We start from the raw sequence: 230,686 nt of genomic DNA, 5'->3' as shown, positions 1-230,686 counted from the left end.
ATAATTAAATTAGTTTATTAGTTGATATGTTTAAGCGTTTAGCTGAGCTTTATATAGACCATCTAACATTGCCGTTATTTCTGATAATTGTTTCTAAATCCGTATTGTTTAAATATTCCAAGTCATTTGATAGTATAGTTTGATTTAAGAGCTCCAAGGTTGAACCGTACGCAATCTCCGTAAATCTAGCTTTATCTTTTGGGGAATGTCTCCCAGTTCCTTCAGCGATATTAGAAGTAATTGATATTGCCGAGCGACGCATTTGACTGGTCAATCCGAATTTTTCATCAGGTGGATATTTTTTGGTTACTCCGTATATCATTACTGATAAAGCTCTAGATTTTTGCCATACATTCAATTTTTCAAATGAAAACTGCTTCATATTTTTAACTCTAAACTTTTCAACTCATCAACAACTATTGATTTATAATGATTTCAAGGTCGGTTTTACGATTGATGACATTGACCATTGATTGTAAAAACTCTTGTTGGCTGGTATACAATTGCGTTTGGGCCTGCCGCAATTCAAAACTGGTCGCCAAACCTTCGGTATACTTGATTTGGTTTTTATTTTCGATACGTTCTGCCAGCTCTAGGTTTTGTTTTGAGGTTTCATATTCTTCAATAGCAAAAACATAATCACTCTTGGCCCGTTCGAGCTGTAGCGTAATTTGCTGTTCTGCCTCTGTAAGTTGGGTCTTCGCTTTCTCTAGGGCGATCTTGGCCCGCTGTGTAGCGGCACTTCGACCCAAAGAACTAAAGATCGGGATACTTAGGTCGAAACCCAATACCGACTGTTCAAACCATTGTTGGCCAGAACTTAGAAAATTGAAACTATCACTAAAGGAACTCCCCCCGTAGTTGACAAAGGCATTCAAGGTCGGTAAGGCCCGGCTTTTCTCTAACTTAAGCTCATAAAAACGCTGTTCGTTCAGGTTGAGGGCCAACTTATAGTCGGTATTGTTCTCAATGTTGAAAGGTGTACCTATCGCTTGAAGGTCGATTTTATCTTGTGTTAGGGTATTCAGGTCGTCAGTTAATTGGGTGGGTGCCTCAATGGCAATACCCATGATCAAATTCAACATTTGCAGTGTGATCTTTTCAAGACGGACGGCATTTTTGAGCTGGTTGTCAATAGATGATAAGGTAATCTGCAGCTGGTCTACACTTTCTTCATCACCGAGGCCGTTCTCAAAGACCTTTGTGGTCTCATAAAGGTTCTTTTCCAAGGTGGTCTTGTTCTTTTCGAAAATCGCCACACTTTCTTTTGCCAACAATACGTTGCCATAGGCCTCAACGACTGCCTTTCGAATCTCAAGGTCCGTTTTTTCCTTGTTGTTCTGACTAAAACTCAAAAATGCCTTTGTGGCCTGAACCCCCACGATGTATGATCCATCAAAGATCTGCTGTTTTAGGGTAGCCGTGGCCGTCGCGGTTTGGGGCGGACCAAAAACGATAGGTATGAACGTATCAGGGCCTTGAACCGTACCTGGTGGAAGAAACTCTTCAGGGACCAGTATGGAAGGAAACTGGTTTATCGGTTGTATAATTTGATTTTGATAACTGACAGCACCGCTGATTTGTGGTAATCCAGTGGCAATGGTCTGCCATTTTTGTTTTTGGGCATCTACGATATCCCTGTTGGCATTGATGACACTATAATTGTGTTCAAGGGCATGTGCTATGGCCTCGTTTAAACTAAAATTGGTTTTTTGTTCTTGGGCACTTGCTATTAGGGATACTAAGAGAATTATGGATGCAATGGTCTTTCGCATTATTCTTGGTTTGAATTGATGGTTTTGTTTAAAATTTTTCGCCCTTCAGGGGTTACGATTCCCCTGAGATGGTATTCTAGGTAATAGTCTTCGAGATCGACCTTGGTAAACATGGTACTGGGAAAAAGGTCATGGTCGCCCAAACTTAAGACACCCATAAAATAAATACGCGCCACAAATTGAATGTTGAGGTTTTCGCGATAAATACCGATGTCAATACCCCTTTTTATATTGTCGACCACGCAATCTTGCATCACTTCGAACTCTTTTTTTCTAAGGGTATCGAACAACTTGGGATAATACTTTCTTAATTGGTACTGTGGGGATGCCTTTTCGTCCTTTAACTTTGACATTACGAACTTCTTGATTTCATAAAGCTCTTCAATCGGGTTTTTCTTTAGGGCGACAATTTCATCGATACCATCTGAGATTTCCCAAAAGAGTTGTGTGGTAGCTTCTTCGACCAACTTGGTCTTATTCTCGAAATGGGAGTAAATCGTTTTTTTCGAAATACCCATTTCATTGGCCAAATCATCCATGGTTACGCTCTTAAAACCTAGATTTAAGAAAAGGTCGGTAGCCGTATGTAAAATCTTATCACGCATAAATGATTGACAAATGTATCTTGGAAACTTTAAAAACAAAAAAAGTTTCCGAAGTTTTACATTTTTTTAACGAATCGTTAATTTTCATGTTCATTGGGGTAAATATCCGTACTATGACGATTGACCTCACGATTTTTGGACTGAACCGTTATTTTATTTCCTAAACTCCAGAAAAAGGCCTTGTATTGATACCTATGTTTCTTTGAATCGTTCTTTTCGTCCATCGTTACGCTTTATTTTCAGTTTGCTTTCGTCGCAAGTAGTCTTGAAAGGCTTTTTCACCCTCTTGACTCCAAAATTCATCATAGTGCTTCCATTCTGAAAAATCACTTCGTAACGTATTACATTTCTTGAATCTCGAAGTTTTTCTAGCATGGGTCTTTTTACCAGGCCCGCTACCACCGCCAAAGCCAAAGATGATTTTGGCCAAGATTAATAATCCCACTGCTTGCCAATAATTTAGTGCTGTAAGCCCAAAGAGCTCTGGCATCAGCCAATTCCACAAACGCATTACGATGTAACCGACTAAAAAGGCGATCGCAATACCAAAAAGTATGAAGAAAACGATTTTAACACCCTTGCTTACATAATTGGTAACCGTATTCTTGACATGATTTTCAATGTTCTGTTTCTGTTTCATAATACTAGTTTTAAACTTCTTTTTTTGATGCTAGGTTTTTTGATAATATTGATATGGCTCGATGCCTTCTTGACATTAACGTACCTAAAGAGATTCCCGTTTCCTCAGCAATTTCCCTATAGGTATATCCTTCAAAGTCGACCGCTATTATTATAGCTTTATAGGCCGGTTTTAGTTCTAGAATGGCTACTTTGAGCCGTTCTTTCAATGGTTCAGAAAAATGGGACTCTTGCCCATCATAGAAAAGTCCCGCAAATTCCGTCCAAAGGTTTTCCAATGTTCTTTCATCATCGATTTTTTCTTTTTTGGTACGCATTACATCAATGATCCTGTTTCGTATGGCACTGTAGACAAACCCGCCTATATTGGTAATGGGCAAGGCATCTTTGGGTCTTGAGAAAATGCGTAGGGCAACCTCTTGAATGATATCTTCGGCATCACTATCGACGGTGTCCCCAATTTTAGAGCGCACATAACCTTTGAGCGAATGGTACTCTTCTTTGAAAAAATCATTAAGTGAATTTGTAGTTCCCCCTTTTTCCATTCCAGGTTTATGTTTGCCCTTCATCTATAAAGACGATAAAAAATAATTCTATTGCGTTTTCGATAAAAACCGTTAGTACATATGACACAAATACCAACTGTTTGTAACAATGAATGTATTTTTGGGCAAAATACTTTTTATGCAGGCTGTGGCATTCTATCAACGTGAGTTCATCGATTATTTAGAAAAGACCTTAGAAACGAAAGAACCAAAAAACCTTTACGAACCCGTCACCTATATCCTTGGCTTGGGGGGTAAACGGCTTCGGCCCGTACTGACCTTGATGGCGACGGAACTTTTTGATGGTAATTATCGGCAGGCCTTGAATGCTGCAATGGCCGTTGAGGTATTTCATAATTTTTCATTGGTTCATGATGATATTATGGATGGTGCCCCATTGCGAAGGGGCAGCCAAACGGTACATGAAAAGTGGGACATCAATACGGGAATCCTTTCTGGTGATGCCATGTTGATCAATGCATACCAACTATTTGAGTCGTATGACCACGATGTATTCAAAGAATTGGTGCAGCTATTCAGCAAAACGGCGGTGGCTGTTTGCGAAGGGCAACAATACGATATTGATTTTGAGACGCGCGATGACGTAACGATACCAGAATACCTCAAAATGATTGAGTATAAAACGGCTGTTTTAGTGGCCTGTGCCTTGAAAATGGGTGCCATTATCGCAAAGACCACCCTTAAGAACCAAGAATCGATTTATGAATTTGGAAGAAATTTAGGCATTGCGTTTCAAATTCAAGATGATTACCTCGATGCCTTCGGAGATCCAAAAACTTTTGGAAAACAGGTTGGTGGCGATATCATCGAGAACAAAAAGACTTTTTTATACTTGAAATCACTGGATCGGGCCTCTCAAACACAACAAAAACAGCTTTATGATCTATTTTCCATTACACCCGATGATCCTACCTCAAAAATAGCGGCCGTTAAGGCCATATTCAACGAGAGTGGGGCGGTGAATGCGACTACCAAAGCGATTCAAGAATATACACAAAAAGCCTTTGACGCGCTTGATGAAATTGAACTTCCAGAAGGGCGAAAAGCGGTATTCAAAGCCTTTGGTGAAGATCTTATGATGCGTTCGGTTTAGAAAATCCTAGCTAAAAGTGCTTTGATAAAAGGCAATGGGCTTGGTGCGGACATTATTTTGATTTCTTCGAATAAATTGGTTTTCTCATCCAAGAACTTGAAGACCAATTGGGGTTTGTGCATTTTAAAGAGTGACTCGAAAATAGACCGACCCAGATGGTTGTGTTTGTACAAAATGTCCAATAACAACAAGTCATAAAACCAGAAACGGTTTTTGGTCTTAAAATCGATGGCTTTTCTTCCTTTTTTAAGATGATGGGCCAATTTCTTTACATTTTGATTCGTTTTCATAAAGGTATACCCCGTGCTTGCCTTGGCCCAACCGCCGGCAATGCCGATATGCACGATGTTTGCCGAGTTATGTTGGTGAAAGTTATAACAGGTCATGGGAATACTACCGGTCTCAGTTTCTAAAATCTCATAGGCACCCGAGTCTTTAGTGGTCAGATACGTTTTGATGGCATTTTCATATTCTTGCCTTTCTAAGGGGGTTTCAGAAAATAAAGTGTATTCTACCAAGGCCTGGTTTGCTGCAAAAGGGAGTAGGTACATAAACCGTGTATTGCCTTTTTGCGGAATGGAAAAGTCCATGAATGTTGCTTCGTCAGGGTTGAATATCGGTTTTTCGGTCTTGACCACCCAGCCCAAAAAATGTTGTTGTAGAATGGGGTATTGGCTATTCTTTTTTAGGTTTTTGTAGTCAAAGATACTGGTAAAGACCTGTGGCGTATGATATACTGAACTGGTGGTGTGTACGGTCGCAAAATCACTTTTCTGCGCTACCGACAGCACCTCTTCATGTCTTACTATGATATTCGGATATTGCTTTAGTTTAGATTGATAGTGTTCATAAAAATCAATCCCCCTAACCATTTTATAGCGATAAGGATGTATGGTCGTTGTTTGCCGAAGTTGCTTACCGGCAAAAAAAATATGCCTCCATGTCTTATAGGTGATAGCGTCAAAGTCGCCATTTCCTCTTTCCCAAAAACACCAAGTACGGTCGTTGGTATTTTTTAGGTCTTTATCGAGTATTAAAATCGATTTTTTGGTAAAGAAAGCATCATTCCCCAAGGTATCGGCTAGCAAAAGGCCTGAGGCGCCGGCACCTATTATAATGTAGTCAAAGTTGGGCATTTGTCAAAAATACGTAATCAGAAGTAATGTAGACCTATAGTGTGGCCCGCTGATAGGGTTGCCTTTGTCGTCAAAAATTCACGGGTTATCGAAATAAGTTGGGCAAAGCTTAAAGAGTAAGGGTTTTCATTACTTTTTTATCGGTTACAATCCTTATTTTGGGGGCTTGCTTCGTATTTTTCGTACAAACAAGTATTAATTAACGTACGAAAATTATGAAAGCAACACGAGTATTTTTTATGGGAATGTTACTAATGGGCCTAGTAAGCTTGGGGGCCTGCGAAAAAGACGAGGATACGACTTATGAAATCAATGCTATCGACAAAGAAGAGGTTGAAGAACCTGATGACCGAGATTAAAATCAAGAAGATTGTTATTATTTTGGGTGCTGTACTTGCTTGTACGGCACCCTATTTTCATATGATTTTTCCTAAAAAGTCCGTTAAAATCATTGCTCTTGAATCAAGGTTTAATAATGAGGAGATTACAGAATCTCAATTTAATTATCAGCTTTCAATTTTAAAGAAAGAATTTAAATTCATTGGTTTTAGTAGCCCCCGAAAGTTCTGGTTTGCTATCGGTAAACCGATTTTTATGTTGTATTTGGGATTATTTCTCTTTTTCATTTTTCCCTATATCAATGATACTCAACTTAGGGGTTCAACCAAAATATTGGGAATCCTTTCGACCCTAAGTGCATCTTATTTTATAGTGTGGACGTTGTGGTATAGAGGAGATTTTCCACGTCATTGGTACTACATCTGTATTGGGCTATTTTCTATTGCTTCTACTTTTATGGCTTATGCAATTATTAATTTTAGAGAAAGTCTGAGTATAAAAATATCTCAACTGATTCGCTTTATCTCCGTGGATGCCTATTTTAAATATATCAAACACGAAGATAGGGATGCGTACCTACAAGACTCCTTTACCATTTATGATCAAATCACCAAATCGAAAAGCTATGGCAGCAAAAAATAATCCTAAAAAATCGACCGATGAACTTTTTGAAATATTATCACGTTTACACAAACATGGGTTTCTAGACAAAGAGGAAGCCTATTTTGACATCATCAAGCAAGAGATCTTGAAGCGGGAACAAAAAGAGATTCAAAAATTAAAGAAGGAACTTGACGAACTGTCGAAACAACGGTTTAAGAACAAAAATGATTTTTTTGGGTTTTTAGAACGGCTCTTGCCTAATCTTCCCCCGTATCCCTCAATTTCTTGACGATCAGTTCGTAGCCCTTGCGTTCAACGATGCTCTTGAAAACTGGGTTTTCCATGAGGGCCGCTTCATTATGGGCCACGAAGACGGCCAACTCGTCCAGCTTTTTTTTCTTGACCGACTCGGTATAGCCCATGAATTCATCTTGGCGCGGCACCGTCACCTCTTTCATCAGCCCTTTTTCATGCCAAAGCCAATCGGTACTTATTTGATGGCTTTGATGTAAAAACTGCATCATGGCCTCTAAAGAAGTGGTATTGGGGTTCTTTACCTTTCCATTCAGTATTTTGGAGATACCGACTTCGCTCAAGGCCGTGTGCTTGGCAAACTCATATGCGGTTATTTGAAAATCAGCCGCTACCTCGCGAATGCGCCGTACTATATTCTCTTTATCCATTTTTTGTATGGCCATGATGCTAAATCGGTATGCAATAGTTTTGTATTACATAACTTTTTATGTAAATTCACTTTAAAATGTGGGAATAACCCCAAAAAACTACAAGGTAATTTGGTGTTTAAGACAACGTTTATACATAAAGGCCGTTGCAGCACACCGTTACCCAATAGTCTTAAATGTACGAAATATAGGTATTTGAACCCTTACAAAAATCATTCGCCATGAAAATTTCAACGGACATTATTAAAGTATTTGGTTTGGCAAAAGAAGGTGTAAGCTTTTATTTAGACAAAAGGTCACAACTCTATTGGTCTAAAGACGGCATACGGCTTGAAGGTATCGCTACATTACCATGGGAATACCAACTGCCTTTTTACCTTCGGTTCTTACATAATGATGAACTCGCCGAACGTTTTAAGAAAATGGAAATTTTAGGCGCTATCGATATATTTATCAAAAACCACTATTTTTTTGACCAACACGGCACCTTACAGACCAATTTTGTAGGGTAAAAATCTTAGAGCATGGTATCGACCCTAACCCCACCGCCGGGCATAAAACCCTTTCAAGTTTTGATCGTAGAAGACGTACCGATCATATGCCAATACTATCAAGGCATGTTCGTTACCCTGCGGCATGAGGGCGCACCCTTTTCAGTAACCGTGGCTCCTACTTTCGATAAGGCGGTCGCGGCGATGGACAGGGCCTTGGCCACGGGTAGTTCGTTTGATTTGGTGCTGCTCGACATTCGGTTACGCGACACCGAAAAGCAAAAGACCGAAGATGGCGAAGCCTTGGGGAAACAGCTGCGACAGAAAATGCCCGAGACCAAGATCTTGGTCGTTACGGCGCATGACAACAATTTTAGGTACCATACCATTTTACGGCACATACGTCCCGAAGGTTTTATGCTAAAGTACGAATTGAACGATACCGAGTTTGCCAAGGCCATCACCTCGCTGATGGCCAATAAAAACTATTACGGGGCGAGCATCACAAAGTATATGAATGCCCAAATGGGCCTGGCCGGCACCCTTGACGATATCGATCGTAAGCTATTGTTTCTCTTGTCAAATTGCCTTACCACAAAAGAGATCTCAAAAATGCTACCCCTCTCCCCCTCTGGCATCGAAAAGAGAAAACGGAACCTGAGTGCCTTCTTTGGTTTGGAAAACGCCAAGACGGTAAGCCTGATACAGGCGGCCAAAGCACACGGCTATTTAGATTGAAATCTAAAAAGTAAGGTTTTTCATTACTATTTTTACTATTTTTCGTATAAATAATTGGATTGAGGATACTATCTTACCTCTAAATAGTTTGCCATTTCTGGTATTATGTATGGCAATACCTAATCCAACCGTACAATTATGAAAAATTTTATCTTACTGGTAGTAGTGTCAATTCTGTTTATTACCGCATGTTCTGATTATAATTTGAAAGAAGAACTAGACCTGAACTCAAATGATGATCAAGAAATCGCCGAACCTAATAACCAAGCTTTACTTCAATATGGTAAGACCTCAGCCGATAAAATACCAAATGTCATACAGAACCTAGAAAGGTTTACGGGAAAATCATCTAAGGCAGGTAAAAGTATTTCGTATCAAGAAACCTTAATCGATATGAGTACCATAGAATGGGTAATCGACAATACTACGGAAGAGACCAACTATACTTTCCCCATTTATATTGAGGGCACTTCAGACAATGAATTCTATAATTTGATCATGACGGTAAGCCAAGAGGGAGAAGTACTCCATCCCTATGTTAGAAGGTATGTCGTGGCTGAACATGCATTGGCGGAATACCGGGCAAGTGACTATGATTTTGGTAAGTTTCAGGGCAAATTTTACACCTATGACTTTTATGACTTCTTCGATGCATTTGAGTTCGATGGTAAAGGGAAGACTTCATTTAAAATGCCTCCAGATTGTAATGAGGATGGTTCAGCGGTTGGAGCTACATCAAGTTCCCCTATTGAAAATCCGCACTTGATTCAAGATGATTGGTATCAACTTTGGGGTCCAGAAAGTACTATTCCCACGGGCTCCATCAGTTTTTCTAGTTTATGGGAAAGTTATACGGTCTATACGGCCGGATCGTATCAAAACTCAGGTAGTTCATCGCAATATGAAGAAGCAGTCCAGACTTCGGGTCAGGGCGTTGTTTTCTTGGGGTATCAAAATCCAATAGCGCCTTACGTGACCTATACGAATACCACATTTACCTCATTTAATGTCACCTCAAACCAATCTTCTGACGGAAATAGTTTTGTTTTGGGTCCTGATGTATGTACGACACGGGTCAATATTACCGTTACCTTTTCAGATGGTAACGGTATAAGTATAACATATTACGCCGATTGTGAGGCTATAGGCCCGATTAATAAATCTGGGGGTTCTTTTAATGCCAAGTCTGGTTGCGATGATGGCCCTACCCAGGTAGTTGCCATTAACAAACGCACCTACGCCAACTTATTCAATCGACTTTGCCCAGATACCAACTCCACTAGTTTTTTAGATTTGATTGCAGACTATGGGAATGCGACAGCACTGAGCAATTATCTTACCGAAAAGAATGTACAATGTGCTGATAATTCGGCTGAAAAAGCTTTTGCCCTGGAGGCTATGATAGCCTTTTCACAAGGCTCAGAAGTTGATTTTGAGAACGAGATTATTAGAGATGAATCTTTTTTAGGAACAAAAGCAGATTGTGTTCTAAGCGAATTACTGAATCAGTCTGGTTATTTTCAAGATGTTATGGATGCTTTTACTTCTGATAACAGTGATTACAAGATTAGGTTTACGGTTGGGACTGTACAGGATGGCGCAGATGCCCAAACCAGTGAGCCCGATGAAAATGGAATTATAACTATTACATTTCGTGCCTCTAGTGCCGAAGCAAGAGATTTAGAAGTCGCTGGATTGCTATTACATGAAGGAGTACATGCCCAACTATTCAGAGTTTTATCTTCTGGAAATAGATTAGACTATAATCTGACTGAGGGTGATTATAACTGGTTAATTGAACTGAATGAATGGTGGAAAAATGAATCCAATGTACCAGCGCAAACTGCACAGCATGATTTTATGTCGGTTAGATACGTTAACCCCATAGCAAATGCTGTAAGAAAATTTGATTCATTTAACTACTCCCTAAATCATTATATGTATTTTGGTTGGGAAGGATTATATGATGAGGGGAGTAATAGGGGTTTGATAAATACATCTCAGTTTAATGAATACAGTATTTTAGCACAAATACCATTAAACGACAATCAAAGCACATCATGCGATTGAAACAATTTTTAGTGTTACTTTTTGGCTGTTTGCAAATGTTTCATAGTTGTATGGACAAAGAAACTGGCAATCCGGAGGTTATTCAAGCGTATATCGAAGAATATGTCAATAATCGAACAAATGACATTCGATTGTATGACCCACCACCACCACCAGAATGGAAGGATAGCCTACAGCACAAAGGAAGAAGAAAACATGATTCCGTTTTACAGAATTTAAAAATACTTAGGGTCTATGTGAATCATCACGTAGCATATGATACCATAATTCCTGCTCACAGGAAATTTAAAGTGGACGATGACTTTATGAAAAAGCCTTTAGTAGTGAACAAGGGTTTTCTTTTGGATCATACCGCTTTTTCCAAAAAAGATGGAATCATGTTAGCATTCATTTCAAGTGATGAATTTTTTGAAAACTATGAAGAAAATCAACGTAAAGAGGGTTACGGAGGTTTCTTCAGTTTTAAAAATCTGTATTACTCTAAAGATGGGAAAAAAGCCATTTTTGAAATGAATTTCTACAAAAGAAAAATGAATGGAAGCTCATCTGTCATATATGCAGAAAAAGATGATGACGGAACCTGGAAATTTCAATCTGAGCTAAAATCAATATCTTAAAGACGGGGATAAAATAATTGGAAAGGCATTGCACAACACTTTTTTGTCATTGAATTATTGAATCAAAAGAAATTGCCACGGATCAGAATATAGCCTCAGCTATTCAAAATTTGATATAAAATGAACTACAAGGAGAGGTGTTTTCGGTGGGTCAAAAATGCGATTAAACCGATTTTGGTGCTTATGCTTATGAGCAGTTGGACGTATGCCCAACATCCACCATCTTATTATGAGTTGTTGGATAAAGTAATGGCCAAAGACACAATATTGAACGAGGCTTATAAAAGATTGATTCCATGGAAGATAGAAAAAGGTGCTATGACCAAGGAAGATTCCATTCGGTTTGTCGGCGCAATAAAATCAAGGAGTCCAAAGCTATTCTATAAGACGGTCAATAGCGCATTTAAAAAAGCAATTCGACAGAATTCCAGACTTTTGGAAAAACACCTGCCCACGGCCGTAATCACTGAGCTGGAAATGGCCGTACCGATAGAAGAGACCCAAATGGATCCCAATAAGATTTCGAAAGCATTCGGGTTGTTCAAGAAACCAATCTCACTTCCTCCCAAGCATTATTTTAGTGAGGCCATTAAACTTGATGACAGCGAATGGGATTATACGCTGTACCATTCGTTGGTAATGGGGGTTAATATAGTCCATAGTTATTTTATAGTATATCGAATTGATGCGAAGGGAGAATTACAGATCGGTTATTTGCGAGTCGGGGGAATTAGTTGAGCTTTACATAGCGTGGTCCATCATTGTTGCATCAATCACCATGAACCTATAAATGCATATGAAGCTACAGGCACTGAAATCCTTTTCATTGGAACTCCTTGTAATTAAGCTGTTCTTGTTCAGTTTTTTTATGAGTACATCTTTATCGGGTCAAGACCAACCTAATGGGTATTATCAACTGATCAATAAGGTCGTTCTTGAGGACCGAACTTTAGATGAATACATGTCAGAATTGATTACGAGAAAAATGAAGACCGGTGAAATAAGCTTTGAAGATTCAGTGACCGTGGTAAACAAAATAAGCAACAGACCACTACGGGTACATAATCAAACCGTAAATGCCTATATGAGGGCTGTTCTTGAAAGGAAACATCATAAAAGGATAAACCTTTCCATGGCTCTAGCTCCCTATTCCATAGAAGCTATTATTAAAAGGGTGCCGTATTCTGAATCTTTATTGGATAGTACGCAATTGGATGACCGAATTCGACTCATTAAAAATAAAGGAAGATTTGAGCGAGGTCATTATTTTAGTTTTCCTGTGGAATTGGATAAAGCAGCAAAGAAATACTTGGTATATCATACCGTAAATTCAGGATATCGAAAATATCTTGTTGAATTTTTGATGTATACGATACGGAATGGCGAAGTTGCTACCTTAGAAAAATATATCGTGAATCATCATTAGCTTTTGAAGCTACTTATTATAAAAATAATCTTAATCCCTATTTTTTTCTTGCACTTCTTTGATACCATCTAAGACCCAAGGCATCAATTCAGAAACCGTAGGATGCACCAATACCACCTTTCTATAATGTCGACACGGAATGTTCGAATGCATAATCGTGGCAAACATATTGATGATCTCATCACCACCAACCCCTAATATGGAGGCCCCGATGATTAAATCGGTCTCTGCATCGACCAGTAGTTTTGCAAAACCCTTTGTTTCACCCATTTCTTTGGCCCTACTGATCTTGTTCATCGACCTTGTGGCCTTTAAAACCTTTATTCCTTTTTCAATGGCGGCTTTCTCCGTCATACCGACCCTACCCAATGGGGGATCCGTAAACAAACCGTAGATCATGATCCTGCCATCGAGTGTCCTATTTCCACCAAAGAGTTTATCCAAAACGATTTCGGCATCGTTTACCGCCGTATGGGTAAAGCCGCCATGGCCATTTACATCGCCTACCGCATAAACGCCTTGTACTGCCGTCTCACAATAGTTGTCCACCTCGATATAACCTCGTTCATTTGTTTTTATTTTCGTGTGCTCAAGGCTTAATGTGTCGCTGTTGGGCATTCTTCCGGTTGCGACCAATAGTTGATCACCGTATAAGGTTTTGACCGCTCCATCCACCACTATTTCAACCTTTTTTTGGTCATTGGTCTCTGTGATCTCTTTGGTGGTGGCATTGCAATACACGGTAATGCCCTCTTCCTCTAGAATTTCCCTGACCGCGTCGGCGACATCGCCGTCTTCCCGCGGCATCAATTGGCTGCCCCTCTGTATAATACTTACCTTGGCACCAAATCTTCTGAACACTTGTGCAAATTCAGCGCCAATATACCCGCCCCCGATGATCAAAAGGTGTTCGGGAACGTTTTCTAAATTAAGTAGACGCGCACTGTCAAGCCAATCTACGGTGCTTAGGCCGGGTATCGGTGGTGCTGAAGGCCTCGTGCCTACATTGATGTAGATATTATCAGCGGTGTAGGTCTCACCATTTACCGCTACCTGTTTATCATCCGTGAATTTAGCACTACCAAAAATCAGGGTTACATTCGAGGTATTTTCCATCCAAGATTTCAATCCATCACTACTGCCATTCCTGATGCGGTTCATACGTTCCCGTACCTTGGCAAAATTCAAGTTGAGGTTACCGGTGTCGAACCCATAGAAATCACCCCTGTTTGCTTGATGAAAAGCCTTTGCCGATGCCACTAATGTTTTGGTCGGGGTACACCCATAGTTTACGCAACTACCTCCAACCTTATGGGCCTCAATAACACCAATAGCGGTTTTGGTGGGGATCAGTTTGCCTAATAAAGTGCCTGTTGCTTGACCGGTTCCGATAATGAGGTGATCGAAATGTTTCATTGTTATCATGATTAAGTACGAAGCGACCAAAGGGTCGCAGGGTATAATGTGTTCGTTATGTCATTGACCGCCCAACAACCAATGATAAAATGTACCAACCTAAAATGGCTGTCGACCTAGTACCCTAAGGTAGTGAATTACTATTTGATTTTTAAGAAATTGATGTAGCGCTATCGATTCAAGGTCTATTTTTAGTGGGTATGGTATTCCACCCAAGATTTTAATTTGCCCACATACATCTTGAGGTAATTTTCAGAAAGAAAAATATTTGACCAGTCAAAACGTTGGGCCTGTACACCTAGATAGAATATAAATACCGCCACGCCCGTTTCGGGTATTAGTTTTAATTCATCATTTGACAACTTTAAGATGCTTTGATAACCACTTAAAAAACTATTCTTTTTTTGTTCATATACTTCTTTAGTAGCTTCAATATGAAATAATTGTTTGCAGAAATAGGCAATATCCAAGACTTGCCATCCATTTCCGCAGAAGTCGAAATCAAATATCGTTATCCCTTGTTTATCGCTTACATTTAGATTGTCATACCAAATGTCTAGGTGTACAATGCCGTTTTTGATGCCATTCCTATTGGTTTTTTGAAAAACCTTATCCATTTCTGCACTGGTTTTTTTGATGAACTGCATTTCAGGCAGCCCTTCGGTAAAAAAGGGTTTTAGATACTCGTACGGTTGGTTTAATAATGTATCCCTATCGTAAGTTATCCTGTCTATGGCCTGATTCAGGGTAACCTTATGTATTTTGGCCATTAACACACCGATTGCAAAACAAGTTTGCTTATCGATAAACCGAGTTTTTTTACCTTCTGCAAATGAAAAAAGTACCGCATGGCGTATACCTTCAGGGGCATTGATCTTTTGAATGAATTCTCCGTTTTTGTCTTTAATAGGAAAGGAAACACCTAGGGAATTCTTTTTTAAAAGATTTAATAATTGAATTTCTTGGGAAATTTCAGTCTTCGATCTCCAATTATGAGTGTACACCCGTAATACATATTTAGAAGTGCCGTCACCAACAAAATAAGTATGGTTGATTCCGGTCCTAAAAAGCTCGCACTGATAATTTTGATTCAGTTCGTATTTGTTTTTTATGAAAACACCTAATTCTTTAGCTGAAAGTGTGGAAGCGGTAACTGGAAAAGATGTCATTTCTATAATCAGGATAAGGTTTCAATGGAATAATTTGTCAACTTATCGAAACAAGTTGTCACAAAAGCGGTCTAAAGATAACCGATTGTGAAATTCTAGCTGTTGCAATGAACACTGTTTATGGTGCTGGGTCGATTTCGCCTCATACAAGGCACGGACCATGCAAGGTTTGCGTTGAGATTTAACCTGTAAACGCTTAAAAGGAAAAATGAACAACCTATCAGGAAAAATGGCTCATCCCTGCCTTTAGGGGAGGACCCATCTTTGCATTGAACATAAATCAATAATTAAAAATTTAAAATTATGAGCTTCATCACAAAAAAAATTCACGCATTCTTAGACTATCCCGTTGCTATCGCTTTAATAACATTTCCCTTTTTATTGGGATTGGGTAGTTCAAACCCCTTGGCTTTGTACATTTCAGTGGCAACAGGTATAGCAGCACTTGTTTTAACCATATTGACGGATCATGAGACTGGGGTGTTCCGAGTTATTCCGTATCGTTTTCACTTAATCGTTGATTTTTTGGTTGCCGTCGTGTTTCTTTTGGTGCCTTTTATCTTTGCATTCAAGGGCTTAGATGCCTATTTCTACTGGATTAATGGTGCAGCCGTTCTTTTTGTGGTCGCCCTGCACAAATCAGAGAAAAAAGTATTGGCACCAGTAGGGTAAAGTTGAAATTTTAGTCCCATACCTGTCGTAAATCGCAGGTATGGGATAAACTATCATTTGTTCAAGGCGTTATAAAGTGCCTTGGGTGATAGGTAGGTGAAATAACGATCGGTCACTTCAAATTGTTCGTTAAGTACGACCATGGCCGGTAATGTAAATGGTTTACCTTTTCTACTAGCAAGTAGTCGGGCAATCTCATGGGTCGGGTTCCTTTTTTGGCCAACTTCCTTATTCATAAAAACAGTTCCCCCGAAGTTTATTTTAGCCGTAGTTTCAGCATTCATTTTAACTGCATAGAATTCAGCGTTGAGCTTGGTAACAACCTTGGTGTCTTTAAAAGCCGCAGCATCCATCTTTTTGCAATAGGCACACCAATCGGCATAAAAACTAATGAATACTTTTTTAGGTGCAATGGATAGGGAGTCTTCCAATTGTTCAAAAGTTAGCCACTGCACACTGGTATTTTGTGCGTTGGCCTGATGCGAATAGAACAAAGCGAAAAAAGCCATTAGCAGAAAAAGCCTTTTCATAGAGTATGTACGATAGTAATATGTTAAAATACGGCTACTCATTAATGTAACTTACCAAATTTTAGGCCCAAAAAGACTGCCCTGGGCATGTCGGGGCCATATACATAATCAGAATCACGAGTAGGGCCGATATCAAAATCATCTTGATAGCTGTTAAAAATATTGGTCACTCCACCTGAGACGGTAACCATGAAAGATTCGTTGAAATCAAAATGTGCTTCGAGCTTAATGTTCATGTCAAAGAAGGCGTTAACTTCATTGAGCTCTAAAAAACCAGTTTCACTGATTACCCTAGGTACTGTCATCTCTCCGGTATAGGTACTGGTTACGTCAACGTTAAAAGCTTTGCTCGGGATCCAAGAAGTATTCAGGTAACCATAAAAATTAGGAACACGTACAAATTCGTCAACGGCAATATCAAATTCCCCGGGGGTTCCATCACTTTCAAATAATAGTTGTGGCTCGTCGTATTGGGTACGTTGAATTGTGCCGCCCAATTGAAAACCCCATTCAGGATCGGGAGATACGCCAAACTCAAAATTGGTTCCAAATACCGTAGCTCCAGAACCATTTCGTACCTCTTCTAAAATAGAACCATTTTCCAATACTGCGCCTGTGCTTACTTGGGTAAACGGGTCTTCTAAAGTGGTATGGAAGCCTTCCAATAAAAAATCCAATTGCACCAATTTAATGTTTTTGGAATAGTTCAAAGAGCCTGTGAATGCATTGGAGAATTCGGTTTTCAGATCATCGGCGAGGATAACGAATTGGGGCTCGCCGCCAACACTCGAAATATGTAGGTCTTCATTGAATGCCTGTGGGGCTCTAAACCCTCTGGCATACCCGCCCCTGAAACGAAGTTCGTCGGTAATGCGGTATGATAGGGTCACTCTTGGTGAGAGGGTTGTCTGGCTTAAGTCAACCGTTCTAGCAATTCCACCTATAGTATAATTACCGTCAACGCTAACGTTGTCTAATCGAGAGCCAATCAAGGCCGTAAACTTATCTGAAGGTTTCCACTCGTATTGGGCATAACCGCCAAGCGTATTCACACTTTGATCGATAAGACGATTATAACCCGGTATTCGATCTTCAGTGCTGTTCAAGTTGTATTCCACACCAGCCGTGAATACGTCATTATTAGAACGATTTTTGGTAAACTGAAGGCCATTGACCCAAGCAAGATCCTTGGTGGTTCCGAAAGCATTATTTGCCAAGATACTATCCTGACGGGTACGTTCACCACCTAAGCCACCATAGAAGCTGTCCCTATCGGTATAAGAAGCAGAGGTGTATACCTGGATTTTTTGTGAATTATCCTTACTGCTAATTTCATAATCCAGTCCACCGATAAAAGTATTGTGATCCAATTCTTCTGTAATATCGGTAAACTGTGGTGCCAGATCTAATCGGTCTCCCCCACGTCTATACTCCCTGATGGCGTTGAGGTTTACCGATACCCGACTTCTGTCGGTAGGTCTTAAAAATGCCTTGCCACCAACGGTGGTGTTACGCAACTCGACCAACTCGGTAAAACCATCGTCATTGGCGTCATAGGCGTCCCGGTTTCTATAGGTTCCGAAAAGGGTGAATCCACTATTGAGATCATCGGCAACTATGGCGCTGTTAAAATTAACTATGCGATCAAGGGCCTGCCCGTCAACAAGGGAAAAGTTGCTGCCAACTTCCCAGGTGTTCAATACCGGATCTTTGGTAATGATATTTACCGTGCCGGCGATGGCATTTGAACCATAGAGTGCCGATCCCCCACTACGCACGACTTCTACACGTTCGATGATATTGGTCGGAATCTGTTCTAGGCCGTACACGCCCAATAAGGAAGTAAAAATAGGCCTACTATTCAATAGTATTTGGGTATAGCCACCATCAAGACCGTTCAAACGAACCTGGGTAAAACCGCAATTCTGGCAGTTTGTTTCTACACGTACCCCTGGTGAAAAGTTTAAGCCATCTGCCAAGGTGATGGATTGGGTAGCGGTCAATAAGCGGGGTTTGAGCGTAGAGACCACTACGGGGGCACTACGGCGTTCCACACGGTTTCTTGTGGCGCTAATTACTACTTCCTCCAATCCTAAAATATCTTCTACCAATTCAAAATCAAGGGTGCTTTCACTGTTGGGGGCAATATTAATTTCTTTGGTTTGGGACCGATACCCTTGGGCCTGTACGGCAAATAGCAGGTTTCCTGGGGAAACGGTTATGGTATACGTTCCATTTTTATCCGCTATGGTACCATCTGAAGCATTTTTTAAGTAAACACTGGCAAAAGGCACGGGTTCACCTTTACTGCTTATGCTTCCTGAAACAGTCACTTTTTGGGCAGAAAGTGTACTCATAAGGAAGAAAAACAAGAGCGCAAGTAGATTTTTAATCATCAAAATTAAAATTTAGACAAATCTAAAAATATGTTTTTATAAATAAAAATGTATTTTTGAAAAAAGTATTTTTTTGACAAGGGCCGAGGAAAATTATATCAAGACCATTTTTCATTTAGGAGGAAACAAAGCGCAACTTATTTCTACCAATGCCATTGCTGAACAGATGGAGACCAAACCTTCATCGGTTACCGATATGGCTAAAAAACTGGCAGAGAAAGGTTTGCTGAACTACATTCGTTATCAAGGGGTTTCATTAACTGATTTAGGCAGCAAAACAGCACTTTCAATTGTAAGAAAACACCGGTTATGGGAGGTCTTTTTGGTTAAAAAATTGGACTTTACCTGGGATGAGGTGCACGAGGTGGCCGAACAATTGGAGCATATCAAAAGTGAAAAACTGATTGACAAGTTGGATGAATTGCTTGATTTTCCTAAATACGATCCGCACGGTGATCCCATACCAACCAAAGATGGGCAGTTTTTAGAACGTGATAAACAACTGCTGAGTGAAATGCCCTTAAATGTTAAAGGGATATGTGTTGGTGTAAAAGATACCTCAGCAACTTTTTTAAAGTTTTTAGATAAGAATGCTATTGCGCTCGGCAATGCGATTCAAGTTTTGGAGAAAGAAGATTTTGACGATTCACTTCGAATACAAATAGGGGATAGGCAAATGCAAATTTCCAATCAGATAGCAACCAACCTTTACGTTAAAAAAGATAGTTAATGGAACAGGTAATCAATTATTTTGAAAGTATAGACCCCGTATTGGCAGCACTTTATGCTTCATTATTCACGTGGGGCTTAACTGCTTTAGGCGCAGGATTGGTATTCTTCTTTAAAACGATGAATCGGGCCGTACTAGACGGTATGTTAGGCTTTACGGGTGGCGTTATGGTTGCCGCCAGTTTTTGGAGCCTACTGGCCCCTGGCATAGAAATGAGTGAGGGAGAAGGTTTTGTGAAAGTGATTCCAGCCGCTGTTGGATTTTTATTGGGTGCCATTTTCATTTATGGATTGGACAAGGTTTTACCACATTTGCATATTAATTTTAAAGAGAATGAGGCCGAAGGGGTGAAGACCCCGTGGCGAAGAACGACTTTGCTCACTTTGGCGATCACATTGCATAACATTCCCGAAGGGCTCGCCGTTGGCGTTTTGTTCGGAGGGGTAGCCGCAGGTTTTGATGGGGCAACTATTGGTGGTGCGGTAGCTTTGGCTCTTGGTATTGGGCTCCAAAATTTTCCTGAAGGTTTTGCCGTAGCGATGCCGTTGCGCAGACATGGGTTAAGCCGAACCAAAAGCTTTATGTATGGCCAAGCGTCTGCCATGGTAGAGCCTATTGCCGCAGTTTTAGGGGCTTGGGCCGTACTTACTTTTGAACCTATATTGCCCTATGCACTTTCTTTTGCGGCGGGCGCCATGATATTTGTGGTTGTTGAAGAGGTGATCCCCGAAACACAACGTGATAAGTACACTGATGTGGCCACCATGGGCTTTATTGGTGGGTTTATCATTATGATGACCTTAGATGTAGGTTTGGGTTAAAGGTTACCCCAAAATTTTAATGGCCCTATTTAAACTTCGTAAGGTGACGCCCAAATAATTGGCAATATCCTTTTTTGAAATTTTCTGCAGCAAATCAGGAAATTCTTTCAACAGTCGTTTTAGATTGACTTCCAACGCATGTGACTGGTGATACGAGTGCCGTAGTGCCGTATACCTGATTTTTGAGGCCAGTAACTTGAGCACAAGGGAATTGAATTTTGAATCGTTATTTATGAGATCCAGAAATGCTGCTTTCGGTATTTTATAATATTCAATCGGGGTAAGTGCTTCAATGGTGCAAAAACTGAAATCATGTGTAAACATTTCAAGTTCGCCAAATACCTCACCGGCTCCAAAGAATTCTTGTATGAAGTCCTTTCCGGTATCCTCGGTCAAATAACATTTGGCCAGGCCTGCCTTAACGACGTAAACAGAGAATACCGTAGTTTTTTCCGTCACGATTTTTTCACCAACACTTGCTTCTTGTTCCGTTATTGCGCTGAGCCCATTGGAATCTTTCAATGTAGTGACGTATTCTAAAAATTCCTTATTTACACGTATCATTTTAAAGCTGTGGACAAATGTCCTTTATAATTTGGGAAAGAGGTTCTTTCTTTAAAGAAATTTTAATCCAATCGAAAGATACAATCCAGATAAATGAATAAAGGCAATAGCATTTATAATTTTACATTCGGGAAAGTCTGTTTAAGCTCGTTATTGTTTTCCGCCAGTTTCAATATGTTGATTCCAGAATTACCGGCATACTTATCCGGCTTAGGCGGTTCCGCATATATTGGGCTGATCATCGCCTTGTTCACATTGACCGCTGGCGTATCCAGACCTTTTAGTGGCCTGTTAACGGATAAAATAGGGCGGAAGCCGGTTATGGTTTTTGGGGCATTGGTATGCGTAGGTTGTGGATTGCTATACCCAATTTTAGGTACCGTGGCCGGATTTTTGTTTCTACGGCTGGTGCACGGGTTTTCTACTGGCTTTGCCCCAACTGCGTTCGCAGCCTACGTCGCGGATATCGTTCCCAGTAATCGGTGGGGGGAAGCTTTCGGAATACAAGGGTTGTTCTTTACCAGTGGATTAGCATTGGGACCCGCTATCGGGAGCTCCATCAAATTATGGTATTCTTATGAGGTGCTTTTTTACTGTTCATCGGCCATGGCTTTGATTGCTATTGTTTTGGTCTTAAGATTAAAAGAGACCTTGAAGGAGACCGTTCGATTTAAAATATCCCTTTTGAAAATCTCAAAAAACGATATCATTTCCATGGCAGTATTCACTCCTGCTTTGATCACGTTTTTAGCGTATTTTTCTTTTGGAATGGTGCTGACGTTGATTCCTGATTGGAGCGATTATCTGGGCATTAAAAACAAAGGAAGCTTTTTTATCGCCTTTACGGTGGCTTCTTTGACCATCCGTTTTTTGTCAGGAAGGATGTCGGATAAACTGGGTCGTAGCATCGTAAGCACTATGGGTCTTTTTGTGCTAATGGGGGCATTGATCTCAATGGGTATTTTTAAGACGGCTACAGGTCTTATGGTCGCCGCAATTCTCTATGGATTGTCCATGGGGATATTATCTCCGGCTTTAAACGCCTGGACCGCTGATTTGAGCCCCGCTGAACAACGCGGTAAAGGCATTTCAACCATGTTCATTGCCCTTGAAATGGGTATCGGCTTAGGAGCCCTTTTATCTGGGTTTTATTATCGTGGTGCACCACAAAATATTCCGATAACGATGTATGGCTGTGCTTTTATGGCCTTGATAGGATTTGTTTTTTTACGCTTCAAGAAAAATAGTCCATTTAGACCTAAATAACATAAGTTTGATGTAACGGTCGGTCCAAAAGAAAACAAATGTTAACCAAGACAGACCGTTGTCACCCCGAGCGCAGTCGAGGGCTTGAGAAAATGTACATTTAAAGAGGTTTCGACTGCGCTCAACCTGACATAAGTCTATAAATTGCGAGAAACCAAATAAATGACAGGTTTCTCATGTTGAACTCACTTTAAGTAGCTTTTAAAAGGACAAGCGGCGATTTTGTTGCTTTGAACTACGATTACAGATGAGCCTACAATTCGTCTAGCATCATGCCATAATCATATTGCAAGTCTTCATGAAGTAGCTTGATTTTTTTAGCAATGTAGGTCAATTGCCGCTCGTATAGATTGGTCAAGGTTGTGTTTCTATTTATTGAAGGTTTAAAATCTTTTAGCTTTTGACAAAAAAAGAGTAATAACTCTACTTCAGTTGCTTTGTTTCCCGAATAGCGAATGTACTTTTTGAGATTTCGAAGAATTTTTCGGACACTCTTTTTAATGTAGAAATAACTCGCAGTGTTGATCTCAGAAAACAGTTGGTCAACTTCTTCTTTTACGGTTTCGATATATCCCTCTTCATCGTCGGCCTCAAAAAGCAAATAGGTGAGCAGTTCCTTATTTTCTTTTTTGAATTTTGACAGTCGAAGGCAGAGTTGTAACAATTCCTCCGGATTTCGATGCTGGAGTTCTTTTTTTAGTTGTATTACCGTAGCTGCTTTCATGATCTTATATGGTTTGGAAAAGCATTTTGTATGGCTCTAAATTCTTCAATAGGGTTTTGGGCGTTCCATATGCCTCCCAAAGTGCCTACCCCGGTAAAACCTAAAGTAAGTGCATCGACAGTGGTCTTGGCATTAATACCTCCCATACCAATAATCTTTTTTAGAATATGTGAAACTTCAAAACCACGTCCTTCATATCCTGGTTTAGAAATAGCACCAAAGACCGGACTTAACATGTAGTAATCAAAATTGAGGGGTTGCGCCTCTAAGTCTTCAACTTCATGATAAGAGCTACTTACCTTGAATCCATTATTTTTAAAATGAACTAGATAAGCTTCCAAATCAGCTCCTTTTTCACGCCATTTTCGTTCTTCGAAATGAATGCCTTTAAGCGAAAATGCTTCCGCAAGTTCATGATGGTTATGGATCATGATTCGATTTAAAAATTTAGAATCGATTTGTTCTAGATACGCTTTGTACTGGTGTATGGTATACCCTGGTTTTCGAAAGTGGTAATACTCTAAACCTGCTTCAAATAACTGATGAAGTAATTGCAATTCGTTGGGCAAATCGTTTTCTGGCGAAATTAAAATGACCATACTGTTAATTTCTTAAATAACTTGCCCCATTCACATCAATGATAGTGCCCGACGCATATTCGGCGCCTTTCGAAGCTAAAAAGAGAATAGCGTGGGCTACTTCTTTAGGTTGTGCCATACGCTTAAAAGGCGATTCGCGCATTAGGTTTTCACGTTCGACCGGGGTTAAGGTAGCAGCAGCCATCTCGGTTTCGGTAAAACCTGGGGCAACAACACCCAAGTAGATATGATGTGGCGCCAATTTTTTTGCCAGGGATTGTGTCATGGCATTTAAAGCAGCTTTGCTGGCCCCGTAGGCTGGTTTGGTAGGTTCGCCTCGAAAAGCGCCCCGGGAAGAAACATTCACAATACGCCCCCCACCGGTTTTTAGCATGGCTTGCACTGCGCAATAGGTCATGTTGGCCGCGGCAAAAAGATTGGTTTTGAAGGTGCCTTCCCAAGCTTGGGCCCAATGCTCAAAATCAACGGTATCGATTTCATGAAAAATGGAGATGCCTGCGTTGTTGACCAAAACGTCCAATTGGCCATAGGCTTTTACAAAGTCATTGACCAAGCCTTGGCAATTTTCTTTTTCTGAAATATCGCCTTGAAACAATTGATGCCCTGAACCGGGCAATTCGGCAAGCGTTTTTTGTGCCTCTTCCACATTACTTCGAAAGTTAATACCGATAGTCGCGCCTTTTTCGGCAAAAGCCAGGGCAGTAGCTTTACCAATACCTCTAGAGGCTCCTGTAATTAAGACTTTTTTATTGTTGAAATCCAAGGTTAGTTTTTGGTTTTGTCAGGATATGCAGGGCGCTCCATTGTTTTTGGTGGATTTTCCTTTAACTGTTTCATCACAATCTCAATGGCTTTTTCCAATTGTGGATCTTGACCTTTAATAACTTGTTCAGGCCATTGTTCCACCTCTACATCTGGTGGTACGCCTTCATTTTCAACTCGAAACCCGTTTTCGGTATAAAAAGCAACGTTCGGGGCGGTTACTACACCACCATCGATAAATTCAGGATACCCCAAGACTCCGACAAGTCCTCCCCAGGTGCGTTTACCAACCAGGGTACCCATTTTAAACTTTCTGAACATCCATGGTAAATAATCACCGCCCGAACCGGCGGTCTCATCTATCAACATCACTTTAGGCCCTTGAATGGAAGCACTTGGGGATTTTAAATCTTGACCATACCTAAAATTCCAATACGCTTGAACGGGTCTTTTTAAAATGTCAATGTAATAATCGGCAAGTTGTCCGCCACCATTGAAGCGTTCATCTATAATAATGGCTTTTTTATTGGCTTGGGGATAAAAATAGCGCTTAAAATACTCGAAACCGGCCGTTGTAGTATTCGGCACATAAACATAGGCTACTTGGCCATTGGTGGCCTCATGTACTTTTCGCATATTGCCTTCGACCCAATCCCTATTTCTAATGGCCCATTCGGTTCTTAAAGGGGTTACCTGATACGTTCTAGCGCCGCTTCCGTCTGCTTTTGTACTAACTTTAAGGTCAACCAATGTATTGGCCGTATTTTCAAAGAAACTGTAGAAATTATCAGTGCCAGAAACATTTTTTCCATTGACGGCAATGATATAGTCCCCAACGGAAACAGTGACCCCGGGTTCGGTAAGGGGTGATTTTAAATCTGGCGTCCAATTAAGTCCCCCATAGATTTTAGTGATTTGATACCGATTGTTATGTATTTTATAATCTGCACCTAAAAGTCCGCCAGGTATGCGCTCTGGGTTATTTAGTTCGTCTCCATCATTGCCAAAACGGTGATGCCCCACAGCTAGCTCACTGAACATCCATTGCATTACTCGGTAAACATCGTCTTTGCAAGATGCGTGGGCAATTAGGGGCTGGTACTTCGCTTTCATAGCATTCCAATCCACACCATGCATGCCCGGATCATAAAAATAATCTCGGTTTACACGCCATGCTTCATTGAAAATGTTTTCCCATTCGTCCCGCGGGTTGATCTTAACTGAAATGCCATCAAGATTTAATGGTCCATTCTCTGATTTCTTACCAATGTCTGAAACAAACCACGACCCACCACTATTATAGAACATTTTCTTTCCGTTGCCAGAAACTTCATAATAGTTCAATGGTAAAAGTTCTTCTGCCTTTCTGTCTTTAAAGGTGAATTTATAAAGGTGTGATTCGGAATTATGAAACGAAGATGATAAATAGTAGAGTTCTCCCTCGGCTACGGCATTTAACTCACTATAAACCCCAGTTTCAATGGGTAAGGCGAGCATTCGGTTTTGAATACCCTTCCAATCTATCTGCAATGTTTTTTCACTTTCATCATCCTTTTTATCCTTTGTTTCATCTTTACTCCCATTTTCGTCACCCTTTTCTTCATCATTCTCTTTTTTAAGCGGCGAGGTAACTTCTTTTTGAAGTGTAATCATATAAATGGATGTGGTCAGTACCTTATCAACATTTGATTGATCAAACCAGTTGACCAAAGGCCCTGCATCGGTAGATGCAATGAGGTATGCATATTTTCCACTAGGATCGAATATAGGGCTTGTAACATTTGAAAGCCCATCAGTTAGTTCATAAGATTTGTTTTCTGAAAGCGAATACAAATACGCTTTTTCAAAGTTGGTGTCTATGATCTTGGTGTACGCTATCCAGTTGGAATCAAAAGACCAATCACTGAAAAGTTCTCTGATATCCCCAGGGAAAAACATTTCATCTTGTGCTATTTTGACTGTTTTTGAGGTAGTTATGTCAGTGACATAAAGGTTACGACCATTGTCTACATAACTCACTTTTTTGCTGTTCGGAGCCCAATGGATATTTCCGTAAAAACCAGTACCGTTTAACTTGATGTTCTTGATATTGTCATTGGTAGTGTTCTTGATGTGCATGGTGTACTCCCCAGAAGCATCAGAAAAATAGGCGATCGATTTACCATCAGGAGACCAAGCTGGAAATTTTTCATGGGTGTCTGTAGTCTGGGTGAGGTTTTTCACATCACCTTTTTTAGCAGGAATGGTTACAATATCTCCCCTAAAATCCAATACTACCCTTGCACCGGAAGGAGAAATGTTTCCGGAGCGCACGTAACGCTGTCCAGAAACGTACCGTTCACGCAATTCCAACAAATCGGTTGCAATGTTCAAGGTCAATTTTGTATCGTTTCCAGAAATGATATCATACATATGAAGTGTTCCGGCATGTTCATAGATGATCGTGTTATTATGCGCTTTTGCATTTATTACCGGAAAGTCGTTGTAATCCGTAAGCTTTTCTACTTTTTTGTCTTTAACAGTATAACTGAACAAGTTGAATTCTCCATCACGATCGCTTCTAAAATAAACGGTATCCCCAGCCCATTGTGGTTGGGTATCGTTGCTACCGCCTTCAGGTTTAGGTATTTCAACTACCTTGTGGGTCTCGGTATTGTAGATCCAAATACGTGAAATAGTACCCCCTCGATAGTGTTTCCACTGGTTAAAGGTATCATAGATAGTCGTGTAGGCGATATGTTTTCCATCATCTGAATAAGATGCCCAAAATGCATTTGGAATGTCTAATTGGGTTGTCGCACCACCATCTATGGAAACAGTGTATAGCTGAAAGTACCTGTTGGTATGTGAGTTACGTCTTGAGGCAAATAATACCCTTTTGCCATCGGGCGAAAAATCACGGACCAAATCATTGTAAGGGTGCCAGGTCAATCTTTTTGGAATGCCCCCATTTACAGAGACGATAAATACATCGGAATTGCCATCATATTCAGCGTTAAAAGCAATCATGCTACCGTCAGGCGAAAATATCGGACTTGATTCCACACCCTCATCGATGGTCAAACGTTTTGGATTGGAACCATCTCGATCAGCTACCCACAAATCTTCAGCATATATAAATGCAATTTTGTCATTGCTCAAAGCAGGTTGTTGCATGAGCTTGGTCTCGGTCTGCGAAAACCCTGAAAAACAGTATAGAATGAATAGTAGAACTGCTAAGGCACTTTTGTTGTAAAGCCCTGATTTCATAATTGCCATATTGGTAGTCGTTTTGATTGAAGTCAAAAGATACGGGTTTTACAACAATTAAGATTGATTCAGACTGCTGGTTTCAGTCTAATTTTACAGGTTCACTTTTATTATCATAGACCTTCCATCGCTCATCTTCATAAATTGAGGTGTATATCACCTCAATAGGGAAAGGGGAATCGCCCTCTAAGCTGATATCGAGGTAGTTCAGCAAACTATCCAAATGTTTTTCAGGTATTTTATAGGTAAATATACTTTGTTCTTCGCCCGGCAGTAAAGTACTCCCTTTACCTAAGGTAGCGTGTTGTGAAAGATAGCCATATTCCAAAGTTTTTGGCGCCTGCTCTTTTAGCAATTTTTCAATATTCAAAGGATAGTATTTGCCTTGATAATTAAAATAAATGGAGTCTATAATAGCGGGTCCCAAACCTTTATTCTGAAGAACCTGCTGTAAATAAACGATGGAATCATTTCCTCCCTCATTCGTGGTAAAATCCAATCTTGGTTTAACCGACAGTTTGCTCTGTACCCTCATGATATCGGTTTGGTAGATAAAAATGGCTAGTGTAAGAATACTGATGATCATAGCCGATATACCCAGAATGCGATCTGTTTTGATTCTTAGCTTCTTCATTTTCATAACGTATGGATAGAATGGTTATCGCGTTAAATATAATGGATATTCGAAAACATGGGCTTCTTGGTAAAACATTATCTTATTCATTTTTAATCGTAATTTCAAGGTTGGATAATCGTGGTTTATGAAGAAGAATCTATTTTGGAACGGCGTTGTAATTTTTACCTTGGTAATTTGTGTATTCGCATTCGTGCTACATTACAAGAATTGGACAACTTTTGAAGAGGATCATTTTCAAGTAGTTTCCGGAATTTATAAACAACGCATACCTTTTTCAGAAATCGACAGCGTCTCATGGGTTGAAAAGTTACCCAAGATGGAGCGAAAAAGTGGATTTTCATGGTTGACGAAGGAAAAAGGAATTTTTAAAGATTCATTAAGTAATGCGGAAGTATCCGTTTTTGTAGATGATTTAAAACAACCGAAAATAAGGTTACTGCACCATGATAGCTTACTGCTCTATATCAATCTTAGTGATAGTATTCAATCGCATTTGTTGTTTCAGGATTTAGTCAAGGAATAGTTAAAAAAAACAATTGTTTCCAATACTAATTTTGAGAATTTTTAGTTTAGCATAATTGTTGATGAAGTTATCACTATGAAGAAATTTTTGCTCGTATTAATGCTGATTCCGGTCTTGGGTTTAGCACAACATCAAATCAATGTCAATGTCGAAAAGGTACCCTCTTCGTCGGGAAAAATCAGCATAGCATTATACAATAGTCAAGATGCCTTTTTAAAGTTTGATAAGGTCTACAGTTTTGTTTCTGCTGAAGCGAATACGGGTACGACTAGCTTACTTTTAGACGATATACCCACCGGTGAGTATGCCATAGCCATTTTTTACGATGAAAATGCAAATGACGAGTTAGATACCAACTGGTTGGGCATACCAAAAGAGAAGGTGGCTTTTTCCAACGCTAAAATGAAAACTTTTGGTCCCCCGAAATTCAAGGAATGTGCCTTTGAGGTAAAAGCTGATAAAACAGTTACTATTTCTTTGTGATCCATTAACGTTTATACACCCGAACCCAATCCACTTGCATATTTGAAGTGTCGACATAAGTGGTAGATGGTGAATCTGGAAAGAAAAATCCACCTACGGCGGTGTTGAGTACAAGCTGTTGTTTTTGACCAAAAAGGGAGCTGATGAAATTCGTAGGGTCGGCTGTATATTTATGCAGGGTTGCGCCATCGAATTTTATTTCAAGACTATTTGCCGTCCAAATAAGTTCATACGTATGGAAATCTGCAGTGATATCGACATCGACTTCATGCTCAACAACGATATTTTCGCTATTGGTCAATGGTATGTTGGGTTCCGCACCATAGAAAATATTTGATGAAAATTCCATGGGTAGGTTACCTCGAGCTTCAATGATGTCTATTTCACCTTTAGTTGGCCATGGACTGCCATACGACCAGAAGGCAGGCCACATACCATTACCTGGGGGCATTTTAATGTGTGCCATAAAACGATATTCTGATTCGCCATCGGCATTAGAGGGGCCATAAGTGGTCTTGGTTTCTATTCTACCCGATACGTATTCAAACTCTTTTGGAGAAGCATCAAAAGGGTTGCTGGCCCCTATGATCTTTTCACGTTGGATACTTATGGTGAGGATGCCGTCGTTTATTTGTAGTTGTTCTGGGCGATAATATTGAATTTCATTATTAAATGCCCCACTTTGCCATACATTCCAATCTGAGAGGTCGGTTTCAAATTCTTCTTCCCAAACTAGGTTCCATTGCCTGTTTTGATTAAGTGACCGTTGTTGTTCTAGGGTCGGGGCTTTAATACTAGTTTCGGTTACCTTGGACGCGTTGTCCCTGCAACTTGAAAAAGTCGTAACTAAAAATAAGACCAGATAGGTAAAGAATAGGATACGCCGCATTTACCGATTCTAAAATGGGAATGGATTATTTGTGTGTTTCGATTTTAATGACCCCTTGTGAGCCCCTAGTACCATAGAAAGCCGCTTCAGGCCCTGTGATGATCTCAATTTTTTTGACCATAAAATTCGTGACCAAATCTTCGATGGAGGCAAAAGAATTCCCTACTATTAAATCATCTAAAACGTATAACGGTTCTTGGCTACCGTTAGGGGAAATTGAATTGTCTGCCTTCTGAATAAATGGGACGCCATTTTTTAAGATTACCCCAGGCTTTTGCCTGATTTGAACCAATAATGGAACGTTGCCGCGGTTTTTTTGATCCAATTCCTCCTGTAAGCTTGTATCGGGAGCCTTATAGTTTTTTGAGGCGGTACAGGCACAAAAGAACAATACGGCAAGTGTAAGGAAGATAACGTGATTTTTTCTCATGATTTAATTATTTACCGGTGATAAATTACAAATTAAAGATTACATAAAGTTTGTACCGGTAAATAAAAAAGGCACGGTCAACGTGCCTTTCATAGTATCTTCAAAAAATCAACTTTTTATTTTCTTAAATACATGTTTCCATTAACGGTGTTCAATTTCAGTCTATTGTTGAAATCAGTACTTTCACTTTCCACCTTTTGACCAACATTCCGATCATGGGCAACAATGCTTAAGTTCTCGTCGGCATAAATATCGCCATGTACGGTCTCAGCGGTGAAGGATGCGTTTGATACGTTGACGTCAATTTCCCCATTGATGGTGCTGAGGTCAAGTTTGCCCGAATAATCTTTGATGTCGATATTACCGTTGATCAATTCAGCGGTAAAATCCCCGTAGATTTGTTCTGACTTCATACTGCCATTAATACTACTGACCTTGAATTGCGAATTCTTTGGTACGTACAACACATAATTGAACTCATACATTTCGTTTCTTCTAAAATAGTACCTGTTTTCTGAAGAATATTTGTTGCGTTCTTCGTGAAAGGCCTCAAATACTTTTTTGGGTTCCGATTCAATGGAAATGGTATTGGTGCCTTCTGAAACAGCTAATTTATAGAGATTTAAGTATTTGTCGTCTTTGGTATTTATTTCGGCCTTGAAAAAAACAGTCGGTTTATCCCATGTCTTAATTTCAATGTCTGAGGCAAAAGGCACTTTCATTTCAATGTATTGATTCTTGTAATCAAAGTTCTTTTCAATAATCTTTTGTCCAAAGGCCACACTTGTAATAAAGCAGATGGCGAAAAGTAAATGTAAATTTTTCATGACTATTCGTTTTTTGATTGGGTTGCTTATTTTTTTCTTAGATATATAGTGCCATTGGTCGATTTTAATTTGATATCGGCCCCACCGCCATTGATAGCACCTTTGATGTTTTTGCCAGAGACCGATTTTAGGCCATCCTTATCTGGTCTCTTAAGGTCAAAATTGGTGTAGATATCACCGTTCCATGAGCTGAGTTCCATATCGGCGGCCGAATTTTCGGGTAAAGTCACATCTATCTCCCCATTGGTGGTTCGAATAACGATTGGAGCGTCTTTACTGATTTTTTCGAACGAAGCGTCAACCCCTTGATTTAGGGAATATGCCGTTACGGGGCCTGAAAGATTGACCATTTTTAGGCCGCCGTTCAAGTTGGCATTAGCTTCGACTTCACCGGAAAAACCTTCAATGTAGATATTGCCGTTCCAAGAATTGGTCACTGAGACATTTTGGGTCTTTGGCAGAAAGATCTCAGCCTTATCAGACCTTCTTAGGTTTTTTACGAGCAGGTTATTGCCATCTTGAACTACGTAAAAACCGACGTCGGTGTTGTCGGTGCCACCTGCCCCGACAAGCCTCAATCCCTTGGCTTTTTCTGATTTTGCCTTTCTTGATGAAACTTTTATCAACAGTTCATTTTTGTCGTGGGTCTTTAAGACAATTCCTGATTTAGATTCGATTTTGACCCATTCTACGCCGCTTAACGACTTGGAGTAGTCTGATTGTGCATTCATGCTAAAAATAAATGCGCAGATAAATAAAATACTTGTTACTGATTTCATGATTTTCGCTTTTTGATATTTATATAATTTCTGATAATACTTGATTTATTTCATCCTTTACAAAGGGTTGGGTGTCTTCTTCTTCTAAAAGCCTTTTCATAGGTGCCACGGCTTTTTTCTCTTGGCTCTTGACCATTTGTTGAATGATCGCAATTTGAACACTTGGGTCTTTTTCAGTACTTAAGGCAGTGATAAAAGCTGTTTTGACCAATTCTGAATTCACGAATTTTGACAATGCCTCGACAGCGGTCAACCTCACGTTGGTGTTTTCATCATGGAGCATTCTATCCATAAGGGCATTCACGATAGCGGTATCGAGCTTGTCAAAATCTTGTATGTATTGTACACCCTGAATACGTTTGCTTGCTGATTGGTTTTCCATTAGCGATAACATTGCCGTTTGTTTTATCTGTAAACTTTCGTTCTCGATTTGTGCGATGGTCGCATTTGCTTTTTCTGATTGAAAATACCTTCCTGAGGAAAAGGCTGCGATCAACAAGGCTACACTTGCGGCAATTTTAATTAAACGCGGTAGCCAACTCTTATTACTTCCAGTCTTGGCCGTATCTATGGCCACTACTTTTACCAAACTGTTTTTTTCTTCTTCTAACAGTCGAAGAAAGTTGTCTTTGACTTTCTTTGAGGGAATGCTGGTTTCCTCGTTTTCAAAAGCACTCAAAAGTGCCTTGTATTCCTCCAGTTCGAGCGCACAGCTAGGGCAGTCTTTCAAATGTTGCTCAAATGCCCTGTGCTCATCACTATTGAGCCTTCCATCCAAATAGTCCGGTATGGATGCCACGAAATGTTCGTTATTCATATTCAACTATTTTGTAGGTATATCGTTTTTAATTTTTGTATTGCCCTGCTCACCTTCGTCCTTACCGCACCTGGTGTCGAATCCAAAATTTCGGCCAGTTCGGCATATTTGATTTCATGGAACCGATTTAATATAATGGCTTCCCTATCTGAGGCCTCAAGTTGGTTCAATGCCATTTGCAAATGCGAATAATCTTCTTGACGTCCTGTTTCCTCTGCAGTAAGCCGATGCGAAATTGGCTCAAGGTCATCATGTGATTCCTTATTTCTTATAAAATGTGTTTTCATACTATTTCTTGCTATAGTGAACAGCCAAGAGATGAATTTGCCGTTTTTATATGAGGACCTGTATTTTATAACCTTATAAAAAACATCTTGGGTCAAATCTTCGCTCAACATTTTATCGCCACACATTTTATATAAAAAATTGAATATATGAACGTGGTGCCGGTCAAAAAGTACTTTGAGTACATCTAAATTTCCTAAGGCTACTTCAGCCATCAATCTTTCGTCTGTTTGCTCTTTTAACAGCATGATCTTAGTTGGTGTTCATAACTATATAGTCAGAAAAGTACTAAACGTTACAGGGGAGTCTAAATTTATTTTAAAAAATAAAATGGATGGTAAGTAAATGTAGGCAAAGAAAGGGTTAGGAGCAACCACAATTAGATTGCCCACAATCTTTGGAAGGTTTATGTATCTTGGTCTTTAATCGTTTTGGAAGGAAAAACCGTTTCGCTAAATAGCCTGTTGCAATGGTCAAAACAATGTAAACGAGAATTTGTTGGATCATTGCCCTTTATTTTAAAATTTGATAAGCCGCCAAGGCTACAAGATAAGCAAAAGTACTCATAAAAATCAGTTGTAAAACCGGCCATTTCCATGAATTGGTCTCACGTTTTACAATGGCAAGCGTACTCATACACTGCATGGCAAAAGCATAAAAGAGCATTAATGAAATACCCGACGCCAAGTTGAACAAAGGCTTGTTTTCGCCCTCGTTCAATTCTGCGGCCATCCTATTCTTTATGGTTTCCTCTTCATCATTACCGACACTGTAAATAGTCGCCAAGGTGCCCACAAAAACTTCACGGGCGGCAAACGAAGTCAGAACGGCAATGCCGATCTTCCAATCGTAACCCAAAGGTTTTACTATGGGTTCAATTGCTTTTCCTGCATAGCCGATATAAGAATGTTCTAATCTATAACTTGCGATTTCTTGGGCAATGGCCCGTTCCGTAAGAAGTTGTTTTACCGTATCCAAAGAGTCTTTCGTAACCCCAAGTAAAGACGGGTCAGGTGATTTTACCGAAGTAATCGAACTATTTTTGATATAATTCTTACTGTAATTGTTCAGGCCTTTTTCCTCAATTCTTTTGATAACGATTTCCTCTGCATTCTTGAATTCGTTTGAAAAGCCGTTGGAGCCCAAAAACCAAAGTACTATGGAAATTGCCAAAATAATCTTACCGGCGCCAAAAACAAAGCTTTTGGTCTTTTCCACTACGGTATAAAACACATTTTTGAATAAAGGCATCCTATAGGTGGGCATCTCGATCATAAACAATGACCTACTTTGAATTTTTAAATACCTGTTCAGCAACATTGCCGAAAAAATAGCCATTCCAAAGCCCAAAAGGTATAGTAACAATAGGGTCAATGCTTGATAGCCCAAGCCCAGAAAACTGCCTTTGGGTATCACCAGCGCTATTAAGATAAGGTAGACCGGCAATCTTGCGGAACAGGTTGTAAATGGAACCACCAAAATAGTTATCAGCCGCTCCTTCCAATTTTCGATTGTCCTCGTGGCCATTACCGCTGGTATGGCACAAGCAGTACCTGAAATAAGGGGAACTACACTTTTACCGCTAAGACCAAAAGGTCGCATCAGCCTATCCATCAGAAAAACCACCCGACTCATATAACCCGATTCCTCCAAAAGGGCTATAAAAAGGAATAGAAAGGCGATTTGGGGAATAAAAACGGCTATGCCACCAATACCAGCTAGAATACCTTCGGCCAATAAGTTGGTAAATACACCAGAGGGTAACGTGTTCTTGACCCAATCACTGGCTATGGAAAATTGTTCATCTATAAAATCGGAGGGATAGGAACTCCATTCAAAAATGGCTTGAAAAATGGTCAACAGAATAACCAAGAAGATAAGGTATCCAAATACTTTATGGGTCAATACCTTATCTAAGGTGGCCCTAAACCCCTTGGCTGACTGAAGGTCGACTTTATAGGCTTCTTTTAAAGCCCCATTGATGAATTGGTAACGAAGAACGGTCTCTTTATGCTGTAACCTTTTGAGTTCTTCTTTTGATTTTGTTGAAAACGAAGTGGCATCTTGTATGCGCTTCTTTTCAATGGGCATGAAATTGACATCTTGCGTAATTACCAGCCAGAGTTTATAGAGGTCTTCATTCGGAAAAGCACTTTTGAGACGTTCAAAATAGGCAGGGGCGATACGCGAAGTATTTACATTGGGCTTTTTTGAGAGGGTCTTGTAGTTGGCAATCAGTTCTTTGATCTGTTCAATGCCCTTGTTCTTTCGGGTACTTACCAAGGCTATTTTCGTATCCAGCTTTTCTTCAAGAAGTTCGATATCTACCGAAATACCTTTTCGAGACATTCTATCTGCCATGTTGATGACCAGAATAGTGGGAATTCGAAGGTCTTTTATTTGGGTGAAGAGTAATAAGTTGCGTTTCAGGTTTTCAATGTCGCTGATCACTACGGCAACGTCGGGGTAGTCTTTGTCTTTTTTGTTGAGCAGTAGTTCTACGACCACACTTTCATCCAATGAGGTGGTGTTCAGGCTGTAGGTGCCCGGTAAATCAAGAATATTCGCTTTTACCCCACGTGGCAGTTTACAGACACCCTCCTTTTTTTCAACGGTAATACCAGGATAGTTGCCTACCTTTTGATTGAGCCCAGTTAGCTGGTTAAAAACGGATGTTTTTCCGGTGTTTGGATTTCCTATTAGGGCAACATTGATACGCTTGCTCATAAAACCGGGGGATCTTCTACGATGTCAAGCTCAATTTTGGTCGCCATAGAACGCCGAATGGCGATATGTGAGCCATTGACGTTGATATAAATGGGGTCTTTAAGAGGGGCTACTTGAACCAGTTCCACCTCATTACCTGGTAGACAACCCAACTCCAATAATTTGATGGGAAGAAGGTATGAGGTAAAATCTTTGATGATACCTTTCTGACCAAGTTTTAGTTCTGCGACCGTCACCTCGTATTCTTATTTAGATTGATTTTAATTAAAACAAATGTAATTCAAAAAAATGGAACGCAGTTGCCTACTTATTCATAAGCAGCCCTTAAAATGTCGAGATCGTTCAACAATTTTTCAATATCGTCGGTGTTGGTGCCATCATAAAACCCACGTATACGCCGTTCTTTATCGACCAAAATGAAATTTTCGGTATGGATCATATCGAACGGGCCCCCATCGCCATCATCCTTTACCGCTAGGTATGATTTTCTGGCCAGTTCGTAAATCTGTTTTTTGTCACCTGTCACTAAGTTCCATTTCGTATCGATGACCCCTTTTTCAAGAGCGTATTTCTTCAACTGCGCAACAGAATCAATAAGGGGTGTTACGGAGTGGGAAAGTAATAAGACATCTTCATCTTTTAAGATATGGTCTTGTATTTGAGCCATGTTCTTGGTCATAATAGGGCAAATACTGGGGCAAGTGGTAAAGAAGAAATCAGCAATATAGATTTTGTTCGCATACTCTTTTTGGGTTATGGTGTCACCATTCTGATTGATAAGTTTAAAATCGGCAATTTGGGCCTTTTTCTTTTGATAATGCAAAGTGCTATCAACCAGTTCTGGATTGACCATGGCAGGAGTGTATATGGGTAATCGCGGTTCAGGTTTTAAGGCGTCATAGATGAAATAGATGATGACCACTGATAAGATTGCCAAGGTGATCCCGAAAAATTTAAACTGCCTAAAAAAGTTTCGCATAGCCCACAAAAATACGTCTGCCCGGCATTTTTCTCAAAATATGGGGCTTTTTTCTTGCTAAAAGTTTCTTAAAAATAGAAGCCTAAAAGGTGTGGGTTTTCATAAGCAGTGGTAAAAACTTACTTTTGTGCGCTTATAGGTAAAGCATACGAATGAGCCCCATAGTAATACAAGTCATCCAATTCTTTTTAAGTCTCTCACTGTTAATCGTTTTACACGAGCTCGGACATTTTATTCCTGCAAAAATTTTCAAGACACGAGTGGAAAAGTTTTACTTGTTCTTTGATGTAAAATTTTCGCTTTTCAAAAAGAAGATAGGTGAAACGGTCTACGGTATAGGTTGGCTTCCTTTAGGGGGCTATGTAAAGATTGCGGGTATGATTGACGAAAGTATGGATACCGAGGCCATGAAAGAAGAACCTAAACCATGGGAGTTTCGCAGTAAGCCGGCATGGCAGCGATTGATAATCATGTTGGGTGGGGTAACCGTAAACTTTGTACTTGCCGTAATCATCTATATAGGTATGGCCTATAAGTACGGGGATCAGTATATTCCTATGGAAAGCCTCAAAGATGGTATCTGGGTCATTGAAGATGCCATCGGGGAAAAGGCGGGAATACGGACCGGGGATAAAATCCTTTCCGTTGACGGCAATAAAGTAGAGAAATTTAGTAACGTATATATTGAATTGATCAACGGTAATACGGTTACTTTAGAACGTGATGGACAAATCATCGAGAAAGAATTACCCGTAGATTTTATAGCCACGCTTTTAGAAGATGAAGAGAAAGTAAGGTTTTTGTACCCTAGGGTTCCTTTTATCGTAGGTGCAATCCCTGATGAATCACATAATAAGGAATCCGGTTTGGAGGTACAGGACCGAATCGTTAAAATAGGAAACGACGATATCGCTTATTTTGATCAAGCTAGGCAACTTTTGAAACAATACTCAAATCAAAAAATTGATTTGGAAGTCATTGATAAAAATGGAAATGCCCGAAAAGTTGCAGTTCAAATAAGTGATTCGGCCACGGTTGGGGTACTACCGGGAATGCCAAAAAGCTTTTTGGATTTAGCCGAACTAGGTGTTCTTGAGAGTAAGACCACTGAATATTCTTTTGGCGAAGCGATTCCGGCAGGTATTGACAAGGGGGTGGAGACCTTGAGCAGTTATGTAAAACAACTTAAAAAAATATTTAACCCCTCGACCGGCGCATACAAAGGTGTAGGTGGTTTCGCGGCTATCGGTAAATTGTTCCCTGATACTTGGAACTGGCCTGCGTTCTGGTCTACCACGGCACTGATCTCGATTATCTTGGCCTTTATGAACATATTGCCCATACCAGCATTAGACGGCGGGCATGTGATGTTTTTGTTATATGAAATGGTCTCCGGCAAAAAACCAAGTGATAAGTTTTTGGAATATGCCCAAATGGTCGGCTTCTTTATTTTGATAGCTTTATTGCTCTTTGCAAATGGAAATGATCTCTATAAAGCGGTCTTTAAATAAAAATGATTGATTTTTTCTTTGTAGTCTTTTAAAGAAAAAATTATATTTGCAGCCGCTTAAGGCAAAACATTCCTCCTTAGCTCAGTTGGTTAGAGCATCTGACTGTTAATCAGAGGGTCCTTGGTTCGAGCCCAAGAGGAGGAGCATAAGTAGAAAAAAAAACCTCTCGAGAAATCGAGAGGTTTTTTGTTTTTTTACCCTTTTTAACAATGAAGTCTTTATTCTGGGGGTCGTCAGGGTGGGCCAAGCTCGTGGAAGCAATAGCAAAGCCAAACTATGGCCTATTTCAACCCACCTTTAGCGTTTTTTCTTTGTAGTAAAAGCCACTATTTCCTTAAGTAAGGAGGTGCTCATATCCCCTATCCGTTATTTTACGATTTTAATTCACAGTTGTTTTTCAAAGCCTCCTATTCAAAGCTTAGCTATACGGTGGGCAATGTAAATACCAAGCGATTACGTGTATTGCTATACTTCTTTAAGGACAACCGTGAAGCTGGTTTCCCCTTTTTCAGGATGTATTGAAAAGCTTCCCCCATACTGCTTTGTCAAGCCTTCTACCAAGTTTAGCCCAAACGAATAGTTCTTCTTTGAACAATCCTTGAAACCAACACCATCGTCCCCCACAATTAATTCATGGTACCCATCATTTGTACTGTAGGTGACGGTGACTGTACCACTTTCCTTCCCTTTAAACGCATACTTCACCGCATTGGTGAGTAGTTCGTTTATGATCAGCCCCATGGGTACGGCTATTGACATTTTAATTTCAGCATCATCTATGTTATGGACAACATTGATCTTACCTGAGCTATCCACCATGGAATCCATAATATTCTTGATGAGTCGAGAGAAATAGAATTTTGAGTTCACGCTACTCATTGTTTTGTGCTGGTACAGCTCTTCGTGGATAAGGGCCAATGATTTTATCCTATTCCTGCTTTCCGCCAATGCCATATCAAGTTTTGGATGGCTATTCAAATTAGAAGCTTGTACGTTGAGAAGACTCAAAATAATCTGTAGGTTGTTTTTAACCCGATGATGGGTCTCTTGTACCAACAATTTATTCTCCTTATTCTGCCTTCGAATGGTGACCATTGATTTTTTCTGTGAAGTATTGCTCTTATACATGATAAAAGCCAGGATCAGTAAGAGTATGACAATGGTCGCAAGACTAATTTGAATAATGCGCATTCGCCTTTGGTCCGTTTCCTTGTTTTCGTTCTCTAGGTTCAAAAGTTCAATTTCCCTATCCTTTAAATTTGTCTCGTATTCAATCTCTAACTGCGCAATGGCCTTTGCGGTATTTTCAGAGGCGATACTATCTTTTAATTGATTGTATTTCCAATTGCTTTGTACGTATGAATGGATATCCCCTTGAATGGAATCTACACGCGCCTTGAGTAAATAGGTTTCCTTTTCGCTGATCAAATCGCCGACCCCGGTTTGTATTTGCAAAGCCCTTTCAAGATTTTTTTCCGCCTCATTGTATAAACCAAGTTCTATTTGTAATTCAGCCAAGTTATTCGAGATAAATAGCACGTCTTGTTTGTTGGCCGCCTTCTCGGCGACTTCCATCCCCTTTTTGTAATAATCGATTGCCTTATCGTAGTCACCTATGGTCTTGTAATAATAGGCCCTGGTAACGTAAACAAAATTTTCTATGATTTCCCCTTGTCCAGAAAACCCTGAAATGTATGTTGAGGCGATATCGAGTTTTTCTTTTGATTCTTTGGGTTTATTGACATCTAACAGTGATTCTGACAGTTTTACCGCGGCCAATGCGATCATACGGTCGATTCCTAACCTTTTTGCGGTCTCATAAGCCAGTTGTCTATATTTTAAAGCGTTTTTATACCCCCCCACCAAGCGGTACATGTTTCCCGCGTTGATATACAATTGCGTTTTTCTGTTCAAATCTTCGGGAAGTAACCCGTCAAGTTTGATGGCACTGAGGTTGTGGAATATGGCCCTGTCCAAATATCCTTTTTGAGCATAATCTATACTCAGATTGTTATGGTATACCAAGAGTCTTTCTGGGGGGTCGTTGCTTCGTTCTGAAGCTTTGAGGGTAGCTAGGGAATATTTTAAGGTAGAATCAAGTATTTGCTTTTTGAAGTACACCTCACCCAGTGCGAACAGAATACTTTTTTGGGCATAGTTATCAAGTTCCCCTGTTTGTAAAAGTTCTTTCAATCTAACATCGGCATCTTCAAAGTCACCTTGCCGAAAACGAGCCAAGATGATATTGGCCTTGGCACTATAGATGCCATCCTTATATCGTAATTCCTCAGCCAAACGCAACGAACGTTGCGCCAAGATGATGCTACTGTCAGGTTGTCTCTTATAGTATTTTGTTGAAAGTAAATTTAAATTTCTAACCGTTTCCTCAGTGGATGGATTCTTTTGGATCAGCTGTAGGATACTATCTTTCTTTGACTTTTGCGCAATGCTTAGAATCGTAAAAAAAATGGTAAGCCATGAAAGTAGTTGTTTCATAATGACAAACGGATTATGAATATGTTATGGTCTTAAAGTCATGTTGTCCATAAAACCTTATTTTCAAAGAAATCAGCAAGCATTCACTTCGGCTATTTCAGTTACTTATCAAAACCCCAATCGCGCTATCTGATTCTAATACAACATCTTACTTTTTAACAAAATAAAACGGACCCTAAACATTGATTGAATTTAAACAAATTTAGGTTAAAAAATTTAGCATATACTTTATAACATCTTGTTGAAGAGGAACATCCCTATATTCTCAAGAAAAATTTCCTTCCAAAAACTGATGATTATCATTTAATTTGGGTAATGCAACATTTTGTACCCTATACGGAAATTACGCTCGGGTATTTTCTTGACTTCCTAGGCAGTTGATTTTGGGAATACTACTTTTGATATGCTCCCTTGACCGTTCTAAATCCCAAATGCTCCATGGCCGAGTCAAGTGATGATGCCATTCTTGATGATATGCGATAACTGGCACAATAGCTCGCATTACAAAGAAAGGAACCCCCTTTGATAATTCGCTCTTGGGCATATGGATTATTTTTGTTGAACGGTTTCGCGGCACCTTCTGGATTTAATGCCGTACCATTATTTAGTCCCAATTCACGATAATAGTTCGAATTGTACCAATCATTGGTCCATTCCCACACGTTGCCCGCCATATCATAAAGCCCATAGCCATTAGGGGCATAGGTTTTTACGGGTGAAAGGCCCTCAAACCCATCTTTTTTGGTGTTCTGTTGCGGAAATTGCCCTGTCCAGGTATTCGCCATTTCAGCCAATGCAGTGACTTCATTTCCCCACGAATGAATAGTGGCTCCAGAACCCCCTCGGGCAGCATATTCCCATTCTGCTTCCGTTGGCAAGCGCCTGCCCTTCCATTTGCAATAGGCCAATGCATCTTCATAGGCGATATGGACTACGGGATTGTTTTCTTTTCCTTTGATGGAACTATCCGGGCCCTGAGGGTGTTTCCAGTTCGCCCCAATGGTCCACTGCCACCATTGCGAATAATCATATAAATTGGTAGTGGCAATGCTTTTAAAGACCAAAGAACCTGCTTGTAAAAGTGAATCAGCAGGTTTTGGGGTTCCCTCAGGAAGTTGTTTTTTCATTTCCTCCCAATTAATTTCCCTTTCAGCCAAGGTCACATAATCGGTCTGGGCAACAAACTCTGAAAATTCAGCATTGGTAACTTCGTTGATGTCCATAAAAAAGCCATCGACCCGCACCTTATGAACGGGTTTTTCATGGGCCATGGCATTAATATCATGGTTGACGGCACCTTGCATAAAAAGCCCACCCGGAATCCAGATCATGCCTTTAGGTACGGTATCTTTGGTCTTGCTATAGTTCTTTTCCCCTTTTTTAGTGACCACAACCGCTTGGTTTCCCTGATTTTTGCATTGTGCCAAGAGAAACAGTAAGAGCAAGTACCTAAACAAACCATAATTATTGACCTTGGCCATTTCTTGAAAAATTGATTTTTAAAAGTAGCTATTCCAAAACAAAAGGTACGATACTACTAGGTTTAGATCGAAGTTTTAAATAAGTATTCTTTTTATAAGAACCTGTTTTTACTGTAATATCGTCAAAGTTGAATATCTTGTTGTAGCTAAAAATAACACTATGCGAATTTCTTTTGTGCTCAACAATTCGGATACCGAGATCGATTTAACCGATGATACCACACCCCTGTTATGGGTCATACGGGATGTATTGGGTTTAAAAGGGACCAAGTTTGGTTGCGGAAAAGCGGCGTGTGGGGCCTGTACCTTGGTAATTGATGGTGAAGCGGTTCGTTCTTGCCTTTATCCGGTAAAGTTTGCTGAAGGAAAGCAGATTACGACCATAGAAGGTTTAGGCACAGAAGAGAACCCGCACCCGATACAACAAGCGTGGATTGAGAAAATCGTACCACAATGCGGGTATTGCCAATCTGGATTTATGATGGCCACCGCAGCTTTACTTGAAAAACATCAAAGCCCCACCGATGATGATATTGATAAGAACATCACCAACATCTGTCGTTGCGCCACCTACTATCGCATGCGAAAAGCGATTCATCGTGCAGTTGAACTGAAGGGAACTGAAATTTCTGAAACAGAACCTCAAAAATCGTAAGCATGGGTGGCAATAAGAAGAAAATTTCGAGGCGTAGGTTTTTGATTCGAGGCGGTGTAGGAACTTTAGGGGTTGTGGCAATAGGGACTTATCTTTTCAGAAACCCTATTCGAAGAAAAATCTTGGCTGTAGCCGATAGTGGTGAATCTCCCTATTTAGGTAGCGGAATGGAACCCATGTTATGGTTTGAGATCACGAAAGAAAATAAGGTGGTGCTGCATTCCCCGAAAGTAGAGATGGGGCAGGGAACGTTTACGGGATTGGCGCAAATGGCAGCTGACGAACTGGAAGTTGATATGAATCAGATTTCGGTCGTACATGCGGCCTCCATATCAGGAAACCTAGACAGTTTTGCCACTGGGGGCAGTACGTCCATTTCAAGTTTATGGCAACCACTTCGCGAATTGGCGGCTACCCTACGGGAAATGCTAAAACAAGAGGCAGTAAAGAAATTAGGATCCGAAGCCTCATCAATAAAAGTAGAAAATGGGGTAATACGGGTAGATGATACGGAGCTAACTTATACTGAGATTGCTCAAGGGGTCTCGAAATGGGAGGTTCCTAAAACCCCTGCTTTAAAAGCAATCAAGAATTATAAGTTCATAGGGAAACCCATACCAAGGGTGGATCTGAATTCAAAGGTTTTTGGAGATCCTATTTTCGGGATGGATGCCGAGATGCCCGAGATGCTATATGGGGCCGTGGTCAGACCTAATAAGGTTGGGGCAAAATTTATAAGCGCTGATGTGTCGAAGGCGCAGACAATGCCCGATGTCGTAAAAATTATTAAAGAAGAGGACTTTGTTGGGGTGGTAGCAAAATCATTCACTGCCGCTGAAAGGGCAAAAGAAGCCATTGACGTTACTTGGGAAGTTACGGAAAACTGGCAAACAGACGACATTCGTGAAATGGTTAAGGTGGGTAAGGGTAAAGCCTTTTTGCTTCAAAAAGAAGGCGACAGCTTGAAAGATGACGACAATCTTATTGCGATGGAGTTTTCAAGCCCTATTGGTGCCCATGCCCAGTTAGAACCAAATGGGGTTTTGGCTTTCGTTGAAGGGGATAAGGTAACCCTTAAAATGGCAACGCAAGTAGTCGCCTTAACCCGAAAAGAGGTGGCAAAACGACTAGACGTTGACGAAGAGAAGGTCAATATCATTCCTACCTATTTGGGAGGGGGTTTTGGAAGACGTTTGCATACGCCCCATGCAGTTCAAGCAGCGGTGATGTCTAAAGCCGTAGGTAAACCGGTGAAGTATTTCTTTTCTAGAAAGGAAGAGTTTCAGCATGATTTGTTCAGACCGCCAACACATCATCAATTACATGGAAAATTGGATGACCAAGGAAATATCGCATTTATCCAACACGATTTTTCAAGTGGTGACGTGGCTATAGATGCTGCAATGCTACCAGGCTTTTTACATGGGGTCTTGGGTACTGATGTCGGTGCCATTAGGGGAGGTTTCTGTCATTATAGCGGTATCCCCAATATTAGAACGGTTTCATGGCACGTAGATTTGCCTTTTGCCACAAGTTGGTGGCGTAGTTTAGGGTTGCTGGCAAATACCTTTGCCTGGGAAAGCTTTATGGATGAGTTGGCGATAAGGGCTGGTAAAAACCCTGTAGCTTTTCGCTTGGCACATATTCAATATGATGAAAAAGGGAATCGTTTAAAAGCGGTAATTAAAGCTGCCGCTAAAAAAGCGAATTATGATAACAAGGTCGTAAATGGAAGGGCAATGGGTATCGCGGCATCTACGGATGCGGGCACGCCCTGCGCACAAGTTGCTGAGGTTTCCGTTGTCAATAATGAAATAAAGGTACACAAAGTGACCTGTGCAATGGATCCAGGCCTGGCTATAAACCCGGATCAAATAAGGGCACAATGCGAAGGCGCAATAATCATGGGAATGAGCGCCTCATTATATGAAAAAATGGAGCTGGTAGATGGAGAATTGACCCCGATAATCTATGGCCCATATGAAATGGCACAAATGAAGCATGCACCCAAAGAAATTGATGTAGTACTGCTTCAAGGTAGTGATAAGCCCGGTGCCGTGGGGGAACCCCCTTTAGGTCCAATTGCAGCTGCTATAGCAAATGCCGTTTTTCGTGTAACGGGAAATCGGCTTACACAATTACCGTTGGATTTAACTTAATACAACACTGAAAGTAAGACATCATGTTGCATCAATTAGAAGAAAATTTTGGCAACGTATTTGAAAAGCCCTTGATAGAAGAGATTGCTGACTCGGGCAAGTATTTGCGAATACCTGAAGGAGAAAAAATCATTGAAATCGGCCAATATATTAAGGGTATGCCCTTGCTGCTATCAGGGGCGATCAAGATCCTTAGGGAAGACGATGATGGTGATGAACTGTTGCTCTATTATCTCGAGCGCGGTGATACCTGTAGCATGACCATGGCCTGTTGTCTAGGCGATACCCAAAGTGAGATTAGGGCAATTGCTGAAACCGATGTGGAACTTGTACTGGTGCCTGTTCGAAAAATGGGGGAGTGGATAAGTAGTTACAGGTCGTGGCGCAATTTTGTCTTTGATAGTTATCATAATCGCTTAAATGAATTATTGGCCACAGTCGATGGTATTGCCTTCAAAAATATGGATGAAAGACTTGTAGGTTATCTCAAAGAGAAGGCGCGAATTACAAATTCAAAGGTCATACTAAGTACACACCAAGAAATTGCCTACGATCTTCATAGCTCAAGAGTGGTCATATCAAGATTGCTTAAAAAACTAGAGGTCATGGGCAAGATCAAGTTGAACAGAAACCAAATTGAACTATTTGATATTTGAGCTTTGCTACTTGTGTTACCGATTATCTTCTAAATGCATAGTACCTTTGCGGTAATGTATAAACGTTATTTTCCGATACTTGATTGGCTACCAAATTATAAGAAGAGCTATCTAGCAGGTGATTTTTCCGCAGGCATTACGGTGGGGATTATGTTGATTCCACAAGGTATGGCCTATGCCTTAATAGCAGGTTTGCCACCCATATATGGTTTATACGCCGCCCTAGTCCCGAATTTAATCTATGCGATTACGGGTTCAAGTAGAAAACTGGCCGTAGGCCCGGTAGCTTTAGATTCTTTGATCGTGGCTTCTAGCTTGGCCGCAATGAAGTTGTCAAGTTTGGAAGATTATATTGGTATGGCAGTCGTTTTAGCCTTATTTGTTGGTGCCATACAATTGACTATGGGGTTTATGCGTCTTGGATTTCTCTCCAATTTTTTATCTAGACCAGTGGTCAGTGGCTTTACATCAGCGGCGGCAATAGTGATTGCCATCAGCCAGTTGAAACATTTTTTTGGGTTACGGATTTCGACCAACAATACCTTAAGAACCCTTCAAAGCATAGGGAGTCAAATTTCTGAAACGAATTTTTATGACCTCGTCATCGGTATTGCCGCAGTCTTGGTCATCTTGGGTTTGAAGATGCTACATCGAAAGCTTCCGGCCGCTATGGTCGTGGTAGTTTTGTCCATTGTAGGTATTTATTTTTTCATGGTAAACGAAACGGATGTCCATATTGTAGGTCATGTGCCTAAAGGATTACCGGCTTTTCAGTTGCCACAATTGGATATGAATTTGATAATACGGGCTTTTCCCACTGCAATGGCCCTCGCGTTTATAGCCTTTGCTGAGGCAATGACCATTGCTAAGGCAGTAGAGGAAAAAGACAATGAATTCTACACCGATGCCAATCAAGAACTACGCGCTTTAGGGGCTTCAAATATCATAGGTTCGCTATTTCAGTCCTATCCCGTAAACGCTGGATTGTCCAGGACGGCAGTGAACGTAAATGAAGGGGCTAAAACAGGAATTGCCTCACTTGTAAGTGTGATTGTTGTAGGCATAACACTTCTTTATTTGACCCCATTTTTTTATTACCTACCCAAGTCGGTGTTGGGGGCGATTATTCTAGTAGCAGTTTATGGTCTTATTGATTTGAAGTATCCAAAACAATTATGGCGACAGCGAAAAGATGAATTTTTCTTATTGTTGGTCACCTTTTTGACCACGCTTTTAATAGGAATATCACAAGGAATCATTTTTGGGGTACTGTTCTCTTTATTATTGTTGGTCAACAGAACCTCGCGGCCTCATATTGCAATTCTCGGTCGTATAAAAGGAACGGATTATTTCAAGAACGTAAATCGGTTTGGTGATGATATTGAGCAATTTGAAGATACCTTGGTACTTCGTTTTGATGGGCAGTTGTTTTTTGCCAATAGGGATTATTTTAAATCGGAGCTATATAAGAATATAGCACATAAGGGAAAAGAACTCAAGTTCGTTATTTTAAATGCAGAGGCCATAAATTATATAGATAGTAGCGCGCTCAATGTACTCAACCAGGTAGTTGATGATTTGAAAAATAAGAATATTGAGTTGTTGATCGCAGGGGCCATAGGCCCTATCAGGGATATTCTTTTCTCTAGCGGACTGATATCCAAATTGGGTACCGAAAATCTTTTCGTACGCACAAGTGATGCTTTTGAGTATTGTGAAAACTTATCTGAAAAAACGGCAATTCAAGCAAAAGTTTCGCAGCAATCAAAACAGAATACCTCTGTAACTTAAGTAACTTTGCATGAATCAAATCGAATATAGCTTTGCTATAAAATGAAAGTAGATGAACATTGAACAGATATATACAGGATGCTTGGCACAAGGGGCCTATTATATTGAAAGTGAGGGCGAAGTGGCCATAATCGATCCCCTAAGGGAGGTCAAACCATATATGGAGAGGGCCGCACGGGATAAGGCCAAAATTAAATTTATTTTTGAGACCCATTTTCATGCAGATTTCGTTAGTGGTCATGTGACCTTGGCAAAAGAAACGGGTGCCACCATTATTTATGGTCCAAATGCCGACCCGTCGTATGAGGTGTTAATAGCTGAGGATGGGCAAGAATTCAAACTGGGTAAACTAACATTCAAGGTATTGCATACCCCAGGGCACACTATGGAGAGTACGACATATCTTTTACGTGACGAGCATGGTAAAGATTATGCCATTTTTAGTGGGGACACCCTGTTTTTGGGTGATGTGGGGCGGCCTGACTTGGCACAAAAAGCAGCTTCAATGACGCAAGAAGAATTGGCCGGTATGCTTTACGATAGCCTACGAACCAAAATAATGCCACTTGCAGATGATGTAATCGTATACCCAGCCCATGGTGCGGGCTCTGCCTGTGGTAAGAACATGATGAAAGAAACCGTGGATACACTGGGCAACCAAAAGAAAATGAACTATGCCCTTCGCGAAAGTATGACCAAAGAAGAGTTTGTAAACGAAGTTACCGATGGCCTTCTTCCACCTCCACAATATTTTCCATTGAACGTAAAGATGAACAGGGAAGGATATGATGATATCCATGAGGTATTGAAACGTGGTGCTAGGGCACTTTCTCCACAAGCTTTTGAGGTTGCCGCAAATGAAACCGGTGCCGTAGTACTAGATGTGCGCCATCAAGATGATTTTGCCAAAGGCCATATACCCCGTTCCATCTTTATAGGATTAAAAGGGAGTTTTGCCCCATGGGTGGGTGCCTTGATAGCCGATGTAAAACAACCCATATTACTTGTCACCGATAAAAACAAAGAAGAAGAAGCCATCACCAGATTGTCAAGAGTAGGTTTTGATGGCACCTTAGGATATTTAGACGGGGGTATCGAAGCTTGGAAAAAAGCGGGTAAGGAAATCGATACGGTCGATAGTATTACCGCTGAGGTCTTTAAAAGTAGATTAGATGAACATGTACCGGTATTTGATGTGCGCAAAGAAAGCGAATTTAGTGCTGAACATATTGAAAATGCGCACTTCACACCTCTTGATTTCTTAAATGACCACTTGACGGAATTTCCTGAGAAAGAACCTTTTTATGTTCACTGTGCCGGGGGCTATCGTAGCATGATTGCAGCTTCTATTCTAAAGAGCCGTGGCATACACAACTTAGTGGACGTGGCAGGGGGATTCGCCGCTATCAAGAAAGCTGGAATTCCTGTTACTGATTTCAAATGTCCAACCACCTTCAAATAAACCGAACATGAATTGCCTATCTAAATATAGTCTTGTATTCACCCTTTTGGTTGCTGTCTTTGGCTGCCAGACCAAGCCCGATTCGAAGACGATCATTATCGTTGATAAAGCCCGAATAGAATCTGAGGTCATTGGAAAAAACGTACAATTGGTTGACGTTAGAACTCCCGAGGAATATGATGCAGGTCATATCGATAATGCCGTAAACTACAACATTATCGATAGTGAGACCTTTTTAAAACAAATCGAGGATCTGAATAAAGAGACCCCGGTATACCTCTATTGTAAGATGGGTGGAAGAAGTAATCGTGCTGCCGAACTACTGAAGGGAAAAGGATTTGTCAAAATTTATGATTATTCAGGGGGCTACAACGATTGGGTATCAAAATAAAGTAGTAAAGGCCTAATCCATATGATGGTTTTCGAAGTAGTATCCACATCTTGAATAGGGCCTCGATTACAATTTACAGGTATGTTGACTGGCCCTTCGATAAGTTTTCTTGTAATCAGTGTAACATCTGATGTAAATACACATCTTTTTAAAAACCAAGAACATGAAAATAGCCATCAGTATTACCCTTGCCCTATTATCCGTACAATTTTCTTCAAGCCAGAACACTGCTGACCAAATCAAATCACCCTCGGAATTCTTCCCAAAAGAAAAGGCAAAAGTACTCATTATGGGTACTTTTCACTTTAATTTTCCGGGCTTGGATACGCATAAAACCTCAGATTCCAATAAGATTGATGTCTTGAAAGAACCCAAAAAAAGTGAGGTAACCGCATTGGTGGAATACATCAAAAAATTCAATCCGAATAAAATATTGATTGAAGCCAGAACAGATTGGAACGACCGTTATCAGGCCTATCGAACAGGCGAATATCGAGATAAAAGGGATGAGCGCTATCAGGTGGCGATGCGTATTGCCCACGAATTGGATTTCGATAGTATTTTCAGCGTTGATGCCCCTACGTTGGAAAGTGAGCTTTTTGAGAAAGATTCCTTATTGACCAAATCCTTGACCAATAAAATCAATTGGGATGCAAAAGACCCGTATTTTGAAAAGGCTTTTGAGTGGATTGACCACCGTGATAGCTTGATGAAACAGGTGCACTTACTTGATTTCATTAAGAAAATGAACCGGAGGGAATCGCACAATGCAAATTTTGGTTTATACCTTACCGGGGCAATGGCTACTGAAGATTATGATGGTGCCGATAAGCTCACTATATGGTGGTACAACAGAAATGTTAGGATATTTTCAAATATCCTGAAATTGACTTCAGGTCCTGAAGATAGAATTCTTTTGGTTATCGGTAATGGCCATGCGGCCATCTTAAGACAACTTTTTGAAGCTTCACCGCAATTTGAATTTGTCGAATTTGAGGGTTTAAAGGATTAATTAAACAAGTTCGACCCAGGATCTGTCCTTTAATACAGGTAAGGACGAATAAATTCAAAAGCTGTCACCTCGAGTACTTTGACTTCGCCCAGTATAAACCATAGTTGAGAGGCCCTTAAAATCGAGAACAGTATAAGGTCTCTATTGCGCTTGTCTGCCGACAGGGTAGGCTTGACCTGATAGTAAAACATAAACCGTTGAAAATCAAAATAAAATACTTCAAGTTTATGTTGCATTCACGGAATGACAATTTTTCTCTAAAACCATTTTTTAGCACTTTGGAGCACCGGGTGGAACTTCTAAAGAAGTCGGTGGCCGTGTAACGATGCGTAGGTAACCTATTGCACAAAATCAAATTGGGTGAAAATTGGAATCATGAAATCTTGATAGATCAATTGATAGAAGTCAACCGATAACGAACCTTTGCTAGAAACCATCTTTTTTGAGTGGTCCTTTTATTCTTGAAATGTAAAGTAGGCCTAAAAATGAAATGCTGTGTAACCTAAGTTACCGGCTTCTTTGTGTCATTCAGATATATTTGACCATGCAATTGAAGAAATGGCACAAATTTCTACTGGTCTGTCTAAGCTGTTTGGTTTTGGTCACCACAATTGTTCTAATAATTGAAAAATTAAACCATTGATATGAAGAAAAATATGGGCGGTACGGACCGCATTGTTCGATTTGTTATTGCATTGATTGTTTTGGCATTGTACTATTTTGAAGTTATCGGGGGAACCTTAGCATATGTGTTATTGGCCCTTTCGGTAATTTTTGTGCTGACCAGCTTTGTAAGCTTCTGCCCCTTGTATTCCATTTTTGGTCTTAGTACCTGTAAGGTCAAAACTGAGGTGTAATGGGATTAGGTCTTTTAAAGAAACTTATTTTGATTGCCATTTTATTCAAATAGGTGTTTTTTTACGGTGATCATTATGATGATTATCGTCATATTTACAGAAACGAATAGTCGCAGAAAGCGCGGTCCCTATTGATTTTGACATCTATGAATAGTATAAGGCTAAATCGGTATTTGTATTTTCCTTGTAAAAATTTTCAGGTATGAATGCTATTTTACAACCCTGGCAATGGTACGTTTCAGGCCCATTGATTGCCGTCATCATGGCAATCTTGATATTGCTTGGTAAACGGTTTGGCATGTCCTCAAATTTAAGAACGCTATGTACGATTGCCGGAGGCGGTAAAGTGGCCGAATTTTTTAATTTCGATTGGAAGGCCCAACGGTGGAACCTGATAGTGGCATTAGGTGCTGTTATCGGTGGGGTTATTGCCGCAAATTTTTTGACTGTTGATACTACCGTTGCGATAAGTGCCAAGAGTATTGAAAAACTACGACAATTGGGCTTCGAGAGTGCCGGCACCGGGTATATGCCCGCTGAGTTTTTTTCCAATACGGCTTTTTTTGATCCAATGGCTATAGTGGCTTTATTGGTAGGGGGTTTTCTAGTGGGTTTTGGGGCACGATACGCCGGTGGATGCACCTCTGGGCATGCAATCTCAGGTTTAAGTAATTTACAACTTCCATCGTTGATAGCCGTCATTGGCTTCTTTGTTGGGGGATTGGTCATGGTGCATTTTATTTTCCCTTTAATTTTTTAGGCGAATGAGAAGTAGTAGCTATTTAGTGGTCGGAATCTTTTTCGGAATTGTAATGTTCAAATCAGAAGCTGCCTCATGGTTCCGTATATATGAAATGTTTCAGTTTGATAGTTTTCATATGTACGGTATCATTGGTTCGGCATTGGTTTTGGGCACCTTATTTACACAATGGATAAAAAGGGGAAACAAGAAATCGTTTTATGGCGAAAAAATTACCATTGCCGATAAAGAAAAATCTTTTGCACGTTATGCAATCGGAGGCGTTTTGTTCGGTTTGGGTTGGGCATTGGCAGGGGCCTGCCCCGGACCAATGTATACCTTGCTTGGAGCCGGCTTTCTGCCTATTTTGGTTGTTATTTTCGGTGCACTGGTAGGCACATTTGTTTACGGATTGCTCAAAAATCGACTTCCGCACTAAAACATTTGCCAATAATTGCATGAATTTGGCGTTATGCAGAGGGTTTAGGTCATAAAACGATGTTTTGTGGCTCAAAATGCGATTAACCTTTAAATTTACATCCCAAATTATAATGTGCCGCCCAAAAACGGGCGAGGTATTTATGCAGACCACAACTTGGATTATTGACGATGATATGGTGTCGCAATTTGCGACCAGATATTGCCTTGAGCAATATGGTGGTAATTTGGCCATAGAGACTTTTTCGAACGCAGAAGAAGGGCTCGCCGCTGCAAATACCCTAATTAAAAACAATCAAGCCTTACCAAAGTTGATTTTTTTAGATTTAGTGATGGACGATATGGACGGATGGCAGTTCATTGATCAGCTCAAAAAAGTAGCCAAACAAAGTGCTTTCCCAAAAATATACGTACTGTCCGCATTTGTGAATGCCAAAGATAGGGCCACTGCAAAAAAACATAAACAAGTATCAGGGTATTTTGATAAACCCCTTACGGGAATTAGCCTCTCCAGAATATTTGGGGCTAAGACAAAAATATAGAACGTAAGGCGTGCTGCTCGGCGCGCAATAATTAGGGATGCCTTGACCCCTGAGGACTACTACAATAAATTATCTTTACCATAGTTCGTTAAATCATTATATGATTTACAACGGTGCACGGGGTGGCGCAGTCATTTTCATTGGCATTTTTAAAATAAGAAAAATATGAAACAAGCGATAGTGCATATTGCCTTGGTCGTAAAAGACTATGATGAAGCAATAGCATTTTATACCAAGAAATTACATTTCGATTTGATTGAAGACACTTATCAACCCGAACAAGATAAAAGATGGGTGGTGGTAGCACCCCCAAATTCAATAGGGACTACAATTTTATTGGCAAAAGCCTCTAACGAAAGGCAAGAAAGCTTTGTTGGTAATCAAACGGGCGGACGGGTATTTCTATTCTTGAATACCGATGATTTTTGGAGGGATTATAACGAAATGTCCTCAATGGGAATAGAATTCGTCAGAGAACCCAAAGAAGCTTCTTATGGAACTGTTGCCGTTTTTAAGGATTTGTATGGAAATCTATGGGATTTGTTGCAACTAAGTCCTGAAAGCCCAATAATAACGACAATTGACACGTAAAGGTTTAAAGCGTTACATACTTTAATAAAATGGGTGCTAGAACCATCTTGACGACTTTATTTTCTATTTTAATAGCCCTCTATATTGCCAGCCATTCCACACTAATATCAGGAATATCCCCTTTTTTGTATACAGTGCTATTGACCCTGATTTTTGCGTTATTTCTGGCCATTTTGATTTTCATTTATAATGAACCCAATAGAAGACTAAAGAAAATTCAGTTCGCCATATTGGTTGTAGCTATAGTCATCGGTATTTACTGTGCAAAAAGGATCGATGATTCTTTTATCAAAGCACCTTCAAGGTTTTATTATCAATCGAGCACGTTCATACGCTTTTTCTAAGAGGATACACCAGCTACTTTTTAACTATTTCTTTAAGAATACTATAAAAAAGTATATTTTTGGCTTCCATTTTCATGGCCCCGTAGTTCAATGGATAGAATAGAAGTTTCCTAAACTTTAGATGCAAGTTCGATTCTTGCCGGGGCTACTTTTTGGTATTTAACGTGAATTCAACCTACAAAACCCATTGTTTTTTGACTTCTAAAGGTTTAAGTACTTTCATTGGGTTGAGCCTGCTTCGTTGACAAACAGGCTCAGTAGAAACCTCTTTATATGTTCACATTCTCAAGTTCTTGACTGTTTCTTTATCGGGTGGGCTATGTCTAGGGGTGACCGCTATGCGTATTAATGGTATCTATTTTCTTAGAGACCGGAAGTGCCGTTGAACTTACTTGATATACTTTAGTAAGTTTTATTTAAAGACCAAAGTTTAAACCCAATTGAAACCTGCCGTTTTCCGATCCCTCAAAATAGGACATCCTTAATTGTAAAAGGGAAGCCATGGAAATACGTATTCCACCTCCGTATCCGTTATACCAACGGTTTGAACTTGAACCGGGTTGCCAAACACTACCAAGGTCGTAACCTATAAAAGTGTACAGACGTGCTGGGAAGAGAAAGGTCTTTACTGGTTTGAATCGATAAAGTACGTCCACTGAGGTATTGAAAGCGGTTTGGCCGCTAAAACGGTGCTGCCGATATGCCCGTAGTCCTGAGTCCCCACCCAAACGGGCCGAATGGTAAAATGGAATCGTATTCCCTTCTCGCAATTGCCCCTTGAATCTATTTTTCAAAATCAGGTTACCTGACGGCTCCAAAGCATTCCAAAGTTCCAAGTCGGCGTTTAAGGCCCAAGTAGTAGGCACTGGCCCTAAATTATCAAAAATGCCCGCTTCGATCGTTGACATCAGCCCCCTGGTAGGAAAACTCTCGTTGTCCACACTCTTAAAACCATATTTTAATTTAAGGTTTATGAACTCTAGCGTGTTCGCGGCATTGCCTATATCAACAAACCCTGAAGGTTTAGAGGATACGTTTTTGTAGAAAACCCCGAATTCTAGGGTATTTCCATAAGATTCGTTACGGTAAATTGCCAAGCCACCTTGTAGATATTGTATGGGAATTCTATTGGCATCGAGACCGTTGTCCCCATTTTCCGAACCATTACCGAAACCAAAAAAGTTTTCAGTGTAATTGGCACTCGTGAATCTACCTTCTGCCTTAAAATTCCATCTTCCAAAAATGTTGGCAAAGTGGGCCTCAGGTATTAGCTCTACTGCTTGGGTCAACGAGATATAACGAGTATTGAGGGCCCACATTGACGTAAAGGGATTGCGCTCTAACCCAAGGTTTTTATGTCCTATTTTTAACTGTGGTACAACACCCTCGTCTGGATTGAAAATTAGATTGGGCTCCAAAAACTTGCCCGATGAAGGCCGTACCTCTGGATCGTAGATATGATTGGCGTAATTATCGCTTATTCTCAGTTTGGCAGCTCCGCTATTTTCAGTTTCATTGTTGGGATTTCTTTGATCATAGATTGAAATGCCCTTTCCGTTTTCAATGGCATAGGTATCCTTTTCAAGACCGCCGGCAAGAATAACCTTAATCTTGGTTTTTGATGCCCCTGAAACCTCAAAAATATCCTTGTCATCCAGTCCATATACCCACAACTCTTGGGTTTCACCTTTATTGAAGGTACGATCGAATAGCTTTGTTCCCTTTTTTCCATCTTTGATACGAAAGGCCGAAATGCGCAAAGTGTCCTCATTTTCGATGTCCATATGAAATAGATCATCTTTATCGGTTCCCTTTAAGGTCTGAAATTGAAGAAAATAGTCTAAATACCTATCAACAATTTTACGAAGATTTCCCTTTCGTAAGAGGAGATGCTCTTGAATTTTGTTCCAAACGTCGTCTTGAATTTCCTTTGGTGCCGAGGCGAACGCTTTTGATACCGTCTCCTTATTTAATTGATCTTGGATAAATTGAACCTGTTCCCCCCATACGTCTCGACCGGAGCGTTGAATGATTGCCCGATCTAGATTAATGGCACTCTCACTGAAATTTTTGACGAACTCGATATCAGGGCCATATTTACCGAGTACACGACTACCACTGATAACCTTTTGTAGAAATTCGAGGTACTTACCGTCAAAATTGGCAAAGACCTGATCGCGATCTCGGGGCACTGGGGTATAAATGTTCTTTTCCCCTTGTGATTTTTTAGACCAACTCCATTGTCCTTCGTGTCGGTCCCAATCGCCGATCAACATGTCAAATATTCGAGCCCTGATATATTCTCGCTCATCAACTTGATTGGCCTCGTCGTCGCGTAAGGCTTCAAAAAGCTCTTTGGTGTCGATTACCTCATCACTATTTCCGAACATATGAAAGTCCTCAAAATCGCCATCTGGTTTTCGTTCGAGCATGTAAAGCCTATTACCATGTGCATCATTGAAGTCTCCGAGAGCAGCTTGTTTAGGAACATAAAATAATTTCGGATGGGTATGTTTGATCTTGATTTGGTGTGCCAAATCGGCAATGACAAAAGCGCCATAGGGGTGTGCAGCGGTAAAAAAATCCGCAATCAATTCTGCCGGAAGCGTTTCAGAAAAGTATTGTTGCGCATTGAGGTCATTGAACCCTGAGGCCTTTAAATAAGAATAAGGGTTTTTTTCAAGAGCACGAAGATTGTAGTCCCTACCTTTTTTGTCTATCAACCTGAGTGAAATGGTTTGGTTTCCACCTCCGGCCCGTTCGGGTGTAAGTCCCCCATAAAGCGTATCTAGAAGCGCCACTGGGGCCTCTACCGGTACGCCATAGACATACCTGTAGTGCTTGCCCCAGCGCTTCTCGAATTTCTTATCGACGAATACCTGCTCTTGCGGGTATACCGATGCTTTGAACGTAGGGGGAAAGCGTTTGGGAAGACTATCGATTGGATAGTGCTTTTTTTCTGGAAATGTTTTCGCCTTAAAAACCTCAACCTCACTTTTCTTTGGCCCTATAGTATAAAAATAGATTTCCGATAAGCCGTTTTCATAGAGTTTCAGTTCTGCAAAGCCGGGCTTGCCAGAACTAAACACGCCATTTCTGCCAAGGGATGCAGCTTCTGAACTGCTTGTCGTTCCAGAGATTATTTGCCTTATGTTACCGTCTTCGATATATTGTAACGAATTCTCATGGGCCGAAAGGATGAACATTCGCTGAACCTCAAGTGCCGACATCTTAATTTCAGACATGAGCTCATTCATAAGGGGGTTGTAACGGTCTTGTCTTGATATACCTCCCTCAGAACGAAGTAGGGCCCATATGGTTCCAATTCCTGGTATAAATCCGTTCTGTCTGCTAGGGCTATACGCTATTGAAAAGGGCAATCTTCCGCCGTGGATGCCATTTGTGAATAAAGGGTGGTGTATGAGCAATAGCACATTTTTATGTCGGGCCTTTTTTATCTTATCCTTCAGTTTGACGATAAATTGCTTTCGTGTCTTTAACTCGCACTTATCATTGATGTTGGGTCTTTTATCCCAATCCTCGATATACCATTGCGAATCAACGATTATAATCTCGGTATAATCATCTACGGTTATGGTCTCAAGGGGACATCCCTTTTCTGGCTCAAAAGTATTATCCCGCCCTAGCGCCTTTTCGAAATAATCTTCAATATCATCAAGGCCTTCCAAGCCGTATGCCTTCCATTCCTTCTCACCGGGAATCACGAGACCCTCGCCTTTGAATTCTAAAATCAATTTTGATAAGGTATCCAATTGACCCAATACCTTTGGGCTTGAAAGATTGTTTTTGGTTACATTATCGCCGAGAAGGATAAAGTAATCATCTTCTTTCGCCGATGATAATTTTTGTTTTAAAAAACGGAATAGCTCGTTGTTTATTCCTGATTTTTTTGAGCCCGTATTCCCTAAAAGGAAATAACTCCTGAATTTGGTGTGCTGCTTTTCACCGATCAAGGCTTTATCAGACCCCTCGCGTAACCCTGATTTTTGCACACTATTTTTGGTGGCGCATCCAGATATGAGAAGCACCACCAGAATCACCGCAAAATTATATCTAGCTATAGTGATGTTTTATATTTAAAAGACAAAGACAAGTAACCTTTGCTTAATTCGTAGAAGGTAAAAATACCGAAATTTGGTGATTCGGCTTTTATGTCTTTTTTCCGGTTAAAGGTTTGGTACTACTGCTATAATCAAAACAATATATCTCACACTAGTTTAAGGGCTCATATGGTAATTCGGGTAAACACGTGTACTGTAGCAATAGGGTAACAAAAAACAATAGACCCATCTATTTGGTCTTGTATATAAGTCAGGGTGGGTAGCACTGCCTTTTGGTTTTCAGTTAACTTCGTTTTAGAATCCGTACATCGATTTTTGCGAAAAACTGGAAAATCACTATCGAAAATAGGCCTAGCAGCTACTCTTTTTTTCTGGTCGTTCAATCTTTAAGTATAGTGGTCATGGCATATATTTCATCTAAAGGAGAGGTAATATCACGATTTCCTTCACCAACAGTGACCGTGGTTATGACCGCTTCTCCAATAATGTGCCTTCCATACAAGGTGCCATTTTCATCCTTATGGATACCCTCTATCGGGTAAGTGTCCAATAAATCGGCTAATTGTGTATCAGCGTAAGATGTTTTCAATCCCCAAATGGCATGAAGTATCAAAGGTTCTCCCCTTGGGGAATTACCTACGTACAACATATTATGGCCTTTCTTTCTCAGGATGGTCAAAAAGGGTATTCCTTTTTCTTTGATTAGTTTTATCTTCTCTTCAGTACCGTCAAGAAAATCGTATCTGCGACCAATTGCCATTTGATCCCCTGAATCACGGGGCAGCCATAGTTTATAGGTGCCTAACAAATCACGGATCATAGACGAGCAATCCCTATTTTCTAAGTGGCCGCCCCAGCCATAGGGTCTTCCGATTAAATTGGAGACCAAATGCTTAAGGGTATTGCCACTGAATTTAAAATTACCAAGTGCAATTTCGCTTTTCTCGACTTCGGCCGTTAATAGATGGGCATTTTGGTTTTCATCTGCGCTGACGTAGTTTACCAAAACTTTATTTGGCTTAGTTATCATTTCTTCATAAGGCAGTACCATCCCCATCTTAGCATTTAAGGCATAATTTGAAACCGGGCTTTGCAAATTGACCTTATCCGATAAGGGCATACCATAATTTTCAGTAGACCATTTCGTAATAAAATCTTCATTGGCAATAGCAACATCACGTAGGGCTACCCAGCCTTTGTAATACGGACTTATCACATAACACCACTGTTTGTCATCAGTAGTGTGGACCAGTAAGAGCGGTGTATTGGCCCAAAGGCCGGTCTCTTGAAAATAATCGAAAGGGTAGCCCTCTCCAGCTTTTGAATAGGTATCGAAGCCCGGACGATGGGTTGGTACCCTTCGCAAATTGGTATGAGCGATTACGATTCCCTTTTTTAAAAAATTCGGAAAGCTGGTGAAGTCTACATTATCGACAATTTCTTGACGCTGCCATTTTTTATGGGGCTTCTTATTCTCACCATACCAACCGTCGTCAATCAAATATTCTTTTAAGTAAGACGGGTCCTTACCAGGTAAAGTTTCAAGGGAGTCCAATAATACTTGGGCACTTTGATTCCATGGCAAGAAGAAATTCATCATAAATTCTTTTTGTCTTGACTTCGGGATTTCAATAGTATCCATGGGATAATCAAGATCGTTTAGGGTGAAGGTCTTGATTTGAAATGGCAATTCTTTTTCCCCCTCATTTTTGCAGCCAATAATAGAGGAAATAAAAAAGAATACTAACATCGAAGCGATACGCATGGGTCTTAATTTAAAGCTAGATGATCTTCAAGGTTGAATTACAGACGATTTGAAATTACTCCTATTCTTCGAAAATACAAGTGCCAACTTCAAAATAGGGTCATGAGACGACAAGTCGGCGCTGCAATTAAATTGTATTAGATCGGCGTTTTCATATCATTTTCAGAAAGTACTTCTATATGGATTTCATGAAATGCCCATAGATTTAATCAGTACTCAACATTTTGACTTAAATTGACCAAAAATAGCAAGTCGTTTAAAAAATACAAAGTCGGTTGCTTTCCTCAACAGCGCAATGGGTAAATCACCATCAACGAATATAGTATTCCCCACCCGTGTTCCGCATGCCATAAGTATGCTGTTCGGTATTATCGTTCTGGTCACGGTATTGACCTACATTATTCCGGCCGGAACTTATGAGCGTGTTTCGGTGGATGGACGAAACACCGTCGTTCCGAATTCGTACCGAACGATCGATTCGACCCCAATAGGCTTATTGGACATGTTCAAAGCCATTCCGCTTGGTTTTGAGGCGGCTATTGAAATCATATTCATTGTTTTGGCAGGCGGTATCATGTTTGGCTTTCTAGAAAAATCAAAGGCCGTGGAGAATGGCGTAGGGACCCTTGTAAAGAAACTGGGTTTGCAAAACAAACAGCTCATTATCGTAATCATGACCTTCGTTTATGGTATTTTGGGTGTAGCCGTCGGTTATGAAAACAACATTGCCATGGTACCGATCGCAGCCGTACTGAGCTTGGCATTGGGTGGGGATCTGATCTTGGCCGCGGGGATCTCAGTGGGGGCCATGACCATCGGGTTCGGCCTTTCTCCAATAAACGCCTACACCGTTGGCACCGGACATAAATTGGCGGAACTTCAAATGTTTTCCGGGGCCATTTTACGTAGCGTCCTTTGTTTTGTGGCATTAAGTGTAATGGCCTATTATAACGTACGTTATTTCAAAAAGATTTCTACCGATCCAACTAAAGGTTTAGGAAAAGGACTTAACACTGATGATTTGGCCCTTTCAAAACCAATTGAAGACTACAGTCTAAGTAAGAATAATTGGATGGTCATCGCTATATTTATAGGTGGCTTGTTGGCTATTTTATACGGTGTGTTTAAGTTGCATTGGTACATCAACGAGCTCTCGGCGGTATTTTTGATGATTGCCCTGCTTTGCGGTATCATTTCCCGAATGGGTGCCAACACTATGAGTGAGACCGTTTTGAAATCGGTGGCCCTAGCAGCACCCGGGGCCTTTATGGTAGGTTTTGCAACATCCATTAAAGTGCTTATGGAATTGGGGAACATAGGCGACACCATATCCTATCAGCTTTCAACCCTTTTAGAGGGGTTGCCCTTATATGTTTCGGCAATTTGTATGACCATTTCACAATCGGTAATCAACTTTTTCATTCCTTCAGGAAGCGGACAGGCTTTGGCCACATTACCCGTTATGCTTCCCTTGGGGGAATCTTTGGGCCTGACAAGACAGATCACGATTTTGGCCTTTCAAATAGGTGATGGGTTATCGAACCTTGTCAATCCGACCTTAGGGGGGCTTATCGCTATGCTCAGTATGTGTAGGGTGCCTATTGACCGATGGATTCGTTTTATTTTTCCTGTATTGATAAGTGTGCTCTGTCTTGCCTTTTTGGCATTGATAGTAGCCGTCGCAATAAATTATAGTTAACACCTATGACCGTAGAAAAAATCTTGGCAAAACTCGTCTCATTTCCTGTTCTTGGGGGTGAAAGCAACATGAGCATTCTTAATTGGATAAAAGATTACATAGCGACGTATGGCGTCACCGTGAATTTGGTTCCGAACCAAGAAGGCACCAAAGCCTCGCTACATTGCCGAATAGGGCCTGCGGTCGATGGGGGTATTATCCTTTCCGGACATATGGATGTCGTACCTGTAGTAGGTCAAGAATGGAGTACGGATCCTTTTGTACTTACCGACAAGGGCGACGGTAAATTGTACGGCAGGGGTTCTTGTGATATGAAGGGTTTTTTGGCCTGTTGTTTAGCGGCACTACCTGAAATGGTAAAGGCCGATTTAAAAAAACCGATTTACTTCGCCTTTTCTTATGATGAAGAAGTCGGTTGCTTGGCTGCACCAGAATTGGCCCGGGCAATTAAGACACAGTATGGCGAAACACCAAAATATGCGCTTATAGGGGAACCCTCGCTCATGGAACCGATAGTAGGCCAGAAGGGCATCTACATTCTCGAAACCTATGTCAATGGTTCTGCCGGACACAGTAGTCGTATAAAACAAGAAGTAAGTGCTATTCATGAGGCTATGCGATTAATTCTCTGGTTAGAAAACAAAATGGATCGATTGATTGCCGATGGGCGTTTGGATGACCGTTTTCATCCCCCTCACTCTTCTATCCATATTGGGTTGGTCAACGGCGGGATCGCACCGAATGTCATAGCGGATAAAGCACATTTTTATTGGGATTTACGAACTATTCCCATGGATGATATACAGGCTATCGTTGCTGAATTTGAAGCGTATTGTAGACAGCGTGAGAACGAGTTGCAGGGAATTTTCCCCGATTTTTCAATAAAAACCGTAGAAAACCATCCTCCCGTGCCGCATTTAGATACCAAAGCTGATGATGCCATTGTGGCTTTGATCAAAAGAATCTCGGGCAGTTCAAAACTGGATACGGTTTCTTATGCGGCTGAGGCGGGGCAATTTGCCAATGAAGGTTTCCATTCAGCCATTTGCGGACCCGGTTCCATTGCACAGGCCCACAGGGCCGATGAATTTATTGCAAAAGAGCAATTGGCAAAAGGGATGGAAATGATGGATAAGCTGATCAAAGAACTATCGTCAGGTAATTTTGCTTAGTTTCAAAGTCGCTAATGTTGTATCTTTAAGTCAAATTCAACCGTCAAACCAAAATCATGTCTTCATTACGTCACAATTGCCTTCTTGTAGTAATATTGGTATTCTTTGCCAGTAGTTGCAAAGAAAAGCCTGCTGCTACCGATTCAAAAACCGAAACTGAGGAAGAATTGGTGCAACGCGCCTTAGAGATCCATAAACGTGTGCTTACGCTGGATACGCATGCAGATACCCCATTGCGCATGATCGAACCCGGGTTCGATATGGCCGAACGACATGACCCCAACGAAACGGGTTCAAAAGTAGATTACCCGCGAATGAAAGAAGGCGATTTGGATGCTATCTTTTTTGCTGCTTTCGTGGCCCAGGATATTCGGGATGATGACGGTAATACTAGGGCAAAAGCGCTTTGTCTTCAAATGATCGATTCCGTTGTTGCATCTACCGATAGAAATTCAGATATCGTAGGGTTGGCGCTGAATCCAGACGATGCCTATGCTTTGGAAAAAGAAGGGAAACGTGCTATTTATATTGGTATTGAAAATGGCTATCCCATTGGTGATGATCTTTCTAATGTTGAACTCTATTTTAATAAGGGTGTGCGCTATATCACCTTGGTACACTCATCGAACAACGATTTGGCCGATTCAGCTACGGATTCAAATGGAACGGAGCATGGCGGTTTGAGTACGTTTGGTGAAAAGGTTGTGGGTGAAATGAACCGCCTAGGGATCATGGTGGATGTTTCGCACGGAAACGATAGCCTGTTTTATGACACCATAAGCCTCTCAAAAGCGCCGATTATCGCCAGCCACTCCAATGCAAGAGTGGTGACCGATCACCAACGCAACATGACCGACGACATGTTAAAGCTTATGGCTGAAAACGGCGGTGTCGTTCAATTGACCATGCTCGCTGATTACCTTCGCACGGCCCCACCGAATGCCGCTCGTGATTCTGCAATGACCGAACTTCGCGCCAATATGAAACCTATTAGTGAAATGACCGATGAAGAACGTGCCGAAATTCGAAAGTCTTTTCAAGAACTCAATGAAAAGTATCCGAACCCACCTGCAACGGTTACCCATGTGGTCAATCATATCGACCATATTGTAAAGATAGCAGGTATCGACCATGTCGGCATTGGATGTGACTTTGACGGAGGTGGTGGAATCGAAGGTGTTTTTGATGCCAGTGAGGTCATGAACATTACGATAGAACTGGTGCGACGTGGTTATACCGAAGAGGCGATCGAAAAGATCTGGGGTGGTAATTTGATTCGGGTTTTCAAAGAGGTTCAGGCAATCGCAGAACAGCTACAATCTGAAGGGGCATCTTAAGCATCTAAACAATATGATGGTACTGCGATCGATCGTTTGTATTTCTGTTTTGATGCTGTCAACATCTTTTGTTGCCCACCCCTTACGACTATCGCTATGTGAAATTGAATATACACAGAAAAAGCAATCGCTCTCCATTAACCTAAAGCTCTTTCTGACTGATGTGAACGAAGCACTGGTTTTTGACCCCTACAGCGAAGAATTGGCCTTTTGCCAACCCAATGAGTCAAGCAAGGCAAACCAAATGCTCATGGACTATGTCAACCGATTTTTCTATGTAAAAGCGAACGGAAAGACCTTAGACTTGAAAATAAAGCGAAAGCGACTTAGTGGAGAAGGTGATAATACGGCATTGTGGGTGTATTTTGAATTCAGACAGCCTAACCCCTTGACCTCGTTAGAAATTAAGAATGCGGTTTTTACCGATTTATTCTTTGACCAGAACAACATTGTATACGTGCACGTCAATGGAGAGTCGAAAAGTATGATGCTCAATAAGAAAACAGCGGTACACCAACTCAAATTCTAATATGCACCCATTTGAATTTTATCTGAAATTAGGTTTTGAGCATATTGCGGACGTTGCTGCCTATGATCATATTCTCTTTTTGGTAGCACTATGCGCTGTGTACCGAATTGAGGAGTGGAAAAAAATCCTTATTCTGGTCACCGCGTTCACCATCGGCCATAGTATTACCCTAGTTCTGGTTTCATTAGAACTATTTTCAATTCCGTCGAACATCATTAAGTTTCTTATTCCATTAACGATTTTTGCTACTGCAGTGCATAATGTGTTAGGTGCTGATCAGGCAGTAAAATCCATAAAGATGAAACGGAATTATGCCATGGCCCTCTTTTTCGGAATGATCCATGGTATGGACTTTTCGAACTATTTTAAAGCACTTATTATGGATCCCTCAGATATTGTGGTGCCGTTATTGGGCTTTAATGTAGGCATTGAATTGGGCCAGTTATTGATTGTCTTCTTTATTGTTGGAATCGCCTTTCTATTTCTGCATCTCATGAAGGTAAAACACCGAGAATGGAACCTCTTTATTTCGGGTGCGGCCGCGGGAATGTCACTTATCTCAATGCTTGAAAATGCATTTTGATGGAGTTTTCAAAATTAGCACAAGAAAAGTTATCGATAAATACCCTACTTCAATCGGCACTGTGTGTAAATAGGTGCCCTAATGTCGCATGTTTTTCCATACTACTTGAAAAGAAATATAGTGTTAAAAAGGTTACACAGCTTTTTTTCAATCGGTAGATAAAACTTATTTCTCAGCCCGTTCAGAACACCTCTGCGTTTTATCTAGGGAATCAAGGACAAAGAAAGTTTCACCGCAATTCTTGAATATGGTTTAAGTTTAATATAGATAGCTTTCAAGAAGAGTTCTCTGGACTGTTAAAGACTAATTTTAAGGAATAACAACACCCTAAAGCGGGCGATACCTTAGGTATTTACTTATCATATGTCTTGTACCTCAAATCTTGGGCTTTGATGTCTTTATGCCAAAGCTCTTTTCCGTCTTTATCCAATATTTTAATATTAAGCACACGATTGGTACGAGGGCCGCTTACATTTAAAATACCGAAGTTATGTTGGCCTACCACGGTTTCTTCCAACCTATAGGTATTTAGTTTTTCTTTATTGTTATTGGTACCCGCGGTCAAAGAGGAACAGGTCAAATCATAAATGGGATAAACCCGATCATTTTCTTGCATACGGCTTAAAACCGTATGATGCCTATCACCATCTAAAAAGATGACCCCTTCAATTCTGGCTTCCCTAATTTTGTCCAGTAAATACTGTCTTTCGTTCGAAAAAGTGGCATAGTTTTCATAGTCAGCTTCTGTACTGATTACTTGCCCCCCAATGGCAATAAACTTAAATGGGGCAGTACTTGAAGCCAATGCATTGATAAGCCAATCAATTTGTGCCCTTCCTAAAATTTCACGTTCTGTAGTGAAATTGTTGTTTGATGTTCTGAAGTAACGGTTATCCAGTAAGAAGAATTGTAAATCTGCCCATTGAAAGGTACCCGTGATACCGCCCTTATCGATGACGTCGTAGTTGGGATTGCCCCAAAAAAGCTTAAAAATTTCAGAGGTCGCTTTTTTTTGCCAAAAACTGCTATCAGCATCGTTCGGGCCAAAATCATGATCGTCCCAAATGGCGTAATGATGTGTGGAGGCGAGTAGTGCTTGCAGTTCGGGCAATGAACGGGTATGGGTGTAGCGGTGCAAAATACCCGTTCTTGAGTTCCAGTCGGGTTCCCTTAAATAGGTGTTATCTCCAAGCCAGAGCATAAAATCCGGATTTTTTTTGTAAATCGATTCAAATATTTCAAACTCACTTCCGTAGGGCTTGCCCGGCCTGTCGAAACGTGCTTCATTCACATAATTGCAACTTCCAATGGCAAAATTGACTTCCGGTGGATCCGTTCTCCATTGCCAGAGTGTTTGAGATTGGAATTCCATCGGGTAATCCCTTTGGATTTTTTCACCATTGACAAATAATTCGTAGATATATTCCTTTCCGGGCATGATTTGATTTGCTACTAACTTTGCTACGAAACCAAACTTGGATTGCGTGGTATATTTTTCGGTTTTGAAACGTTTGTTGGGGTTCTTCTTATCAAAATATTCAAAATGGACTTCGGCAGAAGTAGTCGTTTGAACCCAAAGAAGGGCTTCTCGCATGGTAGAATAGCCGACCATGGGCCCAGATTGGACCAAATCTTGTGAAAAAATGAAATGACTATTAACTAGTAATAGGATTATAACAAACAGCGTATTTTTCATAGTGAATCGACTTTGGCGGATATGGACGTTTATAGCTGAACAAAAATAGGAAGGTAAGCTTGGTTAATGTTTTGAAAACCTAAAGAAAGTGTTATTTTTTTCATGGTATCCTACCAGTAAGAGGTTATGACTCCAAATCATGGAATATATATTGAAACCGGTTTTCAATGAATGGATTACCTACCATCTTTCGCCGACCGAATAAACCTATTGTTACTAATACGTAAATGTGGAAGACGGATGCTCAAAATCCGTAGTCCAATATAATTTAGTTAATTTAAAAGCCATAAAACTACCAATGCCGAAAAGAGAACTATATAATTGTCACACCCATATTTTCACCATTGATCATGTGCCAAATGAATTCGGTAAGACATTTGTTCCTGACTTTTTGGCCGGCATACTGACCATAAAATTGGTGAAATGGTACTATACCAACCTTACCTCTCGTGGTAGCGCAAAGTATAGAAGGTTCAGGCATGCCATAAAGAAGGTAAAATACGCGATACTTGATTTTTTTAGATGGACCATTGTACTGAACATTGTCTATCACCTTATAAAGTTCGTGCTTAGGTGGTTATTCAACATCTTCATAAACTTTTTTAAAGTCGAGTATCTATTTAGTAAAGAATTACGGGCCGTTACCAATCGCTTTATGACCATGGGCAGGTATGCCATGCGTTACAAAACACAGGGCAAAATATATGACTTAATTGAGAAAACATATGAAACCGGTACCAAGATCGTGGTATTGCCGATGGATATGGACTATATGGATGCCGGTGATCCGGAAATTCCCTATTTAGAACAATTGGAGGAAATCAAGAAGGTAAAACGGAATAATCCCCATATGATTCCATTCATATTTGCCGACCCAAGAAGGATTAAAGCCACCAAAGCCCAAAAAGGAAGGAAAAGTTATTCCAATCTGCTAAAATCATCTTTGCATAAGGGTGGGTTTTCCGGAATTAAAATCTATCCTGCACTTGGCTACTATCCTTTTGATAAAGAACTTATTGATACTTGGCTGTTTGCACAGAAGCACGAAATACCGATAATGACCCACTGTATCGAGGGCACTGTTTTTTATCGAGGTAAGAAAAAGAAGGAATGGAATGCCCATCCTATTCTAGAATACAAGAATGCTGAACATGAATTGGTCCCCATACCCCTTCCGCAAACAAAGAATTATGATTGGACGACCAATTTCACACATCCCTTAAACTATGAATGTTTGCTAAATCCGACATTATTATCAAAGTATTTAGGATATGAATGTGATCTGAGTAAATTAAAAATATGTCTAGCCCATTTTGGGGGGAGTGATGAATGGCATAAATATGAAGCGGATGGATGGAACAACTATAATAAAAACATCACCCACGATACCTTATCTGGCTATCATAGGGTCAAAAATACCTTGAACCATGCCAGCAAAAGAACTATTTGGTGGGATGCCAGCTGGTTGTCGGTAATTTATGACCTGATGATTAAATATGACAATGTGTACTCAGATGTCAGTTTTATTTTATTCAATGAAACGTTGTTTCCCCTATTGAAGTTTATTTTGAACGATGATAAGGTAAATGATAAAATTTTGTTCGGCACAGATTACTATGTCGTTACCCAAAAGAAAACGGAAAAATCGCTCTTTACCGATTTAAGGGGCTATATAGGGGAAGAATTATTCTATAAAATTGCCCATGACAACCCGAAGGCTTTTTTGAAAACCTCTTTTGAAGAACCGTATGCATTGTATTACAAATAGGTTTTACTTGGATTTTAACCCTTTTGTGTATTACCGTTAGGTTGCACCGCCCTGTCGGCGAATAGGTATCGCCAAGACCCTAAAGCGTCCTTGCTTTTGAGGACTTCCTTTCGTTAGAAATGGTATCTATTGAATTTATGCATCCTTATCCCCATTAAAGACAAATCTTAAGTTGCACCAGCGTTGTTTTAAATAATAATGGGCATAACGATTGTCCATTTTGGCTACTTGTAAAATTTCATCGCAATAAAATTAAACCAATTAGTCTAATTCAGTATTTTTTGTATATTCGCATTGTCATGGGTTATAAATACAACAGGGAAGATATTCTTAATGTTGGATATGACGTTTTTAGAAGAAACGGCTACCACAATGTTGGGATCAATCAAATTTTAAAGGAATCAGGCATTCCTAAAGGCTCTTTTTATAATTTTTTTGAATCAAAACAAGATTTTGCACAACAAGTTATTCGCCAATATGGCGAAACCAATACCTGTTGGATGAGGGACTTCTTTGAAGATTGTACCCTTTCTCCTATTGAATGTTTAAAATCGTTTTACGCCATGATGATGAACCTCAATGAAGAAGATGAATATTCGGGAGGGTGCTTGGTCAATAACATGAGTGTTGAGGTTGGGCGCCAAAACGATATCATCGGTTCAGAGGCCAATACACATTTTGTCGGATGGCTTAACGTATTGGCCACTGTTATAGAAAAAGGTCAAGAAGCAAATGAAATCACCATTGAATTCTCTGCATTAGAACTTGCAGAGTATTTACATGCTGGATTTTATGGTGTTCTCTCAAGAACGAAGGTCACTAGAAATAGGGTTTATATGGATATCTGGTTCGAGATTACCTTCAAATTCATTTCAACTTAAAAAAATTTAAAATTAAATTAAACAGAACAGTCTAATTATTTATTATGAAACAAATTCTCTTTTTACTAGTTACCACCCTATTGATTGGAAGCACTGCTATTTCTTGTAAATCAGTTGATTTGCGAACAGATGCTTTAAAGACAAACAGCATCACCAAAGCAGAACAAAAAGGAAAAGACCTCTTGATCGAAGCCAAAACGGCGATGGGCTATGATAAACTTTCAGCGACCAAAGTGTATGAGGCCGATGCGGAATTCGATTGGAAGGGAATCTGGCTATTGATGCCCATGAATGCTTTTCCCGGTAATAACAATAAAGAGCTAAAGCTTCGCTTGGCAACCAATAGTTTTGATGGCCAGGTAGAGTATAAAGAAGGAAGAAAAGAAGGCGTCATTCAAGGGGTTCAATCTTGGGAGGGATATAAACAAGAAGTAGGTAGTGATTATCTCAAAAGACACGAACACGACCGCTATATCTGGGGGTTGGCTACCTATCATTATCTAATGGAGGCCCCCATGCATTTGCCCGATGCGGAAATTATACGATATGCCGGTCAGAAAGAAATAGAAGGGCAAACTTATGAAACCGTCTATGTCACTTGGGGTTCAGAGGAGCCCAATAAACAGTTTGATCGATTTTTGGTGTACATCAATCCTACCACTAAACATATTGACCTTTTAGAAGTCACTATTAATGATTTTTTCCTGCCGATGCCAAAGGGAATGCAACATGCTACTGCAAGGTACGAACGTAAAAAAACCAGTATAGGGGCTTACTTACCGAGCAATGTACAGATACAACTCAAAGGCCCTAAAAAACTAGAAAATAAAGTGTACAGTTTTGCCTTAAGCAATTACAAGTTTGATTCCTTCGATAAAGAACTGCTCTATCCGCTTGACGATGTAGCACGAATAGGGTTTAACAAATTAGGGGAATAGACCATGGCAAAGAAAACAGGGATATCGGCAGACTTTCCATTTAAATCCAACCATTTGGAAGTCTTAGAGTCTTCAATCCACTATGTAGATGAAGGTGATAAAAGTGCAGAACACACTTTCTTGCTATTACACGGAAATCCCACGTCCTCATATTTATGGCGAAATATCATCCCCCATCTTTCGCCATTAGGACGTGTCATTGCTCCTGACCTCATAGGCATGGGTAAGTCTGGAAAACCTGACATAGATTACACGTTTATCGACCATATTGTTTATATGGATGCTTTTATTGAGAAAAAGCAACTCAAGAACATCATTTTTGTCATTCAAGATTGGGGTTCGGGCATTGGTTTTCATTATGCGAATCGCTTTCGCGAAAAGGTATCGGGCATCGTTTTCTTAGAAGCTATCGTTAGGTCTATTACTTGGAGTGATGCCAATTTGATCGAGCGTTTTATCTTCAAAAGATTCCGTCATCCTAAGAAGGGGTATAAGATGATAGTAAAAAACCACTTCTTTGTCAATCGTTTTTTACCGATGATGACCGGTCGAAAATTGACCAAAGAAGAAATGGAGCACTATCGCGCTCCCTATTTAAAAGAAGAACACCGCAAACCCTTATTTGTATGGCCTTCGCAAATTGCCATAAGCGGGGTACCTGAGTCTAGTACGGCTATTATTAATGCCTACAATGCTTATCTACCAGATTCAGAAGTGCCAAAACTAATGTTTCATGTGAAGCCCGGTATGATCATCAAGCCAAAAGAGGCAAAACAGATCAAGGCTACTTGGAAAAACCTAACGGCTATAGACCTGGGAAAAGGGAAGCATTATATACAAGAAACACATCCTCATGAGATAGGTCAAGGCATAACAAATTGGTACATCAAAACCTTTCATCAAAACAACAAATGAAAAGAGTGGAATTCAAAGAGATAGGTAGGGCCGAGGTGCTTTATCTGGCGGAACGTGAGATTCCTATACCTGGAGAAAATGAGTTGGTGGTAAAAATAAAATTTGCAGGATTGAATCGCGCCGAAGAACTTTTCTTTCAGGGACAGTACCTGTTTCAGCCCAACTCCCCCTCACTATTGGGGCTGGAAGCTTCGGGTGTGGTAGAAAAAGTTGGTTCAGGTGTTGAGGGCTTTAAGGCAGGTGATGAAGTTTGCCTTACCCCCAACATTGCCCCGACCGAATATGGTTTTTTAGGGGAATACGTACTTGCCCCCATTAAGGCGGTAATCAAGAAACCTAAAAACCTTTCGTTTAAAGAAGCCGCAGCGGTATGGATGACCTATGGAACGGCTTATGCCAATCTAGTACTTCGAGGTGGTCTCGAAAAAGGGATGAATCAAACCGTAGTAATCTCAGCAGCCAGTTCGGGTGTGGGTACCGCTGGTATTCAAATGGCAAAACGCTATGGCGCGAAAGTGATAGCAACCACTAGAACAAGTGAGAAAAAGGGGTTTCTTAAAGGGCTTGGGGCAGATTTGGTAATCGCGACCGAAGAAGAAAACTTTGTTGAAACTGTACAGGGGTATACTCAAGGAAAAGGCTTTCACATCACTATGGATGCTATCGCCGATTCTGATTTTATGGGGCAACTTATCGAAACAGCAGGTTTCGAAGCGAAGATAGTCGTGTACGGGGCTTTGGCACTTAATCCAACCCCCTCGTTCCCCCTTTTTCCTTTGCTCATTAAAGGGGTTTCGATACAAGGATTACACTATGTTTTTCAGACCCTGGAAATCGAAGGACGATTTGAACAAATGCGAAAAGACCTTATTCAAGGTTTTGAATCCAAAGAATATCGTCCTGTGTTAGACAAGACATTCCATTTGGAACAGGTGCAAGATGCTTACACTTACATGGCTTCCAACCTGCAGAAGGGAAAAATTATAATTGAAATTTAAACTATGGAATATTCGAGGTCATGTTGTCACACCGTACCGAATTCTGAATCTAAAACGTACGATAGAAATGGTCTTTAATACCCAATAATCCAACTATTTGAGCCTTTTCACCAATAGAAACCATCGCCTAATTTTCATTTTTGGGTGTCTTTGAAAAAGGAAATTATTAACCTAACCTAATATCAAATGAAAGAGACAAATATTCATAACAAACCGACTTTTGCCACACGATGGGCAAAGTTCGTGATAAGATTCAGATGGCCCGTTCTGGTCTTATCGATTATTCTTGCCATGGGCCTTGCATCACAGGGAAAAATGCAATTTGACGGTGATTACCACGTCTTTTTCAGTGAGACCAATCCAGAACTAGAGGCATTTGATGCCCTTCAAGATAAATATACCAAAGACGATAATATCGTTCTAGTTCTCGCTCCAAAAAACGGTAATGTATTTACTAGGGAAAATTTAGTAGCCATTGAAGCACTGACCGCCGAAGCCTGGAACACCCCTTATTCCTCACGTGTAGATGCCATCACTAATTTTCAGCATACCAGTGCAGTAGGTGATGATTTGTACGTTGATGATCTGTCTTATGAATCAGCTTCAAAAACAGATGCCGAAATCGCCGATATTCGAAGAAAAGCTTTAAAAGAGCCATTACTTGTACACCGCATTATCAATGAAGAAGGTAGTGTTACCGCAATCAATATTACCGTAAGGTTACCGGGTGAAGATAGCGCATTGGAAATTCCTGAGGTGACCTCGGCTACCCGAAAAATGGTAGCGGACTTTCAAGAAAACCATCCGAACTTCGATGTTTATACTACAGGCTTAGTGCCTTTGAACACCGCCTTTTTTGAATATTCCGAAAAAGGATTTGCCCTTGTGGGCTTAATGGTACTCGTGGTCTTATTGCTGACCTTTTTGCTTACACGAAACATTTTTGCGATGCTGGCAACAATGCTCGTTTTCATGTTCTCGGCAATGTCCGCTCTTGGATTTATCGGTTTAATGGGTATTAAATTGACACCACCTTCCTCCGTATTCCCCACAATGATCCTGACCTTGGCAGTGGCGGACAGTATACATATTCTCATTACTTATCTGCAAAAAGCGAGGCACGAAGGCTATGATAAAAAAGGAGCTTTGGTTGAGAGTATCCGACTCAATTTTATGCCTGTCTTTATTACCAGTTTGACCACGGTTATCGGCTTCTTGACCATGAATTTTGGTGACGTACCCCCCTTCTGGGATCTAGGGAATATCGTTGCCTTTGGCATGACGATGGCATTTTTGTTCTCTACTACTTTTCTACCGGCACTTATGGCCATCTTACCACTTTGGAAAAGAAAAAAGGCTCGGAATAGTACGAAAGCTTTAAGGATATCTTGGTACACCCGTTTCGGACATTGGGTGGTAGGGCAACCCGTGAGGCTATCCGTAATATCTTTGGCTTTGATAGGTGTTCTTACCTATCTGGCTACGTTCAATGTATTCAACGATGAGTTTGTGGAGTACTTCGATACAACGGTGAAGTTCAGGCAAGATAGCGACTTTATCAACGAAAACCTTACTGGGTTCTATAATGTGGAATTCTCGGTGGGCAGTGGCGAAAGCGGAGGTATAAACAATCCGGAATACCTCAATAAACTTAATGAATTCGAAGATTGGCTCAACGAACAACCCGAAGTAGTGCATACCAATGCCTTTAGTGAAGTGGCACGTAGGGTGAATAGGTCCATGCACGGTGATAATGAAAGCTATTACCGTATTCCGGATAGTAGGGATAAGGCCGCGCAGTATCTTTTGCTCTATGAGCTATCATTACCGTTTGGCCTTGATTTGAACAACCAGATCAATGTCGATAAATCTGAAACACGGGTTACGGCCACTTTAGAGAACTCCTCTAGTGTTGAAATGATCGCTTTCACCGAAAGGGCCGAGAAATGGCTTGAAGAAAATACCCCAGAGCCCATGCATTCCATAGGGGTGAGTCCGACCCTCATGTTCTCGAAGTTAGGGTTTCGTCAAGCCGATAGTATGTTCAATGGCAATATAGTGGCCTTACTGCTCATCTCAATAATCTTGATGATCGCGTTACGTAATTTCAAATTAGGGCTACTAAGTATTATTCCGAATGTTGCCCCTGTGGTAGTAGGTTTCGGACTTTGGTGGCTTTACAAAGGAGAGATCAATACCGGTATGGTCATTGTTTTTGGTATGACCTTAGGGATTATCGTAGATGATACCGTACACTTTATGAGCAAATTTTTACGAGCGCGAAGGGAGTTGGGGTATGATGCCAAAGAGGCCGTGGTCTACGCTTTCGAGACTGTTGGTAAAGCATTGGTTACCACCACCATCGTGTTGGTGGCCGGCTTCGGAATCCTTTCCACATCACCCTTTGCATTGAATAGCTATATGGCGAGGATCACCTTGATCATCATCATAGCGGCCTTGGTCATAGATTTTATCCTTCTTCCCTCTTTACTCATTTTGGTAAGTAAAAAAGAATCTGACACCCCATTAAGGGCAAAAAACTGAATACGAAAAACAATAAAATAAATAGAACAATGAAGACAAAGATTATAATAGGTATACTGGCCCTTACGGCTTCCCTGGCTTTTGGCCAAACTGCAGAAGAAAGAGGTCTGCAAATTGCCAAAGCGGCCGAAGAAGCTGATTTAGGATTTGGAAGTAGTACGGTAGAACTAAAAATGACCTTAAAAAATAAGAACGGTCAGACCAGTGAGCGTTTTCTTGAAACAAATACTTTGGAGTTGACCGAAGATGGTGATAAATCGCTTATTGTGTTCAATAGTCCTAAAGATGTAAAAGGTACGGCGACCTTGACCTTTACGCATAAAGAAGGGAGTGATGACCAGTGGCTATACCTACCTTCAATTGCACGGGTGAAACGTATTTCATCGAACAACAAGTCAGGTCCGTTCGTGGGCAGTGAATTCGCCTATGAAGACCTTTCTTCGCAAGAAGTTGAAAAGTACACCTATAAATTCATAGCTGAAGAGGGTAGTAACCTCATAGTTGAACAAGATCCGGTAGACCCTAAATCAGGGTATACCAGGCGATTGGTGACCTACAATAAAGACAAGGGATACCGCATTGAAAAAATCGAATTTTACGATCGCAAAAATGCCTTACTCAAAACATTGACCTATAGTGGCTATCAATTGTATAAAGGCAAGTTTTGGAGGGCAGATACCTTCAATATGGTAAATCATCAAAGCAATAAGGAAACCATTTTAGAATTCAGCAATTACGATTTCGACGTTTCCCTTACCGACGATGATTTTTCCCAGGTGGCCCTCAAAAGGGCTGGAAATTAGAATTGGACGGATTAATGATTGGTTGTTGGAAACTGGCGATAGTTGTAGCATAAATGATGATTTGAGAATCGCCAGTTTTTTTGACCAAAGATTAAGATTGTATCTGCCACCCCATGAAACTTGGTGGGGTAATCCAAAAAATCAAAGACAACTTCACCCGCCGTTCATAGGGTATTTGGTATGATGCTTTGATAGAACGATGACAATGAGAAATACGATTTTTGTTTTATTCATGCTAGTTGCCCATACTTTCGTAGGGGCACAATCGAAAGTACCCCAAAAGGTCATACACGATGTCGAAGTCGAATTGGAAGGTGAATACCGCTATTTCTACAACAAGGGGCAGTTTCAAGGTCAGCAAGACCATTATCCATCAATTGCCATAAGACCCGAGTATTCCGCCGAATGGAATAAAGGTTACGAAAGCATAAACTTTAAAGGATTTGCCCGTGTAGATAAGGATGAGGCCAGAACACGTTGGGATATTCGGGAATTATACTATCAAAAAGCCAAAAATAATTGGGAATTAAGCATAGGGCTCCGAAAAGTCTATTGGGGCGTTGCTGAAAGTAACCATCTTGTCGATATCATCAACCAAACCGATGCCGTAGAAAGTTTTGATGGTGAGGATAAGCTCGGGCAACCTATGGTACAATTCAGTTGGATAACCGATGATTGGGGAACCTTTGACTTTTTTTATTTGCCCTATCATCGCAAACGTACCTTTGCAGGTGATGAAGGGCGATTGCGCTTTGGAACCGTTATTGACAATGATGATTTGAACTATGAAAGTGGTGCGGAACAGTGGCGACAAGATGTCGCCATACGTTGGAAATATTTCTTGGGTGCTTTTGACATTGGCCTGTCACATTTTTATGGTAATGGCAGGGAACCGCTTTTCGTGTTTACACCGACTGGGGGGATCAATGCATTTTATCCGGTAATCAATCAGACCGGATTGGATGTACAAATAACCCACAATGCTTTTTTGTGGAAATTGGAATCCATTTATCGTAATGCGGATGCACAAGACTTTTTGGCATTGGTGGCTGGTCTTGAATTCACTTTCAGCAATATCGATGGCAACGGACTTGATATTGGCCTTTTGGGGGAATACCTCTACGATGAACGCGATGAACTTGCTTTGACGGCACTTCAAAATGATGTGTTTTTCGGAAGTAGAATAGCCTTTAACGATATTCAAGACACTTCGATACTTCTTGGTGGCATAAAAGACCTGGAACAGTCGAGTACCATTTTCAGTGTTGAGGCCTCAAGGCGTTTTGGTAGTAGCTGGACGGCCGAAATTGAAGCTAGGGTTTTCAGTGATATTGAAAACTCTGAACTGATACTATCCAATTTTCAGGATGATAGTTTTCTACGATTACGAATTTCAAGGTTCTTTTGAGATGGGTACGATTACCCTTTTCAATAGTATTGAAAGACCTGTGAACATTGTTCAAGATGCCATTAGGGAAGGTTTTTTGGTCTATAAAGATCAAGGTGCTATTTCGGTTTTTTCCCATTCGATGCATGGGTATTTCCACTATGCGGAACTGAATACGATGGCTTGGCCAAAAGAGTTGTCCCATATCTCCCTCAGTATTCAACTAAATAGCACTGCTAACATGGGAAATCGTACATTTATACGAAGTACCATAAAATATAAGACGACTACAAAGTTCTTTTTATGGGGATTAGCACGGAAGGTTGTTCTAAAAAAACAAATACGCGTAGCGGCATCCAGACGTTTTCATGAATTCAAATACCGGTTAGAAAAATGGCTTTAGCAAAATCATTGCTTTTTATTCCAGATATTTCAGGATTCACCCATTTCGTACAAACCACTGAAAAAGAACATAGTGAACATGTTATCGCAGAGTTGTTGGAAGTACTTATAAGTGCCAATACGCAGTCTCTACGTCTTGCCGAAGTTGAAGGGGATGCCTTGTTTTTTTATAAAGAGGGAAAAATTCCCTCACAAGAAAAACTCTTGGCCCAAGTAGAGACCATGTACACTGCCTTTTACAGTCATTTAAAAATGATGGAGACCAATCGGATCTGTCCGTGTAATGCCTGTGCCTCGGCCCCCAATCTAGAGCTCAAGATCGTATTGCACTGTGGGGAACTTCAGTTCATGACCGTGCAAGGCAATCGAAAACCCTTTGGCGAAACCGTAATACAGGCCCATCGACTATTGAAGAATACCATAAAAAGCGATAATTATATCCTGATAAGTAAATCGCTTTCAGATGAGATAGGTTTGAAATCATCCTATCAAAGTAAATTATTCCATTTTTACGAAGATGAAGAGCGATACGATGGTAAAAAAGTTTCTTTTCTTTATGCCGAAATAGAAGTTGCCAAGTTAAGTCTTCTCGGCTTTGAAACCCCAGAAGTCGTTATCACGAATAGACCTCCCGATTTTTTTACGGAACGGGAAATGAAGGTTGATGGATACGAACTTTTTGAAGTGATTACCAATTATCGATATCGACATTTATGGGTAGAAGGGGTAGAGGAATTCGTTTTCGATGAAAATGAAGTTACCCGTGGTGGCACGGCACACGTATGTGTTATCAATGGAAAGCACTTCAATTTTACAACCGTCGTAAAAGATGTGCCAATACATCAACTCGTCTATGGTGAACTTACCACAGATCCCCCACCGGTCGAAAAGCTGTATCAGTTTTATATTATTGAAGCTATCAATGAAGGGCTTGCCAAACTTCGGGTGGAACAGTTTTATATTACCAGCGGTATTTGGCAAAAATTATTGATGGCGACCATAGGCAAACGTCAGTTTACGAAAGGGCTCATTGCCTCACTGGATAAGCTAGAATGGTTCATAGCAAATAGGCATACACTTAAAGCATAGTTTAATTTTTCATTAAACTTTAGTAGTTCTTTAATCCTATTCATTGACCCGATAATTGTATCTTTTTCTCCTCTCACCTTTACCTATCGAGTAGTGCGTCATACCTTACTAGTATGGTATCTTTCTATTATAGTCTGGTAGTAAAAACGAATAGTTCTTTATTGTTGTATCATGTAGTTTATTGAAGGCCCGGATTTCAAATATCCCTACGGATGTAAAATAACAATTTAAGCCGTCGTTAAATCTTTCAGGTAAATTTCAAAGCCTGCACCATTGTTATTGGAATAGTTCAATCTTCCCTGTAATTGGTCGACCAGGCCACTGACCATCTGTAGTCCAAAAGATTCAGACAATTGTATATTGAAATTCTCGGGAAGCCCATTGCCATTATCGATTACTTCCAATTTGTACATGTCACTTTGTGGGCTATTGCTAAAATTGATGGTCACGACACGTGCTTCTTGCTCACCCTCAAAAGCGTACTTATAAGCATTTGTAATGAGCTCGTTCACAATAAGACCCAAAGGAACCGCTAAATCCATCTTAATTTCACTGTTCTCAATGTTTGTCTCAAAAGAGATATCATCTGAATAAGAGTGTTTGATATGAGCGATCAAATCCTTAAAATAGTCCACCGAATTCACCTTAATAAAATTATTGGTACTGTAGAGTTTTTGATGGATAAGTGCCATTGATTTTATACGATTCTTACTTTCCAAGATAACTTGGGTGGTTTCTGTATCTTTTTCCGATTTATTTGTTCCTGAACTCAATAGGCTTAGTATAATCTGTAGATTGTTCTTGACCCTATGGTGTATCTCTTTGATCAATAATTTATTTTCATTGTTCTTTTCCTCAATATCCATCTTCTGTTCGCTTATAATTGCAAGCGCATTTTTTTTTGTGCGATACTTGTTGTAAGTAATTCCTAAGAATAACAATGCCAATATTCCTGCACTACCAAGTACCATCCTGATATTTTTTTCCTTTTCGACCTTCAATTTCTGAATCTCATTGTTTGCGGAAAGTACTTTTATTTCCTTGTCTTTTTTCTCGGTCTCAAAAGCCATTTCCAAGTTCGCTATTGTTTGTTTGACCTTCAGAGTATTGGAGGAGTCTTTGATTGCAATATATTTTTTGTAATGGTACAAGCTTTTATAATAGTTGCCCTCCACAGAATCGATGAAGGCCATTGATTGATGATATACGGACATGCTTTCTATGACCGGCGAGATATATTTTGCTTTTGAAAAAACATCCCTACCCTTCTCAAAGGCTTTCTTAGCCTCCGGTATATTGTTCGCTTCTAAATACCCCTGCCCCAAACTGGTATAGGAATCGATGACCAAGACATTATCTTTTTGTTCTTCGGCAACCGTTACCGCTTCTTTAAGGTAGTACAACGCTTCTGAATAATTATTTTCTCTTAAATAACTGTATCCTAACGCATTAAGACATGTGTTTGCATTTGGAAGATTCTTTTCTTTTCGCGCTATTTCCAGTGCTGAGAGAAAGGCCTCCCGTGCCTCTAGGTGCCTATTCAACTTTTGCAGCATCATTCCTTTATGATATATGGTATTTTCAATAGGTGTATCAATGCCTGTTTTCATAGAAATTTCATATGCCATGTCATAGGATTCTAAAGCTTTTTCGTACATCTCCATTTTGTTGTATACTCCTCCTAGGGTTTTATAGGCGAGAATTGAATATATATTTTCTATATTTTGTTTCTCTATAATTTCCAGTACTGGATATAGAAACTTGAGGGTATTTTCATAATCTGCTGTGTTGCACAACATAATGGCATTGTTGACATACAGCGTTACTTTTTCCTCTGGTTTTCGTTTGAATTCTATGGCCTTGTTATAAAAATCAATGGCCTTTTTCTTCTTTTCCAACATCAGATATGCGTCCCCTATCCATCGTGTGGCTATACTCTTGTATCTATCACTTATTTCGTTATCCCGCATATAGTCTAAAAGTGGTAGTCCGATAGCAATGGCGTTCTCAGGCTCTACCATTTTAATGGCATTTATGACCAGGTTAACGGTAATGGTTGCTATAGCATATTTATCCTTACTCTTTTTTGCATAAGCAAGCCCTTTTTCATAGCTTTTTTGCGCCAGTTCGTATTTACCAAGATATATTTCAATATTACCGATGCGTTTATGGTATTTTGCCTTGCCTAAGTCAGAGCTTTTCCGCTCGCTTAGAGCGTTTAACTTTTCTGCGTAGACTTTTGAGCTATCCAACTTTTCTGGATAATAATTCTTGCTCAGTAAGTCATAGGTGATTATACGTGTGGAATCGGGTATTTTATGTAATAGAATCCGTTTAAGACTGTCTATCTTTTTTGTCTCTGTTTGACCAAGTAGATCAATGGAACCGAAGATTAAAACAATAGCTACTAAAGAGACTTTTGTTACCCATTCACTCTGAATTTTATATATCATTTTTAAGCAGCTTCTTTAGTATTAATGGTGAGCGGTTATTTTGCGCTTTCCAAAATTCCATCTTTTGAGAAGTCAAGGTGTAAGTTGCTTCGCTATCCTTGACCTAAAAGAGGCAACATTGTTTAACTTAGGACCTTTGTTTTCATTCATTTTTAATGAAGATAACAAGAAATTCCATAAGTAATAAAGTCACTTTGGTATTACCCGTTCATCACTTTCGTCTCTAAGTTCGATACGTTTGGTCCAAGGCATAAATTGTTCTTTGTATTATTGTGAGCGACCGGTCTTATTTATCCTTTCTTCAATACCCAGGTCTTTAGTCGTTGCATATCGTGAACACTTTACGTACCATACAAAATTGTTGTTGGTGCTATGCGAAAAGTATCAAATACAAGATACAAATTCTGACCTTGCACAAGGTTCACTTTTTTATCATACACTTTTTGAGTTCTGATTTTTTACCTCATTTGATAAAATAGTCTATTTCTAAAATGGAGCCAACTGTCTTGGCTTTCTTTACCAAGAGAAAAGTTTGTTCCAATCTGACATTTAGAATTATAGCAACTTTTATAGCTGCCTATTCTTTTGCCTTACTTATATGATCAAGAATCTTCCATCGAAGAACAGGTCGCACCTAAAATAAATGGATTGATGCTTCGCCCATTTGCAGTAGAAGCATCAATCCTATCTTAGAGTTGTTGCGTTCACTTTGTTATGCCAAAATTGTCCTTTTAGTAATCGAGGCGAAATATTATTGATCCTTTTATCCAGTTCAATGATCCAATAATCATATCCTTTCCCTAATACAAGCTCTAATTTTAGGAATCGATTAAACCAAATAGTGATGAGTAAAAAAAAATCGAACATAAGGGCTTCTACAGGAATCAATATTAATGTACCCATAGAAAAAATATGGCAATTACTGGCGGTAGAATTTGCGGACATTGGCAAATGGGCATCAGGGGTTGATGCGTCCGAAGGTTCTGGTGCTCCCATCAATGGTAGCAGCTGTTCAGAAAGAGCGTGTAAAATCAGTGCTACAGGTTTCAGCGATACCAAAGAGCGCATCGTTATTTACGACAAAGGGGGCTATCTTCTAAAATACACCCTTTTCCACGGTTTGCCCGGTTTTGTAAAAGATGCCTACAACACTTGGCAATTATTCCCGAAAAATGATACTACCACCCTCGTAAAAGCTCATACCGAAATGCGGGCAACGGGCATTATGGGTGCGATGATGAAAGGCTTTATGACCAGAAGCACACAAAAAGTACTTGTTGCGATGTGCGAAGAACTAAAGCATTATGCTGAAAATGGAGAGCCGCACCCAAATAAGGTTAAGGCGATTGTGAAATACAATAGAAAAAAGAAGAAGTAAAAATCCAAAAAGAAATAGAAATGAAAGAAATCAAAAAAAATGGGGCATTGCTCCTTGCACTTATCTTATTTTCAGCTTTTGTGCCAAAAATAGGCACAGTACAAGCTGCAGACAAAGACAAAAAACCTAATGTCGTCGCAACGGCAGAAGCGGTCATCAATGCGCCCATAAATGACGTATGGGCCGTACTGGCAGAAGACTGGGCAGGTATTGGCAAATGGTCGTCGGGTGTATCGCACTCGCAAGGTTTTGGAGAGCCCATAGGTGGCTCAGACCATACTATAAGAGCTTGCGAAATTACCGCCGCTGGTTTTGACGACACAAAAGAGCAAATCTTAGAGTATGATGCTGAAAATCATTTGATACGCTATGAGCTTGCCGATGGTCTACCTGGCTTTGTAAAAGACGCTATCAATGTATGGACATTGGAGGAAACCGCTGACGGCACATTGATCAAAGGAAAAACTACGATGCGTGCCACTGGCATTATGGGTGGTATGATGAAAGGTATTATAAAAGGCGCCACGCGAAAGGCACTTGAAAGTATGGCCCGGGAGCTGAAGCATTATGTCGAGACCGGTGAACTGCATCCTGATAAAATTGCGTCAAATGAAAAAGTTGCGAAGAAAGATGCTAGAATGCGCAAGAAAGTGGTGACCGTTGAAGTTGAGCAAGAAATAGCGGCACCGGTTGATAAGGTATGGAGTATCATTGGGGAAGACTTCGCTAAAATCTCTGATAGTAATCCAGATTGTCCCCATTCTGAATGGGCAGAAGGGTTTGATACTGCTGAAGTTGGTGCGAAGCGTATCATGTATATGACGGATAAGCGCGATAACAAATACTTTGTCAATGAGATAGCAAAATACGACCCAGAGAACCACCATATCACCATTGAGGTGGTCAACAAAGAAGGATTTCCCCTGAATGTGGAATATACCTGGGTCAATATGGACGCCGTTGAAATTTCAAAGGATAAGACACTTTTAAAAATTCGTTTTAACTATCTTACTAAACCGCGTTTTCTTAAGGGTTTTGCCAAAGGTAGTATGCGAAAGGCATTTCAGAAATATGCCTATGGTATTGATTATCATGCCAAAACTGGGGAAGTTGTTGACGAAGAAAAGTGGAAGGAGATTAAGCATTTATATAAGTAAGACTGTGATTTTAACACAACGACATTTGGAATTAGGTGGTAAGGCCATTATCAGTCATTTCACCTTTACGCCTCCATTGATTGCTGCAGCTGATTTAGATAATATGGCCTGTTTTATATTTCCCATTCAGACCAAGGGCAATCTCTATCGTGCAGACGGCAAAACTGAGGTGTCGAGTGACCAAGGCGTACTTATGAAGTGTGGTACCTATGTGAACAAATGGGAAGGCATCGATGAAAAAAAAGTAAGCGAGGTCGTCATATTAAGACTGCATCCTGAACTTATGCAAAAAGTGCTGGAATCCACACCAGTACCTACAATACATAACAAAGCGGAGGTTGGACCAACGAATGCGGTTGTCGAGTTGGATGTGTTGCTCTCAAAATACTTGGACGGGCTCTTCTTTTATTTTGATAACCAAGAACTAGCCACCGAAGAACTGATACGACTGAAAATCAAAGAACTTACCTTGTTACTGATTAACAGCCGAAATCCCAACCCGATTATCGAGCTACTCTCTTCGCTTTTTAGAAAAGAGAAATATACCTTGAAGCAAATGGTCGACGCCAATTTTTTAGAAGACCTGTCGCTCGATGAAATGGCATCGATAGCAAATATGAGTGCTTCTACGTTCAAGCGAAAATTTAAAACCGAGTTCGATACCACGTTTTCTAGATACATAATGGCCAAACGGTTAAAGAAAGCAAGTGATTTACTCATCAGAAAATCCAAAGCCACCATAGCTGAAATTGCTTATGATTGCGGATTTAATGACCCTGCTTATTTTACCAAATCCTTTAAAAAGCAGTACGGAAAATCGCCCACGTTATTTCGAGATGAAACGTTGAGCCAAACTATTTTAGGTTGGAAGGCTTAACAACAGTACAACGATAGCTAATCTAAATATCGCTCTCTGATTACATTAAAATGATGCGTTTGATGGCCTGAAATACAGAATGCAATAACCCTGACCGAAGTCATATTTCCATCTAAGATACCCATTCGTTTTTGCTGTTCGTCCGTTAATGAATTAAAGGCATTTTCTGTTTTTTGACGTACGCTATTAAATTTGGCTAGCAAATCGCTCTTACTTTTACCGTTGGCGCCAGCAATAGTAGTATTTTGGTTATAATAAACAGTATGTTTTTTTTCTGAAATGACACCTGCATTCAAGAGCGCGACTTCAAGCATTATTTCTTCGTAGGAAATAATATGTTGTAATACTTCACCAACCGTCCATTTAAAAGGACCATAGGCATAATCGATTTTGTCTTCAGGGATGGCACCGATAAATGCTATCATCTCGGTAGTTGTATTGCTCAACATCTCTTCAAGCGAATTGCCTGGTAAAGCTTTAGCAGTATAATATGCCATATTCGTATTGTACTCGCTACGTGGTATGCTATTGATTAACATCTCTGAATCTGGATTTATGGATTTGTTATTTTGACAAGACATTGTCTGTATACTTAGAATGATTATAGGAATGAGCTGTGATACTTTCATTTTTTCTGAATTAAGAAATTCAAAACTTCTTCTAATTGATGGTTCCAATTTTCAAAATCGTGAGCACCGTCAGTCGTAATGTTTTTCACCGTATATCCTTTTGATTTGTAAAGGTTGGTCAGCGGTGTTACGTAATTTTCAGCATCATTCTTTCCTGTTGAAATTAGGATATTCAGGTTTTTGTTTTCTGAAAATGCGATAGCTATAAGCGCGTCATTGCAAGGATAGGTAATTGGCGAGAGCAAGGCGTAGTTCTGAAACAAATCGGTCTTTCCTGAAAAATAGGCAGCATTTAATCCACCAAAAGAAATACCGATTAAACTTCTATTTTCTGCTTTTAGCGAAAGCTGAGCTTCGATATAAGGGACCAACTCTTCTTCAAAAAACCGAATGTAATCGGCATTACAGAAAAAATAGGTATTGCGTTTATCCTCTTTTGTTCGGGCATCAATGGTACTTACAAACACATATGTAGCCTTTGGAATTTTCTCTTCCTTGGTAAGTGCCTTTATCGTATCCAAAGCACCATTTTCAATCATTTTCTGTCCATCTGTGATGTAAATGATGTCCGAAACCGTATCAGTTGAAAATGCATTATATACCGTAATCGAAATGCTTTCAGAAAGAACATCACTATCGATGGTAAAGGAAGATAGTTTGTCATTTTCAGTGTCCGGTTGACTAAACAACCGTCCCGAAAGAATCAATGTCATTACTATCACTGCAATTCTAAACTTCATTTTGTAATTTTTAATAAGGGTTGTACGATTAGCACAACCCTTTAATTACTTAAATGGTAGGCTTGGTATTATTTTGAAGCCATTTTTGCAACATTACCCATCATTTCCTTTGAAGCCATATTTAAAAAGCCATTAAACTGCTCTTCGTTCATCTGTGGATTCTTCATAAATTTCTCATAAGTAGACGTCCAAACAATCATTGATTTCTTGTACCCTAAATCAACTACTTTGAAATTGTTAACCACACCAGAAGCTGGAATTCCTTCAACAACTGCATAGGTGTACGTTCTGCCAGCATCATCAAAGGCAAGAATACTTTCCTTAAACTTTCCTTGTCCGTCAGGAGACGTGCAAACTCTTGTTCCACCAGCAGCTTTGTCGCCAGTATACTGAACTTTTGATACTAAACTGGAAAGTTCATCAATATTGTCGAGCTCTCTCAATACTTCCCAAACATCATCTGCTGAAGCTTCAACCACTAAGGTGTTGGTGATTTTTGCATCTGGGTTTTGTGCGTTCATTTGGTTAAACCCAAATAGGGCTATCGCAATGACCATTACATTTTTTAATCGTTTCATCTCGTTTTGAATTTTAAAGATTATACCCTTTAGATTCAGAATAATGAAACCTGTGACAATATTGAATAAATAAATTGATTAGATTGATTTGTCTAATTGAAGTAAATATTACATCTTTGTAAGTAGATTGATTGGTCTAATTGAAATATTATGAATGTAAAGCATAGTAAAGATGATGTTTTGAAAGCGGGAATGGAGCTTTTCCGTCTCAATGGATACCACAATACGGGAACGAACGAAATTCTAAAATCGGCTGGAATATCAAGAGGCTCTTTCTACAATTTTTTTAAGGACAAGGATGATTTTGGTGCCCAGGTTCTGGATTATTATGGCGTATGGAGTACTGATTATATGAAGGAATTACTGCGTGATAAGAGGTTAAATCCCAGAAAGAGGCTGATTCATCTGTTCGATATATTCGTTCAAGGCTACAAACGAGACAATTTCAAATGGGGTTGTTTGCTCGTGGGAATGAGCCAGGAAGTTGGGCAAATCAACCCAAAATTGACCGAAGCTTGCTCTACTAACTTTGAAAATTTCATCGATGTCTTTCAGGTCTGCATTGTGGAAGGACAAAACGATGGTACGGTTTCAACAGCACAAGATGCTAGAAGTTTAACGATAGCTATGCTCGCGATGTATAATGGTGCGCTAGTGTTGATGAAATCAGGATTGCACGAAGAACCACTCATAGCTTTTCAAAATCAACTGGAATTAATGCTGAAACCCTAATGAGAAACGAGGAATTAGTCAGAAAATGGAAAGGTAATAAGCGCTATACCTTAAAATTTGTGGATGCGTTACCAGACGAGGATTTTGATTTTAAGCCCTCATCAGAAGTAAAGAGCTACAAATCACAATTGAGCCATATCACAAGTTGGTTACGCACACATAGCCGATTTGTTACCGATTACGCTTTCGAGAAATCGAGTTTGCGAGATTCACGACCAACGGGAGAGCGCAGCGGTAAAGCGAAACTGACCTCAAGGGATTTAATCAGAACGGCCTTGGAAGATTTTTTCGATACGTTCATTGAACAATTACAAGAGATGACCGATAATCGACTCAACGATACAGTCGATATATGGTATGGTAAACGAACGCGATATGAAATTGCCAACGTAATGGACAATCATCTATCACATCATAGAGGACAACTGGTCGTTTATTTAAGACTGAAAAACGTAAAACCACCATCGTATTTAGGCTGGTAATATATTTTTTACTATTCAATTAAATAGACCAATCTATATAATTAATTTAAATTTTTGACAATGAAAAAAAGAATTGAAACTGTAAACCAAGTCAATGCACCATTAGCTAAGGTATGGGCAAAAGTGGAGCCAGGAACCCATATGGATAAGTGGATGCCTATTATTGAAACCTGTTCTGTAGAGGGTAACAAACGCGTTTGTACCACACCAGAAGGTGCCACTTTATATGAAACTATTCAGGCCGATGCAGCAAATAAAGTCTTTAAATACACTATCGACAAGCAAGATTTTATGCCCATAAGCGATATTGAAGGTACCATTACGCTAAAAGAAAATGGAGACAATACCACGATGCATTGGGACGTGGATTTTGAAATCTCTGAAGAAAATGAATCGGCATTCCCTGAAATAAAGAAAAACATTGAGGGTATTTATCAAATGGCTGCAGTAAGCCTTGCTGAATTTGCTAACGCGTAATAGTTCACTGGATACCGTCCATTTGAAATGGACGGTATTTTTTAATAAAAGCATAGATGGAAAAAATAACGGTAACACGCACTATACCTTTTCCTAAGAAAGAAGTTTGGGCAGTATTGGATGACTTTGATAACATACACCTTTGGAATCCTGGATTAAAAGATTCCCATAGCACGACGAAGGATAAGAAAACCGGTCTTGGCGCGCAACGGCACTGCGACCTTGCACCTTTCGGCTCATTTGAAGAACGTATCACGGAATACGTTCCCAACAAAAAAATGGTCATTGATATCTATGACGGCGCCAAATTACCACCAATTAAGAATATGGGTGGCGTTATCGAATTGACCGAAGTAAACAATAAAACTAACGTTTCATTTACATTTCAGTATAAAACAAAAGGACTAATGGGCAAAATTATGAATCCCATTATGATTAAACCGAAAATGACCGAAGGCACGGAAAGTTTCCTAAAAGGTTTGGATCATTATCTAAAAACCGGAAGAAAGATTACCAAACAAGAACTCAAGAAAGTAAGTTGATGAGTTTGAATCGTGAAGATGGCATCAAAGAGTTAAAAACCCTACCGCGGGTAGGCGATAAACTAGCCAGTATTTTATGGCGTATTGGAATTAACTCGATAAGCGACCTAAAATTTCAAAGTGCCGAAGAATTGTACGAACGCCATAACACGTTAATAGGAAAGAAAGGCAACCGCGCACTGATGTACATTGTGCGTTGTGGAATTTATGTGTCTTGTGTACCAGAACAACTTCGCGAGAAAGAAAAACTACAGTGGTTCTATTGGAACGATTTAAAAAATCCGAAATGCGTGAAAGAGTTGGAGAAAATTCAAAATGAATTGGAGAAATGAACAATAGTAATTTACAGCTTTTGCAAAAACGGAAAAGTGAAATGTAGAAATTAATCTCAAATATGCAAAGGAAGTCAAGCATCGTGTTTTTACTCAAGCATAATTAATTCGAAAATTATCAGTCATAAAAACTTTTAGTTCTGTCGTAGCCTTTTTAATGATGTATGATTCATTTTAAACGGAAATAAGGTAATTCTATATGATGTAGCTCTAAATTCCTATATATTGATACTTAGATTAATTGAAGAAAGAAAGTTGACAACTTATTTTACAAATGATTTCCCTGAAAGTTGTCACACATTCCAAATAGCTGCATCTAAATAGAAAATAGTACTATGAACAATCCTTTTTTAAAGGAATACACTAGCGACAAGACGGATATTCAATTGGTCGAAGAAGCCCAAAATGGCAACAAAAAGTCGCTCGAAGACCTTATCTTGAAACATCAGCCGTATATCTATAATATTGCTTGGAAAATGGTGCGTCACCCTTCTGATGCCGAAGACCTAACTCAAGAGGCTACCATAAAAATTATAACCAACCTTACGCAGTTTAAAGGCAAAAGCTCCTTTAGAACTTGGGCATATCGTATCGTGGCCAATCATTTTTTAATGTCTAAACGACGCCCAAATGAATCCGTCTTTGAAAGTTTTGATAAAATGGCACAGGGTCTTGAAATGACGCCAGACCACCCACTTACTGAACAAGAGCAAAAGGAAAACAAGGAATTTATTAAAGAAATGAACTACAGCTGTATGAGCGGGATGTTGCTTTGCCTAACTAGGGAACAACGACTTGTTTATATTCTAGGGGAAATGTTCAATGCAGACCATAATTTGGGGTCAGAAATTCTTGGGATTTCAAAAGATAATTTTAGACAACGGTTGTCTAGGGCGAGAAAAGATATCACCAGTTTTATGAATGAGAAATGCGGTCTTGTCAATAAAGCAAATCCTTGTCGATGCCATAAGAAGGTAACTTTTGCCCTGAACAATAAAGTCATCGACAGTAAGAATTTACTTTTTAATCGCGCGGAGTTTTCAAAATTTAAAAATGAAATTAAAGGCGACACAGAAGATATGATGGAGATTATTGATGATAAATATGCTGAACTCTATGGGCAGTTACCTTACAAAAAGGATTTTGATAAAAAGACTTTTCTGGAAGACATCGTGAATGATGACCATATCAAAAATTTAATGAAGCTGAACTAATGGCCCTGAGCAAACAAATATCTGCCATACTCACATTGTTATTTACCTCTTGGATGCCTATGACCGCACAACAAAGTACCTTTAAAAAAGAGTTTCTTAAGAAATGGAAAAATAGTCTTGAGTACACCATAGACGTGGCAAAAAAAATGCCTGAAAAGGATTATAGTTATAAACCGGTTTCTGATATTCGGACCTTTGGAGAACAACTGGTGCATATTGGTGAAGGAATGGCATACATAGGTAATTCTGCTTTTGATTTTGAGACAGTTCCACAGCCCGCCAATACAAATGACAAGGATGAGGTCATCTCTTATCTTAAAAAGCAATATGATGTTTTAAGCGATGCGGTAACGGCTAAAGACGCCTCTTATTTTGAAGAGACCACGTCTTTTTGGGCTGGCCGGATGAGCCGTAGAAAAATAATGAATATTGTTTTTAATCACTGTACACATCACAGAGCCCAGGCAATCGTTCTTCTTAGAATGAAAGGGATTAAAGCACCTAGTTATATCGCTTGGTAACAGTATTACAGTTACACCTAAGCCTCTAAAACCTGAACAATCGTTCAGGTTTTTTGTTGCCGAGATGTCACATGGGAACTTGTTGATGAGACTCGGAATCACAAGAAAATCGAGCTTTTTGTGAATGAAATATAGCAGCGTTACGTCGATTGAGCAAAAAGTAGTGAAGCGATTGATTTTGAAGCGATTTTGGGTTGTAATAGATTTTCTAATGGGGTTTCTCGGCTTAAGTTGTCACACTGGGCCATCTTCTGAATCTAAGTTTAAACAACTGCACTGAAAGCCATACTATGTATGCTTCCAAGAAAGTGTAAAAAGAATATCAAATGAAAATCAACAAAACCCTTCAAGTAAATGCACCTGCCAGTAAAGTTTGGGAAGTGCTATACACAAACTATGGGGATGCTTGTCATTGGGCGAGTACCGTAAATGAATCTAAAGAACGTGAAGTCGCTGGCAGCGACTACATCGGAAGAACCTGTTCTACAGTTTTTGGCGATGTAAGTGAAATCATCGATAATGCAGATGTAGAAAAAATGGAACTACAATACCATCTCGATGATACACCCTTTATTATGAAAGCTGCAACAGCTAAATGGAAAGTTAAGCCAAAAAGCATCAACACATCAGAAGTTACAATGGACCTGGATGTAACCTTGGCTACTGTCCCTGGTTTACTTATGGGTTGGATGATTAAGCCAAAAATGCGAAAAGACATATACCAGACCTTGGAAGATTTAAAATTCTATATCGAGACTGGCAAACAATCGGACGTCAAAATTAAATCGGACGCAAAATACTTCAAGAAAAAAGGCAAAAAAGCCGCATAACTAATACCTTAAATATGATGAAAAAATTAATCACAAAAGGAATCGTTCTGGCCTTAATTACAGCAACTTCGATTTCTTGTGGTGAGCAAAAACCACAAACTATAGAAAAAGAAGTCGTAGTAGAAGTATCTAAAGGTCTAGACGCAAAGACCCTAAAGCTTCAATATGACGTTCACGCAAATACATTCTCAAAAAATCTGTCAGACATCTCAGATGCAGAAGCTAACAAGAGAATTAATAATGCCAATAGTTTAGCTTGGATAGTAGGCCATACGCTAGACCTACAATATAATTTGGCAATGCTTACAGGTCAAGCCACAGAAAATCCGTACGCTGAACAATTCGGCTTTGGAAAGCCATTTGATGAAAAGGCGAAATATCCGTCGCTAAGTAAAATGACCGAAGACTGGGATACGCTGTCACCGAAAATTTCAGAGGCATTAGGCAAATTGACAGAAGAACAACTAAACGGTAAAGCTCCTTTTCCATTACCGATAGCAGAACAAACTATGAGAGGTTTGTTTGCCTTTCAGATGCACCATTTAGGCTACGAGTTTGGTCAAATAGGACTATACAGAAAATATCTAGGCAAATCAGCCTTTAGTTACCAATAGGAACACCTAGAATATCCCTTTAAAATTTTAAGAAAAACGTAAACACGGTAATAATAAAAATAAATAATAATGAGAATCACAATGAAATCAATTTTGGCAATTGCGATGTTAGTCATAGTAAGTACTACGGCCACAGCGCAGAGTATGGAAAAAAAATTCAGAACAGTTAAGGTAGAACTCAAAATAGACGCACCTGCAGAGCGTGTATGGGAGGCAATGGTATTGGACTATGGAGAAATATCGAATTTTTCTCCTTACATCTACACATCAGAATATACAAATGGTTCATTAAAAGGGAAAGTGGGAGCCACCCGTAAGTGTAATTTTAATAAAAAAGGTACGCAATGGTCACACGAGCGTATCGTGGATATTGACCAAGAGAATATGGTAATGAGGAACCTAGTTTTTGACGGCGCAAAACTTCCATTGAACTTCGACAACTCCCAAGCCTTTTATCGTGTGAAGGATAATGGTGATGGTACTTCAACTGCATCTTATGAATTTCAGTTTCGAACCAAGCCAGCTTTTCTTGGGGCAATCGCCAAGGGTGGTTTTAAGAAACAAATGTCTGGAACCCTTGTGGGCTTAAAGCACTATATCGAAACGGGTGAGCGCGTGACAGGTGGCACAGATAAATACAAGGAAATTAAAGATAAGTATCCAAAAGCTACCGTTCTTAAGACAAAATAAACATTCAAATCTGTTTAATCACTTTAAAATTCATAGAAATGACAAATCAAGAAGTAGCCAATAGACTTGTATCGCTATTAAGAGAAGGTAAATTTAATGACGTGTATGATGAATTGTTTCACCCAGATGCAGAACATATAGAACCGCAGTCAGAGCATTTTGCACACGTGAAGGGTGTAGAAGCTATTAAGGCAAAAGATAAAGCAATGCAGGAAAACCTCGCTGGTGCTGAGGGTATGGAAGTAGGTGATGCTATAGTTGCAAGAGACTATATCGCAATTCCGTACAAAATGACCGCTATTTTAAAAGACGGGAATAAATGGCCCCTTGACGAGCTTATAGTTTACAAAATAGAAAATGGTAAAATTGTGAGCGAACAATTTTTCTACTAATCCCCCAAATTGTTTGCTCGATAACAAAACCACTGGCATAAGCTGGTGGTTTTATCTTTTATGAATTTACAGGTGATGAGTAAATAACACCAAGTAGTTGCGTTAATTTCCATCCATACCAATAACTTCCTTATGAAACCAATAATCCAAAATACAGGAATTTTAAGCTCGTATTTTAAAGTATGATTATTTCAAAGTACATAAAGTTTATAATACTAAGTCTTATTCTCCTTACGTTCGGATGCAATGCATCAAGACAATCCAAGTACAACGATACTGATATTCACAATCCAGCTTCCAATACATATTTGACTGCATTTATGAAAATGAGTCGAGTTCATTTGTTGTATGATAAAAAACTATACGACGTAATTTCTCGGGAGCACTTCGGAGATAGCTTGATACTTCAATTACAGACTTATGGATATGAACAAAAAGAATTAAAAGGGAGTATTTTTAATGATATTTTTTATGGCAAATCAAACGGGGTACCTATACATTTTAAATTTTCGGAAGAAGGCTTTTCTTTAAATGAAAACTGGAAATCATCAATCCTTCCTGGAGCGATGATTGACCAAGAGGATTTGGCATTTTATCTCAAAATGTCGGGTACAAGAAAAATATTTGGGCGTCTATGGAATCATCAACCATCAGACCCGTTATCACAATACAAAATACTATGGTATACCTCGAATTACGGTACTCGAATCCGTATCACTTTTATACATCGAAGTCACACTTTCTACACAGTGTTATTTCTTGATAAAAAAGTAAACGGGACTTGGTCAGGCAGAAAAAAGAATTTTGAACTTCCCATTCATAACAATATTTCTTAAACTATACCAAAGACAATAGGGAAACCAAATCAATCTTGTTAACTTTACGGCTCAAACTTCATTTAAATGAAATCCACAGAGCTGTGTATAGTACCATTTACAAACCTCAATTCAAAGGATGACTATTTACGCAAAATTCTGTCCGGCTTTCGCTCAAGTCTGCTCTCCAAATTTGCCGTTAACCCAAAGTTAAAAGTATACTCTGAGAATTTTGACCCTTATCGTGATATAATTTTTAAGGGGTTTATTGTAACTGGTGCTTTTGCAATGGTCAAAAATAAGATTACCGTTACTCTAGCCATTCTCAAAAGGAAAAAAACGGTAAAAGTGATAGTAATTGAAGAAAATAATGCCAGCTTTCCCAATTTGGAGGGAAAAATTTTAACTACTATAAGCACCTACGTAATCGGTCAGCGAGCTACTGGATTTTTAACTCAAAAAAATCAACGTCTTTCACAGAAATCCTATGAAAAACTGCTCTTGGCCCAGTACTACTTTAAAAAGTACACCCCAAGTGATAATGACACCGCTATTGCGCTTTACCAGAAAGTTCTTCAAGAAAACCCGAATCATTCCTTCGCTCTATCAGGAATGGCTGCCACCGAGTTTCAGCAGTTTCGTTATGGGGTTCACAACATCAGTATTGCTCTCAAATTAAGGGATTGGCTTAAAAGAGCATTGGAAATAAATCCTGAAAATGTACAGGCCCACACCATTCAAGCATTGGTGGCTATGTATATGGACAAGGATTTTTACGCGGCCGGACTCTCCTTTCAAAATGCGCTTCAACTTAAGCGTGACTTTGTGGACACTTTGAGGGAATATGTGTGGTATCTTCTGGCCATAGGCCAAGATGAAAAAGCGTTTGAAGCTATAAACAAGGCCCTTACCTATGACCCCGTTTCCTTGGATTTAATTTGCACGAGAGCGGATATACATCGTTATCGTTCTGAATATGCTATGGCTCTAAAACTATATGAACGTGCTTATCAACTTGATAAAACCTATTCCAGAGCCGTTGAAGGTGTAACAGCGGCAAATACGTATCTAAATAATGAAAAAGAAGCAAAACGCTATTTAGAAATATATTCCAGACGTAGTGACAACCAATTTTTCATCCATCGACTAGCCTGCGAACTGGCCCAGCATTTTGATGACAGGAAAAGTTGGGAACAATCCTTAGAAAAATTGATGACCTATAAACAGAATCACGATGAAGTGGATATTGCATCTGACCTAATGAGCGTATACGTAAAGTATGAGCCTGAAATGGCTTTGACCAATCTTCAAAAAGCCTTCGAAAATGGAATTGGCCTTGTCTCCGTCCTCCGATACCCTGTTATTGAACCCCTACGTAAAACAGATATCTATAGAAGAATTGTGGGACAATTAGATGTAGCGGTAAATCCTGAAGAATTGGAAAAATCGCAATCTACATTACTGCATATTAAGTCAGAATTGAATGAATCGTTGACCATCTCGAAAGGTTTTTTTGTGTTCGCTAAGGCCGAAGGAAACTATACCACTATCCACTATCTAAAGGATGCTAAGCTTACCACAAAATTACTCCGTATGAAAATCAATGCGCTTACCTTCCAACTGTCCGACCCAGCTTTTATGAGGGTCCACAATTCGTATTTAGTGAATTTAGAGCATCCAGGGCTTGAATTAATAGGTAATGCCCACAAAGCCAAGTTGGTTTTTGAAAGATATGATATTGAACTTCCCATATCTAGAAGTGTGTACCCTTTGCTAAAATAATTCCTGTCCGTACCAAGCTTTTCCCTTTTAAAACAAATAAGACTTGGAAGGAGGTAGATTGACCTTCATTTGTACCTGAACTCAAAAATCATACAAATGAAAAGATACCTTACCGCCTTAGTAATGGGCATCACGTTAATTACATCGAACCTAAACGCTCAAAGTATTTACCCTGGCAAAGCAACTCCGCCAGAGGAAAATGTCTCAGCTGAGTTTAACTACGAATCAAAGTTCGTTTCCGTCAACAATAATGAGATACATTATGTGGAATCGGGTCAAGGTGAACCCATTCTATTTCTGCACGGTATACCCACCTGGTCCTATCTATGGCGCAATGTCATTGACGAAGTAGATGGTAATAAACGAGCAATAGCCCTTGATTTTCTGGGTTATGGAAAATCAGAACTTCCCCAAGACGGTAACGTTTCATTTGAAGCACAATTGGCGATGCTGGAAGGCTTTATTGAAAAAATGAATATGGGTAAGGTCACGCTGGTCGTAAATGATTTAGGGTCTTTGGTCGGATTATACTATGCCACAAAACATCCAGAAAAGATAAAAGGTGTCGTAATGATTGAAGCTGCCTTTATGCCAGCGCGAGATTGGTTCAAGCAACTGACCACAAAGCAGAAAATGATGATTTGGATGATGCGTGGCGATAAAATGGCCAATAAATTTCTGATAAAGAGAAATCCTACTGCTATGATGATGAAACAGTTTACCAAACGTAAACTATCCGAAGAGGAATTCGCAGCGTATGCCGAACCTTTTGAAGATGTAAACAGACGACCTGTAATAATGAACGGTCCTGGACCAAGAACCTTTCCGAAGAAAATGAAATCCAAAGCACCTGGGGATATGGCCGATATCATTAATACCTATGCCCCAAAATTGACGGAAGTAACATATCCAATCCATCTTATCTATGCCAAAAAGGGGTTGATTACAAGAAAAAAAGCGGTCAAATACGCAAGGGAGAATTTCAAGAATTACAGTGAACAGTACATTGGTCAAGGAAAACACTTCTTACCAGAAAGTCATCCTAAAGCCATTGGTGCTTCCATTAATGACTGGTATAAGACAATACGATAAGTTGTTTTGATGGTTGGTGTTTAGAGCGCCTTTGCCATAACATAAATGTGCAAGGGCGTTTCCTTCCCATCCTTACCAATACATCCCTGTACAAAACAAATAATAATAGGAAAGCTTCTCTAAGTAATTCCTTTGTATCACAAATAAATTAAAATCAGAAAGATGAAGAAAACAATAGAGACATCGCATTACATCAATGCACCACTATCAAAAGTTTGGGAGAACGTAAAATCAGGCGAGAACTGGGAAAATTGGGTAGTGCTCATTGAGAGCAGTACTATGAACGGAGAAGGTGAAGGTGCAACCCGTGTATGCAATACACACGAAAACGGCGTTTTGCACGAAACAATCACGAAAATTGATGAGGAAAACAAGGTATTCCAATACCGCATCGACAAGCAAGAAATGGTTCCTGCATCGTCTGTCTTGGGTACGCTTACTTTTTCTGAAGAAGGAGAAGGCACTCGCTTGGAATGGATTGCGGAATTAGAGCTTTTGGACGAAGAACCATTTCCTCAAATCAAAGAGATGACCTCACAGATGTATGCCGCTTCAGCACAACAATTAGAAACCATTTCCGCGTAACAAGATGAAAGCAATTCGATTTAATGCAATAGGCGGTCCTGAGGTCTTGGAACTTCAAGAGCTTGACATACCCAATGCTAAAGAAAATGAAATCATCGTTCAGGTGAAGGCGTGTGGTATTAATAGGGCCGAACTTTTGTTCTTTCAAGGACAATACCTCTTTCAACCAGAGTTTCCCGCAAAAGTCGGGCTGGAAGCTTCTGGAATAATTCACGCCATAGGTAAGAATGTTGAGGACTATGAAGTAGGACAAGAAGTGTGTCTTACCCCTAACGTGATGCCAACCGAATATGGCTTTATCGGAGAGTATGTCGCTGCACCTATAGAAGCCGTAATCCCTAAACCTGAAAACATCGGTTTTGAAGAAGCCGCTGCCGTTTGGATGTCATACGCTACCGCTTATGGCGGACTAGTTTTTAGAGGTGGACTTCAAGACAATGCAGGTCAAATCGTACTAATATCCGCTGCAAGTTCAAGTGTGGGTCTTTCAGCGATTCAAGTAGCAAAGAACCTCGGAGCCATTGTTATAGCGACCACCCGAACTACAGACAAGAAAGACTACCTGCTTGAACAGGGTGCGGATTATGCCATAGCGACACAAGAAGAAAACCTGGCCGAAAGGGTGATGGAAATTACAGGTGGTAAAGGATTTGATATTGCCTTTGACCCAGTAGCGGGAACTTTTGTAAACGAACTGGCGGAAGCCGCTGCCAATGAATCCACAATAGTTATTTATGGTATCCTCTCCCTAGAAGATACGCCGTTACCATTGTTTCCCCTATTGATTAAAGGTATCCGTATCGAAGCTGTCCACTTGGTGTTCCACATACTGCAACACCCCGAACGGTTTGCACAGACGCGTGACCATATTTTAAAAGGCTTAGCTGAAGGAAAATATCAACCCGTCATCGACCGTATTTTTTCATTGGAAGAAGCAAAGGATGCCTTCAGCTATATGGAAAGCAACAAACAAAAAGGAAAAATTTTAATCACTATCAATAATTAATATAAATCATAGAAAAATGAAAAGAGTAAATCAAATTTTGAGTATTGTAGCCTTGGGCCTATTTACGATAACCGCTCAAGCCTGTAATGAAAAAAACACGAAAAAGGAAACGGCAACCGCAAGTACAGAGGTTACCGAAAATAAATTGCCCGACCATTCGTCAGGTGTAGAACAAACGGAAACTATTCCGGCAGATGTTAAAACAGGGGAGTTTACCATTAAGGCAGGTGCCGTGCTAGAGACCTTATACTTTAATACGGATGCCAAGAACTTTGCATCCATTGCAAAAGAATACGGGAAGGAAGTTGCTAAAAACGGCGGTCAACTTGTTGCCCAATTTGAGGTAGTGAAGAAGAGTACGGAAAGACCGGTTACCCACATTGCCATTGTACAATGGACCAACCTGGCCGGTTATGCCAAGGTAGCATCAAGTTCCGCTTTCGCGAAAGCTAAAAAGAGCTTAATCGATGTTGGCTTCTTTGGAGCACAACAAGATACACCAGTGGTCTTTAGAGATGATAAAATCTACGATTTTACCAGTGCGTGGACAATTGCAACGGCACCTGAGCAAATGCCCGTGATTATGCAAGTGATGCAAACCTACTTTGGAAAAATCGGCCCTGTAATGGGTAAATATGGCATTGCGCAGACCGCTTTTGTAGGGCCACATCCAGGAGCCCCAAAAACTTCCGCTACCGCATATACCCCTCAAATGATGGGAATATTCCAGTGGAACGATATCAATGACCCTAAGAAGTTTCAAAACGACCCTGACTTTACCGCTCACGTTGATATTCGTGATGCCGTAATGAGTAAGATGGAGTTTATTTACACCAAGGCGATTTTGTAACAATTCCCCCTAATGAAGTTCCCCATCCGCCTTTTTGCGGATAGGGAGCTTTTTAAATTTTAAAAACAATGGCAAAACAGAAAAAAGTACAAGTTGTAGAAATGACGTTCGACATCAATGCGTCCGCCGAAAAAGTATGGCAGATAACGGGTGAGGATTATGGCAACACCTATAAATCACATCCCCAAATTATCAATTCCCATTATATAAATGGCTCTACCGAAGGTTGCGAAGGAGCCGAACGTAAGTGCCTTTTTAATGAAAAAGGAACAAAGTTTCTCCAAGAAGTGCAAAAAAACTTTGACAGGGAAAACAAATCTTTTCGAAACCAATTGGTACACGTGGGCAAGTTTCCGATGGTACCCGAGTACAGTTATGCAGATTATCGGGTAGAACCTATAGATGAAAATAAATCCAAGATGCACGTGAGAATGCAGTTCCGCACCAAACCCGCTTTTTTAGGGGCTTTGGCAAAAGGACAATTAGCAGGATTAATTAAGGATTATGCCATATCGGTCAATCACTTTGCTACCACAGGAGAAGAAGTGACCGCAAAAAATTTCAAAACCATTAAAAAGAACTACAAAGCGGCCTAATCACTTTTCAGAAAATGAAAAAGTATCTTAATTACATACTATTTCTACTGGCAATATCTTTTTGTGGTTCTTGCAATTCTCAAACAAAGCGTATGAAATCAATCGATGGTCAATACCTAGTTGAAGACTATATCAAAAAATGGAAAGCCAATAAACGATACACTTTAAAAGTATTGGAGGCTATGCCCGAAGCAGACTATGATTTTAAACCAGCAGATGGTATGAAAACCTTCAAAAGCCAAGCAACTCATATCGCCAGTTGGTTAAACAACCATATCAAAAAAGTTGGCTTGACAGGTCTTACTAAAGTGGATGCGTCCTCAAAAAAGTCGCTTATGGCATCCCTAGAAAAGAACTTTGATGAATTGCTTATCTATATTGAAACCATTGAGGCTGCACAGTTAGGCGAGACTACAAGAATGTGGTATGGGCAATCCACAAAAAGCAGGTTGATGAACTTAATGGACAACCATTTGACCCACCATAGAGGACAAATGGTTGTTTATCTAAGGTTAAAAGGCATAAAAGCTCCCAGTTATGTTGGGTGGTAATTGTCACACCCTCTGTTGATATGCATCTAATATTTAAAAGAGATTTGAAAATATATATCGCACTTCAAGAACAAATTTCTAAACCACGTGATTTGGTTTATAAAGCGATGATTGAGATGATGGATGTGTATGAAATGAATGGAACGGTATCGAATACAAGTACCTCTTCTCAAACTAATTTTTTTAGTTGTGAGATGTCGTTACCCGAACTTTGGGGCAAACATAACAAGGCTACCACAATGGTGCATTTAACCTATGATTATGTGAAAAAATATACGCTGGTAAAAGCAGCGATAAATGTAGAAAGTCCGTGCAATGATTTACGAACATATTTGAAGTACAAGTTACTTTTCACACCTTTTATAAAGGCTACTGCCAGAGAACATTTGAATAGATTTAAGCATAGAGTTCAAAAATGGTTATAAATTGTATGTATGAATAATCTTTTAATTTTTATAAGCGCAATGATAGGTATTACAAATACCAATCCTTCAATTGAAAGACACTCTTTACAGAGTAAAACTATGGGCTACACCATTGAGTATACCGTGGTCTTACCTAAGGGTTATGATAAAAGTAAACAGTATCCGAGTCTGTATATGACCGACGGTCCAACAGTCGAAAACAAGAGCAAGTTTTTAACTGTAGCAAGCGATTTTCAGCAAAAAAACCAAAAACCATTTATCATCGTGCTGGTAAGTCCTGAGCACCCAGAAACTGGGCGTAATCGTAGAAATGCCGAACTATTGGCGAATCCGAAATATTTCGAATTCTTTATTTCAGAACTGCTTCCAGAAGTTGAGAAACAATATTCTGTTGCAACAAGACCATCAGAACGGTATTTAAACGGTGTTTCCTTTGGTGGATTAAATTCGCTCTATTTTGGTCTGGAAGACCAAGGAAAAACTTTTGGCAACATCGCGGTGATGTCCCCCGCCATACATCCTAAACCCTACTTGAAGAAAGCCTATCAAGAGAATCCTAGATTGTCCATACGGTTTTTTTTAAGCACTGGTGCTTTTTTGGACGGTGAAAGTACGACAAGAAAATTATTAGAGATACTAAAGTCCAAAGATTATGAAGTTGGATACAATGAAGTACCGCACGGTCATACAATGAAGAACTGGAATAAGAATTGGTTGCCGATGTTGGAGTTCTTTTTTAAGAAATAATGCAGAAGTGATAATACTGATTTTAATAACCCTGCTTACACTACATATTCGACTGCATTTATGAAAAATGAATCGAGTTCAGTTGTTCCGTAATAAAAAAAGCAATGACATGGATTTCTCGGTAGTACTTTTAAGAGGAGTTTTCTTTTGGTGAAAACTGGCATCTAAAGGTAGGTGCAATCAATTTTCAAAAGTTCGCCTGATTTCTTAGCTATAAATCCGTTTTTACTCCTTTTGCAATACATTGGTTTGACTTCCTTGGGTGATGGCCATTTCATTTTTATCTGGGAAAAACTCGATTACCATGCCCGCCGCATCTAATTTGAACTTATTTTTTTCATAGGCATCGAATAACATAGGTTCTTGAGAGGCTACATTGACGATAAGTCTTTTCTTCAGTTTGGTTACCTTCAGTTTCACTGGAAAAGAGGGACTGGAATACGTGCCCAGATACGTGTTAAGCTGTTTCGAGCTATGTTCGTAGCTGCTAAAAATAGGTAGATCAAAGGGTTTGTTGAACATACTCTTGACCACTACGGTCTCTATGGCGTTGAAGTCATAATCCAGTCCGTTCGAAGTCACCGCAAAGGCCATATCATTTTCCGGAAAGTATCGAAACATGGATACAAAGCCGTCTATACCACTATTATGGCCAAAGCTTGTGGAATCAAAATAGTTGGTTTGAAATAGGCCCATACCGAATTTATCCCTTATGGTTTTCATTTTTTTCAAACTTTCATTTGATATGATCTTTCCCTTAAAGAGTGCTTGGGAAAATTGAATTAAATCTACAGGTGTTGAAACCAAACTTCCAGCCCCCAAACCGATGCTTCCATGGGTTTGGGTTTCTTGTTTCCATCGCTTTTTTCTGATAACGAAAGAATAAGCTTCATTGTTCTGAGCGGACAAACGTTCCGCATAATACGTATTTCCTAAATTCAAGGGCTTTGAAATTTCATCGGTTACTATTTGTCCGAAACTTTTATCAAACACCTTTTCTAAAATATAAGAAAGCAGCAAATAGTTGGAATTACTATATGATGCTTGCGTATCGGGCTCAAAATCACTCTGGTATTCCGATACCATGGTGATCATCTCTTTTTCGGCCTTAAACTGCGTATTGAAGCTCAAGTAAGCATCTTTTTTATCGGTAAAGCTAGGGATGCCACTTCGGTGGTTCAATAAATTTGAGATCGTTATTTTTTTTGCATTCTTTATTGAGGGAAAATAGGTATCCAAGGTTTCAGAGAGATTTAGCCTCCCTTTTTCTATGGCCTTAAAAATGAGTACGGCAGTAAAGGTCTTTGAAATGGACCCGATTCTATATTTTGTATTTTCATCTGGTACATCCTTGGTTTCAATAGTCTTAAAACCAAATTGATTGCTGTAAACTATTTTATTGGCCTTATAGATAGCGACACTACCCATAAATTTATTGTTGGCTTGCAAACCATTAAAATAAACGTTGAGGCCATTAAATTCTGTGGTTTGGGTAAACCCGATATTGATGGCTGAAATTAGAATTAGTAAAAGAAAATTTCTTTTCATAATAAAAAATAGACTGTGGTCAAAAGATTTACATAGCTGTTCGAGGTTATACGTCCATACTAATGATAGGTCAATAATGAATGATATTGGAAAGCTTCTATTTGAAGTTCGATTTTCCCGTAATCAAAAACCGTTCCAGTGCCTTATAGGCCAATTCGCCCCCAGTATTTCCATTGGTGAAAACAACGAATCCTTTTTGCAGGTCTTCATACACTTTAAATTCACATTTGAAGTCGCCGTTATTTCCACCGTGACCGAAAGTATATCCATATGGGGTCTTTTCTATTTGCAATCCCAGGCCAAAGTAGCTTTTCCATTCTTCAGAGTTCAGTTCCTCATATTTATCCGTAACCGTATGCTTGTAAAACAGGTCACTGTAGGTTTGCGCTTTTAACCCTTTTCTTTGCAATAGTGCAATGGCAAAATCAGAAAAAGACTTGGCTTCCGTATGCATGCTCCAAGCCATTCCCGCCTTATTGGGCAAGGATACCTTATGCGGATAATTATCGTCATGGCCATGGGCGACCACTTTAAAAAGATGATCGCTTTTTTCAAAGAAAATAGTATTCAGTTCAAGAGGTTGAAGGGTTTCTTCATTCAAGATGGTAACAATATCTTTAGAAGTGATATGCTCAACCACCCTTTTTAAATATTCGAACCCTTCACCTGAATAGCCAAATGCCGTTCCGGGGTCAAAAAGGATTTCCATTTTTCCGGAACGCCAGTTAGGGAAACCCGTTTTATGGCTTAACACCATACGGGCCGTAATTTTTTGATACCGGGGATCGTGTTCAATTTCTTCGAATGGTAAATACTGGTATAAGGGTTTATCCAAATCTATAATGCCCTTTTCGGCAAGTCGCATCACCGTAAATGCAAAAACGGGTTTGGTGATGGATGCGGCCTCAAAAATAGTTTGCGGGGTAACCGGTGTATTACTGAAGGTGTTCTCAACGCCATAGGTATTGTGGTAACTCATTTTGCCGTCTTCAATGATGGCCAATGATACCCCGGGTATTTCGTAAAAATCAATATACGCATTGATAAAAGCATCGATTTCGCCATAGGGGTCTGCCGTATCGGTAAGTAAAATGCCCTTATCAGGAATTAGATCTAGGGGTTGCGCTACTTCAATCATCACATCAGCTTCCGATACGCCATTAGGCTTTACTTCGACCTGGGTTGGATTTTTAATGATCTTGTGTAGTTGGTCCTCCCCGTTATAAATGCCCCATTCGGGAACAATGGAATACTTGCCTTTAGGAAGGTTTAGGTCAAAGAACCCGGTAGTATCTACATCTTCCCTCACCCAATATGATGGGTCTTTAGCCGAAGAAACCTTGATTTTGTTAATAGGTAAGCCTAGGTAATCCGTTTTCCATTTCAAGTATCCCTGAAGCGTTCCAATTTCCACTTTCTCCTCTGAAAGCAACACGTTGCCAAGTTTAAAAGGCACATTGGTCTTACCATCGGATCTTCTCCAAGATATCCGGGTAATATCCTCTTCAAGGTTAGGATTATCGCTATCGTAGATCATAAAGTCGAGCCCTAACATTTTTCCTGGGGTTATGGGCTCGTCAAATCGTATCATGGCCTCATAATTGGTCTTGTTATCTATTCTTTTCGAGGCTACTTCAACGGTACTCCAATCCGCATTTTTGACCAAGGGGTCCCAACTTGTGCTAGCGTCGTCTATTTCTTTGTACAATTCATTAAAACTATAAACGTTGACCCCCGAACCTTTTGGCGAGTGCATTTTATCCACGTATAGCAAACATTGGTCTTGATTATCCGTCAATGCCCCTGCATCGTCATCTACTTGATGGTTGTCGTCGCTAACGGTTACTGCGATATAGACCGAATTGTCTTTTTTAGAAAAGCCGACCCTAAAAACAGCACTCAAATCATTTGTACCGTCCATCTCATTTTCAAGTAAGGCAGTAATGGGATATTCAGGTAGGGCGGCATTCCAATCTTCTAATCGGCCATCAATGGCAATGTTCGAAACAGGATAGGCAATGCCCAACGGAACCGAGTTTTTAGATGTTGCCATCGTTGTGGTTCGATCTTCGGTTTTACAACTTAATATGCCTAAAAGCAGCAGCGTTAACAAAGGGGTTTTGAAGTTCATTTTTAAAATTTAGTTCAACGTTGGTCAACAAGATATCCTATCAAAGCAAAAAGCTCAAAGGTGCTACAATGAAATAGGTATCATCGCGCAAAATAGGACTTATCTATTGCTGCTTGGCATATTTCAAAGGGGTCATTCCCATATGTTTTTTGAATATCCTATAGAAACTGCTTTTTGATTTAAATCCGCAAGAGAGTCCAATGCCGGTTATGGAATGAAGTTCTACGGCGTCGGATTTTAATAGCACCTTTGCTTCAGCGACTCGAAAGGCATTTACCGAGTCATAAAAGTTACTTTTCAAGACCTCTCTAAAAAAGGCCGATAATTTTCTTTCGGGTAATTCCATCTCTTGGGCAAGCTCCCTTAAACTGATATCTGATGACAAATAGCGTTTTTCATCTTTCATGATCCTGGTATAGGTTGCCATCAATACATTTTTTTGATCATTTGCGATAACACTTGGTTTCGTTTTGGTAATGGCCGGGTTCCTTAAATGGTTCTCAATCAAAAAATCAGGAAGGAATATCGTTGACTGCGTGAGTCCGTAGTAGCCCAAATATCCTATCGCAACCACTAAAGCTATTGCGGTAATATAACTATCCCAAAAGACATCATAGGCAAACAAGAGTTCACTTAAGGTAATCAAAAGGTCAATGACCAATACCAGAAGAAAACTGTACAAAAACTTCTCAATCCATAAGAAGTCTTTTTCGCCGATTTTCGAATAGTTGTTTTTTAGCGCTTTTCTCATGTTGTAAAACAATCTGAGACTTATTACGAAATAGAAGATGCCATAGAGGTCTTTTTCTAAAGCAAGCTCAATATGATCTTGGATCAATTCAATATGAAAAAGTTCCAATCTTAAAGAACTTGGTATGGTATAACCACATAAATACAGTAGAAACGGTATAAAATGAAATAGGTTTGCCCTTATCAGATTCCTTTTTTCCAAAAAGATTGATTTGATATAAACGTAGACCAAGGGTGGTATCAAAAAACGTACGCCATCTTGCACATAATAGGTTATGGATTCCAGCACATTGATGTCACGTAATACGGCATAAAAGAATAAAAGCACATCAAGTATGGCCAACCAAATGACCCCTAAAATGTACTGCGGCAACGCCTTCTTTTTGACCTTGATAAGACCGATAATGGCAATTAGGGTGAGGATAATACCCGTAACTAGTATAAAATCGACAATGTTGCTCATTTAATAAAGGGGCTGTTCAAGGGCCTTTTAAAGGATAACAAGATAAGTCGAATAAATAGGAAATCAGTGGTTGGAAAACCCACAAGTATATCAAGGCCCTCTAAGCCTTTCTTTTTAAAACCCTTAGGGATCCATAAAAAATAAAGCCATTTTATGCTTATCCTTCCTACTGTATACAATCCCATACGGAAAGTAAGTATTAAGGTTATCAATATTTATGAAAATAGCGCAAATCGGTTTACTCAAATGAACACACCACTCTTAGTACGATTTGGAATCAGTTTGCCGGAACGAAGGTCAGTGCCTGCCCGTTCAAACCTTCAAATTCGATAAAAATATCCACAAATTCCCCGGTGTTCGGATTGACGCGAATTACCCTGCCGTTTCCTGTACTACTGATATATAATAGTCCATCGGGGCCAAACCCCAAGCCCCTAGGTGCGATAATCAAAGACTCCCCATTTGCATCGCGGGGGTCGATGACCTGTAGTAGGTCCCCGTTTTCAGAACTGTACACCCGTACGGTGCCGGGCATGGGATCTGCGCCACCTACAAAGGGAAACTCACTACTGGTATAAATATTACCGTCTAAACCTAGAATAACATCCAACGGGCTCAGGTTTTCATCAGAAATGAAGTTCGGGTCTATCAATTCACCTGTTGTGCCGTCATATTGCTGTATAGTAGCCCCGCCAATACCACTGGTAGGGTCGGCACCATTGCCTAAAAAGAGGAAATCGTCATCGAAAACAAAGCCCCTGGGGAAACTCACATCATTCGTGGCAACGAAAATATCGATGAATTCACCAGTGGTAGAATCAAATCTCACAATGTTTCCGCCAGAACGAGATCCAAGGTATAGATTACCATCGGGCCCAAGTACGGCGCCTCCAGCATTTAAAGAAAAGTCAGTTCCATTTTCAGTACCGGTAAATGGAGGGATGAATTCAGCGATCAAATCACCTTGTAAGGAATAGGAAACCAAGTTATTGTTACCGCCGACTATAAAAAGATTGGTGTTGGCAAACCCATCTAGAATTTCCCTAGGATCGGCAATGTTGATCACAATATCCCTCGGGTCGTCATTTAGAAGTGTGGCATCATTTGGAAATTCACCTAAGAATGTTCCATTTTCACCATCAAAACGTAACGCTTGGCCCAAACCACTTCCAAATCCACCAGAAGTCACCACCAAATCAAATGACACTTCAGTTTGTGGTTCTGGGGTGGGGATATCCCCATTATCGTCATCACTACAGGCTGTAACCATTAACACTAAAGTGAACCCCAGTATTAGGCTTTTGAATTGGTTTGAATTTTTCATGATCCTTGGATTTTTTGCGTACTTCGGTTTGGTCGAGCGATTTTCTGGGACTTAAACATTTTTATCAAAAAAATCCTTTAGAAGAATTATTATATGCCGCTTTTGCACGAATTTGTGCGATACGATTTCCAGTTTGCAAATCTTGTTTACCTTAGTACGAAAGTATTTTTCATGAAAAAAAAGGAGCTAAAGAATGTCTTTGTACAAGGGGCGATTACTCCAGAATTTATAGCAAATTCTATTGCCAAACACCAATCGAAAACTACCATTGGTGCCCATGATATTTTTTTGGGGCAAGTACGTGCCGATGAAATTGATGGCAAGAGGGTAGGTGCTATAGATTATTCGGCGTACGAAACAATGGCCAATCAAAAGTTTCACGAGATTCGCGAGGCCACCTTTGAAAAGTTTGAACTCACCTGTATGCACATTTACCATAGTTTGGGTAAAGTAGCGGTAGGCGAGATATGTTTGTTCGTATTTGTCTCTTCACCACATCGGGCAGCGGTGTTCGAAGCATTACATCATGTGGTGGAGGAAATTAAAAAAGAAGTTCCGGTTTTTGGTAAGGAATTGTTTGAAGACGATTCATACCAATGGAAAGTCAATACCTAACAAATGGTCGATATTACACAAAAACAAAATACCCATCGTACTGCTATTGCACAGGCAATCGTAAAGGTCGGCTCGTCAGAAACCATAACGGCCATTCAAAATAGAACCGTGCCAAAAGGCGATGTGTTTGCCATGAGCAAGGCCGCAGGGTTTTTAGGACTGAAAAAAACGCCTGAATTGTTGCCGGATTGTCATCCATTACCTATTGAATACGCGGGAATTGATTATGAAATCGAGGGATTACAAATTACCGTAAAGGTCACCGTAAAGACTTTTTACAAGACAGGGGTGGAGGTAGAGGCCATGCATGGCGCCAGTGTAGTGGCCTTAAACATGTATGATATGTTAAAACCCATTGATAAGGCGATTGAAATCCATCAGATTAAGTTGTTGCGAAAGACTGGGGGGAAATCGGATATTGGTAATTAATGAGATATACTTAATTCGCATATATACTTGTTCTAGTTCATCAAAATACCCATACCAATGAAATTAAAATCAATAACCATTATAACGCTATTTTGTCTTGGCTTTTACTTCGTAGATGCACAAGACGGTAAAATAATCGAAAAAGAAAGAATGGTTTTAAGCGATGCTACTGTCGCTAAAATTCAAAAAGCCGATGCCGAATTGGCTTTGGCCCTAGAACAAATAGAATTCTATCGTATCACATATTTATCTGACTCCCTTAAAATTAAAGGGTTTATCGCCAAACCCATTGGGGAGGGGAGTTTTCCCTGTGTAATTTCCAATCGAGGGGGCTCCGGTGAATTCGGTAAATGGAATGAAATAGGGGTAGGCTTTTTTCTAGGAAAATTAGCAAGTTGGGGCTATGTAGTGGTCGCAAGCCAATATCGAGGTAATGACGGCAGTGAGGGCCAAGATGAAATAGGGGGCAAAGACTTGAACGATGTGCTAAGTTTGGTCAATACCCTAAACGAAATAGATAACGCCGATACTTCGAGAATAGGGATCGAGGGCGCGAGCCGAGGCGGTATGATGACGTATCGCGCACTGAAAGCATCTTGTGAATTCAAAGCTGCCGTGGTTCTGGCCGGTGCGGCAAATGCCTTTACGTTGCTCAATAGACCAGACTTTGAAGAAAATGTATACGCAAAATACATTCCAGGGTATTACAACAATAAAGAAAAGGAACTGAAAGCCCGATCTGCTGTTTTTTGGGCCGATAAAATGTGCAAGACCACTCCTATGCTCATCATGCATGGTAGTTCAGATTGGCGCGTTACGGCTTCTGAGTCGCTCGAATTGGTACAGGAACTGTATAAATACGAACACCCCGTACGTTATATTCTTTTTGAAGGTGCGGACCATAGGATAAGTGAATTTAGAAGCGACTATTTTTCTCATATGAAAGGCTTTTTTCAACACTATTTGAAAGAAGGTAATTCTCCAAATATGGAATTGCATGGAAGATAGTGCAATAGCCTTAAAAATAGACCATTGCAATATTTACATATCGTACGAATGTGTTATTGTTCTAAATTCTTTAGCATTTCTTCCGTAGTTTTCCCCAAATCAAATTCGGGGGCCCAGCCCCAATCTTGACTGGCTTTGGAGTCATCGACACTTGCGGGCCAACTATTGGCAATTTCTTGTCTAAAGTCGGGCTTATAGGTAATCTCAAAATCTGGAATGTGCGTTTTGATGCATTCGGCCAATTCTCTAGGGGCAAAACTCATGGCACCCAAATTGTAAGACGATCGTATGGAAAGGTCCCCGTTATTGGCGTCCATCAATGAAATGGTGGCCCATATGGCATCGTCCATATACATCATAGGTAGTTTTGTTTCTTCATTAAGAAATGAGGTGTACTTTTTTTCGGACAATGCCTTATGAAAAATTTCAACCGCATAATCCGTCGTACCACCACCTGGTTGGGTCTTCCAACTGATTAAGCCAGGGTAACGTACACTGCGTACGTCGACCCCGAATTTTTTAAAATAATATTCGCACCATCGTTCCCCAGACTGTTTGCTGATACCGTAAACCGTACTGGGTTCCATTAGGGTATGTTGTGGGGTTTCATTTTTTGGGGTATTGGGGCCGAAGACAGCGATACTGCTGGGCCAGAATATTTTATCTATCTTCTTTTCTTTAGCTAGGTTCAAAACATTGAACAACGAGTTCATGTTCAGGTTCCATGCGCGCATCGGGAATTTTTCTGCCGTGGCACTTAACATTGCCGCCATCAAATAGACTTCGGCTATCTCATAGTGCATCACGACATCTTCAATTGCCTCATAATTGGTGGCGTCTAGCAGTTCAAAAGGACCTGACTGCATTAAATTTTCGCTACCCTCACGAATATCGCTCGCCACGACCGAATCGTTGCCATATTTTTCGCGAAGCGCTATGGTCAGTTCAGTACCTATTTGTCCGCAAGCCCCAATGATCAAAATAGATTTTTGCATGTAAAAGAAGTTAATTCAATACATGGGTAAATATAGCTTATCTTAAAATTTGTACTTTCGTTTCATGCAAAAATTATTGCTTTTTCTGGCTTTTATCACCCTGGGATTAGGGTGTAAAGATGAAGGGGAATCGACGGGGACCGTCGAAGGGAAAACCGTTTTTTTTACCTTTCAAGACATGCCCGAGGCCCAAACGATTAATCCAAAAGCACAGGAAATCCTTACTGACTGGCAAGAGTTTCAAGACTTTGAAAGTAGTTTTCAAGTACTCTATCGGGCCAATAACAATGAGGATCTCGCATTGGCCATTGATGACCTATTGAATAAAGAAAAAGCTATGGTCGAAGGTGAATATCCTGAGACTTTTGACAATGCGCAGATCAAAAGTAGACAGCGTGTGGTCAGAACGTTTCTTTTAAATGTAAAGGCAAGTATCATAGAACAGACTGATGTCGATGAACCCATGCGTAAAATGCTTTTGGCAAATAACGCCTTGAGGTCACAGTTTAACATCATGGTCAACAGTAAGTTGGATATCAATCTCATTTTAAATGAAAAATAGACTATTCCTATTCGTAACAGCTTGTTTGCTTACAGGCTCCGGGTTTGCACAACAGTATGAAAAAGATACCATTCAATCAGTTCTGGACGATTGGCATGAGGCTGCTGCAGATGCTGATTTCGACAGGTATTTTGGTTTGATGACCCAAGACGGGGTCTTTCTGGGCACTGATGCTACCGAGAATTGGCAAAACCAAGAGTTTCGGGATTTTTCAAAACCTTATTTTGATAAGGGTAAGGCTTGGAGTTTTAAAGCTGTTGAGCGTAACATCTATATCAATGGTCAACAAGATTTTGCTTGGTTTGATGAATTGTTAGACACTCAAATGAAACTCTGTAGGGGCTCAGGGGTACTCAAAAAAATAGATGGAAATTGGAAAATCGCCCACTATGTACTATCCATAGCCGTGCCTAATGAAAATGTAGGTCAATTGGTCGCGTTGAAAAAAGTTTCGGATAGTATCTTGACCAAAAAACTACAAGAAAAATTATAACCCGTTCACTCTTCGGAAACGGAAAACCTAGGGGGTGATTGCCAAAGTACATTCATGATCATCCAAGTATCATTTTCTTTTCGCAGACTGAGGTAATCAATACCCCAAACGGCGGTAACCTTCGCACTGGCAATTTTATCGGAAACCTCGAAAATGGTAACTTCTTTTGGTGATGTATCATTGATTTGATTTCCATCGGCATTCCAACTCTTGGCAAGCTTGATCAGGTCTTGAAAAGGCATCTCTAACTGTGGGGAATAGGTTTTTTCATCATCTTTAAAATAAAACCCCACTTTTCGAACACTCGGGTGTACACTTTTATAGGCAAGTGTGGTGTCAGCTTCGTAAAAAGTATTGATGTAATTTAGACAGGCGGCTTTTACGGCTTCAATTTCAGATTCCGTTTCTTGTGCTTGGCACAGGGTAACGACAAAAAGTAGTGCAAAAAGTAGTTTTAGCGGTTTCATGATGTCAATTCTTGTATTTAAAGATACATAAATCGATTTATGGTTGATAAATGAAAAGGCACGTATTTTCAGTGTATGCCATAAAAAAAGAGGCCAGGGGCCCCTTTCCATTTGTATTTTAACCAATGCACTATTCTTTGGCGCTTTCGGGGGTGTTCTTTTTTGACTCCAGTGCTTGCTTGCTTAAACTGGCCAGATTGAAGTTAGGGTCGATTTTCAAGGCTTCTTCCATCAGTGCGATGGACTCGTCAATTTTGGTTTTGTCATTATTGAAGGTCAATAATCCTTTTATGTGGTAAAAAGCTGCTTTCAAAGAAGCTTCATAGGGTTGTTGACGTTCGTAAAAGGCATGTTTCATGTCATCTTTGACATTGGCAAGACCATATTCAATATTTTTAGCAGCACCTTCTGCATCGCCGACTAAAATTTGGAGGTCAGCTAACTCATAGGCCAAAAAGGCGTTGGGGTTTCGTTCAAATAAGGTCTCGAACTGCTCTATGGCCCTTTTGGGTTGGTTCAAGGTTTTTAATGATACCGCTTTGACTTGAACCGCGATATCTGAACTGTTCTTGTCATTTTCAATACCTATGGTATTCAAGGCCTGCAAGTGTTGGCCATTGTTCATATAAATGAAGGCAAGCGTATCGCGTCTGGCCTGAGAGGGTGCTATGACGTTCAGGTGGGTCAAGGCATTTATTACACCGACTACATCACCCTGTAAACGCATTTCCTTATAAAAATTTTCATAGTGGGTAAGCAATTCCGATTTTGACTGGGCATGCAACGAAATTCCAGCAACCAAAAAAGCTAAGACGATTATTTTTTTCATTTTCTCTATATTAAAAGTGCGGCAAAACTAAAAAAATAAAATGTATCTAGTTGTTAAAGAAAGCCCTAAGGTGAGAACAAAAAAAGATGCCCGAGAGCATCTTTCTTATTCCGTTCCACTTTTAGAACTATGCGATGGCCTTGGCAAGGTCTTTTTGGGTGAAATCCTTTAATAACTTTATATAAAAGGCTAGGCTCTTACAATCACTTTCGATACATGATTTTAAAAACGCGGTCAAACTTATAAAATACATATTGGTAGGCAATACCAATAGCTTCTTGTTTACGGTCTTTGGATCATACATGCTGTCATCGATAATAATGTCCATGGTCACTCGATGGCGATGGTAATCAATTTTAACGTCTACTGCGTTATAATACTTCTTAATAATTGCCTTGTGGAATTCCATAACTTTTTCAGTCATTTTCCCTTTGGGATTATTATCCGTTATCATTTTTTCCATTTCCATCAAGATCCTCGTTTTCAATCTTGAATTTTCCATAACTATTTTCTATTTAAATGATACTTAAAGTTATGCAATTAGTCGATAAACCCTTTAAAACCAACACATTGTTAACATAAAATGCTCTTAATTGTTGTGAAAGAATGTTTTTCTGTGGTGTGTTAAGAAACTATCGTTGTAAGTAGCGGATGGCTTTTAACATTGAAAACCTGGCTTTTGACGATCTTCTTATAAACTGGGGCGTTGGTGTCTTGAAATTCAGGAGGGGTTACCCCCATTTTTAACGCTTCGTTGGTATAGTACTCTTTTTTTGAAGGATGATAAGGATAGACCCCATTGAAGATTTGGTTCCAATACGATTCTCTTAGTATCGTGGTAATGATACGTATACAATCATCAAGATGTATGAGATTGAGCAATTCTTCTCCACTTTTGATATTTTTTTTCCCGGATAATTGCCTTACGGGATGTCTTTTTGGGCCGATCAATCCGCCAAAACGTATGATGGTCGTCTTAAAAGAGGGGTTGTTGCTGAAAAGCTTTTCAACTGCTAAAAGCTGCTTTCCCGACTCAGATATTGGTTTGGGTACGGTATCTTCCCAAACCTCCCCTTGTAAAGCTCCGTAAACCGAAGTGCTGCTTACGAAAATCAGCTTGGGAACTTCAGCGTCATTGATAGCTTGGTTCAAAAACTGCATCCGGGCAACAAAATTTCCGGTGGGTGCTTTTCGAAGTCCGGGCGGAATATTAATGATCAGTACATCCAAGTCTTTTAGAAAAGATGAAATGCCACCCTTGATACCATCGTCGCCAATAGCGATTAAGAATGGGCTGATACCAGCGGCTTGCAATGCGGTTAATTTATCAGGAGTGGTTGTTGTTCCTTTAACATGATATCCTTCTTTCAGCAAGCTTTCTGCCAATGGTTTGCCCAACCATCCACATCCTAAAACACCTATGGTATTAATCAAAAGTCAATTTTTTGGTGATCAATATGGCATCATTCAATACGAAAGGCATTGGAATACTATTCTTTGGACGTGTCGGTACCGAAAATTGTTCATGGGTCAATAAATCATTGGATGCCTCATAAAACGTGAGTTCCAAGGTTTCATCTTTTGATAGTTCCAGTTCAAGTTCCGTATACTCGTTGTTGCTCACATAGTGGGTGATGAGTTTACCCCTTCTGCGATTTTCGAGATAATAATCTGACAGTGCAATGCCATTGACCGAAGCTTTTTTCAGGGTAACCGCATTGGTAAAGGCTTCTAGGCGGTTCACATTACGCTGTGGGGTAATGCAAATGGAAAGTATTCGATTTTCACCGATAACCGTGTCTTTTGTGATGGCAATATCGGGCTCGCTCAATTGTTTTATTGGTGCTTCCGTAACATAAGTAAATCCTGTACTATACTTGCTACTAATGGTTTTATCGGCCAAGTTTTGCTTAGGTGGTTCCTTGGATGCACCCAAGAATTGTGAATTCCAATTGATCAAGACCTTGTCATAGGTCGCCCATTTTGCCGTTTTGGTATCGGCATCATAAACGTAGAGCAAGCTACTTGGTTTGGGGCGTTCTTCTGAAAAATCAGAATTGTTGTGGGCGCCAATACTTACAATGACATATAAAAGACCGGTAATGATGGCAAACCGCAGTTTATGTTTTGAGAGGCCAAGCAACGGCAGTAAAAAGAAGTATAACAAGGTGGTAAATAGCGTACACGCGACCATCATTTTTAGCCCCAGGCCAACGGGAAACATTTTAATGAACGGTGCAAAAACAAAAATGGCAGGCAAGGCCAAAAAAAGCAGCACGTAAGCACTTGGTTTTTCTTGATTGATAGTCACCAAAAGAGCGGCCAATAAGCCAAATACAGGTATTACAAAAAAGCTTGCCCCTTCTAAATATACCGCGACCAATCCGCAAATGACCAACCAAATGAATATCGGGCCTATTAAAAGATTGGGGGTCGTAATTTTTCGAAATCTGTTGTACACAAAAAAACAGACCATCAGCGAAAAAAGGGCGAAAGCCAGAATATAAGCATGCCCATTATAGGTGAAACCATGTAACATATCGGCATAAGCAGGATACCACCATTTTAATACGGACCAACTAAAATAGCCGAAAACACCATTTACACTAAGTGCGATCAGCATGGGAACAAAACCCACGGCAAGTTCCTTCAAAGTCAAACGCTTCTTTTGAAGACCAATTACCAAGAGCACAACGAACAGAATGACCGCTAGGCCAAAGATGGGCCAAATCCATTCAAAGGGATACGATAGCAAACCAAAGAAAGGAGTATTGAAGTAGATGTAATCGTTCAAACTTTTTAGGTTGTTGAGGTCCGCATCACTAAAATGCCGTAATAATGGCATTAAATAACTGCCCTGATGCGCTAATGAAGTTCGGTCTAATCGTTCATAATTGTCTAAGGCCGTATGGTAATCGTAGTGGTCGTCAATGAACGCAAAATTGAAGCCCTCGATATCGCGGTCTTCCCTAAAAACCGTCAAATCAGTGTCGTTGGGCAGCATTTTGTAGATGCTGTATGCCAGTGAATTCGCTACGGGATATTTGGGGTTGGCCTCTGTAAATTCTTTGATCAACTTTCCATTGCCACGATTGGTCTCAATCAACATATAACTGGGTCCGCCACTTCCCCGAGCTTCAAAATTTAAGACCAACCCGACCTCTTTTGCCCAAGGATGTTCATTAACAAAGAGATCGGCACCATTAAGCCCCAACTCTTCAGCATCGGTAATCAAAATGATGATATCATTTTTAGGGGTTTTGTTTTGGGCCAAAAAAGCCCGTATCCCTTCCAAAATCGTAGCAACACCACTGGCCGCGTCACTCGCGCCAAAAGAAGAATGCGGACTACTGTCATAATGGGACAGTAACAATAGGGCTTTGCCTTTTTCGCGGCCTTTGATTCGGGCCATGATATTTGTGGCTTTACTTAGGTTACCCCAATCACCGGCCGTATAGCCCACTTGAGTGGTCGTGACGAGCCCTAAATTCTTAAGCGTTTTGGTGATGTAAGCGACAGCATTCGAATGCCCTTCAAACCCAACGGCATGCGGTTGTAGAGATAGTTGTTTTACGTGTTTTAAAGACCGATCTACAGAAAACGAAGTCTGGTCTATGGTGGAATCACTTTTATAGGATGGCATTAAGGATTTGAAACTCCAATAAGTGGCGATAATCGCTAAGAATATACACAAGGTTCTGGAAAAACTCATAGTGGTCGTAGTTGGTATATAAATGTATAAAAATATAGGTGGTCAAGGGTCAAGTGGCAAAAAAATTAAATAATTCGTTAAAATTCACTATCTTAGGTAATCAACCTTCAATGTAAATAATTATGGGAATCAAGAGTTTTCAAGGAGCCAGGGCCAAGGTGGATTCAAAAAAGGAGTATGATGCACCGATTTTGGTGTCAGACTATATGACCAAAAAGTTGGTAAACTTTTCACCTGACCAATCGATTTTAGAAGTCATGGAGGCTTTTGCCAAATATAAAATTTCAGGGGGTCCCGTTATGGATTCCAATGGATTTTTGGTAGGTATCATCTCTGAGGCGGACTGTATGAAACAAATTTCGGAAAGCCGTTATTTCAATCAACCGATATTGGATAAAAGTGTCGAACGTTTTATGACAAAAAACGTTGAAACGATTCCACATGATATGAGCATATTTGATGCTGCCGGGGTTTTCGACCGTCATAATAGAAGAAGGTTGCCCGTGATGAAAGGCGGTTTACTGGTAGGCCAGATAAGTAGAAAAGATATTGTGATCGCCGCGTTAAAGCTCAGTGGCCAGAATTGGAAATAAGCCCCTCCCAAACCCTCCCCAAAAGGGAGGGTTGGTTTTTTCATTCTTATGATGAAAATGATTTCGTTACGTGGCAAACTAGCATTTGTTTTCCTTCTTGGGCTTAGCTAGAGGGGGATTATTCTCTTTTAACGATCATATAATAATCATTGTCCAAAGGAAGATAGCCCAGGTCATAAACAAAATAGTAGGTGCTTCCTTTTTTTGTGGTGTAGAGGCTGGTGATGTGTTCAAAATCAAAGCCCTTATTGTCCAAACTTTTCTTTGTCGTTCGGGTTTTACCTTCCTTTAGCGTAAAACTTTCAAGAATGCGATAGTTCTTTCGAAGCCTGTTGTTGATGTTTCGAACAAGGTTCTTGCTGTCTTTATTGAGTTTGTTATTATAGGCATTCCTACAGTAATCAGAACAGAATTTTTTATCTGCCCTCCCTTTTATTTCAGTGTCGCACTCCAAACACGCTTTCATGTGCTATCGTTTTGTGTAGTTGAATACCATTTCATTATGGCTGTCATCATCATTGCCTATTAAACCGTAGATGTTGATTTCGTTGTCGCTTACATTTTCAAATGTAAATCCATCAAAATAAACGCGATTACCCTCTGCCTTGATGAACTTGAATTGTTGCACCTCATCCTTTTCTTCCCAACCGTGCAAATCGGCATTGAAGTGTTTTAGTTCAAAGACGAGGCTATTGTTATGCTCACGAATATGGCCTATTTCATAAAAATTGACCTTTTCGTCAATCATATGACGAAACACGAATAACATCGATTCCCCAACAGCTGGGGTCCATATTTCTTCGGTAACGCCACCAAAAGCAGTACCGTGCCAATGGCCTTCCATAAATGAGACTAAATTGATTTTTGCATCTGGTGATTCTTGTCCTTCACCTAGTTGTAACGTGTTTTGACCAGTGACCACTAGAAAATTCAAGAGGGCTAAAAATGATAGTATTTTCATAATAGGAGTTTAAGTATAGACGAAAACCGATGAAACTATTGGACTCATTGGACAACAATATCGTGTTTTTTCAATAATCCAATCAATTCTTCTTTACAGAAAATAGCCTGTTTAATGAAGTTTGCCTCGGGGTCAATATTAAAATTAAAGGCCTTCGACAGGTCGGCCTTATTCAAATTGGTGTTCTCAAAAAGGGCATGATCCAAGTTACAATCGGTAAAGTTTGATTCGGTTAGATCTGTATTCGTAAAATCAGCTTGGGTCAAATTGGAACCAATGAAATGAGTCTTTTTAAGCGATTGACCACCAAAATTCGCCAAGGTCAGGTTGCAATTGCTAAAGGTAACCGTCAATAGTCCTGCTGCTGACGTGTCTAATGATAACCCCAGTAGCTTACATGACTCAAAACGGACATTGTTCCAAATCGTATGTGCGATGTTGGTATTGCTTAAATCACAATCCGTAAAGGTGCAATCCACAAAGTTTTGGTTATCTAAAAACCCGTCTTGAAACTGGCATCCTTCAAAAATACACGCTTCATAATCTGCCTTTGGTAGTGGGTTTTTGGCGAAATCTTCATTTTGAAAATGTTCATCCGCCACAAATGGCTTGTTCATTATTTTTCTTTGTTTAGAATTAGTGCAGGTAGCGCCAATGATTTAAACAACTGGTTGTATTCTTTCATTTCGGTATCCACAATAACATTCTTCTCATTTTTATACGTGGCCCAATCTGACAATAAGTCTTTGATACGCTCTTTTGCCCCTTCCGTTACTTCAGGTTCAGCTACATCAATGAAACCTTTTAGATGCAATAGATCCGCATTCAATTGGTTGTTGAAATTTATGACATCTTGAAAGGTCTTTTGTTTGGGTTGGATCAAATTTTCTTCCCAGATATTTATTCTTTCTTTCAAGGCTGCTCCTTTTTCTAAGAGTTCTTTCGCTGCTTCATGGTCTTCCAATAGGTTTTCATAATGTTTTAATTGGCTTTTGGCAGAGCGCATTTGGTTTACCGCCTCATGCATTTCTTTTACAGTCGTGTCAATGGTCTCCAGCAACTTTTGCTGTTCAGCATAATCCATAGCCGTGCTTTGTACTTTCGGATTGGCCAAGATGGTGACCGTAGTTTCGACGACCTCATCTTCAAGCACCATTCTAAGGGCGTATTGGCCTGGGCCTACGCGGTGCCCCGCAGCATTACCGAATACAAATACATTTTCAATACTTGGTAGGGTTTCCGTCCTAAAATCCCAAGTGAAACGGTTAAATCCCTTTTTACTGGGCAACACCTTCGGTTTTGAAGGCCCCCCGGGCCATGATTTGAACCCTTTGGGCTTTTGATTGGTATAGCTGCGAATAACCTTGCCGTTTTGAAGTACTTCGAGTTTTAATTCGGTGGAGTCTAACTCTTCTGGAAGGTAATAATCTATCGTCACCCCAGATTTTGGATTTTGACCCAATCCGGGTACTGGTTTATCTTGACTGCCCCCAAAAATAAGATAAGTAGGTTTTGGGGTTATGATCTTTAGTTTTTCTGCGGTGTCAAAACTGTTCTGTAGGGCACCCACGTCATCCAAAATCCAAAAAGAACGCCCGGCCGTGGCAACGACGAGGTCATTGTCTTGAATGGTAAGGTCATTGATAGGGACCAAGGGTAGGTTCAATTGAAACTTTTGCCAATTTTGACCGTCATCCAAAGAAATGTACAATCCGGTTTCGGTTCCTGCATACAAGAGCCCTTTTTTGATTTTATCCTCACGTACTACACGAACAAAAGTGTGCTTATCGGTGATTCCGTTCGTGATTTTAGTCCAACTTTGCCCATAATCCGAAGTTTTGAAAATATAAGGTCTTAAATCCATCGATTTATAGCGCATGACAACAATATATGCCGTTGCCGGGTCATGAGGGGAGACCTCAATGCTATTGACAATGGCGTTTCCGATATTCGGTGGTGTAATATTTGCCCAATTGGCACCACCATCTTTAGTAATATGAACCAAACCATCATCACTACCCGCATACAACACGCCTTTTTCGTGTGGTGATTCTACCAAATACATTAGCGTATTGTAGTTTTCCCCACCAGCGGCCTCATTGGTGTATGGGCCACCCCCTGGGCCTTGCTTATCTTCTTCGTTTCTGGTTAAATCAGGACTGATGACCTCCCAATTTTGACCGCCATCCGAAGTTTTGAACAGGACGTTTCCTGCATGATAAATTGTATTTCGGTCATGGGGAGAACTGATAATGGGGGCATTCCAGTTATAGCGAAACTTAAAATCTTTGGGCACTTTTCCCAAACCCAGTTCAGGGTAGGCTTTTATAGGTTTCCCCTCTCGGGAGGCTTTCACCCATTTTTCAATAATACCTTGATAGCAGCCCCCATAAACCACTTCAGGGTTATCAGGATCAAAGGCCAAATATGCGCTTTCACAGCCTGCGACCGAGTACCAATCTTTCCAATCAATACCGGCATCATTGGTACGACTTGCTATGGCAATGGCAGAATTGTCTTGCTGCCCTCCGTACACATTATAAGGAACCAAATTGTCGGTAATGACGCGATAAAATTGTGAAGTAGCCTGGTTTCGCTGTGTACTCCAGCTTTTACCACCATTATTTGAAATATTGGCCCCACCGTCATTGGAATTGATCATTATCGAATTGTTCTTGGGATGAATCCATAAGTGGTGGTTGTCGCCATGGGGCGTGGGTAAGGGTTTGAATGACTTTCCGCCGTCAATGGACTTGGTCACTGGAGCGTTCAACACATAAACCACATTTTCATCTTGGGGATCGGTAAAAATTTCCATGTAATACCAAGAACGGGCAATGTTGATACGGTCTTTATTGACCTGTTTCCACTTTTTTCCGGCATCATCACTGCGGTAGACACCACCTTTGGTGCCTTCCGCTTCAATAACGGCAAAAACCAGTTCGGGGTTGGCGCGGGAAACTGAAATACCTGCTTTACCAAACTCCTTTGGAAGTCCTTCTTTGAGCTGCTTCCACGTCGTGCCGCCATCGACCGATTTGTATAATCCTGAAGAGGGGCCACCAGATTCCATGGTCCACGGATAACGACGGTGCTGCCATTGGGCCGCGTATAAAATCAGCGGATTGTTCATATCCATGGATAGGGACGATGCCCCAGTGTTTTCATCCACAAAAAGTACCCTTTCCCAATTTGTGCCACCATCCACGGAACGATAGATACCGCGTTGTTCAGATGGGGCATATTGCGCTCCCTGGGCCGAAACAAAGATGATATCCGGATTGTTGGGATGGATGATGACATCAGAAATATGCCGGGTCTCATCCAAACCGATATGCTTCCAAGTCTTACCGGCATCCGTAGATTTGTATACGCCATCGCCCATCGAGGTCATCACGCCCCTTGCGGCATGTTCGCCCATTCCGACCACTACTATATTCGGATTGCTCTCGGCGACGGCAATGGCACCTACGGTACCCGTGTTCAACTGTCCGTCCGAAACATTTTTCCAAGTGATTCCATCATCAACGGTTTTCCAGATACCACCACCGGTCGTGCCCATATAATAGGTCATGGGTTGACCGACCACTCCCGTTGATGCTACACTACGACCACCCCTAAACGGACCAATGTTCCGCCACTTAAGGCCTGAGTAAAGGGAATCGTTTAGAATGATTGAGGGTGTAGAGACCTTTTTTTTCTTCCGCTGTGCGTGATTCGTCAAGGGAACAATAAAGGTTAAGAGCAATATAATTTTAAGTGTTTTCATGTGGTTGGAGTTTGAATATGGTAAGATACAAAACCGGAAGTAAAATATTAAAGCAGTGTTAAAAGCAACAATTAATTTGGAACAAACGTTCCAGTATTATTATGTTTGTATCAGAACGAACGTTCCAAAAAAAATAATTAATCTAAATACTATTTTTAAAATCATGGGAAAATTAGAAGGCAAAGTAGCTGTAGTAACCGGCGGAAACAGTGGAATAGGTCATGCTTCAGCCAAAAAATTCAAAGAAGAAGGGGCAACCGTAATCATTACCGGTCGTTCTGAGGAAAAAGTAAGTGCGGCAGCCAATGAATTGGGCGTGCAAGGTGTCGTCGCCAATGTTAAGGATTTGAATGCTTTGGATAGTTTGGTCCATAAAGTAAAGCATGAGCATGGTCAAGTAGACATTCTATTCGTTAATGCTGGTATTTTTGCACCGGCACCTGTCGGACAGATTACGGAAGAAATGTTCGACCATCAGATGGGAATCAATTTTAAGGGGGCCGTCTTTACTGTTGAAAAATTCTTACCCATTCTTAAAGACGGGGGGTCTATAATCAACCTGTCATCAGTGAACGCTTATACCGGTATGCCCAATACGGCGATATATGCCGCGAGTAAAGCAGCTATGAATTCATACACTAGAACCGCAGCTACTGAACTGGCACCTCGAAAAATACGTATAAATTCGGTGAACCCAGGCCCGGTGTATACCCCAATCTTTGGTAAAACAGGTATGCCCGAAGAACAATTGAACGGTTTTGCCGAAGCCATGCAAAATAGGATTCCCCTGAAACGATTTGGGCAACCTGAGGATATTGCCAACCTGGTCGGTTTTTTGGCATCGGATGAGGCCTCATTCATCACAGGTGCGGAATACAATATTGATGGCGGCATCAATGTCAATCCGTTATTGGCTGGATAATCTTATTTTTGCCTATGCCGCGAACGAAGCAGTTTGATGAAAAAGAAGTGTTGAAGAAAGCTATGGAACTCTTTTGGGAGAAAGGGTTTCATGCTACTTCAATTCAAGATTTGGTTTCTGGCCTTGGTATTAACCGTGCCAGTCTTTACGATACCTTTGGTGGTAAGGATGCCCTTTTTCTAAAAGCATTTGCCCTATACCGAGAAAATAGTACCCAAGTAATCAAAACCCTTTTTGAAGGGGAACCTTCGGTCAGAACGGCATTTGTGAAACTCTTTGACTTCGCCATTGAAGAAGCCATTCAAGATGAGACCCGAAAGGGTTGTTTTGTGGTCAACGTGACCACTGAACTCATACCTGGTAATCATGACCTGGTACAGGTGCTTCTAAAAAACAAAGAAAACGTGGAAGGTCTGTTCGCTTCGATGGTCAAACGGGGACTTGACAGTGGAGAGTTGAAAACACCAAAAGACCCCGATACCCTTGGGGCCTACCTGTTTGCCTTGTACAGTGGCCTTCGTGTGGTTGCTAAAGTAGATCCCAATGCCGATAGGCTACGACAAATCGTTACCTCAGGGCTTTCTATTTTGAGTTAGGCTACTCTGTAAGTCGAAAAGAAACTTTCACGGTACTTTCTACCCGTATTTTTTCAAAGCCAATATCCAAGGGTTCTGATTCTGCCATATCTACCATGGCCATGGACTTCATCTCCATTCTGGGCTGATTGTTTCTCGGATAATACGGTTGTGAGTTATCTAAAATATAAATGGCCGGACCCACTTTTTGCCCCAAGGGTTTTGTGAGGGCATCCGCTTTTTTCTTGGCCTTTTTTACCGCCCTTGTTTTCAGTTCCAGTTCCAGTTCATCCATTTTAGAATATTCCGTTTTTTCCAAATAGGTGTTGGCAATATCTAAATCTTCAAGTGCAGCCATTACTTTTCCTGCAGTCAGTCCATCATATACCAATAAAGAAAATTGCTTGCTCTTCAACACTTCCTTTGAGCGCAGAAAATACTTTTTGTAATTACTGGCCAAATCTTTTATGGTCAATTGTTCGTCAATATCAATACCTAGGCCTTTGAGGCGTTGCGCCATTTTGTTCTCTTGCTCTTCCACAGATTTTCGTCCTTTGGTGTCTTTTTCACGAATAGTAATGTTCAAAAAGATTTTATCAGGGTTTACCAAAGTGTCTACTTTCGCCGAGGTTTCCAAATAGGGTACGTCCAAAAAGTTTTTAGATTGGGCCATGGCCGAAATCGTACTTGCGAATAAAATAGTTAGTGTTAATGCTTTTTTCATTTTTTGGTGTTTTAATCAAAGGGTAGCAAATCTGGGGCCAAGAATTTGGTTTTAGCGACTTGCGAATTGTAAATATCAAAACCATAATGTGCTGCCATCAGCTCTTTAAACCGTGTTTTCAATCGAGGAAATTCTTTCATGAAATCACGAAAGTTGCTGGAACTGGATTTTTTGAGAAAGTGATGTACCGCTTTTATGGCTGCTGTGGTCAAAGTCATATTGAACTTGTTTGGCGCCCCGTTTTTGTTGGCAAATGCAGTAATCTGTTGCGTCAGGTTTTTTATGGCTTTCTCCTCCCCATATTTTTTAAGATGTATCCAAGCCAATCGCAAATGTGCTTCATGGCAAAAAAGCTTCGGACTTAGCTCTCGATTTTCAAACTGCAGTTCAAGCTCATGGTCGTTTAAAGAAAAATGGGTTTGCATGGTAGTTAATCTTTGAATCCATTGCTTTTGTGGGTGCCATCACAATACGGTTTATTTTCTGATGCACCACACCTACAGAAAGCGGTTGAACGTTGTTTGTCTTCAACGGTGCCGTTTGCTAAAATAACCTTTAAATTTCCTTTGACCAATAACGGTCCGTTTTCAACTACGGTACATTCCGTTTTAGAATCTTGGTCTACAATTCTTTCTCCTTTTATATGATAGCTCAACGCCCCCGAAGGACATTTTGAGATTTGTGATTTCAACGCATCGATACTGGCGTTTTCAGGTTTGATCCAAGGTTTTCCTTTAGGGTCATAGACTTCGGGCAAGGTCTTCCAACAGATTTCAGCATGGATGCATTTTTTGGGTTTCCAAATAACCGTGAAATCCCCTTTCGTATATTCCTTTATGATTTCTTTTTCCATATCACGCAATATTAATGCCCTTTAAAACCAATGACTTCCATTTAGGATGTCTTTTAATGTACATGGCAACGAACGGACACATGGGCACCAAGGTCAACTCTTTTTCCTCAACGTCTTCTAAAACCTGCCTGACCAATGCGGTGCCTATACCCTTACCTTCTAAAGCCTGTGGCACCTCGGTATGGGTCAAATAGATTTTGTCCTTGGTCTTGATGTATTCTATTTTGGGAACAAGACCGTCAATATGGAACTCATATCGTTTCGCTTCGGTATTGTCGATAAGTTGATGCGTCATAATTTTAAATTAGGTATTTTTAAAAGTAGGAAATTTCTAGGGGATATTTAACCCGGTGCATGATGATTTTAGAATTCAGTAAAAGGATTGCTTATGGCCCAAAAAAATAGCGTACGTTCTTATGATAAGTTGGCCGATCTTTATGAAGGGGAGCAAGTAGGCAACCGTTTTGAGCAAGATTCCAATTTCACTATTCACCGTATGCAAGAGGTTCATGACCGACCGGTGACCTCTCCGGTATTTCGCGCGAATTATTACTCTTTTGTGTTGGTCAAAGAGGGTAAAAGTTTTTATACCATCGATGACAGAAAATATGAAACACGACCTGGTACATTATACTTTACGAATCCTGGGCATTTGAAATCATTTGGTATTGAAGAGGTGGTCCACGGATTTTTGATTACTACGATAGAGCAATATCTAAAAAAGTATGTCCACCAAGACGTATTTAAGGAGTTTTCCTTTTTATTGACCGAAACCGTTCCACCTTGTTATCTTGATGCCACCAGTTTCAATGAATTACATGGCCTGGCAGAACAGTTGTTTGGTGAACAGCAAAAACAATCCCCTTTAAAAGACAATATCATAAGTTCCCTTTTCGTGGTATTCTTACTTAAGGTCAAAGCGTATTTAATGGCCGATACATCTTTCAAAATAGCCTATGACCGTGACAGCGAGATCGCCAATAAATTCAAAAAAGACCTGGAAGCCATTTTCCGGGAAGGAAAACCAAGCCCCCAAAATCTTCAGGTAGCTTTCTTTGCAGAACAACAGGGGCTGAATGCCAGCTATTTTTCAACCGTTATCAAAGTCAAAACCGGTAAATCAGCGAATAAATATATTCAAGAGAAGTTGTTGGTTGAGGCCAAAGCATTACTGACCGGTTCAATATTGCCCATAAAAGCTATTGCTTACCGTTTGGGATATACCGAACCTACCCATTTTTCAAAATTTTTCAAACGCATGACGGGAAAATCACCGAATCAGTTCAGAAAATCATAGTCTTTTGAAGCTCAGTAAGTAGTTGTTCCATTGAATGTTATCACTTTATAATCAATGTCAGGTTGAGCGCAGTCGAAACCTAGTCGTAGATAGAAAAATGGTTTGGACCGAACTCTAACACATCATCTCAACTCTTTTAATCGGTACTATTCAATAGCCAAAAACCGTTTCAAAGTGTATTGGTGAGCTGCCTTTTGACATCTTTTTTCCGATTATCTATAAAATGTGCCCTTTTTTCTAAAATCGGTGCCTTTATCAGCGTAGTCCGTAAGATGATATTTGTACCAGAATTAATTATAAACCTTTAAAACAAATATCATGAAAAATTTAAACAACAAAATTGCATTGGTAACCGGAAGCAGTAGGGGATTAGGTAAGGAAATGGCCTTGAGAATGGCAGCACAAGGTGCCCGTATACTGGTAACCTATAACTCAAACGAAGCGCAGGCCTTACAAACCGTTGCTGAGATAGAGGCTTTGGGAAGTGTGGCCAAAGCATTTCAATTGAATGTAGGTGATGTCACGACCTTTGATGGTTTTTTTATGGAACTCACCGACTTCTTGAATAAGGAATGGCAGACATCAAAAATCGATATTCTGGTGAACAATGCGGGAATCATTGCCAATTCTCCAGTATCTGAAACTTCATTGGAGACTTTTGATAGTTTGATGCAAATACAATTAAAAGGCCCTTTCTTTATTACCCAAAAAGCGCTAGAGGTGATGAACGACGGGGGAAGGGTGATCAATATCTCTACCGGGCTGGCCCGTTTCAGTATTCCAGGCTATGGGGCTTACGCCGCCATGAAATCAGGTATTGAGGCCTATACCCGCTATCTGGCAAAAGAGCTGGGCAGTAGGCAGATTACGGCAAATGTCGTTGCTCCTGGGGCAATCAATACCGATATGAACAAAACGGCTTTGGAGAAAAATCCCCAAATGGAGCAGATGTTGGCTTCGGTAACTGCTTTAGGTCGAGTAGGGGTCGCAGAAGATATTGGTGGGGTGGTCGCCTTTTTGGCCAGTGAAGATGCACGATGGATCAATGGCCAACGAATTGAAGCTTCTGGCGGAATGTTTCTATAAATTGAACTTTAAGGTTCTCAAGGCCCGTACATCATAAGAATGTGCGGGCTTTTATCATTATATGGGGCCTAGGTAACTGAAAATCCGATAGGTTATCCGCTTTCTTATACGTCGGATAATTTGTATATTTAGAAGCCTTTGATATAGGCTCTTGTAATACGGGCCTAATACCGCTACCCCGGTGCTATACTTTTGAGTTAAAGTTAGTTGGTAACCTTTAAATAGATCAACCATGTTTTGTCTCGTTTACAAATCTGTAGCAAGTCCTGCATTTGACAAAGCAGCTATTTGTGAAATGCTCGAAAAAGCAAAGAAATCCAATAAGAAGAAGAATATTACAGGTTGTCTCATCTATTATCAAGGGGAGTTTTTACAGTATTTGGAAGGTAGGCAGGTATCGGTATTGGGGTTGTACGATAAAATTAAGTTGGATGACCGCCATCATGATGTTGAATTGATATCCCATAGCCATGTTGAAGAACGTGAATTCGAAAATTGGGATATGGCCTATGAAGATTTTTTTGGCGATAACGACCAATTGCAATTCTTAAGACTATTGGTCAGTTCTTATCTGGAATCTCCACAAAAGGCGATGGACCCCAACCCAACATCGGGTCATTTTTGGAGAACTGCAAAACGATTGTTACGGGCCAATACATCAGAACCTTATCGTGATTGAACCAACCTGTCCTTTTATTGTCCACTCTCGAATTGAAATAATGCTTAAGATATCAAAACAATCAATTTTCACCTCTCATTTTAAATACACAATCTTATGAAGACCCTAAAGAGGAAAATCACCGTATTACTTTTATGCCTTTCACTTTCATGGGTGAATGCCCAATACGAAATGAAACCGGTTGAGGGGTATTCCCCGCAAATAGGATTGATGGTCTATATGTTGGAGGATTTAAAGAGCAGGATTACCGAGCAAGTAAAGGACCTGGACCAATCACAGACTGATTTTATGTATGACGAAGATGCAAATAGTATCGGGGCGCTTATCATGCACCTGGTATCAACCGAAGCATATTACCAAATAGAGACCTTATCAGAGCTTCAGTGGACAGCCGAAGAGCAAGAACGATGGGGAATAGGTGGTAGTCTGAATGAAGCATCCAAAAAGAAACTTAAGGGGAAACCGATACAATACTATCTGGGTTTATGGGACGAGGTTCGCGAAAAAACGTTGGCAGGGCTGAAAACGAAGGACGATGCCTGGTTTGCATCTAACCTCGATGAAGCGTTCAACTATCATTGGGTGTGGTACCATGTAATGGAACATTCGGCAAATCATATGGGTCAAATAGGCACGGTCAAGAATAGGTTGCCAGAGTAGCTCCGCTTTTACCAATGCTATTCCATGCATAGCTTTTAATTGGATTCGTTACCGATAACAATTTTGGCCATTACCAAAAAGGCTTTCTATAGCATGCTTTTATTTTACTGCCGTAATGAACTATCTTTAGGCTGTTTCATTTTAGTATAATTCTTCGCTTGCCCTATGACCAAAGTCTTTAAAAAAATTCGACAAGGTTTGCTTCATGAAAATAAGTTCAGCAAATACCTTCTTTATGCCATTGGGGAAATCGTGTTGGTCGTTATCGGGATTTTATTGGCCTTACAGATCAATAATTGGAATGAGACCACAAAACGAAATGCTGAAGAAGCAAAGTTGCTTATTGCACTTATCGAAGATTTTAAAGAGAATAAAGATAGAATCAAGGAAGCCATACGAAAAGAAGAGGATGTTATTCAGACCAGTAGGTCTTTGATCCAAGCCATGCAATCGAAAAACACCATCCATAAAGATTCGATTCGATTTTGGGTCGCCTCAGGGGCGAAATCGTGGTGGAGGGCTGAATTTGTGACCGGCACCTATGATGCCATTGTCAGTTCGGGTAAGATAGCGATTTTGAAGAACGAGAATTTAAAGCGGCTTCTTTCGCAATTTACCGCCGATATCAATGCCGGGTTTGAGGATCATAACGAATCAATGAGCTATCTAATTGAAATGAACAAGATATCTGCCGATGTTACCCCAGCTTTGATTCATGATGTTGAGCTAGAAAAGCTGGGCATAACTTCAACCGATAACGACTTTGGCCGGTCTATTGAAAAGCTCATAAATAACGACGTATATCTCGGCTTGCTGATTTCAAAAACTTGGTTGGAGACCCTTCGAATCGACTATCAACAAAAACTGCAAGGGTATATTGATGAGATCATTGCGATTTGTGAATCAGAGTTGACCAAATGATTGCTTATCTTTAAATAGACCTAAATACTACTTCAATGAAAAAATTTCCTATTCTAGTTCTTATTGCAGCGTTGATTGGCCTGGCATCCTGTAAATCAAAAACAGAAAAAAACACTGAATCGGAGAATATATTGGAAAGTCTTCCCGTAAAGGTAAAAGGGGAAGAGGTCACCTATGCTACGGATTCGACCAATCTCAAGGGTTATATCGCCTATGATGCAAATGCCGATGCCAAACGACCAGGTGTTTTGATCGTACATGAATGGTGGGGGCATAATGATTACGTCCGTCAACGGGCCGATATGCTCGCTGAGCTCGGGTACACCGCATTGGCCGTAGACATGTACGGTGACGGTAAACAAGCCGATCATCCTGACGATGCCGGAAAGTTTGCCATGAGCGTAATGGGCAACCTACCCGAAGCCACGGCCCGTTTTAATGCAGCTATGGCCCTATTAAAATCGCATGTTGCCGTAAATGGAGAACAAATTGCGGCGATAGGGTATTGTTTTGGGGGCAGTGTGGTGTTGACCATGGCCAATTCAGGGGCTGATTTAGATGCCGTTGCGGCATTTCACAGTGGGGTACAGCTCCCCGTAATGCCCAATGATCAACTTAAGGCCAAGGTTTTGGTATGCAATGGTGCAGATGACCCTTTTATAAGTCCGGAATCCATTACAGCCTTTAAAACAGCTATGGATTCTATCAATGCGGATTATAACTACGTGGCCTATCCTGGGGTAAAACACAGCTTTACCAGTAAAGAGGCCGATGCCAATGGGGAGAAATTCGGCTTGCCTTTGGCCTATGACGCTGATGCTGATAAAAAGTCCTGGGCGAGTTTACAAGAACTATTGGCAGAAGCATTTTAAACAGGGCCATTTTCTTTTAACTCTGGGTTGACAAAGAAATTGTAGAAATGCCTTTTGTATGTTATCTGTATATAAAAGGGACATGATTGAATTTTTTATATCTTGTAGGTTCTCCCCCTCTTTTTAAGTTTAATCAAATTTTTCAATTATGACCACAGCAGAGAATGCAAAGAAGTCATGGGTGTGGCTTATCGCATCCGTAATCGTTTCAACTATTGTAGCAACACTAGCGGTACAACAATTCTTGGATAATAAAATAGAAGGAAAAATTAAAAGCCATGAAAGTTCAAATCATCAAATAAGCAATCTGCTAAGCAAAGTTCATGTTAGTGTTAACAAAGAAAGTACCCAAGGAACAAAAGCAACCTGCCAATGTCCACCTGGAATGGTTGCAATCAGCGGAGGATTTGAACTAAATGGATTAAGCGAAGGCGAAGGCCTTGGCCCCGGAAATAATATTGTTCTAAAAAAGAATGGTCCGGAAACTGGGAACAATCCTGCTACAGCATGGGAAGTTGAAGTACAGCGTATTGTTGAAGAAGATACTAGACCTTATGATATAACCGCATATGCCATTTGCACAACAGTTACTAAAAATTCAGTTTCCCTTGAATAAACCTTCCTAAAGACTAGCAAGGTTGACGGCCATAACTCTATCTGTGATTTTACATTTACTTCTATGTATGACTTCATAGCCAAATTACAAAGTGATGTATACGTCAATTTTTACACAGGCATGAATACTTGTATTTTTGGATGGTAATGGAAAAGAAAAACTTATAAAGAGAGAAAAGAGCGCGCCAAAGAGTACGAAAAAAAGATAGCGAAGGGCGCTCTAGTTTCCCAAATTAATAGGGGTTGACCAAAATTCCCAATTCCAAAAAAATTACTTCAAGGCATATCCTACCCAAACTTTTTATCGCTGTCCCAACACTTATATAGTTGCCGAAAGGTTTAGTGTCAAAGCAGCAATGAGAATGCTGAAGCAAAAAAGTGAGCGTGAGAATCTTTCGGATTTCAATAAAAAACTAAAAAAAGGATTGGATTGGAATCCTAAAGAGAATAAGTAATGTTAACAAACGGTTAATAAGTAATTATATGTTATAAGTGGTACAAATACATACTAGTCTTATCTTTAAGCATCAATTGAATCTAATAATACTACCTTATGAAAAAAACGTCCAACAAATTGACAGAAAAGAAAACAATTACCTTGCGCTCTGACATTGTTCAGAAACTCGATGCACAAGCAGAAGAGGAGAATAGAAGCTTTTCAAACATGTTGGAAACAGCGGCATTAACGTATTTAAAACACAATGGAACACTTCAAATGTAAGAACAAAAAGCCCTTCAAAAAAGAAGGGCTTTTAACTTATAAGCTTTGGCATCGTGGCTCGAGTGGCTAGGCGTAGGACTTGCAAATCTGACTACCTCGGTTCGAATCCGAGCGATGCCTCAATCAAGGACAGTTAATAACTGTCCTTTTTTGTTTTAGTGCAAATAATATACCCAAAATTACGGATGTCAGCAATAAGATCAAAGTATTATTGGATAAAATGAAGTATTTTTAACAATTGAATTGGTATTTTTCCTATATAATGGATTATTTCCAAGAAAATACACCGGTTTCGGCTGTTCAGTCAGGGCTTTACCGTAAGCATTGACAGTGTTCTACGCTCTTTTAAATACAAGAACGCCCTTAGAGGATAACTCCCGTTGCTCTGCAAAGTTTGAACTAGTGGCCTTGTAACCACATTGGCGTTGCTTGATTTAAAAAAAAATGGATAATACCTTCCCGAAAAAAATTTATCTTATCTATTGTAGAGTGATATATAGTTCCCTAAAAAAATTAAATACAAACGACTACAAACGTTTGTAAACGAAAATAAATAATTCCCAACCGAATCGTTTTAGAAGCTGCTTATAGGTTTGTCCTGTCGAATCATGGTGGTTCGATAGTATTAACTGTTAATCCATAAAAATTAGAAAGATGAACGCATTAAAAAACAAAGTACAGTTGATTGGTAACCTAGGGCAAGACCCAGAAGTAGTAAGCTTGGAGAACGGCAACAAATTGGCCAAGTTCTCCATTGCCACAAGTGAAAATTACAAAAACGCCCAAGGCGAGAAAGTGGAAGATGTACAATGGCACAATGTAGTGGCCTGGGGCAAGACCGCAGAGATCGTAGAGAACTATTTGACCAAAGGAAAACAGGTCGCCGTTGAAGGAAAACTGACCCATCGGTCCTATGAGACCAAAGAAGGCGAGAAAAGATACGTCACCGAGGTTCGGTGCAATGAACTGTTGATGTTAGGGAAATAAGCGTATTCAAAGCCTTCGACTGCGCTCAGGATGACAGCACGTAAAACTGTCGACCAGCTCAGTCGAAGGTATTTTTGATATTGGTTTTGTATGGCTATGACATGTCAACTTTTACGCCCTGTATGCAAAGCTGTACTACCAATTGTTTTGTAAAAGGCAAAAACGAAATATCAGTCCGAGCGCAGTCAAAGACGTCGTTGTTTAATACCGTGGCAGTGAAGAAGTCTTTAAAACGATATCCAAAAATCAAATACGGATTATTCTGTAAAAACAGCAACGAGATGTCAGTCTGAGCGCAGTCGAAGACGTTGTTGTTCGAAAATTGATACCGTCATGGTATAAAACCTTTAAAACGATATCCCAAAAGTTAAATGCTGATTGCTCCGCAAAAGACAGCAACGACATGTCAGTCTGAGCAGTCGAAGACCTCTTAAAACAGTAATCCTAAATATGAAAACGTATATCGTTTACATCTTAAAATGCGCCGATAATTCCCTTTACACCGGAATTACCGGAAATTTTGACCAACGTTGGGCACAGCATCAGATGGGTTCTCTGAAAGGGTGCTATACTTTTTCGAGGATTCCGTTACAACTGGTGTACCAAATGATTTTCCATGATGTTGTTCAGGCAATCCTTTTTGAGAAAAAAATTAAGGGGTGGACTAGGGCCAAGAAAATAGCATTGATTAATAATGATTTTGACACCATACAGTTGTTGGCTGAATGTAGAAACCATACGCATGCCAAGTTTAAACCTAAAGGTGTTCCTAAGGCCTTCGACTGCGCTCAGGATGACAGTACGTAAAATAAGGAGTCCGGTTGAGGTTATTGATGATGTTCGTTTTTAGCACGGCGATGATATATAAACTTGTCCGATTCATATTCTAAAGCAACGCGAACTATTTTTTTTATAATATATGGCAACGAGATGTAGGTTTGAGCACAATCGAAAACGTTGTTGTCCGAAACTTGATACTGTTGCAGTATAAAAGTCTTTAAAGATATCCACAAGTTAAGAGCTGATTATTCCCCAAGTGCTTTAATACAGTGTCAGTCTGAGCGCAGTCGAAGAGGTTGTTGTTCGAAAATTGATACCGTCATGCTACAGGAACCTCTAAAACGATATCCCAAAAATCAAATTCGTATTGCTTTGCAAAAAACAACTACCGAATGTCAGTCTGAGCGCAGTCGAAGACCCTTTTGTCAAGTAAAACCCTATTTTTATAACGATGATATCCACTATGGAAAATAAGTTGAATTCACTATTGAAAACCCATTTTGGGTACAGCTCCTTTAAACCCAATCAGCTGGCTATCATTGAAGATGTATTGGCCAAAAAGGATGTGTTGGCCATTATGCCGACCGGAGGCGGAAAATCATTATGTTATCAATTGACCGCCTTGGCCCTAGAAGGGACCGCAATTGTTATTTCGCCCCTAATTGCCTTAATGAAAGATCAAGTTGATGTGTTGCAGGCGAATGGTATTGCCGCTGCCTACTATAACAGTACGCAATCGTCAGAACAACAAGAAGCCATTTTTGACCAGCTTCGAGAGGGAAGGCTAAAGCTTTTTTATGTGGCACCGGAAAGCTTGGGGTTTGTTCAAAATTTATTTGCGCAAATGACCATAAATCTTTTCGCCATCGATGAGGCACATTGTATCTCGTCATGGGGGCATGATTTTAGACCTGCCTATACCCAATTGGGAAATTTAAAGGATAGGTTTCCCGAGGTTCCCGTAATAGCACTTACGGCAACGGCCGACAAAACTACGCAACAAGACATCGTTGAACAACTACATATTCGGAATGCGGCACAACATCTAGCTTCCTTTAACCGGCCAAATTTACATTTAGCGGTGCAGCCGGCCCAAGATCGGATTAAGCATATCTTGGAATTTTTGGAAGGGCGCCCTCATGAAAGCGGTATTATTTATTGTCTAAGCAGAAAAAGTACTGAGGCCATAGCGGAAAAACTGGTAAAGGCGGGCTTTAAGGCCAGCGCATACCATGCCGGAATGTCGGCCGAAAAGCGTCATAAGGCCCAAGAAGATTTTATTACCGACAAGGTTCCGATCGTGGTTGCTACGATTGCTTTTGGTATGGGCATAGACAAGAGTAATGTGCGTTGGGTCATTCACTATAACCTACCAAAAAATATTGAGGGTTACTATCAAGAAATTGGACGCGGCGGTCGTGACGGTCTGCCGGCACATGCGTTACTTTTTTACAGTTTTGGTGATGTGGCACAATTACGACGATTTATTTCACAAAGTGAAAATGCAGAAGTGGAGTATGCCAAACTGGAGCGCATGCAACAATTTGCAGAAGCATTGAGTTGTCGACGAATAGCCCTTTTAAACTATTTTGGCGAACATGTAAACCAGGGTTGTGGCAACTGTGACATCTGTGACCGTCCACCTACTTATTTTGATGCTACCGTGTTGGCGCAGAAAATCTGTTCGGCAGTGGCCCGTTTAAAAGAGAAGGAGCCCATGGGCATGGTAATCGACGTGCTCAGAGGGGCGCAAAATGCCCAAGTCATTGAAAAAGGCTATCAACAAATAAAAACGTACGGTGCCGTGAAGGATGTTTCTTGGCAAGATTTGCAGCAGTATGCCATACAACTACTCAACCAAGGGATTTTTGATATCAATTTTAAAGAAGGCGCCAGATTGGGCTTGACGCCCTTGGCTAAAGAGGTGTTGTTTTCAAACAAAAAGATTCAACTAGCGGTACTGCAAAAAGAGAAGTTTGAAGCAAAGAGAATTACAAAGTCCAAATCAAAGAAATCGGGACTTTTTGAAAAATTACGGTTGCTGCGACATCAAATAGCTACTTCGGAAGGTATACCGGCCTACGTGGTTTTTGGTGATGCCAGTTTAAAGGATATGGAGGCCAAGCTTCCTAAAAACGAGACTGAATTTATGGGGATTTCCGGTGTTGGACAGGCGAAACTTGAAAAATACGCAGCAGTCTTTTTAAAAGAAATTGCATCCTATACGGAGTTCAAAAAAACGAAGGTTGCCACGCACCTTCGCTCGCTTCAATTATTTAAAGAGGGCCTATCCATACAAGATATTGCGGTAACACGAAACCTTTCTGAGAATACCATTTATGGTCATTTGGTAAAGGCCAATGTTGAAGGGAAGCATGTGGACCTACATCAGTTTTTAACGGGAGCGGAATTTGATGAAATCGCGGATGCCAAAGAAGATTTGACGCAGGCGGATAGCTTAAAAAGCTATTTTGAATATTTTGAGGGGAAAATGCCGTACTGGAAGATTAAAATTGGCCTGTATTTATTGGATACCTAACCTGTGGTGCATTATGAAGTTATTGCTTTTGTTCAACGGGTCATTTTGAGTGATTCTTTGAGATACAATGAAAACGAATGTTTCGCAATCCTTTAATGGCCCAAATAGATTTAGACAGCACCATTGGGCTAAGTTTAGGTATATTTTATTATCGATGATTTGAATGGGAAATCTACCGCTTGACCTGACATTTTGATGTAATAGTGAAAAATAAGTAACGTGCTCCTCCCAGTATCCCAATGGAAGAAAAACGTAAAAACACTTCAGTTTATCTTATTTCTTTTTTGGATTGAAGTATTAACAATAACTTAAGGTAAAACGGGTAACATTTAACAACTGAAGTCGTCAAATATTACGTAGTTATTGAAATGAAACGCTATTTATTACATATCTGTTGGTTGGTAATGCTGATTCCTTGCTTAGGGTTTAGTCAAGAAAGTACGACCAATGTTATGCAGGTGTTTTATACTGATTTGGCAAAACGTGATGCCTTGCACGAGCAACAGCTCACCTTTGTAAATTTGGAAGACCAAGAAGATTTTTGGCAAGATCAAAACGACTTTGAAAATTTATTGGGTAAAGAAAACCCCAAGGCCTATCAAGTTTACTTAAAGGGAAAACGAATGGCTTATCGATTACATCAAAAAGAATGTGATGCCAGTTGTGGGCATGGGGAGAACTATGTGAAAAAGGCGGCCTTTTATTCCATTCACGCCCTAGAAACAACGTACGCTTTCAAAACAAAAAAGCCCCAAATCAGGGATTGAGGCTTTATACTATCTCTTTAAGCGACTTTTTGCAATAAGTCGTAACATGGGCAACGTTTACAGCGCTTTTGTTCTCCTTTTTTATACTTTTTGCAGCATTTGGTCTTACAACCTTTTGGAACAAGCTCTTTTAATTTTGCCTTTTTCTTTTTATCCGAATCTTTTTTCTTTTTGCCCATCTTTCATGAAGATTAAGACAAAAATATATTATTTTAAATTAATCTAAATAAGATTAATTGTTAAATTATTCGCCCATGGTTTCAGAAGCGGCGCTCTCAACGGTAAGTTGTTGAATATCCCTATCAAAAAGATACAATCCGCCTTTATCATTGCCGATAAGGTTTATCTTATCCAATACCGTTCTGGCCAAAGCCTCTTCTTCCAATTGTTCGGCCACGTACCATTGCAAAAAGTTATGGGTCGCATAATCTTTTTCCTCAAGGGTTACATGCACCAATTCATTGATGCTCTGCGAAACAAAAACTTCATGGTCATACAATTTTTGTAGCATTTTGGGTAGGGTTCCAAATTCCGTCTCTGGAGCTTTTAGATCCGATACTATCGCATGACCTCCCCGTTCATTGACATACTTGACCAATTTCAACATATGCATTCGTTCTTCATCCGAATGGCCATACATAAAGCCCGCAACCCCTTCCAAACCCTTTACTTCGGCCCATGAGGCCATAGAAAGGTAGGTTTGTGAAGATTCCGCTTCTATTCGTATTTGCTCATTAAGCGCTTTTTCCAATTTTTTTGATAACATACGGATACAATTTTTCAATTGTAAAGGTACGAAATGAAGAAGGTAATATCCTTAAGATGCCTTGTGGTATTTAGAATCGTGCCGTGACACCTACGGTATTGATTCCAAAATTAAGGTTCCAGCTAACCTCTTTTTGTTGGGCATTGTACTTTTCCGCATATTTTTTATCCAAATACCGGTCTATGGATTCGACTGTGGCAATACTTAGGGCATAGGCAAAAATTACGTCACTTAGCCAATGTTGTCCGTCCCAGACCCTTGAAATACCGGGTATGGCCCCAAGAAGATATATGCCCCCCTTCACCCAAGGATTCTTGAATTGCTTACCAATGGCATAGGCGTTTGTGAAGGCCAAAAGGGCATGGCCCGACGGAAAGGAGTGAAAATTTCTATTACTATTGAAAGGGTCAAACGTATCTTTGCCGAGTCCTGCTACCGGTCTGGTCCTGCCGACCACTGATTTTAAGACTTGTTGTAAGAAGCCGGCCGAGGTTGCAGAGGCTACAAGAAGTACGCCCGTTCTCCTTAGTTTTTCATTTTTGGTGATAAGGCCAGCCAAGTAGACTCCACCAGTGGCAAGATAATTATTCTCAGGATTTCCATAGAACTCCCCATACTCCCTAATAAACGAAGGGACGTCCTCTTGCCTATTCCTGAAAAAACGGGACGAATCTTCATCGAAGAGATAGAACAATCCGGTACCACCGGCCACTAAGCCAAATTGGGACCATTGTTTGCCTCCCCAATGTAACGGTCGGGTATACGAATGACCAACAGCTGTAAACATGGTACCCACGTCGTAGGTGAACATTTGCCATCTGGTATCCTGTTTGGGTATGGAATCCAAACTTTGGGAACTTCCTTTAAAGGAAAAAACCAATACAATAAGTAAAAGAAATCTAGACATAAAATAAATAGTCGCGAAAGCTAATAAAAACTTTCAATGGCGATGTGCTTTAAAAGAAAATATCTTGCGCCAATCGAAATGTATTGGCATGGGCTTCTACAATTATCCTTATGTCAGGGGAGTAGCCACCCCCCATACTACATTGCACGGGAATATGAAGATTTTTGCAGGTTTGTAGTACATAACGGTCTCGTTCGTAGCAACCTTCAAGGGTCATCCCTAAAGTACCCAATTTATCCGATTCCAAAATATCGACGCCACACAGGTAGAAGATAAAATCAGGACTTTCTTTTTCAATAAGTTTAGGTAAAATTTCTTTCAAGATGGATAAATAGTGCCCATCATTCGTTCCTTTTTCCAAGGGGATATCCAAATCGGAAGCTTCCTTCTTAAAGGGATAATTGGATGCCCCGTGCATAGAGAACGTAAAAACGGAATCATCACCTTGAAATATTTCTGCGGTACCGTTGCCCTGATGTACATCCAAGTCTACGATCAATATTTTATTGGCAAGCCCTTGCTTCTGTAAATAGCGCGCTGCGATTGCCTGGTCATTAAGCATACAAAATGCCTCACCGCGATTGGAATAGGCATGATGGGTGCCCCCCGCGATATTCATTGCGATGCCATGTGAAAGGGCAAACGTGCAGCATTGCATGGTACCATCGGCAATAATACGTTCACGCTGTACCAGTTCGTTCGATAACGGAAAACCTATTTTTCGGGCAGCACTGGGTTTGAGTTCGAGACCCTTCAACGCATTATAATATGATTCGTCATGTGCTGCAAGAATATGCCGGTCTTCTGGAAAACTGGGTTCGAAAAAGTTTTCTGAACTACACGAGCCCTCGTGTAACAATTGTTGTGGTAACAACTCGTATTTCATCATAGGAAATCGATGCCCCTCGGGTAATGGATGCTTATAGATGGGATGAAAGGCTATTTTGAGCAAGGGATACGTTTTAAGATCGGTGAAGTTTCAATTGTATTCTTTTTCTTGGGATGTCAACATCAAGGACCTTAACAAGAACCTGTTGGTGTAAATTGACATGGGCATTGACATCTTTTACAAATGAGTCGGAAAGGTTTGAAATATGGATCAAACCACTTTCTTTGATTCCGATATCCACAAAACAGCCAAAGTTGGTAATATTATTGACGATACCGGGCAGTAATTGCCCTATCTGCAAGTCATCAATAGTCTTAATGTTTTGGTCGAAGGTAAACACCTTGGCTTTTTCCCTTCTGTCCAACCCAGGTTTTTCCAACTCTTCTATGATATCTTGTAAGGTGGGCAGCCCAATAGTGGTCGTCTTATAATTTTCTAATGGAATACTTTTCAAGATTTCTTTGTTACCTAAGATTTCACCCAATGCCAATCCTTTATCTTTTGCCATTTTTTGTACAATGCCATAGCTCTCTGGGTGAACGGCCGAATCATCAAGTGGGTTTTCACCATCTTTAATGCGAAGAAACCCAGCACCTTGTTCAAAGGCCTTTTCACCTAAGCGTGGTACTTTTTTGATAGCTTCCTTGGTATTGAATGCGCCGTTCTGATTGCGATAACCAACGATATTTTCGGCCAATTTGGACCCAATGCCGGATACATAAGCCAAAAGGGGAACACTTGCGGTATTGATGTTGACCCCAACGGCATTAACGCAGCTTTCGACTACGGTGTCCAACGATGTTTTCAACTTGGTCTGATCCACATCATGTTGGTATTGCCCGACGCCAATAGATTTGGGGTCGATTTTCACCAGCTCGGCCAAGGGGTCGGCCAATCGTCGCCCAATGGAAACCGCACCGCGCACGGTAACATCGTAATTGGGGAATTCGTCCCTTGCAATTTTGGAAGCGGAATAAATGGATGCCCCTGCTTCACTGACAACGAAAACTTCAATGGGATTTTTAAACGCTATTCGTTTTACCAATCGCTCGGTTTCCCTTGAGGCCGTGCCGTTACCAATGGCTATGGCCTCGATTTTATAGGCATCTACCAAAGAACTTATTTTTTTGATGGCCTCTTTTGAGTTGTGCTGTGGTGCGTGTGGGTATATGGTTTCATTGTGTTTTAAATCGCCTTGGGCATCTAGACAGACGATTTTGCAACCTGTTCTAAAACCCGGATCAATGGCCAAGATTCGTTTTTCGCCCAAAGGTGCCCCCAGCAACAATTGTTTTAGGTTTTTCGAGAAGACCTCAATAGCTTCAGTATCCGCTTTTTCCTTTGCTTTTTTCAATAATTCATTCGATAGCGATGGCAATAGCAATCGCTTATAGGCATCGGCAATGGCCAATTCAATATGTGGGGTGCAGGCGTTATTTGATTTTAGTAACCGTCTTTCCATATTTTGGATGGCGCGTTCGTCGTCCAATTCGATTTTAACACGGATAAAACCCTCTTTTTCGGCACGTTGTATCGCTAAGAACCGATGAGAGGGGCAGCGGTTCAAGGGTTCTCCCCAATCAAAATAATCTCTGAACTTTTGGGCCTTTTCATCATTTTCCATGGTTTTGACTGCTTTGGTTGTAATTAGGGCAAAACGGTTCAATTGGTTGCGCAGCTGGTTTCGAATATCGGTACGTTCATTGATCCATTCGGCAATAATGTGCCGGGCTCCTTCAAGGGCATCATCTTCGTTGTCTACCGTATTGTTCAGGTATTTTGAAGCGATAAAATCGATTTCGTCCACTCGTTGGGCCATGATAATTTTGGCCAATGGTTCCAAACCATTTTTACGTGCCGTTTCGGCTTTGGTCTTTTTGCTCTTTTTAAAAGGGAGGTACAAGTCTTCGAGACTGGTCAAGTCTGAACAGTTTTCAAAGCTATTTTTAAGTTCTGGTGTCAGCAAACCTTGCTCGTCAACAGCTTTTATAATGGCTTGCTTTCTTTTTTCCAAGGCCTCAAATTGGGCCTTATATCGTACAATTGCGCCGACGGCTACTTCATCTAAATTGCCGGTCAACTCTTTGCGATAGCGTGAAATAAACGGAATGGTACAATCTTCGTTTAAGAGCTTGACCGTATTTTCAACGGACTTTTCATTTAAGTGGGTGTTCTGAATAATGTATGAAATGAGGTGCATGTATTCAATGTGTTTCAAAGAAGGTTGTTCTCGTACTTGAAAAGTCTTTTTGCACTAAAACCTATAAAACGAATAAACCTTTGAAGTTTTATTAAAATATCCCCAGATAAACGAATCTTCAAGCTTAAAAATAGTCTCGGCTTTTTTACTTCGTATTGCATCGGCAGCTTTTTTTATCCGGTCAAAGGTATTATCAGGAACAATACCTTCAAGATGATTGAAATCTTTATCAAATAAGCATTTAATTCGGGTTGATTTTGTTCTGGTGTACGAATTATAGGCAAAAAAGGTGGGGTTAAAAGCGACGGTCAATCCTCCTACAGCTCCTATCGGGATAGCCCCAAAACCCGGCATCATCATCGGTGCTCCACCAGTTGAAATCATTTTTTTTGAACCAATAGTGATGATATGATCTTCATCGATTTTGTTCACTGCAATACCAATATCCTCTTTAGTAAGTCTTCTTAAAAGTTTTGTTGACTTTTCCATTTCCCGATACTTATTTAAGCCACCGCCTTCTTGTATGATGGGCGTATTTTTAAATGGAATTTCCTCGTCTTTTTTGAGATGTGTTTCTTTTATAATTTCTTTGGTTTCTACATCTAAGACCGAGAACTTCATCTCTTCCGCAGAGGCATTTATGAGATAGATGTTGTTTTCAAAGACAAAAGAATTACTATTGCTAAATTCTGAATTGATTTCAGGTTTTCCATAAGTTGAGGTCGTGTAGGTCAGTTCTGGCAATAAAAAATTAAAAAGATGTGTGAACGAACGATTTTCTATAGATAGCACAAAACCATTTTCCTTGGAATATATCTTTGCCTTAGCACTAACATTTTCGATTGAATTTGGTGCACTATCATCTATTTGTATAAGGTTTAAAAATGAAGAAGTCCTGATGAAATCGCTATTAGGCTGTTGCGACAAAACTTCGTGCAGATTTAGAATCTTTCCAGACTTGCTTTTGAATTTTTCATCAAATACTTCCACGGTAGTTTTTTGTATTTGATTTTGCCCTTGATAGACATAAAAGTTAAGGTCGTTACTCTTCTTTGTCAAGGTAATTAGGTAAAACAGACTACCATGGTTATATCCTTTAAGGTAAATCTCATCCTTTAGTTTAAAATCATATAGTTCTTCGCGCGCGGTTTGGTAGTCAAAATCAAAATGGATACTTCCGAACTTATTATTTTTTCGATTTTTCAAAAATAGGGTAACATCATTTCCTTCTACATTATAACCAATGATTTCGTCATATCTTTTTGGAGGCCTTTCAGAAGAAAAGGTGGTGATCTCCCCTCCTTCAAAATTCATCAATGAGCTTTGAAATCCCTTATTATCGTCGGTGAAGATGGCAAAGGTCTTATCTTCGTCATTTACAACGGTAAAGACGTTCTCGATTACTCTTCCTCCATATTTTGATTTTTTGATACTCAGTTCCGCAAATGGTTCTTGAGCCGATGATAATGTGGCAATTAATAGAGGTAATACTATTTTAAAATACTTCATATCATCTAATTGATTGCAGCTCCATTTTTTATGACGGTCTCCATATTCTTATCCGGGTTCACGAAAACCAATTTGCCCTCGGCATTCTCCGTCATTAAAATCATGCCCTCACTTTCGACCCCACGAAGTTTTCTAGGGGCGAGGTTCACCAAAACGGTCACCTGTTTGCCCACGATTTCTTCAGGTTTAAAGCTTTCAGCAATACCAGAAACAATAGTACGCACATCAAGGCCCGTATCTACTTTTAGCACCAACAGTTTATTGGCTTTAGGCATTTTTTCGGCTTCGACGATAGTGCCTACGCGTATATCCAACTTTGAAAAATCATCAAAGGTGATGGTTTCTTTTTGCGGGGTTGTTTCTTTGTTCATTTGCGCATTCGCTTTTTTTGTAGCTTCCAATTTTGCCAATTGTGTCTCAACTTCTTGGTCTTCGACCTTACGGAACAGTAATTCACTTTTACGGATTACGTGACCACTTGGGAGTAGGGTTTCTTTTTGTGCCACATTGTTCCACGACATCTCGACTGTGCTGGATGTGATGGCGAGTATAGTTTTCAATTTGGCAGCGGTAAACGGTAAGAACGGTTCGCTCAATACTGCCAAGGCAGCCGCAATCTGTAGGGCTACGAACATGACCGTTTTGGTTCGCCCTTCATCAGTTTTTATCAATTTCCATGGTTCTTCGTCTGCCAGGTATTTGTTGCCCAAACGTGCCAAGTTCAATAATTCTTGGCTGGCTTCCCGAAAACGGTAACGTTCTAGGGAATTCGAAATGATCCCAGGGAATTTCTGCATTTGAGACAGCGTTTCTTTATCGACAGCTGTTAGATTGGATGGCAATGGAACTTCCCCATCATAATATTTATGCGTCAATACCGCCACGCGGTTGATAAAATTGCCAAAGATGGCAACCAGTTCATTGTTGTTTCTGGCTTGAAAGTCCTTCCAGGTAAAATCGTTGTCCTTGGTCTCAGGAGCGTTAGCGGTCAAGGTATATCGCAATACATCTTGCATTTCAGGAAAGTCGACCAAATACTCATGAAGCCAAACGGCCCAATTTTTTGAGGTGGATAGCTTGTTTCCCTCTAGATTCAGAAATTCATTGGCAGGAACGTTTTCAGGCAGTATAAATTCGCCATGTGCTTTGAGCATACTGGGGAAAATGATACAATGAAACACAATATTGTCTTTACCGATAAAATGTAGCATTTTGGTGTTTTCCTCTTTCCAATAAGGTTCCCAATCTTTTCCCTCTCGAGCGGCCCACTCTTTGGTGGAGGAAATATATCCGATAGGGGCATCAAACCACACGTATAACACCTTACCTTCCCCACCTTCAACAGGTACCGGTATGCCCCAATCTAAATCACGGGTTACGGCACGGGGTTTTAGACCCTCATCGATCCACGATTTACACTGTCCGTAGACATTGGGTTTCCAATCGTTCTTATGGTCTTCTAAAATCCATTTTTTTAAAAACCCTTCATAGTTGTCCAATGGTAAAAACCAGTGTTTGGTTTTCTTTAGTGTGGGTATGGCACCTGAAATGGTTGACTTCGGATTGATCAAATCGGTAGCGTTCAATGAAGAACCGCAATTCTCACATTGATCCCCGTAGGCTTCCTCATATCCACATCTAGGGCAGGTACCCGTAACAAAACGATCCGCTAAGAACTGCTGTGCCTCTGCATCGAACAATTGCTCATTGGTTTCTTCGATAAAATCACCTTGTGCGTGTAATTTTTTAAAGAACCCAGATGCCGTTTCATGGTGAATCGGAGCCGAAGTACGCGAGTAGTTGTCAAAGGAAATGCCAAAATCTTCAAAAGACCGTTTGATGATACTATGGTATTTATCAATGATATCCTTCGGGGAAACACCTTCTTTTTTTGCTTTCATGGGGATGGCGGCCCCATGCTCGTCGCTACCACAAATAAAAGCTACGTCGTTGCCCTGTAAACGTTGGTATCGCGAATAAATATCGGCTGGTACATATACGCCGGCCAAATGCCCAATATGAATAGGGCCGTTGGTATAGGGCAGGGCTGCCGTTATGGTATATCGTGAAGGCGATTTTTCAGACATGAAATCCATTTTAGGGCTCAAAAATAGGGAATTTCAAACGACCCGATTCCATCAATAAATCAATAGTTATTCGGGTTTTTGATATTTACCCTGTAGGATATCGAAAAATATGGCCTTTAAAGAATAAAACAGTGAAATATAAGTTTTTACTTACAAATTTTAGTAACTAAAACTAGGTTGTTATGAGTGTTGGAAACCCCAAAAAGTTTGATAAGTTTTCGAAAGTTGTATTGGATGTTGAAAAAAAGCCCAAAGAAACAGGTGACGATGTTACCAAAGTTTACAAAGACCCAAAACATGAGTTAAAGAAAGCGTTAAAGTTCAAGACTGACGATGACAAACCCAAACTTGCCTGAAAAATAAAACCTCCGACTAATGCAACCACGAATTGGGGTGGGGGGTTGCACTAACGGAGGCTCTGGATAATGCAAGTATTGCTTACATAATCATGACCGATTTACTCATTCGCTGTTCACCTACCTGAATACGATAAATGTACTTACCTGTAGAAAGACTGCCTCTAACACGTTCTCGTATGTTGATTTCTGCAGATCCCTCTAACATCAGTTCATTGAAGACGGTACCTACATTTTGGCCTAGAATGTTGAAGAGTTGAATGTCAACGTGGGCGCTAAAGGGCATCTCCAAATAAATGTGGGGGTTTCTATCGGTAGGATAGTAGGGTTTATGAATGACCTCATTGGCCAACTCAGCTTCGGGATCCATTGCATCTGGATCGTCCCTAGGCGGGGTATCTGGCAATGTAGGTGGGTCATCGCTATAAGCAATATCATCAAAATCAACACCACTACAATTGAAACCTAGATTTATGGGATTATAGGGGTGGTCCAATAAATGTTGCTCTACTTTGTCAATGGGCACACATAGCCATTCTGCCAAAACAGTTGCATATAAGTCCCTAAAATCCATAGTGTATTCTAAGTTTCCACGCCCGTTGGGCGCTTCCAATGATGGATGTTCGCCGACGAAAGCACTTCCGTCGAGTCCTGAACCAAAAAATAAAGTGGGAGCCGCTTTACCGTGGTCCGTTCCATTTGAGCCATTTTCAAAAATACGTCGTCCGAATTCTGAAAAGGTCATGCTCAATACCTTGTCATCTTGTTGTGTAAAAGCGATATCCTCGTAAAAATTGTTAATGGCAATCGATAAATTCGACATTAAGCGTTCATGGGCTTGGGGCTGGTTGCCATGGGTGTCAAATCCGCCCATCGAAATCATATACACCTTCGTGCCCAAGTTGCCTTTGATCAATCTAGCCAATAAGGCCAATTGCCTTGCAAAACCATTTTGTTGGTATTCGACTTGGTTTTGACCACGTTCGTACGCTTCATGGATCTTGCCCGCATATTCATAAGTGGTATTTGCAACGCCCCTTAAAAAGCGAAGTTGGTAACCATACATACAATCGTCAAATGGGGCATTGGCAATATCATAGAAAAAACCGGTTTCGGCGATTTCCTCCAATTGATCGATATTATTGGTTACGAAAGCATAATTGGTCTCCTCACCTTGAAAAACAAGGTTTGATAAATTTCCGATTTGGATTGCCGCAGGGGCCTCTGGCGGATTTATAAGGTAATCAGGATAGAGGTCTTCGAAATGCCTTCCCATCCAACCGGTATTCAATCCCGTGAAGCCCGTTGAGGTCAAATCGGTGTTGGCATAAATATCCGAACCCGTAAAATGTGATAGGCTCTGACTTTCGTAACCGACACCGTGTACGGCCTTAAATTGGCCTTCACCCCACATCGGTTCTAAAGAATCCATGTAAGTCGGAATTCCGAAATCATCAGTAAGCTTCAATATTTTACTTTCAGGAATGTAAATATTGGGCCTTGCATTTGCATACGTATCGTATTGTTGTATTGGAATGACCGTACTAAGCCCGTCATTACCGCCATTTAAGCGAATCAATATCAAAATATTATCCGTTTCTGAAGCGGCAATTGCCGAGGTCAGCGGTGAGGGTGCAGATGCAGAAAGCAAATTACTTCCCAAAAACATGGAGCCCGAGCCTGCAATTCCTAACGCTTGGATGAAAGATCTTCTGCTCCAGTTTTTGTGTTCTAAATCGTGGCCTTCGTGTTCAAGGCCTTTGTGTGGTGATGTATCGTGAGTATGATGGGTATCGCACATAGTAGTAGGTGTTATTTAAGTTGAAATTCCGGTTCCCTGACAAGGTGTAATAATAATAGGTATACTTGAGATGGGGTGTCGTCAAGCATCATGTTCCAAGTACCGGTTTCGTAAATGTTATTGTCTTCATAAGGCTCTCTAAAAACAGTGATTGCCCTTGTATATTCTGCGTCGGTCAACAATCCCTTAGGGGTGAATTTATCTATAATGGCCCTTGCGACGATGTCGGGATCGTTTGTTGTGGCTCCATTGGCGCCTGTCGCCTGAATGCCCAATTGTCTAAATTGTTCGGTGTTGGCAGCGAAGAACCGCTCTACGAAGACCTCCATGGTCAGCCATCTACCAATAATAAAATTGGTATTGATCCATTGCCTGTCACGTTGCCAACCGGCCACGTCAACGGGGTCAAAAAGATCTTGACCAATTAGGGCAGCTGCGTCGATGGCATTGATTACCGTGCCATCATCATAGGTGAAATTAGTCTCTTTAAGGAAGTTCAGATAAAGGTCGAACGGACTCTTTATTATGACACCGATGGCGGTTTCATCAAAAAAATGCCCGCTTTTGAACAATTCCGCCAGTACCGGGGCAATCTCAAAATTATTGGCCACAAATGTATTGGCCATACCTGCGATGATGGTCTGTGCATTACCGCTATCGTCAGATGAGTCTGGGTGCACAAAGAATTCATACAACTTCATACTGATAAAAGTTGCGATTTGGTCTGCCCTTTGATCAAAAAGAATATCAATGACATCATCATAACCCCAATTACCGGTCTGCCCCATAATGGTCTTGGCATCGGTATCATGACGTTCTGGGTCAAAAGTGATTGCCGTACAACCGACTTCACCGCGGTTTACATAACCGGTAAGTGCCCTGGCCGCCTCAATGATATCTTCTTCAGTATAACCCACACCCTCACCCAAAGTAAACAGTTCGTAAAGCTCTCGGGCATAGTTCTCGTTAGGGCGATTTCTGTTGTTAAAGGCTCCGTCTAGATAACGTAGCATCGCACTGGTCAATCCAATCTCACTGACAAAGGTCTTGAAATTACCAAGTGCATTGCGTTGTAGGCAATTGGCATATTCGAACAAAAAAGAGTTACAATCGTAAACCCCATATTCCGTTACGAAATGATTGCTCCAAAAGAAGCTCATACGGTCCCTAAGGTTGTTGTTCAACAGTGAATTACCATATGCCGTGAACAATTCCTCTCGTTGTGATCGTCTCAATTGTCGGGCAAGGTCGTCATCGGCAGGGTAATTGTCGTTATTCCAAGTCGCCCATTCGGGAGCCGGAATGACCGGTGCGGCCAATGCCTGATTGACCAAATTGTCAACCAATGCAGTTGCTGATTGCCCTACAGCTTGATCTATGGTTTCAACGGAAGCGCTAAAACCTAATCTTCGGTATAAATGGGCAGCCCTGATTTCATCTAGAGGTGTTGTATACGGCGCTAGGGTAGCGGTATTACAATTAATAAAAAGTTCCATAGCAAAATTTGGCTTTTAAAAGTATCATAGTATTTGGGTTCACTATGTGCTTTCGGTAGGTGTGGTTCATTTGAGGTCGTAAATTACAATGTAAACGCGATTTTAGCGATGAACTGCGAAATTTTTCGATGAAATGCACACTATTTTTCATATTTTATCCAATTCATGGGAAAACATAACGAATTTGGGAAGCTTGGAGAACAAAAAGCTGCTGATTTTTTGGTGGAAAACGGATATCGTATACGTGCCACAAATTACAGGTATCAAAAAGCGGAAATCGACATTATCGCCCAAATGGAAAATACATTGGCCATTGTAGAGGTAAAATCAAGGAGTTCAGACTTCATTGGACCCATTGCCGACAGCGTTAACGAGAAGAAAATAAAGCTATTGGTTTCTGCTACAGATCAATATGTAATTGAAAATGATCTGGATGTCGAAGTTCGTTTTGACATTATTACCATTTTAAAGAAAGGGAAACAATTTGAACTGGAGCATTTAGAAAATGCATTCTATCATTTTTAACGATTTGTTTTATTTATAACAATAAGTTAATTTTGTTTCAAATCCACCTGTTATGAAAACCATATCGTCAGTTGTCGAGAGCTATATCAAAAAAAAACCTTTTCTACAAAGTGCTTTGGCCCAGGGAATCATTAATCTCACATCGCTTTCCCGTATTGTAAAGCCCGAGATTGAAGAAGAGCTGGGCAAAGATATTCGCAATGGTGCCATCGTTATGGCCTTAAAACGATTATCGGATGATCTCGAGTTTCGGGCTACCCATAAAATCGTAAAGGTATTAAAGAATATTGGCGAGATAACGGTAAGATCTAATCTCACCGATTATACCTTTTTATCTTCTGAGACGATTTTGGCCAATCAGGCCAAGTTGCTTGAAGAGGTCAATAAGAACCAAGACATCTTTTATACTTCATCACGAGGGGTAAATGAGATAAATATTGTGGTGAGTAATAGTTTAGACCATACCGTTGAAGAATTATTTGCTGGGGAACGTTGTACCCAAAAGGCGGAAAATCTTTCATCCGTAACGGTAAAGCTACCCTCAGAAAACGTATCGGTACCTGGTATCTACTATTTCATCTTTCAACGCTTGGCTTGGGAAGGCATCGTGCTTTATGAGGTTATCTCAACGACAAATGAATTTACTATTTTAGTCAATGACGATCAGGTAGATGTGGCATTCAAGACGATAAAGGACTTGAAGACCCTCTAATAAACTAAAGCCTTTTCTTTTTCGTTCTGATTTTGAATCTATGTTGAATCATGACTAAAAAAAGGATTTTTTTTGGCCTTCTAGCGATGGTATTAGCCTATATCGGTTACCTACTCTATATTTTTGTGCTTTCCCCCAAGACCAATTTACAATCTATTTATTTGATTCCTAAAGATGCCGTCTTTGTTATTGAGTCAGACCAGCCCGTGGAAAGTTGGAAGAAAATCAGCCAAAGTGATGCATGGAAGCATTTGAATAAAAATGATTACTTCGCAACACTGACTGAGAACATTCAAAAAGTCGACACCATCTTTAACAATAACCATAAGTTGTTCGAATTTTTTGATGGCCGTTCTTTGTTTATTTCGATCCACATGGTATCACAGAAAGATTATGGAATCTTTTATGTGCTCGATTTAAAACGAATTGCAAAGCTCAAACTGCTAAAAACGTATTTGAACACCCTTTTAGATGAAGGGTATACGCTCAGTAAACGTAACTACCATGACCATGAGATTTTAGAAATCTATGATAGAAGCAGTAAAGAGACTATGTATATGGCCTTTGTCAAAAACCAATTGATCGCCTCGTATACCCATAATTTAGTTGAAGCAGCCATTGATCAATATAAAGAACCCTATCTAGGTCGGAATTTGAATTTTTTGGAAATCAATAAGAAAGTGGGGTATGAAGATCTATTTCGGCTCTATTTGCAATATGATTTTTTAGATGATTATTACAAACGATTTTCCAATAAACCTGCGGATTGGATTAAAAATGCCAGCGAGAATTTCCTGTTTTCCGGTTTTAGTTTTGATTTGGATGGAAACAGTGCCATAACGGCCAACGGGTTTACCAATATCGGTTTTGACAATGAAAATTATTTAGAAGCGCTCCAAAAGTCTGGAACGGCAAAACGAACCATTCCTAAAATCGCACCAAAACGTACGGCACTCTATATAAGTTACGGTTTTGACGGTTTTGCCAAGTTTTATGAAAATTTTGAAACGGTACAAAAGGAAAACAATACCGTACAATTCGAAAATTATAGGGCTGGGATTGAAAAAGTAGAAAAATTTTTAAAGATTGACGTCAAAGAAAACTTTGTCAATTGGATTGGTGATGAGATTGCCTTACTTCAAATAAAGTCAGACCTATCGAAAGGTGAGAATGACCTTGCATTGGTATTGAAGGTAAATGATATCAATAGTGCCAAAACAAATCTTGATTTTGTACTCAAGCAAATCAAAAAGAAAACTCCCGTCAAGTTCAAAGCGGTCAACTATAACGACCATAATATCAATTTCCTTTCCATCAAAGGCTTTTTTAAAATTCTTTTAGGAAAACGCTTTGAGAATTTTGACAAACCTTACTTTACGATGATCGATGATTATGTTGTTTTTAGCAACAACCCCAACACCTTAAAAAGCATGATAGATGGCTATTTGATAGAAGAGACCCTGTCAACTTCAGGTGATTTTATTGATTTCAACAAAAAATTTGATAGCGAGAGCAGTCTGTTCGCTTACAGCAATATCCCAGTCTTGTATGACAACATGTATGTACTTGCAGATAGAGGTACAAAAAATCAACTTCGAAAAAACAAGGATTTTATCATCTGTTTTCCTCAAGTGGGGTTTCAATTAACCCCTGAAGATAACTTGTTCGAGAGCAAGCTAGTTGTCGATTACCAAGATATAGAAAAGGTCAAGACAAAGGCTCAATTCGAAAATTCCAGCAAGTTGAACACCGTATTACATAGCAGCAATGACGAAATCACGGATGCTGTTTTTAAATTAAGGCCCATATATCCCACGGATTTAAATGCAAAACGTTTTACGAAACGCTATTCCAACGGAAGTATTCGATTTGAGGTCGAATTAAAAGATGGTTTAAAACATGGCCGTTATCGAGAATATTACAAAGATGGTACTGAAAAGATAACAGGTCGTTTTAAAAAAGATGAACAAGTTGGAACATGGAAGTATCATGATGCCCAAGGCAAACCCGTGCACAAGAAAAAATTCTAAATCCCCTATTACGCTGTTCTAACATAAAAAAGCCCTGGTCCATCACAAGGCACCGCACCACCTGATAATTGATTGGCTGAAACAAATCGAAGACGTTCTTCATTAGAGTTTGAACAGTTTTCTATCAAAGGGCTATCGTCATTATGGACCAATATGAGCTGCCGCTCTTCAGGGGCCTCCAAGAGCATAAACCGTCCCGTTGCCGTAATGGTCTCATTTTCGTAGATTCTCGTTCTAACAAAAGAATTGTCTGAATTTAAAACTAAGGTTTCTTGCCAAGGCAGTTCATTGTCTTCAAGTATTTCCCCTGAAATCCCTACATTGATACTTGCCAACTCCCAAGTTTGAGGTAAAGATTCGGTAAGCACCATTTCATCGTCCGAATCTGAGCAGCTCGTCAAAATGAGCAAAAAAAATATAATACCAAACTTCTTCATCTTACTGATTCTTTTTCTTTAAGATAACGATTTTTGGTTTTGGTTGCTTGTATGTATACCTTTTTAAGCTGAAAGTAGAATGGGGCTTGATGGTGTTTCAAATTCTTGAAATTCTCTTGAAACCCTTACTATTACTGAAATGCCGTCTAAATGTCGGGTCAATTCCGACGTGATTTTTTGGGCTTTTTTGGTTTTGGGTTTAACATTGCCCAACGAATTGAAATAGTAGTACAATGAAACAACCGGAATTAGGATTAAGAATAAGTGAGTTACGCAAGCAAAAGGGCTTTACCCAAGAAGAACTGGTAGAACAATGCAATATCAACGTAAGAACCTTACAGCGAATAGAAAATGGTGAGGTCTCCCCAAGAAGCTATACCGTGAAAACCATTTTATCAGCTTTAGAATATGACTTGGAGAGTCTAGAGGAAGAAGAAAATCAAAACGCTTCTAAAATCGATTTTGTTCCCCCGAAAGAAGCAAGATCGGTATATAATCTATTGACCTTTACCTGGATTGCCGGAATCTTATTTTTGATTGCAGCAGTATTTGAAGGTATAGCTGATTATGTAAGGATTGAAGACGGTGAATTGATCTATGGGCAATGGGGTCATGTTACCGTTAAGGTTCTAATACTTGTGCTATACTCGATGCTCTTGTATGGTTTTTTGATCTCAGGGAAACTATTGAGAAACTATTTGATGAAGATTACCGTCGTTTTGATGATCATTACCAACATATGCTTTTACGTGTATGACATAGTATCGGTTTTTAATGGAGCACTCGATATTGAAACGGTATTTTTGGCAGAGTCCGTAGCATTTGGTGCACTAGGAATATTATTTGGAATTTCAATTTTAAAGTCCAGGCCCATTTTGGGTAACACGGGTTTAGCTTCTGGAATCATGGAATTACTCATGGCAGGTTGTCTACTGACCGTAATTTTATCCCCTATAGCACTATTCCTCTTTTTTCCCGTGATCATATTGGAAATTCTGGTACTTTATAAAGTTTCCTCTATGGTCAAAGGCCAATTGTAACTTTCTACATAAAAGTATTCGATACTGCTTCTTTTTTGGATGGTAAAATACCTTCCAAAGCATTATACCCATATAAAACTTAAAATATAAGAATCATGAAAGTACCCGATATATTAAAATTTAAACTATTGGCCTTTGGTATGCTATTTTTTATACTACCATCAAGTACTTTTTCTTGTACGATTATCAGTGCAATCGCTAAGAATGGCCATGTTTGGAATGCCAATAATGAAGATGGCCCCTTCGGTGTGGGCAACTTCATCAATGTATTCCCCAAAACCGAGAATTCTAAATATGGGTATTTTACCCTATCCTATCTATCGCCCAGATATGGTGATGGAGGAAGCCTGCAAGGAGGAACCAATGAAGCCGGGTTAACGTTCGATTTTAACCAAATCAAATATGTTGAAAACTTCGAAATGGGAAGCAAGGTGGTTTTTCCAGCAGGCAATGAAGCTATTTTGCCCCATATTCTAGCCAATATGGCTTCGGTGGACGAGGTGGCGGCCTTTTTTGAAACGTATTGGTTCGAAGACGGATTTAGAGGTGCCCAAATGCATGTGGCAGATAGAAATGGTAAATTCGCCATAATCAGTGCATCAGGAATCCATGTTGCCAAACCCGGAGAACATTTGGTTTCCACTAATTTTGATATTTGCGGTGATGAAGCTGCCAGCTCTTGTTGGCGCTATCCCATTGCAAAGGCAATGTTAAAAGAGTCAGCGGTGAACTTAGCGACCATGACGCAAATTTTAGAGCAAACGGCGCAAAAAAATGGGGGTACCATGTATTCCAATATTCAGAATTTGACCACTGGCGAGTTGTGGTTTTTCTCCAAGCATGATCCCAATAACAAAGTCGGTACAACTATTAAGGATTTGTTGGTCAAGGGGAAATACTCGTACTCTTTTAACGACTTGGGTTCTTTACTCGGTCAAGCACCTAAAGCTTATGAAGAGCCCAGCACTGTTGCCATACCAACCGAGCAAATTGAAGTTCATGAAGGGGTTTATAGAAATAGTTTTATCGGTAAAGTACATGTTGAGGCCTTAGACGAGGGTATTAAGGTTTCCTTTGAAGATGGTTTTTCCTTTATGCTGTCGCCAAAGGCTGAAGATAGCTTTTACTGGCCCAACGAAGGGGTGGTTGTCCAATTTTCAAAAGATTTTGAAACCCAGCGGGCCAAGCTATCGTTTTACGAGAACGGTATGTGGTCTTTTGACGCCAAAAAGGAAAAGAACGGTTCTGGTCAATACTAAATAATACCCTTTAAACAGGGAGTGCCAGGTTCGGTAATTAAGGTATTTTTGAAATGGTCTTTAATAACCAACCTATGCTATTCTTTTTTGGAACCCGTGCCACCAAAGTCAAAGAACGAAAATTAAAGCGTACTACCTGCCCGTATTGTCAAACGAAAGATTCTTTTGTAGTAAGTACGTTTAGCAAGTATTTCCACTTTTTTTGGATTCCTATTATTCCTTTGTTTAAAACACATATTGCAGCATGCTCACATTGTAAAAAAAGTTATGATAAGGCACATTTTACACATGAAATGCTTCAAGCTTTGGATAATGAAAATCGAGTAAACCCTGTAAAACGACCGTTATGGCAAGGCTGTGGATGTTTGGTTTTGGTCAGTCTTTTCATAGTGGTGATGAGCTTTTCTTTTTACGGGGTTTACATGCGCTCTAAATACCCAGACAAGTATAAAATCGAAGTGGATCCAAGGTTAACACTTTTAAATACCGATATTGACAGGCTCTCCCGTATGGTACAGGCTAAGGATACGGTAACCCTTGCCCTAAAGCAGTGTATAGATGGCGATATCGTAGGCGGTATCAGCACTAAAGACATTGCCTATTTTACCAAACGAAGCGGTACCAAGTTGCTTGTGTTATTAGCAGTACGGGATATCAAGAAAATAGAACCAAAAAACAGAAGAGCGCTTATTGAAGTCGTAGAAGATTGTATGCGGTTTACAAATCTTAAGGATAGTGTCACCCAATATTATATTGGTGTCGAAGGCAAGTGGAACACCGTTTTGGTAAAAACCCCATTTGATGAGGATTTAGGAGGTCGTTTTGCCGATAAACAATTGTTGCTTCCCTTCTATGGGGACAAACCAAATACCATTGAAGAAAAAGATATTGATTCCGTTCTGGTAGAATGACTTTTGTGTCTAATGGGTCATTTTGAACGTGCGTGGGAAATCTTAAATCTAAATACCTTTGTACAAATTGCTTTTATGGATAAAATGTTCTCTTTTGATGAAATCATGCAATTACCGAGCCGCTACCGCGCCAATTTGATCAATATGGTTTCGGGGTTCAAAGCGGCCAATTTAATCGGTACAAAATCTAAAAACGGACGAACCAATCTGGCCGTTTTCAATAGTGTGGTCCATATCGGTGCGAATCCGCCGTATTTGGGTTTTATCTTAAGACCTACAACCGTAGAACGCCATACCTATGAGAACCTTAAGGAAACGGGCGTGTATACGATCAATCAAATCACGACCGCAATTCATAAACAGGCCCATCGGACATCAGCAAAATACGACCGGGCTATTTCAGAGTTTGATGCCGTCGGGCTCACTGAATTTTACCAAAATGATTTTCATGCGCCGTTTGTAGCGGAAAGTCATATTAAAATCGGGCTTTCATTTCAAGAGGAACATTTGGTAAAATGCAATAATACGCGATTGATCATTGGCAAAATAGAACATTTAATACTACCGGAAAAAGCTATTTTAGAGGACGGTGATGTTAATTTAGAGGATCTGGATACTGCCGCCGTCGCAGGATTATATAACTATTACAGCCCTGAGCATTTAGGTAAATATGGGTATGTAAAGCCGTAATTCCGAGTGCAGGGAAGGAATCTGTAAGCAATCTACAACCGAATGTAGCTTTGCGTACCTAGCCTTTGGAATTACTCCAAATCAGGGTTTTTATTTTTCTTTCCGGTAAGCTTTTCACTCATGTAGGAACTCGTTGCAAACGAGAACTAACTGTAGATTATCCCTACTTTTGTAACAATATGGAATATGCTTCGTCTTAAGCCTATGACAAAAACAATTAGGGTTTATTTTTACCTTATTTTTTTATTGATTTCAAGATTGGTCTTTGGTCAAGAGGTGGTGACCATAAAAGCACAATTATTGGACGGTAAAACCTCAAAGCCCATACCCTTTGCTTCAATTTACCTTAAGAATACGGCTAGGGGCACTACTTCCAATGCTGAAGGCTATTTTGTGTTTTATGTTCCGGTTAAAAATAAGGCCGGAAAAGTTGTGATTTCCGCAATGGGATATCGAACTATCGAAAAGAAACCCAGTTCATTTTCAAATGATGAACGAATTAGATTAACCCATCAGGTCTATGAACTTAATGAGGTACAACTGAGTGCCTCAAAAGATAAGGTGCTCACTGCAAAAGATATTGTAAAACGGGCTTATAAAAATATCGAGGCCAATTACCCTACAGAACCCTATATTTTAGAGGGATTTGTTCGGGATCTGCAAAAAGAGGATGATGAATATGTAGCGTATTTAGAGTGTGCGGCCAAATTCAAATACCAAGGTTCTCAGGTCAAACGTAAGCCACAAATTGAATTGCTGGGCGTGAGAAGTAATAGTATCACCGAAAAACATCCTTGGAATAAAAATCAAGAACGTAAGAACTCGCTTGTAGATTTAGTAGAAGATGATTTTATACGTTTTGATTACGGCCCTATACTGGGTAAAAAGGGTTGGAACTATGAAATCGAAAGTGTATTGACTTACGATAACAGACTGGTGTATAAAATAAAGGGTGTCGATAAGCCATTTCAAACCGCAACACTTTATATCGACAGTGAAAGCTTTGCTTTTGTACGGATGGAACTGACCAGACAGGCCATTAAAAACAGATCTTGGCGTAGACGATTTACCAATGGGGCGTTACAAGTCTATTACAATGTGGTTTTTGAATACCAAGAATACCAAGGCAAAATGTATTTAAAATACCAAAGGGAAGAAGACCATTGGCGAATTTTCAAGGGACTGGAATCTAGAAAAATAGTGTTTACGAAATACCCTAAAAAAGAGCTTTTTGTGAATAACATCGTCACCGAAAATGTTTCCAATTATCCATTTCAAGGAAATTTGGATATCGGAGCAAGTATCGAAAACCAAGCCGAAAATTTTGATGCTGACTTTTGGGCGACCTACAACGTTCCACAGCGGACCATTGAACAAAGTCAAATTGTCAATGAACTTGAAAATGCAAGCAAAAAGCTATGAATCTAACTGCTTTTGTAGGGTTGTATGATAACCATAAACGAGGGTATTTGGCCAAACAGGGGTATGAGAGCTATGATGGACATGGACATCCAAATTTCATGGGAAAATGACTTCTGAAAACTAGATTTCTCAATCAACACTTTGTATCGCATATCGAAATTACTGTTGAGTGTCATTTAGAATGCATGTGAGAAATCTAAATCACTTGATTGTTTAAAAAATCCCAATTAGGGTTAAAACTCTATATGAGCTTATTTGGTTCCCCTCCTTTTTTTAAGGAGGGATGGTTTAGTATCAAACCCCTCCGTCTTTCTGTTTAGCTGAAACCCACCTTTGCTTACAGCAGTGAAGCAACTTTTTCTTTTGCTAGTGGTTGCAAAGCCTTTAGTGCTTTCTCCACACTCGTTATCCCATCAAAAGTCAACAATAAGCGAAGACCATTTCGGGTTTGTTTTTCTTTGAGTTGACATTGCTGCGGATGGCTTTGTACATACTGCAGTACCTTCGTAAAGGCCGTAGTTTGGTAAAAAGGCGATTGCTGGTCTGCCAAAAAGTAGCCAATCAGTTTGTTCTTTTTTAATATCACTTTTTCCAATCCGATACTATTGGCCAACCATTTGATACGAACGGAATTAAATAGATCCACCGCTTGCGTAGGCAGTTCCCCAAAACGATCAACCAATTCCGTTTCAAATTTGGTCAAACCTTCTTCATCTTCAATGGCATTGAGCTGGGTATAAAGGTTTAGGCGTTCCGTAATATTGTTGATATAATCATCGGGGAATAAGAGCTCAAAATCAGTATCCAGTTGGGTTTCTTTGACAAAGACCTTGGGTTTATCGCCTTCTACTTCATCGTATAGTTCTTTGAACTCATTTTCTTTGAGTTCTTCAATGGCCTCTGCTAAAATCTTCTGATAGGTTTCAAAGCCGATCTCATTGATAAAGCCACTTTGCTCTCCCCCCAACAAATCACCGGCACCACGAATTTCCAAATCCTTCATGGCAATATTAAAACCGCTTCCCAGCTCTGTAAATTGCTCTAAAGCCTCTATGCGCTTGCGGGCATCCGTAGTCATTACTTCGTAGGGCGGTGTGATAAAATAGCAGAAGGCTTTTTTATTGCTTCGCCCCACACGACCTCGCATTTGATGCAGATCACTCAGGCCAAAATTATTGGCATTATGAATGAAAATAGTGTTAGCATTGGTAACATCCAATCCGCTTTCAACGATTGTGGTCGAAACCAAAACGTCAAATTCACCATTCATGAAAGCGAGCATAAGCTGCTCTAGCTTTTTGCCTTCCATTTGTCCATGGCCAATACCAATTTTGGCATCGGGTACCAATCGTTGTAACATGCCCGCTACTTCCTTGATATTCTCAATACGATTATGGATAAAAAATACCTGGCCCCCACGTTGTACCTCATAAGAAATCGCATCGCGAATGATTTCTTCATTAAAACGAATCACCCTACTTTCAATAGGGTAGCGGTTTGGTGGTGGCGTTGTAATTACCGATAGGTCACGGGCCGCCATGAGGCTAAATTGTAATGTTCTTGGGATAGGGGTTGCCGTTAAAGTCAAGACATCTACATTCTCTTTAATGGACTTTAATTTGTCTTTTACCGCAACACCGAATTTCTGCTCTTCATCAACAATAAGTAAACCTAAATCTTTGAATTTCACATTTTTGTTGACCAGTTGATGTGTGCCGATAATAATGTCCACTTTACCTTCGGCAAGTCGCTCTAGGGTCTCCCGTTTTTCTTTTGCTGTGCGGAATCGGTTCAAATAATCAACGGTTACGGGCATCTCTTTAAGACGTTCTTTAAAAGTGCGTGCATGTTGAAAGGCCAAAATGGTGGTGGGTACCAAAACAGCGACCTGTTTTCCGTTATCGACTGCTTTGAATGCGGCACGAATGGCTACCTCGGTCTTGCCAAAACCTACATCGCCACAGATAAGACGGTCCATAGGGCGTTCACTTTCCATGTCTTTTTTAACATCTGCCGTAGATTTTTCTTGGTCTGGGGTATCCTCATAAATAAAGGAAGCCTCCAGTTCGTGCTGTAGATAGCTGTCGGGAGCATATTGAAACCCTTTTTCAAGTCTTCGCTTGGCGTAGATTTTAATCAAGTCAAAAGCAATTTTTTTGACACGGCTTTTGGTCTTGTCCTTGATTTTTTTCCAAGCTCCAGATCCTAATTTATAGATTTTTGGGGGCGCCCCGTCCTTACCATTGAATTTTGATATTTTATGTAAAGAGTGGATGCTCACGTATAGAATGTCGCGTTCTCCATACATCAGTTTGATGGCCTCTTGTTTTTTACCCTCGACATCTATTTTTTGTAAACCACCAAATTTGCCGATACCATGGTCGATATGGGTCACATAATCGCCAATCTCAAGTTTGTTGAGTTCTTTGAGGGTAATGGCCTGTTTTTTGGCATAGCCGTTCTTTAAATGGAACTTATGGTAGCGTTCAAAAATCTGATGGTCCGTATAACAGACAAGTTTTAGATCAGGGGCAACAAAACCTTGATAGAGCGGGAAGACTATCGTTTTGTAGTGTACATTTCGACTTCGCTTAGTATCAAGTTCGCTGAGCGTAGTCGAAGCGAAAATATCATGAAAGCGTTTGGCTTGTTGCTCCGTAGAACAGAAAATAGCGTTTGTAAAACCTGCGTCATGGTTTTCATTCAGGTTTTCAATCAATAAGTCAAACTTTTTGTTGAAAGCGGGTTGTGGCTTGGTGTCAAAAGTCAATTCGAACTCAGGCGAGGTGCCCATCTTGCTGGAGGAATTCAAAGCCCCAATCTCAATAAGGTCAAATGCGCCCAATTGTTCTTTAACCGCATCTGAATTTAAAAATAATTCTTCGGGTCTCGCGTGTTTCAGGTCTTCACTAAGTTTTGAAAAGTTTTCGTTGGCTTTTTCATAATTGGTATCTATTCGGTCATAGACCAAATCTAAGTTTTTAGAAAAAATAACTGTCTTTGGTGAAATATATTTCAGGAAGCTTTCCCGTGTTTCATGCACCAATTTATTGGCTACATTGGGGATGACGGCAATTTTATTGACTTTCTCAGTGGATAACTGGGTTTCTACATCAAAGGTTCTAATACTATCGACCTCATCACCGAAAAATTCAATTCGATACGGTTCATCGTGTGAAAACGAAAAGACATCAACGATACCGCCACGAACTGAAAACTCACCCGGTTCGGTTACAAAATCGACACGTTTGAATTGGTATTCAAAAAGTACCTCGTTCAGAAAATCAAGGGAGAGGGTATCTTCCAATTTGATTTTAAGGGTATTTTTATCCAGTTCTCTTCTTGTCACCACCTTTTCAAAAAGTGCATCGGGATACGAAACAATGACCGCTGGTTTTTTTCTAGAATTGATGCGGTTCAATACCTCGGCCCTTAAAAGCACGTTGGCATTGTCCGTTTCTTCGATTTGATAAGGCCTTCTATAGCTGCCAGGGTAAAAAAGCACTTCGTTTTCACCGATTAACTGTTCTAGGTCATTGAGGTAATAAGCAGCTTCTTCTTTATCATTGAGCAGAACCAAGAATGGTTTTTCGGCTGATTTAAAAGCGGCAGCGAACGTAAACGAAAGTGCGGAACCTGTAAGTCCCTTAAGGCTGATTTTGCGGGCTTTTGTACGGTCAAGAGGTTCGGATTCGGCAATAAAATCCTGCAGTTTCCTGAGTTGGGGAGACTGTTCAAAAAGTTCTAAAATGGAGGTTTTGTTCAACCTAAAAACTTTGTTGCAAATATAGATTTCAAGTTAGTTCTTCACAAAGGGAATCTAAGATTTTTTTAAATATCTGTAATGAGTCAAACATCATAATCCATGTTAGGTCGATCGCAGTAGAGACCTCATTTTGAGTATGTTATGCCAAACGACCTCTGGACTGCGTTCGAGGTGACAATACTATATGATTCATTACCGACATTCAGAAGATTTTTCACAGTTATTTTGTGCAGTTTGAAATGACCTAAAGACCATAACGGCGTAATTTCGAAATGAGGAACATCGCAACGATTGGGGAATCTAAACTTTTACCACTTCATCTTCCACAATGGCGAACACCTCATCTTCTTTTGTAGGTTCCAAGACAAAAGTTCCGGTGAACTCACCAAAAGCTGGTAAGATCAATTGGTGCCGTTTTTTGAAAAAACAAGGCAATTTTAAGCGTTGACGTCCAAAACCTTGCATCTGAATCGCGGGATGGATATGCCCGCAGAAATTAAAAAAGTTTTCACGTTCCTCAGGATGATGGGTCAATAAAAAACCATCGATGACCAATTCTTGAAATAGTTGTATGGTCAAAGCTTCGAACTTCTCTGGGGCAATGATATCATGGTTTCCGGCAACCAGAATGATTTCGGCTGGTGTCTTTTCCACCCAATTCTCAAACAACTGCCATTCTTTGTTTAATGAAGAATGGAATAAATCTCCTAAAAAACAGATTTGAAAGGGTTGAAAAGCGTTGACAATTTCATCAAGCAACATAAAATTTTTGTGAATTGCTTTTTGGGGTACGGCAGCCCCAAATTTTCGAAAATGGGCCACCTTGCCCAAGTGTACATCACTAATGAGCAACATCGATTTTTCAACCCAAAAAATACCCCCCGTGGGATGAAGCCGGAATTCTTGATTTTTTATTTGGATGGAATGGGGCATATGGTTAAAAGTAGCACTGCATGGCAAAGGTAAAGTAACCACCTCGTTTTTCCGTTTTGCGGAATTCATTCTCCTCCTTGAAAAAAGGAGGAGGGCTTTTCTGCTCAACCTCCAGAAGTTCCCCTCCTAAATTTAGGAGGGGTGCCCATAGGGCGGGGTGGTTTAGAGTGGTAATAGTTACTTTTTTGATGTAAAACATTGGGTTATTTCATCAAGGACGGATGGTAAGCTATCAAACACCATTTTGTTTTCGAATCGTAATACCGTATAGTCGAGATTTTTAAAAAATTCATCTCGGATTCTATCTTTTTCTTGTGCTTTGGGATTATTGTGAACTTCACCATCCAATTCAATGATCAATTTTTCAGACGGACAGAAAAAATCGACAATATAATTTTGAATACTGTGCTGTCTTCTAAATTTTCTTCCTTCCAGCTGTTTTTTAGATAGGTGCTTCCAAAGAAATGCTTCAGCTGAGGTGGCGTTGTTTCTTAAGTGTTTTCTGTATTGCTCCAGATGTTTGCGGTTGTGCATGGAGTTAAAATACAAAATTACCACCTCTTTCTTCCGCTATGCGGAATTCATTCTCCTCCTTGAAAAAGGAGGAGGGCTTTTTTTGTTTTGGTTCCGTAAAAAAAGTTTTCCATCCTGAAACTAGGTGGGGCGACCGAAGGGTGGGGTGGTCTACTTCATCAAAATCTTGGTCATTCGTTTAATACGATCGGCCAGTTTTTCATTTGACAACTTTTCACGCAATCGATCGGTGATAATTGGAAAAGAGAAGGGGGTGGGATTTTTACACTGTTTCCAAACGATTTCCTGTTCAGCGATTCGTTCTAAGGCCATGCGCAAACGTCCTTCCTCCAATTGATGTTCAAATGTTTCGGTAAAGGCCTGTTGGTACAGGAGGTTATCGGGTTCGAAATCTTTAAAAACATCAAACAACAATTGGGAGCTGCTTTGCAAATGTTTCATTTTGATTCCCTTATCAGGGTAGCCTGTGAACACCATTCCACTGATGACCGCAATATCCCTGAATTTACGCCTTGCCATTTCATTGCTGTTCAAGCTCTTCTGCAGGTCGCTGAGCATATAGTCTGTCGAGAACAAATCATTGTCCAATACCTGTTGAATATCGATAGGTTTGTCTGATAGCATTTCAAATCCGTAATCGTTAAAGGCCAATGAGCAGGTGATGGGGCTTAACAGGCTGATGCGGTATGATAACAGACTGCTCATGGCCTCGTGAACGGCCCGTCCTTCAAAGGGATAGAAAATATGATGGTAACCGTCCCTTGTTTTAAACGTCTCTATTAAAAACTCATCAGGTTTGGGAACGATGCTCTCTTCACGCTGTTTGGCGAACATCGGGGCCAATGACCTGATCTCATCAGACTGTTTTGCAGGTTCCCATTCAGCGGTATAGAGTTCTTGGCGCAGCAGTTCTGACATTTGCGCTGAAAAGCTGAGACGGCCACCCATCCAACTGGGCACCTTATTAGTACGTTTATTGGAATTTCGAACATGGGCCTGCATCCCTTTTATTCGAATGAACTCCAAATTTCGACCTGCAAAAGTGAATACATCACCAGGGGTAAGCTTTGAGATGAAATACTCTTCTATTGAGCCAATATAGCCCCCTTTTTGATAGCGAACGGCTACGACCGCATCACCTACAATCGTACCAATTTGAAAGCGATGCCGCATGGCGATACCACGGTTATTCACCTTAAATTTTCCATCGGTCCCAACTTCTACTTTTTGGTATTCATCATAGGTTTTCAGGCTTTGACTGCCCATGACTAAAAAATTAAGCAGCCATTGCCACTCGTCTTCCGTGATGCCTTGATAACAAAAGGTCTGTTTGATTTCGGTATAAATTTCATGGGGATAGAACCCATCAGAGACAGCTAAGGTGGTCAGGTATTGCAAGAGTACATCGTAGCTGTTCAAATAGGGGATACGGTCTTCGACTGCTTCTTTTTTGACTGCTTGCTGCATGGCAGAGGCCTCAATGAGCTCCATGGCATGGGTCGGTAAAAAATGGATGACACTCTCTTTACCTGGTCTATGGCCACTGCGCCCAGCACGTTGTAAAAAACGGGCCACCCCTTTTGGGCCACCGATTTGAACCACGGTTTCTACTGGGGCAAAGTCGACACCCAAATCCAGGCTCGAGGTGCAAACGACGGCTTTTAGGCTTTCATTGCGAATGGCCTGTTCTACCCAAATACGTGTTTCTTTATTTACACTACCGTGATGCATGGCAAGCTCCCCGGCATATTCAGGATGTTTCTCCAATATTTTTTGAAACCAAATTTCACACTGGCTTCGGGTGTTGGTAAAAAGTAATGTTGTCTTGCTGTTATTGATAATAGGTACGGCATCCTCTAAAAGATGTAGGCCCAGATGCCCGCGCCATGGAAAGGTTTCCATTTGCTTCGGAATAATACTCTTTACCGTAATTTTCTTGTTCAGCTTTGCCTTGACCAAAACGGAGTTTTGAAGTGCTTCAGAGGTAGGCCCCAATAATACTTCCCTGGCCTGTTCCAGATTGCCAATGGTAGCTGAAATACCCCAAATTCGTAGGTCTGGACAAATGGTTTTTAAGCGCGATAATCCCAATTCCATTTGCACCCCCCGTTTAGTGCCCAATAGCTCATGCCACTCATCGACCACAATGGCCGAACAGTCTTTGAAAACCTTGTCATAGCCTTTTGATGAAAGTAAAAGTTGCAGGCTTTCTGGGGTGGTGATCAACAAATCGGGCATGGCCGTTTTCTGCCTCGAACGCTCTTTGGTCGAGGTGTCACCTGTTCGAATACCAACGGTCATTTGTGTATCCAAGTCTTTGGTTATGCGCTCTGCGGATTGCTTGATTTCTTGCGATAAGGCCCGTAACGGCGTTATCCAAATTGCCTTTAGGCCTTTTTTATGTTTGGTTTTATAATCAGGATTATTCTTGATATAGTTCAATACGATCGGAAACCACAAGGCATAGGTTTTTCCACTACCAGTTGGTGCATTGAGTAAACCGTGCTTCTCCTGCAAAAAAGCGGTCCAGCTTTCCTTTTGGAATGCAAAGGGTTTCCAACCTTGTTGGTCAAACCAGTTTTGGGCGATATGGAAGAGTTCTTTACGAGTCATAAATTGCGAGCGAAGTGAAGCAATCAGTTTAATCTGTGCTAAAAGTTACTTAGAATCCATTTCTTCGTCAAGCCAATCTTCGGATAAATCCTTCCATTCTGGATTTAATGAATTGATTAAACCTTCTTTTCGTTTTCGATTGCCTGCTTTCAATTGTTTTTCCCTTTCAAAGGCATCACTTACCGAAACAAATTCTTCAAAGTAAACCAATAGAGAACAATTGTACCTTTTTGTAAATGATTTAGCATATTTTCCAGTTTTATGCTCTCTGATTCGTCGTTGTATGTCATTGGTAGCTCCTACATAAAGTACGGTCTTATTTTTATTGGTCAATATGTAGCAATATCCTTTCATGGACGAATTACGAATTTGGCGAAGTAATCTGTTGAATACTTTCTCATACTATATTTAAGTTCTCCATTCCAAAAACTCCCAGTTTTGTTTCTGCGGTCTCTATTTTTTGGCCTTGATCATGATCTTTTTACTGGGGTTTCTTTGCTGGGAGATTCCTTCCCCCGAGTATTCGGGGTCGGAATCAGTGCTTTTAAATCCTCTAGATTATTGGCTTCCTCAATTTTCTTATCCTTCCGCCACCTAAGTATTCTTGGAAAACGGGTGGCAACCCCACTTTTGTGGCGTTTTGAAAAAGCAATGCCCTCAAAGGCGATTTCGAAAACATGGTATGGCGTCACACTACGAACAGGACCGAAACGTTCTAAGGTATTTTTCTTGATCCAAGCATCTACTTCTCGAAACTCTTTATCGGTCAATCCGGAGTAGGCCTTGGCAAAAGTGACGAGTTCTTTACCTCCCTTTTCATTTTCTTGCCATAGCGCAAAGGTATAATCGGTAAAGAGGTTACTACGTCTGCCGTGCCCACGCATGGCGTAGGTCAGTACGGCATCAATGGTCAAGGGGTCTACTTTCCATTTCCACCAATCCCCTTTTTTTCGTCCGACTTGATAGGCTGAATCCTTTCGTTTGAGCATCAAGCCCTCACTGCGTTTTTCACGAGCACGGTTTCGTTCTTTGGCTACTTCAAGCCAGGAGTTGAATTGCATTCGTTCGGATAATAAGATAGGAATATCGCTTCGACTCCGCTCAGCGACCTGGTGATTGAGCGTAGTCGAAATCAGTTTTTCAAGAATTGTTCTCCGTTCAATAAAGGTTTTTTGCCGAATATCATTTCCTTCCCATTCCAATAGGTCATAGGCCTTTAGTACTACGGGGGTCTTTAACAGTAGATTTTTAGAAACGGTCTTACGGCCAATGCGGGTCTGTAGATCATTGAAGGTGCCGATTTCCCCATTAGGGTAGGGTAGTAGTTCTCCGTCAAGCACCGTTCCATTCGGAATGACCCCTACAAATTCTTGAAATTCAGGATATTTGTCCGTTACCAATTCTTCTCCTCGGCTCCAAACAAATAGGGCGTCGTTTCTGATGATGACCTGACATCGAATACCGTCCCATTTGTGCTCTACGGACCAATTACTGGGGTCGCCTAAACCGGACACCTCATCTTCGACGGCATAAGCCAAATAAAAGGGATAGGGTTTTGATAAGTAGTCACTTTCATTCTCCTCTAAAATAAGTTCTTGAAATGAGATGGAATCGGGGTCCCAATTCCCCATTAATTTATAGGCTAGCACATCTTCATCGATTTCAGTTGCCTTGGCCAAAGCCCGAGTCATTAATTTCTGGCTAACCCCTATTCGAAAGCCGCCAGTGATCAATTTGGTAAACACAAAACGCTCGTAATAGTTTAACTGTTGCCAGTTTTTGAAGAGGTAGTTTTTTTTCTCATTATCGGGTTTTGGTTTGAGCGCTATCATCTCTTCTAAAAATTCAGTGAGACTTTTGTCGGTAGATTCTTCACCGGCGGGAATGACCAAAGCGATGGTCTCTGCCAAATCACCGACAATATGATAGCTTTCTTCAAACAGCCATAAGGGTATGTTCGATAATTCTGCGGCCCATTCACGAAGTAAGGTAGTGTTTACCGGTCGTGGGGGTCTTCTATGCGAAAGAATGGCAATGGTCCAAACCTTGTCCTTGTCGCTCGCCTTACCAAAATAGTCTGCCAAAGCTTGTACTTTGACATTGGTCTTGTTGGTACTGTCCAACGTTTTGATGAGGTTGGCAAAATCTTTCATTCCGACGCCATTTTTTCAGTTTCGGTAGTATTGATTTCCCCTAGCTCCCCTTCATACTGGGTCTGTTCGGTTCGGGCATCATAGCCAAGTGTCCTTAAATACTTCGAGAATATTTCAGTATACCCATGGGTGCAAATGATTTTTTCGGCACCGGTATCTTTAATGGCTTTTAACAACCCGGGCCAGTCGCAATGGTCACTTAGTACGAAGCCCTTGTCTATGGCACGTCGTCTTCGTGCGCCACGAAACGCCATCCATCCGCTTGCCGAAGCGGTGACAAAGGGTGTCATTTTACGGATCCAAGTACTGCCGTGTGCCGAAGGTGGTGCAATGACCATATTTCCTTTAATATCCTCCTTTTTGGTATCCCTGGTTATCAATTCCGTTTCAGGAAAATCTACCAATGGCCTGAGTACCTCGGTCATATTTTCAACGGCACCATGGGTATAGATTTTTCCAATGGAGGGGTCTAAGTGTTTTAGGAGGCGTTGTGCCTTACCCAACGAATATCCAAAAAGTACCGAAGTCTGTCCGTTGGCCTTATTTTCTTCCCACCAAGCGTTGATATCTTGAAATACCTCGTGTTGGGGGGTCCATAAAAAAGCGGGCAACCCAAAAGTACATTCCGTAATGAAAGTGTGGCATTTTATGGTTTCATAGGGGGTGGCGACACCATCATCCTCTAATTTATAATCCCCTGTAAAAACCCAGACTTCGCCCTTGTGTTCTACCCGAATCTGTGATGATCCAATGATATGCCCTGCCGGATGTAAGCTGAACTTTACGTTATTTATGCTAAAGGATTCTCCCCATTCTTTCCCGGTGATGTTCACATCTCCGAGCCTATGCTTAACTATGGGCACATTCCTGTGATGGGTGATGTAGCTTTTATGCCCCCAGCGACTATGGTCGGCATGACCATGTGAAATAATGGCCTTGTCAACGGGTTTCCAAGGGTCTAAATAAACCGCTGCCGGTTCGCAATAGATTCCGCGGTCGGTAAATTGAAGAAGCGGGGTTTTCATTCGGTAGTTTTATGATATGGGTAAATCAGAGGTAATTATTCACATCTTAGCTTATTCTTTCGTCTAGGTGTTCATGAATCTGCGATTTCGGCATCAAACATTTCAATTGGTTTTAAGCACGGTAACAATTCATTTCATAGCGTTGTGAAATTACAAAATAATGCATTGGTCCGTGTTAGTGATAGCACTGAAAAACCTATATCCCTATGTAAAATATAAAAGGGTATTAGCAACGAATGGCACGGCACGTAGCGAACACCAAAATATTACTTGATGGTCATATTCTTTAGCTCTAAAAAGATTTATATTTGCGCAACAAAATTTAAGACATGCCCATTATAGATTTATACGAGCACGGTGAACAACGACAGAATTTGGCACATTTCGCCACCTTGGCCAGTTTGGCCAGCGTTGATGGTGATATCAATCCGGAGGAAAAAGCGATTCTTGACAAGTTCGCTTTTAAACTGAACATCACTGACGCGGAATATAAAGAGGTCATGAAAAAGGAAAATAAATATCCAATTCAGACCCCCCATAGCGGCGAAAAAAGACTGAAGCGTCTTTTTGAATTCTTTCAAATGGCTTTTGCAGATCAATCCGTCGATGAAGATCAGAAAAAATTTATCATGCGTTATGCGGTAGCCCTGGGATACTCGCCTGACAAAGCTGAAAGCATGATTCAAAAATCGTTGGATATCTTCTGTGGTAAGATTGCTTTTGAAGACTACCAATACTTAATGGAAAAATAGAGGGGGTTTAGTTCATAAATTCCTCTGCTTTTTCCACCATTTTCTTGCTTCCACAGAAAAAAGGCACCCTTTCGTGAAGTTCGGTGGGCTCGATATCCATAATACGTTGACGTCCATCACTTGCTTTTCCATGGGCCTGTTCCGCCAAAAACGCCATGGGATTGCATTCGTATATAAGGCGTAGTTTTCCGTTAGAGGCCTTACTGCTCTTAGGGTACATATAAATACCGCCTTTGATCATGTTACGATGAAAATCCGATACTAGGGATCCGATATACCTTGAGGTATACGGTCTATCACCTTCTTCCCTTTGGCAATACTTAATATAGTTTTTTACCCCTTGTGGAAAATGGATGTAGTTGCCTTCGTTTACGGAATAAATCTTTCCATTTTCAGGAAATCGCATGTTGGGATGTGATAGGTAGAAAGTACCCAAGGCAGGATTGAGTGTAAATCCATTGACGCCATCACCAGTGGTATAAACGAGCATGGTAGAAGTACCATAAATGATATACCCGGCAGCAATCTGTTTGTGGCCAGGCTGCAAAAAATCTTCTAATGTTACCGGGGTACCGACCGGGGTTACCCTTCTGTAAATGGAGAAGATGGTACCCACCGAAACATTGACATCAATATTTGAAGAACCATCCAGGGGGTCTATCAGAACAATATATTTATTCTGGTGCTTTTCATCTTGGCTGTTGATACTGATATAGTCATCTTCTTCCTCAGAAGCTATTCCACATACGATTTCACGATTTTTCAGGGTCTGAATGAACTTTTCGTTGGCCAGTACATCCAATTTTTTTTGATCTTCACCCTGAATATTGGTGTCGCCGGCATCACCCAAAATATCGACAAGCCCGGCTTTGTTCACTTCATGGTTGACCACTTTTGCAGCCAATCGTATGCCGTTCAATAGTCTGGAAAGTTCACCAGAGGAATATTGAAACGAGTCTTGATTTGCAATAATAAATTCGCCGAGGGTTCGGTGCTGTTTGCCAAACATGGGTATTGTGTTTTATTTGAATGCAAATATCGTCCATTTTGTGATACTACAACGTTTTCGCAAAATGATTGTTTGTTTATATTATAACTAATTGTTTTATTTGTAACAGTTATGAAATACATTATACGAGACGCCGAAAGAGGCGATATGCCCGAGGTTTTGGGTTTGGTTCACGAGCTGGCCCTGTTTGAGAATGAACCTGAGTCGGTTCAGGTAACCCTAGATGAGTTGACCGAAGCAGGTTTTGGGGCGACGCCACTTTACCACTGTTTTGTGGCCGAGGTTGACCAAAAAGTAGTGGGTTTGGCATTAACGTATGCACGGTATTCCACTTGGTGCGGTCCGGTCATTCATCTAGAGGATTTGATCGTCACCCAATCCATGAGGGGTACGGGTATCGGTTCTGCACTTTTAGAACGCGTCGTACGTTATGGTAAGGATAAAGGGGTTCGCAGAATTGCATGGGAGGTATTGGATTGGAATGAACCGGCCATAAAGTTTTATGAAAGCAAAGGTGCCAAGGTGATGCGCGATTGGGATGTAGTGCAGCTGAATGAAGAGGGTATGGGCAGCTTTTGAACGGAATAAATTGTTCGTTCTAGTGCTGTGGAGAACCGCTTTGATCCCGAATACAAAGGATATCTCAACTGCACTTGACGTAACTGAATCAACTTATGAGGATATTTAAATTTGGTGGAGCGTCCGTGAAGGATGCGGCAGGTGTTAGAAATGTGGTTAAAGTACTGAAGCAAGTTGGGTATCAAGATACCTTACTGGTTATTTCTGCGATGGGCAAGACTACCAATGCCATGGAACAAATCGTAGATGCTTATTTTAACGATAAGAACCAATTAGAGCAGGCTATTGATGTGGTCATTTCGAATCATAAAACAATACTCAATGATTTGTTTGAAATCAAAAACCACGAAATCCATCATAAGGTCAATGCATTGATTCAAGAGTTTCGGGGTTTTTTAATGTGGAACAAATCGCCCAAGTATGCCTTTGTATATGACCAAGTGGTTGGTTATGGTGAACTTTTGTCGACAACCATCGTAAGCGCTTACTTGAACGAGGTGGGTGTTACCAACCAATGGCTTGATGTACGCGAGCTTATTAAAACCGATAACAGCTACCGCGATGCCCATGTAAACTGGAATCGTACACAAAAAGAAGTGCTAGCCAGGGTCAACATAGGGGAACTCAATATCACACAGGGTTTTTTGGGGAGTGACGAGAACAATTTTACAACGACATTGGGGCGTGAAGGCTCTGATTATTCGGCCGCGATTTTGGCGTATTGCCTTAAGGCCGAATCGGTCACTATTTGGAAAGATGTACCGGGGGTACTAAATGCCGACCCTCGACATTTTGATGAGACCGAGTTACTTCATCAAATCTCGTATCGTGAAGCCATTGAACTGGCATTTTATGGAGCTTCGGTAATTCACCCTAAAACTTTACAGCCACTACAGGGTAGGGAGATTCCGCTACATGTGAAATCGTTTTTGAATCCAAAGCAGCAAGGTACCACTGTAGGCAAAGGGGTCAAGATTTTACCTGAGGTTCCCTGTTTCATTGTGAAGAAAGGTCAGGTCTTGTTGAAACTATCCTCATTGGATTTTTCATTTATTGTAGAAGAGAATATGAGCGAGATCTTCAAACTTTTTCATGATTATCGTTTAAAGGTTGACTTGTTACAGAACTCTGCCATAAGTTTTTCAGTCTGTTTAGACAATACCTTCAATGGACTAAAAGAAGTGCTGCCCTTGCTCGAACAAAAATTCAAAGTGACTTGCCATCATGATGTCTCGTTATACACAATTAGGCATTTTGACGAGCATTCGGTGGAAAAAATATTGAATGGCTATTCGGTGCTGGTCGAGCAACGCGGTAAGGAAACCGTTCAATTGGTCGTAAAATGATAAATTAGAAAGCCCACAATCTTTGTATTTTTCTATATTTACCGTTACCTAATGCTTTAACTATGGGGTTGGTATCTGCGAAAGAGGTTGCAAAGGTCATACACTTAGACAAGTATGGCTTTTTAGGTACATTTATGGGTTGGTTGCTCTTGGTGACGACCAAAATCACGGCAATCAATAGATTTTACGACAAAAATAAAGACTTAGAGGGTCCGGCGTTTTTAGATGCCGTACTTGATGACTTTGAAATTGATTTTGAAATTCCGGAAGAAGATTTCAGACGCTTGCCTAAAGAGGGTCCTTTTATTACCATTTCAAACCATCCACTTGGCGGTATTGATGGGGTGCTATTGCTCAAACTGATGTTGAGCCAGCGAAAGGATTTTAAGATTATAGCCAATTTTTTATTACACCGTATCGAACCGATTAAGCCGTTCATCATGCCCGTAAACCCTTTTGAAAACCACAAGGATGCCAAGAGTAGTGTTTCTGGGTTCAAAAATGCATTGTTGCATTTACGCAATGGGCATCCCTTGGGTATATTTCCGGCAGGGGAGGTCTCTACCTATAAAGATGGTAAGTTGGTCGTCGATAAACCTTGGGAGGAGGCTGCCATAAAATTGATACGCAAAGCCGAAGTGCCCGTGGTGCCTATTTATTTTCATGCGAAAAACAGTCGCTTATTTTATAGATTGGCTAAAATGAATGAGGTATTTAGAACGGCTAAACTGCCTTCTGAACTAACTACCCAGCGGCGCAGGCCTATTAAGGTAAGAATAGGCCAACCCATCTCGGTAAAGACACAGGGCGAGGCCGAAAGCCTTTCTGATTTTGCCGATCTGCTTCGAAAAAAGACCTATTTACTGGCCAATGTTTTTGAAAAAGAACGCTTAATAGATAAGGTGCCGACCACTTTGAAGATTCCGAAGGCCCCGCGAAAAATAGCTTCGGCCGTTCGAACGGAGGTCATTCAGGGTGAAATCGAAAAGCTTCGTGAAAAGGATTGCCGTTTATTGCAAAGCAAAAACTATGAAGTCTTTTTGGCACAAGAAAAGGATATGCCCTTTATTTTGAAGGAAATCGGCCGTCAGCGTGAGGTAACCTTTAGGGCTATTGGTGAAGGCACGAACAATGCCGTAGATCTTGACAAGTTCGATGCCTTTTACCATCACCTTTTTCTCTGGGACGATACCGAAAAAGAAATTGTCGGGGCCTATCGGATGGGTTTGGGATCATGGATTTTTAAAAATTACGGTATCGATGGATTTTACCTTCAAGACCTTTTTCGATTTGAGCCTGAATTGTACGGAATGATGTCGAAATCCATTGAAATGGGGCGTGCCTATATTGTTAAAGCATACCAACAGAAGCCAATGCCCTTATTTCTGTTATGGAAAGGAATCGTACATACGACATTGCGTTATCCCGAACATAAGTATTTGATTGGAGGTGTAAGTATTAGCAACCAATTCTCGAATTTTTCGAAATCATTGATGATTGAATTTATGAAATCGAATTATTGGGATCCCTATGTGGCCCAATACGTACACCCTAAAAAAGAATTCAAGGTCAAGCTGAAAGATGCCGATAAAGAGTTCGTGTTCGACGAAACAAAAGCGGACCTCAATAAATTCGATAAATTGATAGAAGAGCTTGAGACGGGCAGCCTGCGCTTACCGGTACTTATTAAAAAATACATCAAGCAAAACGCCCGAATGGTGGCTTTTAACGTCGATCCCTTGTTCAACAATGCCGTGGATGGCTTGATGTATATCAAAATCGCCGACTTGCCAGAGAGTACGGTCAAACCGGTTATGGAAGAATTTCAAGCGGAATTGGAACGGAAACATGCTGAACAGCAGGACGTTGTTAATTGACCAACTCTTCTTTTATAAAGGTTTCGCAAAACTCTTTGATCTCGTTTCGTGCCTTTAAAAAAGCAGTATGTTTTACTGCTTCGGTTCCCTCGACTTTAGAAGGGTCAAAGAAATTATGATGGATACGTTCCGCTTTGTCAGCAGGGATAAATGGGCAATTCTCTTTTGCATGATCACATACGGTAATGATATAATCCCATGGTATACCTTGATATTCATCTACGTGGTTTGAGGTATGGTGTGTGATATCGATACCGTCTTCTTTCATTATGGCAACGGCACCTGGGTTTAGCCCATGGGTCTCGATACCGGCGCTATAGATTTTTGCCAAATCTTTTTGATAAGATTCCAAATAACCATGGGCCATTTGGCTACGGCATGAATTACCGGTACATAAGACTAAAATATTCTTCATTTTTAACTTGTTTTTTGTTCAATCAATACCAACGGTTTTACTACGTCGTTCAAAGAGTAGATTGTCTTTCCAAACCCCGTCTTTGGTTTTACCCACCCGTTCCCGTTTTCCTAAAAAACGAAAACCGACCTTTTCGTGCAACTGGATACTTGCATGGTTCTCAGGAAAGATCCCTGATTGCAAGGTCCAATAACCGGCAGTCTCGCTTTCTGCGATTAAACTATGAAAGAGTCGTTTGCCAATTCCCTTACCCCTGCTTTCTTTGTTGATGTAAATACTCACTTCAGCAACACCGCCATAAACGCACCTTCCTGAAACAGGTGACAGTGCTGCCCATCCTAGAATTTCAGTATCCTTTTCAGCTACTAAGCGACATGCTTGTACATGTGCTGCATCCCAATTGGCATAACTGGGTAGTTCACTTTCAAAAGTGGCATAACCGGTTGCCATTCCTTCAGCATAAATTCTAGAAACAGTTAACCAATCGTCGGGTGCCATCGGTCTGATTGTCATATTGATACTTAGTATAACGGTAAAGCTTAGCAACAACCACTGCCCGGTGCACAAGCCGATGACGTTACGGTTTCAACTTCTTCAGGAACACCACAGGTAGCTTTTGCTTTGCAGTCTGTCTTTTCCACTGCAAGTTTAATGACAAATTGCGTATCATTCCAGACGACATCGTTAACAAATAGTTGTGCTGTGTGAAAGGTATCGTTACTATACTCAAACTTGATCTCGGCGTCTCTGACCATAGGTTTGATCTGATCTACTTTATTAAGGATGTCAAGTGCCTTAAAAGCTGACATGAATGCTGTCTTGTCTTTCTCTTTTGGGCTTTCCCATAACTGAACGATCGTTTCTTTCCAGAAATCACCGTTCGCCCCACAATCAATGGCATCAACGGTTATATTTTTAATTTCGGTAATATGGTAGTTGGCACCTACAAAATGTCCCGGGGTGTATTCAAATAAAAGCTCTTTATTCTTGTGGGCGTTCAGTAATTCTAAAAATTCGCTTGTTTTCATACGTTTTGGTTTTAACAGCAATTGCTTTTTGTGGTATTAAAAAAGGAGTTCAATGTTTTTTGAATGGCATTCCAAGTATTTAAATTGATACAATAGCATACTTTTTTACCTTCGATTTCACCTTTTATCAGGTCAATATTTTTAAGTTCTTTTAAGTGTTGTGATACCGTGGGTTGTGCCAAACCTATTTCATCAACAATATCATTACAGATACAGGCATCTTGTTTGCTAATGTATTCGAGAATCGCAATACGTGCTGGGTTGGCCAATGCCTTGAAAATAATGGCCATTCGGTTTTGATCTTGGTTAAATATCTGTGTTTTTGTAATGCCCATATCAAATATTTATATATTGCAATATTACGATGATAAATGAAATTAAAAAAGGCCAGGATAAAATTTCTGACCTTTTGTATATATTATAGTGATTTAAACCAATCTTGAAAGTAGTCCCCTACCAAGAATACTTTTTTCTGTTCACCACTAAATGAAAATACCAAACTCATAACCCATAAGATAAACGGAAAAATCCACGCGATTAAATTGATCACGGGTATTAACCCCAATACAAACCCCAGTAGCATGATACCCAAAACTTGTCTGATATAGAAAGAGCCAACTTCCGTTTTATTTCCATTATTCATAACGAGTGCGATTATCCACCCGATCAGGGTGAGATGCGCTATTATCGCTACGGTCTTACCGCTATCGGGATTGTCTTTACTGAATACCTCTTTGGCATCTTCCTTGAAATCTTTTGCAGCTTCTTTGGCATCATCGGCAACTTCTTTTGCTGCGTCTTTGGCCTTGTCAAAAGCTTCTTCAGCCTTATCCCCTAAATCTTTTTTTTCTTCAGACATAATTCTAATTTGTTGGTTAATTGAAGTTTAAATGTAATAAAATATTCGATTGTTATAAAAATGCTTTATCAACAGGTTCCCAAAGTTCCAATTTGTTGCCTTCTGGGTCTAAGATCCAGCCAAATTTACCATATTCGTATTCTTCAATTTCACCAACAATGGTGACTCCCTCTTTTCTCAGTGCAACCAGTAATTCTTTCAAGTTCTCCACTCGAAAATTCATCATAAACTGTTTTTCACTGGGTTGAAAATAGCCCGTATCCTCGTTCATAGGGCTCCACTGTGTAGAACAATCGTTTCCCTCTTTATCCTTCCACCAAAAAGTACATCCGTATCGGTCCGTATTTAATCCGAGATGGGTTTTGTACCAGTCTTTGATCTTATCAGGATTTTTGGTTTTGAAAAAGAACCCACCGAGTCCCGTTACCCTTTTTTTCATCGTTTTACATTTTTCTCGTACAAAGTGATCCAATCTTCTGGCGTCATTTTTTGGCATAACTCCGCTATCAAATCATAAGGGATGGTTTCGACTTTTTTGAATCGAACACAACTTTTTCCCATATCCAATTTCGTTTTTACATGCTTTGGATATTCGGTGACGAACCAATCATGTAAATCAGGATTCGCATAGATGCCAGAGTGATAAAGTGCCACAAAGTTCTTTTGCGAAGCGATATTGATGAAGGGCAAGGGCAGCTTGGGATCGCAATGGTATCCATCGGGATATACCTCATGTGGAACAACGTACCCTATCATTTTATAGCTGATACGTTCTTGAAACCCCGCAGGGAGGTTGATTTTAACTGTTTCCCTCAATTTATTGACCGCTGTTTTTCTTTCTTCGGGTAGTTTTGAGATGTATTCGTCTACCGTGTTCGCGTCAATAGTCATAACTTTTTGGTCTTGGTTGGCCAATAAAGTTAACAAAAATTAGCTTTCACCTTATTTACGATGGTTTGGGCCAGTTTTTCATGGCTTTCAACGGTCCATCCCGCCACATGTGGTGTCAACAGTACATTTTTCGCTTTGCGAAGGTATTTGAAGGCTTTTGGCTTTTTGGTGAACATGGTTTCAAACGACTTTTTTTCATATTCGAGCACATCCAGCCCCGCACCCAAGATTTGACCTGATTTTAGGGCTTCTACCAAATCATCCGTGACCACACATTTGCCCCGTGCGGTATTCAAAAGCCAAAATGGTTTTTGAAAGCCATTGATAAATTCAGTATTTACCATGCCAGTAGTTACATCTGTTTGTGGCACATGTAAACTGATAACATCTGATTTTTGTTGTAATTCAAGAACACCTACTTGCCGTGCATTATCATCGCCGACACCGCCAATAAGGTCATAACAGATCACCTCTGTTTCAAAACCCCGAAGCTTTTTCGCAAAGGCTTTTCCCATGTTGCCATAGCCAATGATGCCCACGGTTTTTCCATTCAACTCCGTACCTCGATTTCCTTCCCTGTCCCACTTTCCTTTTCGCACTTCTTTATGTGCCTTGTTCAACTTATTGAATAGACTCAATAGCATACCCAAGGCATGTTCCCCAACTGCATTGCGGTTGCCTTCTGGGGCAGAGGCTAAAAAAACACCTTTCTCTTTGGCATAGTCGATGTCGATATTTTCAAGTCCGGCACCAACCCTACCAATAAACTTTAGATTCGTTGCTTTATCCAAAAAAATACGATCTATGGGAAATCTGCTTCTAATGACCAACCCATCGTATACATGGATTTTCTCTAGAATTTGTTCTTTTGATGAGGTGTAATCCTCATCGTTCTCAAAGCCGAGCTCCCTAAATTGATCCAAGAGTAGGGGGTGATTGGTATCTACATGAAGTATTTTCATATGTTTTTAGTCGTTGGTTTTTACAATCTCTAACTAAGAATCGGTTTGGTGTAACTAGATTTTAGGGTAATGGGTCTGGGTCATTTCATGCTGCACTTCGCCTGTATGGGCGGTATTCTGTTTTTCAAACAACAATAAATGTACTTCTTCATCATCTTTGGTTGAAGGGCAATGTTCCACACCCTTGGGTACCACAATTAGCTCCCCTTCATTGACTACTTCGGTGCGGTCCCTAAATTTCATGTAGAGGGTTCCCTTTAAAACTTGAAAGAGTTCATCTTCATTTTCGTGGGCATGCCATACGAATTCCCCTTTTATCTTGGCCAAAATGACTTGCATGTCATCTACGGTGGCAATTTGGTGGGGGTGCCACTGTTTGGAAAATAAACGATGTTTTTCTTTCAGGTTGATAGCTTTCATGGTGGTGCTTACAGTTAGCCAATTGAAGGTAGGTACATTCTTATGTTAGATTCCTAAAATCAGTTTAGCAATTAAAAAGTAAATTAAAATACCAAAAATATCATTACTAGTGGTGATAAAAGGCCCTGTTGCTATTGCGGGATCTACCCCCCTTTTATGTAAAAATAGCGGTGTGAACGTACCTACAAATCCCGCCACTACGATTACGGCTATCAATGATATGGAGATGGCCAGGGCAATCATAAAATCCCCTTTCCAAATCCAGGTAAAGAGTAGCAAGATCGCGGCCAATATGACCCCGTTCAATAGCGCTAACAGTATTTCTTTGATCAACCGACTGCCAATGCTCCCTTTTAAGTCGTCGTTTGCCAAACCCTGAACAATAATGGCACTTGATTGCACCCCTACATTACCAGCCATAGCGGCGATCAATGGTGTAAAAAGAAACAACGTAGTATACTTGCTGAACATTTCTTCAAAACCGCCCATAATATACGCAGCGGCGGCACCACCGAATAACCCTAAGATGAGCCAGGGGAGGCGTGCCCTTGTCAACTCCCAAATACTATCATCCGCCTCAACATCTTGAGAGATACCAGCGGCCAATTGGTAATCTTTATCGGCCTCTTCCCGAATGACATCCACAATGTCGTCAATGGTAATACGACCCACTAAACGCCCAATTTCATCTATTACCGGAATAGCCTCTAAATCATACTTTGACATAATTTTGGCCACTTCTTCAGGCTTTTCATTTACATTGACCGAATCAACTTTTGGAATGTAAATTTCCCGAATGTGTGTTTCAGTGGATACGGTCAACAAATCTTTTAAAGAGAGCCTGCCTATCAGGCGCTCTTCGGTATCAACCACATAAATGGAATGGACACGGGTTACGTTTTCGGCCTGTGCCCTCATTTCGCGTACACATTTGGTAACCGTCCAATTTTCATAGACTTTGACCAGCTCTTTGGCCATTAATCCCCCAGCGGAATCATCGTCATAACGTAAGAGGTCTACAATATACTTTGCATGTTCACGATCTTCAATTTCTGAGATGACCTCGTTAACGATCTCTTTTGGTAGCTCACCAACAATATCAGCGGCATCGTCAGTATCCAGCTCTTCAATTTCACTGGCAATCTCTTTAGGGGAGAGATTGTTCAGAATTTCTTCACGGATGTCCTCATCAAGCTCCGTAAGAATATCGGACGTTTTTTCGCTATCTAAGAGTTTGATAAGATAGGTAGCCTCGTCTCCTTTAAGTTCATTGGTGATTTCCGCTATATCGGCATAATGAAACTCTTTCATGAGCGAACGCAATTGCTCATCGTCTTGATTTTCAATTAGCGATCGTATCCGTTCTACGAGCTCATCGGTAAGTTTAAATGGAGTCATTTGAAATCTTCTTTGTGAGGGCTATAAAATCTGCAACCGCCATTTGCTCTGGTCGACGGTCAAATATAGCATCTTCTTTAAGATTATCTGAAAGATTAAAGGTTTTGAGGCTGTTACGAAGTGTTTTTCGTCTTTGGTTGAATGCCGCCTTCACCACTTTGAACAACAACTGTTCGTCACAATCTAAATGAAAATCTTTTTTTCGGGTCAAGCGCAGTACCCCAGATTGAACTTTCGGTGGCGGGTCGAATACCTGCGGATGCACGGTGAACAGGTATTCTGCATCATAGAAGGCCTGAACCAGAACAGAAAGTATTCCGTAAGTCTTGGTTCCCTCTTTTTCGCAAATGCGTTGTGCGACCTCTTTTTGAAACATACCTGAAAATTCAGGAATCCGTTCGCGCAAGTCGAGCATTTTAAAAACGATCTGTGTAGAAATATTGTAAGGAAAATTGCCCGTTATGGCAAACTGTTGGTCAAAAAATAGTTTTGAAAAATCGAACGTTAAAAAATCAGCCTCAATAACCCTAAGGCTTTCATCGTTCTTCAAGACTTTTGGATGTTCAAGAAGAAAACTATGATTTAAATATACGATGGACTCTTCATCTAAATCCATCGCTACCAAATGAATTCCGCGCAATAAAAGATATTTGGTCAACACGCCCGTGCCAGGGCCGATCTCGAGAACATTGGTATACCCTTTCAAAGAGAGGGTGCCAGCGATTTTTTTGGCGATGTCCTGGTCTTTCAAAAAATGTTGGCCAAGATGTTTTTTTGCTTGAACCGGTGAATCGCCACGCCTGTTTTTAGTTCCCTTTTTTTCGTAGAAAACGTTTCGCTGCTTTCCTTTCTTAGGCATGCCCTCTTTTAGTCGCAAGATAGCACGATCAATTCACATGTGGCAGGTATGCCCAAGCTTTTGTACCTGATTTAAGGGTGACCAGTTTGCGTGCGTAATTCAACGATCTATAAGAATCAATTTTGTACAGGTCGAGATTTGAAATTGGGTAAAGTACCCCTTTTACAGCGTCTTTTACATCGTTGGTAGGTTCAATTATAGGGTGTTGATCCGTTGTTTGTTTCTCGAACTTTTTAAAACCGACCAATATATCTTTGGTTCCTTTGAGTTTTCTATTCAAAACCGCCTGTTGTACCTCATGTTCCTGTAATCTTCCGTATGAAAAAAGTTTATGTGTTGTTCTCAAGGTTATTGTTCACTAATGATTTCTAATTCTGTTCTGAAAGCTACAAATTTATCGGCAAAAAGACGAAGCCCGGCCGATTGCATTCTATCTGCATCTTCTTTATAGTATAAATTAAGGGTCTCACGATCTTTGACCCGATATTGAACGGCATAGGTCAGACCACCCATTTCTTCTTCAACCAACACCTTACAGATTTTGGCCCCTGTAAATTTTTTTGTGGAGAGCATATCCGGAATATGTTCACATTTCATCCATTGAAGCCAATCTTCATGAACCGATTCATCAATGTTAATGGTGACATTGTAGATGATCATACATTTTGGTTTAAATGTCGGTAAAGATAACCCATCTCTTTCGAACTGGGTGTTTTGCGTATCGTCTGAGCCGTTAATTGATTAGATCACCTCGTAGCCTTCTGAAATTTTTACGTGCCTGTGGAAAATAATAGCTGTCTTGGTAATCGTATATTATTTTCTCATAATGGCTTTTCGCCTTTTCAGGATCATCGAAATGCTTCTCGTACAATGTGCCAAGGGCATAATGGGCATCATCCGCGAGAATACCATCACTATAAAATTCCACTATTTTTTGATAATTGAATTGGGCGCCTTCGAAGTTCTCAATTTGCTCATAAATCTTGCCTTGCCTCAACAGTGCTTCATCCTCAATTTTTTCACCTTTGTGATTTTTAAGAATATCCTCTAATACGGTGATGGCCTGTTGGGTTTTCTTCTGGTAGGCCAGTAGGTCTGCCCTTGCATATTTTTTCAATGCGGTCTGTGTTGAATCCTCCAAAGAATTATCAGAAATCAATAAACTCAACTGCATGGCGTCATTTGCGATCAATTGAGAGGTGGAACCCCTCAAAACCTTTAGTTGGGTCAAAGCCCAATCGAAGTCACCTTTATAAAAACTGGTCTGGGCAACCTTGAATCGGGCATCCTGTCCTAAAACATCGTTTTTAAGGCTTTTCTGAATTTGCGAGAAATAAATCAAAGCTTCATTAAAACGTTGGTCAAAGACCAGAATATTACCTAAAGCCAATTTTATGTAGGCTTTTCCGAATCTACCCAAAGGTTGTTCAAGTCCCTTTTTCAACATCTCTATGGCAGGCTCTGGATTTTCTCTTTGAAACGTTAGAAAATTAGCATACGCAATCTGAAGCTGCAGGGTCTGTGGGTCATAACCGTAGTTTTCAAGTAAAGATTCGAATCGTTTTTCTACGGCATTCAATGCTTTTGTGTCGGCATTCAATAACTTGATATCTATCAAACTTAATTCTGCGTTCAGTGTGGTCGTGGCTTCGTTTGAATTCTCGACAATAAATTCAAATGAGTCTACAGCGGTTTCGAGTGCCTTGTTCTCTTGTGCGATCTCGCCAAGATTCTTTAAGCGGTTCAATGAGGCACCTTCAGTTCGTTTGTAAATGGCTTTTTCTTGTGCGAGGGCACTCTTGTATTGTTTTTGTTTCACGAAAAGCCAGCTTAACAGCTCATTCCAGATGATATTAGGATTCTTCTGTGCATTCTGCAAGAGTATTTTTCGAAGTTTAACATTGTTGATGTCGGTTGGATCTTCAGAGATGAAATCATCTATATTTCGAAGCACATTGTTGCGAGATGATTTACCCTCATAGATCAACTTAAGATAAGATCGGTACATTTTTTCAATATCACCTTGTTCCCCATAGATGCGTGCCAGTTGAAAATCGTAGTTCAGATCCGGTTTTAACGACATGGCCCTGGTGTAAGCGGCAATTGCCTCATCAAGTAGTGCGTATTTTTGAAAGCGATATCCGATGCTATAGCCGAAATTAGGATTCTCATCAATTCTTTGAATGGCTTTTTCAAAAAATTCCCCGGATTTTTCCGGAAGGCCCTGAAGTTTGTAATTATAGCCTAATTCTATTAGAAAAGTGGGGAAAGCGCTGCCCCCTTTGATTTTATTTAAAAGAAATGATTCTGCTTTTTCATATTGTTCCAATTGCTGGTAACAGGCAACAAGCCCTTCTGCATAATCGGTTCTTCTCGGATTGTTTTCGACCAGTTTCTCATAGAAAACCACTGCTTTTTCAAACTCCCCATCATTAAAATATTGTTTGGCCAAAAAATCTTGTTGTGCCGACACCACCAAAAAAAAGAGGAAGAAAAAAATAGAACAAATGCTTCGCATGGTCTAAAGATAACGTACCGACCCCTTAAATTATGTTAACCGAATCAGAAATTGAGCTTAGTTGATTTTGTCGAATCCACAGTAGGGCACTAGTACTTCGGGTATTTGAATTCCTTCATCGGTTTGGTAATTTTCTAAAATACCGGCCAAAACGCGTGGTAGCGCCAATGAGCTGCCGTTTAAGGTATGTGCCAATTGACTTTTACCATTCTCATCTTTGAACCGAAGTTTTAAACGATTTGCCTGATAGGTCTCAAAGTTGGATACCGAACTAATTTCCAACCACCGGTCTTGGGCCGTGGAAAATACCTCAAAGTCATAAGTCAAGGCAGCGGTGAAACCCAAGTCGCCACCACATAAACGGAGGATGCGATACGGTAGTTTCAATTCTCGAAGTATGTTTTTGACATGTTCAACCATTTCATCAAGGGCTTGATATGATGTTTCAGGTTGCTCTACACGAACAATTTCTACTTTATCAAACTGATGCAGACGGTTCAGGCCTCGAACATGTGCCCCATAGCTGCCAGCTTCTCGTCTAAAACAAGGTGTGTATCCGGTATATTTAATGGGGAATTTCCCTTTTGCTATTATTTCGTCACGAAAGATGTTGGTTACCGGTACTTCTGCCGTAGGAATTAAGTACAGGTTATCGGCTTGTACATGGTACATCTGACCTTCTTTGTCTGGTAACTGTCCGGTGCCATACCCCGAGGTTTCGTTGACCAAATGCGGTACTTGAATTTCGGTATACCCCGCAGCTGTATTTTTATCAAGAAAATAAGCAATTAACGCACGTTGTAATCTTGCACCTTTTCCTTTATAAACAGGAAAACCCGATCCAGCTATTTTTACGCCCAACTCGAAGTCTATGATGTCGTATTTTTTCGCCAACTCCCAGTGGGGTAGGGCCTGTTTCGTTAGTTCAGGAATAGTGCCCTCACGAAACACTTCTTCATTGTCTTCATCTGAATTGCCCGACGGAACGGATTCATGGGGGACATTGGGGATTTGGAAAAGTAATTCTTGCAGGTCTTTGGAAGTTTGGTCCAAATCATCCCCTAATTTTTTAGAGGCTTCCTTCAGGCTAGGGGTTTTTGCCTTCAAATCATTTGCTTCTTTTATCTGCCCCGATTTGAAAAGCATTCCGATTTCTTTAGAGTGTTTGTTTAATTCTGCCAAAGTAGCATCAAGTTCCGTTTGAATGGCACGCCTTTCTTCGTCTAGTTTTATAACGCTATTCAGCACCCCGGTTGCATCAATGTTCCGCTTTTTCAGGGCATTGCTATAAGCATCTTTGTTCTCTCGTATCTTTTGTAATTGGAGCATAGCGTTTATTTAGCGTGGCAAATTTAATTTTTTGCAGGTGAAGCGACAATGTTTATGTTCTAATCTCGGGGTAAAATCCATTCATTGTGTGAGAAATGTTTCCAAGGCACGGCAGCCAAGTCCACATTAGGGTCAATAAAGGTATGGTACTTTCCTTGGTTTACCTTAACCCTCGAATTGACAAAAATACTGATGTTTTCTCCCTTCTCGTTATATTCTTTTTTCAAATATTGCGCAAATTGCCATGCAAAATCAGGGTAACATGCCACTTTTCGCCTTTGTTTCTTGGTCAAGTAGTCATTTAAATTTACAATGGACTCAGCATTGTTCCGATGGTTGACAATACGATAACTAATGGTGCCAGACCTGCTTCTAAGCATCATACGCCAGCTTAATCGATGGCCTTCTTCAGTCCAAAGCACATCACTGTTGAAGGTGTGATGACGCAATGGTAATAGCAATTGTATTATGAAATAGGCGCCAAGTGCGATTAAAATCCAGTTATGGTTTTTTGGCAATTTTAGGTTTTCTGAAACGGGAACCCTTTTGGGTTTTAAAAAAATATTTCGAATCGTCTGTGGATTAAAAAAGAAGACACAAAACGCTAGGGACAAATAAGGGAAAATTCCGATTTGAAAAACAATACTGTTAAATAAATGAAAGAATATCGATAAGGCAAAAGCTACTTTTCGGGTAGGCTTCCATAAAAGGGCCGGTACGACCAAGAGATCAAATAAAATACCAAAAACACCGATCATCTGATGTACCCATTTTTGCTGCAAAAATTCCCCGATCAAAAAATAGTCTTTCTTGCTTCGCATCAAAATCTCGATAATGCTCAAATCGAGCCAATCACCGTATAGTTTGGCGACAGAGGCGTAGGTATAGACGATGAACAATTGCAAAATGATGATCCACCTAACATAATTGAACATTTGATGGGCCTTTAGACCTGTATTGTAATGGGCGTCTACTGAGTGACTCTTGTGTGCCGGTAAAAAACCCATGATAAAAGCAAGTAACATCAAAAGGTAGTAGTGGTTGTTATATGAGGTTTTCTGCATGAGATAGGCTCCGGCCCACATAAAGGCAAATGCGAAAGCGCTAAAACGGTATTTAAAACCCAAGGTGATGAATATGCCAAAAATACCCATGAGTACGAAATAGAAATACATCCCGTTTCCGGGTAGCGGTTGTAGCCATTCAAAACCGATAAAACTAAAAGTGAACCGGGGCTCTATAAAGGTTCTTCGAACCCAACCCGTAGCAATGGCGCCGAAAGCTTCCGCACAGATTAAAACTCCGTAGAAAACCCGAAACACAATGAGTTGGGCATTGTCTATTTTTTTAAACAAAAATTGGTTCACCACGTTTTAAGATATTAACCGTAACGAGTTTTCCTTATCCTTTTCAAGCTGTTCCCGTAGCAATTCCACAGATTCAAATTTATGCTCTTCCCGTATTCTTTTGATAAGCATTACCTGTATCTGTCTTTCATAAAGGTCTTCATTAAAATCAAAAAAGTGGATTTCAAGGCTTTTTTCCTTCCCATTTACCGTAGGGTTAAAGCCGATGTTCATCATGCCGTAAACAAGTTGATCGTTAAAAAAGCCCTTAATGACATAAACCCCATTTTTAGGAATCAGTTTATAGTCTTCTTCAATATGCAGATTGGCGGTCGGAAATCCGATTTGTCGTCCGAGTCCTTTTCCCTTTTTAATGACACCCGTTAACATAAACGGATAGCCCAGGTAGTTGTTTGCGGTTTCGACAGCGCCATTTAGCAATGCTTTTCGAACTTTGGTCGAGCTTATGGATACCTGGTCAATTTCTTGTACCGGTATCTCTTCGACATCGAAATCAAAGGTGTTGCCAAAACTGGTGAGGTCATTGATATTGGCATTTCGGTTTCGACCGAATCTATGGTCATACCCGATGATTATTTTTCTGACCTTAAGTTGACCCACCAGAATGTCCCTCACAAACTCAAGTGCGGAAAGTCTTGAAAATTCTTTTGTAAAAGGGTGCACGATTAGATAATCCAACCCTAAATCGGCCAAGACCTGTTTTTTCTCACCCATCGTATTCAGCATCTTGATATCGGTATCTTTTTGAAGTACCATCCGCGGATGCGGAAAAAAAGTCAATACGGCGGATTTGGACTTTGAAATTTTGGCATCATTTATGAGACGATTTAGGATACTGCGGTGTCCGATGTGAACACCATCAAAGGTTCCAATCGTTAAGATTGTTTTTTCCGGTGAATTGAACTGAGAGATTCCTTGGATTGTTTCCACTGCATAAAAAAATAAAAAAGGCTTACTTTTGAATATAGATAGCCCCCTTTTTTTGGATGAAAGCTAAATTACGTCTTGTTTTATCAATTACCATATTTTTTAGCTGGTTTTACGGATTCTCCCAAAAGGAATATTGGAAACCCCTTCTTTCGGCTTCACAATCCGCTTCCTATACAAGTTCAAAAAACCATCAACTCTTAAAGCTAGAATTTCAAGCTTTCAACTTGGCGCTTTTGGGTTCTATTGAAGATGAAAATACCCCTGTGTATTTACCCAAAGTGACAGGGGGTTTTGATGCTTTTTATATTGCGGAAACTCCTGTGCTTCATCCTGAACTATGTAAAAAATATCCTCAGATAAAGTCCTTTACGGGGTGGAACAAGGGACGTAGTGTAAAAGCCCGATTTAGTTTTTCACATAATGGGCTTCAGGTCATGCTCGTCGATTTGGCGACAGGAAAAACCTCGTTCATTGAAAAACAATCGCATACCGGTGATGTATACCAGGTTTTCAGGCAACGTACTTCAACTTCTAAGGTTGGTTTTGAGTGTAAAACCGAAGCCCTGGGTAATGCAAACCCTTCAAAAGTTTCCCAAAACCTTATCGATGACCAAACCTTACGAAAATTTAGAATCGCCGTTTCGGCTACGGGGGAGTACACGGATCATCATGGAGGGACGGTGGCAGATGCCTTGGCGGCCATTAATGCAACATTGACTCGCGTAAATGAGGTTTTCGAGACGGATTTAGGGGTTACCCTAGAGTTGATACCCAATAATGATCTACTCATTTTTACAGACGAAGAAACCGATCCGTACGGTTCAAACTTAAATGCCGAGGTGCAAAGTACGCTTACGTCAATAATCGGGGAAACGAATTATGATGTGGGGCACTTGTTTCATGATGATAACGATAATGGCAATGCAGGGTTTATAGGTTCTGTATGCTTTGACAATAGAAAGGGAAGTGCTTTCTCGTCTGCTTTGGAACCTGAAGGTGATCTGTTTGACTTAGATTATGTGGCGCATGAATTAGGGCATCAATTTGGGGCCAACCATACATGGTCTTTTGAGTCTGAAGGTACCGGGGTTCAGGCTGAACCTGCAAGTGGTACGACCATAATGGGTTATGCCGGTATCGTTGAGGGAAATAATGTAGCCCCCAACGGGGACGATTATTTTCACTATAACAGTATTGAACAGATTAGTGATTATTTACAAACGGTCTCCTGTGCCCAAACTTCGGCGCTCTTAAACACACCTCCCGTGCTAATTCCATTAGGGGATTTCACTATTCCAAAAGGTACGGCTTTCGTGCTTACCGGTAATGCTAGTGATGCCGATAATGGTGATATACTGACCTACAACTGGGAACAAATAGATGATGGTGTGGTGACTAGGGATACTTTTGGTCCGGACAATGCCACTGGAGCCAATTTTAGATCGTTGACGCCCACTACGAATCCTAGTAGGTACTTTCCTAGGCTTTCGAGGGTCGTAAGTGGGCAGTTGGTGGAAACGGAACCCGAAGTAAATGGCACTTGGGAGACGGTTTCAACTATTGAAAGGGAACTTAATTTTGCGTTAACGGTACGTGATAATGCTACTGGTGGGGGACAGGTAGTCTCAGATTTCGTCAAGGTTAATGTCAGTAATAATTCAGGGCCATTTGTAGTGACCTCACAAACTACCAATACGATATATGAAGCTGGGAGTATACAAGAAATTACTTGGGATGTTGCGAATACAAATACAGCTCCTATAAATGCCGCTGCGGTTGACATCTATTTGTCCACTAACGGAGGCGAAACGTTTCCATTTCTTATTGCCGACAACGTTCCAAATACCGGTTTTGCAAAAGTACAGTTGCCAGGTGAGGCTTCAAATACAGCTAGACTGATGGTGAAAGCCAGTGATAACATATTCTTTGCGGTCAATGCATCAGATTTTACGATTGAAGCTTCTGATTTCGTGCTCAATTTTAATGCATTGACCTATGCCATTTGTAAACCTGACGCATTGACCATACCCTTTATTTTTGAGACATATAACGGTTTTATGGGTACGGTTAGCTTTAGCGCCAATCTACCAGATGGATTGAGTGCCACGTTTTTGCCGAGTATGGCGAGTGTCAATGAAACCAATGTAGACTTAAGCATTAGCGATACTTCTAACTTGACTGTTGGCAGTTATCCGATTGAAGTAATCGCCACTTCATCAAGTGGTAGTGTTAGTACAATACTCGAACTAAATGTATACGATGCTGATTTTGAGGAATTGGCTTTGGTTTCACCTTCTAATGAGGCGGTTGGGACCAGTGTGAATCCAGAATTTTTATGGACGGGTGATGCCAATGCCACAAATTATGATATTGAAATTGCTACTGACGCTTCGTTTGCTGCGATTATTGAATCAGCGAATACCATATTCAACAGTTATCAAAGTTCAAACTTGATTTCTGAAACAACGTATTATTGGAGAGTGCGTCCAAATAATCAATGTGGAGAAGGTGCTTTTGGCCAAACCGCCACGTTTACAACAGCTGTGGTCACCTGCAAGGTGGTTGATAGTAATGGATTACCCTTAGAAATTAGTGCAGAAGATCCTTCTACAATTACTTCTACACTAAGTTTTGCAGAAGACTTAAAGGTTTTTGATATGAAGGTCAATTTAGAGCTATCACATACCTATTTGGAAGATTTGATCGTAAGCCTGACTTCACCATCGGGAACTACGGTAACCCTAATTTCAAAAACCTGTGGAAGTTCGAATAACCTGAATGCCGTTTTTGATGATAACGGAGTGCCCATAAGCTGTTCGGGAAATCCGGCGATTCAAGGCACGATTACTCCATTGGGTAGTCTGGCCTCATTTCAAGGGGAATCCATTCTAGGGGATTGGATTTTGACTATTGAAGATACGGCTGCCTCAGACGGGGGCGCCCTTGATGCTTTCTCGTTAGAAGTATGTGTGGAAGGTGTTTTCAGACCTGATGCCGATGAAGATGGGGTTTTTGATGATGGCGATGATTTATGTTTGGGTACACCGAAAGGAGTGCCTGTTGATACGTCGGGATGTGCTTTGAATGATTTGCCGGCCAACAGCTATACCCTCGAGATTCAAAGTGAAAGTTGTAGGCAAAGCAACGATGGTGCCATCATCATAGACGCAGTTGACACCTCGATTACCTATTCCGCAACTTTGGTTGGCAATGGTCTTGATTCCTCAATGGATTTTACAGGTTCCAATTCATTTGAAGGCCTAATGGCAGGGCAATATCAGTTATGCCTTTCAGGCACCGATGGAGTGCTTGATTATCGTGAAAATTGTTTTGAGCTTATTATTACGGAGCCTGAAGTGTTAATGGTTACGAGCACATTGTTGGCAGGATCGAATCAGGTTCTACTACAAATGGCCGGTGCCGATTTATACACTATTGACTTGGATGGAATTGTGATACAAACGGATGATAATGAGTTGTTGGTTGATTTAAAAGAGGGCCATAACAATTTAAAGGTTTATTCTTCTTTGCCATGTCAAGGCACTTATGAAGAGCGATTATTTGTTGGTGGCGATATCATGGTTTACCCTAACCCTATGATGGACTATATTTCGATTGAAACGAACAAAAATGAAAGTCGGATAGCTTTCGAATTGTTTACGATAAGCGGGCAGTTGGTCATTAATGAAGTCCATGAAAGCGTCAATAGCGGGTTTGACATAGATGTTTCTAGTCTATCTAAAGGAATTTACATTGCCGTGATCAACTTAAATGGGGAAAGTCAAACCTTTAAATTGATAAAACGATGACAAAGGCTTTTATGATATTTTTGGTTGTTTTATGTTTTTCATGTGGCAGTGATGATGGTCCCCCACCATCACCAGAAGGGGCACTTTTGGTTTTTCCACTTCAAGATTCCGAATGTACGACTGGTGTTGATGTCAACGCACAATTGAGCCAGGTAACTTTTGAATGGATGCCCGCAAACAATACCGATTTATATACATTGACAGTACTCAACCTAAATACCAACATACCCCAAGCGATAACTACGGCCGCAACTACCGCAAGTTTGTCATTGGAAAAAGGAGCTCCTTTCTCATGGTCGGTGCTATCGGTCAATTCAAATTCAGATGAAACGGCCACAAGTGAAAATTGGTTGTTTTACAACGCAGGGGCACAGGTGACCTATGCACCTTTTCCCGCTCAAATCATATCGCCAAAACCTGGGGCCACCATATCGGCGAACGATGTCAATGAAGTTGTTTTAAGATGGATGGGGGCCGATGTTGAAGATGATATTGAAACTTTTGAGCTCTATTTTTCTGAACAGAACCCTCCAGAAAGTTTATTGATGTCAACAGATGCCACAACCCAACAAGCTTCGGTCGTGCTCACTTCAGGAACCATTTATTACTGGAAAGTAATCACAACGGATAGCGAAGGGAATGTTTCAGATTCAGGTGTTTTCGATTTTAAAACACTTTAAACCTAGGTGCCGTTGAACTGGTTCATGGTGTTTTTTGTACCAGCGAACATAAACGAACGTATTAAAGCCGTTGATTTTTCTAACCTTTCGGGTAGTTTTGAGCTTTCTTCCCCATTCCATTCCCCCAGTACATAGTCTACCTGACGGCCTTTGCTAAAGTCGGCCCCAACACCAAATCGGAACCTATTGTAGGTAGCCGTCTGAAGCGTATTTTGAATATCCTTTAGCCCATTGTGGCCGCCATCGCTTCCCTTTCCTTTTAAGCGAATAGTTCCGAATGGCAGGTTGATATCATCGGTAATGACCAATACATTGTCTAAGGCAATGTTCTCTTTTTCCATCCAATAACGCACGGCCTTACCGCTTAAATTCATGAATGTTGATGGCTTTAGGCATAAGGCACTCTTTCCTTTGAACTTGAACGTAGTGATAGCACCTAATTTAGCATCTTCAAAGTGTAACCCTTCCTCTTCGGCGAGCCTGTCTAAAATTTTGAAACCTATGTTATGACGGGTGTTGTGGTATTTTTCACCAATATTGCCCAACCCAACGATCAAAAACTTTTTCATGATGTCTATTTCAGAAAGTATAGGTGTATTTGTACTCCATAAAGACTTTAACCAAGCAAACATTGTCAATTGATTTGGCCAAAAATACAAAAGCATCCGAAATCAAATTTTACAATTCGATCAGGGATGCTTTTAAATATTGGTTGCTAATTATTCAGCACTCTCAGGGGCATTTGCCTCAGCACCTTCAGCAGCTGGGGCATCATCACCTTCTTCCTCTTCGTCATCGTCATCAAGTACGGCATTTCTAGATGCTTTTACCTGAACAACTGCAGTACTGTCAGGGTGAAGTATATTGAAATCATCGTTCAATAAGGTTTCTACCGCAATCGTTCCGCCAATTTTTAGTTTAGAAATATCAACAGTGATAAAATCTGGAAGTAAAGCGGGCAGGGCTTTAATGGTAAGTTTTCGTTTTCTGAAAAGTAAACGACCACCATTTCGTACCCCTGGTGAGTTCCCCTCTAAACGAACGGGAATGTTCATGGTCACCGGTTTGTCTTCGAATAATTGATAAAAATCGATGTGCAGGATCTTATCGGTCACAGGGTGAAATTGGATGTCTTGCAATACGGCATCGAATTTTTCCCCATTCTCCAACTCAATTACCGCGGTATACGCGTTGGGGGTGTACACTAAATCTTTGAACGATAGTTCATCGGCTGAAAAGTGCAATGGTTTTTCCCCTCCGTATAGTACGCAAGGGACCTTTCCAGCATTACGTAAGGCTTTGGTCGAAACCTTGCCCACGCTTTCTCTTTGGGATCCTTTGATTGTAATTGACTTCATTATAAATATTAAAAATTAATAATTCACTTTTTGCTCGGTCTGGTGTGGCACTTTCATGGCCACGGTAGCTGAGCGTAGCCGAAGCTACATTAAAAATTTAGACGATATTGAGGTGTTGTGGTGCACCCTGTGCATCACATCGGCAAATAAATTCGCACAACTCAATACCTTTACCTTATCACTTTTGACCTCAATTGGAATGGAATCGGTAATGATCAATTCTTTCAATTGTGATTTTTCTATTTTTTCATAAGCGTTGCCTGACAATAATCCGTGTGTCGTTATTGCCCGTACGCTCAAGGCACCTCGTTCCATCATTAAATCTGCGGCCTTCGTGAGGGTTCCGGCAGTATCAACCATATCATCGACCAAAACGACGTTTTTGCCTGTTACCTCCCCGATAAGCTCCATATGCGAGATTACATTCGCTTTTGCACGTTGTTTGTAACAAATGACAACATCCGACTCCAAGGCTTTAGAGTAGGCATAGGCCCTTTTCGAACCACCCATATCCGGTGAGGCGACGCAAAGGTTATCAAGGCCTAGTTCTTTTAGATAGGGTAAGAACAGTGTGGAAGCAAACAGATGATCCACCGGCTTTTCGAAAAACCCTTGAATTTGGTCTGCGTGCAGATCCATCGTAATGATTCTTGTGGCACCAGCGGTTTCCAGCATTTTGGCAATCAATTTTGCCGCAATCGGCACCCTTGGCTTGTCTTTTCGGTCTTGCCTTGCCCAGCCAAAATAGGGCATTACTGCCGTAATATGTCTAGCAGAGGCCCTCTTGGCGGCATCTAGCATCAACAACATTTCCATTAAGTTTTCTGAACTGGGGTTGGTCGATCCTATAATAAAGATACGTGCGCCCCTAATGGATTCTTCAAAAGAAGGTTGAAACTCACCGTCGCTATATCGTGAAAAATGGATTTTGCCCAATTCGGCACCATAAGCATCCGCAATTTTCTTACCAAGGGCGGTGCTCTGGGTACACGCGAAAATCTTAGGTTCTGGAACTTGGTATGGCATTCTACTCTAGGCTTTTAAATCCGATTTTTTTTGCGAGGTGCAAATTTAAAAATTAATCTGGGTTGTTAAAGGATAATTCTGTGAATTTTAGTTTTCGAAATGAAATTATTTTTTAGCTTTGCAGTCCGTTTCAAAATTTGAATGCTCGAGTGGCGGAACTGGTAGACGCGCTGGATTCAAAATCCAGTTCTTTCGGGAGTGTGGGTTCGATTCCCACCTCGAGTACTAAAGGCCTTAACTTATGTTGGGGCTTTTTTATTTTATTGTAATCTTGGTCTTTTGGTAAAGTAAGATTTTTATCTTTAAGTTATGCCGTCAATATGTTCTGTTTATCGAACGTATTGTGATCTTAGTTAACATTTATGGTTATTTTAGGGGCATAAACTTTTTATATGATAAAAAAGTACCTTCCCCTAGCCTTCTTATTATCTTTTGCCAATGTTTTTTCGCAAGCTTTTATAACTACCTGGAAAACGGACAACCCAGGTATTTCTGAGGATAATCAGATTATAATTCCAACATTTACCGGAGAAACGTATGATTATACCGTTGATTGGGGTGATGGTAGTTCGGATTCCAATGTCAATGGAAATATTCTGCACACATATGCCGTTCCAGGAACGTATCAAGTTGCGATTACCGGAGAATTCCCACGTATTTATTTCAACAATGATTCAAATGGTGATAAAGATAAGATAATTGAAATTAATCAATGGGGTTCTATACAATGGACAAGAATGGCTGATGCCTTTCATGGTTGTACAAATTTAGATATTCTTGCAACAGATATTCCAGATTTATCAATGGTAACTTCCACTTTAGAGATGTTTAGTCGCTGTACCTCTTTAATTGGCAATTCATCAATTGGCGACTGGGATGTAAGTAATATTAAAGACATGAAAGCCATGTTCTATCGTGCTACAAATTTTAATCAACCTATCGGTACATGGGATGTAGGTAATGTTGAAGAAATGGAATTGATGTTCGGTAATGCCAGTTCTTTTAATCAGCCTTTAAACAATTGGAACATGAGTTCAGTTCGCACGCTATGGGGAATTTTTTCTGGTGCCAGTTCTTTTAATCAGCCGTTAGGTAATTGGAATATTGCTAATGTTAAATCAATAAATTCAATGTTTTTTGAGGCTTTTGCATTCAATCAAGATATAAGCAGTTGGGATGTTAGTGATGTAGTATCTATGGTGGGGACTTTCTATAGTTGTTCTGTTTTCAATCAAGATTTAGGTAATTGGAATGTTTCTAAGGTTGAAAGCATGGCTTCGATGTTCGAAAGAGCAAGTTCATTCAATCAAAACCTGAGTGGATGGAATGTCTCGGTCGTGACTACCATGGAAGATATGTTCAAGGATGCAGGATTGTCCCAAGCAAACTATGATAATTTACTTATTAGCTGGGCGAGTCTTTCCAACCTACAAAGTAATGTTCCGTTTAGTGCAGGAAATAGCACCTATTGTTCCGGAGAATCTTCAAGACTGCAATTAATCAATGAATATGGCTGGAACATAACGGACGCCGGAAAAAGTGATTGCCCATTTATAACCACCTGGAAAACGGATAATCCGGGAGTTTCGGAAGATGATCAAATCACTATTCCCATTATATCTGGAGATCAGATTACTATTGACTGGGGAGACGGTACCAACGATACCAATGTAAATGCAGGGATTACGCATACCTACAGCATACCTGGAACCTATCAGGTAAGTATAACAGGAAATTTGCAGGGTCTGAGTTTTAATGGCGCTGGAGATAATGAGAAAATCGTTTCCATTGATCAATGGGGGAGTATCGCATGGACTTCATTATTTGCTTCTTTTACTGGTTGCGTCAATTTGGACCTTGTTGCCATTGACATTCCTGATCTATCTAATGTGGATAATCTTACGGGTATGTTTGATGGCTGCACCTCGCTTGTAGGGAATGAGAGCATTGGCTTATGGCAAACCAGTACTATAACTGATACTTCCAGTATGTTTGAGGACTGTCCGTTATTCAACCAAGATATTTCAGATTGGGATATGGGTAATGTGGAACGAATGGTTGCCATGTTTGTAAGGGCGGAATCGTTCAATCAAGATATTGGAAAATGGGATGTTGGTAATGTTACGAACATGCTGGCCATGTTTGTTGATGCCAAAACTTTTAATCAAAGTCTAAATTCTTGGGATGTTTCGAAGGTAACGGACATGTTTTCCATGTTTCGAGGTGCTGAATCGTTTAATCAAGATTTGGACACTTGGAATACTTCAAATGTTACTAATATGTTTGGCATGTTCTTTCTGGCAAGTGATTTCAATGGAGATATCACCACTTGGGACGTGTCGTCGGTTACCAATATGTCCAATATGTTTACAGATGCAAGGGCCTTTAACCAAGATATTTCTGGTTGGAATGTGTCGAACGTGACAGAAATGGGATCTATGTTTGGTCTGGCCACATCTTTTAATCAAGATTTGAATACTTGGGATGTTTCCAATGTGACCAATATGGCCTTTATGTTTGAAAATGCGACAGATTTTAACGGGGATATCTCTTCATGGAATGTTTCGAACGTGATTGCCATGGGTAATATGTTCAATGGTGTTTCGGTATTTAATCAGGATATTTCGAGATGGAATGTCTCAAACGTAACGGATATGGCAGGTATGCTGGCCGGTGCCACCTTATTTGACCAAGACTTGGGAAGTTGGGATGTTTCCAATGTTACCGACATGACATCTATGTTGTTCGATGTCTCCTTGTCGACTGCCAACTATGATAGTCTATTGGAGGGCTGGGCCGGTTTGCCCAATCTTCAAAGTGGTATCGCTTTTGATGCTGGAAACAGTCACTACTGTGCTTCTGCCGAAGCACGACAATTGATTTTAGACACCTACAACTGGTCAATTTCTGATGGTGGACCCAATACCGAATGTTTTTTTATTACTACTTGGAAAACGGATAACCCCGGAGTCTCGGACGATAATCAAATCACTATTCCCACACTTCCTGGTGAGACCTATGACTATTTTGTGGATTGGGGTGATGGTAGTTCAGATTCTAACGTAACCGGAGAAATTACCCATACTTATACAACGGCAGGTACTTATCAAGTTTCTATTTCGGGGGATTTTCCTAGAATTTATTTTGAAGCGGAATTGGATGTCAATGACGAAGGTGAGCTATTAATTAATGGGTTAGATGACAATAACAAGATTCTAGACGTTCGTCAATGGGGCACCATTCAATGGTCCTCTTTTGAAAATGCTTTCCTAGGGTGTCAAAATTTAGATGTTTTAGCTCAGGATATTCCAGACTTACAGAGTACTGACAACATTCGAGGTATGTTTAGATATTGTTCTTCTTTGGTAGCAAATCCAAGTATGGGTAGTTGGGATTTAAGTTCTATTAGGCTAATTTCAAGTATGTTCCAAGGTGCCACCTTATTTAATCAAGATATTGGTGATTGGGATGTCTCCAATGTTATTTGGATGGATAGTTTATTCGCTGGGGCAGAAAATTTTAATCAGGATATAAGCGGTTGGAACTTAGCTAATGTTAGAAGTATTCAAGCGATGTTTCAAACTGCCACCTCGTTTAACCAAGATATTGGAGGTTGGGATGTCTCAAACGTAGAAATTATGACATCACTCTTTCAAAATGCATACTCATTTAATCAAGATATCGGAAATTGGGATATGGGTAATGTCGTTTTTATGTCCAATATGTTAAGCGATGCCATACTATTTAACCAAGATGTCGGAAACTGGAATGTATCTAATGTTGAGGATATGACAGCAGTATTTCAAGAAGCTACAGCCTTCAACCAAGATATTTCCAATTGGGATGTTTCCAATGTTCAGAATATGGGTTTTATGTTCAATGGAGCCTCTTCGTTTAATCAGGATGTTAGCAGCTGGGACGTCTCTAGTGTTGTGCATATGGATTTTATGTTTAATGGAGCACTATCTTTCAATCAGAATATTGGAAACTGGGATGTATCCAATGTGACGGAAATGCAATCTATGTTTCGAAGAGCAGATGTTTTTAATCAAAATTTGGGTAGTTGGAACATCGGGAATGTAACTGATATGTCAAACATGTTAACCGATGTTGGCTTGTCTTTAGGGAATTACGATGCCACACTTCAAGGATGGTCTTCTTTAGCCAGCTTACAAAACAATATAGTCTTTGATGCAGGGGATAGCCAATATTGCGAAGCTGCCGAAGCTAGGCAGTCCATCATAGACACCTACGGTTGGACGATTCTGGACGCGGGGGAGGCTCCTTTATGTAATGAGGACAATGATGCGGATGGTGTTCTGGACCACAAGGATACCTGTCTGGATTCAGCTCCTGGGGCTACTGTCAATGAGAATGGGTGCGATATTATAGCAAATGATGCTATTCAGGTTTTGGCATTGACCCCCAGCTGTGTGGATAGCTCCGATGGTTCCATAAAGATAAGCATGAACTCTTCAGGATACCTACTTGATATTTCATTTGAAGGGGAGGGAACTACCGATCAATTTGATGATGTACCTTCTGAAACTGAATTTGAAATTAATGATTTGCCAGTTGGGTCGTATACCGTTACCATATCGATTCCCGAGATTTTGTTTGATCGCACCTTTGGGGTAATGGTAAACACATTGGAATCGGTTAGCGGAAAAAGGGAATTTTTGGATACAAAGGCCAGAACGGTTTCGTATACTGTCTCAGGAAGCAAAGACTATAAGGTGTCCATCAATGGAGAAACCCAAAACTTCCGATTTGAAGATAGTGGGGAACAAATCATATTTCTTGAAAAGTTGGATGGCGAAACCGAAATCATTATTTCAGGAGAGAATGATTGTCAAGGTAAAATAGAGGACAGCTTCTTTGTGGATGATTCCATTTCTGTTTTCCCCACGATAACATCGGATTATTTTAGTGTATTAAGCGCCTCAAAAAATGTAGAACTTGTTATCTATGGGTTGGAGGGTAGGATGGTAAGACCCTTGAGGCCCCTGGAATTTTCCAATCAAAAAGCAAATGTCGATATAAGCACTTTGCCATTGGGTTTGTACTTGGTCAATTTAGTGGAAGGCGAGAATGTAAAAACCGTTAAAATCATTAAGCGATGAAAAAGTTTCTCAAAATAGAAGTTCCTGTATTGATTTTTTTGATATCAATGTTGTTCGTTTCTTGTAGTGATGGAGGAGATGGTGACGGTAATGAAGGCCCAGAAGAGCCTCCGATTCAAAATGAAACACCTCCAGCTAAAGCTATTGGTACGTTACCTGCTAATGGAGAGCCCTGTTCCGATTACGAGGAGGTGGCTAGTGATGATTCCAAAGTATCGGTTCTGTTTACTTGGAATGCCGCCCAGTTTGCCGATAGTTATGTATTGGCCGTTTTAGAGGGAAACAATCAGGTTTTCAATAATTCGTTTAGCAGCTTAACCGCTAATGTGGAATTGGATAGGGGCAAGACTTACTCTTGGTCAGTGACATCCGTAAATGAAGATGGCCAGACCGCAGGGGACAGTTATTCGTTTACTACCCCAGGTACACCCATAGGGAATTTTGCTCCATATACGGCTGAGATTATGGTTGTGTTTGATGAAGTAACGTCGGAGATGGCCGTTTCTTGGGTGGGTAGTGATGAAGACGGTGATTCTTTGACCTATGATGTAAGGGTCTTCGAAGAGGGGGAATCGATTTTTGAATCACTTGATTTGACCTCAACTGAAATAGCCCCGATATCTTTTACATTAAGTACCGATTATGGGATTGAGGTGATTTCAAAAGATGACTCGGGAAATTTTTCAATATCGAGACTAGAAGTGTCTTCGCCAGACTAGTACCTAATACTAAAATCAAAAATTTATTTTTTTAATTGATACCGTTCTTTCTTAAGTGCCAAAAAAACCTAAGAGTAGTATTTGGATTTTTTAGTTATAAATTATGGAAATAATCCAAATAATAGGAAATAATCCATAAATTAGCTATCCTTTTTAGTGAAATTCTGTTTTGCCAAGTTGACGAAGGCAGAACAGTCGATTGAACTAACCCTGAACGAAGTGTCAGGGTCTTATTCAGATAGCTATGAACAAGACCATCTTACATCTTGACCTCGACACCTTTTTTGTTTCCGTAGAGCGGCGTATCAATCCCGAATTACAGGGCAAACCCTTATTGGTCGGAGGCATTACCGATCGTGGTGTTGTGGCTGCCTGTAGTTATGAGACCCGTGATTATGGAATCCATTCAGGTATGCCCATGAAAATGGCCAAGGAACTTTGTCCTGAGGCAAAGGTCATTAAGGGTAATGCAGGTACGTATAGTAAAGTTTCCGATGAGGTTACCGAGATCATTAAAGAGGCGGTGCCCTTATTTGAAAAGTCCAGTATTGATGAGTTTTATGCCGATTTATCGGGAATGGACAAATTCTTTGGTTCTTATAAATATGCAACTGAGCTACGGCAAAAAATCATCAAAGAAACCGGAATGCCAATTTCATTCGGACTTTCAGTAAATAAAGTCGTTTCAAAAGTGGCGACCAACGAGGCCAAACCAAATAATCAACTCAAAATTGATTTTGGTTTGGAGAAGCCTTTCTTGGCACCACTCTCGGTCAAAAAGATACCTATGGTGGGTGATAAAACGTACCAAACACTTAGAAATTTGGGTATTCGACAAGTAAAGACGATTCAAGAAATGCCCATGGATATTATGCAGCGGGTGTTGGGGGCAAATGGTCGAGTCATCTGGAAAAGGGCCAACGGAATGGACAATACACCTGTCATTCCCTTTCATGAGCGTAAGTCTATCTCAAATGAACGCACTTTTGATCGCGACACCATCGATGTGGTAAAGCTTAAGGGAATCATTGTGGCCATGGCTGAGAATTTAGCCTACCAACTACGTCGCGGAGCGAAACTTACGGCCTGTATTGCGGTAAAAATCCGATACTCTGATTTTAACACTTATACCAAACAAAAGCGTATTCCCTATACCAGTGCCGATCATATCCTTATTCCGAAAATTATGGAACTGTTCGATTCAGTGTACAACAAGCGAATGTTGGTGCGTCTGGTGGGCATTCGATTCACTCATCTGGTTTCTGGTAATTACCAGATCAATTTGTTTGATGACACTGAAGAAGCGTTACGGTTATATCAGGCGATGGACAAGGTGCGTAACCGATTCGGTGATCGAGCCGTGATCCGTGCCTCGGCAATGGGAGCAAGAACGATAGGTAGAATGCAAAATCCTTTTAATGGACAACCGCCTATAGTATTGGCGCATCGAAAACAATAGGCCCCCTAACCCCCAAAGGGGGAACGAAATATGAAACATGGAAAAGCCTCAAAATTATTAGCCAAAGTATATAGTGCAGGGCATGAAGTCTAAACGTTTATATTAAATCAAACCAAAAACATAAAGCATCGAACACCGGGCATCGAGCAATTTTGAGCTTGAACTTGAACTTGAACTTGAACTTGAATTTGTATTTGAATTGTCATACATATTATAGTCTTCGCTTCGGAACGTTCTCTGAGCATGACCTCTTGCGGTTGGCTCATGAAAATCGCATAAAGCAATTGGTGCTGACCGATATCAACAATACCTCTGCCTGTTTGAATTTTGTGCGTGAAGCCCCTAAATATGATATCAAACCCATTTTAGGTATTGATTTAAGAAATGGGGTTGACCCCTGCTTTGTAGGAATCGCTAAAAATAATTCAGGTTATCAAGAGCTAAACGGGTTTTTATCGCACCACCTTCATAATGGTATTGAAATTTCTCGACAAGCACCGAAGTTTAAAGATGTTTTTGTGGTCTATCCCTTTGAAAAAGTACTTCTGAATGAAAAGGATGAATTTTTTGATCATGAGTATATCGGTATTTCCATCAAGGATTTGCGTAGACTTCCTTTTTCCCGATTAAAAGACTTTCGCGATAAATTGGTAGTACAGCAACCGGTGACCTTTAGAAACAAGCGTGATTTTAATGCGCACCGACTACTAAGGGCTATTGACAATAATGTTTTATTGAGCAAGTTGAATGAAGCCGAGACGGCAAAAGAAGAAGAAAAAATGTATAGTTTTGAAGATCTCACCAAGGCTTTTTCAGAATACCCCCATATTCTGGAAAATACGGAGAAACTACTTGCTCAATGTTCCATACGATTTGATTTTTCAAAAGAGCGCAAAGCCCAAAACTTAAACTATTACACGGGCAACAAGAAAGAAGATGAGGCACTCTTAAAAAGACTATGTGTTGAAGGATTGCCCAAACGGTATGGAAGAAAAATCTCTTGGGCTATAAAAAGACGATTCATAAAAGAAATGGATCTTATAAAACAGAAAGGTTTCGTATCTTATTTTTTAATTAATTGGGACATCGTATCCTATGCAAAAAGCCGGGGTTTCTATTACGTGGGGCGTGGTAGTGGGGCCAATAGCATTATAGCCTATCTATTATACATCACTGATGTAGATCCCATTCACCTTGATCTTTATTTTGAACGCTTTATCAATCTATACCGTGCCAATCCGCCCGATTTTGATATTGATTTCTCATGGCGCGACCGTGAAGAAATGACACGGTACATCTTTGATCGTTTTGATCATGTTGCCCTTGTAGGCACCTATGTAACCTTTAAATATAAAGGGGTGGTGCGTGAATTGGGTAAAGTATTCGGACTGCCCAAAGATGAGATAGATGCCTTGGGCAATGGTGGCCTTGCTTCTTCTAAAGTGGATAGTATGGCCAAGCTAGTACTCAAATATGGGCGATTGATAGAAGGCTTTCCGAACTACGTGAGCGTGCACGCAAGTGGAATACTTATCAGTGAGAAGCCTTTGCAATGCTTTTCGGCAACCTTCATGCCGCCCAAAGGTTTTGCCACGGCACATTTTGATATGGTCATTGCCGAAGATGTAGGGCTTTTCAAGTTCGATATTTTAGCACAACGGGGATTGGGAAAAATAAAGGATACCATAGCCATTGTGAAGCAAAATCAACCCGAAAAAGCAAATTTTGACATTCACGATGTTTCTGAATTTTATAAAGATTCCGTCATCAATAATCTGATAAAAACCGCACAATGCATGGGTTGCTTTTATGTAGAATCACCGGCCATGCGCATGCTGCTCAAAAAGTTGGAGGTGGATAACTATTTAGGCTTGGTCGCCGCTAGTTCCATTATTCGGCCAGGGGTTGCTAAAAGCGGTATGATGCGGGAGTATATTTTGAGGCATCGAAATCCAGGCAGGGCAAAAGAAAAGGCACACCCTGTAATGTTAGACATTATGCCTGAAACCTATGGGGTAATGGTCTATCAAGAAGATGTCATCAAGGTGGCGCATTATTTTGCCGATCTGACCCTTGGCGAGGCCGACGTATTGCGACGCGGAATGAGTGGTAAGTTCCGTTCACGTGAAGAATTTGAAAAAGCGAAAGGTAAATTCCGTAATAATTGTTTGAAAAAGGGCATTCCTCAAAAAACAGTTGATGAGGTATGGGAGCAGGTGGCAAGTTTTGCAGGCTATGCTTTTGCCAAAGGACATTCGGCTTCATATGCCGTTGAAAGTTATCAAAGCCTCTTCTTAAGGGCCTACTTTCCCTTAGAATATATGGTAGCGGTACTGAACAATGGAGGTGGCTTTTACCATCCTGAATTTTATGTGCATGATGCCCGAATGTTGGGGGCGACCGTTCATTCACCCTGTATCAATCAAAGTCATAGGTTAAACGTCATTTATGGGAAACATATTTTTTTGGGGATGTTGTACCTACGTGATCTCGAAGATCGTGTGATGGAGCGTATCCTCAAAGAGCGACAAACGAATGGAAAGTTTACCTCTCTAGAAAATTTTATGGACCGAACCATCATTTCAATAGAGCAAATCAGTATTTTGATTCGTATCGATGCCTTTCGTTTTACAGGGGTCAATAAACACGAATTACTCTGGAAGGCCCATCTGATATTAGGAAAAGCCAAGCGTGTCGATCACCCAAAATTATTTCCCCCCAAGCATCACAAGTTTAAAATCCCTAAGTTGGATACGACGCTACTTGAAACTGCTTTTGAACAGTGGGAACTATTGGGTTTTCCACTTTGTAATCCTTTCGAACTATTGCAAGAACGTGCGAAAAGTAAAAATGGTCAGCGAGATTTAGAGCGTTACCTTAACAAACGCATTGATATTTATGGTTATCTCATTACGGTTAAAAATACGAATACCCACAAAGGGCATCGAATGCATTTTGCAACTTTATTAGACCAATACGGTGAAGTATTTGATACGGTATTGTTTCCCCCTGTAGCCGCAAAATATAAATTCAAGGGAAAAGGTATCTATCGTTTTTACGGCAAGGTCGTGAGTGAATTTGGCTTTTTGAGTATTGAGGTTTCTAAAATGCGAAAAGAAGCATACGTACAAGACCCAAGATATGCCGAAATGAAAACCAGTAGAAAAGTAATCAAATAAAAAGATTTTGCTGAAGGGCGAACAGGTTTAAAAGGCGAACAGGTTTAAAATAGGATTTTTACTAACTAAAAAAGGTCTTGCTTTTACACAAGACCCTTTTACGAGAACACTATATGAAAATGAAAAAATTTACTTTCTGAATTATTACATAGTAAATGTAGGCCTGATTGGTCATGTCGCGAAAGAAATGATGTGAAGTCCTTAAATTATGTGGTGAAGCTAAAGAACTATGTAATCAAGCACAAATGATCGCTTATTGTCGGTAGTTGGGGTGCTATGGAATCTTTATCATGCGGCCAATGCATTTAATGCTTTGACCAAATAGTCAATATCTTTTTTGGTAATATGAATGGCAAACGATAGACGCAGTGCGTTTAAATTGTGGCTTGTCATAGGCCTACAGTCAATACCATAGTCTTCCCAAAGTTTTTGTTTTACGTTCTTGACGTCTTTGCCTTTGACCTCTACCACTTGAATCGCCGCTGAAAGTGCATCTAGGGCCGGACTCTTAATGATCAGCTTTGGATTGCCCGCAAGTTTAGAGCGAAAGTATGCTTTCAATTCGAAAGATCGTCGATGAATTCGCGATGCCCCTATAGTGTTGTGAAAGTCAATAGCCGCACCAAGGCCTAAAACTTCGGGGAGGTTACGGGTATTGTAATTTTCTAAGCGGCGTATGCTTTTATCGGTATGCCCACGGGCGACCATCAAGGGTTTTAGATAGTGTTGACTTTCTTTTCTTGCATAGAAAACACCAACACCTTTAGGGGAAAATAACCATTTGTGCGAACTGGCCGTATAAAAATCACATCCAAGCTCTTTAAGGTTTATGGTGAACATTCCAGCAGTTTGCGCCCCATCAACAGCTACCAAGATTCCTTTTTCATGGGCCATTTTAGAAACCTCTTGTACGGGTAAGATCATGCCATTGGTATTCACCATATGGCACATTGAAATAATTTTTGTTTTGGGGGTTATGGCATTTTCATATATCGTCGCAAGTTCGGCAACACTTTTGGGTCGTATGGGCAACTCTGGTCGCACCAATTTTATTCCTTTCTTCTCTTGCCATACTTCCCAGGGAATTCTACCGCTGGCATGTTCGTGATCGGCCAGAATGACTTCATCGCCCGGTTGCAGGTCAAAGCTTCGCGCAATAAGGTTCATTCCCTCAGTGGTATTGTGGATAAGTGCGATTTCCTCCGTGGTCACCGAGAATAGATTGGCCGTTTTTTCCCGCACCCGTTCTTTTTCTTCTTCCCATGCGCCCCACATATATTTCGATGGGAAACCATCCAAGGTAGATCTAAAGTGGTTTGTTGCTTGTTGAATATGAGTTGAAGAGGCCCCTAAAGAGGCATTGTTGAAATAATGCAACCCTTCTGCTAGGTTGAACTGTGATTTCACCAAATGCCAATACTCCTCCGTTTCGTTATCAGTAGCATTCAATCCAATAGTTTGCCAATGGTCGTTCAACGTAGTACTGAATACAGGTAATGTCATGGAACCAACAGCCCCCTGACCCAAGCGTTTCAAAAAACTTCTTCTGGCAGTATCGGTCATAGGTTATTGATTTATAGGGATGGAAATCCTTCTAAAAATACAAGGGAAAAATATAATTCCAATAAAAATGAAAGCTTGATTGCGCAAAATGGGAATACCCAATCCTATTTAAAAGCAGGATGTCCCGTAATATCCGCTCCTGTAATCAATAAGTGGATATCATGGGTGCCTTCATAGGTGATCACACTTTCCAAATTCATCATATGGCGCATTATGCTGTATTCACCCGTGATGCCCATTCCACCCAAAACTTGACGTGCCTCACGGGCAATTTTAATCGCCATTTCAACATTGTTGCGTTTTGCCATGGATATCTGTGCCGTTGTCGCCCGCCCCTCATTTTTTAATTGTCCTAAACGGAAGGCCAGTAGCTGGGCTTTGGTGATTTCAGTGATCATTTCAGCGAGTTTCTTTTGCTGTAATTGGGTAGCGGCGATGGGTTTGCCAAATTGAATACGTTCTTTGGCATAGCGCAAAGCAGTGTCATAACAATCCATGGCGGCCCCAATAGCTCCCCATGCGATTCCATAACGGGCAGAGTCCAAACAACCCAAGGGGGCCCCAAGACCTGTCTTGTTGGGCAATAAATTCTCTTTGGGCACCTTAACATTGTCAAAAATGAGTTCTCCCGTAGCTGAAGCTCGCAATGACCATTTGTTATGGGTTTCAGGCGTAGAGAAGCCTTCCATGTCACGTTCAACGATTAACCCATGAATGCGACCTTCTTCATTTTTTGCCCACACTACGGCGATATCGGCAAAAGGGGAGTTCGATATCCAAAGCTTGGCACCGTTCAACAGGTAATGGCCCCCCATGTCTTTGTATTTGGTTTCCATACCACTGGGATTGGAACCATGGTTCGGTTCAGTAAGGCCGAAACAGCCCATCCATTCCCCTGTTGCTAGTTTGGGCAAGTACTTTTTCCTTTGTGCTTCGGTACCATAAGTGAAAATAGGATACATGACCAAAGACGACTGCACCGAGGCAGTGGAGCGAACCCCACTATCACCACGTTCGATTTCTTGCATGATCAATCCATAGCTTATCTGGTCTAATCCGGCCCCACCATATTCCTCAGGAATATAAGGACCGAAAGCCCCGATTTCCGCGAGCCCTCCAATAATCTGTTTGGGGAATTCCGCTTTCTGGGCATATTCTTCAATAATAGGCGAAATATCACGCTTTACCCATTGTCGGGCGGCATCTCGAACTAATTCGTGTTCTTCAGAAAGAAGGTCATCAAGGTTGTAATAGTCAGGAGCTTCAAATAAGTCGGGTTTCATGCACTGAAATTTTTATAAAGGTACTAAGCAAAACTAACATTTTGTATGGTGATCGTTACATTTTTAAGTAGAAGACTTGGGTTAATTCTTGATACTCTGGCGTGTATTCATGACGACCAATTTCAATCACCAATTCTTCCATTTTCAGCTCTTGTGCCGTGAATGAAAATTGTAGTAGACTGCGTTTTGTTGCCGAAGTCGGGTTACCCTTTACCCGCATGATTTTTTTGGGTAACAAATCGAATTGACCAGCGAGGCGTATGATATTTTCTTCTTCTTTATGGGGGATGATCAGGGCGAACTCACCTTGGTCCGATAGAAGTTTTGCGACTGATGAGATCAATTCTTCAAAGGGCAAGGAATGCTCTTGTCGAGCCATTGCTCGTGTGCCACTAACGCAGCCGAAGTCTTCGGTGTAAAATGGGGGATTAGAGACAATTAAATCGTAGGTATCATCGAGTTCCTCAACATACTCTTGCAGACTGGCATGGTAACAAAACAATCGGTCACTCCAGTCAGAAGCTTCAAAATTGCCGACACATTGCTCGTAGGCATTTTCATCCAACTCTATAGCGTCAATAGTTTGTGCCGCGGAACGTTGGGCCAATTGAAGGGCAATCAAACCTGTTCCCGAGCCAATATCAAGAATAGAGTGTGGATTATTTTCCAAAGAAGTCCAAGCGCCCAAAAGCACCCCATCCGTACCGACTTTCATGGCACAGCGGTCTTGATGGATTGTAAATTGTTTGAATTTGAATGGTTCAGACATATCACCAAGAATCAATAAGGTGCATTCTTTTCTACAAGCTGAAACAGCCAAATGATGTCGTCAGCAAGAATTTGGGACGCGTCAGAAAACTTAATTCGTTTCGCATGTTTACCGCTTCCGCTGAATTTTAATCTTTCATGTGAAATGGAATCGATATGGTGCACATATAGCATACATGATCCATCTTTGCTTTGCTGAATACCACATAACACATTATTTTTTCCACCTCTACTATAAAGGGCCAATTTGACTTTTGCCCCTCCTGAGATAGTTTCTTCGATATCAGAAAATGATGAAAACAGCAAATCCCTCAGAATCAAGCCGATTTTTAATGCTTCTGAATCAGGTGTGAACAGTGTGAAAAAATCGTTGTTGTCCATGATATCCTTTTTTCTAACCCAAATATAGGTCAACCAGTCCGTCAGGAGTGTTTACATGTACGGTTTTCACATCCCTATCTACCTTAGTGACAATATCATCTGTAACAGGAATTAATAACTCCTTATCCCCATTTTTGACTTCAAAGAGTACTTGAGAAGCAGAATCGTTAACCGCTTCAATGATACCAATATCACCATGGATTTGGTCTTGTACCGTAAAGCCAATGACCTCGTGAAAATAAAACTTGTTTCCGGTTAGGGGCGGGAGCATGTTTAGGGGAAGATATAGTTGGGCACCTAGTATTCGGTTGGCGGCTGCTTCATCTTTGACTTCCTGAAAATCAATTCGCAATAAGTTGGACTTGTGCAATCGACACCTATCAATAAAAAATGGAACCAGATTGTTTCCTATTGAAACAAAAACTGATTCCATTTTTTCGTAAATCTCAGGTTGGTCCGTATCTAATTTTACTAAAACCTCTCCTTTGAAACTATATTTTGAAACGATTTTGCCGAGGTAGAAACAATCTTCCCTGCGCATCGTAAAAATTGTTTACTCTTTTTCTTTGCTAGCTTCTTCAGCAGGTGCAGCCTCTTCGACCTTAGCTTCTGGCTCGGCAACTTCTTCTTTCACTTCTGCTGCTGCTTCAGGAGCTTCTGCCGTTTCAGCATTTGCTTCTTCTACTACTGGCGCACTTTCTTCAACAACTTCTTCTTCTACTTCCGGTAAAGCGGCAGCGGCACGTTTGTTGCTAACTTCCTTCTCGGCTTCTAAAGCCTTGGCCCTAGCTTCTGCATCAGCTTTGCTCAAACCATCTTTTTTAGCTTGAACGGCAGCTTCTTTTTCAGCAATCCATGCATTGAATTTTTCTTCTGCTTGTTCTTCGGTCAAAGCGCCTTTGCGAACACCTCCCAAAAGGTGATGCTTCAATAAAACTCCTTTGTACGAAAGAATTGCCCTAGCGGTATCGGTGGGTTGTGCACCGTTGTTCAACCACTGAACGGATCCATCAATGTTCAAGTTGATTGTTGCAGGATTGGTGTTAGGGTTATAAGTTCCCAACTTCTCCAAAAATTTACCGTCCCTTTTTGCTCGGGAATCTGCAGCAACGATCCAATAGAATGGTTTTCCTTTTTTACCGTGGCGTTGCAATCTAATTTTTACTGGCATATCACATTAATTTTGTAGGGTGCCCGACCCGGATTATTAATTCATTATCAGCTCTTTCATCGAAAAGCGGATGCAAAAATACATTTATTTTAGAAATTACCACTATTCTGGGTGTAGAAAGTTAAATAGCTTTAACACTTACCCTATTTGATGTTAAACTCATATTAAACCATTGTAAATACTTGACTTTCTGAAAAATAACTATATATTAAGTAGTGTAAGTTATTGAGAGACAATAACGATTAAATTAAAATGAAGTAGAACAGAATGAAGTACACCGTAGAAATGTCAAACAAATTGAATGAATTATTGGAAAGAACCTACGATGCCGAAAAAGGTTTTCAGCAAGTTGCTGAAAAAGTAGAGAATCCGGTTATAAAGGAATTTTTTGAAAAAAGGGCCAAGCAACGTTATGATTTCGGCCATGAATTGAAAGATGAAATTAGTGCTTATGGCCAGTCGCCAGATAAAGGGGGCAGTACCAAGGCCACATTACATAGGTCATGGATCAATTTTAAATCATTATTCACTACCAACAATGAAGAGGCCATGCTAAAAGAAGTGAAGCGTGGGGAAAACGAGGCCATCGAGACCTATAATGACATTATAAATGATAAAGATTTCATATTGCCACCCTCAACGGAAAGTTTGTTGATGAAGCAACGAAACGCAATACGAGAAACATTGGAGACTGCAGAACTATATGAAACAGCAGTATCCTAAAAGTCAGTTTGATTGATTGATGATGAAAAGCAGCGCCATGGCGCTGCTTTTTTATTGTTGATAATGTGGGATAAATCTACTTTTTAACTGCAGCTATTTTAGCTAATTTTATCCTTTACTTAAAATCGAAGTCGACAATTTCATATACTCGGATTGGGTGCATGATGCCTTACCCAGATTAAAATGGACTTCAATCTAATTGGACGCTATGTACCTCATATTTGATACGGAAACCACAGGTCTTCCCAAACGTTGGGACGCACCCATTGCCGATACCGATAACTGGCCACGATGTATTCAGATTGCCTGGCAATTGCATGATGATATGGGTAACTTGGTCGACCAACAAGATTATTTGGTGCAGCCCGAAGGCTTTAATATACCCTATGAAGCAGAACAAATTCACGGCATCTCCACCGCTTTAGCAGAGCAAAAAGGCGTGCCGTTGGGTGAAGTGCTTGAAAAGTTCAATACCGCTATGGCCCAGACCAAATTTATTGTGGGTCAAAATGTAGGTTTTGATGTCAATATTATGGGGGCGGAGTTTTACCGATTGGGTATTGAAAATCCATTACAAGAATTACCCGTTTTAGACACCTGTACCGAGCATACGGCACAATTATGCCAAATTCCCGGGGGTCGGGGCGGAAAGTTCAAACTACCGACCTTAACAGAGCTTCATGAGTACCTGTTCAAGCAACCTTTTGCCGAGGCACATAATGCAACTGCCGATGTAGAGGCGACTACACGCTGCTTTTTAGAACTCATCCGCAGAAAACAGTATACCCTGGAACAATTGGATGTTCCTTCTGATTATTTCGAGAATTTTTCAGAAGCGAATCCGCAAGAGATTGAGCTTATTGGTCTAAAGCATATCAACCTCAAAAAGGCTTCAAAAAAGATTGCGGATGCCCTTTGGGAAAAAGATACCGGTGGGGTTTCTGAAGAAGAAATCAATGCGAATATCAAATCGTTGGAAGACGCCCCTTTTGCGCACCTTCACAACCATTCCCAATTTTCGGTCTTACAGTCTACGATTAATATCAAGTCATTGGTGAATTCGGCAGTGGAGCATCAAATGCCTGCCGTAGCCTTAACAGATCATGCCAATATGATGGGGGCCTTTCATTTTGTAAAAGAGGTCAGTGCCCACAATAAATCGGTTAAGGCAAAAAATAAAGAGGCTGTTGAGAAGGGGGAATCACCGGTAGCGAAAGAAATCATACCACTTATTGGCTGTGAGTTTTTTGTTTGTGAAGACCATACCAACAAAAATGTGAAAGATTATGGTTACCAAATCGTATTACTGGCAAAGAACAAAAAGGGGTACCACAATCTGGCCAAAATGTCTTCCATCGCATATACGGACGGATTTTATTATGTGCCTAGAATTGACAGAAAAATAATTCAACAGTACAAAGAGGATATTATCGTATTAACGGGCAATCTCTACGGAGAAGTGCCCGGTAAAGTACTGAATGTCGGCGAAAAACAAGCCGAAGAAGCATTGCTTTGGTGGAAAGAAGTGTTTGGTGACGACCTGTACCTAGAGTTGATGCGGCATGGTCAAGAAGATGAAGATCGGGTCAATAAGGTCTTAGTGGCGTTTAGTGAAAAACATCAGGTAAAATTGGTGGCTACGAACAATACCTATTATTGCGCTAAAGAAGACGCTGAGGCCCACGATATCCTACTTTGTGTAAAAGACGGTGAAAAACAGACGACACCTATCGGTCGTGGTCGCGGCTATCGCTATGGGCTGCCCAATCAAGAATACTATTTTAAGTCTCCAGATGAGATGAAGGAGCTCTTTAAGGATATACCGGAAGCCATTTTGAACGTTCAAGAAATTGTCGACAAAATAGAACCTTTTGAATTGGCTCGTGACGTGCTCTTGCCAAAATTTGATATTCCAGAAGAGTTTAAAGTCGCTGAAGACGACCAAGATGGTGGAAAAAGGGGAGAGAATGCCTACTTGCGCCATATCACGTATGAAGGGGCGAAAAAGCGCTATGGTGAAATTACCATGGAAATTACGGAGCGCATTGATTTTGAGCTGAAGACCATTGAAAATTCCGGTTACCCCGGATATTTTTTGATCGTTGAGGATTTTATTCGAGAGGCAAGAAATATGGGCGTATCCGTAGGTCCTGGTCGGGGCTCGGCTGCAGGTTCAGTAGTGGCCTATTGCCTGACCATTACCAATATAGACCCGCTCAAATATGATTTGCTTTTTGAGCGGTTCTTAAATCCGGATCGGGTATCCATGCCCGATATTGATATTGATTTTGATGATGAAGGCAGGGGCAGGGTTATGGACTATGTTATCAATAAGTATGGTGCCAATCAAGTGGCCCAGATCATCACCTATGGTACAATGGCCGCAAAATCCTCAATTCGTGATACCGCCCGGGTATTGGATTTACCTTTAGGGGATGCCGATCGCATTGCGAAATTGATACCGACCATGTCTAAACTGGGTAAGATCTTTGGGCAGTCAGAGGCAGACTTAAAGAAGAAATTCCGGTCAGAAGATTTAGAGAAAGTGCATCAATTGCTCAATATTTCCGAAGGGGATGATTTAGAGGGGCAAACCCTAAAAATGGCCCGAACCTTAGAAGGTTCTGTCCGTAATACCGGTATACATGCCTGCGGGGTTATCATTACCCCAGATGACATCACGAATTTTGTTCCTGTGGCTACCGCCAAAGATTCTGATCTGTATGTCACGCAGTTTGACAACTCTGTTGTGGAAAGTGCCGGATTATTGAAGATGGATTTTTTAGGATTAAAAACCCTTACCCTTATTAAAGATACCGTCAAAATTGTTAAGGCTAAACACGGAATTGATTTGGTGCCCGACGATTTTCCGTTGGATGACGAAAAGACGTATGAACTTTTTCAAAGGGGTGATACCGTGGGTATATTTCAATATGAATCGCCAGGCATGCAAAAACATATGAAGGACCTCAAACCTTCGGTTTTTGATGATCTCATTGCCATGAACGCACTCTACCGCCCTGGGCCAATGGAATATATTCCGAGTTTTATTGCACGTAAGCATGGTATTGAAGAGATTGCTTATGACCTTCCTGAAATGGAAGAATATCTTCAAGAGACTTATGGTATCACGGTCTATCAAGAGCAGGTGATGTTGCTGTCACAAAAATTGGCGGGTTTCTCAAAAGGTGATGCTGACGTTTTACGTAAGGCCATGGGGAAGAAGATATTCGCATTGCTTCAAAAACTGAAACCCCAATTTTTGGATGGAGGTGAAAAGAACGGTCATCCAAGGGAAATCTTAGAAAAGATATGGAAAGATTGGGAAGCTTTTGCGGCCTATGCCTTCAATAAAAGCCATTCAACCTGCTATGCCTATATTGCTTATCAAACGGCTTATTTAAAAGCCCATTATCCTGCCGAATACATGGCGGCGGTTTTGAGCAATAATATGAATGACATCAAACAGGTGACCTTCTTTATGGAAGAGTGCAAACGCATGGGTCTTGATGTTCTAGGGCCAGATGTCAACGAATCGTACTACAAGTTTGCCGTCAACAAAAAAGGGGCGGTCCGTTTTGGTATGGGGGCTATCAAAGGGGTAGGGCGTTCCGCAGTGGAGACGATAGTGGCCAATCGAAAGGAAGAGGGCAATTTTCAATCGGTTTTTGATTTGGCCAAACGTGTGGATTTACGGGCTGCCAACAAAAAGGCCTTTGAGAACCTTGCCGTGGCTGGGGGGTTTGATTCGTTCGGAGGTACCCACAGGGCGCAATATTTTCATGATGATGGCGATGGTATTTCATTTTTGGAGAAAGTCATTAAATCCGCGGCAAAATACCAAGAGAATAAAAATTCTTCGCAGATGGACATGTTCGGGGGAATCAGTGAGGCACAGATACCAGAACCAGTAGTGCCACCCTGTGAGGAATGGGGTACTATGGAAAAATTGCGGCGCGAGAAAGAAGTGGTCGGTATTTATATTTCCGGTCACCCGCTTGATGACTTCAAGACAGAGATAAATGCCTTTTGTAATGCCAGTATCTCGCATTTAAATGAAATGGCGAATTACGTGAATAGGGAACTGTCGGTGGCAGGGGTGATTACCGATGTGCAGCATCGTATTTCAAAAAACGGAAAAGGGTGGGCCGCGTTTACCATGGAGGACTACACGGACTCTTTTGAATTTCGGATTTTTGGTGAGGAGTATTTAAAGTTCCGTCATTTCTTGATGATCAATTCCTTTGCCTTTATCAAAATATTCATTCGAGAAGGTTGGGTCAATCGTGAAACCGGCAAAAAGGGTGATCCTCGAATGCAGTTCAATAGTTTTATGCTATTGCAAGATGTTATGGAAGGCTATGCCAAAAAGCTGACCATAAAACTCAATATAGCGGCACTACATGAAAAGCGTATCCATGCCTTAAAAGATACCCTACGTTCCTATAAGGGAAACCATCCCCTTAATTTTGTGGTGTATGAGATGGAAGAAGAGATAAAATTGAACTTGTCAAGTCGCAAGCAGAAAGTAAATATCACCAGTGAGCTACTGCACACTTTAGAAGAACAAGAGGTGCATTACAAATTAAATTAAAGCAATGCTATTTATAGGATATTGCTTTTTGGTTATAGTTTTTGGCAATGGCCTGATAATCAAAATGAATATAAAGTACGTAAGGAAACGCCTGTATTATTGACTAACTTTGTGTAACAGAAAAATTAATACATATGGCACTAGAAATAACAGATGCAACTTTTGATGAAGTTGTTTTAAAGAGCGATAAACCGGTAGTAGTCGATTTTTGGGCAGCATGGTGCGGTCCATGTAGAATGGTAGGTCCTATCATTGATGAAGTAAGTACTGAATACGAAGGTAAAGCAGTAGTTGGTAAGGTCGATGTGGATGCGAACCAACAATTTGCGGCGAAATATGGTGTTCGCAATATACCGACCGTGTTGGTCTTTAAGAATGGGGAAATCATAAATCGCCAAGTTGGTGTCTCCCCTAAAAAGGTGTACACTGATGCCATTGATGCTGCATTGTAATTCATAGTAATAGTTAAAGTTTATAAAAGGCCTGTTCATACAGGCCTTTTTCTTTTAAATTAGGCTTTGAAATGGATGTCAAGTCAGCACTTAACGATTCGAGGCTTTTTTCGAATTTGGAACTTTTGGCCAATCAAGTTGTGGAAGGCTTTATCAGTGGTATCCATAAAAGTCCGTTTCACGGTTTTTCGGCAGAGTTTGCAGAACATAAAATTTACAATACCGGTGAGAGTACCAAACATATTGACTGGAAGCTCTTTGCCAAAACCGATAAACTATACACCAAGCGTTATGAAGAGGAGACGAACCTGCGCTGTCATATGATATTGGACAACTCCGCTTCAATGTACTATCCTAAAATAAGGCAATTGAATATTGACAACCTCAATAAGATTGGCTTCGGTGTGCTGTCGATTGCGGCAATTATGGGTATCCTGAAACGACAACGCGATGCTGTGGGATTGAGCATTTATTCCGATGCCTATGATTTCCATAGCAATGAGAAAAGTAGTGAGCGTCACTTTCAAATGTTGTTTGATCGATTGAATTCCGTTGCTCAGAACCATAATCCCTCAAAACAGACCAGAACCTATCATTACTTGCATCAAATAGCGGAAAAGATACATCGGCGCAGTTTGATTTTCTTGTTTTCAGACATGTTTCAGACCGAGGTCGAAGCACAAAAACTGTTTGAGGCCCTACGGCATTTAAAGTACAATAAGCATGAGGTGGTGCTTTTTCATTTGATCGACACTGCACGTGAACTACATTTTGATTTTGACAATGCCCCAAAACGATTTCTAGATGTGGAAACCGGCGAACATATTGATGTTTATGCCGATAACATCAAAGAGGCCTACACAACTAAAGTAGGCGCTTACATTGGCGATTTAAAACTGAAATGCGCCCAATACAAGATCAAGTATGTTGGGGTAGATGTTGGGGATGACTTTTCCCATGTGCTCAATACCTTTATGGTCGAGCGTCAAAAATTCGCTTAATCGAATTTTGCAGTAAAAAATATTTGTTTAACCAAAAAGGGAATGTATATTTGCATCCGCTAAAAGCGAGGTCTGGTAGTTCAGTTGGTTAGAATACCTGCCTGTCACGCAGGGGGTCGCGGGTTCGAGTCCCGTCCAGACCGCTTATAACCTCTCTAAGTATTTGATTTAGAGAGGTTTATTTATTTTAGGGGCTACTATTAGGGCTACTAATACATTTTTATTCTCTAAAACAGTACTTTTTCCAATACTTCTTCTGCGGGTTAGATATAAGTAGAGATTAATATTCTTGAATTAAAATTTCTGCGGGTATTCTTAAATGTTTATTAATTGACCGAATATCCTTCAAATCTAGCTTACTAGTACCATTTAAAATTTCAAAAATTTTTACATTGTTTAAAATTGTGCAAGCCTAGATTCATCTATTTCGTTTTGAGCCATCATGAAACGGATTGCATCCAGTGGATGGCAATTTTCTATTGGAAAATTTTCTTCCTCATATTTTTCTAATACCATAGACAGCAAATCGAATTCTTCAAGTTCAGGAGATCCCTTCTGAGCATCGAAAATATTTTTTAACCGCTTTAAGTAAACTTCATATTGTTTTTGATTTCTAATAATCTTTATTTCCATTTTTTAAATTCTTAGGTTGGATTATTTTTTAGACAAATTAATTGTACAGTCTTTATCAAAGAAATATACCAAAAGAGTGTTCACAACATGAACCTACAATTGCCTATTGTAAGTTATAATCCATTTTAAGTTCAATAAATCTTAACTCTGATATTGTTCAATGATTACTCAAACCTATTTATAGGAATTGGTGCCTCAGGCACAAAGTCATTTCTTGAACTATTGAAAAACAAAGCTTTTCCATGAAATCTGTTGGTACTCGTTTCAACCTCCAGATAACTAAAGTTTTTTATAAAGAACTTATAGAGAGGTTTATTATATTTCATCATTGAAGTATGTAAATTTTCAAGAAAAACCACATTATCAAATGATAGAAAAAGTCTGAAAAGAGATTCTACAAATAAAAATAGCTTGTCTCCAAAAATCTTATGATATACAAGACTAAAACTATCAAACCAAATAAAACTTCCAGTCTTAGTGTCTGTCCTATAACTTATGGCACAATTCTTTTCCCTTCTACAATAAAACCTAATAGGCCAATCTGCCATAAGACGAAAGTATTCTTCATTCATCAATTTTTCTAACCCTTCTTCAATTATATTTAAATCGCAATAATTAATATTGCCATCATTACTGTTATGAAAAATATGGTGATTATCTAGGGATATTTTAAGTTCAAGAGCATCTTTGTAATCGATTTTTAAATGCTTCATGAGCATAAATTCATTGAATAAAAAACCATAGTGAGAAACATCTAAGGGCCAATCTGTATAATCTTCATTTTTTTTATTAAGAAAATTACCGTTCGAATCAATATTAAATTCTCGTTTCAAATGCCCAAAGCTTTTGTAACCAAGTGCTTTGGACATGACTTTTAACATTTCAGTCTTGGGGATTTGAGGATAAAGCTTTTTGAATTCAAGAAAAGCATCTTTGGTTAGGTAATCTAATTCAGTCATAATTAATAGATTTTAAGATGAGTGGATTTATCCATGAGATAGAAAGAAATAAATCTCAAATCCTAAAAACTATTACTAAATGATGCTAAAAAATTCCCATTTGCGTATAAATACGATTCTTTCTAATGGCGGGCTATTCCTATATAAAAATAATAAAAATTTACAAATTCATTGTATCCGGATTTAGTATTACGTTTTGAGCGCAACGGAAACAATCTAACTATTTCTCCAAATCGGATTCAACTAATAACTTTCCTAATAGTAAGCAATGTTTCAATACCAATTTGTGTTGCTAACCCTATCTATAATTTTTCCTTGCTCACCCATGGCATTATTAATTTAGTTGGACTTAATTTATAATATGAAATTGTTCAATGTCCATCGCAGAACGTCATCTTTAACAAATTGTTTATTGCTTGGATATAAGTACTAGCTACGTAATTACGACCATTTGTGAATCCGAATTAGGCTGCGGTATAGGCAGCCCTTCATCTTGCATGATTTCAAGATGCAAAGTTATCGCTTCTATGATATTGGATTCAATTTCATCTCGACTTTTGCCAGCCGAGGTACAACCTGGCAAATCTGGAACATAAGCACCAAAACCATCAGCTGATTTCTCATACACCACTAGATACTTTAGAGTTTTTCTCACTTTTTTCGTTTTTGGTCTAATTTAATCTTCACTTCTTCCCAAGTATAGTACTTGGCTTTACCTGATTTATGTCGTTCGAGCCTATTATCCAGTTCTTCCTTTTGGGCTTGGCTTAATTGAATTGAATCTGTTTCTATAGAATCCCATATTTTTTCAATCAAATCCAAGCGTTCTTCGGTGCTAAGTTTGAGAATTTTTTCTAAATCCATAAGTTTCATTTTCTAGGTTAAATACGGGATTAGAGTAAAGTACGGAAAGTTAGCGCAATGAAACAAGGAAAGATTTGAGGTAAGGAAAACTTGGACTTACTGAAAATTTTCCGCAGATGAATAAGCTAAGCTTTTCATTTGTGATGTGCAGCAGTGCAGCAAACCATTCTCATTGGCGATTTTCCGTTTGCCTAGTTTAAAAATGACTGTATAATAGTTTTTGGAACTTCAAGCGTAACTTGATTTTCAAGCATACCATGAAAGTCAAAGATTTTACATGGCTGTACCTTAACGATGTTTTCTCTCCTCAAAAGTTCTATACCCAACATGTAATTCCAACATCTAATCAAAGTATTTAACTTTTCAGCACCAATTGTTAAATCCATTATACCGTCATTTCCAAGAGAATGAGAGTAGATTATAAGAAAATATTCAACAGCATCCATCTCGGTAAAATCTACTAAATGGTCTATATCCGAAATTTGAAACATTGCATTAAGCATTTTTAGTGGAACCTCATCAGATGTCAAATCTCTAGATCCTTTTATAAGGTTTACGGTTTGAGAGGTCAGATTTAGAACATTGCTAGTCATAGATAAATTCTTCAATATTACTACGAATTAAAGTAAGGAATTAATCGTTAAGAATTAATCTTTCATCCGAAAAACTAAAATAGGATTGGTGTGGGGTCACTATGATATGATCGAGAACCAAAATATCGAGAAATTTACCTGCTTTTACAATTTTCCGAGTCAATTGCTTGTCAGCTTCACTTGGTATAACCACTCCACTGGGATGATTATGGGTAAGAATAATTGCGGTAGAGAGTGTTTTTAAGGCGGTTGCAAATATCAATCTTATATCTACTGCGGTACTGGTTATACCTCCAATAGACATGGTACAAATTCCTTTGACGACATTGTTGTTGTTCAGATATACAACCTTGAAAGACTCATGAAGTTCGATATGGTCTTTGTCCCAAAAGTCATAGATGATTCGGTTGGCATCCTCGGATGACTTGATTTTTAATTTTTGATTGTTTTTACGATTGCCTTTGTAGCTAATTTTGATTTCTCTTGCTCGTTCCATAGTTTTTCTATTTTGATGGCGAGCGTTACCCGAATTTTGACTGAATAAGCCAAATACTTTCATTTGGTGTTTCATTCAAAATTTGGAGCTTGCAAGTCAAAATAGAAATACTGGATAAGGGTTGATGAAATATGGTTGTATAAGCTTCAATTTGAAAACATTTTACTTAAATGTCGGCTAGATGACCTAAACTAGTATGTTGGGAAGTATCCTTTTAGTGTCTAGTGAAAATAAATAGTTTGTATTATTCAAAACACTTTTAAGTATCAAGCTTGCACGTATATATGGTGTATATGGTATATTTTTTGTACATTTATGATTTAAATTTATGCCATGAGAAAGAACATTGACATTGACGAAACCACGTTGACCAAGTTAAAAATACTTTCTGCCTTTGAAGGTATGACTGTAAAGGGTTTGATGGAAAGAGCGGTTTCCTACTTTATAGAACAAAAAGAGAAAGAGCGTTTGGGCAAAATGACAGATGAAGAAAAAGAGGATTTGGGGCTACTATTACTAATGCAACAGGCTGACAGAAGCGAAACTGTCAGCGAAGATGAAATAATGAAGGAATTGCAGCGTAAACGATGAAGATAGTATACTTAAAGACCTTTCTTAAAGACATTAAGAAAATCAAAGACCCTAAGTTAGCCCTGAAAGTCGAACAACTAATTCTAGAAATAAAATCAGTTGATTCGTTGGAAGATTTGAAGAATGTTAAAAAGATGAAGGGTTATTCTATTGCCTACCGCATCAGAATAGGTGATTACAGAATGGGTATTTATAAAGAATCCGACTACGTAGAAATCGCCCGTTTTTTGAAGCGCAGCGATATTTATAAGGTTTTTCCTAAATAGATAATAGCTGCCGTCTCAATTGTATAATAATCTTTTTTGCACTTATGCACCAAATACATATTCATTTTCCATGTTTTGAGGACTTTATGGACAATGCCATAACTTTCACTATCGAAATGCCCTATGTACCGAGGATAGGTGATTGCATTTCCTTGGATAGCACTCTTTACGAACACCTTGAAAGAAAAATAGAGAAAAGTGATGGGCTAAGAAAAAAATATAAAAGATGGATTTTTGGAAACGGATACTGCTCTTTTGATGATGCTAGTGTAGTAGTGGAGTTATCCTATCTAGAGGCCAAAAAGGAAATTCATATAGAGCTAGGAGAAATATTAGACGAGAAGCAAAAACACGAGTATTAATGGTTTTTATCCTTTTGTTCCCATAGAATGATACCACCGTACCAAGAGTTAGATCATTAACCTAGATTTAAAACAGACATGATTTCTAGGATGATAACCAGTACTTAACGAAGATTTTCTGGACAGGAATTAGACAACTTTAGCTTATGCAAAATAATGACATCTTTTAAAGATGCTAATTGTTCGATATTTCTAATATGATAGGACTCCTCTTTTTTCGGCAAGAAGGAGTTCAATTTATTTTTGAGTAAGGTTTTGTAGTTTACTTCGATTTCTAAATAATATTTCAAAAAATTACTCGTCATATTGAAGTTTTCAAAGTATACAGGTCTTCCATAGACCCACAAAATCCAGTCAGAACTTCTTGAATAATAGCGTAATTTAGGTTGCATATTCAAATCGGAAACCACCCTATACAAGCCATAGAATTCTTTATCAAGGTAATATTCGGTAACTGGTACTTCAAGATATTCTAGTTCAAAAAACTTGGCAATCGTGGCTCTGTGATTTCCGCCTGTTATGAAGTACTTATCATCGTATTTTGAAAAGGAGATACCCCCATCATTGTATTTCTTGGCAAATGTAGAGCTATCCCAATTTCTGGCTTCAAATCGTTTTAGGCATCCTAAAACTTCTAACCACATCTTACTGTGGTAATCGGGATGCCTTGTGCCAACAATTCTATTGGTAGGTACTTTTTGGTTTTTATTGTGCTTACTTGGAATTATTTGCCAAAAATCATAAAATGGCATGTCTTTTTCATCTAAGCATTGTTTGAAATGCCATTGTTTGAATTTAAGCGTTGAATCGAGAATGCCCATCCTTTCCAATCCACAATTTGCACAATAAGCTTCATCTGCGTAATTCATTTTCGGCTTGCATAAAATTTATTCTTTGTTTTCTATGGCTATATGTATGTGAATGGCACCTACTATATGATCATAATGAGAACTATTTTTGCTTACTTTCAATTAGGCTAAGTCTAACCTCTAAACTTTCAACTTTATCGACAAGTTTTTGCTCTTTTTGGTTGGACTTTTTTAGAATAAAAACGGCAGAGAAAACTATCATGAATAAAGAAATCACTAGCATTATTTTTGGGATTATTGTATTATCCCAAAAAGTTGTACGCTTATTGGCCATAAGTATTTAATTTAGAATCTATTCCTTTAAAATTAGGGAAAAATTCATGGATTGAATATAATCGAGGTTAAATAAGCTTACTTGATTGCTGATTAAGATGTTTTACTAAAATGCTTTTTTGACCTTCCCATCCAGCTTCATTTTCTTCAATGAATAGATTTGACAAAGCAATATTTACTAGAGTTTCATAAGTAAAATTCATATCGCATTTATGTATTTTTGACATAAGTCTGAAAAGAATATAGTATTCAAAGTTGATTCCATCAATTCTAAATATTTTGTTGGATTTGTCGGGAAATTTGAACCACTCTGAAAGAGTTAAATCTTCAATAAAAGACTTGTCAAATTTCTTGTTCGTAAACTTCACATCGCGATTATGTTTCGGCTTGAAAAGCTTTATAAATAAATCTTCTGCATTGTAGCTCCATTTAGAAAAGATAATCTGAGAAGTTTCATAGAATACCATTTTACCTTTATGATGGCATGCTATTCTTTGTTGCACAAAGTTTTCTGTTTTACCAACATAGATAATTTCATTCTTACTATTTAGAAATAGATAAATTGTAGTTTCCATGGTTTCTTTTTTTTGGAAAAAAATAATCATATCCCATCAAATATCTAGCAATGTATTAACTACTTTCGGTTTGATAATATTCTGAGCTTCAGCAATTATCTTATGATAATTTTTAATTATTTCATCAAAATTTACTTCTGGCATGGATCTTAAATTTTCTGGAATGTCAATTTTTGATTTGTCGTATTTGAACCTATGACCAATGAACTCTCTAGGGCTTCCTTCTGCGACAATGCCATAAAACTGACCAGTATCAGCTTTTAAAATTTGATTGACTTTTAATCGCTCCCGTTCTTGTATGCTTTGGCTTTTTCCTCGACTATCGTTTGAATTTAGGTGAACAATTTGCCCTGAAGTGCCAGTACTCTTATTGGACAACCAATACATTTTATCTTCTTTGCTAAAAACGGATTGGATTATTTCAGCGGTTTTGGTATTCGATGTTCGTCCATAGAATTGATTACCCAGATTGGCTATAATTACCTGCGCCTTATCGCTTCCGTATTTTTCGACAATCTGACTATAATCCTGTGTACCGAATACTGTTGAAATTTTGTTGCTTCTACCCGTAGCGGGCAACTGTTCAAAATTTGGAATATATAGCGTGGGAGCTTCGTCAAGTATAATTGTACTTGGTAATTTGTCCGGTTTGTTCATCAACTTGGCTGCCACCGAAATAATTAATGAGATTGCAGGGGAATACGTTTGGGGCAAGGAACTATCATTACCGATACATAAAAATTTTGGCGATTCAGGGTTATTCAGATCTAAGTTCAAATCGTTACCGGATAATAACCAGAATATTTCAGGGTTGTTCAATCTGGAAAGGGCGGTCTGCAACGTTGATATGACGCCGGCTACTTGTTTTTCAGCCCCTCTATTCATGGCCTGTCTAAGACTTACAACCATGCCAGCCGTTTCAGGGTCTGAACTAACTTTATCAAGCAATTGTTGCGTATCAGCTTCTAAAACCAAGCTTATTATATGTGGTAAGCTACATTGTTTTGGATGATGCTTTTTAATAAACCAAATTATGCCAGTCAAAATACTTTGAGCATCCCTATCCCAATATTTCCGTTCCTTAATTGTTTCTGGCAAAAGATTATTGATTATCACTTCGCTATATTCGAACGCATAAGGAGCTTTCAAGAGGTATTCTGGGGCTAATGGATTTAATCTATGACTTTTCAATGGATTTAAAAAATCCAAAAAATAAACGTCTAAATTCTGCTCTCCCTTTTGTTGGTGGTGATAATAGTATTTTGTTAGTTCTGTACTTTTAAAGTCGTACAATATTCCCGTAATCGACTTTTTTACTGCATTTTTTATGATTGGCTTAAAAAGGCTTTCTGATTTCCCAGAACCAGCACCCCCTTGAATATATATGCCGCGCATTGGATTGTTTAAATAAATTTTAGATGGTCTTGCGTCAAACACTATACCTTCTTTGCATAATCTTATTTTTTTATGTGCAGAAAGTTTTTTGTTTGATTTTCTAGAAATCAATATGGACATCACTATTTGGCAAGCTATTAAAACATCCATTATAAGGTAAATCTGTTCAATATCGTATTGCAGTTCATATATGTTTAAGGAGAATAGCAAGTTTACCGCCGTCATTTGCAAGAACGTTCCAACACTCAAGAAAAGAAAAGCCTTTGACCAACGTTTTGTGAATCTGTATAGTACTATATATAATAAAATTGGGTTGATTGTAAAGTAAATTCCTAATCCAGAATTCATTAGGAATTCTCTTGTATGAAGCGTAGTTTCGAAATCCAATTTGGTATTCATTCCGAAATCGGTGCTATAAAAAATTGAAACAATCCCCATCGCAAAACAGCCAATTGGAAAAATTGCCAATACTGCATAGAAGTAATACTTAAGAAATTTGAATATCATTGACGCTATCATAACCCTAGTGATTTATCATTTGACTGTTCTTTATTTTTAACATTCGATAATCTAGATTGCAGTTTATCCTTTTCCATGGCCGTGCCATTTTTGAGTGTATTTTGATTCTCGAATTTTTCTAGTTCATTTCTTTTGTACCCAAAGGAATTGTCAAAGGTTTTTTCATTATTTGTTATCCAAGCCTTTCTGTCAAAACCTACTTTGTATGTATTGTTCCCAATAGTCCTTTGCTTGGATTTTTCATTCGATAAAGGGCTTAATTTCATCTTCTGGGTTTTGTCCTTTCGGCTGACAATGACATGTACATGGGATTGAAGCCCCTTTTTCTTATCTCCCGATTTCTTTTTCCCATTTATCACTTCGGCATCCGTTCCCTTGTATTTTCTAGTATGCTCTATTTTAGCATAATACACCAAGTCATTTCCGCTTTCCAGTCCCTTGTTTTGTCTACCAAAATTTCCGGCATAATTGTCCATGACTTTTCTTGAATAATCTTTTAAATAATTATTGTAGCGTTCAAATTCTTCCCTGTTCATCTGCCAAGTATTTTGTATTGGCTTTCCGCTAGTTGCCTTATCCGCCAAATGCTTCAATTCATTTTTGCTAAAATTGATTGTCGGTGAAAAAAACTTTGCATCTTGTTTACCGAGTTTGGAGATATTCGCATCAATCTTTTCCTTTACTTCAAAACCCCTTATATTGTCGGAATAGGCATTGAAAAACTGCTGTTGTCTATTTCTCATATCGATTTCTCTTTCCCGATTTGTTTCGGATAATGCCATTTTTTCAAGTTCTTGGTTTTCCTTATCCAAGTATTCCACTAAGCTCGATGAGCTTCCTGTGTTGTTCGAGGCCAAACTGCTATGTGGTTTGCTTATCGGCATTAATTGAATATTTCCTTTATTCTTTGGTTTAGTCCAGATTTGCCCCTGCCATCTAGAAAAGATGCTATTTCAATAAGGCAGTCTTTATGTTTCGTTAATTCGCCTTTCACTAAAAGCGTTCGGTTTTTGTCCGCATCATTTATTTTTCCTAGTACATCTTTAAGGCTATTGGTTAGCTCAACTAATTCTAATTTTTGGTTTTTGCTGTTCATATAAACTTCATCTTTCAGAGGTTTGAGAATATCCCTTTCCTGGACTTTAAGAAATGACACTATTCTTTTATCAAGTATCTTTATCATTGTCGATGGGTTTTCGTTTATTGCATCCTTTGGATTTATTCCGGTACGTTTAAAATACCTTATCATAGCCTCTGTCAAAGCTCCGATAGGACTTCCGTAGGTTAGTGAAAGCTGCTTCATATCCTTATGGCTTCTTTCTGATATTATGATGCTTTTCTTTTTCATTTTATAACTGTACACTTTGGTATTCAATTAGTTACAAGTCGGATTATATTCTGGTTATAAATAGTTATAATCTTAAAAGTTCTTCAAACCCCAATTTTTATTGGGGTTTTGGCCCCGCAGGGCAAGTCGGAGATAGGGGCATCGCCCCTGTCCGACTTGCTCTTTTCAAGACCTACCGCCGTCTACTTCCTCCACCTAGTTCAATGAAATTGAACATCTCAAAAATTCTATCGTAAACCTGAGCACCGTACATAGCTTCTAAAGACCTTGTTGAAAGGTTGGTTGTTATATATGTCTTTGTACCATTCTCCTTAAAAATGTTATACCTTATTTGCAAAAGCCTCTCGAAAAGATTCTCTTTTATTCCCCAAGACTGAGCAATTTTTTCTGTTCCCAAATCTTCAAAATGAACAGTTCCCTTGCTGTACTTTTCAATTACTTTCTCTCCCAATGAATTAAATTCGGACACCACGGTATGAACTGAAACATTCCTAAACCATAAACTTTTATGCTGATAATGTTTGCCGATGCTTCCTATAATATCAAAAACCGAACTCTTGCCTGTTCCGCATGGCCCATAAACCAAAAGCCCCTTCCTTAACTCTCCGCCAGTAGCTTTCTCAAACGAAGGATTGTTTGAAAAATATTGGCTGATAACATCCAAAAATTGTCGATTATCCTTATCAACAATAAATGGCCTATCCATTCTATTAAAGTATGTCTTACCAAATGTCCATAGCAACTTTTTAAATTGCGCTGTCTGTAGTTCCTTTGCTTTTTCATGCGCTTGTTTCAACATAATTTCATCCTCGGTTTTAATATGTACTTTCAAATTCCGACCTAAACTATTTTCCATGGTAATATGTGTTAACAATTGAACGGATATTGTTATTTGCGACTAGCAATTAGGACTTCACGGTTTTTACGCGCTAGTTTTAAAAGTTCTGATTTGGAAAAGAAAATAGAGCGGCCTATTTGGTAGTAAGGGACTTTGCCTTTTTTCTTCCATGAAATCAGGCTTGTTATGGATATACCTAAAAAGGCAGCTGCCTCTCTTTGGGTCAACCTATCTTCCTTGACATTGATACCATCATCGTTGATATGTTCGGTCTTACGAATCTCTTCGACCACCATTTTCACGATGCGCTTTAAATCTTCCTTATTGTGCGTGTAAAACAGTACGTTACCCATGCTAATTCATTTAAGTTTAACTTGGAGCTAAACTCAATAAAAGTTGGGTCACCAGAAATTGGAATGAGGTATATTCTAATCTTGAAGACCACAATTAATTGATAACAAGTATGTTGAATTTTTAAAAAGATTTAATCAAAAAATGAAGATTCTAATTTTTCATTTCATTCAAGAGAGCAATCTCGCTTGTCAAACCTTGAAATGATAGCTTAATGCTTTGAATGTTATCGGGATTGTAGGATAGTTTTTTTAGGATATGGTAAAGATTACTTTGAGTCATACCCTTACTTTTTAATGAACAATTATTGGCTATAATCTTAGGTATGGAAACCTTTGGGTTATACTTTATATATTCATGTTTTTCGAGCAATAGTAAAAACTCAAGCATAGTTTGATTGCTTAAGTTCACCGTATCGGGAATCGGTTGACCTACTTTTTCCGTCGAAGTATGGAACAATTCAATTATTAGTTGGTTCGCAGAGCTATCAATTATTTCGGAACTTAAATCTAAATTCGATTTTTTAAGCAAGTACTTGAACCCTTTCTTTACATGACTTATATTTCTTAAAATCCGAATCTTAGAGTTTTTTAATTTCTGAAGGATTACTTCTTTTCTTTTTTCATCTTCAACAATTCTTGAGGCAAGATTCTTCTGATTTAATTTTTCAATATTGTCGAGTGGTAGACCAGAAATAAAGTCTGAATAATCGGATATTTTATTCGTGTATCCTTCAATACCATAATAAGCGTTGTACGTAGATTTATAGTATTCTCCATCATCAATTGAATAACCACTAAAATAGTTTTCAATTAAAGGGAAACGGTTATAATTTAAACGGTTCTCAAGTTCCTTTATTAAGGCAATAAACTTTTGTGCATATCCTTTTACTAACTTAGAGTGGTCAATTAACATCAATTCCCTGCTCAATAATTTTTTCCATTGTTCATAATTGAAAAGAATTGGTGATAACATTAAACAATCATCGTTCTGGTTTATTACGCTCAGATTGGAATCGACGAGGTACTCCACACTATTCAATAGGTTCATGCTCTTGAACAATTGTATTGACGATTGTAGTTCAACGTTGATATCAAAGAAATAACCTCTTATAAATGCCTCACATATATTTATGGATTCTTCTAAATTGACATGCTGGAACTTTTTGTTATAATATTTTTGTTTGGTATGGATTCTATAATTGATTTCTTCGATAATCAAGGCGTGTGCTTTATGATACAGCTTTCTGGGTTCATTTAGTTTGACAATATGTGCCAAAATCAACAAAATCCTTTCAAAAGGGGATTGGGTTTTTAAACTCGTAAGAAATCCTTGGGTTTCAGGAATAATTCCGAATTCTTTACTTTCAATAAAATTCAAAAAATAATCTTCTGATAGCTCAGAGATTGGTCTAAACTCTATGATTTTCTCATTCTCGTCTTCAAATATTTTAACATAGGTATCGGTGTTCCCTTCATTTTCAACAAATTCCTTTCGTACAGTTTCAATACTCTGATAACTTGCTGCCTCTTCAAGTATTATATCCACTTTATCAGATACTATTTTGTATTTTTTTATCATAAAACTGTACAATAAGTTTTAGTTCTTTCAAGATAGTAATAAGTTGACAAATCTAAGCAAGGGCAAGGCAAGTGCATAACTTTCGGAGTTCCCCCGTGAGGATCCGCGACCTACTGGATGAAGCTGTGCAGAAGTGGTCCCACGGAAGGGAACGGAGAAACGTTTTGCTCTTGTGCGCGGTTTCGAGGATGTTGGAAATTAAGGAGACCGCAAGACTTCCAAAGGTATCTAAGCCTTGCGGGACACTCGGTGTGTCTTAGAGACGGATTAATTTTCAACTTCCGCAGGAACATGGCCAGATGCATCAGGGATAGTGTGTAAATGCATTGAATGCAGTTTTTAGCGTGTTTTGTATGAGGAAGCCAATGCTACCGGAATAGTTAAAAAGCTTAATACCTTTGAAAATAATCGAAACCAAACCCCGTCCGATGCCCTAAACCTTTTTAAATATCGTATTTCTGTACTCGGTCTTGACCACTTCGTACAGCTCCCCTAAACGTCTATGGAAATCCGGGGTCATTTCCATCGTAAACGCCCTGAATCCTACTTCTAGTTTCTCTCCTGCAACGACCCTGCCCTGCACCAAGAAAGCATCGGGTTTGCTGTTCAGTTCTGTATCCATCATCTGCTCGTATGGATGGGCGGCGAAAGTCAATGTATTCTTTACATGCGGTGCTATCTCAAAAATTACCCTGAACCCAATATTCCAGTATTCTTTTTTGTACTTCATTTTTCATTTCCAAAGCATCTTTTACGGTTGGGGATTATCTTCAAATATAGGG

The 230,686-nt window shown here is 40.1% G+C and carries 230 protein-coding genes and 5 tRNA genes (1 of these 235 only partly in view); 119 read left to right on the top strand and 116 right to left on the bottom strand.

Features of this window, described 5'->3' with window-relative positions; translation table 11 throughout:
- The 7 genes from AACM45_RS09625 to AACM45_RS09595 form a co-directional block, all read right to left on the bottom strand.
- On the bottom strand, positions 1-2 hold a 2-nt sliver of the coding sequence (locus AACM45_RS09625) for an efflux RND transporter periplasmic adaptor subunit (RefSeq protein WP_339142320.1). Its footprint begins 1,189 nt before the window's first position; only 2 of the gene's 1,191 nt are visible here; its start codon straddles the left edge of the window (only 2 of its three bases are visible, at positions 1-2); its stop codon lies off the left edge, out of view.
- Between the two features lie 47 nt (positions 3-49).
- Positions 50-382, bottom strand: coding sequence for a four helix bundle protein (locus AACM45_RS09620; protein WP_339142319.1), 333 nt, complete (start codon positions 380-382; stop codon positions 50-52).
- Between the two features lie 34 nt (positions 383-416).
- Positions 417-1,775 carry a TolC family protein gene (locus AACM45_RS09615; RefSeq protein ID WP_339142318.1) on the bottom strand — a complete coding sequence of 453 codons (1,359 nt, stop codon included), beginning with the start codon at positions 1,773-1,775 and terminating at the stop codon, positions 417-419.
- A complete protein-coding gene (locus AACM45_RS09610; RefSeq protein ID WP_339142317.1) occupies positions 1,775-2,380 on the bottom strand; it encodes a TetR/AcrR family transcriptional regulator in 606 nt (201 codons plus the stop codon). The genes AACM45_RS09615 and AACM45_RS09610 overlap by 1 nt, the downstream gene beginning before the upstream one ends.
- Before the next feature lie 77 nt (positions 2,381-2,457).
- A complete protein-coding gene (locus AACM45_RS09605; RefSeq protein WP_339142316.1) occupies positions 2,458-2,604 on the bottom strand; it encodes a hypothetical protein in 147 nt (48 codons plus the stop codon).
- 2 nt (positions 2,605-2,606) lie between these two features.
- Positions 2,607-3,020 carry a hypothetical protein gene (locus AACM45_RS09600; protein WP_339142315.1) on the bottom strand — a complete coding sequence of 138 codons (414 nt, stop codon included), beginning with the start codon at positions 3,018-3,020 and terminating at the stop codon, positions 2,607-2,609.
- Between the two features lie 10 nt (positions 3,021-3,030).
- Positions 3,031-3,564 carry an RNA polymerase sigma factor gene (locus AACM45_RS09595; protein ID WP_339142314.1) on the bottom strand — a complete coding sequence of 178 codons (534 nt, stop codon included), beginning with the start codon at positions 3,562-3,564 and terminating at the stop codon, positions 3,031-3,033.
- Between the two features lie 139 nt (positions 3,565-3,703).
- Between AACM45_RS09595 and AACM45_RS09590 the strand changes: the two genes are divergently transcribed.
- Positions 3,704-4,678 (top strand): polyprenyl synthetase family protein, encoded by a 975-nt coding sequence (locus tag AACM45_RS09590; RefSeq protein ID WP_339142395.1) that lies wholly within the window; start codon positions 3,704-3,706, stop codon positions 4,676-4,678.
- On the opposite strand, the gene AACM45_RS09585 is transcribed toward AACM45_RS09590, so the two are convergent.
- Positions 4,675-5,814: a lycopene cyclase family protein gene (locus AACM45_RS09585; RefSeq protein ID WP_339142313.1), complete on the bottom strand. Its 1,140-nt coding sequence runs from the start codon at positions 5,812-5,814 to the stop codon at positions 4,675-4,677. The genes AACM45_RS09590 and AACM45_RS09585 overlap by 4 nt on opposite strands.
- Before the next feature lie 215 nt (positions 5,815-6,029).
- Between AACM45_RS09585 and AACM45_RS09580 the strand changes: the two genes are divergently transcribed.
- From AACM45_RS09580 to AACM45_RS09570, 3 genes are read left to right on the top strand one after another with little or no spacing between them, the layout of a single operon-like run.
- Positions 6,030-6,173, top strand: a complete 144-nt coding sequence (locus tag AACM45_RS09580; RefSeq protein ID WP_339142311.1) for a hypothetical protein — start codon at positions 6,030-6,032, stop codon at positions 6,171-6,173.
- Complete coding sequence (locus AACM45_RS09575; protein WP_339142310.1) at positions 6,160-6,795, top strand: hypothetical protein; 636 nt, start codon at positions 6,160-6,162, stop codon at positions 6,793-6,795. Before AACM45_RS09580 ends, AACM45_RS09575 begins: the two co-directional genes overlap by 14 nt.
- On the top strand, positions 6,779-7,045 hold the full coding sequence (locus tag AACM45_RS09570) for a hypothetical protein (RefSeq protein WP_339142309.1): 267 nt from the start codon (positions 6,779-6,781) through the stop codon (positions 7,043-7,045). Before AACM45_RS09575 ends, AACM45_RS09570 begins: the two co-directional genes overlap by 17 nt.
- On the opposite strand, the gene AACM45_RS09565 is transcribed toward AACM45_RS09570, so the two are convergent.
- Positions 7,014-7,454, bottom strand: a complete 441-nt coding sequence (locus tag AACM45_RS09565) for a helix-turn-helix domain-containing protein (protein WP_339142308.1) — start codon at positions 7,452-7,454, stop codon at positions 7,014-7,016. The two genes, AACM45_RS09570 and AACM45_RS09565, sit on opposite strands and share 32 nt — an antisense overlap.
- A 206-nt stretch (positions 7,455-7,660) precedes the next feature.
- On the opposite strand from AACM45_RS09565, the gene AACM45_RS09560 reads away from it, so the two are divergent.
- The 6 genes from AACM45_RS09560 (at position 7,661) to AACM45_RS09535 (ending at position 12,781) form a co-directional block, all read left to right on the top strand.
- The gene (locus AACM45_RS09560) at positions 7,661-7,951 is read left to right on the top strand and encodes a hypothetical protein (protein WP_339142307.1); all 291 of its coding nucleotides are present in this window, start codon (positions 7,661-7,663) and stop codon (positions 7,949-7,951) included.
- A gap of 12 nt (positions 7,952-7,963) precedes the next feature.
- Positions 7,964-8,668 carry a response regulator gene (locus AACM45_RS09555; RefSeq protein ID WP_339142306.1) on the top strand — a complete coding sequence of 235 codons (705 nt, stop codon included), beginning with the start codon at positions 7,964-7,966 and terminating at the stop codon, positions 8,666-8,668.
- 138 nt (positions 8,669-8,806) lie between these two features.
- Positions 8,807-10,738 (top strand): hypothetical protein, encoded by a 1,932-nt coding sequence (locus tag AACM45_RS09550; protein WP_339142305.1) that lies wholly within the window; start codon positions 8,807-8,809, stop codon positions 10,736-10,738.
- A 50-nt stretch (positions 10,739-10,788) separates the two neighbouring features.
- The gene (locus tag AACM45_RS09545) at positions 10,789-11,355 is read left to right on the top strand and encodes a hypothetical protein (RefSeq protein WP_339142304.1); all 567 of its coding nucleotides are present in this window, start codon (positions 10,789-10,791) and stop codon (positions 11,353-11,355) included.
- Between the two features lie 120 nt (positions 11,356-11,475).
- Positions 11,476-12,093: a hypothetical protein gene (locus AACM45_RS09540; protein WP_339142303.1), complete on the top strand. Its 618-nt coding sequence runs from the start codon at positions 11,476-11,478 to the stop codon at positions 12,091-12,093.
- A 58-nt stretch (positions 12,094-12,151) separates the two neighbouring features.
- Positions 12,152-12,781, top strand: coding sequence for a hypothetical protein (locus AACM45_RS09535; protein WP_339142302.1), 630 nt, complete (start codon positions 12,152-12,154; stop codon positions 12,779-12,781).
- A 30-nt stretch (positions 12,782-12,811) separates the two neighbouring features.
- Here AACM45_RS09535 and AACM45_RS09530 read toward each other — a convergent pair whose 3' ends face one another.
- Positions 12,812-14,197, bottom strand: a complete 1,386-nt coding sequence (locus AACM45_RS09530) for a mercuric reductase (protein ID WP_339142301.1) — start codon at positions 14,195-14,197, stop codon at positions 12,812-12,814.
- Positions 14,198-14,388: 191 nt separating this feature from the next.
- Entirely contained in the window at positions 14,389-15,366 is a 978-nt protein-coding gene (locus tag AACM45_RS09525) for a phosphotransferase (RefSeq protein ID WP_339142300.1), read from the bottom strand.
- A gap of 303 nt (positions 15,367-15,669) precedes the next feature.
- Between AACM45_RS09525 and AACM45_RS09520 the strand changes: the two genes are divergently transcribed.
- Positions 15,670-16,038 carry a hypothetical protein gene (locus AACM45_RS09520; protein WP_339142298.1) on the top strand — a complete coding sequence of 123 codons (369 nt, stop codon included), beginning with the start codon at positions 15,670-15,672 and terminating at the stop codon, positions 16,036-16,038.
- Positions 16,039-16,091: 53 nt separating this feature from the next.
- Here AACM45_RS09520 and AACM45_RS09515 read toward each other — a convergent pair whose 3' ends face one another.
- Both AACM45_RS09515 and AACM45_RS09510 read right to left on the bottom strand, forming a co-directional pair.
- Positions 16,092-16,547, bottom strand: a complete 456-nt coding sequence (locus AACM45_RS09515) for a thioredoxin family protein (protein ID WP_339142297.1) — start codon at positions 16,545-16,547, stop codon at positions 16,092-16,094.
- Positions 16,548-16,609: 62 nt separating this feature from the next.
- The gene (locus AACM45_RS09510; protein ID WP_339142296.1) at positions 16,610-18,964 is read right to left on the bottom strand and encodes a TonB-dependent receptor; all 2,355 of its coding nucleotides are present in this window, start codon (positions 18,962-18,964) and stop codon (positions 16,610-16,612) included.
- A 73-nt stretch (positions 18,965-19,037) separates the two neighbouring features.
- Between AACM45_RS09510 and AACM45_RS09505 the strand changes: the two genes are divergently transcribed.
- Positions 19,038-19,694 carry a metal-dependent transcriptional regulator gene (locus tag AACM45_RS09505; RefSeq protein WP_339142295.1) on the top strand — a complete coding sequence of 219 codons (657 nt, stop codon included), beginning with the start codon at positions 19,038-19,040 and terminating at the stop codon, positions 19,692-19,694.
- Positions 19,694-20,515 carry a ZIP family metal transporter gene (locus AACM45_RS09500; protein WP_339142294.1) on the top strand — a complete coding sequence of 274 codons (822 nt, stop codon included), beginning with the start codon at positions 19,694-19,696 and terminating at the stop codon, positions 20,513-20,515. The genes AACM45_RS09505 and AACM45_RS09500 overlap by 1 nt, the downstream gene beginning before the upstream one ends.
- Before the next feature lie 3 nt (positions 20,516-20,518).
- Here the strand turns inward: AACM45_RS09500 and AACM45_RS09495 are convergent, their stop codons facing one another.
- A complete protein-coding gene (locus AACM45_RS09495; RefSeq protein WP_339142293.1) occupies positions 20,519-21,079 on the bottom strand; it encodes a Crp/Fnr family transcriptional regulator in 561 nt (186 codons plus the stop codon).
- A 93-nt stretch (positions 21,080-21,172) separates the two neighbouring features.
- On the opposite strand from AACM45_RS09495, the gene AACM45_RS09490 reads away from it, so the two are divergent.
- Positions 21,173-22,345 carry an MFS transporter gene (locus AACM45_RS09490; protein ID WP_339142292.1) on the top strand — a complete coding sequence of 391 codons (1,173 nt, stop codon included), beginning with the start codon at positions 21,173-21,175 and terminating at the stop codon, positions 22,343-22,345.
- A 253-nt stretch (positions 22,346-22,598) separates the two neighbouring features.
- Here the strand turns inward: AACM45_RS09490 and AACM45_RS09485 are convergent, their stop codons facing one another.
- The 5 genes from AACM45_RS09485 to AACM45_RS09465 all read right to left on the bottom strand — a co-directional run bounded on the left by AACM45_RS09485 (position 22,599) and on the right by AACM45_RS09465 (position 28,313).
- Positions 22,599-23,069, bottom strand: a complete 471-nt coding sequence (locus AACM45_RS09485; protein WP_339142291.1) for a hypothetical protein — start codon at positions 23,067-23,069, stop codon at positions 22,599-22,601.
- Positions 23,066-23,668, bottom strand: coding sequence for a thiamine phosphate synthase (locus AACM45_RS09480; protein WP_339142290.1), 603 nt, complete (start codon positions 23,666-23,668; stop codon positions 23,066-23,068). Before AACM45_RS09480 ends, AACM45_RS09485 begins: the two co-directional genes overlap by 4 nt.
- A 4-nt stretch (positions 23,669-23,672) precedes the next feature.
- The gene (locus AACM45_RS09475; RefSeq protein ID WP_339142289.1) at positions 23,673-24,431 is read right to left on the bottom strand and encodes an SDR family NAD(P)-dependent oxidoreductase; all 759 of its coding nucleotides are present in this window, start codon (positions 24,429-24,431) and stop codon (positions 23,673-23,675) included.
- Between the two features lie 2 nt (positions 24,432-24,433).
- Entirely contained in the window at positions 24,434-27,688 is a 3,255-nt protein-coding gene (locus AACM45_RS09470) for a S41 family peptidase (RefSeq protein WP_339142288.1), read from the bottom strand.
- A gap of 73 nt (positions 27,689-27,761) precedes the next feature.
- Positions 27,762-28,313, bottom strand: coding sequence for a hypothetical protein (locus AACM45_RS09465; protein WP_339142287.1), 552 nt, complete (start codon positions 28,311-28,313; stop codon positions 27,762-27,764).
- 127 nt (positions 28,314-28,440) lie between these two features.
- On the opposite strand from AACM45_RS09465, the gene AACM45_RS09460 reads away from it, so the two are divergent.
- Together AACM45_RS09460 and AACM45_RS09455 are read left to right on the top strand one after the other, a co-directional pair.
- The gene (locus AACM45_RS09460) at positions 28,441-28,839 is read left to right on the top strand and encodes a PH domain-containing protein (RefSeq protein WP_339142286.1); all 399 of its coding nucleotides are present in this window, start codon (positions 28,441-28,443) and stop codon (positions 28,837-28,839) included.
- A gap of 75 nt (positions 28,840-28,914) precedes the next feature.
- Positions 28,915-29,322 (top strand): DUF2141 domain-containing protein, encoded by a 408-nt coding sequence (locus AACM45_RS09455; RefSeq protein ID WP_339142285.1) that lies wholly within the window; start codon positions 28,915-28,917, stop codon positions 29,320-29,322.
- 4 nt (positions 29,323-29,326) lie between these two features.
- Here the strand turns inward: AACM45_RS09455 and AACM45_RS09450 are convergent, their stop codons facing one another.
- The 9 genes from AACM45_RS09450 to AACM45_RS09410 all read right to left on the bottom strand — a co-directional run bounded on the left by AACM45_RS09450 (position 29,327) and on the right by AACM45_RS09410 (position 37,055).
- On the bottom strand, positions 29,327-30,211 hold the full coding sequence (locus tag AACM45_RS09450) for a glycoside hydrolase family 16 protein (RefSeq protein ID WP_339142284.1): 885 nt from the start codon (positions 30,209-30,211) through the stop codon (positions 29,327-29,329).
- 25 nt (positions 30,212-30,236) lie between these two features.
- Positions 30,237-30,641 carry a TonB-dependent receptor gene (locus AACM45_RS09445; RefSeq protein WP_339142283.1) on the bottom strand — a complete coding sequence of 135 codons (405 nt, stop codon included), beginning with the start codon at positions 30,639-30,641 and terminating at the stop codon, positions 30,237-30,239.
- Between the two features lie 116 nt (positions 30,642-30,757).
- Positions 30,758-31,468 carry a hypothetical protein gene (locus AACM45_RS09440; protein WP_339142282.1) on the bottom strand — a complete coding sequence of 237 codons (711 nt, stop codon included), beginning with the start codon at positions 31,466-31,468 and terminating at the stop codon, positions 30,758-30,760.
- Positions 31,469-31,494: 26 nt separating this feature from the next.
- Positions 31,495-32,247: a DUF4097 family beta strand repeat-containing protein gene (locus AACM45_RS09435; RefSeq protein WP_339142281.1), complete on the bottom strand. Its 753-nt coding sequence runs from the start codon at positions 32,245-32,247 to the stop codon at positions 31,495-31,497.
- A 19-nt stretch (positions 32,248-32,266) separates the two neighbouring features.
- Entirely contained in the window at positions 32,267-33,064 is a 798-nt protein-coding gene (locus AACM45_RS09430; RefSeq protein WP_339142280.1) for a HEAT repeat domain-containing protein, read from the bottom strand.
- 2 nt (positions 33,065-33,066) lie between these two features.
- Positions 33,067-33,597, bottom strand: a complete 531-nt coding sequence (locus AACM45_RS09425) for an RNA polymerase sigma factor (RefSeq protein ID WP_339142279.1) — start codon at positions 33,595-33,597, stop codon at positions 33,067-33,069.
- Positions 33,598-33,862: 265 nt separating this feature from the next.
- Entirely contained in the window at positions 33,863-36,076 is a 2,214-nt protein-coding gene (gene feoB / locus AACM45_RS09420) for a ferrous iron transport protein B (protein WP_339142278.1), read from the bottom strand.
- Positions 36,073-36,312, bottom strand: coding sequence for a FeoA family protein (locus tag AACM45_RS09415; protein WP_339142277.1), 240 nt, complete (start codon positions 36,310-36,312; stop codon positions 36,073-36,075). The genes feoB and AACM45_RS09415 overlap by 4 nt, the downstream gene beginning before the upstream one ends.
- A 71-nt stretch (positions 36,313-36,383) precedes the next feature.
- The gene (locus AACM45_RS09410; RefSeq protein ID WP_339142276.1) at positions 36,384-37,055 is read right to left on the bottom strand and encodes an SCO family protein; all 672 of its coding nucleotides are present in this window, start codon (positions 37,053-37,055) and stop codon (positions 36,384-36,386) included.
- Between the two features lie 152 nt (positions 37,056-37,207).
- Here AACM45_RS09410 and rseP point away from each other — a divergent pair, with 152 nt between their 5' ends.
- Positions 37,208-38,566, top strand: coding sequence for an RIP metalloprotease RseP (rseP, locus tag AACM45_RS09405; protein WP_339142275.1), 1,359 nt, complete (start codon positions 37,208-37,210; stop codon positions 38,564-38,566).
- Between the two features lie 70 nt (positions 38,567-38,636).
- Positions 38,637-38,710: transfer RNA gene (locus tag AACM45_RS09400), tRNA-Asn, on the top strand.
- A gap of 321 nt (positions 38,711-39,031) precedes the next feature.
- Here AACM45_RS09400 and AACM45_RS09395 read toward each other — a convergent pair.
- Together AACM45_RS09395 and AACM45_RS09390 are read right to left on the bottom strand one after the other, a co-directional pair.
- Positions 39,032-41,062: a tetratricopeptide repeat-containing sensor histidine kinase gene (locus tag AACM45_RS09395; protein WP_339142274.1), complete on the bottom strand. Its 2,031-nt coding sequence runs from the start codon at positions 41,060-41,062 to the stop codon at positions 39,032-39,034.
- A gap of 392 nt (positions 41,063-41,454) precedes the next feature.
- Complete coding sequence (locus tag AACM45_RS09390; RefSeq protein WP_339142272.1) at positions 41,455-42,543, bottom strand: formylglycine-generating enzyme family protein; 1,089 nt, start codon at positions 42,541-42,543, stop codon at positions 41,455-41,457.
- Positions 42,544-42,703: 160 nt separating this feature from the next.
- On the opposite strand from AACM45_RS09390, the gene AACM45_RS09385 reads away from it, so the two are divergent.
- The 7 genes from AACM45_RS09385 to AACM45_RS09355 all read left to right on the top strand — a co-directional run bounded on the left by AACM45_RS09385 (position 42,704) and on the right by AACM45_RS09355 (position 50,669).
- Positions 42,704-43,198, top strand: a complete 495-nt coding sequence (locus AACM45_RS09385; RefSeq protein ID WP_339142270.1) for a (2Fe-2S)-binding protein — start codon at positions 42,704-42,706, stop codon at positions 43,196-43,198.
- Between the two features lie 2 nt (positions 43,199-43,200).
- Positions 43,201-45,357, top strand: coding sequence for a xanthine dehydrogenase family protein molybdopterin-binding subunit (locus AACM45_RS09380; protein ID WP_339142269.1), 2,157 nt, complete (start codon positions 43,201-43,203; stop codon positions 45,355-45,357).
- 23 nt (positions 45,358-45,380) lie between these two features.
- Positions 45,381-46,013 carry a Crp/Fnr family transcriptional regulator gene (locus tag AACM45_RS09375; protein WP_339142268.1) on the top strand — a complete coding sequence of 211 codons (633 nt, stop codon included), beginning with the start codon at positions 45,381-45,383 and terminating at the stop codon, positions 46,011-46,013.
- A 33-nt stretch (positions 46,014-46,046) separates the two neighbouring features.
- The gene (locus AACM45_RS09370) at positions 46,047-47,804 is read left to right on the top strand and encodes a SulP family inorganic anion transporter (protein ID WP_339142267.1); all 1,758 of its coding nucleotides are present in this window, start codon (positions 46,047-46,049) and stop codon (positions 47,802-47,804) included.
- Between the two features lie 52 nt (positions 47,805-47,856).
- Positions 47,857-49,266 carry an MBL fold metallo-hydrolase gene (locus AACM45_RS09365; protein ID WP_339142266.1) on the top strand — a complete coding sequence of 470 codons (1,410 nt, stop codon included), beginning with the start codon at positions 47,857-47,859 and terminating at the stop codon, positions 49,264-49,266.
- A 7-nt stretch (positions 49,267-49,273) separates the two neighbouring features.
- On the top strand, positions 49,274-49,657 hold the full coding sequence (locus AACM45_RS09360; protein WP_339142265.1) for a rhodanese-like domain-containing protein: 384 nt from the start codon (positions 49,274-49,276) through the stop codon (positions 49,655-49,657).
- 163 nt (positions 49,658-49,820) lie between these two features.
- Positions 49,821-50,669, top strand: coding sequence for a DUF5694 domain-containing protein (locus tag AACM45_RS09355; protein ID WP_339142264.1), 849 nt, complete (start codon positions 49,821-49,823; stop codon positions 50,667-50,669).
- Positions 50,670-50,698: 29 nt separating this feature from the next.
- Here the strand turns inward: AACM45_RS09355 and AACM45_RS09350 are convergent, their stop codons facing one another.
- On the bottom strand, positions 50,699-50,905 hold the full coding sequence (locus AACM45_RS09350) for a hypothetical protein (RefSeq protein WP_339142263.1): 207 nt from the start codon (positions 50,903-50,905) through the stop codon (positions 50,699-50,701).
- A gap of 408 nt (positions 50,906-51,313) precedes the next feature.
- Between AACM45_RS09350 and AACM45_RS09345 the strand changes: the two genes are divergently transcribed.
- The 6 genes from AACM45_RS09345 (at position 51,314) to AACM45_RS09320 (ending at position 54,328) form a co-directional block, all read left to right on the top strand.
- Positions 51,314-51,526 (top strand): YgaP family membrane protein, encoded by a 213-nt coding sequence (locus AACM45_RS09345; RefSeq protein WP_339142262.1) that lies wholly within the window; start codon positions 51,314-51,316, stop codon positions 51,524-51,526.
- Between the two features lie 202 nt (positions 51,527-51,728).
- A complete protein-coding gene (locus AACM45_RS09340; RefSeq protein ID WP_339142260.1) occupies positions 51,729-52,286 on the top strand; it encodes a YeeE/YedE family protein in 558 nt (185 codons plus the stop codon).
- 4 nt (positions 52,287-52,290) lie between these two features.
- Positions 52,291-52,704 (top strand): YeeE/YedE family protein, encoded by a 414-nt coding sequence (locus tag AACM45_RS09335; RefSeq protein WP_339142259.1) that lies wholly within the window; start codon positions 52,291-52,293, stop codon positions 52,702-52,704.
- Positions 52,705-52,846: 142 nt separating this feature from the next.
- Complete coding sequence (locus AACM45_RS09330; RefSeq protein ID WP_339142258.1) at positions 52,847-53,245, top strand: response regulator; 399 nt, start codon at positions 52,847-52,849, stop codon at positions 53,243-53,245.
- A 165-nt stretch (positions 53,246-53,410) separates the two neighbouring features.
- Positions 53,411-53,836, top strand: a complete 426-nt coding sequence (locus AACM45_RS09325) for a VOC family protein (RefSeq protein WP_339142257.1) — start codon at positions 53,411-53,413, stop codon at positions 53,834-53,836.
- Positions 53,837-54,256: 420 nt separating this feature from the next.
- Positions 54,257-54,328, top strand: a tRNA-Arg gene (locus tag AACM45_RS09320).
- 268 nt (positions 54,329-54,596) lie between these two features.
- Here AACM45_RS09320 and AACM45_RS09315 read toward each other — a convergent pair.
- Together AACM45_RS09315 and AACM45_RS09310 are read right to left on the bottom strand one after the other, a co-directional pair.
- Positions 54,597-58,193 carry a hypothetical protein gene (locus AACM45_RS09315; protein ID WP_339142256.1) on the bottom strand — a complete coding sequence of 1,199 codons (3,597 nt, stop codon included), beginning with the start codon at positions 58,191-58,193 and terminating at the stop codon, positions 54,597-54,599.
- A gap of 448 nt (positions 58,194-58,641) precedes the next feature.
- Complete coding sequence (locus AACM45_RS09310; RefSeq protein ID WP_339142255.1) at positions 58,642-60,027, bottom strand: SH3 domain-containing C40 family peptidase; 1,386 nt, start codon at positions 60,025-60,027, stop codon at positions 58,642-58,644.
- A gap of 295 nt (positions 60,028-60,322) precedes the next feature.
- Here AACM45_RS09310 and AACM45_RS09305 point away from each other — a divergent pair, with 295 nt between their 5' ends.
- From AACM45_RS09305 to AACM45_RS09285, 5 genes are read left to right on the top strand one after another with little or no spacing between them, the layout of a single operon-like run.
- Positions 60,323-61,726, top strand: a complete 1,404-nt coding sequence (locus tag AACM45_RS09305) for a YfcC family protein (protein ID WP_339142254.1) — start codon at positions 60,323-60,325, stop codon at positions 61,724-61,726.
- A 5-nt stretch (positions 61,727-61,731) separates the two neighbouring features.
- Entirely contained in the window at positions 61,732-62,898 is a 1,167-nt protein-coding gene (argE, locus tag AACM45_RS09300; RefSeq protein WP_339142253.1) for an acetylornithine deacetylase, read from the top strand.
- A 56-nt stretch (positions 62,899-62,954) separates the two neighbouring features.
- Entirely contained in the window at positions 62,955-64,235 is a 1,281-nt protein-coding gene (locus AACM45_RS09295; protein WP_339142251.1) for a dipeptidase, read from the top strand.
- Between the two features lie 13 nt (positions 64,236-64,248).
- The gene (locus AACM45_RS09290) at positions 64,249-64,764 is read left to right on the top strand and encodes a DUF6702 family protein (RefSeq protein ID WP_339142250.1); all 516 of its coding nucleotides are present in this window, start codon (positions 64,249-64,251) and stop codon (positions 64,762-64,764) included.
- A gap of 1 nt (position 64,765) precedes the next feature.
- Positions 64,766-65,347 carry a HupE/UreJ family protein gene (locus AACM45_RS09285; protein WP_339142249.1) on the top strand — a complete coding sequence of 194 codons (582 nt, stop codon included), beginning with the start codon at positions 64,766-64,768 and terminating at the stop codon, positions 65,345-65,347.
- Between the two features lie 352 nt (positions 65,348-65,699).
- Here the strand turns inward: AACM45_RS09285 and AACM45_RS09280 are convergent, their stop codons facing one another.
- Positions 65,700-67,043 carry an alkaline phosphatase D family protein gene (locus AACM45_RS09280; RefSeq protein ID WP_339142248.1) on the bottom strand — a complete coding sequence of 448 codons (1,344 nt, stop codon included), beginning with the start codon at positions 67,041-67,043 and terminating at the stop codon, positions 65,700-65,702.
- 298 nt (positions 67,044-67,341) lie between these two features.
- On the opposite strand from AACM45_RS09280, the gene AACM45_RS09275 reads away from it, so the two are divergent.
- The 10 genes from AACM45_RS09275 (at position 67,342) to AACM45_RS09230 (ending at position 78,768) form a co-directional block, all read left to right on the top strand.
- The gene (locus AACM45_RS09275; protein WP_339142247.1) at positions 67,342-68,811 is read left to right on the top strand and encodes a hypothetical protein; all 1,470 of its coding nucleotides are present in this window, start codon (positions 67,342-67,344) and stop codon (positions 68,809-68,811) included.
- A 299-nt stretch (positions 68,812-69,110) separates the two neighbouring features.
- Entirely contained in the window at positions 69,111-69,692 is a 582-nt protein-coding gene (locus AACM45_RS09270; protein WP_339142245.1) for a TetR/AcrR family transcriptional regulator, read from the top strand.
- Positions 69,693-69,736: 44 nt separating this feature from the next.
- Positions 69,737-70,630 carry a hypothetical protein gene (locus tag AACM45_RS09265; RefSeq protein WP_339142244.1) on the top strand — a complete coding sequence of 298 codons (894 nt, stop codon included), beginning with the start codon at positions 69,737-69,739 and terminating at the stop codon, positions 70,628-70,630.
- Between the two features lie 3 nt (positions 70,631-70,633).
- Positions 70,634-71,545: a haloalkane dehalogenase gene (locus AACM45_RS09260; RefSeq protein WP_339142243.1), complete on the top strand. Its 912-nt coding sequence runs from the start codon at positions 70,634-70,636 to the stop codon at positions 71,543-71,545.
- Positions 71,542-72,543 carry a zinc-dependent alcohol dehydrogenase family protein gene (locus AACM45_RS09255; protein WP_339142242.1) on the top strand — a complete coding sequence of 334 codons (1,002 nt, stop codon included), beginning with the start codon at positions 71,542-71,544 and terminating at the stop codon, positions 72,541-72,543. Before AACM45_RS09260 ends, AACM45_RS09255 begins: the two co-directional genes overlap by 4 nt.
- 186 nt (positions 72,544-72,729) lie before the next feature.
- The gene (locus AACM45_RS09250; RefSeq protein ID WP_339142240.1) at positions 72,730-75,087 is read left to right on the top strand and encodes an efflux RND transporter permease subunit; all 2,358 of its coding nucleotides are present in this window, start codon (positions 72,730-72,732) and stop codon (positions 75,085-75,087) included.
- Positions 75,088-75,116: 29 nt separating this feature from the next.
- A complete protein-coding gene (locus AACM45_RS09245; RefSeq protein WP_339142239.1) occupies positions 75,117-75,890 on the top strand; it encodes an outer membrane lipoprotein-sorting protein in 774 nt (257 codons plus the stop codon).
- Positions 75,891-76,095: 205 nt separating this feature from the next.
- The gene (locus tag AACM45_RS09240) at positions 76,096-77,298 is read left to right on the top strand and encodes a hypothetical protein (RefSeq protein ID WP_339142238.1); all 1,203 of its coding nucleotides are present in this window, start codon (positions 76,096-76,098) and stop codon (positions 77,296-77,298) included.
- The gene (locus AACM45_RS09235) at positions 77,258-77,680 is read left to right on the top strand and encodes a hypothetical protein (protein WP_339142236.1); all 423 of its coding nucleotides are present in this window, start codon (positions 77,258-77,260) and stop codon (positions 77,678-77,680) included. Before AACM45_RS09240 ends, AACM45_RS09235 begins: the two co-directional genes overlap by 41 nt.
- Positions 77,671-78,768 (top strand): DUF2652 domain-containing protein, encoded by a 1,098-nt coding sequence (locus AACM45_RS09230; RefSeq protein ID WP_339142235.1) that lies wholly within the window; start codon positions 77,671-77,673, stop codon positions 78,766-78,768. Before AACM45_RS09235 ends, AACM45_RS09230 begins: the two co-directional genes overlap by 10 nt.
- A gap of 227 nt (positions 78,769-78,995) precedes the next feature.
- Here AACM45_RS09230 and AACM45_RS09225 read toward each other — a convergent pair whose 3' ends face one another.
- Positions 78,996-81,221, bottom strand: a complete 2,226-nt coding sequence (locus tag AACM45_RS09225; protein ID WP_339142233.1) for a tetratricopeptide repeat protein — start codon at positions 81,219-81,221, stop codon at positions 78,996-78,998.
- Between the two features lie 844 nt (positions 81,222-82,065).
- On the opposite strand from AACM45_RS09225, the gene AACM45_RS09220 reads away from it, so the two are divergent.
- The 3 genes from AACM45_RS09220 to AACM45_RS09210 are packed head-to-tail and all read left to right on the top strand — an operon-like array spanning position 82,066 to position 84,633.
- The gene (locus AACM45_RS09220; RefSeq protein WP_339142231.1) at positions 82,066-82,599 is read left to right on the top strand and encodes an SRPBCC family protein; all 534 of its coding nucleotides are present in this window, start codon (positions 82,066-82,068) and stop codon (positions 82,597-82,599) included.
- Positions 82,600-82,619: 20 nt separating this feature from the next.
- The gene (locus tag AACM45_RS09215) at positions 82,620-83,756 is read left to right on the top strand and encodes an SRPBCC family protein (protein ID WP_339142230.1); all 1,137 of its coding nucleotides are present in this window, start codon (positions 82,620-82,622) and stop codon (positions 83,754-83,756) included.
- The gene (locus tag AACM45_RS09210; protein ID WP_339142228.1) at positions 83,710-84,633 is read left to right on the top strand and encodes a helix-turn-helix domain-containing protein; all 924 of its coding nucleotides are present in this window, start codon (positions 83,710-83,712) and stop codon (positions 84,631-84,633) included. Before AACM45_RS09215 ends, AACM45_RS09210 begins: the two co-directional genes overlap by 47 nt.
- A gap of 17 nt (positions 84,634-84,650) precedes the next feature.
- Here AACM45_RS09210 and AACM45_RS09205 read toward each other — a convergent pair whose 3' ends face one another.
- The 3 genes from AACM45_RS09205 to AACM45_RS09195 all read right to left on the bottom strand — a co-directional run bounded on the left by AACM45_RS09205 (position 84,651) and on the right by AACM45_RS09195 (position 86,580).
- Positions 84,651-85,214, bottom strand: a complete 564-nt coding sequence (locus AACM45_RS09205) for a DinB family protein (protein ID WP_339142227.1) — start codon at positions 85,212-85,214, stop codon at positions 84,651-84,653.
- A gap of 44 nt (positions 85,215-85,258) precedes the next feature.
- Positions 85,259-86,002 carry an alpha/beta hydrolase gene (locus tag AACM45_RS09200; RefSeq protein ID WP_339142226.1) on the bottom strand — a complete coding sequence of 248 codons (744 nt, stop codon included), beginning with the start codon at positions 86,000-86,002 and terminating at the stop codon, positions 85,259-85,261.
- A 68-nt stretch (positions 86,003-86,070) separates the two neighbouring features.
- Positions 86,071-86,580: an SRPBCC family protein gene (locus tag AACM45_RS09195; RefSeq protein WP_339142225.1), complete on the bottom strand. Its 510-nt coding sequence runs from the start codon at positions 86,578-86,580 to the stop codon at positions 86,071-86,073.
- 150 nt (positions 86,581-86,730) lie between these two features.
- On the opposite strand from AACM45_RS09195, the gene AACM45_RS09190 reads away from it, so the two are divergent.
- From AACM45_RS09190 to AACM45_RS09090, 21 genes are all read left to right on the top strand, one after another.
- On the top strand, positions 86,731-87,312 hold the full coding sequence (locus AACM45_RS09190) for a TetR/AcrR family transcriptional regulator (RefSeq protein ID WP_339142224.1): 582 nt from the start codon (positions 86,731-86,733) through the stop codon (positions 87,310-87,312).
- Positions 87,312-87,794 carry a DinB family protein gene (locus AACM45_RS09185; protein WP_339142222.1) on the top strand — a complete coding sequence of 161 codons (483 nt, stop codon included), beginning with the start codon at positions 87,312-87,314 and terminating at the stop codon, positions 87,792-87,794. The genes AACM45_RS09190 and AACM45_RS09185 overlap by 1 nt, the downstream gene beginning before the upstream one ends.
- A 60-nt stretch (positions 87,795-87,854) precedes the next feature.
- Positions 87,855-88,271, top strand: a complete 417-nt coding sequence (locus AACM45_RS09180; RefSeq protein ID WP_339142221.1) for an SRPBCC family protein — start codon at positions 87,855-87,857, stop codon at positions 88,269-88,271.
- Positions 88,272-88,327: 56 nt separating this feature from the next.
- Positions 88,328-88,813, top strand: a complete 486-nt coding sequence (locus AACM45_RS09175; RefSeq protein ID WP_339142220.1) for an SRPBCC family protein — start codon at positions 88,328-88,330, stop codon at positions 88,811-88,813.
- Positions 88,813-89,145, top strand: a complete 333-nt coding sequence (locus AACM45_RS09170) for a helix-hairpin-helix domain-containing protein (RefSeq protein WP_339142219.1) — start codon at positions 88,813-88,815, stop codon at positions 89,143-89,145. Before AACM45_RS09175 ends, AACM45_RS09170 begins: the two co-directional genes overlap by 1 nt.
- Positions 89,146-89,480: 335 nt before the next feature.
- On the top strand, positions 89,481-90,359 hold the full coding sequence (locus tag AACM45_RS09165; RefSeq protein ID WP_339142217.1) for an RNA polymerase sigma factor: 879 nt from the start codon (positions 89,481-89,483) through the stop codon (positions 90,357-90,359).
- The gene (locus AACM45_RS09160; RefSeq protein ID WP_339142215.1) at positions 90,359-90,880 is read left to right on the top strand and encodes a DinB family protein; all 522 of its coding nucleotides are present in this window, start codon (positions 90,359-90,361) and stop codon (positions 90,878-90,880) included. Before AACM45_RS09165 ends, AACM45_RS09160 begins: the two co-directional genes overlap by 1 nt.
- A gap of 326 nt (positions 90,881-91,206) precedes the next feature.
- Positions 91,207-91,710: an SRPBCC family protein gene (locus AACM45_RS09155; RefSeq protein WP_339142213.1), complete on the top strand. Its 504-nt coding sequence runs from the start codon at positions 91,207-91,209 to the stop codon at positions 91,708-91,710.
- A 14-nt stretch (positions 91,711-91,724) separates the two neighbouring features.
- Complete coding sequence (locus tag AACM45_RS09150) at positions 91,725-92,324, top strand: DinB family protein (RefSeq protein ID WP_339142211.1); 600 nt, start codon at positions 91,725-91,727, stop codon at positions 92,322-92,324.
- 69 nt (positions 92,325-92,393) lie between these two features.
- A complete protein-coding gene (locus AACM45_RS09145) occupies positions 92,394-93,014 on the top strand; it encodes an SRPBCC family protein (RefSeq protein WP_339142209.1) in 621 nt (206 codons plus the stop codon).
- Positions 93,015-93,052: 38 nt separating this feature from the next.
- Complete coding sequence (locus tag AACM45_RS09140; RefSeq protein WP_339142207.1) at positions 93,053-93,406, top strand: nuclear transport factor 2 family protein; 354 nt, start codon at positions 93,053-93,055, stop codon at positions 93,404-93,406.
- A 326-nt stretch (positions 93,407-93,732) separates the two neighbouring features.
- The gene (locus AACM45_RS09135; RefSeq protein WP_339142205.1) at positions 93,733-94,242 is read left to right on the top strand and encodes a hypothetical protein; all 510 of its coding nucleotides are present in this window, start codon (positions 93,733-93,735) and stop codon (positions 94,240-94,242) included.
- Between the two features lie 66 nt (positions 94,243-94,308).
- Complete coding sequence (locus AACM45_RS09130; RefSeq protein WP_339142203.1) at positions 94,309-96,003, top strand: LytTR family transcriptional regulator DNA-binding domain-containing protein; 1,695 nt, start codon at positions 94,309-94,311, stop codon at positions 96,001-96,003.
- A 96-nt stretch (positions 96,004-96,099) separates the two neighbouring features.
- Complete coding sequence (locus AACM45_RS09125) at positions 96,100-97,095, top strand: alpha/beta fold hydrolase (RefSeq protein WP_339142201.1); 996 nt, start codon at positions 96,100-96,102, stop codon at positions 97,093-97,095.
- Positions 97,096-97,257: 162 nt separating this feature from the next.
- Positions 97,258-97,680: an SRPBCC family protein gene (locus AACM45_RS09120; protein ID WP_339142199.1), complete on the top strand. Its 423-nt coding sequence runs from the start codon at positions 97,258-97,260 to the stop codon at positions 97,678-97,680.
- Positions 97,681-97,684: 4 nt separating this feature from the next.
- On the top strand, positions 97,685-98,686 hold the full coding sequence (locus AACM45_RS09115; RefSeq protein WP_339142198.1) for a zinc-dependent alcohol dehydrogenase family protein: 1,002 nt from the start codon (positions 97,685-97,687) through the stop codon (positions 98,684-98,686).
- A gap of 16 nt (positions 98,687-98,702) precedes the next feature.
- Positions 98,703-99,536, top strand: a complete 834-nt coding sequence (locus AACM45_RS09110; RefSeq protein WP_339142197.1) for a hypothetical protein — start codon at positions 98,703-98,705, stop codon at positions 99,534-99,536.
- A 68-nt stretch (positions 99,537-99,604) separates the two neighbouring features.
- Entirely contained in the window at positions 99,605-100,132 is a 528-nt protein-coding gene (locus AACM45_RS09105) for an SRPBCC family protein (protein ID WP_339142195.1), read from the top strand.
- Between the two features lie 92 nt (positions 100,133-100,224).
- A complete protein-coding gene (locus tag AACM45_RS09100; protein WP_339142194.1) occupies positions 100,225-100,683 on the top strand; it encodes a DinB family protein in 459 nt (152 codons plus the stop codon).
- Between the two features lie 44 nt (positions 100,684-100,727).
- A complete protein-coding gene (locus tag AACM45_RS09095; protein ID WP_339142192.1) occupies positions 100,728-101,108 on the top strand; it encodes a hypothetical protein in 381 nt (126 codons plus the stop codon).
- 9 nt (positions 101,109-101,117) lie between these two features.
- On the top strand, positions 101,118-101,855 hold the full coding sequence (locus tag AACM45_RS09090; protein WP_339142191.1) for an alpha/beta hydrolase: 738 nt from the start codon (positions 101,118-101,120) through the stop codon (positions 101,853-101,855).
- Positions 101,856-102,080: 225 nt separating this feature from the next.
- Here the strand turns inward: AACM45_RS09090 and AACM45_RS09085 are convergent, their stop codons facing one another.
- The 4 genes from AACM45_RS09085 to AACM45_RS09070 all read right to left on the bottom strand — a co-directional run bounded on the left by AACM45_RS09085 (position 102,081) and on the right by AACM45_RS09070 (position 108,071).
- Positions 102,081-103,403, bottom strand: coding sequence for a serine hydrolase domain-containing protein (locus AACM45_RS09085; protein WP_339142189.1), 1,323 nt, complete (start codon positions 103,401-103,403; stop codon positions 102,081-102,083).
- Between the two features lie 97 nt (positions 103,404-103,500).
- Positions 103,501-105,534: a serine hydrolase gene (locus AACM45_RS09080; RefSeq protein ID WP_339142187.1), complete on the bottom strand. Its 2,034-nt coding sequence runs from the start codon at positions 105,532-105,534 to the stop codon at positions 103,501-103,503.
- 103 nt (positions 105,535-105,637) lie between these two features.
- On the bottom strand, positions 105,638-106,747 hold the full coding sequence (locus AACM45_RS09075; protein WP_339142185.1) for a helix-turn-helix domain-containing protein: 1,110 nt from the start codon (positions 106,745-106,747) through the stop codon (positions 105,638-105,640).
- Positions 106,748-107,024: 277 nt separating this feature from the next.
- On the bottom strand, positions 107,025-108,071 hold the full coding sequence (locus AACM45_RS09070) for a Vgb family protein (protein ID WP_339142184.1): 1,047 nt from the start codon (positions 108,069-108,071) through the stop codon (positions 107,025-107,027).
- A 171-nt stretch (positions 108,072-108,242) separates the two neighbouring features.
- Here AACM45_RS09070 and AACM45_RS09065 point away from each other — a divergent pair, with 171 nt between their 5' ends.
- The 3 genes from AACM45_RS09065 to AACM45_RS09055 are packed head-to-tail and all read left to right on the top strand — an operon-like array spanning position 108,243 to position 110,123.
- On the top strand, positions 108,243-108,686 hold the full coding sequence (locus AACM45_RS09065; protein ID WP_339142183.1) for a molybdenum cofactor biosynthesis protein MoaE: 444 nt from the start codon (positions 108,243-108,245) through the stop codon (positions 108,684-108,686).
- A gap of 3 nt (positions 108,687-108,689) precedes the next feature.
- Positions 108,690-109,115 (top strand): cyclic pyranopterin monophosphate synthase MoaC, encoded by a 426-nt coding sequence (moaC, locus tag AACM45_RS09060; RefSeq protein ID WP_339142182.1) that lies wholly within the window; start codon positions 108,690-108,692, stop codon positions 109,113-109,115.
- A 57-nt stretch (positions 109,116-109,172) separates the two neighbouring features.
- Positions 109,173-110,123: an alpha/beta hydrolase family protein gene (locus AACM45_RS09055; RefSeq protein WP_339142181.1), complete on the top strand. Its 951-nt coding sequence runs from the start codon at positions 109,173-109,175 to the stop codon at positions 110,121-110,123.
- A gap of 53 nt (positions 110,124-110,176) precedes the next feature.
- Here the strand turns inward: AACM45_RS09055 and AACM45_RS09050 are convergent, their stop codons facing one another.
- A complete protein-coding gene (locus AACM45_RS09050; protein ID WP_339142179.1) occupies positions 110,177-111,118 on the bottom strand; it encodes an NAD-dependent epimerase/dehydratase family protein in 942 nt (313 codons plus the stop codon).
- Positions 111,119-111,182: 64 nt separating this feature from the next.
- On the opposite strand from AACM45_RS09050, the gene AACM45_RS09045 reads away from it, so the two are divergent.
- A complete protein-coding gene (locus AACM45_RS09045; RefSeq protein WP_339142177.1) occupies positions 111,183-111,680 on the top strand; it encodes a hypothetical protein in 498 nt (165 codons plus the stop codon).
- Complete coding sequence (locus tag AACM45_RS09040) at positions 111,670-112,173, top strand: nuclear transport factor 2 family protein (protein WP_339142175.1); 504 nt, start codon at positions 111,670-111,672, stop codon at positions 112,171-112,173. The genes AACM45_RS09045 and AACM45_RS09040 overlap by 11 nt, the downstream gene beginning before the upstream one ends.
- Positions 112,174-112,178: 5 nt before the next feature.
- On the opposite strand, the gene AACM45_RS09035 is transcribed toward AACM45_RS09040, so the two are convergent.
- The 5 genes from AACM45_RS09035 to AACM45_RS09015 all read right to left on the bottom strand — a co-directional run bounded on the left by AACM45_RS09035 (position 112,179) and on the right by AACM45_RS09015 (position 117,181).
- Positions 112,179-112,640, bottom strand: coding sequence for a nuclear transport factor 2 family protein (locus AACM45_RS09035; protein ID WP_339142173.1), 462 nt, complete (start codon positions 112,638-112,640; stop codon positions 112,179-112,181).
- Positions 112,641-112,770: 130 nt separating this feature from the next.
- Complete coding sequence (locus tag AACM45_RS09030; RefSeq protein WP_339142172.1) at positions 112,771-113,469, bottom strand: hypothetical protein; 699 nt, start codon at positions 113,467-113,469, stop codon at positions 112,771-112,773.
- Between the two features lie 127 nt (positions 113,470-113,596).
- Positions 113,597-113,971: a hypothetical protein gene (locus tag AACM45_RS09025; protein ID WP_339142171.1), complete on the bottom strand. Its 375-nt coding sequence runs from the start codon at positions 113,969-113,971 to the stop codon at positions 113,597-113,599.
- Positions 113,972-114,093: 122 nt separating this feature from the next.
- Positions 114,094-114,903 (bottom strand): SDR family oxidoreductase, encoded by an 810-nt coding sequence (locus AACM45_RS09020; protein ID WP_339142169.1) that lies wholly within the window; start codon positions 114,901-114,903, stop codon positions 114,094-114,096.
- Entirely contained in the window at positions 114,896-117,181 is a 2,286-nt protein-coding gene (locus AACM45_RS09015) for a M28 family peptidase (RefSeq protein ID WP_339142167.1), read from the bottom strand. Before AACM45_RS09015 ends, AACM45_RS09020 begins: the two co-directional genes overlap by 8 nt.
- Positions 117,182-117,303: 122 nt before the next feature.
- Here AACM45_RS09015 and AACM45_RS09010 point away from each other — a divergent pair, with 122 nt between their 5' ends.
- A complete protein-coding gene (locus AACM45_RS09010) occupies positions 117,304-117,774 on the top strand; it encodes a CBS domain-containing protein (RefSeq protein WP_339142165.1) in 471 nt (156 codons plus the stop codon).
- 118 nt (positions 117,775-117,892) lie between these two features.
- On the opposite strand, the gene AACM45_RS09005 is transcribed toward AACM45_RS09010, so the two are convergent.
- Genes AACM45_RS09005 through AACM45_RS08990 form a run of 4 tightly spaced genes read right to left on the bottom strand, consistent with a single transcriptional unit; the run spans position 117,893 to position 122,504 of the window.
- Entirely contained in the window at positions 117,893-118,240 is a 348-nt protein-coding gene (locus AACM45_RS09005) for a hypothetical protein (RefSeq protein ID WP_339142163.1), read from the bottom strand.
- 3 nt (positions 118,241-118,243) lie between these two features.
- Complete coding sequence (locus AACM45_RS09000) at positions 118,244-118,735, bottom strand: DUF6265 family protein (RefSeq protein WP_339142161.1); 492 nt, start codon at positions 118,733-118,735, stop codon at positions 118,244-118,246.
- Between the two features lie 44 nt (positions 118,736-118,779).
- Positions 118,780-119,352 (bottom strand): pentapeptide repeat-containing protein, encoded by a 573-nt coding sequence (locus tag AACM45_RS08995; protein ID WP_339142159.1) that lies wholly within the window; start codon positions 119,350-119,352, stop codon positions 118,780-118,782.
- A complete protein-coding gene (locus AACM45_RS08990; protein WP_339142158.1) occupies positions 119,352-122,504 on the bottom strand; it encodes a VPS10 domain-containing protein in 3,153 nt (1,050 codons plus the stop codon). The genes AACM45_RS08995 and AACM45_RS08990 overlap by 1 nt, the downstream gene beginning before the upstream one ends.
- 163 nt (positions 122,505-122,667) lie before the next feature.
- Between AACM45_RS08990 and AACM45_RS08985 the strand changes: the two genes are divergently transcribed.
- Complete coding sequence (locus AACM45_RS08985) at positions 122,668-123,426, top strand: SDR family NAD(P)-dependent oxidoreductase (protein WP_339142156.1); 759 nt, start codon at positions 122,668-122,670, stop codon at positions 123,424-123,426.
- 14 nt (positions 123,427-123,440) lie between these two features.
- On the top strand, positions 123,441-124,022 hold the full coding sequence (locus AACM45_RS08980; protein WP_339142155.1) for a TetR/AcrR family transcriptional regulator: 582 nt from the start codon (positions 123,441-123,443) through the stop codon (positions 124,020-124,022).
- Between the two features lies 1 nt (position 124,023).
- Here AACM45_RS08980 and AACM45_RS08975 read toward each other — a convergent pair whose 3' ends face one another.
- Genes AACM45_RS08975 through AACM45_RS08960 form a run of 4 tightly spaced genes read right to left on the bottom strand, consistent with a single transcriptional unit; the run spans position 124,024 to position 125,873 of the window.
- Complete coding sequence (locus tag AACM45_RS08975; RefSeq protein WP_339142153.1) at positions 124,024-124,725, bottom strand: SIMPL domain-containing protein; 702 nt, start codon at positions 124,723-124,725, stop codon at positions 124,024-124,026.
- An 11-nt stretch (positions 124,726-124,736) separates the two neighbouring features.
- Complete coding sequence (locus tag AACM45_RS08970; RefSeq protein WP_339142151.1) at positions 124,737-125,150, bottom strand: hypothetical protein; 414 nt, start codon at positions 125,148-125,150, stop codon at positions 124,737-124,739.
- A 5-nt stretch (positions 125,151-125,155) separates the two neighbouring features.
- Entirely contained in the window at positions 125,156-125,578 is a 423-nt protein-coding gene (locus tag AACM45_RS08965) for a (4Fe-4S)-binding protein (RefSeq protein ID WP_339142149.1), read from the bottom strand.
- 1 nt (position 125,579) lies between these two features.
- Positions 125,580-125,873: a GNAT family N-acetyltransferase gene (locus AACM45_RS08960; protein WP_339142148.1), complete on the bottom strand. Its 294-nt coding sequence runs from the start codon at positions 125,871-125,873 to the stop codon at positions 125,580-125,582.
- A 93-nt stretch (positions 125,874-125,966) separates the two neighbouring features.
- Here AACM45_RS08960 and AACM45_RS08955 point away from each other — a divergent pair, with 93 nt between their 5' ends.
- The 13 genes from AACM45_RS08955 (at position 125,967) to AACM45_RS08895 (ending at position 137,502) form a co-directional block, all read left to right on the top strand.
- The gene (locus AACM45_RS08955) at positions 125,967-126,875 is read left to right on the top strand and encodes an AraC family transcriptional regulator (protein ID WP_339142146.1); all 909 of its coding nucleotides are present in this window, start codon (positions 125,967-125,969) and stop codon (positions 126,873-126,875) included.
- Between the two features lie 318 nt (positions 126,876-127,193).
- Positions 127,194-127,961 carry an SDR family oxidoreductase gene (locus AACM45_RS08950; protein ID WP_339142145.1) on the top strand — a complete coding sequence of 256 codons (768 nt, stop codon included), beginning with the start codon at positions 127,194-127,196 and terminating at the stop codon, positions 127,959-127,961.
- Positions 127,962-128,193: 232 nt separating this feature from the next.
- Positions 128,194-128,640, top strand: coding sequence for a BLUF domain-containing protein (locus AACM45_RS08945; RefSeq protein WP_339142144.1), 447 nt, complete (start codon positions 128,194-128,196; stop codon positions 128,638-128,640).
- 96 nt (positions 128,641-128,736) lie between these two features.
- Positions 128,737-129,300, top strand: coding sequence for a DinB family protein (locus AACM45_RS08940; RefSeq protein WP_339142143.1), 564 nt, complete (start codon positions 128,737-128,739; stop codon positions 129,298-129,300).
- Positions 129,301-129,465: 165 nt separating this feature from the next.
- On the top strand, positions 129,466-130,221 hold the full coding sequence (locus AACM45_RS08935) for a DUF6090 family protein (RefSeq protein ID WP_339142142.1): 756 nt from the start codon (positions 129,466-129,468) through the stop codon (positions 130,219-130,221).
- A 35-nt stretch (positions 130,222-130,256) separates the two neighbouring features.
- On the top strand, positions 130,257-131,093 hold the full coding sequence (locus tag AACM45_RS08930; protein WP_339142141.1) for a dienelactone hydrolase family protein: 837 nt from the start codon (positions 130,257-130,259) through the stop codon (positions 131,091-131,093).
- Positions 131,094-131,241: 148 nt separating this feature from the next.
- Entirely contained in the window at positions 131,242-131,709 is a 468-nt protein-coding gene (locus AACM45_RS08925; protein ID WP_339142140.1) for a hypothetical protein, read from the top strand.
- A gap of 552 nt (positions 131,710-132,261) precedes the next feature.
- Complete coding sequence (locus tag AACM45_RS08920) at positions 132,262-132,429, top strand: hypothetical protein (RefSeq protein WP_339142139.1); 168 nt, start codon at positions 132,262-132,264, stop codon at positions 132,427-132,429.
- A gap of 47 nt (positions 132,430-132,476) precedes the next feature.
- Positions 132,477-132,549, top strand: a tRNA-Ala gene (locus AACM45_RS08915).
- Between the two features lie 534 nt (positions 132,550-133,083).
- Positions 133,084-133,416 carry a single-stranded DNA-binding protein gene (locus AACM45_RS08910; RefSeq protein WP_339142138.1) on the top strand — a complete coding sequence of 111 codons (333 nt, stop codon included), beginning with the start codon at positions 133,084-133,086 and terminating at the stop codon, positions 133,414-133,416.
- A gap of 450 nt (positions 133,417-133,866) precedes the next feature.
- Positions 133,867-134,223, top strand: coding sequence for a GIY-YIG nuclease family protein (locus AACM45_RS08905; RefSeq protein ID WP_339142137.1), 357 nt, complete (start codon positions 133,867-133,869; stop codon positions 134,221-134,223).
- Positions 134,224-134,659: 436 nt separating this feature from the next.
- Entirely contained in the window at positions 134,660-136,735 is a 2,076-nt protein-coding gene (gene recQ / locus AACM45_RS08900) for a DNA helicase RecQ (protein ID WP_339142136.1), read from the top strand.
- A 404-nt stretch (positions 136,736-137,139) separates the two neighbouring features.
- On the top strand, positions 137,140-137,502 hold the full coding sequence (locus AACM45_RS08895) for a hypothetical protein (protein WP_339142135.1): 363 nt from the start codon (positions 137,140-137,142) through the stop codon (positions 137,500-137,502).
- 17 nt (positions 137,503-137,519) lie between these two features.
- On the opposite strand, the gene AACM45_RS08890 is transcribed toward AACM45_RS08895, so the two are convergent.
- The 7 genes from AACM45_RS08890 to metG all read right to left on the bottom strand — a co-directional run bounded on the left by AACM45_RS08890 (position 137,520) and on the right by metG (position 145,860).
- Complete coding sequence (locus AACM45_RS08890; RefSeq protein ID WP_339142134.1) at positions 137,520-137,681, bottom strand: hypothetical protein; 162 nt, start codon at positions 137,679-137,681, stop codon at positions 137,520-137,522.
- 65 nt (positions 137,682-137,746) lie between these two features.
- Positions 137,747-138,268 (bottom strand): ferritin, encoded by a 522-nt coding sequence (locus AACM45_RS08885; RefSeq protein ID WP_339142132.1) that lies wholly within the window; start codon positions 138,266-138,268, stop codon positions 137,747-137,749.
- Between the two features lie 70 nt (positions 138,269-138,338).
- Positions 138,339-139,175 (bottom strand): phosphatase PAP2 family protein, encoded by an 837-nt coding sequence (locus tag AACM45_RS08880; protein ID WP_339142130.1) that lies wholly within the window; start codon positions 139,173-139,175, stop codon positions 138,339-138,341.
- Positions 139,176-139,224: 49 nt separating this feature from the next.
- Positions 139,225-140,127, bottom strand: a complete 903-nt coding sequence (locus AACM45_RS08875) for a histone deacetylase family protein (RefSeq protein ID WP_339142129.1) — start codon at positions 140,125-140,127, stop codon at positions 139,225-139,227.
- 10 nt (positions 140,128-140,137) lie between these two features.
- Positions 140,138-142,264 (bottom strand): Tex family protein, encoded by a 2,127-nt coding sequence (locus tag AACM45_RS08870; RefSeq protein WP_339142127.1) that lies wholly within the window; start codon positions 142,262-142,264, stop codon positions 140,138-140,140.
- Positions 142,265-142,318: 54 nt separating this feature from the next.
- A complete protein-coding gene (locus AACM45_RS08865; protein WP_339142125.1) occupies positions 142,319-143,773 on the bottom strand; it encodes a hypothetical protein in 1,455 nt (484 codons plus the stop codon).
- Between the two features lie 5 nt (positions 143,774-143,778).
- Entirely contained in the window at positions 143,779-145,860 is a 2,082-nt protein-coding gene (gene metG / locus AACM45_RS08860; RefSeq protein ID WP_339142123.1) for a methionine--tRNA ligase, read from the bottom strand.
- Positions 145,861-146,042: 182 nt separating this feature from the next.
- Here metG and AACM45_RS08855 point away from each other — a divergent pair, with 182 nt between their 5' ends.
- Positions 146,043-146,216: a hypothetical protein gene (locus AACM45_RS08855; RefSeq protein ID WP_339142122.1), complete on the top strand. Its 174-nt coding sequence runs from the start codon at positions 146,043-146,045 to the stop codon at positions 146,214-146,216.
- 82 nt (positions 146,217-146,298) lie between these two features.
- On the opposite strand, the gene AACM45_RS08850 is transcribed toward AACM45_RS08855, so the two are convergent.
- The gene (locus AACM45_RS08850) at positions 146,299-148,017 is read right to left on the bottom strand and encodes a DUF1501 domain-containing protein (protein ID WP_339142121.1); all 1,719 of its coding nucleotides are present in this window, start codon (positions 148,015-148,017) and stop codon (positions 146,299-146,301) included.
- A gap of 11 nt (positions 148,018-148,028) precedes the next feature.
- Complete coding sequence (locus tag AACM45_RS08845) at positions 148,029-149,513, bottom strand: DUF1800 domain-containing protein (protein WP_339142119.1); 1,485 nt, start codon at positions 149,511-149,513, stop codon at positions 148,029-148,031.
- Between the two features lie 165 nt (positions 149,514-149,678).
- Here AACM45_RS08845 and AACM45_RS08840 point away from each other — a divergent pair, with 165 nt between their 5' ends.
- From AACM45_RS08840 to AACM45_RS08830, 3 genes are read left to right on the top strand one after another with little or no spacing between them, the layout of a single operon-like run.
- Positions 149,679-150,038 carry a YraN family protein gene (locus AACM45_RS08840; RefSeq protein WP_339142117.1) on the top strand — a complete coding sequence of 120 codons (360 nt, stop codon included), beginning with the start codon at positions 149,679-149,681 and terminating at the stop codon, positions 150,036-150,038.
- Positions 150,039-150,090: 52 nt separating this feature from the next.
- Positions 150,091-150,750 (top strand): aspartate kinase, encoded by a 660-nt coding sequence (locus AACM45_RS08835; RefSeq protein WP_339142116.1) that lies wholly within the window; start codon positions 150,091-150,093, stop codon positions 150,748-150,750.
- Positions 150,751-150,800: 50 nt separating this feature from the next.
- Positions 150,801-152,780, top strand: a complete 1,980-nt coding sequence (locus AACM45_RS08830) for a DUF3352 domain-containing protein (RefSeq protein WP_339142114.1) — start codon at positions 150,801-150,803, stop codon at positions 152,778-152,780.
- Positions 152,781-152,788: 8 nt separating this feature from the next.
- Here the strand turns inward: AACM45_RS08830 and AACM45_RS08825 are convergent, their stop codons facing one another.
- Positions 152,789-153,217 carry a hypothetical protein gene (locus tag AACM45_RS08825; RefSeq protein WP_339142112.1) on the bottom strand — a complete coding sequence of 143 codons (429 nt, stop codon included), beginning with the start codon at positions 153,215-153,217 and terminating at the stop codon, positions 152,789-152,791.
- A gap of 233 nt (positions 153,218-153,450) precedes the next feature.
- On the opposite strand from AACM45_RS08825, the gene AACM45_RS08820 reads away from it, so the two are divergent.
- The 5 genes from AACM45_RS08820 to AACM45_RS08800 all read left to right on the top strand — a co-directional run bounded on the left by AACM45_RS08820 (position 153,451) and on the right by AACM45_RS08800 (position 158,539).
- Positions 153,451-154,257 (top strand): helix-turn-helix domain-containing protein, encoded by an 807-nt coding sequence (locus tag AACM45_RS08820; RefSeq protein ID WP_339142110.1) that lies wholly within the window; start codon positions 153,451-153,453, stop codon positions 154,255-154,257.
- Positions 154,258-154,352: 95 nt separating this feature from the next.
- Positions 154,353-155,516, top strand: a complete 1,164-nt coding sequence (locus tag AACM45_RS08815; RefSeq protein WP_339142109.1) for a hypothetical protein — start codon at positions 154,353-154,355, stop codon at positions 155,514-155,516.
- A gap of 74 nt (positions 155,517-155,590) precedes the next feature.
- Positions 155,591-156,427, top strand: a complete 837-nt coding sequence (locus tag AACM45_RS08810; protein ID WP_339142108.1) for a zinc-ribbon domain-containing protein — start codon at positions 155,591-155,593, stop codon at positions 156,425-156,427.
- 75 nt (positions 156,428-156,502) lie between these two features.
- Positions 156,503-157,117 carry a flavin reductase family protein gene (locus tag AACM45_RS08805; RefSeq protein WP_339142107.1) on the top strand — a complete coding sequence of 205 codons (615 nt, stop codon included), beginning with the start codon at positions 156,503-156,505 and terminating at the stop codon, positions 157,115-157,117.
- Positions 157,118-157,321: 204 nt separating this feature from the next.
- Complete coding sequence (locus tag AACM45_RS08800) at positions 157,322-158,539, top strand: carboxypeptidase-like regulatory domain-containing protein (RefSeq protein WP_339142105.1); 1,218 nt, start codon at positions 157,322-157,324, stop codon at positions 158,537-158,539.
- Between the two features lie 337 nt (positions 158,540-158,876).
- Here the strand turns inward: AACM45_RS08800 and mfd are convergent, their stop codons facing one another.
- From mfd to AACM45_RS08765, 7 genes are all read right to left on the bottom strand, one after another.
- Positions 158,877-162,305 carry a transcription-repair coupling factor gene (gene mfd, locus AACM45_RS08795; protein ID WP_339142104.1) on the bottom strand — a complete coding sequence of 1,143 codons (3,429 nt, stop codon included), beginning with the start codon at positions 162,303-162,305 and terminating at the stop codon, positions 158,877-158,879.
- 300 nt (positions 162,306-162,605) lie between these two features.
- Positions 162,606-163,238 (bottom strand): ligase-associated DNA damage response endonuclease PdeM, encoded by a 633-nt coding sequence (gene pdeM / locus AACM45_RS08790; protein WP_339142394.1) that lies wholly within the window; start codon positions 163,236-163,238, stop codon positions 162,606-162,608.
- Positions 163,239-163,415: 177 nt separating this feature from the next.
- Positions 163,416-163,772 (bottom strand): endonuclease domain-containing protein, encoded by a 357-nt coding sequence (locus tag AACM45_RS08785; protein ID WP_339142102.1) that lies wholly within the window; start codon positions 163,770-163,772, stop codon positions 163,416-163,418.
- Between the two features lie 150 nt (positions 163,773-163,922).
- On the bottom strand, positions 163,923-166,385 hold the full coding sequence (locus AACM45_RS08780) for a ligase-associated DNA damage response DEXH box helicase (protein WP_339142100.1): 2,463 nt from the start codon (positions 166,383-166,385) through the stop codon (positions 163,923-163,925).
- 45 nt (positions 166,386-166,430) lie between these two features.
- Positions 166,431-166,739 carry a GIY-YIG nuclease family protein gene (locus AACM45_RS08775; RefSeq protein WP_339142098.1) on the bottom strand — a complete coding sequence of 103 codons (309 nt, stop codon included), beginning with the start codon at positions 166,737-166,739 and terminating at the stop codon, positions 166,431-166,433.
- Between the two features lie 116 nt (positions 166,740-166,855).
- Positions 166,856-168,538 carry an ATP-dependent DNA ligase gene (locus AACM45_RS08770; protein WP_339142096.1) on the bottom strand — a complete coding sequence of 561 codons (1,683 nt, stop codon included), beginning with the start codon at positions 168,536-168,538 and terminating at the stop codon, positions 166,856-166,858.
- Positions 168,535-169,563, bottom strand: coding sequence for a ligase-associated DNA damage response exonuclease (locus AACM45_RS08765; RefSeq protein WP_339142095.1), 1,029 nt, complete (start codon positions 169,561-169,563; stop codon positions 168,535-168,537). Before AACM45_RS08765 ends, AACM45_RS08770 begins: the two co-directional genes overlap by 4 nt.
- Positions 169,564-169,892: 329 nt before the next feature.
- Here AACM45_RS08765 and AACM45_RS08760 point away from each other — a divergent pair, with 329 nt between their 5' ends.
- The gene (locus AACM45_RS08760; protein WP_339142094.1) at positions 169,893-170,315 is read left to right on the top strand and encodes a TerB family tellurite resistance protein; all 423 of its coding nucleotides are present in this window, start codon (positions 169,893-169,895) and stop codon (positions 170,313-170,315) included.
- Positions 170,316-170,322: 7 nt separating this feature from the next.
- Here AACM45_RS08760 and fbp read toward each other — a convergent pair whose 3' ends face one another.
- Complete coding sequence (gene fbp, locus AACM45_RS08755; RefSeq protein WP_339142092.1) at positions 170,323-171,324, bottom strand: class 1 fructose-bisphosphatase; 1,002 nt, start codon at positions 171,322-171,324, stop codon at positions 170,323-170,325.
- Between the two features lie 111 nt (positions 171,325-171,435).
- Here fbp and AACM45_RS08750 point away from each other — a divergent pair, with 111 nt between their 5' ends.
- The 3 genes from AACM45_RS08750 to AACM45_RS08740 all read left to right on the top strand — a co-directional run bounded on the left by AACM45_RS08750 (position 171,436) and on the right by AACM45_RS08740 (position 175,126).
- The gene (locus AACM45_RS08750) at positions 171,436-171,903 is read left to right on the top strand and encodes a GNAT family N-acetyltransferase (protein WP_339142091.1); all 468 of its coding nucleotides are present in this window, start codon (positions 171,436-171,438) and stop codon (positions 171,901-171,903) included.
- Positions 171,904-171,998: 95 nt separating this feature from the next.
- Positions 171,999-173,249, top strand: coding sequence for an aspartate kinase (locus AACM45_RS08745; RefSeq protein ID WP_339142090.1), 1,251 nt, complete (start codon positions 171,999-172,001; stop codon positions 173,247-173,249).
- 62 nt (positions 173,250-173,311) lie between these two features.
- Positions 173,312-175,126, top strand: coding sequence for a lysophospholipid acyltransferase family protein (locus AACM45_RS08740; RefSeq protein ID WP_339142089.1), 1,815 nt, complete (start codon positions 173,312-173,314; stop codon positions 175,124-175,126).
- Here AACM45_RS08740 and AACM45_RS08735 read toward each other — a convergent pair.
- From AACM45_RS08735 to AACM45_RS08655, 17 genes are all read right to left on the bottom strand, one after another.
- Positions 175,119-175,541, bottom strand: a complete 423-nt coding sequence (locus tag AACM45_RS08735) for an arsenate reductase ArsC (protein ID WP_339142087.1) — start codon at positions 175,539-175,541, stop codon at positions 175,119-175,121. The genes AACM45_RS08740 and AACM45_RS08735 overlap by 8 nt on opposite strands.
- Before the next feature lie 18 nt (positions 175,542-175,559).
- Positions 175,560-176,054, bottom strand: coding sequence for a GNAT family N-acetyltransferase (locus tag AACM45_RS08730; RefSeq protein WP_339142086.1), 495 nt, complete (start codon positions 176,052-176,054; stop codon positions 175,560-175,562).
- A 26-nt stretch (positions 176,055-176,080) separates the two neighbouring features.
- Positions 176,081-176,569 carry a DUF6428 family protein gene (locus AACM45_RS08725; RefSeq protein WP_339142085.1) on the bottom strand — a complete coding sequence of 163 codons (489 nt, stop codon included), beginning with the start codon at positions 176,567-176,569 and terminating at the stop codon, positions 176,081-176,083.
- 11 nt (positions 176,570-176,580) lie between these two features.
- On the bottom strand, positions 176,581-176,904 hold the full coding sequence (locus AACM45_RS08720; RefSeq protein WP_339142084.1) for an ArsR/SmtB family transcription factor: 324 nt from the start codon (positions 176,902-176,904) through the stop codon (positions 176,581-176,583).
- Between the two features lie 83 nt (positions 176,905-176,987).
- Positions 176,988-177,428, bottom strand: a complete 441-nt coding sequence (locus tag AACM45_RS08715; RefSeq protein WP_339142083.1) for a YtxH domain-containing protein — start codon at positions 177,426-177,428, stop codon at positions 176,988-176,990.
- Positions 177,429-177,480: 52 nt separating this feature from the next.
- Positions 177,481-177,867 carry a VOC family protein gene (locus AACM45_RS08710; protein WP_339142082.1) on the bottom strand — a complete coding sequence of 129 codons (387 nt, stop codon included), beginning with the start codon at positions 177,865-177,867 and terminating at the stop codon, positions 177,481-177,483.
- Positions 177,864-178,319, bottom strand: a complete 456-nt coding sequence (locus tag AACM45_RS08705) for a DUF1801 domain-containing protein (RefSeq protein WP_339142081.1) — start codon at positions 178,317-178,319, stop codon at positions 177,864-177,866. Before AACM45_RS08705 ends, AACM45_RS08710 begins: the two co-directional genes overlap by 4 nt.
- Before the next feature lie 29 nt (positions 178,320-178,348).
- Positions 178,349-179,281 (bottom strand): 2-hydroxyacid dehydrogenase, encoded by a 933-nt coding sequence (locus tag AACM45_RS08700; protein ID WP_339142080.1) that lies wholly within the window; start codon positions 179,279-179,281, stop codon positions 178,349-178,351.
- Between the two features lie 54 nt (positions 179,282-179,335).
- The gene (locus AACM45_RS08695) at positions 179,336-179,701 is read right to left on the bottom strand and encodes a cupin domain-containing protein (RefSeq protein WP_339142079.1); all 366 of its coding nucleotides are present in this window, start codon (positions 179,699-179,701) and stop codon (positions 179,336-179,338) included.
- A gap of 45 nt (positions 179,702-179,746) precedes the next feature.
- Positions 179,747-181,099: a magnesium transporter gene (gene mgtE, locus AACM45_RS08690; RefSeq protein WP_339142078.1), complete on the bottom strand. Its 1,353-nt coding sequence runs from the start codon at positions 181,097-181,099 to the stop codon at positions 179,747-179,749.
- Positions 181,086-181,958 carry a 16S rRNA (adenine(1518)-N(6)/adenine(1519)-N(6))-dimethyltransferase RsmA gene (gene rsmA, locus AACM45_RS08685; RefSeq protein WP_339142077.1) on the bottom strand — a complete coding sequence of 291 codons (873 nt, stop codon included), beginning with the start codon at positions 181,956-181,958 and terminating at the stop codon, positions 181,086-181,088. Before rsmA ends, mgtE begins: the two co-directional genes overlap by 14 nt.
- A 28-nt stretch (positions 181,959-181,986) precedes the next feature.
- A complete protein-coding gene (locus AACM45_RS08680) occupies positions 181,987-182,304 on the bottom strand; it encodes a gamma-glutamylcyclotransferase family protein (RefSeq protein WP_339142076.1) in 318 nt (105 codons plus the stop codon).
- A 2-nt stretch (positions 182,305-182,306) separates the two neighbouring features.
- Positions 182,307-182,618, bottom strand: coding sequence for a DUF4286 family protein (locus tag AACM45_RS08675; protein ID WP_339142075.1), 312 nt, complete (start codon positions 182,616-182,618; stop codon positions 182,307-182,309).
- Positions 182,619-182,691: 73 nt separating this feature from the next.
- Complete coding sequence (locus AACM45_RS08670; RefSeq protein ID WP_339142073.1) at positions 182,692-184,476, bottom strand: tetratricopeptide repeat protein; 1,785 nt, start codon at positions 184,474-184,476, stop codon at positions 182,692-182,694.
- Between the two features lie 57 nt (positions 184,477-184,533).
- Entirely contained in the window at positions 184,534-185,805 is a 1,272-nt protein-coding gene (gene serS / locus AACM45_RS08665; RefSeq protein ID WP_339142072.1) for a serine--tRNA ligase, read from the bottom strand.
- A gap of 59 nt (positions 185,806-185,864) precedes the next feature.
- On the bottom strand, positions 185,865-187,175 hold the full coding sequence (locus AACM45_RS08660; RefSeq protein ID WP_339142071.1) for an HTTM domain-containing protein: 1,311 nt from the start codon (positions 187,173-187,175) through the stop codon (positions 185,865-185,867).
- Positions 187,176-187,178: 3 nt separating this feature from the next.
- Positions 187,179-188,102 (bottom strand): bifunctional riboflavin kinase/FAD synthetase, encoded by a 924-nt coding sequence (locus AACM45_RS08655; protein ID WP_339142069.1) that lies wholly within the window; start codon positions 188,100-188,102, stop codon positions 187,179-187,181.
- 56 nt (positions 188,103-188,158) lie between these two features.
- Between AACM45_RS08655 and AACM45_RS08650 the strand changes: the two genes are divergently transcribed.
- Both AACM45_RS08650 and AACM45_RS08645 read left to right on the top strand, forming a co-directional pair.
- A complete protein-coding gene (locus AACM45_RS08650; RefSeq protein WP_339142067.1) occupies positions 188,159-191,911 on the top strand; it encodes a reprolysin-like metallopeptidase in 3,753 nt (1,250 codons plus the stop codon).
- Positions 191,908-192,591, top strand: a complete 684-nt coding sequence (locus AACM45_RS08645) for a hypothetical protein (RefSeq protein ID WP_339142066.1) — start codon at positions 191,908-191,910, stop codon at positions 192,589-192,591. Before AACM45_RS08650 ends, AACM45_RS08645 begins: the two co-directional genes overlap by 4 nt.
- A gap of 2 nt (positions 192,592-192,593) precedes the next feature.
- On the opposite strand, the gene pth is transcribed toward AACM45_RS08645, so the two are convergent.
- From pth to AACM45_RS08630, 3 genes are all read right to left on the bottom strand, one after another.
- A complete protein-coding gene (gene pth / locus AACM45_RS08640; protein WP_339142065.1) occupies positions 192,594-193,223 on the bottom strand; it encodes an aminoacyl-tRNA hydrolase in 630 nt (209 codons plus the stop codon).
- Between the two features lie 87 nt (positions 193,224-193,310).
- Positions 193,311-193,949: a 50S ribosomal protein L25/general stress protein Ctc gene (locus tag AACM45_RS08635; protein WP_339142064.1), complete on the bottom strand. Its 639-nt coding sequence runs from the start codon at positions 193,947-193,949 to the stop codon at positions 193,311-193,313.
- Positions 193,950-194,033: 84 nt separating this feature from the next.
- The gene (locus AACM45_RS08630; RefSeq protein WP_339142063.1) at positions 194,034-194,975 is read right to left on the bottom strand and encodes a ribose-phosphate pyrophosphokinase; all 942 of its coding nucleotides are present in this window, start codon (positions 194,973-194,975) and stop codon (positions 194,034-194,036) included.
- 143 nt (positions 194,976-195,118) lie between these two features.
- Between AACM45_RS08630 and AACM45_RS08625 the strand changes: the two genes are divergently transcribed.
- The 5 genes from AACM45_RS08625 to AACM45_RS08605 all read left to right on the top strand — a co-directional run bounded on the left by AACM45_RS08625 (position 195,119) and on the right by AACM45_RS08605 (position 205,455).
- Positions 195,119-195,200: transfer RNA gene (locus AACM45_RS08625), tRNA-Leu, on the top strand.
- A gap of 167 nt (positions 195,201-195,367) precedes the next feature.
- Positions 195,368-200,098: a BspA family leucine-rich repeat surface protein gene (locus AACM45_RS08620; RefSeq protein ID WP_339142062.1), complete on the top strand. Its 4,731-nt coding sequence runs from the start codon at positions 195,368-195,370 to the stop codon at positions 200,096-200,098.
- Positions 200,095-200,817, top strand: coding sequence for a hypothetical protein (locus AACM45_RS08615; protein WP_339142061.1), 723 nt, complete (start codon positions 200,095-200,097; stop codon positions 200,815-200,817). Before AACM45_RS08620 ends, AACM45_RS08615 begins: the two co-directional genes overlap by 4 nt.
- A 244-nt stretch (positions 200,818-201,061) precedes the next feature.
- Positions 201,062-202,276, top strand: coding sequence for a DNA polymerase IV (gene dinB, locus AACM45_RS08610; protein ID WP_339142059.1), 1,215 nt, complete (start codon positions 201,062-201,064; stop codon positions 202,274-202,276).
- Positions 202,277-202,464: 188 nt separating this feature from the next.
- Positions 202,465-205,455 (top strand): DNA polymerase III subunit alpha, encoded by a 2,991-nt coding sequence (locus tag AACM45_RS08605; protein WP_339142393.1) that lies wholly within the window; start codon positions 202,465-202,467, stop codon positions 205,453-205,455.
- A gap of 288 nt (positions 205,456-205,743) precedes the next feature.
- Here AACM45_RS08605 and AACM45_RS08600 read toward each other — a convergent pair whose 3' ends face one another.
- From AACM45_RS08600 to AACM45_RS08575, 6 genes are all read right to left on the bottom strand, one after another.
- A complete protein-coding gene (locus AACM45_RS08600) occupies positions 205,744-207,018 on the bottom strand; it encodes an aminotransferase class V-fold PLP-dependent enzyme (RefSeq protein WP_339142058.1) in 1,275 nt (424 codons plus the stop codon).
- Between the two features lie 104 nt (positions 207,019-207,122).
- Complete coding sequence (locus AACM45_RS08595; RefSeq protein WP_339142057.1) at positions 207,123-208,301, bottom strand: acyl-CoA dehydrogenase family protein; 1,179 nt, start codon at positions 208,299-208,301, stop codon at positions 207,123-207,125.
- A gap of 55 nt (positions 208,302-208,356) precedes the next feature.
- Entirely contained in the window at positions 208,357-209,070 is a 714-nt protein-coding gene (locus AACM45_RS08590; protein ID WP_339142056.1) for a tRNA1(Val) (adenine(37)-N6)-methyltransferase, read from the bottom strand.
- Positions 209,071-209,081: 11 nt separating this feature from the next.
- The gene (locus AACM45_RS08585; RefSeq protein ID WP_339142055.1) at positions 209,082-209,450 is read right to left on the bottom strand and encodes a hypothetical protein; all 369 of its coding nucleotides are present in this window, start codon (positions 209,448-209,450) and stop codon (positions 209,082-209,084) included.
- Positions 209,451-209,463: 13 nt separating this feature from the next.
- Positions 209,464-209,991 (bottom strand): ribosome maturation factor RimM, encoded by a 528-nt coding sequence (rimM, locus tag AACM45_RS08580; RefSeq protein WP_339142054.1) that lies wholly within the window; start codon positions 209,989-209,991, stop codon positions 209,464-209,466.
- A gap of 12 nt (positions 209,992-210,003) precedes the next feature.
- A complete protein-coding gene (locus AACM45_RS08575) occupies positions 210,004-210,621 on the bottom strand; it encodes a 30S ribosomal protein S16 (RefSeq protein ID WP_339142053.1) in 618 nt (205 codons plus the stop codon).
- A gap of 267 nt (positions 210,622-210,888) precedes the next feature.
- Between AACM45_RS08575 and AACM45_RS08570 the strand changes: the two genes are divergently transcribed.
- The 5 genes from AACM45_RS08570 (at position 210,889) to AACM45_RS08550 (ending at position 217,534) form a co-directional block, all read left to right on the top strand.
- Positions 210,889-211,344 (top strand): ferritin-like domain-containing protein, encoded by a 456-nt coding sequence (locus AACM45_RS08570; RefSeq protein WP_339142052.1) that lies wholly within the window; start codon positions 210,889-210,891, stop codon positions 211,342-211,344.
- Positions 211,345-211,552: 208 nt separating this feature from the next.
- The gene (gene dnaE, locus AACM45_RS08565) at positions 211,553-215,938 is read left to right on the top strand and encodes a DNA polymerase III subunit alpha (RefSeq protein WP_339142051.1); all 4,386 of its coding nucleotides are present in this window, start codon (positions 211,553-211,555) and stop codon (positions 215,936-215,938) included.
- A 134-nt stretch (positions 215,939-216,072) separates the two neighbouring features.
- Complete coding sequence (gene trxA / locus AACM45_RS08560) at positions 216,073-216,390, top strand: thioredoxin (RefSeq protein ID WP_339142049.1); 318 nt, start codon at positions 216,073-216,075, stop codon at positions 216,388-216,390.
- A gap of 71 nt (positions 216,391-216,461) precedes the next feature.
- The gene (locus AACM45_RS08555; protein ID WP_339142047.1) at positions 216,462-217,391 is read left to right on the top strand and encodes a DUF58 domain-containing protein; all 930 of its coding nucleotides are present in this window, start codon (positions 216,462-216,464) and stop codon (positions 217,389-217,391) included.
- Between the two features lie 69 nt (positions 217,392-217,460).
- Positions 217,461-217,534 (top strand) — tRNA-Asp (locus AACM45_RS08550).
- A 253-nt stretch (positions 217,535-217,787) separates the two neighbouring features.
- Here the strand turns inward: AACM45_RS08550 and AACM45_RS08545 are convergent.
- From AACM45_RS08545 to AACM45_RS08520, 6 genes are all read right to left on the bottom strand, one after another.
- On the bottom strand, positions 217,788-218,024 hold the full coding sequence (locus AACM45_RS08545; protein WP_339142046.1) for a helix-turn-helix domain-containing protein: 237 nt from the start codon (positions 218,022-218,024) through the stop codon (positions 217,788-217,790).
- Positions 218,025-218,188: 164 nt separating this feature from the next.
- Positions 218,189-218,983, bottom strand: coding sequence for a hypothetical protein (locus AACM45_RS08540; RefSeq protein WP_339142045.1), 795 nt, complete (start codon positions 218,981-218,983; stop codon positions 218,189-218,191).
- Positions 218,984-219,416: 433 nt separating this feature from the next.
- Complete coding sequence (locus tag AACM45_RS08535) at positions 219,417-219,638, bottom strand: type II toxin-antitoxin system HicB family antitoxin (RefSeq protein WP_339142044.1); 222 nt, start codon at positions 219,636-219,638, stop codon at positions 219,417-219,419.
- Positions 219,635-219,847, bottom strand: coding sequence for an addiction module protein (locus AACM45_RS08530; protein WP_339142043.1), 213 nt, complete (start codon positions 219,845-219,847; stop codon positions 219,635-219,637). The genes AACM45_RS08535 and AACM45_RS08530 overlap by 4 nt, the downstream gene beginning before the upstream one ends.
- A gap of 191 nt (positions 219,848-220,038) precedes the next feature.
- Complete coding sequence (locus tag AACM45_RS08525; protein ID WP_339142041.1) at positions 220,039-220,377, bottom strand: hypothetical protein; 339 nt, start codon at positions 220,375-220,377, stop codon at positions 220,039-220,041.
- Positions 220,378-220,480: 103 nt separating this feature from the next.
- Positions 220,481-220,936 carry a JAB domain-containing protein gene (locus AACM45_RS08520; protein WP_339142039.1) on the bottom strand — a complete coding sequence of 152 codons (456 nt, stop codon included), beginning with the start codon at positions 220,934-220,936 and terminating at the stop codon, positions 220,481-220,483.
- A 333-nt stretch (positions 220,937-221,269) separates the two neighbouring features.
- Between AACM45_RS08520 and AACM45_RS08515 the strand changes: the two genes are divergently transcribed.
- From AACM45_RS08515 to AACM45_RS08505, 3 genes are read left to right on the top strand one after another with little or no spacing between them, the layout of a single operon-like run.
- On the top strand, positions 221,270-221,527 hold the full coding sequence (locus AACM45_RS08515; protein ID WP_339142037.1) for a hypothetical protein: 258 nt from the start codon (positions 221,270-221,272) through the stop codon (positions 221,525-221,527).
- Entirely contained in the window at positions 221,524-221,793 is a 270-nt protein-coding gene (locus AACM45_RS08510) for a type II toxin-antitoxin system RelE family toxin (protein ID WP_339142035.1), read from the top strand. The genes AACM45_RS08515 and AACM45_RS08510 overlap by 4 nt, the downstream gene beginning before the upstream one ends.
- 44 nt (positions 221,794-221,837) lie before the next feature.
- Entirely contained in the window at positions 221,838-222,155 is a 318-nt protein-coding gene (locus tag AACM45_RS08505; RefSeq protein ID WP_339142034.1) for a hypothetical protein, read from the top strand.
- A 104-nt stretch (positions 222,156-222,259) separates the two neighbouring features.
- Here the strand turns inward: AACM45_RS08505 and AACM45_RS08500 are convergent, their stop codons facing one another.
- The 10 genes from AACM45_RS08500 to AACM45_RS08455 all read right to left on the bottom strand — a co-directional run bounded on the left by AACM45_RS08500 (position 222,260) and on the right by AACM45_RS08455 (position 230,634).
- Positions 222,260-223,024 carry a hypothetical protein gene (locus AACM45_RS08500; protein ID WP_339142033.1) on the bottom strand — a complete coding sequence of 255 codons (765 nt, stop codon included), beginning with the start codon at positions 223,022-223,024 and terminating at the stop codon, positions 222,260-222,262.
- Positions 223,025-223,106: 82 nt separating this feature from the next.
- Positions 223,107-223,298 (bottom strand): hypothetical protein, encoded by a 192-nt coding sequence (locus AACM45_RS08495; protein ID WP_339142032.1) that lies wholly within the window; start codon positions 223,296-223,298, stop codon positions 223,107-223,109.
- A 67-nt stretch (positions 223,299-223,365) separates the two neighbouring features.
- On the bottom strand, positions 223,366-223,872 hold the full coding sequence (locus AACM45_RS08490; protein WP_339142031.1) for a GIY-YIG nuclease family protein: 507 nt from the start codon (positions 223,870-223,872) through the stop codon (positions 223,366-223,368).
- Positions 223,873-223,908: 36 nt separating this feature from the next.
- A complete protein-coding gene (locus AACM45_RS08485) occupies positions 223,909-225,615 on the bottom strand; it encodes a type IV secretory system conjugative DNA transfer family protein (protein ID WP_339142030.1) in 1,707 nt (568 codons plus the stop codon).
- 167 nt (positions 225,616-225,782) lie between these two features.
- Positions 225,783-226,670 carry a DUF5712 family protein gene (locus tag AACM45_RS08480; protein WP_339142028.1) on the bottom strand — a complete coding sequence of 296 codons (888 nt, stop codon included), beginning with the start codon at positions 226,668-226,670 and terminating at the stop codon, positions 225,783-225,785.
- Positions 226,670-227,134, bottom strand: coding sequence for a BfmA/BtgA family mobilization protein (locus AACM45_RS08475; protein WP_339142027.1), 465 nt, complete (start codon positions 227,132-227,134; stop codon positions 226,670-226,672). Before AACM45_RS08475 ends, AACM45_RS08480 begins: the two co-directional genes overlap by 1 nt.
- A gap of 172 nt (positions 227,135-227,306) precedes the next feature.
- Positions 227,307-227,990, bottom strand: a complete 684-nt coding sequence (locus AACM45_RS08470; protein WP_339142026.1) for a hypothetical protein — start codon at positions 227,988-227,990, stop codon at positions 227,307-227,309.
- A gap of 32 nt (positions 227,991-228,022) precedes the next feature.
- Entirely contained in the window at positions 228,023-228,325 is a 303-nt protein-coding gene (locus AACM45_RS08465) for a helix-turn-helix domain-containing protein (RefSeq protein ID WP_339142025.1), read from the bottom strand.
- 151 nt (positions 228,326-228,476) lie between these two features.
- Entirely contained in the window at positions 228,477-229,904 is a 1,428-nt protein-coding gene (locus AACM45_RS08460; RefSeq protein WP_339142024.1) for a hypothetical protein, read from the bottom strand.
- A 433-nt stretch (positions 229,905-230,337) separates the two neighbouring features.
- Positions 230,338-230,634 (bottom strand): hypothetical protein, encoded by a 297-nt coding sequence (locus tag AACM45_RS08455; RefSeq protein ID WP_339142022.1) that lies wholly within the window; start codon positions 230,632-230,634, stop codon positions 230,338-230,340.
- Positions 230,635-230,686 lie beyond the last annotated feature (52 nt).

The organism is Croceitalea sp. MTPC5 (assembly GCF_036985505.1).
Classification (GTDB): domain Bacteria; phylum Bacteroidota; class Bacteroidia; order Flavobacteriales; family Flavobacteriaceae; genus Croceitalea.
This window is presented reverse-complemented; position numbering and strand designations above follow the sequence as displayed.

Coding starts and splice junctions, on each gene's coding strand:
- AACM45_RS09620 (WP_339142319.1), bottom strand. CDS start 382: ATGAAGCAGTTTTCATTTGAAAAATTGAATGTATGGCAAAAATCTAGA.
- AACM45_RS09615 (WP_339142318.1), bottom strand. CDS start 1,775: ATGCGAAAGACCATTGCATCCATAATTCTCTTAGTATCCCTAATAGCA.
- AACM45_RS09610 (WP_339142317.1), bottom strand. CDS start 2,380: ATGCGTGATAAGATTTTACATACGGCTACCGACCTTTTCTTAAATCTA.
- AACM45_RS09605 (WP_339142316.1), bottom strand. CDS start 2,604: ATGGACGAAAAGAACGATTCAAAGAAACATAGGTATCAATACAAGGCC.
- AACM45_RS09600 (WP_339142315.1), bottom strand. CDS start 3,020: ATGAAACAGAAACAGAACATTGAAAATCATGTCAAGAATACGGTTACC.
- AACM45_RS09595 (WP_339142314.1), bottom strand. CDS start 3,564: ATGGAAAAAGGGGGAACTACAAATTCACTTAATGATTTTTTCAAAGAA.
- AACM45_RS09590 (WP_339142395.1), top strand. CDS start 3,704: ATGCAGGCTGTGGCATTCTATCAACGTGAGTTCATCGATTATTTAGAA.
- AACM45_RS09585 (WP_339142313.1), bottom strand. CDS start 5,814: ATGCCCAACTTTGACTACATTATAATAGGTGCCGGCGCCTCAGGCCTT.
- AACM45_RS09580 (WP_339142311.1), top strand. CDS start 6,030: ATGAAAGCAACACGAGTATTTTTTATGGGAATGTTACTAATGGGCCTA.
- AACM45_RS09575 (WP_339142310.1), top strand. CDS start 6,160: ATGACCGAGATTAAAATCAAGAAGATTGTTATTATTTTGGGTGCTGTA.
- AACM45_RS09570 (WP_339142309.1), top strand. CDS start 6,779: ATGGCAGCAAAAAATAATCCTAAAAAATCGACCGATGAACTTTTTGAA.
- AACM45_RS09565 (WP_339142308.1), bottom strand. CDS start 7,454: ATGGCCATACAAAAAATGGATAAAGAGAATATAGTACGGCGCATTCGC.
- AACM45_RS09560 (WP_339142307.1), top strand. CDS start 7,661: ATGAAAATTTCAACGGACATTATTAAAGTATTTGGTTTGGCAAAAGAA.
- AACM45_RS09555 (WP_339142306.1), top strand. CDS start 7,964: ATGGTATCGACCCTAACCCCACCGCCGGGCATAAAACCCTTTCAAGTT.
- AACM45_RS09550 (WP_339142305.1), top strand. CDS start 8,807: ATGAAAAATTTTATCTTACTGGTAGTAGTGTCAATTCTGTTTATTACC.
- AACM45_RS09545 (WP_339142304.1), top strand. CDS start 10,789: ATGGACAAAGAAACTGGCAATCCGGAGGTTATTCAAGCGTATATCGAA.
- AACM45_RS09540 (WP_339142303.1), top strand. CDS start 11,476: ATGAACTACAAGGAGAGGTGTTTTCGGTGGGTCAAAAATGCGATTAAA.
- AACM45_RS09535 (WP_339142302.1), top strand. CDS start 12,152: ATGAAGCTACAGGCACTGAAATCCTTTTCATTGGAACTCCTTGTAATT.
- AACM45_RS09530 (WP_339142301.1), bottom strand. CDS start 14,197: ATGAAACATTTCGATCACCTCATTATCGGAACCGGTCAAGCAACAGGC.
- AACM45_RS09525 (WP_339142300.1), bottom strand. CDS start 15,366: ATGACATCTTTTCCAGTTACCGCTTCCACACTTTCAGCTAAAGAATTA.
- AACM45_RS09520 (WP_339142298.1), top strand. CDS start 15,670: ATGAGCTTCATCACAAAAAAAATTCACGCATTCTTAGACTATCCCGTT.
- AACM45_RS09515 (WP_339142297.1), bottom strand. CDS start 16,547: ATGGCTTTTTTCGCTTTGTTCTATTCGCATCAGGCCAACGCACAAAAT.
- AACM45_RS09510 (WP_339142296.1), bottom strand. CDS start 18,964: ATGATTAAAAATCTACTTGCGCTCTTGTTTTTCTTCCTTATGAGTACA.
- AACM45_RS09500 (WP_339142294.1), top strand. CDS start 19,694: ATGGAACAGGTAATCAATTATTTTGAAAGTATAGACCCCGTATTGGCA.
- AACM45_RS09495 (WP_339142293.1), bottom strand. CDS start 21,079: ATGATACGTGTAAATAAGGAATTTTTAGAATACGTCACTACATTGAAA.
- AACM45_RS09490 (WP_339142292.1), top strand. CDS start 21,173: ATGAATAAAGGCAATAGCATTTATAATTTTACATTCGGGAAAGTCTGT.
- AACM45_RS09485 (WP_339142291.1), bottom strand. CDS start 23,069: ATGAAAGCAGCTACGGTAATACAACTAAAAAAAGAACTCCAGCATCGA.
- AACM45_RS09480 (WP_339142290.1), bottom strand. CDS start 23,668: ATGGTCATTTTAATTTCGCCAGAAAACGATTTGCCCAACGAATTGCAA.
- AACM45_RS09470 (WP_339142288.1), bottom strand. CDS start 27,688: ATGGCAATTATGAAATCAGGGCTTTACAACAAAAGTGCCTTAGCAGTT.
- AACM45_RS09465 (WP_339142287.1), bottom strand. CDS start 28,313: ATGAAGAAGCTAAGAATCAAAACAGATCGCATTCTGGGTATATCGGCT.
- AACM45_RS09460 (WP_339142286.1), top strand. CDS start 28,441: ATGAAGAAGAATCTATTTTGGAACGGCGTTGTAATTTTTACCTTGGTA.
- AACM45_RS09455 (WP_339142285.1), top strand. CDS start 28,915: ATGAAGAAATTTTTGCTCGTATTAATGCTGATTCCGGTCTTGGGTTTA.
- AACM45_RS09450 (WP_339142284.1), bottom strand. CDS start 30,211: ATGCGGCGTATCCTATTCTTTACCTATCTGGTCTTATTTTTAGTTACG.
- AACM45_RS09445 (WP_339142283.1), bottom strand. CDS start 30,641: ATGAGAAAAAATCACGTTATCTTCCTTACACTTGCCGTATTGTTCTTT.
- AACM45_RS09440 (WP_339142282.1), bottom strand. CDS start 31,468: ATGAAAAATTTACATTTACTTTTCGCCATCTGCTTTATTACAAGTGTG.
- AACM45_RS09435 (WP_339142281.1), bottom strand. CDS start 32,247: ATGAAATCAGTAACAAGTATTTTATTTATCTGCGCATTTATTTTTAGC.
- AACM45_RS09430 (WP_339142280.1), bottom strand. CDS start 33,064: ATGAATAACGAACATTTCGTGGCATCCATACCGGACTATTTGGATGGA.
- AACM45_RS09425 (WP_339142279.1), bottom strand. CDS start 33,597: ATGCTGTTAAAAGAGCAAACAGACGAAAGATTGATGGCTGAAGTAGCC.
- feoB (WP_339142278.1), bottom strand. CDS start 36,076: ATGAGCAAGCGTATCAATGTTGCCCTAATAGGAAATCCAAACACCGGA.
- AACM45_RS09410 (WP_339142276.1), bottom strand. CDS start 37,055: ATGCGAAACTTTTTTAGGCAGTTTAAATTTTTCGGGATCACCTTGGCA.
- rseP (WP_339142275.1), top strand. CDS start 37,208: ATGAGCCCCATAGTAATACAAGTCATCCAATTCTTTTTAAGTCTCTCA.
- AACM45_RS09395 (WP_339142274.1), bottom strand. CDS start 41,062: ATGAAACAACTACTTTCATGGCTTACCATTTTTTTTACGATTCTAAGC.
- AACM45_RS09390 (WP_339142272.1), bottom strand. CDS start 42,543: ATGGCCAAGGTCAATAATTATGGTTTGTTTAGGTACTTGCTCTTACTG.
- AACM45_RS09385 (WP_339142270.1), top strand. CDS start 42,704: ATGCGAATTTCTTTTGTGCTCAACAATTCGGATACCGAGATCGATTTA.
- AACM45_RS09380 (WP_339142269.1), top strand. CDS start 43,201: ATGGGTGGCAATAAGAAGAAAATTTCGAGGCGTAGGTTTTTGATTCGA.
- AACM45_RS09375 (WP_339142268.1), top strand. CDS start 45,381: ATGTTGCATCAATTAGAAGAAAATTTTGGCAACGTATTTGAAAAGCCC.
- AACM45_RS09370 (WP_339142267.1), top strand. CDS start 46,047: ATGCATAGTACCTTTGCGGTAATGTATAAACGTTATTTTCCGATACTT.
- AACM45_RS09365 (WP_339142266.1), top strand. CDS start 47,857: ATGAACATTGAACAGATATATACAGGATGCTTGGCACAAGGGGCCTAT.
- AACM45_RS09360 (WP_339142265.1), top strand. CDS start 49,274: ATGAATTGCCTATCTAAATATAGTCTTGTATTCACCCTTTTGGTTGCT.
- AACM45_RS09355 (WP_339142264.1), top strand. CDS start 49,821: ATGAAAATAGCCATCAGTATTACCCTTGCCCTATTATCCGTACAATTT.
- AACM45_RS09350 (WP_339142263.1), bottom strand. CDS start 50,905: ATGCAACATAAACTTGAAGTATTTTATTTTGATTTTCAACGGTTTATG.
- AACM45_RS09345 (WP_339142262.1), top strand. CDS start 51,314: ATGAAGAAAAATATGGGCGGTACGGACCGCATTGTTCGATTTGTTATT.
- AACM45_RS09340 (WP_339142260.1), top strand. CDS start 51,729: ATGAATGCTATTTTACAACCCTGGCAATGGTACGTTTCAGGCCCATTG.
- AACM45_RS09335 (WP_339142259.1), top strand. CDS start 52,291: ATGAGAAGTAGTAGCTATTTAGTGGTCGGAATCTTTTTCGGAATTGTA.
- AACM45_RS09330 (WP_339142258.1), top strand. CDS start 52,847: ATGCAGACCACAACTTGGATTATTGACGATGATATGGTGTCGCAATTT.
- AACM45_RS09325 (WP_339142257.1), top strand. CDS start 53,411: ATGAAACAAGCGATAGTGCATATTGCCTTGGTCGTAAAAGACTATGAT.
- AACM45_RS09310 (WP_339142255.1), bottom strand. CDS start 60,027: ATGCGTATCGCTTCGATGTTAGTATTCTTTTTTATTTCCTCTATTATT.
- AACM45_RS09305 (WP_339142254.1), top strand. CDS start 60,323: ATGGGTAAATCACCATCAACGAATATAGTATTCCCCACCCGTGTTCCG.
- argE (WP_339142253.1), top strand. CDS start 61,732: ATGACCGTAGAAAAAATCTTGGCAAAACTCGTCTCATTTCCTGTTCTT.
- AACM45_RS09295 (WP_339142251.1), top strand. CDS start 62,955: ATGTCTTCATTACGTCACAATTGCCTTCTTGTAGTAATATTGGTATTC.
- AACM45_RS09290 (WP_339142250.1), top strand. CDS start 64,249: ATGATGGTACTGCGATCGATCGTTTGTATTTCTGTTTTGATGCTGTCA.
- AACM45_RS09285 (WP_339142249.1), top strand. CDS start 64,766: ATGCACCCATTTGAATTTTATCTGAAATTAGGTTTTGAGCATATTGCG.
- AACM45_RS09280 (WP_339142248.1), bottom strand. CDS start 67,043: ATGAAAAATACGCTGTTTGTTATAATCCTATTACTAGTTAATAGTCAT.
- AACM45_RS09275 (WP_339142247.1), top strand. CDS start 67,342: ATGCCGAAAAGAGAACTATATAATTGTCACACCCATATTTTCACCATT.
- AACM45_RS09270 (WP_339142245.1), top strand. CDS start 69,111: ATGGGTTATAAATACAACAGGGAAGATATTCTTAATGTTGGATATGAC.
- AACM45_RS09265 (WP_339142244.1), top strand. CDS start 69,737: ATGAAACAAATTCTCTTTTTACTAGTTACCACCCTATTGATTGGAAGC.
- AACM45_RS09260 (WP_339142243.1), top strand. CDS start 70,634: ATGGCAAAGAAAACAGGGATATCGGCAGACTTTCCATTTAAATCCAAC.
- AACM45_RS09255 (WP_339142242.1), top strand. CDS start 71,542: ATGAAAAGAGTGGAATTCAAAGAGATAGGTAGGGCCGAGGTGCTTTAT.
- AACM45_RS09250 (WP_339142240.1), top strand. CDS start 72,730: ATGAAAGAGACAAATATTCATAACAAACCGACTTTTGCCACACGATGG.
- AACM45_RS09245 (WP_339142239.1), top strand. CDS start 75,117: ATGAAGACAAAGATTATAATAGGTATACTGGCCCTTACGGCTTCCCTG.
- AACM45_RS09240 (WP_339142238.1), top strand. CDS start 76,096: ATGAGAAATACGATTTTTGTTTTATTCATGCTAGTTGCCCATACTTTC.
- AACM45_RS09235 (WP_339142236.1), top strand. CDS start 77,258: ATGATAGTTTTCTACGATTACGAATTTCAAGGTTCTTTTGAGATGGGT.
- AACM45_RS09230 (WP_339142235.1), top strand. CDS start 77,671: ATGGCTTTAGCAAAATCATTGCTTTTTATTCCAGATATTTCAGGATTC.
- AACM45_RS09225 (WP_339142233.1), bottom strand. CDS start 81,221: ATGATATATAAAATTCAGAGTGAATGGGTAACAAAAGTCTCTTTAGTA.
- AACM45_RS09220 (WP_339142231.1), top strand. CDS start 82,066: ATGAGTAAAAAAAAATCGAACATAAGGGCTTCTACAGGAATCAATATT.
- AACM45_RS09215 (WP_339142230.1), top strand. CDS start 82,620: ATGAAAGAAATCAAAAAAAATGGGGCATTGCTCCTTGCACTTATCTTA.
- AACM45_RS09205 (WP_339142227.1), bottom strand. CDS start 85,214: ATGTCTTGTCAAAATAACAAATCCATAAATCCAGATTCAGAGATGTTA.
- AACM45_RS09200 (WP_339142226.1), bottom strand. CDS start 86,002: ATGAAGTTTAGAATTGCAGTGATAGTAATGACATTGATTCTTTCGGGA.
- AACM45_RS09195 (WP_339142225.1), bottom strand. CDS start 86,580: ATGAAACGATTAAAAAATGTAATGGTCATTGCGATAGCCCTATTTGGG.
- AACM45_RS09190 (WP_339142224.1), top strand. CDS start 86,731: ATGAATGTAAAGCATAGTAAAGATGATGTTTTGAAAGCGGGAATGGAG.
- AACM45_RS09185 (WP_339142222.1), top strand. CDS start 87,312: ATGAGAAACGAGGAATTAGTCAGAAAATGGAAAGGTAATAAGCGCTAT.
- AACM45_RS09180 (WP_339142221.1), top strand. CDS start 87,855: ATGAAAAAAAGAATTGAAACTGTAAACCAAGTCAATGCACCATTAGCT.
- AACM45_RS09175 (WP_339142220.1), top strand. CDS start 88,328: ATGGAAAAAATAACGGTAACACGCACTATACCTTTTCCTAAGAAAGAA.
- AACM45_RS09170 (WP_339142219.1), top strand. CDS start 88,813: ATGAGTTTGAATCGTGAAGATGGCATCAAAGAGTTAAAAACCCTACCG.
- AACM45_RS09165 (WP_339142217.1), top strand. CDS start 89,481: ATGAACAATCCTTTTTTAAAGGAATACACTAGCGACAAGACGGATATT.
- AACM45_RS09160 (WP_339142215.1), top strand. CDS start 90,359: ATGGCCCTGAGCAAACAAATATCTGCCATACTCACATTGTTATTTACC.
- AACM45_RS09155 (WP_339142213.1), top strand. CDS start 91,207: ATGAAAATCAACAAAACCCTTCAAGTAAATGCACCTGCCAGTAAAGTT.
- AACM45_RS09150 (WP_339142211.1), top strand. CDS start 91,725: ATGATGAAAAAATTAATCACAAAAGGAATCGTTCTGGCCTTAATTACA.
- AACM45_RS09145 (WP_339142209.1), top strand. CDS start 92,394: ATGAGAATCACAATGAAATCAATTTTGGCAATTGCGATGTTAGTCATA.
- AACM45_RS09140 (WP_339142207.1), top strand. CDS start 93,053: ATGACAAATCAAGAAGTAGCCAATAGACTTGTATCGCTATTAAGAGAA.
- AACM45_RS09135 (WP_339142205.1), top strand. CDS start 93,733: ATGAGTCGAGTTCATTTGTTGTATGATAAAAAACTATACGACGTAATT.
- AACM45_RS09130 (WP_339142203.1), top strand. CDS start 94,309: ATGAAATCCACAGAGCTGTGTATAGTACCATTTACAAACCTCAATTCA.
- AACM45_RS09125 (WP_339142201.1), top strand. CDS start 96,100: ATGAAAAGATACCTTACCGCCTTAGTAATGGGCATCACGTTAATTACA.
- AACM45_RS09120 (WP_339142199.1), top strand. CDS start 97,258: ATGAAGAAAACAATAGAGACATCGCATTACATCAATGCACCACTATCA.
- AACM45_RS09115 (WP_339142198.1), top strand. CDS start 97,685: ATGAAAGCAATTCGATTTAATGCAATAGGCGGTCCTGAGGTCTTGGAA.
- AACM45_RS09110 (WP_339142197.1), top strand. CDS start 98,703: ATGAAAAGAGTAAATCAAATTTTGAGTATTGTAGCCTTGGGCCTATTT.
- AACM45_RS09105 (WP_339142195.1), top strand. CDS start 99,605: ATGGCAAAACAGAAAAAAGTACAAGTTGTAGAAATGACGTTCGACATC.
- AACM45_RS09100 (WP_339142194.1), top strand. CDS start 100,225: ATGAAATCAATCGATGGTCAATACCTAGTTGAAGACTATATCAAAAAA.
- AACM45_RS09090 (WP_339142191.1), top strand. CDS start 101,118: ATGAATAATCTTTTAATTTTTATAAGCGCAATGATAGGTATTACAAAT.
- AACM45_RS09085 (WP_339142189.1), bottom strand. CDS start 103,403: ATGAAAAGAAATTTTCTTTTACTAATTCTAATTTCAGCCATCAATATC.
- AACM45_RS09080 (WP_339142187.1), bottom strand. CDS start 105,534: ATGAACTTCAAAACCCCTTTGTTAACGCTGCTGCTTTTAGGCATATTA.
- AACM45_RS09075 (WP_339142185.1), bottom strand. CDS start 106,747: ATGAGCAACATTGTCGATTTTATACTAGTTACGGGTATTATCCTCACC.
- AACM45_RS09070 (WP_339142184.1), bottom strand. CDS start 108,071: ATGAAAAATTCAAACCAATTCAAAAGCCTAATACTGGGGTTCACTTTA.
- AACM45_RS09065 (WP_339142183.1), top strand. CDS start 108,243: ATGAAAAAAAAGGAGCTAAAGAATGTCTTTGTACAAGGGGCGATTACT.
- moaC (WP_339142182.1), top strand. CDS start 108,690: ATGGTCGATATTACACAAAAACAAAATACCCATCGTACTGCTATTGCA.
- AACM45_RS09055 (WP_339142181.1), top strand. CDS start 109,173: ATGAAATTAAAATCAATAACCATTATAACGCTATTTTGTCTTGGCTTT.
- AACM45_RS09050 (WP_339142179.1), bottom strand. CDS start 111,118: ATGCAAAAATCTATTTTGATCATTGGGGCTTGCGGACAAATAGGTACT.
- AACM45_RS09045 (WP_339142177.1), top strand. CDS start 111,183: ATGCAAAAATTATTGCTTTTTCTGGCTTTTATCACCCTGGGATTAGGG.
- AACM45_RS09040 (WP_339142175.1), top strand. CDS start 111,670: ATGAAAAATAGACTATTCCTATTCGTAACAGCTTGTTTGCTTACAGGC.
- AACM45_RS09035 (WP_339142173.1), bottom strand. CDS start 112,640: ATGAAACCGCTAAAACTACTTTTTGCACTACTTTTTGTCGTTACCCTG.
- AACM45_RS09030 (WP_339142172.1), bottom strand. CDS start 113,469: ATGAAAAAAATAATCGTCTTAGCTTTTTTGGTTGCTGGAATTTCGTTG.
- AACM45_RS09025 (WP_339142171.1), bottom strand. CDS start 113,971: ATGGAAAATTCAAGATTGAAAACGAGGATCTTGATGGAAATGGAAAAA.
- AACM45_RS09015 (WP_339142167.1), bottom strand. CDS start 117,181: ATGAGTTTTTCCAGAACCTTGTGTATATTCTTAGCGATTATCGCCACT.
- AACM45_RS09010 (WP_339142165.1), top strand. CDS start 117,304: ATGGGAATCAAGAGTTTTCAAGGAGCCAGGGCCAAGGTGGATTCAAAA.
- AACM45_RS09005 (WP_339142163.1), bottom strand. CDS start 118,240: ATGAAAGCGTGTTTGGAGTGCGACACTGAAATAAAAGGGAGGGCAGAT.
- AACM45_RS09000 (WP_339142161.1), bottom strand. CDS start 118,735: ATGAAAATACTATCATTTTTAGCCCTCTTGAATTTTCTAGTGGTCACT.
- AACM45_RS08995 (WP_339142159.1), bottom strand. CDS start 119,352: ATGAACAAGCCATTTGTGGCGGATGAACATTTTCAAAATGAAGATTTC.
- AACM45_RS08990 (WP_339142158.1), bottom strand. CDS start 122,504: ATGAAAACACTTAAAATTATATTGCTCTTAACCTTTATTGTTCCCTTG.
- AACM45_RS08985 (WP_339142156.1), top strand. CDS start 122,668: ATGGGAAAATTAGAAGGCAAAGTAGCTGTAGTAACCGGCGGAAACAGT.
- AACM45_RS08980 (WP_339142155.1), top strand. CDS start 123,441: ATGCCGCGAACGAAGCAGTTTGATGAAAAAGAAGTGTTGAAGAAAGCT.
- AACM45_RS08975 (WP_339142153.1), bottom strand. CDS start 124,725: ATGAAAAAAGCATTAACACTAACTATTTTATTCGCAAGTACGATTTCG.
- AACM45_RS08970 (WP_339142151.1), bottom strand. CDS start 125,150: ATGCAAACCCATTTTTCTTTAAACGACCATGAGCTTGAACTGCAGTTT.
- AACM45_RS08965 (WP_339142149.1), bottom strand. CDS start 125,578: ATGGAAAAAGAAATCATAAAGGAATATACGAAAGGGGATTTCACGGTT.
- AACM45_RS08960 (WP_339142148.1), bottom strand. CDS start 125,873: ATGACGCATCAACTTATCGACAATACCGAAGCGAAACGATATGAGTTC.
- AACM45_RS08955 (WP_339142146.1), top strand. CDS start 125,967: ATGGCCCAAAAAAATAGCGTACGTTCTTATGATAAGTTGGCCGATCTT.
- AACM45_RS08950 (WP_339142145.1), top strand. CDS start 127,194: ATGAAAAATTTAAACAACAAAATTGCATTGGTAACCGGAAGCAGTAGG.
- AACM45_RS08945 (WP_339142144.1), top strand. CDS start 128,194: ATGTTTTGTCTCGTTTACAAATCTGTAGCAAGTCCTGCATTTGACAAA.
- AACM45_RS08940 (WP_339142143.1), top strand. CDS start 128,737: ATGAAGACCCTAAAGAGGAAAATCACCGTATTACTTTTATGCCTTTCA.
- AACM45_RS08935 (WP_339142142.1), top strand. CDS start 129,466: ATGACCAAAGTCTTTAAAAAAATTCGACAAGGTTTGCTTCATGAAAAT.
- AACM45_RS08930 (WP_339142141.1), top strand. CDS start 130,257: ATGAAAAAATTTCCTATTCTAGTTCTTATTGCAGCGTTGATTGGCCTG.
- AACM45_RS08925 (WP_339142140.1), top strand. CDS start 131,242: ATGACCACAGCAGAGAATGCAAAGAAGTCATGGGTGTGGCTTATCGCA.
- AACM45_RS08920 (WP_339142139.1), top strand. CDS start 132,262: ATGAAAAAAACGTCCAACAAATTGACAGAAAAGAAAACAATTACCTTG.
- AACM45_RS08910 (WP_339142138.1), top strand. CDS start 133,084: ATGAACGCATTAAAAAACAAAGTACAGTTGATTGGTAACCTAGGGCAA.
- AACM45_RS08905 (WP_339142137.1), top strand. CDS start 133,867: ATGAAAACGTATATCGTTTACATCTTAAAATGCGCCGATAATTCCCTT.
- recQ (WP_339142136.1), top strand. CDS start 134,660: ATGGAAAATAAGTTGAATTCACTATTGAAAACCCATTTTGGGTACAGC.
- AACM45_RS08895 (WP_339142135.1), top strand. CDS start 137,140: ATGCTGATTCCTTGCTTAGGGTTTAGTCAAGAAAGTACGACCAATGTT.
- AACM45_RS08890 (WP_339142134.1), bottom strand. CDS start 137,681: ATGGGCAAAAAGAAAAAAGATTCGGATAAAAAGAAAAAGGCAAAATTA.
- AACM45_RS08885 (WP_339142132.1), bottom strand. CDS start 138,268: ATGTTATCAAAAAAATTGGAAAAAGCGCTTAATGAGCAAATACGAATA.
- AACM45_RS08880 (WP_339142130.1), bottom strand. CDS start 139,175: ATGTCTAGATTTCTTTTACTTATTGTATTGGTTTTTTCCTTTAAAGGA.
- AACM45_RS08870 (WP_339142127.1), bottom strand. CDS start 142,264: ATGCACCTCATTTCATACATTATTCAGAACACCCACTTAAATGAAAAG.
- AACM45_RS08865 (WP_339142125.1), bottom strand. CDS start 143,773: ATGAAGTATTTTAAAATAGTATTACCTCTATTAATTGCCACATTATCA.
- metG (WP_339142123.1), bottom strand. CDS start 145,860: ATGTCTGAAAAATCGCCTTCACGATATACCATAACGGCAGCCCTGCCC.
- AACM45_RS08855 (WP_339142122.1), top strand. CDS start 146,043: ATGAGTGTTGGAAACCCCAAAAAGTTTGATAAGTTTTCGAAAGTTGTA.
- AACM45_RS08850 (WP_339142121.1), bottom strand. CDS start 148,017: ATGTGCGATACCCATCATACTCACGATACATCACCACACAAAGGCCTT.
- AACM45_RS08845 (WP_339142119.1), bottom strand. CDS start 149,513: ATGGAACTTTTTATTAATTGTAATACCGCTACCCTAGCGCCGTATACA.
- AACM45_RS08840 (WP_339142117.1), top strand. CDS start 149,679: ATGGGAAAACATAACGAATTTGGGAAGCTTGGAGAACAAAAAGCTGCT.
- AACM45_RS08835 (WP_339142116.1), top strand. CDS start 150,091: ATGAAAACCATATCGTCAGTTGTCGAGAGCTATATCAAAAAAAAACCT.
- AACM45_RS08830 (WP_339142114.1), top strand. CDS start 150,801: ATGACTAAAAAAAGGATTTTTTTTGGCCTTCTAGCGATGGTATTAGCC.
- AACM45_RS08825 (WP_339142112.1), bottom strand. CDS start 153,217: ATGAAGAAGTTTGGTATTATATTTTTTTTGCTCATTTTGACGAGCTGC.
- AACM45_RS08820 (WP_339142110.1), top strand. CDS start 153,451: ATGAAACAACCGGAATTAGGATTAAGAATAAGTGAGTTACGCAAGCAA.
- AACM45_RS08815 (WP_339142109.1), top strand. CDS start 154,353: ATGAAAGTACCCGATATATTAAAATTTAAACTATTGGCCTTTGGTATG.
- AACM45_RS08810 (WP_339142108.1), top strand. CDS start 155,591: ATGCTATTCTTTTTTGGAACCCGTGCCACCAAAGTCAAAGAACGAAAA.
- AACM45_RS08805 (WP_339142107.1), top strand. CDS start 156,503: ATGGATAAAATGTTCTCTTTTGATGAAATCATGCAATTACCGAGCCGC.
- AACM45_RS08800 (WP_339142105.1), top strand. CDS start 157,322: ATGACAAAAACAATTAGGGTTTATTTTTACCTTATTTTTTTATTGATT.
- pdeM (WP_339142394.1), bottom strand. CDS start 163,238: ATGCCCCATTCCATCCAAATAAAAAATCAAGAATTCCGGCTTCATCCC.
- AACM45_RS08785 (WP_339142102.1), bottom strand. CDS start 163,772: ATGCACAACCGCAAACATCTGGAGCAATACAGAAAACACTTAAGAAAC.
- AACM45_RS08780 (WP_339142100.1), bottom strand. CDS start 166,385: ATGACTCGTAAAGAACTCTTCCATATCGCCCAAAACTGGTTTGACCAA.
- AACM45_RS08775 (WP_339142098.1), bottom strand. CDS start 166,739: ATGAAAGGATATTGCTACATATTGACCAATAAAAATAAGACCGTACTT.
- AACM45_RS08770 (WP_339142096.1), bottom strand. CDS start 168,538: ATGAAAGATTTTGCCAACCTCATCAAAACGTTGGACAGTACCAACAAG.
- AACM45_RS08765 (WP_339142095.1), bottom strand. CDS start 169,563: ATGAAAACCCCGCTTCTTCAATTTACCGACCGCGGAATCTATTGCGAA.
- AACM45_RS08760 (WP_339142094.1), top strand. CDS start 169,893: ATGCCCATTATAGATTTATACGAGCACGGTGAACAACGACAGAATTTG.
- fbp (WP_339142092.1), bottom strand. CDS start 171,324: ATGTTTGGCAAACAGCACCGAACCCTCGGCGAATTTATTATTGCAAAT.
- AACM45_RS08750 (WP_339142091.1), top strand. CDS start 171,436: ATGAAATACATTATACGAGACGCCGAAAGAGGCGATATGCCCGAGGTT.
- AACM45_RS08745 (WP_339142090.1), top strand. CDS start 171,999: ATGAGGATATTTAAATTTGGTGGAGCGTCCGTGAAGGATGCGGCAGGT.
- AACM45_RS08740 (WP_339142089.1), top strand. CDS start 173,312: ATGGGGTTGGTATCTGCGAAAGAGGTTGCAAAGGTCATACACTTAGAC.
- AACM45_RS08735 (WP_339142087.1), bottom strand. CDS start 175,541: ATGAAGAATATTTTAGTCTTATGTACCGGTAATTCATGCCGTAGCCAA.
- AACM45_RS08730 (WP_339142086.1), bottom strand. CDS start 176,054: ATGACAATCAGACCGATGGCACCCGACGATTGGTTAACTGTTTCTAGA.
- AACM45_RS08725 (WP_339142085.1), bottom strand. CDS start 176,569: ATGAAAACAAGCGAATTTTTAGAATTACTGAACGCCCACAAGAATAAA.
- AACM45_RS08720 (WP_339142084.1), bottom strand. CDS start 176,904: ATGGGCATTACAAAAACACAGATATTTAACCAAGATCAAAACCGAATG.
- AACM45_RS08715 (WP_339142083.1), bottom strand. CDS start 177,428: ATGTCTGAAGAAAAAAAAGATTTAGGGGATAAGGCTGAAGAAGCTTTT.
- AACM45_RS08710 (WP_339142082.1), bottom strand. CDS start 177,867: ATGAAAAAAAGGGTAACGGGACTCGGTGGGTTCTTTTTCAAAACCAAA.
- AACM45_RS08705 (WP_339142081.1), bottom strand. CDS start 178,319: ATGACTATTGACGCGAACACGGTAGACGAATACATCTCAAAACTACCC.
- AACM45_RS08700 (WP_339142080.1), bottom strand. CDS start 179,281: ATGAAAATACTTCATGTAGATACCAATCACCCCCTACTCTTGGATCAA.
- AACM45_RS08695 (WP_339142079.1), bottom strand. CDS start 179,701: ATGAAAGCTATCAACCTGAAAGAAAAACATCGTTTATTTTCCAAACAG.
- mgtE (WP_339142078.1), bottom strand. CDS start 181,099: ATGACTCCATTTAAACTTACCGATGAGCTCGTAGAACGGATACGATCG.
- rsmA (WP_339142077.1), bottom strand. CDS start 181,958: ATGCCTAAGAAAGGAAAGCAGCGAAACGTTTTCTACGAAAAAAAGGGA.
- AACM45_RS08675 (WP_339142075.1), bottom strand. CDS start 182,618: ATGATCATCTACAATGTCACCATTAACATTGATGAATCGGTTCATGAA.
- AACM45_RS08670 (WP_339142073.1), bottom strand. CDS start 184,476: ATGCGAAGCATTTGTTCTATTTTTTTCTTCCTCTTTTTTTTGGTGGTG.
- serS (WP_339142072.1), bottom strand. CDS start 185,805: ATGCTCCAATTACAAAAGATACGAGAGAACAAAGATGCTTATAGCAAT.
- AACM45_RS08650 (WP_339142067.1), top strand. CDS start 188,159: ATGAAAGCTAAATTACGTCTTGTTTTATCAATTACCATATTTTTTAGC.
- AACM45_RS08645 (WP_339142066.1), top strand. CDS start 191,908: ATGACAAAGGCTTTTATGATATTTTTGGTTGTTTTATGTTTTTCATGT.
- pth (WP_339142065.1), bottom strand. CDS start 193,223: ATGTTTGCTTGGTTAAAGTCTTTATGGAGTACAAATACACCTATACTT.
- AACM45_RS08635 (WP_339142064.1), bottom strand. CDS start 193,949: ATGAAGTCAATTACAATCAAAGGATCCCAAAGAGAAAGCGTGGGCAAG.
- AACM45_RS08630 (WP_339142063.1), bottom strand. CDS start 194,975: ATGCCATACCAAGTTCCAGAACCTAAGATTTTCGCGTGTACCCAGAGC.
- AACM45_RS08620 (WP_339142062.1), top strand. CDS start 195,368: ATGATAAAAAAGTACCTTCCCCTAGCCTTCTTATTATCTTTTGCCAAT.
- AACM45_RS08615 (WP_339142061.1), top strand. CDS start 200,095: ATGAAAAAGTTTCTCAAAATAGAAGTTCCTGTATTGATTTTTTTGATA.
- dinB (WP_339142059.1), top strand. CDS start 201,062: ATGAACAAGACCATCTTACATCTTGACCTCGACACCTTTTTTGTTTCC.
- AACM45_RS08600 (WP_339142058.1), bottom strand. CDS start 207,018: ATGACCGATACTGCCAGAAGAAGTTTTTTGAAACGCTTGGGTCAGGGG.
- AACM45_RS08595 (WP_339142057.1), bottom strand. CDS start 208,301: ATGAAACCCGACTTATTTGAAGCTCCTGACTATTACAACCTTGATGAC.
- AACM45_RS08590 (WP_339142056.1), bottom strand. CDS start 209,070: ATGTCTGAACCATTCAAATTCAAACAATTTACAATCCATCAAGACCGC.
- AACM45_RS08585 (WP_339142055.1), bottom strand. CDS start 209,450: ATGGACAACAACGATTTTTTCACACTGTTCACACCTGATTCAGAAGCA.
- rimM (WP_339142054.1), bottom strand. CDS start 209,991: ATGCGCAGGGAAGATTGTTTCTACCTCGGCAAAATCGTTTCAAAATAT.
- AACM45_RS08575 (WP_339142053.1), bottom strand. CDS start 210,621: ATGCCAGTAAAAATTAGATTGCAACGCCACGGTAAAAAAGGAAAACCA.
- AACM45_RS08570 (WP_339142052.1), top strand. CDS start 210,889: ATGAAGTACACCGTAGAAATGTCAAACAAATTGAATGAATTATTGGAA.
- dnaE (WP_339142051.1), top strand. CDS start 211,553: ATGTACCTCATATTTGATACGGAAACCACAGGTCTTCCCAAACGTTGG.
- trxA (WP_339142049.1), top strand. CDS start 216,073: ATGGCACTAGAAATAACAGATGCAACTTTTGATGAAGTTGTTTTAAAG.
- AACM45_RS08555 (WP_339142047.1), top strand. CDS start 216,462: ATGGATGTCAAGTCAGCACTTAACGATTCGAGGCTTTTTTCGAATTTG.
- AACM45_RS08545 (WP_339142046.1), bottom strand. CDS start 218,024: ATGGAAATAAAGATTATTAGAAATCAAAAACAATATGAAGTTTACTTA.
- AACM45_RS08540 (WP_339142045.1), bottom strand. CDS start 218,983: ATGACTGAATTAGATTACCTAACCAAAGATGCTTTTCTTGAATTCAAA.
- AACM45_RS08530 (WP_339142043.1), bottom strand. CDS start 219,847: ATGGATTTAGAAAAAATTCTCAAACTTAGCACCGAAGAACGCTTGGAT.
- AACM45_RS08520 (WP_339142039.1), bottom strand. CDS start 220,936: ATGGAACGAGCAAGAGAAATCAAAATTAGCTACAAAGGCAATCGTAAA.
- AACM45_RS08515 (WP_339142037.1), top strand. CDS start 221,270: ATGAGAAAGAACATTGACATTGACGAAACCACGTTGACCAAGTTAAAA.
- AACM45_RS08510 (WP_339142035.1), top strand. CDS start 221,524: ATGAAGATAGTATACTTAAAGACCTTTCTTAAAGACATTAAGAAAATC.
- AACM45_RS08505 (WP_339142034.1), top strand. CDS start 221,838: ATGCACCAAATACATATTCATTTTCCATGTTTTGAGGACTTTATGGAC.
- AACM45_RS08500 (WP_339142033.1), bottom strand. CDS start 223,024: ATGAATTACGCAGATGAAGCTTATTGTGCAAATTGTGGATTGGAAAGG.
- AACM45_RS08495 (WP_339142032.1), bottom strand. CDS start 223,298: ATGGCCAATAAGCGTACAACTTTTTGGGATAATACAATAATCCCAAAA.
- AACM45_RS08490 (WP_339142031.1), bottom strand. CDS start 223,872: ATGGAAACTACAATTTATCTATTTCTAAATAGTAAGAATGAAATTATC.
- AACM45_RS08485 (WP_339142030.1), bottom strand. CDS start 225,615: ATGAATTCTGGATTAGGAATTTACTTTACAATCAACCCAATTTTATTA.
- AACM45_RS08480 (WP_339142028.1), bottom strand. CDS start 226,670: ATGCCGATAAGCAAACCACATAGCAGTTTGGCCTCGAACAACACAGGA.
- AACM45_RS08475 (WP_339142027.1), bottom strand. CDS start 227,134: ATGAAAAAGAAAAGCATCATAATATCAGAAAGAAGCCATAAGGATATG.
- AACM45_RS08470 (WP_339142026.1), bottom strand. CDS start 227,990: ATGGAAAATAGTTTAGGTCGGAATTTGAAAGTACATATTAAAACCGAG.
- AACM45_RS08465 (WP_339142025.1), bottom strand. CDS start 228,325: ATGGGTAACGTACTGTTTTACACGCACAATAAGGAAGATTTAAAGCGC.
- AACM45_RS08460 (WP_339142024.1), bottom strand. CDS start 229,904: ATGATAAAAAAATACAAAATAGTATCTGATAAAGTGGATATAATACTT.
- AACM45_RS08455 (WP_339142022.1), bottom strand. CDS start 230,634: ATGAAGTACAAAAAAGAATACTGGAATATTGGGTTCAGGGTAATTTTT.